Annotated in this window: 196 protein-coding genes, 2 pseudogenes and 3 riboswitches (2 of these 201 only partly in view); of the genes and pseudogenes, 84 read left to right on the top strand and 114 right to left on the bottom strand. The window is 68.2% G+C overall.

Annotated elements, in window-relative coordinates:
• From B7P44_RS09330 to B7P44_RS09315, 4 genes are all read right to left on the bottom strand, one after another.
• Window positions 1-1,161 carry the 5' portion of a sensor histidine kinase gene (locus B7P44_RS09330; RefSeq protein WP_084903177.1) on the bottom strand. 228 nt of this gene lie to the left of the window's left edge, so only the first 1,161 of its 1,389 coding nucleotides appear in the window; its start codon is at window positions 1,159-1,161; its stop codon lies beyond the left edge, outside the window.
• A complete protein-coding gene (locus B7P44_RS09325; RefSeq protein ID WP_084903174.1) occupies window positions 1,137-1,802 on the bottom strand; it encodes a response regulator transcription factor in 666 nt (221 codons plus the stop codon). Before B7P44_RS09325 ends, B7P44_RS09330 begins: the two co-directional genes overlap by 25 nt.
• A gap of 90 nt (window positions 1,803-1,892) precedes the next feature.
• A complete protein-coding gene (locus tag B7P44_RS09320) occupies window positions 1,893-2,333 on the bottom strand; it encodes a hypothetical protein (RefSeq protein ID WP_084903171.1) in 441 nt (146 codons plus the stop codon).
• 38 nt (window positions 2,334-2,371) lie between these two features.
• Window positions 2,372-3,154 carry a COG4705 family protein gene (locus tag B7P44_RS09315; protein WP_084903170.1) on the bottom strand — a complete coding sequence of 261 codons (783 nt, stop codon included), beginning with the start codon at window positions 3,152-3,154 and terminating at the stop codon, window positions 2,372-2,374.
• A gap of 247 nt (window positions 3,155-3,401) precedes the next feature.
• Between B7P44_RS09315 and B7P44_RS09310 the strand changes: the two genes are divergently transcribed.
• A complete protein-coding gene (locus B7P44_RS09310; protein WP_084903167.1) occupies window positions 3,402-4,502 on the top strand; it encodes a saccharopine dehydrogenase family protein in 1,101 nt (366 codons plus the stop codon).
• Between the two features lie 94 nt (window positions 4,503-4,596).
• Here B7P44_RS09310 and B7P44_RS09305 read toward each other — a convergent pair whose 3' ends face one another.
• On the bottom strand, window positions 4,597-5,211 hold the full coding sequence (locus B7P44_RS09305) for a P-loop nucleotide/nucleoside kinase family protein (RefSeq protein ID WP_084903165.1): 615 nt from the start codon (window positions 5,209-5,211) through the stop codon (window positions 4,597-4,599).
• Window positions 5,208-5,354, bottom strand: a complete 147-nt coding sequence (gene cydX, locus B7P44_RS09300; protein ID WP_084903163.1) for a cytochrome bd-I oxidase subunit CydX — start codon at window positions 5,352-5,354, stop codon at window positions 5,208-5,210. Before cydX ends, B7P44_RS09305 begins: the two co-directional genes overlap by 4 nt.
• Window positions 5,355-5,537: 183 nt before the next feature.
• Between cydX and corA the strand changes: the two genes are divergently transcribed.
• On the top strand, window positions 5,538-6,515 hold the full coding sequence (gene corA / locus B7P44_RS09295; protein ID WP_084906557.1) for a magnesium/cobalt transporter CorA: 978 nt from the start codon (window positions 5,538-5,540) through the stop codon (window positions 6,513-6,515).
• A 6-nt stretch (window positions 6,516-6,521) separates the two neighbouring features.
• On the opposite strand, the gene B7P44_RS09290 is transcribed toward corA, so the two are convergent.
• Window positions 6,522-6,809: a YciI-like protein gene (locus tag B7P44_RS09290; RefSeq protein ID WP_084903160.1), complete on the bottom strand. Its 288-nt coding sequence runs from the start codon at window positions 6,807-6,809 to the stop codon at window positions 6,522-6,524.
• A gap of 697 nt (window positions 6,810-7,506) precedes the next feature.
• Between B7P44_RS09290 and B7P44_RS09285 the strand changes: the two genes are divergently transcribed.
• The 13 genes from B7P44_RS09285 (at window position 7,507) to B7P44_RS09225 (ending at window position 24,349) form a co-directional block, all read left to right on the top strand.
• The gene (locus tag B7P44_RS09285) at window positions 7,507-8,466 is read left to right on the top strand and encodes a sigma-54 interaction domain-containing protein (protein ID WP_084903158.1); all 960 of its coding nucleotides are present in this window, start codon (window positions 7,507-7,509) and stop codon (window positions 8,464-8,466) included.
• 279 nt (window positions 8,467-8,745) lie between these two features.
• Window positions 8,746-9,084, top strand: a complete 339-nt coding sequence (locus B7P44_RS09280) for a DUF3467 domain-containing protein (protein ID WP_157721053.1) — start codon at window positions 8,746-8,748, stop codon at window positions 9,082-9,084.
• A 44-nt stretch (window positions 9,085-9,128) separates the two neighbouring features.
• A complete protein-coding gene (locus B7P44_RS09275; protein WP_084903153.1) occupies window positions 9,129-12,422 on the top strand; it encodes an N-acetylmuramoyl-L-alanine amidase in 3,294 nt (1,097 codons plus the stop codon).
• A 43-nt stretch (window positions 12,423-12,465) separates the two neighbouring features.
• Complete coding sequence (locus B7P44_RS09270; RefSeq protein WP_133118124.1) at window positions 12,466-13,737, top strand: hypothetical protein; 1,272 nt, start codon at window positions 12,466-12,468, stop codon at window positions 13,735-13,737.
• Between the two features lie 11 nt (window positions 13,738-13,748).
• Complete coding sequence (locus B7P44_RS09265; protein ID WP_133118123.1) at window positions 13,749-14,000, top strand: hypothetical protein; 252 nt, start codon at window positions 13,749-13,751, stop codon at window positions 13,998-14,000.
• Window positions 14,001-14,010: 10 nt separating this feature from the next.
• Complete coding sequence (locus B7P44_RS09260; RefSeq protein ID WP_084903145.1) at window positions 14,011-14,814, top strand: hypothetical protein; 804 nt, start codon at window positions 14,011-14,013, stop codon at window positions 14,812-14,814.
• Window positions 14,811-16,229, top strand: a complete 1,419-nt coding sequence (locus B7P44_RS09255) for a S8 family peptidase (protein ID WP_084903142.1) — start codon at window positions 14,811-14,813, stop codon at window positions 16,227-16,229. The genes B7P44_RS09260 and B7P44_RS09255 overlap by 4 nt, the downstream gene beginning before the upstream one ends.
• Window positions 16,230-16,382: 153 nt before the next feature.
• Window positions 16,383-18,182, top strand: a complete 1,800-nt coding sequence (locus B7P44_RS09250) for a hypothetical protein (RefSeq protein WP_084903140.1) — start codon at window positions 16,383-16,385, stop codon at window positions 18,180-18,182.
• Between the two features lie 27 nt (window positions 18,183-18,209).
• Window positions 18,210-19,244, top strand: a complete 1,035-nt coding sequence (locus tag B7P44_RS09245) for a hypothetical protein (RefSeq protein WP_231716599.1) — start codon at window positions 18,210-18,212, stop codon at window positions 19,242-19,244.
• Window positions 19,245-19,269: 25 nt separating this feature from the next.
• A complete protein-coding gene (locus B7P44_RS09240; RefSeq protein ID WP_084903135.1) occupies window positions 19,270-20,685 on the top strand; it encodes a hypothetical protein in 1,416 nt (471 codons plus the stop codon).
• Window positions 20,686-20,700: 15 nt separating this feature from the next.
• A complete protein-coding gene (locus B7P44_RS09235) occupies window positions 20,701-21,888 on the top strand; it encodes a hypothetical protein (RefSeq protein ID WP_084903132.1) in 1,188 nt (395 codons plus the stop codon).
• Window positions 21,889-21,894: 6 nt separating this feature from the next.
• A complete protein-coding gene (locus B7P44_RS09230; protein WP_133118121.1) occupies window positions 21,895-22,842 on the top strand; it encodes a hypothetical protein in 948 nt (315 codons plus the stop codon).
• 1 nt (window position 22,843) lies between these two features.
• Entirely contained in the window at window positions 22,844-24,349 is a 1,506-nt protein-coding gene (locus B7P44_RS09225) for a hypothetical protein (protein ID WP_084903126.1), read from the top strand.
• Between the two features lie 52 nt (window positions 24,350-24,401).
• Here the strand turns inward: B7P44_RS09225 and B7P44_RS09220 are convergent, their stop codons facing one another.
• Entirely contained in the window at window positions 24,402-24,890 is a 489-nt protein-coding gene (locus tag B7P44_RS09220; protein WP_088511430.1) for an adenosine-specific kinase, read from the bottom strand.
• A gap of 143 nt (window positions 24,891-25,033) precedes the next feature.
• On the opposite strand from B7P44_RS09220, the gene B7P44_RS09215 reads away from it, so the two are divergent.
• The 3 genes from B7P44_RS09215 (at window position 25,034) to B7P44_RS09205 (ending at window position 28,587) form a co-directional block, all read left to right on the top strand.
• Window positions 25,034-26,008 (top strand): cysteine synthase A, encoded by a 975-nt coding sequence (locus B7P44_RS09215; protein WP_084903123.1) that lies wholly within the window; start codon window positions 25,034-25,036, stop codon window positions 26,006-26,008.
• 101 nt (window positions 26,009-26,109) lie between these two features.
• Window positions 26,110-26,595, top strand: coding sequence for an aminoacyl-tRNA deacylase (locus B7P44_RS09210; protein ID WP_084903121.1), 486 nt, complete (start codon window positions 26,110-26,112; stop codon window positions 26,593-26,595).
• A gap of 567 nt (window positions 26,596-27,162) precedes the next feature.
• On the top strand, window positions 27,163-28,587 hold the full coding sequence (locus tag B7P44_RS09205; RefSeq protein ID WP_084903118.1) for an aminotransferase-like domain-containing protein: 1,425 nt from the start codon (window positions 27,163-27,165) through the stop codon (window positions 28,585-28,587).
• 38 nt (window positions 28,588-28,625) lie between these two features.
• Here the strand turns inward: B7P44_RS09205 and moaD are convergent, their stop codons facing one another.
• From moaD to fdhD, 5 genes are all read right to left on the bottom strand, one after another.
• Window positions 28,626-28,883, bottom strand: coding sequence for a molybdopterin converting factor subunit 1 (moaD, locus tag B7P44_RS09200; protein ID WP_076480929.1), 258 nt, complete (start codon window positions 28,881-28,883; stop codon window positions 28,626-28,628).
• Window positions 28,884-28,922: 39 nt separating this feature from the next.
• Entirely contained in the window at window positions 28,923-29,489 is a 567-nt protein-coding gene (locus B7P44_RS09195) for a molybdenum cofactor biosynthesis protein MoaE (protein ID WP_084903115.1), read from the bottom strand.
• A gap of 56 nt (window positions 29,490-29,545) precedes the next feature.
• Window positions 29,546-30,667, bottom strand: a complete 1,122-nt coding sequence (gene moaA, locus B7P44_RS09190; protein ID WP_084903112.1) for a GTP 3',8-cyclase MoaA — start codon at window positions 30,665-30,667, stop codon at window positions 29,546-29,548.
• A 205-nt stretch (window positions 30,668-30,872) separates the two neighbouring features.
• Window positions 30,873-32,087, bottom strand: coding sequence for a molybdopterin molybdotransferase MoeA (locus B7P44_RS09185; protein ID WP_084903109.1), 1,215 nt, complete (start codon window positions 32,085-32,087; stop codon window positions 30,873-30,875).
• A gap of 7 nt (window positions 32,088-32,094) precedes the next feature.
• Complete coding sequence (gene fdhD / locus B7P44_RS09180; protein ID WP_084903107.1) at window positions 32,095-32,925, bottom strand: formate dehydrogenase accessory sulfurtransferase FdhD; 831 nt, start codon at window positions 32,923-32,925, stop codon at window positions 32,095-32,097.
• 476 nt (window positions 32,926-33,401) lie between these two features.
• On the opposite strand from fdhD, the gene B7P44_RS09175 reads away from it, so the two are divergent.
• From B7P44_RS09175 to B7P44_RS09165, 3 genes are all read left to right on the top strand, one after another.
• Window positions 33,402-34,802, top strand: coding sequence for a cytochrome ubiquinol oxidase subunit I (locus B7P44_RS09175; RefSeq protein ID WP_084903104.1), 1,401 nt, complete (start codon window positions 33,402-33,404; stop codon window positions 34,800-34,802).
• Window positions 34,803-34,805: 3 nt separating this feature from the next.
• A complete protein-coding gene (cydB, locus tag B7P44_RS09170; protein WP_084903101.1) occupies window positions 34,806-35,810 on the top strand; it encodes a cytochrome d ubiquinol oxidase subunit II in 1,005 nt (334 codons plus the stop codon).
• Between the two features lie 141 nt (window positions 35,811-35,951).
• Window positions 35,952-36,872, top strand: a complete 921-nt coding sequence (locus B7P44_RS09165; RefSeq protein WP_084903099.1) for a bestrophin family protein — start codon at window positions 35,952-35,954, stop codon at window positions 36,870-36,872.
• Between the two features lie 105 nt (window positions 36,873-36,977).
• Here B7P44_RS09165 and B7P44_RS09160 read toward each other — a convergent pair whose 3' ends face one another.
• The 4 genes and pseudogenes from B7P44_RS09160 to B7P44_RS09145 form a co-directional block, all read right to left on the bottom strand.
• On the bottom strand, window positions 36,978-39,257 hold the full coding sequence (locus B7P44_RS09160) for an FdhF/YdeP family oxidoreductase (protein WP_084903096.1): 2,280 nt from the start codon (window positions 39,255-39,257) through the stop codon (window positions 36,978-36,980).
• A gap of 151 nt (window positions 39,258-39,408) precedes the next feature.
• Window positions 39,409-42,090 (bottom strand): annotated as a pseudogene (locus B7P44_RS09155) (ATP-dependent Clp protease ATP-binding subunit); the annotation flags it as partial.
• Window positions 42,091-42,547: 457 nt separating this feature from the next.
• Window positions 42,548-43,360: a family 1 encapsulin nanocompartment shell protein gene (locus B7P44_RS09150; protein ID WP_084903094.1), complete on the bottom strand. Its 813-nt coding sequence runs from the start codon at window positions 43,358-43,360 to the stop codon at window positions 42,548-42,550.
• Window positions 43,353-44,402 (bottom strand): Dyp-type peroxidase, encoded by a 1,050-nt coding sequence (locus tag B7P44_RS09145; protein ID WP_084903091.1) that lies wholly within the window; start codon window positions 44,400-44,402, stop codon window positions 43,353-43,355. The genes B7P44_RS09150 and B7P44_RS09145 overlap by 8 nt, the downstream gene beginning before the upstream one ends.
• Before the next feature lie 481 nt (window positions 44,403-44,883).
• On the opposite strand from B7P44_RS09145, the gene B7P44_RS09140 reads away from it, so the two are divergent.
• The 3 genes from B7P44_RS09140 (at window position 44,884) to B7P44_RS09130 (ending at window position 48,645) form a co-directional block, all read left to right on the top strand.
• A complete protein-coding gene (locus B7P44_RS09140) occupies window positions 44,884-45,330 on the top strand; it encodes a phosphate-starvation-inducible protein PsiE (RefSeq protein ID WP_205128708.1) in 447 nt (148 codons plus the stop codon).
• 439 nt (window positions 45,331-45,769) lie between these two features.
• Window positions 45,770-47,494 carry a S53 family peptidase gene (locus B7P44_RS09135; protein WP_084903086.1) on the top strand — a complete coding sequence of 575 codons (1,725 nt, stop codon included), beginning with the start codon at window positions 45,770-45,772 and terminating at the stop codon, window positions 47,492-47,494.
• Window positions 47,495-47,544: 50 nt separating this feature from the next.
• Window positions 47,545-48,645, top strand: coding sequence for a glycoside hydrolase family 18 protein (locus B7P44_RS09130; RefSeq protein ID WP_084903084.1), 1,101 nt, complete (start codon window positions 47,545-47,547; stop codon window positions 48,643-48,645).
• A 148-nt stretch (window positions 48,646-48,793) separates the two neighbouring features.
• Here B7P44_RS09130 and B7P44_RS36230 read toward each other — a convergent pair whose 3' ends face one another.
• Window positions 48,794-49,183 carry a hypothetical protein gene (locus tag B7P44_RS36230; RefSeq protein ID WP_133118120.1) on the bottom strand — a complete coding sequence of 130 codons (390 nt, stop codon included), beginning with the start codon at window positions 49,181-49,183 and terminating at the stop codon, window positions 48,794-48,796.
• A 321-nt stretch (window positions 49,184-49,504) separates the two neighbouring features.
• Here B7P44_RS36230 and B7P44_RS09125 point away from each other — a divergent pair.
• Window positions 49,505-50,407: pseudogene (locus B7P44_RS09125) on the top strand (ISNCY family transposase); the annotation flags it as partial.
• A gap of 206 nt (window positions 50,408-50,613) precedes the next feature.
• On the opposite strand, the gene B7P44_RS09120 reads toward B7P44_RS09125, so the two are convergent.
• The 5 genes from B7P44_RS09120 to B7P44_RS09105 form a co-directional block, all read right to left on the bottom strand.
• Window positions 50,614-52,224 carry a GMC oxidoreductase gene (locus B7P44_RS09120; protein WP_084903081.1) on the bottom strand — a complete coding sequence of 537 codons (1,611 nt, stop codon included), beginning with the start codon at window positions 52,222-52,224 and terminating at the stop codon, window positions 50,614-50,616.
• On the bottom strand, window positions 52,221-53,753 hold the full coding sequence (locus B7P44_RS09115; protein ID WP_231716597.1) for a patatin-like phospholipase family protein: 1,533 nt from the start codon (window positions 53,751-53,753) through the stop codon (window positions 52,221-52,223). Before B7P44_RS09115 ends, B7P44_RS09120 begins: the two co-directional genes overlap by 4 nt.
• Before the next feature lie 44 nt (window positions 53,754-53,797).
• Window positions 53,798-53,968 (bottom strand): hypothetical protein, encoded by a 171-nt coding sequence (locus B7P44_RS36225; RefSeq protein WP_157721052.1) that lies wholly within the window; start codon window positions 53,966-53,968, stop codon window positions 53,798-53,800.
• Window positions 53,950-54,804, bottom strand: a complete 855-nt coding sequence (locus B7P44_RS09110; protein ID WP_231716596.1) for an acetoacetate decarboxylase family protein — start codon at window positions 54,802-54,804, stop codon at window positions 53,950-53,952. The genes B7P44_RS36225 and B7P44_RS09110 overlap by 19 nt, the downstream gene beginning before the upstream one ends.
• Before the next feature lie 71 nt (window positions 54,805-54,875).
• The gene (locus B7P44_RS09105; protein WP_084903073.1) at window positions 54,876-55,895 is read right to left on the bottom strand and encodes an esterase/lipase family protein; all 1,020 of its coding nucleotides are present in this window, start codon (window positions 55,893-55,895) and stop codon (window positions 54,876-54,878) included.
• A gap of 145 nt (window positions 55,896-56,040) precedes the next feature.
• Between B7P44_RS09105 and B7P44_RS09100 the strand changes: the two genes are divergently transcribed.
• Entirely contained in the window at window positions 56,041-57,138 is a 1,098-nt protein-coding gene (locus tag B7P44_RS09100) for a DUF6765 family protein (protein ID WP_084906553.1), read from the top strand.
• Between the two features lie 320 nt (window positions 57,139-57,458).
• Entirely contained in the window at window positions 57,459-59,069 is a 1,611-nt protein-coding gene (locus B7P44_RS09095; protein WP_084903070.1) for a S10 family peptidase, read from the top strand.
• Between the two features lie 78 nt (window positions 59,070-59,147).
• Here B7P44_RS09095 and B7P44_RS09090 read toward each other — a convergent pair whose 3' ends face one another.
• Entirely contained in the window at window positions 59,148-59,777 is a 630-nt protein-coding gene (locus B7P44_RS09090) for a LysE family translocator (RefSeq protein ID WP_193834362.1), read from the bottom strand.
• A gap of 119 nt (window positions 59,778-59,896) precedes the next feature.
• On the opposite strand from B7P44_RS09090, the gene B7P44_RS09085 reads away from it, so the two are divergent.
• Window positions 59,897-60,349 carry an Lrp/AsnC family transcriptional regulator gene (locus B7P44_RS09085; RefSeq protein WP_084903066.1) on the top strand — a complete coding sequence of 151 codons (453 nt, stop codon included), beginning with the start codon at window positions 59,897-59,899 and terminating at the stop codon, window positions 60,347-60,349.
• 42 nt (window positions 60,350-60,391) lie between these two features.
• Here B7P44_RS09085 and B7P44_RS09080 read toward each other — a convergent pair whose 3' ends face one another.
• The 3 genes from B7P44_RS09080 to B7P44_RS09070 all read right to left on the bottom strand — a co-directional run bounded on the left by B7P44_RS09080 (window position 60,392) and on the right by B7P44_RS09070 (window position 63,648).
• On the bottom strand, window positions 60,392-61,741 hold the full coding sequence (locus B7P44_RS09080; RefSeq protein ID WP_084903062.1) for a reverse transcriptase family protein: 1,350 nt from the start codon (window positions 61,739-61,741) through the stop codon (window positions 60,392-60,394).
• A gap of 295 nt (window positions 61,742-62,036) precedes the next feature.
• Window positions 62,037-62,444, bottom strand: a complete 408-nt coding sequence (locus B7P44_RS09075; protein ID WP_193834361.1) for a VOC family protein — start codon at window positions 62,442-62,444, stop codon at window positions 62,037-62,039.
• Between the two features lie 376 nt (window positions 62,445-62,820).
• Window positions 62,821-63,648 (bottom strand): AraC family transcriptional regulator, encoded by an 828-nt coding sequence (locus tag B7P44_RS09070; protein ID WP_084903057.1) that lies wholly within the window; start codon window positions 63,646-63,648, stop codon window positions 62,821-62,823.
• A gap of 106 nt (window positions 63,649-63,754) precedes the next feature.
• On the opposite strand from B7P44_RS09070, the gene B7P44_RS09065 reads away from it, so the two are divergent.
• The 3 genes from B7P44_RS09065 (at window position 63,755) to B7P44_RS09055 (ending at window position 66,057) form a co-directional block, all read left to right on the top strand.
• Complete coding sequence (locus B7P44_RS09065) at window positions 63,755-64,459, top strand: glutathione S-transferase family protein (protein ID WP_084903054.1); 705 nt, start codon at window positions 63,755-63,757, stop codon at window positions 64,457-64,459.
• A gap of 1 nt (window position 64,460) precedes the next feature.
• Window positions 64,461-65,159 carry a glutathione S-transferase N-terminal domain-containing protein gene (locus B7P44_RS09060; RefSeq protein WP_084903052.1) on the top strand — a complete coding sequence of 233 codons (699 nt, stop codon included), beginning with the start codon at window positions 64,461-64,463 and terminating at the stop codon, window positions 65,157-65,159.
• Between the two features lie 190 nt (window positions 65,160-65,349).
• Window positions 65,350-66,057, top strand: a complete 708-nt coding sequence (locus B7P44_RS09055; RefSeq protein WP_084903050.1) for an SDR family NAD(P)-dependent oxidoreductase — start codon at window positions 65,350-65,352, stop codon at window positions 66,055-66,057.
• A 32-nt stretch (window positions 66,058-66,089) separates the two neighbouring features.
• Here the strand turns inward: B7P44_RS09055 and B7P44_RS09050 are convergent, their stop codons facing one another.
• Window positions 66,090-67,025, bottom strand: a complete 936-nt coding sequence (locus tag B7P44_RS09050) for a LysR family transcriptional regulator (protein ID WP_084903048.1) — start codon at window positions 67,023-67,025, stop codon at window positions 66,090-66,092.
• 283 nt (window positions 67,026-67,308) lie between these two features.
• Between B7P44_RS09050 and B7P44_RS09045 the strand changes: the two genes are divergently transcribed.
• From B7P44_RS09045 to B7P44_RS09035, 3 genes are all read left to right on the top strand, one after another.
• Window positions 67,309-67,773 carry a RidA family protein gene (locus B7P44_RS09045; protein WP_084903046.1) on the top strand — a complete coding sequence of 155 codons (465 nt, stop codon included), beginning with the start codon at window positions 67,309-67,311 and terminating at the stop codon, window positions 67,771-67,773.
• A 212-nt stretch (window positions 67,774-67,985) separates the two neighbouring features.
• Entirely contained in the window at window positions 67,986-68,405 is a 420-nt protein-coding gene (locus tag B7P44_RS09040) for an organic hydroperoxide resistance protein (RefSeq protein ID WP_084903043.1), read from the top strand.
• Window positions 68,406-68,491: 86 nt separating this feature from the next.
• The gene (locus B7P44_RS09035; RefSeq protein ID WP_084903040.1) at window positions 68,492-68,836 is read left to right on the top strand and encodes a DUF4148 domain-containing protein; all 345 of its coding nucleotides are present in this window, start codon (window positions 68,492-68,494) and stop codon (window positions 68,834-68,836) included.
• A gap of 135 nt (window positions 68,837-68,971) precedes the next feature.
• Here the strand turns inward: B7P44_RS09035 and B7P44_RS09030 are convergent, their stop codons facing one another.
• From B7P44_RS09030 to B7P44_RS09020, 4 genes are all read right to left on the bottom strand, one after another.
• Window positions 68,972-69,427 (bottom strand): MarR family winged helix-turn-helix transcriptional regulator, encoded by a 456-nt coding sequence (locus B7P44_RS09030; RefSeq protein ID WP_084903038.1) that lies wholly within the window; start codon window positions 69,425-69,427, stop codon window positions 68,972-68,974.
• A gap of 153 nt (window positions 69,428-69,580) precedes the next feature.
• Window positions 69,581-69,724 (bottom strand): hypothetical protein, encoded by a 144-nt coding sequence (locus B7P44_RS37115; RefSeq protein WP_167389801.1) that lies wholly within the window; start codon window positions 69,722-69,724, stop codon window positions 69,581-69,583.
• Window positions 69,721-70,104: a GFA family protein gene (locus tag B7P44_RS09025; protein ID WP_084906551.1), complete on the bottom strand. Its 384-nt coding sequence runs from the start codon at window positions 70,102-70,104 to the stop codon at window positions 69,721-69,723. The genes B7P44_RS37115 and B7P44_RS09025 overlap by 4 nt, the downstream gene beginning before the upstream one ends.
• Window positions 70,105-70,231: 127 nt before the next feature.
• On the bottom strand, window positions 70,232-71,332 hold the full coding sequence (locus tag B7P44_RS09020) for an NAD(P)H-dependent flavin oxidoreductase (protein ID WP_084903036.1): 1,101 nt from the start codon (window positions 71,330-71,332) through the stop codon (window positions 70,232-70,234).
• On the opposite strand from B7P44_RS09020, the gene B7P44_RS37110 reads away from it, so the two are divergent.
• Window positions 71,331-71,585: a hypothetical protein gene (locus tag B7P44_RS37110; protein WP_162296960.1), complete on the top strand. Its 255-nt coding sequence runs from the start codon at window positions 71,331-71,333 to the stop codon at window positions 71,583-71,585. The two genes, B7P44_RS09020 and B7P44_RS37110, sit on opposite strands and share 2 nt — an antisense overlap.
• 276 nt (window positions 71,586-71,861) lie before the next feature.
• Here the strand turns inward: B7P44_RS37110 and B7P44_RS09015 are convergent, their stop codons facing one another.
• Together B7P44_RS09015 and B7P44_RS09010 are read right to left on the bottom strand one after the other, a co-directional pair.
• Window positions 71,862-72,281: an SRPBCC family protein gene (locus B7P44_RS09015; protein ID WP_084903034.1), complete on the bottom strand. Its 420-nt coding sequence runs from the start codon at window positions 72,279-72,281 to the stop codon at window positions 71,862-71,864.
• 15 nt (window positions 72,282-72,296) lie between these two features.
• Window positions 72,297-73,316: an aldo/keto reductase gene (locus B7P44_RS09010; protein WP_084906548.1), complete on the bottom strand. Its 1,020-nt coding sequence runs from the start codon at window positions 73,314-73,316 to the stop codon at window positions 72,297-72,299.
• 100 nt (window positions 73,317-73,416) lie between these two features.
• Between B7P44_RS09010 and B7P44_RS09005 the strand changes: the two genes are divergently transcribed.
• The 5 genes from B7P44_RS09005 (at window position 73,417) to B7P44_RS08985 (ending at window position 80,873) form a co-directional block, all read left to right on the top strand.
• Entirely contained in the window at window positions 73,417-74,328 is a 912-nt protein-coding gene (locus B7P44_RS09005) for a LysR family transcriptional regulator (protein WP_084903031.1), read from the top strand.
• 154 nt (window positions 74,329-74,482) lie between these two features.
• Window positions 74,483-74,809, top strand: a complete 327-nt coding sequence (locus B7P44_RS09000) for a DUF4148 domain-containing protein (protein ID WP_084903029.1) — start codon at window positions 74,483-74,485, stop codon at window positions 74,807-74,809.
• 294 nt (window positions 74,810-75,103) lie between these two features.
• The gene (locus B7P44_RS08995) at window positions 75,104-76,294 is read left to right on the top strand and encodes an efflux RND transporter periplasmic adaptor subunit (RefSeq protein WP_084903027.1); all 1,191 of its coding nucleotides are present in this window, start codon (window positions 75,104-75,106) and stop codon (window positions 76,292-76,294) included.
• Window positions 76,291-79,482, top strand: a complete 3,192-nt coding sequence (locus B7P44_RS08990) for an efflux RND transporter permease subunit (protein WP_084903024.1) — start codon at window positions 76,291-76,293, stop codon at window positions 79,480-79,482. Before B7P44_RS08995 ends, B7P44_RS08990 begins: the two co-directional genes overlap by 4 nt.
• Window positions 79,479-80,873, top strand: a complete 1,395-nt coding sequence (locus B7P44_RS08985; RefSeq protein ID WP_084903021.1) for an efflux transporter outer membrane subunit — start codon at window positions 79,479-79,481, stop codon at window positions 80,871-80,873. Before B7P44_RS08990 ends, B7P44_RS08985 begins: the two co-directional genes overlap by 4 nt.
• Window positions 80,874-80,901: 28 nt before the next feature.
• On the opposite strand, the gene B7P44_RS08980 is transcribed toward B7P44_RS08985, so the two are convergent.
• The 3 genes from B7P44_RS08980 to B7P44_RS08970 all read right to left on the bottom strand — a co-directional run bounded on the left by B7P44_RS08980 (window position 80,902) and on the right by B7P44_RS08970 (window position 83,707).
• Window positions 80,902-82,146 (bottom strand): saccharopine dehydrogenase family protein, encoded by a 1,245-nt coding sequence (locus tag B7P44_RS08980; RefSeq protein ID WP_084903018.1) that lies wholly within the window; start codon window positions 82,144-82,146, stop codon window positions 80,902-80,904.
• A gap of 43 nt (window positions 82,147-82,189) precedes the next feature.
• Window positions 82,190-83,107 (bottom strand): acetoacetate decarboxylase family protein, encoded by a 918-nt coding sequence (locus B7P44_RS08975; RefSeq protein ID WP_084903016.1) that lies wholly within the window; start codon window positions 83,105-83,107, stop codon window positions 82,190-82,192.
• 150 nt (window positions 83,108-83,257) lie between these two features.
• Window positions 83,258-83,707 carry a MerR family transcriptional regulator gene (locus B7P44_RS08970; protein WP_084903013.1) on the bottom strand — a complete coding sequence of 150 codons (450 nt, stop codon included), beginning with the start codon at window positions 83,705-83,707 and terminating at the stop codon, window positions 83,258-83,260.
• A gap of 189 nt (window positions 83,708-83,896) precedes the next feature.
• Here B7P44_RS08970 and B7P44_RS08965 point away from each other — a divergent pair, with 189 nt between their 5' ends.
• Window positions 83,897-84,727 (top strand): alpha/beta fold hydrolase, encoded by an 831-nt coding sequence (locus B7P44_RS08965; RefSeq protein WP_084903011.1) that lies wholly within the window; start codon window positions 83,897-83,899, stop codon window positions 84,725-84,727.
• 69 nt (window positions 84,728-84,796) lie between these two features.
• Here B7P44_RS08965 and B7P44_RS08960 read toward each other — a convergent pair whose 3' ends face one another.
• The 3 genes from B7P44_RS08960 to B7P44_RS08950 form a co-directional block, all read right to left on the bottom strand.
• A complete protein-coding gene (locus tag B7P44_RS08960; protein ID WP_084903008.1) occupies window positions 84,797-85,264 on the bottom strand; it encodes a YaiI/YqxD family protein in 468 nt (155 codons plus the stop codon).
• A gap of 84 nt (window positions 85,265-85,348) precedes the next feature.
• Window positions 85,349-86,254 (bottom strand): LysR substrate-binding domain-containing protein, encoded by a 906-nt coding sequence (locus tag B7P44_RS08955; RefSeq protein ID WP_084903005.1) that lies wholly within the window; start codon window positions 86,252-86,254, stop codon window positions 85,349-85,351.
• A gap of 159 nt (window positions 86,255-86,413) precedes the next feature.
• Window positions 86,414-87,319: an NAD-dependent epimerase/dehydratase family protein gene (locus B7P44_RS08950; protein WP_084903003.1), complete on the bottom strand. Its 906-nt coding sequence runs from the start codon at window positions 87,317-87,319 to the stop codon at window positions 86,414-86,416.
• A gap of 256 nt (window positions 87,320-87,575) precedes the next feature.
• Here B7P44_RS08950 and B7P44_RS08945 point away from each other — a divergent pair, with 256 nt between their 5' ends.
• The 6 genes from B7P44_RS08945 to B7P44_RS08920 all read left to right on the top strand — a co-directional run bounded on the left by B7P44_RS08945 (window position 87,576) and on the right by B7P44_RS08920 (window position 93,177).
• Window positions 87,576-88,787: an MFS transporter gene (locus B7P44_RS08945; RefSeq protein WP_084903000.1), complete on the top strand. Its 1,212-nt coding sequence runs from the start codon at window positions 87,576-87,578 to the stop codon at window positions 88,785-88,787.
• Between the two features lie 31 nt (window positions 88,788-88,818).
• Window positions 88,819-89,142 carry a MoaF-related domain-containing protein gene (locus B7P44_RS08940; protein ID WP_084902998.1) on the top strand — a complete coding sequence of 108 codons (324 nt, stop codon included), beginning with the start codon at window positions 88,819-88,821 and terminating at the stop codon, window positions 89,140-89,142.
• Between the two features lie 17 nt (window positions 89,143-89,159).
• On the top strand, window positions 89,160-90,104 hold the full coding sequence (locus tag B7P44_RS08935; protein ID WP_084902995.1) for a TIGR03571 family LLM class oxidoreductase: 945 nt from the start codon (window positions 89,160-89,162) through the stop codon (window positions 90,102-90,104).
• A 118-nt stretch (window positions 90,105-90,222) separates the two neighbouring features.
• On the top strand, window positions 90,223-91,029 hold the full coding sequence (gene dkgB / locus B7P44_RS08930) for a 2,5-didehydrogluconate reductase DkgB (RefSeq protein ID WP_084902993.1): 807 nt from the start codon (window positions 90,223-90,225) through the stop codon (window positions 91,027-91,029).
• 65 nt (window positions 91,030-91,094) lie between these two features.
• Complete coding sequence (locus B7P44_RS08925) at window positions 91,095-92,210, top strand: alkene reductase (RefSeq protein ID WP_084902990.1); 1,116 nt, start codon at window positions 91,095-91,097, stop codon at window positions 92,208-92,210.
• Between the two features lie 22 nt (window positions 92,211-92,232).
• Window positions 92,233-93,177, top strand: a complete 945-nt coding sequence (locus tag B7P44_RS08920; protein WP_084902988.1) for a cyclase family protein — start codon at window positions 92,233-92,235, stop codon at window positions 93,175-93,177.
• 372 nt (window positions 93,178-93,549) lie between these two features.
• Here the strand turns inward: B7P44_RS08920 and B7P44_RS36220 are convergent, their stop codons facing one another.
• The gene (locus B7P44_RS36220; RefSeq protein WP_133118119.1) at window positions 93,550-94,464 is read right to left on the bottom strand and encodes a hypothetical protein; all 915 of its coding nucleotides are present in this window, start codon (window positions 94,462-94,464) and stop codon (window positions 93,550-93,552) included.
• Between the two features lie 549 nt (window positions 94,465-95,013).
• A complete protein-coding gene (locus B7P44_RS08915; RefSeq protein WP_084902985.1) occupies window positions 95,014-96,033 on the bottom strand; it encodes an aldo/keto reductase in 1,020 nt (339 codons plus the stop codon).
• 283 nt (window positions 96,034-96,316) lie between these two features.
• On the opposite strand from B7P44_RS08915, the gene B7P44_RS08910 reads away from it, so the two are divergent.
• The 6 genes from B7P44_RS08910 to prfH all read left to right on the top strand — a co-directional run bounded on the left by B7P44_RS08910 (window position 96,317) and on the right by prfH (window position 105,387).
• The gene (locus B7P44_RS08910; protein WP_084902983.1) at window positions 96,317-96,658 is read left to right on the top strand and encodes a DUF4148 domain-containing protein; all 342 of its coding nucleotides are present in this window, start codon (window positions 96,317-96,319) and stop codon (window positions 96,656-96,658) included.
• A 700-nt stretch (window positions 96,659-97,358) separates the two neighbouring features.
• Window positions 97,359-99,149, top strand: a complete 1,791-nt coding sequence (locus B7P44_RS08905; protein WP_084902980.1) for a flavin monoamine oxidase family protein — start codon at window positions 97,359-97,361, stop codon at window positions 99,147-99,149.
• 48 nt (window positions 99,150-99,197) lie between these two features.
• Entirely contained in the window at window positions 99,198-101,177 is a 1,980-nt protein-coding gene (locus B7P44_RS08900) for a lipoxygenase family protein (RefSeq protein ID WP_162296961.1), read from the top strand.
• A gap of 16 nt (window positions 101,178-101,193) precedes the next feature.
• Window positions 101,194-103,119, top strand: a complete 1,926-nt coding sequence (locus tag B7P44_RS08895) for a thiamine pyrophosphate-binding protein (protein ID WP_084902976.1) — start codon at window positions 101,194-101,196, stop codon at window positions 103,117-103,119.
• A gap of 511 nt (window positions 103,120-103,630) precedes the next feature.
• Window positions 103,631-104,773 (top strand): RNA ligase RtcB family protein, encoded by a 1,143-nt coding sequence (locus tag B7P44_RS08890; protein ID WP_084902973.1) that lies wholly within the window; start codon window positions 103,631-103,633, stop codon window positions 104,771-104,773.
• Entirely contained in the window at window positions 104,773-105,387 is a 615-nt protein-coding gene (gene prfH, locus B7P44_RS08885; protein WP_084906546.1) for a peptide chain release factor H, read from the top strand. Before B7P44_RS08890 ends, prfH begins: the two co-directional genes overlap by 1 nt.
• A gap of 78 nt (window positions 105,388-105,465) precedes the next feature.
• On the opposite strand, the gene B7P44_RS08880 is transcribed toward prfH, so the two are convergent.
• Window positions 105,466-106,398, bottom strand: coding sequence for a LysR family transcriptional regulator (locus B7P44_RS08880; RefSeq protein WP_084902971.1), 933 nt, complete (start codon window positions 106,396-106,398; stop codon window positions 105,466-105,468).
• A gap of 140 nt (window positions 106,399-106,538) precedes the next feature.
• On the opposite strand from B7P44_RS08880, the gene B7P44_RS08875 reads away from it, so the two are divergent.
• The 3 genes from B7P44_RS08875 (at window position 106,539) to B7P44_RS08865 (ending at window position 109,629) form a co-directional block, all read left to right on the top strand.
• Entirely contained in the window at window positions 106,539-107,045 is a 507-nt protein-coding gene (locus B7P44_RS08875; RefSeq protein ID WP_084902968.1) for a CoA transferase, read from the top strand.
• Window positions 107,042-107,890, top strand: coding sequence for an HTD2 family dehydratase (locus B7P44_RS08870; RefSeq protein ID WP_084902965.1), 849 nt, complete (start codon window positions 107,042-107,044; stop codon window positions 107,888-107,890). Before B7P44_RS08875 ends, B7P44_RS08870 begins: the two co-directional genes overlap by 4 nt.
• Window positions 107,891-108,180: 290 nt before the next feature.
• A complete protein-coding gene (locus B7P44_RS08865) occupies window positions 108,181-109,629 on the top strand; it encodes an MFS transporter (protein WP_084902962.1) in 1,449 nt (482 codons plus the stop codon).
• Between the two features lie 456 nt (window positions 109,630-110,085).
• Here the strand turns inward: B7P44_RS08865 and B7P44_RS08860 are convergent, their stop codons facing one another.
• The 6 genes from B7P44_RS08860 to B7P44_RS08835 all read right to left on the bottom strand — a co-directional run bounded on the left by B7P44_RS08860 (window position 110,086) and on the right by B7P44_RS08835 (window position 114,843).
• Window positions 110,086-110,310, bottom strand: a complete 225-nt coding sequence (locus B7P44_RS08860) for a hypothetical protein (RefSeq protein ID WP_084902959.1) — start codon at window positions 110,308-110,310, stop codon at window positions 110,086-110,088.
• A 279-nt stretch (window positions 110,311-110,589) separates the two neighbouring features.
• Window positions 110,590-110,793 (bottom strand): cold-shock protein, encoded by a 204-nt coding sequence (locus B7P44_RS08855; RefSeq protein WP_013591514.1) that lies wholly within the window; start codon window positions 110,791-110,793, stop codon window positions 110,590-110,592.
• 338 nt (window positions 110,794-111,131) lie between these two features.
• Entirely contained in the window at window positions 111,132-112,028 is an 897-nt protein-coding gene (locus B7P44_RS08850; RefSeq protein WP_084906544.1) for a LysR family transcriptional regulator, read from the bottom strand.
• A gap of 213 nt (window positions 112,029-112,241) precedes the next feature.
• Window positions 112,242-112,625, bottom strand: coding sequence for a VOC family protein (locus tag B7P44_RS08845; RefSeq protein ID WP_084902956.1), 384 nt, complete (start codon window positions 112,623-112,625; stop codon window positions 112,242-112,244).
• A gap of 31 nt (window positions 112,626-112,656) precedes the next feature.
• Window positions 112,657-113,637 (bottom strand): hydroxymethylglutaryl-CoA lyase, encoded by a 981-nt coding sequence (locus B7P44_RS08840; protein ID WP_084902954.1) that lies wholly within the window; start codon window positions 113,635-113,637, stop codon window positions 112,657-112,659.
• Between the two features lie 15 nt (window positions 113,638-113,652).
• Window positions 113,653-114,843, bottom strand: a complete 1,191-nt coding sequence (locus B7P44_RS08835; RefSeq protein WP_084906542.1) for a CaiB/BaiF CoA transferase family protein — start codon at window positions 114,841-114,843, stop codon at window positions 113,653-113,655.
• Window positions 114,844-115,122: 279 nt separating this feature from the next.
• Between B7P44_RS08835 and B7P44_RS08830 the strand changes: the two genes are divergently transcribed.
• Window positions 115,123-116,097: a D-2-hydroxyacid dehydrogenase gene (locus B7P44_RS08830; protein WP_088511428.1), complete on the top strand. Its 975-nt coding sequence runs from the start codon at window positions 115,123-115,125 to the stop codon at window positions 116,095-116,097.
• Window positions 116,098-116,232: 135 nt separating this feature from the next.
• On the opposite strand, the gene B7P44_RS08825 is transcribed toward B7P44_RS08830, so the two are convergent.
• Window positions 116,233-116,445, bottom strand: a complete 213-nt coding sequence (locus B7P44_RS08825) for a hypothetical protein (protein WP_084902949.1) — start codon at window positions 116,443-116,445, stop codon at window positions 116,233-116,235.
• Window positions 116,446-116,624: 179 nt separating this feature from the next.
• On the opposite strand from B7P44_RS08825, the gene B7P44_RS08820 reads away from it, so the two are divergent.
• Complete coding sequence (locus B7P44_RS08820) at window positions 116,625-116,918, top strand: DUF4148 domain-containing protein (RefSeq protein ID WP_084906540.1); 294 nt, start codon at window positions 116,625-116,627, stop codon at window positions 116,916-116,918.
• Between the two features lie 31 nt (window positions 116,919-116,949).
• On the opposite strand, the gene B7P44_RS08815 is transcribed toward B7P44_RS08820, so the two are convergent.
• The 11 genes from B7P44_RS08815 to B7P44_RS08775 all read right to left on the bottom strand — a co-directional run bounded on the left by B7P44_RS08815 (window position 116,950) and on the right by B7P44_RS08775 (window position 125,995).
• Window positions 116,950-117,387 (bottom strand): hypothetical protein, encoded by a 438-nt coding sequence (locus B7P44_RS08815; protein WP_084902946.1) that lies wholly within the window; start codon window positions 117,385-117,387, stop codon window positions 116,950-116,952.
• Between the two features lie 154 nt (window positions 117,388-117,541).
• Window positions 117,542-118,483: an ABC transporter permease gene (locus B7P44_RS08810; RefSeq protein ID WP_084902944.1), complete on the bottom strand. Its 942-nt coding sequence runs from the start codon at window positions 118,481-118,483 to the stop codon at window positions 117,542-117,544.
• The gene (locus B7P44_RS08805; RefSeq protein ID WP_084902942.1) at window positions 118,483-119,355 is read right to left on the bottom strand and encodes an ABC transporter permease; all 873 of its coding nucleotides are present in this window, start codon (window positions 119,353-119,355) and stop codon (window positions 118,483-118,485) included. Before B7P44_RS08805 ends, B7P44_RS08810 begins: the two co-directional genes overlap by 1 nt.
• A gap of 151 nt (window positions 119,356-119,506) precedes the next feature.
• Entirely contained in the window at window positions 119,507-120,586 is a 1,080-nt protein-coding gene (locus B7P44_RS08800; RefSeq protein ID WP_084902941.1) for an ABC transporter ATP-binding protein, read from the bottom strand.
• Window positions 120,587-120,670: 84 nt separating this feature from the next.
• Complete coding sequence (locus B7P44_RS08795; protein WP_084902939.1) at window positions 120,671-121,837, bottom strand: extracellular solute-binding protein; 1,167 nt, start codon at window positions 121,835-121,837, stop codon at window positions 120,671-120,673.
• Window positions 121,838-122,129: 292 nt separating this feature from the next.
• The gene (locus B7P44_RS37470) at window positions 122,130-122,348 is read right to left on the bottom strand and encodes a type II toxin-antitoxin system death-on-curing family toxin (RefSeq protein WP_231716683.1); all 219 of its coding nucleotides are present in this window, start codon (window positions 122,346-122,348) and stop codon (window positions 122,130-122,132) included.
• Window positions 122,345-122,530 (bottom strand): hypothetical protein, encoded by a 186-nt coding sequence (locus tag B7P44_RS37465; protein WP_231716676.1) that lies wholly within the window; start codon window positions 122,528-122,530, stop codon window positions 122,345-122,347. Before B7P44_RS37465 ends, B7P44_RS37470 begins: the two co-directional genes overlap by 4 nt.
• A gap of 1 nt (window position 122,531) precedes the next feature.
• The gene (locus tag B7P44_RS37105; RefSeq protein WP_167389800.1) at window positions 122,532-122,705 is read right to left on the bottom strand and encodes a hypothetical protein; all 174 of its coding nucleotides are present in this window, start codon (window positions 122,703-122,705) and stop codon (window positions 122,532-122,534) included.
• Between the two features lie 150 nt (window positions 122,706-122,855).
• Window positions 122,856-123,431, bottom strand: coding sequence for an RBBP9/YdeN family alpha/beta hydrolase (locus B7P44_RS08785; RefSeq protein ID WP_084902936.1), 576 nt, complete (start codon window positions 123,429-123,431; stop codon window positions 122,856-122,858).
• 17 nt (window positions 123,432-123,448) lie between these two features.
• A complete protein-coding gene (locus B7P44_RS08780) occupies window positions 123,449-124,777 on the bottom strand; it encodes an MFS transporter (RefSeq protein WP_084906538.1) in 1,329 nt (442 codons plus the stop codon).
• Between the two features lie 162 nt (window positions 124,778-124,939).
• Window positions 124,940-125,995, bottom strand: coding sequence for a beta-keto acid cleavage family enzyme (locus B7P44_RS08775; protein ID WP_084902933.1), 1,056 nt, complete (start codon window positions 125,993-125,995; stop codon window positions 124,940-124,942).
• Between the two features lie 246 nt (window positions 125,996-126,241).
• Here B7P44_RS08775 and B7P44_RS08770 point away from each other — a divergent pair, with 246 nt between their 5' ends.
• A complete protein-coding gene (locus tag B7P44_RS08770) occupies window positions 126,242-127,204 on the top strand; it encodes an IS110 family RNA-guided transposase (RefSeq protein ID WP_084902930.1) in 963 nt (320 codons plus the stop codon).
• 16 nt (window positions 127,205-127,220) lie between these two features.
• On the opposite strand, the gene B7P44_RS08765 is transcribed toward B7P44_RS08770, so the two are convergent.
• From B7P44_RS08765 to B7P44_RS08755, 3 genes are read right to left on the bottom strand one after another with little or no spacing between them, the layout of a single operon-like run.
• Complete coding sequence (locus tag B7P44_RS08765) at window positions 127,221-128,069, bottom strand: TauD/TfdA dioxygenase family protein (RefSeq protein ID WP_084902927.1); 849 nt, start codon at window positions 128,067-128,069, stop codon at window positions 127,221-127,223.
• A gap of 10 nt (window positions 128,070-128,079) precedes the next feature.
• Window positions 128,080-129,060, bottom strand: a complete 981-nt coding sequence (locus B7P44_RS08760) for a quinone oxidoreductase family protein (protein ID WP_084902925.1) — start codon at window positions 129,058-129,060, stop codon at window positions 128,080-128,082.
• 18 nt (window positions 129,061-129,078) lie between these two features.
• A complete protein-coding gene (locus tag B7P44_RS08755; RefSeq protein ID WP_084902922.1) occupies window positions 129,079-129,978 on the bottom strand; it encodes a hemerythrin domain-containing protein in 900 nt (299 codons plus the stop codon).
• Window positions 129,979-130,224: 246 nt separating this feature from the next.
• Between B7P44_RS08755 and B7P44_RS08750 the strand changes: the two genes are divergently transcribed.
• Together B7P44_RS08750 and B7P44_RS08745 are read left to right on the top strand one after the other, a co-directional pair.
• The gene (locus B7P44_RS08750) at window positions 130,225-132,945 is read left to right on the top strand and encodes a winged helix-turn-helix domain-containing protein (protein ID WP_084902920.1); all 2,721 of its coding nucleotides are present in this window, start codon (window positions 130,225-130,227) and stop codon (window positions 132,943-132,945) included.
• A gap of 151 nt (window positions 132,946-133,096) precedes the next feature.
• The gene (locus B7P44_RS08745; protein ID WP_084902917.1) at window positions 133,097-134,221 is read left to right on the top strand and encodes a porin; all 1,125 of its coding nucleotides are present in this window, start codon (window positions 133,097-133,099) and stop codon (window positions 134,219-134,221) included.
• 156 nt (window positions 134,222-134,377) lie between these two features.
• Here the strand turns inward: B7P44_RS08745 and B7P44_RS08740 are convergent, their stop codons facing one another.
• The 6 genes from B7P44_RS08740 to B7P44_RS37460 form a co-directional block, all read right to left on the bottom strand.
• The gene (locus B7P44_RS08740; protein WP_084902915.1) at window positions 134,378-134,977 is read right to left on the bottom strand and encodes a LysE family translocator; all 600 of its coding nucleotides are present in this window, start codon (window positions 134,975-134,977) and stop codon (window positions 134,378-134,380) included.
• A gap of 134 nt (window positions 134,978-135,111) precedes the next feature.
• Entirely contained in the window at window positions 135,112-136,224 is a 1,113-nt protein-coding gene (locus B7P44_RS08735) for an aminopyrrolnitrin oxygenase PrnD (protein ID WP_084902912.1), read from the bottom strand.
• Between the two features lie 24 nt (window positions 136,225-136,248).
• Window positions 136,249-137,949 carry a monodechloroaminopyrrolnitrin halogenase PrnC gene (locus B7P44_RS08730; RefSeq protein ID WP_084902909.1) on the bottom strand — a complete coding sequence of 567 codons (1,701 nt, stop codon included), beginning with the start codon at window positions 137,947-137,949 and terminating at the stop codon, window positions 136,249-136,251.
• A 50-nt stretch (window positions 137,950-137,999) separates the two neighbouring features.
• Window positions 138,000-139,085, bottom strand: coding sequence for a monodechloroaminopyrrolnitrin synthase PrnB (locus tag B7P44_RS08725; protein ID WP_084902905.1), 1,086 nt, complete (start codon window positions 139,083-139,085; stop codon window positions 138,000-138,002).
• Window positions 139,085-140,701 carry a tryptophan 7-halogenase PrnA gene (locus B7P44_RS08720; protein WP_084902902.1) on the bottom strand — a complete coding sequence of 539 codons (1,617 nt, stop codon included), beginning with the start codon at window positions 140,699-140,701 and terminating at the stop codon, window positions 139,085-139,087. The genes B7P44_RS08725 and B7P44_RS08720 overlap by 1 nt, the downstream gene beginning before the upstream one ends.
• Entirely contained in the window at window positions 140,698-141,267 is a 570-nt protein-coding gene (locus tag B7P44_RS37460) for a type 2 periplasmic-binding domain-containing protein (RefSeq protein WP_231716675.1), read from the bottom strand. Before B7P44_RS37460 ends, B7P44_RS08720 begins: the two co-directional genes overlap by 4 nt.
• A gap of 563 nt (window positions 141,268-141,830) precedes the next feature.
• On the opposite strand from B7P44_RS37460, the gene B7P44_RS08710 reads away from it, so the two are divergent.
• The gene (locus B7P44_RS08710; RefSeq protein ID WP_231716674.1) at window positions 141,831-142,175 is read left to right on the top strand and encodes a DUF2199 domain-containing protein; all 345 of its coding nucleotides are present in this window, start codon (window positions 141,831-141,833) and stop codon (window positions 142,173-142,175) included.
• A 190-nt stretch (window positions 142,176-142,365) separates the two neighbouring features.
• Window positions 142,366-143,070, top strand: coding sequence for a glutathione S-transferase N-terminal domain-containing protein (locus B7P44_RS08705; RefSeq protein ID WP_084902899.1), 705 nt, complete (start codon window positions 142,366-142,368; stop codon window positions 143,068-143,070).
• Between the two features lie 103 nt (window positions 143,071-143,173).
• Here the strand turns inward: B7P44_RS08705 and B7P44_RS08700 are convergent, their stop codons facing one another.
• Entirely contained in the window at window positions 143,174-143,680 is a 507-nt protein-coding gene (locus tag B7P44_RS08700; RefSeq protein ID WP_084902896.1) for a MarR family winged helix-turn-helix transcriptional regulator, read from the bottom strand.
• A 128-nt stretch (window positions 143,681-143,808) separates the two neighbouring features.
• Here B7P44_RS08700 and B7P44_RS08695 point away from each other — a divergent pair, with 128 nt between their 5' ends.
• Window positions 143,809-144,981, top strand: a complete 1,173-nt coding sequence (locus tag B7P44_RS08695; protein WP_084906534.1) for an MFS transporter — start codon at window positions 143,809-143,811, stop codon at window positions 144,979-144,981.
• Window positions 144,982-145,001: 20 nt separating this feature from the next.
• Here the strand turns inward: B7P44_RS08695 and cobM are convergent, their stop codons facing one another.
• Genes cobM through cbiE form a run of 4 tightly spaced genes read right to left on the bottom strand, consistent with a single transcriptional unit; the run spans window position 145,002 to window position 148,826 of the window.
• Window positions 145,002-145,730 carry a precorrin-4 C(11)-methyltransferase gene (cobM, locus tag B7P44_RS08690; protein WP_084902893.1) on the bottom strand — a complete coding sequence of 243 codons (729 nt, stop codon included), beginning with the start codon at window positions 145,728-145,730 and terminating at the stop codon, window positions 145,002-145,004.
• A 44-nt stretch (window positions 145,731-145,774) separates the two neighbouring features.
• Complete coding sequence (locus B7P44_RS08685) at window positions 145,775-146,506, bottom strand: cobalt-precorrin-6A reductase (RefSeq protein ID WP_084906531.1); 732 nt, start codon at window positions 146,504-146,506, stop codon at window positions 145,775-145,777.
• Window positions 146,503-147,600, bottom strand: coding sequence for a cobalt-precorrin-5B (C(1))-methyltransferase (locus B7P44_RS08680; protein ID WP_084906533.1), 1,098 nt, complete (start codon window positions 147,598-147,600; stop codon window positions 146,503-146,505). Before B7P44_RS08680 ends, B7P44_RS08685 begins: the two co-directional genes overlap by 4 nt.
• A complete protein-coding gene (cbiE, locus tag B7P44_RS08675; protein WP_084902890.1) occupies window positions 147,600-148,826 on the bottom strand; it encodes a precorrin-6y C5,15-methyltransferase (decarboxylating) subunit CbiE in 1,227 nt (408 codons plus the stop codon). Before cbiE ends, B7P44_RS08680 begins: the two co-directional genes overlap by 1 nt.
• 88 nt (window positions 148,827-148,914) lie before the next feature.
• A riboswitch (cobalamin riboswitch) is annotated at window positions 148,915-149,105 on the top strand.
• A 104-nt stretch (window positions 149,106-149,209) separates the two neighbouring features.
• Here cbiE and cobG point away from each other — a divergent pair.
• The 5 genes from cobG (at window position 149,210) to B7P44_RS08650 (ending at window position 155,192) form a co-directional block, all read left to right on the top strand.
• Window positions 149,210-150,562: a precorrin-3B synthase gene (gene cobG / locus B7P44_RS08670; RefSeq protein WP_331251267.1), complete on the top strand. Its 1,353-nt coding sequence runs from the start codon at window positions 149,210-149,212 to the stop codon at window positions 150,560-150,562.
• Window positions 150,555-151,181 (top strand): precorrin-8X methylmutase, encoded by a 627-nt coding sequence (locus tag B7P44_RS08665; RefSeq protein ID WP_084902884.1) that lies wholly within the window; start codon window positions 150,555-150,557, stop codon window positions 151,179-151,181. The genes cobG and B7P44_RS08665 overlap by 8 nt, the downstream gene beginning before the upstream one ends.
• On the top strand, window positions 151,178-151,912 hold the full coding sequence (locus B7P44_RS08660; protein ID WP_060324582.1) for a precorrin-2 C(20)-methyltransferase: 735 nt from the start codon (window positions 151,178-151,180) through the stop codon (window positions 151,910-151,912). Before B7P44_RS08665 ends, B7P44_RS08660 begins: the two co-directional genes overlap by 4 nt.
• A complete protein-coding gene (gene cobJ / locus B7P44_RS08655; protein ID WP_084902881.1) occupies window positions 151,909-153,624 on the top strand; it encodes a precorrin-3B C(17)-methyltransferase in 1,716 nt (571 codons plus the stop codon). The genes B7P44_RS08660 and cobJ overlap by 4 nt, the downstream gene beginning before the upstream one ends.
• 209 nt (window positions 153,625-153,833) lie before the next feature.
• The gene (locus B7P44_RS08650; RefSeq protein WP_084902877.1) at window positions 153,834-155,192 is read left to right on the top strand and encodes a chitinase; all 1,359 of its coding nucleotides are present in this window, start codon (window positions 153,834-153,836) and stop codon (window positions 155,190-155,192) included.
• Between the two features lie 142 nt (window positions 155,193-155,334).
• Here the strand turns inward: B7P44_RS08650 and B7P44_RS08645 are convergent, their stop codons facing one another.
• From B7P44_RS08645 to B7P44_RS08630, 4 genes are all read right to left on the bottom strand, one after another.
• Window positions 155,335-156,078 carry an IclR family transcriptional regulator gene (locus tag B7P44_RS08645; protein WP_084902874.1) on the bottom strand — a complete coding sequence of 248 codons (744 nt, stop codon included), beginning with the start codon at window positions 156,076-156,078 and terminating at the stop codon, window positions 155,335-155,337.
• A 61-nt stretch (window positions 156,079-156,139) separates the two neighbouring features.
• Complete coding sequence (locus B7P44_RS08640; RefSeq protein WP_084902872.1) at window positions 156,140-157,306, bottom strand: acyl-CoA dehydrogenase family protein; 1,167 nt, start codon at window positions 157,304-157,306, stop codon at window positions 156,140-156,142.
• A 36-nt stretch (window positions 157,307-157,342) separates the two neighbouring features.
• Window positions 157,343-158,644: a CitMHS family transporter gene (locus tag B7P44_RS08635; RefSeq protein WP_084902869.1), complete on the bottom strand. Its 1,302-nt coding sequence runs from the start codon at window positions 158,642-158,644 to the stop codon at window positions 157,343-157,345.
• 132 nt (window positions 158,645-158,776) lie between these two features.
• The gene (locus B7P44_RS08630) at window positions 158,777-159,928 is read right to left on the bottom strand and encodes a CaiB/BaiF CoA transferase family protein (protein ID WP_084902866.1); all 1,152 of its coding nucleotides are present in this window, start codon (window positions 159,926-159,928) and stop codon (window positions 158,777-158,779) included.
• 226 nt (window positions 159,929-160,154) lie between these two features.
• Between B7P44_RS08630 and B7P44_RS08625 the strand changes: the two genes are divergently transcribed.
• Together B7P44_RS08625 and B7P44_RS08620 are read left to right on the top strand one after the other, a co-directional pair.
• A complete protein-coding gene (locus B7P44_RS08625; protein WP_084902863.1) occupies window positions 160,155-160,469 on the top strand; it encodes a hypothetical protein in 315 nt (104 codons plus the stop codon).
• A 407-nt stretch (window positions 160,470-160,876) separates the two neighbouring features.
• Window positions 160,877-161,149, top strand: a complete 273-nt coding sequence (locus tag B7P44_RS08620) for a hydrogenase maturation factor (RefSeq protein WP_084902861.1) — start codon at window positions 160,877-160,879, stop codon at window positions 161,147-161,149.
• 37 nt (window positions 161,150-161,186) lie between these two features.
• On the opposite strand, the gene B7P44_RS08615 is transcribed toward B7P44_RS08620, so the two are convergent.
• On the bottom strand, window positions 161,187-161,399 hold the full coding sequence (locus tag B7P44_RS08615) for a hypothetical protein (RefSeq protein WP_084902859.1): 213 nt from the start codon (window positions 161,397-161,399) through the stop codon (window positions 161,187-161,189).
• Between the two features lie 256 nt (window positions 161,400-161,655).
• On the opposite strand from B7P44_RS08615, the gene B7P44_RS08610 reads away from it, so the two are divergent.
• Window positions 161,656-162,159 carry a DUF8617 domain-containing protein gene (locus tag B7P44_RS08610; protein ID WP_084902856.1) on the top strand — a complete coding sequence of 168 codons (504 nt, stop codon included), beginning with the start codon at window positions 161,656-161,658 and terminating at the stop codon, window positions 162,157-162,159.
• 33 nt (window positions 162,160-162,192) lie between these two features.
• On the opposite strand, the gene B7P44_RS08605 is transcribed toward B7P44_RS08610, so the two are convergent.
• Both B7P44_RS08605 and B7P44_RS08600 read right to left on the bottom strand, forming a co-directional pair.
• On the bottom strand, window positions 162,193-162,519 hold the full coding sequence (locus B7P44_RS08605; protein WP_084902853.1) for a low molecular weight protein tyrosine phosphatase family protein: 327 nt from the start codon (window positions 162,517-162,519) through the stop codon (window positions 162,193-162,195).
• An 11-nt stretch (window positions 162,520-162,530) separates the two neighbouring features.
• Window positions 162,531-163,103 carry a DUF1993 domain-containing protein gene (locus B7P44_RS08600; RefSeq protein ID WP_084902850.1) on the bottom strand — a complete coding sequence of 191 codons (573 nt, stop codon included), beginning with the start codon at window positions 163,101-163,103 and terminating at the stop codon, window positions 162,531-162,533.
• 494 nt (window positions 163,104-163,597) lie between these two features.
• Between B7P44_RS08600 and B7P44_RS36215 the strand changes: the two genes are divergently transcribed.
• Entirely contained in the window at window positions 163,598-164,365 is a 768-nt protein-coding gene (locus tag B7P44_RS36215) for a hypothetical protein (RefSeq protein ID WP_133118117.1), read from the top strand.
• A gap of 295 nt (window positions 164,366-164,660) precedes the next feature.
• Here B7P44_RS36215 and B7P44_RS08595 read toward each other — a convergent pair whose 3' ends face one another.
• The 5 genes from B7P44_RS08595 to B7P44_RS08575 all read right to left on the bottom strand — a co-directional run bounded on the left by B7P44_RS08595 (window position 164,661) and on the right by B7P44_RS08575 (window position 172,391).
• Complete coding sequence (locus B7P44_RS08595; RefSeq protein ID WP_084902847.1) at window positions 164,661-165,188, bottom strand: vWA domain-containing protein; 528 nt, start codon at window positions 165,186-165,188, stop codon at window positions 164,661-164,663.
• 149 nt (window positions 165,189-165,337) lie between these two features.
• Window positions 165,338-166,420 carry a magnesium chelatase ATPase subunit I gene (locus B7P44_RS08590; protein ID WP_084902845.1) on the bottom strand — a complete coding sequence of 361 codons (1,083 nt, stop codon included), beginning with the start codon at window positions 166,418-166,420 and terminating at the stop codon, window positions 165,338-165,340.
• On the bottom strand, window positions 166,417-170,220 hold the full coding sequence (gene cobN / locus B7P44_RS08585; protein ID WP_084902842.1) for a cobaltochelatase subunit CobN: 3,804 nt from the start codon (window positions 170,218-170,220) through the stop codon (window positions 166,417-166,419). The genes B7P44_RS08590 and cobN overlap by 4 nt, the downstream gene beginning before the upstream one ends.
• 6 nt (window positions 170,221-170,226) lie before the next feature.
• A complete protein-coding gene (cobW, locus tag B7P44_RS08580) occupies window positions 170,227-171,306 on the bottom strand; it encodes a cobalamin biosynthesis protein CobW (protein WP_084902840.1) in 1,080 nt (359 codons plus the stop codon).
• A 26-nt stretch (window positions 171,307-171,332) separates the two neighbouring features.
• Complete coding sequence (locus B7P44_RS08575; protein ID WP_059726929.1) at window positions 171,333-172,391, bottom strand: HoxN/HupN/NixA family nickel/cobalt transporter; 1,059 nt, start codon at window positions 172,389-172,391, stop codon at window positions 171,333-171,335.
• A 189-nt stretch (window positions 172,392-172,580) separates the two neighbouring features.
• Window positions 172,581-172,846, bottom strand: a riboswitch (cobalamin riboswitch).
• Between the two features lie 152 nt (window positions 172,847-172,998).
• On the opposite strand from B7P44_RS08575, the gene B7P44_RS08570 reads away from it, so the two are divergent.
• The 6 genes from B7P44_RS08570 to B7P44_RS08545 all read left to right on the top strand — a co-directional run bounded on the left by B7P44_RS08570 (window position 172,999) and on the right by B7P44_RS08545 (window position 180,865).
• Complete coding sequence (locus B7P44_RS08570) at window positions 172,999-175,137, top strand: TonB-dependent receptor (RefSeq protein ID WP_084902837.1); 2,139 nt, start codon at window positions 172,999-173,001, stop codon at window positions 175,135-175,137.
• A gap of 343 nt (window positions 175,138-175,480) precedes the next feature.
• Complete coding sequence (locus tag B7P44_RS08565) at window positions 175,481-177,328, top strand: DUF3857 domain-containing transglutaminase family protein (protein WP_084902834.1); 1,848 nt, start codon at window positions 175,481-175,483, stop codon at window positions 177,326-177,328.
• Between the two features lie 42 nt (window positions 177,329-177,370).
• A riboswitch (cobalamin riboswitch) is annotated at window positions 177,371-177,611 on the top strand.
• Window positions 177,612-177,781: 170 nt separating this feature from the next.
• Window positions 177,782-178,555: a uroporphyrinogen-III C-methyltransferase gene (gene cobA / locus B7P44_RS08560; protein WP_084902833.1), complete on the top strand. Its 774-nt coding sequence runs from the start codon at window positions 177,782-177,784 to the stop codon at window positions 178,553-178,555.
• On the top strand, window positions 178,555-178,929 hold the full coding sequence (locus B7P44_RS08555) for a cobalamin biosynthesis protein (RefSeq protein ID WP_084902831.1): 375 nt from the start codon (window positions 178,555-178,557) through the stop codon (window positions 178,927-178,929). Before cobA ends, B7P44_RS08555 begins: the two co-directional genes overlap by 1 nt.
• Window positions 178,930-178,957: 28 nt before the next feature.
• The gene (gene cobO, locus B7P44_RS08550) at window positions 178,958-179,560 is read left to right on the top strand and encodes a cob(I)yrinic acid a,c-diamide adenosyltransferase (RefSeq protein WP_010092402.1); all 603 of its coding nucleotides are present in this window, start codon (window positions 178,958-178,960) and stop codon (window positions 179,558-179,560) included.
• 3 nt (window positions 179,561-179,563) lie between these two features.
• Window positions 179,564-180,865, top strand: a complete 1,302-nt coding sequence (locus tag B7P44_RS08545; protein WP_084902829.1) for a cobyrinic acid a,c-diamide synthase CobB — start codon at window positions 179,564-179,566, stop codon at window positions 180,863-180,865.
• Window positions 180,866-181,006: 141 nt separating this feature from the next.
• Here the strand turns inward: B7P44_RS08545 and bamE are convergent, their stop codons facing one another.
• The 11 genes from bamE to B7P44_RS08490 form a co-directional block, all read right to left on the bottom strand.
• A complete protein-coding gene (bamE, locus tag B7P44_RS08540) occupies window positions 181,007-181,546 on the bottom strand; it encodes an outer membrane protein assembly factor BamE domain-containing protein (protein ID WP_084902827.1) in 540 nt (179 codons plus the stop codon).
• 206 nt (window positions 181,547-181,752) lie between these two features.
• On the bottom strand, window positions 181,753-182,916 hold the full coding sequence (locus tag B7P44_RS08535; protein ID WP_084902825.1) for a M20 aminoacylase family protein: 1,164 nt from the start codon (window positions 182,914-182,916) through the stop codon (window positions 181,753-181,755).
• Between the two features lie 163 nt (window positions 182,917-183,079).
• Window positions 183,080-183,496: a PIN domain-containing protein gene (locus tag B7P44_RS08530; RefSeq protein ID WP_084902822.1), complete on the bottom strand. Its 417-nt coding sequence runs from the start codon at window positions 183,494-183,496 to the stop codon at window positions 183,080-183,082.
• The gene (vapB, locus tag B7P44_RS08525; RefSeq protein WP_084902819.1) at window positions 183,493-183,756 is read right to left on the bottom strand and encodes a type II toxin-antitoxin system VapB family antitoxin; all 264 of its coding nucleotides are present in this window, start codon (window positions 183,754-183,756) and stop codon (window positions 183,493-183,495) included. Before vapB ends, B7P44_RS08530 begins: the two co-directional genes overlap by 4 nt.
• 259 nt (window positions 183,757-184,015) lie before the next feature.
• Window positions 184,016-185,062 carry a GNAT family N-acetyltransferase gene (locus B7P44_RS08520; protein WP_084902816.1) on the bottom strand — a complete coding sequence of 349 codons (1,047 nt, stop codon included), beginning with the start codon at window positions 185,060-185,062 and terminating at the stop codon, window positions 184,016-184,018.
• Window positions 185,062-185,910, bottom strand: a complete 849-nt coding sequence (locus B7P44_RS08515) for a formyltransferase family protein (protein WP_084902813.1) — start codon at window positions 185,908-185,910, stop codon at window positions 185,062-185,064. Before B7P44_RS08515 ends, B7P44_RS08520 begins: the two co-directional genes overlap by 1 nt.
• Window positions 185,911-185,980: 70 nt before the next feature.
• The gene (locus B7P44_RS08510; protein WP_084902810.1) at window positions 185,981-188,203 is read right to left on the bottom strand and encodes a TonB-dependent siderophore receptor; all 2,223 of its coding nucleotides are present in this window, start codon (window positions 188,201-188,203) and stop codon (window positions 185,981-185,983) included.
• Window positions 188,204-188,248: 45 nt separating this feature from the next.
• Window positions 188,249-189,616 carry a lysine N(6)-hydroxylase/L-ornithine N(5)-oxygenase family protein gene (locus tag B7P44_RS08505; RefSeq protein ID WP_084902808.1) on the bottom strand — a complete coding sequence of 456 codons (1,368 nt, stop codon included), beginning with the start codon at window positions 189,614-189,616 and terminating at the stop codon, window positions 188,249-188,251.
• A gap of 34 nt (window positions 189,617-189,650) precedes the next feature.
• Window positions 189,651-190,667, bottom strand: a complete 1,017-nt coding sequence (locus tag B7P44_RS08500) for a GNAT family N-acetyltransferase (RefSeq protein ID WP_084902806.1) — start codon at window positions 190,665-190,667, stop codon at window positions 189,651-189,653.
• Window positions 190,657-195,642 carry a non-ribosomal peptide synthetase gene (locus B7P44_RS08495; RefSeq protein WP_084902802.1) on the bottom strand — a complete coding sequence of 1,662 codons (4,986 nt, stop codon included), beginning with the start codon at window positions 195,640-195,642 and terminating at the stop codon, window positions 190,657-190,659. The genes B7P44_RS08500 and B7P44_RS08495 overlap by 11 nt, the downstream gene beginning before the upstream one ends.
• 9 nt (window positions 195,643-195,651) lie before the next feature.
• A complete protein-coding gene (locus B7P44_RS08490; protein ID WP_084902799.1) occupies window positions 195,652-205,317 on the bottom strand; it encodes a non-ribosomal peptide synthetase in 9,666 nt (3,221 codons plus the stop codon).
• A gap of 218 nt (window positions 205,318-205,535) precedes the next feature.
• On the opposite strand from B7P44_RS08490, the gene B7P44_RS08485 reads away from it, so the two are divergent.
• Both B7P44_RS08485 and B7P44_RS08480 read left to right on the top strand, forming a co-directional pair.
• Window positions 205,536-207,296: a cyclic peptide export ABC transporter gene (locus tag B7P44_RS08485; RefSeq protein ID WP_084902796.1), complete on the top strand. Its 1,761-nt coding sequence runs from the start codon at window positions 205,536-205,538 to the stop codon at window positions 207,294-207,296.
• A 217-nt stretch (window positions 207,297-207,513) separates the two neighbouring features.
• Window positions 207,514-207,933, top strand: coding sequence for a bleomycin resistance protein (locus B7P44_RS08480; protein WP_059773436.1), 420 nt, complete (start codon window positions 207,514-207,516; stop codon window positions 207,931-207,933).
• Window positions 207,934-208,014: 81 nt separating this feature from the next.
• Here the strand turns inward: B7P44_RS08480 and B7P44_RS08475 are convergent, their stop codons facing one another.
• The 7 genes from B7P44_RS08475 to B7P44_RS08445 form a co-directional block, all read right to left on the bottom strand.
• Entirely contained in the window at window positions 208,015-209,019 is a 1,005-nt protein-coding gene (locus B7P44_RS08475) for an ABC transporter substrate-binding protein (RefSeq protein WP_084906529.1), read from the bottom strand.
• Window positions 209,016-209,816, bottom strand: coding sequence for a siderophore-iron reductase FhuF (fhuF, locus tag B7P44_RS08470; protein ID WP_084902794.1), 801 nt, complete (start codon window positions 209,814-209,816; stop codon window positions 209,016-209,018). Before fhuF ends, B7P44_RS08475 begins: the two co-directional genes overlap by 4 nt.
• Window positions 209,813-211,909: a Fe(3+)-hydroxamate ABC transporter permease FhuB gene (gene fhuB / locus B7P44_RS08465; RefSeq protein WP_084902792.1), complete on the bottom strand. Its 2,097-nt coding sequence runs from the start codon at window positions 211,907-211,909 to the stop codon at window positions 209,813-209,815. The genes fhuF and fhuB overlap by 4 nt, the downstream gene beginning before the upstream one ends.
• Complete coding sequence (locus B7P44_RS08460; RefSeq protein WP_084902790.1) at window positions 211,906-212,754, bottom strand: ABC transporter ATP-binding protein; 849 nt, start codon at window positions 212,752-212,754, stop codon at window positions 211,906-211,908. The genes fhuB and B7P44_RS08460 overlap by 4 nt, the downstream gene beginning before the upstream one ends.
• A complete protein-coding gene (locus B7P44_RS08455) occupies window positions 212,754-213,761 on the bottom strand; it encodes a TauD/TfdA family dioxygenase (RefSeq protein ID WP_084902787.1) in 1,008 nt (335 codons plus the stop codon). Before B7P44_RS08455 ends, B7P44_RS08460 begins: the two co-directional genes overlap by 1 nt.
• A 34-nt stretch (window positions 213,762-213,795) precedes the next feature.
• Complete coding sequence (locus B7P44_RS08450; protein WP_084902784.1) at window positions 213,796-214,038, bottom strand: MbtH family protein; 243 nt, start codon at window positions 214,036-214,038, stop codon at window positions 213,796-213,798.
• Window positions 214,039-214,121: 83 nt separating this feature from the next.
• Entirely contained in the window at window positions 214,122-214,790 is a 669-nt protein-coding gene (locus tag B7P44_RS08445; protein ID WP_084902782.1) for an RNA polymerase factor sigma-70, read from the bottom strand.
• 517 nt (window positions 214,791-215,307) lie between these two features.
• On the opposite strand from B7P44_RS08445, the gene B7P44_RS36210 reads away from it, so the two are divergent.
• Together B7P44_RS36210 and B7P44_RS08435 are read left to right on the top strand one after the other, a co-directional pair.
• Entirely contained in the window at window positions 215,308-215,958 is a 651-nt protein-coding gene (locus B7P44_RS36210) for a hypothetical protein (RefSeq protein WP_133118113.1), read from the top strand.
• Between the two features lie 482 nt (window positions 215,959-216,440).
• A complete protein-coding gene (locus tag B7P44_RS08435; RefSeq protein ID WP_084902780.1) occupies window positions 216,441-217,502 on the top strand; it encodes a RelA/SpoT domain-containing protein in 1,062 nt (353 codons plus the stop codon).
• Window positions 217,503-217,529: 27 nt separating this feature from the next.
• Here the strand turns inward: B7P44_RS08435 and B7P44_RS08430 are convergent, their stop codons facing one another.
• Window positions 217,530-217,742: a hypothetical protein gene (locus B7P44_RS08430; RefSeq protein ID WP_231716673.1), complete on the bottom strand. Its 213-nt coding sequence runs from the start codon at window positions 217,740-217,742 to the stop codon at window positions 217,530-217,532.
• A gap of 80 nt (window positions 217,743-217,822) precedes the next feature.
• The gene (locus B7P44_RS08425; RefSeq protein WP_084902777.1) at window positions 217,823-218,851 is read right to left on the bottom strand and encodes a fimbrial protein; all 1,029 of its coding nucleotides are present in this window, start codon (window positions 218,849-218,851) and stop codon (window positions 217,823-217,825) included.
• 92 nt (window positions 218,852-218,943) lie between these two features.
• Here B7P44_RS08425 and B7P44_RS08420 point away from each other — a divergent pair, with 92 nt between their 5' ends.
• Entirely contained in the window at window positions 218,944-219,996 is a 1,053-nt protein-coding gene (locus B7P44_RS08420; RefSeq protein ID WP_084906527.1) for an RNA-guided endonuclease InsQ/TnpB family protein, read from the top strand.
• 13 nt (window positions 219,997-220,009) lie between these two features.
• Here B7P44_RS08420 and B7P44_RS08415 read toward each other — a convergent pair whose 3' ends face one another.
• The 7 genes from B7P44_RS08415 to B7P44_RS08385 form a co-directional block, all read right to left on the bottom strand.
• On the bottom strand, window positions 220,010-220,753 hold the full coding sequence (locus tag B7P44_RS08415; RefSeq protein ID WP_084902774.1) for a fimbrial biogenesis chaperone: 744 nt from the start codon (window positions 220,751-220,753) through the stop codon (window positions 220,010-220,012).
• A gap of 16 nt (window positions 220,754-220,769) precedes the next feature.
• Window positions 220,770-223,256, bottom strand: a complete 2,487-nt coding sequence (locus B7P44_RS08410; protein WP_084902771.1) for a fimbria/pilus outer membrane usher protein — start codon at window positions 223,254-223,256, stop codon at window positions 220,770-220,772.
• Window positions 223,257-223,346: 90 nt separating this feature from the next.
• Window positions 223,347-223,859, bottom strand: coding sequence for a fimbrial protein (locus B7P44_RS08405; protein WP_084902770.1), 513 nt, complete (start codon window positions 223,857-223,859; stop codon window positions 223,347-223,349).
• A 673-nt stretch (window positions 223,860-224,532) separates the two neighbouring features.
• Window positions 224,533-225,435: an alpha/beta hydrolase family protein gene (locus B7P44_RS08400; protein ID WP_084902767.1), complete on the bottom strand. Its 903-nt coding sequence runs from the start codon at window positions 225,433-225,435 to the stop codon at window positions 224,533-224,535.
• A gap of 104 nt (window positions 225,436-225,539) precedes the next feature.
• Entirely contained in the window at window positions 225,540-226,976 is a 1,437-nt protein-coding gene (locus B7P44_RS08395; protein ID WP_084902764.1) for an efflux transporter outer membrane subunit, read from the bottom strand.
• Window positions 226,976-230,113, bottom strand: coding sequence for a multidrug efflux RND transporter permease subunit (locus B7P44_RS08390; protein WP_084902762.1), 3,138 nt, complete (start codon window positions 230,111-230,113; stop codon window positions 226,976-226,978). The genes B7P44_RS08395 and B7P44_RS08390 overlap by 1 nt, the downstream gene beginning before the upstream one ends.
• 15 nt (window positions 230,114-230,128) lie before the next feature.
• On the bottom strand, window positions 230,129-230,686 hold the 3' portion of the coding sequence (locus tag B7P44_RS08385) for a MexX/AxyX family multidrug efflux RND transporter periplasmic adaptor subunit (protein WP_084902760.1). The gene runs 663 nt beyond the window's last position; only the last 558 of its 1,221 coding nucleotides appear in the window; its start codon lies beyond the right edge, outside the window; it ends in the stop codon at window positions 230,129-230,131.

The following is a 230,686-nucleotide window of genomic DNA, read 5'->3' as shown; positions in this document are numbered from 1 at the left end:
TGGCGCAATGCCGGGCCCGGTATCCGTGACCGTCAGGACCACGTGCGACGCCGTCGCCTGCGTCGACAGGTCGACGCGGCCGCCGCGCGGCGTATAGCGGATCGCGTTGTCGACGAGGTTCTTGACCAGCGACGCCAGCTCGATTGCGTCGACGCATGCGTCGGCGTCAGGACCTTCCTCGACGCCGAGGTCGAGCGCCTTCGCTTCGGCGAGCGGAATCAGGTCTTCCAGCACGCGGCGATAGACCGCATGCACGGACACGGGGCCGTGTGCCGTCGCCGGCGCGTTCTGCACCCGGGCGAGCGCAAGCAGCTGCTCGATCAGGTTGCGGCTGCGCTCGAGCCCGCCGCGCAGCGCCGCGAGGCGGTCGCGCGCGTCGGCCGGCAGGTCGGTATCGGCGAGCCGCTCGGCCTGCAGCGACATGGCCGTGAGCGGCGAGCGCAATTCGTGCGCGGCGTCGGCGACGAAGCGGCGCTGCGCGTCGACCGACTGCGCGACGCGTTCCAGCATCCGGTTGATCGCGACGACGAACGGCCGCACCTCGGCCGGCACATGCCCGGCCGGCACCGGGCGCAGGTCGTGCTCGTCGCGCGCATCGATCCCGGCCGACAGCGCCGCGACGGGGCGGAACAGCTTGCGTACGAGATCGGCGACGAGCAGCAGCAGGATCGGCACGAGGATCAGCAGCGGCAGCGCGGTGCGCCACGCGCTTTCGCGCGCGACGTCGTCGCGCATGCCGGCTTCCTGCGCGACCGCGATGCGCTCGCCGTTGGCGAGCGTATGGACCATCACGCGATACGGCTTGCCGTCGGCATCGAGCGTATGCAGTCCGTCGGCGAGCGCGGCCGGAAGCGCGAGCCGCGGCTCGCCGCCGGCGGCCGGCCGCGCATCGCCGCCGAGCGGCTGCACGATCACGCGCGACAGCTCGTCGCTTTCGCGTGCGTGCGCGGCGCCGGTGGCGGGCGGCGCTGGCGCGCGCTGACGGTCGAGCAGCGTCGCGACTTCGCGCAGCACGTCGTCCTGCAGTTCGTGGGCTTCGTCGAACGCCGACGAGAACGCGAACGCGGCCGCGACCGTCGCGACGACCAGGATCGCGACCGACAGCGCCGCCGACAGGCGAAACCGGATCGACTCGCTCAGGCGCTTCTTGAAACCATCCATCCCACGCCCCTGACGTTCTTGATGACGGTGCTGCCGAGCTTGCGGCGCAGCGAATGGATCAGGAATTCGACCGCATTGCTCTCGACTTCCTCGCCCCAGCCGTAAAGGCGGTCCTCGAGTTCGCGCCGCGACAGGATCGCGCCGGGGCGAACCAGCAGCGCGCGCAGCAGCGAGAACTCGCGATTCGACAACTGCACCGGCGCCCCTCCGTCGACGGCGGCTTCGCGCGTCGCCGGGTCGAGCGACACGGTGCCGTTGCTCAACACCGGCGCGGCCGAGCCGGCCTGGCGGCGGATCGCGACGCGGATCCGCGCGAGCAGCTCGGCCATCTCGAACGGCTTCACGATGTAGTCGTCGGCGCCGCCGTCGAGGCCGCGCAGGCGGTCGTCGAGCCCGTCGCGCGCGGTGACGACGATCAGCGGCGCGGTGGCGTCCTGCGCACGGATGCCGGCCAGCACGTCGAGGCCGTCGCGGCCGGGCAGGCCGAGGTCGAGCAGGATCAGGTCGTAGCGCTGCGCCGCGAACGCGGTCAACGCGCGCGCGCCGTCCGTCACCCAATCGGTCGCATACGATGCGTCCTTCAGCGCGGCATGGACCGCGTCGCCGATCATCGGGTCGTCTTCGACCAGCAGTATTCGCATGCGTGCTCTCCGTGCCGCCCAAACGCCGCCAGCGTATGCGATTCCCGGCCGCGCGTCACGTGCGTCATGCGCCGCGCGGCCCGGGCGGGGTTACTTGCCGCCGAACCGGTCGAAGGCCGCGAGCAGGTCCTTCAGCGCGGCGGCCGAATCGGCCTGGGTCGGGTGATCGGCGCGCAGCGCGGCGAGCGCGCGGTCGATCGCCTTGTCGACCACATGCCAGTCGTCGGCCGCGCGCGGCTTCAGGCCGGCCTCGGCCGAGTCCCATGCGATCTCGAGGTCCTTGATGCGGGTTTTCGCGCTGGGCAGGTCACCCTGGCCGACCCGCGCGCTCACGTCGGCGGCGATCGTGCGGAACGCCGACAGGTCGCCGAGCTTCGTTGCGGCGGCGGGGGCGGACGACGACGCGGCCGGCGCGGGCGCCGGGGTCGACGCATTCGCGTCGTGATGCTTCGAACAGCCGGCGGCGACGCTCAGCGCGGCGACCGCGGCCGCGGCGAGGGCGAGACGGGAAAGGGAGTCCGGAATGCGCATGATGTGTCCTCGAGTCGATGAACGGAAACGGTTGAGATTCATTCGGCGGCGTCGGCCGGCGTGCGCTGGCCGACGCCGAATTGCGCGGCGGCGACGAGCAGCCCGATCACGGTCAGGAACAGCAGGCTCGTCCACGCGGCGCCGATGCCGAGCCCGCCGTACGTGCGGGCCTGCGTGAGCAGGTCGCCGAGCGACGCGCCGAACGGCCGCGTGAGGATGTACGCGATCCAGAACGCGAGGACCGCGTCGACGCCGAGCCGCCACATCGCGAACACGGCCGCGATCAGCGCGCCGAAGCACAGCGCGCCGACCGAGAAGCCGAGGCCGAGCGCTTCGGTCGCGAGATCGCCCGCGGCGGTGCCGAGCGCGAACGTGCAGAGGATCGCCGACCAGTAGAACAGCTCGCGCCGCGGCGTGACGATCGCGTCGATCGACAGCGTGCCCTCGACGCGATGCCAGACGAAGAAGATCGCGGCGAGCGCGACCGCGAACACGCTGGTGCTGACATAGAGGCTGACGTTCAGGCCGTCGGTGAGCAGGTCGGTGATCTGCGTGCCGACGATGCTGACCAGCACGACCGTGAGCCAGTAGACCCACGGCACGTAGCGGCGCGTGCGCAATTGCAGCCACAGCGCGATCGCGAGCAGCGACGCCATCGCGATGCGCGTGACGGCCTGGCCGAGGCCCGCGTTGACCGCGAGAAAGTCCGCGCCGGTTTCGCCGACCGTGGTCGACATGATCTTGATGATCCAGAACGACAGGGTGACGTCGGGCACCTTGTTCAGCCAGTGCGACGCGTGATGGACGGATGGGGATTGCATGCCGATGCCTCCTTGGAAGTCGGGTGATCGGCAGCCAGTCTGAAGCGGGAAACTTAGGCCTTCCATAGCGCGGGCGGCGCGGCTGAAACGGCATGTTTCGACGAATCGACGAAATGCAACGTCATAACGTCGAAGATGCCGGTCGTTTCGCATCATTCTTCGTCTTGGAACTGATTTTGCGCATCCCTAGACTGTGTGCATGGCTCAACGCCGTACACAACACAACCCATCATCAGGAGATAAGCGCATGAAAATCGCCATCGTCGGCGCAGGTCTGATCGGCCACACCATTGCTCACATGCTGCGTGAAACCGGCGACTACGAAGTCGTCGCGTTCGATCGCGACGCGGATGCGCTCGCGAAGCTGTCGCGCGAAGGCATCGCGACGCAGCGTGTGGATTCGGCCGACGCGAATGCGATCCGCGAAGCGGTCAAGGGCTTCGATGCGCTCGTCAACGCGCTGCCGTACTACCTCGCGGTCAACGTCGCCGCCGCCGCGAAGGCCGCGGGCGTCCATTACTTCGACCTGACCGAGGACGTGCGCGCGACGCACGCGATCCGCGAGCTGGCCGACGGTTCCGATCGCGCGTTCATGCCGCAGTGCGGCCTCGCGCCGGGCTTCATCGGCATCGCCGCGCACGAACTCGTGAACGGCTTCAGCGAGGTGCGCGACGTGAAGATGCGCGTCGGCGCGCTGCCCGAGTACCCGACCAACGCGCTGAAGTACAACCTGACGTGGAGCGTCGACGGCCTGATCAACGAATACTGCCAGCCGTGCGAAGCGATCCGCGACGGCCGCAAGCAGTGGGTGCAGCCGCTCGAAGGCCTCGAGCACTTCTCGCTCGACGGCACCGAATACGAAGCGTTCAACACGTCCGGCGGCCTCGGCACGCTGTGCGAGACGCTGTCGGGCAAGGTCGAGACGCTCGACTACAAGTCGGTGCGCTACCCGGGCCACCGCGACCTCGTGCAGTTCCTGCTCGAGGACCTGCGCCTGTCGACCGACCGCGACACGCTGAAGTCGATCATGCGCCGCGCGGTGCCGTCGACCAAGCAGGACGTCGTGCTCGTGTTCGTCACGGTGACGGGCGTGAAGGACGGCCAGCTGGTGCAGGACGTGTTCACGCGAAAGATCTTCGCGAAGGACGTGTGCGGGATGCATATGAGCGCGATCCAGATCACGACGGCCGGTGCGATGTGCGCGGTGCTGGACCTGTTCCGCGAGAAGAAGCTGCCGCAGAACGGTTTCATCCCGCAGGAGAAGGTGTCGCTGAAGGCGTTCCTCGCGAACCGTTTCGGCAAGCTGTACGACGGCGGCACGATGGAGCGCGTGCACGCGCTGGCCTGAGTTCAGACAGATGGCCTAGCGTCGACACGCGACGCCATGACGACGCCGGGGGCGCAATGCGCCGCCCGGCGTTTTTTCCATTCGGCGGGAACGTTCAGGCGGGCAGCGGCGGGACGAACGGCGCCGGTGGCGGCGGGACGATCCGCGCCAGCAGCGCGTCGACGTCCGCGTCGGTCGCCGCGGTGTTGTCGAACATCACGAGCCCTTCGCATTCGGCGCCGGTCGGCACGAAGCGGCGCTGCCGGTATTCGTCCCAGTGCGTGAGCTTGTACGCGTCGTTCGGGTTGCCGCGCGTGACGATCCGCTGGTGCGCGACGTCTTCCGACGTATGGACCCAGACGACCGTCAGCGTGACCTCGGGGCCGATGCCGAGCCACGCGCGGTCGAAGATGCGCCGGTCGCGCACCTCGCGCGACAGCGGGCCGACGACGAGCGCGCCGATGCCGAGCGCGAGGTTCTCGCGCGCGGTGTCGAGCAGGCCCTGGTATTCGGGATCGCGCAGATGCTTCAGGTAGAGCGGGCTGTCACGGTCGTTCGGGTCGTGGGTGAGGGCGCCCATCGCCGCCGAACTGTAGCGGCCGTACAGCGTATCCTTGTCGAGCAGGCAGAAAGCCTCGCCGGTTGCGCGCATCAGCGGCCCGATGAGCCGCTTCGCGAGCGTGGTCTTGCCGGTGCCGGCGTGACCGCAGAAGAACACCAGATGCGTCACGAATGCGTGCTCCCCGAGCCGGTCCGGGCGGCATCGTTGCGCTTCGCGCCGAGCGGGAACACTTCCGCTTCCAGCCACATCGCGTTGATGATGCCGAAGCCGAGTGCAACGCCGATGCCGAGTATCCACGAGAAATACCACATGGGTCTGTCTCCTTGACGGTGAAGCCGCGCGGCCGGGCCGCGTGCGGGCGTGCGGGCGCATGCCGCGGCGCACGCAGCCCGATCATGACCAATAACGGCGCACGGCGCAAGCCGCGTCGAAGCGGGACCGGACTTGCGACAAACCGGTAAACTGCCGGGCGAAACCGCAACATGACGGACACCATGCTGATCAACTGTGCTGCATACCAGGACGGCCGCAAGCTGGCCGACATCGACATCGACGCCATCAGCGACTACGTGTCGAAGCCCGAGTGCTTCGTGTGGGTCGCGTTGAAAGACCCGACGCCGGAAGAGATCGAACTGATGGGCGAGGAATTCGGGCTGCACGAACTCGCGATCGAGGACGCCCGCAAGGGCCATCAGCGTCCGAAGATCGAGGAATACGGCGACTCGCTGTTCGCGGTGCTGCACACGGTCGAGCTCGACCAGGACGGCGAATTCAACGTCGGCGAGCTGAACGTGTTCGTCGGGCCGAACTACGTGCTGTCGATCCGCAACCATACCGAGCAGGATTTCCGCGCGGTGCGCACGCGCTGCGAGCGCGAGCCGCACCTGCTGCAGGAAGGCTCGGCGTTCGTGTTCTACGCGCTGATGGACCAGGTCGTCGACCGCTATTTCCCGATCCTCGAAACGCTCGGCAACGAGCTGGAGGCACTCGAGGACCGCATCTTCGCGAAGGCGACGCCGGCGGCGTCGCGCGCGATCATCGAGGATCTATATTCGCTGAAGCGCCGGCTCGTGATGCTGTACCAGCACACCGCGCCGCTGCTCGAGCCGCTCGCGAAGCTGACCGGCGGGCGCATCCCGCAGGTCTGCAGCGGGATGGAGCATTACTTCCGCGACGTGTACGACCACCTGCAGCGGATCGTGAAGACGATCGAGGGGCGGCGCGAGATGGTCGTGACGGCGATCCAGGTCAATCTCGGGATGATCTCGCTCGCGGAGAACGAGGTGACCAAGCGGCTCGGCTCGTTCGCCGCGCTGTTCGCTATTCCGACCATGATCGCCGGCATCTACGGGATGAACTTCAACAACATTCCCGAGCTGCACTGGACCTACGGCTTCTACGGCTGCATCGGCGTGATGGCCGCGGCCGATTTCGCGCTGTGGTGGCGCTTCAAGCGGGCAGGGTGGCTGTAGCGCACGCTAGCGCGGCGCGTGCTTGCCGACCACGACGCGCCACGGACGCACACGCCACGACTTGACGAGGCCGTTCTGCACGTAGGGATCGGCGCGCGCGAACGATTCGGCCACGTCGGCCGAGTCCCCCTCGAAGACGAGCACGGCCTGGTCGGCCGGGTCCGAGAACGCGCCCGCGAGCACCAGTTCGCCGCGCTCGGTGGCGGCGTGCGCGAGCGCGAGATGCTCGGCGCGGAAGGGCTCGCGCCGCGACAGGTAGTCGTCGACGAGTTCGTAGATCAGCTGGTAATGCATGCGTCGCTCCCGGAAGAATCGGCGGCCGCCGCCGGCGCGGCCGTCAGTCTGCTGCGGGCAGTATAGGGCAGGCGGGCAGCGGCGGCACCAGGCAGCCGTGTCATCGACCCGCCTGCTATAGCGCAACTAACGGTCTGGTTTTCCAACGCCCGGCAATCCTGAGGCGAGCTCGCGCCTTCAAGGCAGCAAAGCCTGCAGCGGAGCCGCCGGGGGAGGACGGGATCGTGATCCGTTCGTCTGGCGCCGGCGGCGTCGTTCCGCATGGTTTTATGCAGCCGCTTTGGAATTCACCGGAAAAACCGCGGCGAAATTCATCCGGGGAATCGCCGTCGCCATTCGTCCGCGCATTCGCGCACGAGCGTCATCGACCGGATGCGTGCGCGTTGCCCGGCGTCCTGCGCGGCCCGCATTCCCGCGTGCGCGGCACGACGGAATCGAGGTTGAAAATCGGATCAACTCGCCTATGCTCAACCTGTTTCCTCAGTACAGAGAGTCGGGGGAATGGCAAGTATTCCGGTGGAATCCAGACCGCAACACGGGACACGCGCCCGGCGCTGAACGTGGATCAAGTGCGATCGCGGGTGAGGGGACTGAAGCCGACGGATGGCGGCGCGAATGATCAGATGAATCGCCGCATGACGAGGCCTCACCTGTCGTCGTCTCGTTGCATTGAGCGTGGCTTTGGGGAACGACGAACATGCTCGCATCGTCGGGCGGCGCCTCGCATGCGCCGGTTCTCGTCGGCGCCAGTGCGGCGATGGAGCGGTTGCGCACCGATATCGGCAAGGTCGCGCGCACCGACGCCAACGTGCTGATCACCGGCGAGACGGGCACCGGCAAGGAATGCGTTGCCGAGGCGATTCACTGCGCGAGCGGCCGCGCGCGCTATCCGCTGGTGCGGGTCAATTGCGCGGCGCTGCCCGATACGCTGATCGAGAGCGAACTGTTCGGCTACGATCGCGGCGCGTTCACCGGCGCGCAGCAGCCGTATCCCGGCAAGGTCCGGCTCGCGGACCGCGGCACGGTGTTTCTCGACGAGATCGGCGAACTTTCGCTGTGCGCGCAGGCAAAACTGCTGCGTCTGCTCGAAAGCCGTGAAGTGTTCCCGCTCGGCGGCCGGGCAGTCGTCAACGTCGACGTGCGTTTCATCGCGGCCACCAATTCGGAGCTCGAACCGCTCGTCGAGGCGCGCGCGTTCCGCCGCGATCTCTACTACCGGCTCAACGTCGCGATGCTGTGCCTGCCGCCGCTGAAGGAGCGGCGCGAGGATCTCGTCGCGCTGTTCTCGCACCATGTCGGCGAATTCAACCGGCGCTACGACGCGAAGGTGGGCGCGCCGAGCGCCGATCTCGTCGCCTGCATGCGCGCGTATCACTGGCCCGGCAACGTGCGCGAGCTGCGCAATCTCGTTGAATCGATCTTCATCGATCCGCCGGTCGGCACGGTCGGCGTCGAGCATCTGCGCGAGCCGTTCCGCCGGCTGTTCGCGGCCTACGCGCGCAGCGGCGACGCGGAGCGCGAACGCCTGATCGCGATCCTGCAGGAGACCAACTGGAACAAGAGCAAGGCGGCGGAAAAGCTCAGCTGGTCCCGGATGACGCTCTACCGGAAACTCTCCAAGTACGCGCTCGACGAGCGCACGCCGCACAAGACGTGAGCGTTCGCCCGCCGCGCTGTCACTGTCACTGTGTCACACCGCCGCTGCACCGCCTGTGACAGTGCCGCGATCACCGCAGCGCCCGTGTGCGCGGTGCGCCGCACCGCCGCCTGTCCGCCGGGTGTCACATCGACCTGTCACTTCATGCCGTGCGCCGCGTCGCGCACGCGGCGTCGTGACCCGCCGCGCCCGCGCGCACGGCGCTTTCCGCCCGGTGCTCCCGGGTGGTACGGCAATTGCGTGATCGCACGCGTCCCTCACGTCGCGGAACCAGTGACGATGCACAAGACCTCGGCCAAAGCCCGGCGGGCGCCTGAGCGGCGCTACGTCAACTATTTCGAAGTGGGCCACAACGTTTGCGAATTCGTGATCGATCTCGGGCAGTTCAACTTCGAGATCGCGCAACCGCTGCTGAGCAGCCGGGTCGTGACCGGGCCCGCGTACGCGAAGCTGCTCGCGCGCATGCTGCAGGAATCGGTGGAGCGCTTCGAAGCGTCGTATGGCGCGATCCGCGAAGCGGGCGACGAGCTCGACCCGTTCGAGGTCGTCAAGCAATCGATCGCCGGATACGACGGCGCGCCGGACGACGACGCCCGCGTCAAACCCGTCAAGACCTAGGCACGCAACCGCGCGGTGCGAACCGTCGCCCAAAGGAGAACGGCATGGCTAGCCAGATCCGCCCGAACCGGATCGAGATCAGCGATCGCTTCCCGATGATCGGTTTCACCATCCATGCGGATGGCGGGTCGAAGTCGTACGAGGTCGCGATCGCCACCGATCCGTCGCTGTTCAAGCCGGATGCGCGGGCCCGGCGCACGCGCTCGAACTTCTATTCGAGCCGCGCGCGCGGCCCCGTGACCGCCGCGCGCGGCGAGGCCGTGTATCTGCTGCCGGCCGACGTCGTCGCGCGCTTCATCGGCCAGGACAAGCTGTATTACGGGCTCGCCGCCGTCGGCGACAAGACGGGCGATACACCGAGCATTCCGACCGACGGCAGCCCGTACATCAGCCTGAAAGGGCTCAGCGAGCGCGCGTTGCGCCGCGTGCGGATCCTGCCGAACCGCCAGCAGATCGCGGCGGGCTATGGCGTACCGTCGCCGAAGGAGCTCGAATGGGCCGGCGACGTCGCGCAGCCCGACGTCGCGCCGGTCGCGGTCAAGGGCAACGGCGCGGCGGCACCGTCGGCACCTGCGCCCGCGGCGGGCGGCAGTGCGGCGCCGGCGAATGGCGTCGCGCATGCCGCGGCGCTTGCCGACTACGACGACGGCTACGGCCCGCTGCCCGCGGCGGACACCGGCGACGGCGGCACGGCGTCCGCCGCGGACGACGATGCGCCGACGCACGCGATCGACTGGCCGATTCCCGACGACACGCCGGGCGACGCCACGGCCGCGAGCGCCAGCGCGCTCGCCGGCGGCGCCGACGCGCCCGAATATCCGCAGGCGAGCCGGTTCGTGCCGGCGGCCTCCGTCAACTACCGTCACGTGCCCGGCACGCGCACGATCTCGCGCATCGTGATCCACATCACCGAGGCCACGACGATCGGCAGCACGATCGGCTGGTTCCAGGATCCGGCCCAGCGCATCAACGGAAACCCGGTGAACGTCAGCGCGCACTACGTGGTCGGGCGCGACGGCGAGGTCGTGCAGATGGTCCATCACAACGACGTCGCGTGGCATGCGCACAGCGCGAACGGCGACAGCATCGGCATCGAGCACGTCGCGAAAGCGGGGCGGCTCAATCCGACCCAGGCCGAGTACTGCGCGTCAGCCGCGCTCGTCGCGTGGCTGTGCGACACGTACGGGATTCCGGTCGATCGCACCCATATCCTCGGCCACTCGGAGGCCGATCCGCACACGTCGCACGTGAACTGCCCGAACGCGGTGTGGGACTGGGACTACTACATGCATCTCGTGACGACGCGCAGCTGCGATGCGCAGAACGCCGGCAGCGCGCATCCGGCGGCCGCCCAGGGGCTCGCCGCCGCCAGCCAGCCGGCCGGGCTCGCGCGGACCGGCCCCCCCCCCGCGCAGCACCACGCGCACGTCCGCGCGACGGCGCTCGGGGGCCAGTCGTACACGCTGAACTGGGACGGCGTCGAGCTGATCCCGCAACCGACCGGCAAATCGTGCTGGGCCGCGGCGGCCGCGATGGTGATCGGCTGGCGCGACCAGATGTCGCTGACGCCGGAGACGATCGCGTCGATCTGCGGGCGCACGACCGCCACCGGCCTCAATCCCGCTCAGGTCGAATCGTTCGCGCACGACATGGGGCTCGCGTTCGAGCCGCCGCAGTCGTACACGATCGACGCGTTCCGGCAACTGCTCGAGGACCACGGCCCGCTGTGGGTGTGCGCGGACGTGCCGGGGCTGCATGCGATCGTCGTCACCGGGATGTACGGCGACGGCGCGGACGACGGTTCGGATACCTATGTGAGGATCAGCGATCCGTGGGATCGCGTCGCGGGCTCGCCCGGCGCGCCGGGGCCGTACCAGAATACGCATGCGACGGGCAGCCGCTACATCCTGCGCTGGGCGGATTTCGTCAGCGAATACGAAAGCGCCGCGACGATGCCGAACGTCAACCTGCAGATCCTGCATCCGGACAATGCGCTCGGCCGCCAGCCGAATCGCGGCAGGCCGGCCGACTATGCGATGGCGGCCGCCCTCGCCGGGCCGGGCGGCACGGATGCGCGCTATCGCTCGCCGCGCGCGCACGCGCTCGATGTGCCGCCGCCGCTCGAGCCGGGCGACGTCGCGACGTCGGGCGGGCGCACCTACGTGGTGTTCGCGAACGAGGTGCGCTCGGGCGGGGTGCCCGCGTGGCGCAACCACAACCCCGGCAACATCACCGCCGGCAAGTGGGCGGACGCGCACGGCGCGTATGCCGGCAAGCGCAACGGCGGCTTCGCGATCTTCCCCGACGACGCGACCGGCTTCGATGCGGTGATCGCGTTCATCGGCGAGCATGCGAGCGACACGATCTTCGTGCTGATGTCGCGCTACGCGCCGGCCGACGACGGCAAGAATCCGATGCTGAAGGGCAACGACCCGCAGGCCTACGCGCGCGCGATCGCCGCGCGCCTCGGCGTGCCGGTCACGACGCCGATCAGCGCGCTCGACGACGGCCAGCGCCGGATCTTCGCGTCCGAGATCCAGCGGATCGAGACCGGGCCGAACGGCGCCGGCACCTCGTACGCCTACGACGATGCCGCGTTGCCGGCAGACATCCGCAGCCGCCTGTCCGCACCCGCCGCGAGCACGCCCGACGCCGGTGCGGGCGGCCAGGATGCGGCGAGCCCGGATGCCGACGCGGGGGCGGGCGATGCGGGCGCGTCGCAGGGGCTCGCGTATGCGGCCGGCGCGACGCCGCAGGCGCGTGCGCACCGCCACGCGCGGGCGGCGCATACGCTGACGCTCGCCGAAGGCGCGAGCGCGCCGAACCCGGCGGCGCCGCCGGCCGATCCGCCGCCGCGCGCGGTGCCGGGCGCGACGCTCGACACGCAGGTGGGCGAGGCCGGCAGCGTCACCTGGGCGCTCGACCAGCTCCACGGGATGAAGTCCGTCCCCGGCGCGGACGCGGCGAACCGGCCGCTCGTCGATGGCCCGACGATCCGCATCGCCGACTGGCCGTACCTCGACGATCCCGGCGGCCAGCGCGTCTGCGCGCATTTCTTCGTCGACTGGCATTTCGACGGCCGCTCGGTGGGTGACGTGCAGATCGTCAACGTCGGCGCGAGCGACGCGCCGGGGCATACGCTGCACGTGAGCGCGCGCATCGACGACGATCCGCAGCTTTACCCGCCGGCCAAGCCGCTGTTCGGCGCGCTGCGCGTGCATTTCGCGTACCGCTTCGTCGAGCCCGACGCGTCGGTCCACGAAGCGGCCACCGAGCTGCACCTGTTCGGCGACGGCAGCTACGAGCAGGCGAGCCACTGGGCTGCGCTCGCGGCCTGAGCGCGCCCGGCCTTGCGCATTCCCGACCCCGGCGACCATGGTCATGCTCCCCGCGCCCCCGCTCCCCGTCGTTCGCCGCGCCGCGCGGCCGCCCGTCGACGCCGCCGCGTCGGCGGAGGTCGAGGCCGCCCGCGCATTGACGGCGAACCTCGGTTCGTCACTCCACCGGTCCGCCGCGTTCCGCGATCTGTCGGCGCACGCGCAGCAGGGCATCCTCGCCGATCTCGACCGGATCCATCGCGGGCTCGGCGACGCCGCGGCAACAGCGGGCGCGCTGGGCACGCCGCTCGAGCTGCGTCGCGCGGCGCCGGCGTCCGCGCCGGCGGATGCCGGCACGCCCGGCGATCCGGCGCAGGACGCGCCCGCGCAGGGCGACGGCGCCGCGAAGACGCCGGGCCCGAAAGCCGCGGCGACCGACACGATCGCGCGCCGCGCCGGCGCGTTGTCCGACGAGATCGACTTTCCGAAATTCGTCGCCGCGCTGGTCCACGGCACGTTCGACGCGATCGTCGAGGCGTCGATCCGGCAGATGGAGGCGTTCGCCGAGCTCGTCAGCGCGGTCGCCAAATCGGCCGAGGACTTCACGCGCGAGAACATCACGCCGAACCAGGCGCGCGACTGGCTGGTCGCGCACTATCCGCAGGATCTCGAGCTCGATCACGCGTCGGGCGAGCCGAAGGTGGTGCCGCGCGCAAGCGCGCCGTCTCAGGACGGCAGCGACGCCGACGAGCCGAATTCGCCCGCGTGGCTCGGCGAGTTCGATCTCGCGGGCGAGGCGCTGACGCCGGAGCTGATCGAGACGCAACTGGTGCCGAAGGCGCAGCAGCGGGCCGGGCAGAACCGCCTGCAGACGCTCGCGACGATGGTGCTGCTCGGCATGAACCGCGTCGTCGTGCGCGACGGCACGATCTCCGCGCGGCTGCGGTTTCGCGCGGTCGCGGCCGACACCGCGAAGGTCGATTACGCGGTGTCGAACGACCCGAGCCAGGGCAGCGATCTCGGCACGCGCGGCAGCACCAGCTACGCGACGCCGTCGCTGCAGGTGTCGACGGTCGGCGTGAACGTGCAGGCCGACAGCGAGCTGCGCGCGGAGCTGTTCGGCGAGGTGAAGATCAATTTCGCGAGCGAGACGCTGCCGCTCGAGCGGTTCGTCGACGACGCGCGCCGCACGCTGCTCGAACGGCACGCGCGCCCGGCGCCCGTGCACAAGGCGTCGCCGCCGCCCGCGCTGCCGTCGCCGGCCGGGGGCGCGCCTGCCGCCGCGCCGGCGAGCGCCGTCGCCGCCACGCCCGCGCCGGCGGGCACCGTCAGGTGAGGGCCGCCGCCATGCAACGCATGCCGTTCTCCGCCAGCCTTGCCGCGATCGCGTCGGCCGCGCAGGCGACGATCGTGCCGCCGGATCGCATGCTGCACGCGCGCGAGATGGTGATCGAGCTGCCGCTCGAGCTCACCTGGGCGCGCACGGCCGCCGGCTGCGAACTGCTCGCGAATCCGCCGCGCTGGCGCTGGCAGACGGCGTTCGATGCGCCGCTGGCGCGCGTGTCGATCACGTGGCGCGACATGCCGCGGACGCCGTGAGGACAGAGCGATGAGTGCGAGCGACAGCCTTCCGATCGAGCTGTTCATCCAGGCGTTGACGACGCAGCTCGATCATGCGCAGACCGCGATGGCGGTGAAGGCGCAGAACCTGAACCTGCCGCTGACGTTCGCGGTGAAGGACCTGTCGCTCGACCTGCGCACCCATGTCGAATTCGTGCAGAGCGAAGTGCGGATCCGGCCCGCCGGGCCCGGCGATCACGACGCGAGCACGATCCGGCTGTCGCTGACGACGATCACGAGACCGATGATCGAGGAGAACGCGCCGCTGCCGTCGACGACCGCCAACGAACCCGCGCTGCGCGACGTCGTCGGCAACACGCTGAGCGACGAGGAGCAGCGCCGGCTCGAATGGGCGGGCGTGCAGACCGCCGAGCAGCTGCGGCGCTTCGAGCAGGGCGGCGAACGGGTGCTCGAACGCGTCGCGAACCTGCCGGTCGACCGGCTGCGCGCGGCGCTCGCGCGCGCGTCGCAGCCGCTCGTCACGCACGTCGAGCCGATCTTCCGCGACGGCGGCGGCGACGCCGCGCCCGCGGATGCACCGGCCGCGCCGCCGTGGATGCGGATCCGCGGCCGCAACCTGACGGCCGGCGGCACGCCGCGCGTCACGATCGGCGGCGAACCGGTGAGCGTGCTGGATGCGCGCGACGGCGAGCTGATCGTCGCGCCGGCCGCGCATCAGCTCGCGGGCGAGGTGGTCGTCGATCCGGGCAACGGCCGCACGGCCGCGCAGGCGTTCGATTTCGCGCCGGCGCGGGCGCTGCGCGCCAAGGCGCCGGACGAGGGCACGCCATGAGCGCGCCGGCTCCCTGGCTGCCGCATGGCGCCGGCTACGCGGTGCCCGGCGCGCTGATCGTGAAGCTGCGCGTCGGCGAGGCGCCGGCCGCGGTGCCGGCGCGGCTCGACGTGATCCGGCGTCTCGGCGCGCCCGCGCAGGGGCTCGACGGCGGGCCGATCGACCGGTTGCTGCGGCAGCACGGCGGCGCCGCGCGCGTCACGCGCGTGTACGCGGCCGCGCAGTCCGTGCACCGGCCGGGCGCGCGCCATCTCGGCTACGGCGACGTCGAGCACGCGCTCGGGATGGCCGCCACCTTCCTCGTCGAAGTCGACCGCGCGACGCCGATCGGCACGCTGGTCGACGCGCTGCGCCAGTTGCCCGCGGTCGAGCACGCGTGTCCGCACTGGATCGCGACCACGCCGTTCGAGCTGCCGGCCGCCGCCGACCTCGACGACGCATGGGCGCCACGCGTGCGCGTGAACGCGCCCGATGCGCTCGCGTACGAAACCGGCGATCCGGCGATCGTCGTCGCGATCGTCGACACGGGCATCGCGCCCGTTCATCCGGAATTCGTCGATCGCTGGCGCGCGGGCTTCGACACGGTGCAGCTGAAGGACACGGATCTCGCCGCGGGCGTGACGCTGCTCGGCGATCACGCGCGCTTCGACCGGCGGCCGTACGACCCGTTCGTCGGCCACGGGATGGGCTGCGCCGGGATCATCGGCGCGACCGGCGCGCGCCTGCCGCCGGGTCTCGCCGGCGCGTCGTCGATGCTGCCGATCCGCGTGCTGGGCGCCGCGCGCCTGCCCGGCCGGCCCGACCCGGTCGGCATGGGCGCGCTCGCCGACATCGACTGCGGGATGAAGATCGCGGTCGACCTCGGCGCGAAGGTGATCAACATGAGCTTCGGCACGCCGGATTCGGCGCTCGCGAACGGCGGGGCGAAGCCACACGAGGACGTGATCCGCTATGCGCTCGCGCACGGCTGCGTGCTGGTCGCCGCGAGCGGCAATTCCGGCCGCGACGAGGCGTTCTGGCCGGCCGCGTTCGACGGCGTGATCGCGGTCGGCGCGGTCGACGCGTCGGGCCGGCCCGCGCATTTCACGACCTCGGGCGCGCACGTCGCGCTGTGCGCGCCCGGCGAGCGCATCGTCACCGCCGCGCTGCGCGGCTACCAGTGCGCGACCGGCACCAGCTTCGCCGCGCCGTTCGTCGCCGGGGCCGCCGCGCTGCTCGTCAGCCGCGCCGAGCGGCGCGCGTTTCCGATCGACGGCGCGGCCATTCGCGCGCTGCTCGCCGGGAGCGCGAGCCCGTTTCCGGGCGGGCCCGCGCCGGGCTGCGGCAGCGGCGTGCTCGACGTGCGCGGGGCGCTCGCGGCGCTCGACCGCCGGATCGACCGCGCGACGGACGATGGGGATGCCGATGACGGATAGCCGATCGTGCGGACCGGACCGCCCGCCGGATCCGCACCGGGCGGGCGACTGGGGCACAGCGTGGAGACGGATCCGTCGGGCATCGAGTTACGGATCGGACCTGCAGCCGGGCGGGCTTGAACCGGCGTAACTCAAATCGAAAGGAGCAAGACCATGGCCACACAGGTGATCTTCACCGACATGGGCGCCGCCGACGCGGCGCAGCGGCTGACGCTCGAGGGACGGCAATCCGAGCTGAACCAGGTCGCGCAGCAGCGCGCGCTGATGCCGCAGGAGCTCGCGGAACTGGCGCGCATCACGCAATGGCTGTCGAAAGTTGCGCCGCCGCTGTTCGATCCGCTGTACATCGCGATCGCGAGCTACAACACGACAAGCGATCCGACGAACGGCCTCGCCTTCGTCAAGCTGCCGATCCAGCCCGTGATGCAGGACGACGGCACCAACGCGTTCCAGATGGACGGCAACGACCCCGCCGGCGATCCCGCCAGCTATCCGGACGACGGCGTGCAGATGGCCGCCGTGTACGGCTACCTGACGGCCGACAGCGTGCAGACGCCGCAGATCCTGCTGACCGAGATCACGCCGAGCCAGCTCGCGAAGATGGTGCCGAACGCGGCGTCGCCGCGTGGCATACCGCCGATCGCGTCACACCTGCCCGATCATGCGCGGATCCTCGGCATCGACCAGTCGGACGCCGTCTACCGCAGCTTCAGCGAGGCCTATTTCAAGGCGATGGGCGAGTTCAACGGCTGCAGGGATCTCGCGAAGCTGGTATTCCCGATCCTCGTCACGATCGGCGCGACCAACGGCAACTTCGAGGTCGACGCGACCGAATATGCGCAGGTGCTGCGCAACCTGATCGGACGCGGGATCAACAAGGACGAGCCGCAGCTCACGCGCAAGGTCAACGAGGCGCTCGACGCGGTGCAGAACGTCGCGAACGGCGGGCCGACGTCGCAGATCAGCATCGACCTGCCGGACCTCGAGGCGTCGACCAACACCGAGATCATCGCGGACAACATCCGCGCGATGCAGCCCGCGTACTTCTCCGCGATGTTCGAGGAGCTGAAGGTGTTCCAGGTGGTCGACAAGCTCGCCGAGCTGTTCCAGAACGGCGTGCTGCCGATCGGCCGCGGCAAGGCCGGCGACTACCTGTACACGTACTGGAAGAACACGCCGAACCGGATCTCCGAGGCCGAGCGGCGCAGCTTCTACGCGCGCACGCTCGGCGTGCCGGGCGGCGACGACGGCGGCTCGCCGAACCGCGACTTCAACGACCTGTGGCTGCGCTTCGTGTCGGCGGTGTCGTCGTACGTGCGCCAGCAGCGCGTCGACGACCTGCTGCGCGCGCGGATTCCGAACCCGGTGAGCCAGCAGCTCGTGCGCAAGTCCGGACGGGACATCGCGAACAACCTGTCGGTGCACGGCTACGGGATGGCGTACTTCATCGCGACCGAGCTGCAGCAGCTGATCAAGGATTTCATCGGGCTCCTGTCGGATCCGGACATCCTGCTGTCGTACGGCGCGAAGGACATGTGGGGCGTGATCGACCAGGTCGCGACGCTCGAGCTCGGCGGGGCGAAGAACAGCGTCAAGTACCGGACGATGGCGACGTCGGGCGCGATCATCATGGCGTGGCTCGCGAAGAACACGGTGAAGCTCGGCCGCACCGGCTACGACGTGATCCTCGACGACAACGCGATCCGCTTCCCGGTGCCGCGTCCGGCCGGCGTCAGCGCGATGGTGTCGCCGACCGACTACGACCTCGTGAACGCGTGCGACCAGTGGCTCGCGGTGACCGGCACCGAAGAGACGCGCGTCGACCAGTACGCGCAGGCGCACGAGGCGCCGATGACCACCACGCGGCCGATCCAGATTCCGTCGATCGCGCGCGACCTGCTCGATTCGGTCGGCGTGCCGGCGATGTCGCTCGGCACCGGCTACCGGCACTGAACGGAGGCACAGATGTCGCAACGACCCATGTCCCACGCCATCGTCGAGCGGTTGCGGCGCGCGGCGGGCCAGCTGGGCACCGCCGACCCGACGCCGTTCGTGAAGCCGCTGATGGACCGCACGTTCGCGCTGCCCGAAGGCGACCGTCAGTACGCGGACAACGCGCTGACGCCCGGCACCGCGCCGTTCGAACCGTCGTTTTCGGAACTGCAGCCCGGCGTGCTGCGCTTCACGATCGAGCCGCTCGGCCCCGGCGCATCGGGCCAGGACCGCCGCGACGAGGCGACCCGCGAGATGCGCCGGCTCGTGCGGCCGTGCTTCGGGCCGGACGCGCTGCGCTGGTTCGACCAGCGCAGCGAGGAATGGCGCACGGCCGGCTCCGGCGCGATGCTGAACTACGGCGCGTTCTTCGGCAATTCGTTCGATCGCGACGGGCTGTACACGTCGAAGGTCTACTACGAGATCGGTCCGCACCAGCTGCGCGCGTTGCCGCTCGAACTGCTCGACGTGGCGACCACCGTGCAGCAGATGCTGCCGCAGGCCGTGCCGCTGTTCACGACGATCGGCTGTCAGCGCGAGCGCGGCCAGCAGCGCCTGACGTTCCTGCATCGCGGGCCGCTGCGCCTGCGCGAGCTCGGCCCGGTGCTCGAGCAGCTCGGGCTCGGCCATCAGCTGCCGGGCATCATGCAGATCCTCGGCGTCGCGCTCGGCGGCCGCTTCGACCTGCCCGAGCGCTCGGTGCTGCTCGCGATCGGCCACGGCGAGGACGGCCCCGAGTTCGAGATCTACGTGCTGCTCGGGATGGTGCCCGACGTGCCCGCGAATTTCCTCGACCTGCTCGCGCTGGGCCTGACTGAGCGGCCGCGCGAACTGCAGGCGCTGGGCCGCTGGCTGCGCGCGTTCACGCCGGAGCGGGAAGACTGGCCCGGCCATTTCTCGGTGCTCAGCATTCACGCGGCCGTGCATTCGCCGCCGCGCGTGAGCCTCTATCTGCGGCCGGTCGAGTTCGAGATCCGCGACCGGATGGAGGCGCACCGCGAACGCGAGGCCGCCGGCATCTGACACCCATCGCCCAGCGAGGCACACCATGAATCACGTCCAGCCTGCCCGCAGCGCGCACGCGAGCGACGGCCCGGCTCCGGCGGCCGTCCCGCGCGCCGAGGTGCGCCGTGCGGTCAAGGACTTGCTGCTGCAGAGCCAGGCGTTCCAGCGCCTGCCGGGCCACGTCCAGCAGCAGATCGCGCACGACACCGCGCAAATCGCCGACTACCTGGCGGCGCCGGAAGGCATTCCCGGCCACACGCTCGCGAACAGCCGCGTCAGCGCGCAAGCGCTCGACAACCCGCCCGGCGCGGAACAGTACCAGACCGACCGGCTGGCCGTGCAGGCGATCGGCGCGCAGAAGTTCAAGGCGGGCGCCGCGCGCGAAGGGGCGGAGGTCGCGGGGCTGTTCCTGCAGAAGGTCAATTTCCCGACCTTCGTCGCGAAGCTGATCCAGGGCGTGTTCCATGCGATCGTGCAGTCGTCGATCGAGCAGATGGAGGCGTACGGCAAGCTGGTCGCGAGCGTCGCGCAGTCGCTCGACAATTTCCGTGACGACAACGTCACGCAGAACCAGGGCCGCGACCATCTCGTCGAGCAGTTTCCGGACATCTTCCAGATCGGCGTCACGGACGGCGACGACGGGCAGTCGCAGCCGCGGCTGCAGGTGCGCGACGACGTCGATGAGGATTCGGCGCTGAAGCGCGTGAACGACAAGCTGGCGTCGACGGGCGCGAAGATCACGAGCCTCGACACCGAGGACGACGACAACGAGCGCGCGCTCGTCGAAGCGGCGCGCACGCACGTCGCGACGGGCCGCCAGCAGTTGCTCGCGACGATGGTGCTGATGGGCATCAACCGGATCGTCGTCACCGACGGGCGGATCTCCGCGAAGATCATGTACGACTTCCAGGCGCAGGACTCGCGCAAGCTGCGCCGCAGCGCGACCGCGTACGACTACGCGCGCGACCAGTACGGCAACGTGCAGAAGAGCTACGGGTCCGAAGGGTCGTACGACAGGGGCGCCAGCCAGAGCACGGGCGGCGGCGACGGCCAGGATGCGAGCCAGAGCCCCGACCAGCAGGATCGCGACGCGAGCTGGTACACGAAGGGCACGTACAAGTACACCGAGACGCCGATCGTCACCGCGATGAGCGCGGCGTCCGACACGCAGGATGAATCACTCAAGGTCAAGGCGACGCTCGCGGGCACGGTCGACGTGAATTTCAAGAGCGACTATTTTCCGCTCGAGAAGATGGTCGATCCCGCGCAGATCGCGCAGCTCCAGCTCGCGGCGGTGCCGGGACGCGGCGCCGGCGTCCGCGCGCCGGCCGGGGCGGCAGGCGCCGCGACGCCCGCGGCGGGGACGGGAGCAGGGGCCGGCGCGGGCGCCGCCGCGACACCTGGCGCGGGCGCGGCCGCACCTGCCGGCGGAGCGCCCGCGCCCGCGCCGGCCGCATGAGGCGGCGGATTCGCCATGACCACGCGCTCAGCGCCCCATGCGTGGGCGGACGATGCAACCCTCGGGGTGGTGCGCCCGAAGGTCAGGGACATGTTGCTGGCGGTACCGGCGTTCTCGCATCTGAAGCCGGCCGAACAGCAGGCGATCGCGTCGCAGATGGTCAAGGTGGCCGCATACATGGCCAATCCGGACGGCGCATTGGCGGGCGCGCCGCCGGTCGCGGCCGCGCAGGCCGACAACGTGGCCGAGGCGGGCCGCCGCGCGACCGAGAATCGCGGCTTCGCGAGCAAGCAGTTCGACGCGGCGGCGGTCCGGCAGGGCGTCCAGCAGTTCGGCGAGCTGGTGCAGAAGGTCGACTTCCCGAAGTTCGTCGGCGGGCTGATCCAGAACGTGTTCCAGGCGATCGTCGATTCGTCGATCCAGCAGATGCGCGCGTACGGCGAGCTGCTCGCGAACGTCGCGAAGACCGTCGACGAATTCGCGCAGGACAACATCAGCGAGAACAACGCGCGCGACTGGCTGTCGGGCAAGTACCCGGACGTGCTGGACATCGATACGACCAGCCAGGACATGGCCCAGGCCGACGGCGCCGCGGCCCCGGCGCCGCAGCCGGTACTGGTCGCGAAGGGCGACGATCCGGCCGCGGGCCTGCAGCGCATCTCGGGCGAGCTCGGGCTCGACAAGCCCGTCACCGACATCTCGAGTCCCGAGGACGAAACCCGGCTCGTGCTGGCCGCGCGGCAGCAGATGGCGCGCTCGCGCCAGCAGTTGCTCGCGTCGATGGTGATGCTCGGCATCAACCGCATCGTGATCACCGACGGCCACATCAACGCGAAGGTCGTGTTCGACATGCGCGCGTCCGACACCGCGGGACGCGTCGCGAAGGCGTCGCTGTACGACGCGCAGCACGATTCGTCGACGACGACCGAGAGCGCGAGCACCGGCGGCTGGTTCAATCCGATCCAGGCCGGCATCAGCTCGACGCAGACCAGCGATCACATGACCACGGTGTCGTCGGCCGTCGACGACACGTCCGAATCGAAGGCCCAGGTGAAGGCGCAACTGAGCGGCGAGGTCCGCGTGAACTTCAAGAGCGACTATTTCCCGATGGAGAAGCTGGCGAGCCCGGACATGATCGCCGCGATCCAGGGCAACTCCGTGCCGCAGCCGCAGCCGAAGGCGGCCGCCGCGGCCAAGCCGTAGACCGCCATGGCCCCGTTCGACATCGCTCCCTCTTCGTGCTGCATCGACGTGCGCGGCCAGCCGGTCGAGCTGGCGGTGGCGCAGGCGCTCGATCTCGCGCGGCTCGCGGAAACCGCGGGCGTCGCGCTCGCGTTCGACGTGCTCGGCGACATCGCGTTGCCGCCCGTCGCCGCCGATACGGCGAACGCTGCGCACCTGAACGCGATCGCCGCGCTGTATCTCGCGTCGGAACTCGAGAACACGGACCTCGTGAACGCGGCGGAGGCGCTGTGCGGCGTCGCGATGGCGGGCGGCCTCGCCGCCGATCTGGGCGACGCCGCGAACGATGTCGCGGCCTTCTGGCACGGGCGCAACCAGCGCGCGAGCGCCGCCGAGCGGCACGCGTTCTACGTGCACCTGTTCGGCGACGACGCGCAGGCCGGCCGCGGCGCCGCCGTGTCGGCAAGCGCCGGCGAACGCTTCGAGATGGCGTTCATCGACCTGTGCGAGGCGCTCTACCGGCTCGATGCGGCGCAGCTGCCCGGCGGGGCGTTCGACCCCGCGCAGGTCGCCCAGGTCGCGCTCGCCGCGCGGCAGGTGCTCGACATCCTGATCGAGCGGGGCGCGGGCATCAGCGCGTTCATGGCGGGCGACATCCTGTCGACGGTGCAGGCCGCGATCCGACTGCTGCAGCACGCGTCCGTGCAGCGCGCGTTCGGCGCGCGCGCGCTGTGGGACGTGGTGCGCACGCTCGCGCAGCGCTACCTGCGCACGCAGCCGGTGATTGAGCCGCGGGTCGAGCGCGCGAAGGCCGGCTTCGCGGTGCTGACGTGGCTCGCGTCAGTCGGCCCGCATGTCGCGGACGGCTCGGCGCCCGCCGTTGCGACCGGCGACCCGGTGCGCGTGAACGCGGCGACCTGGCTGCAGTCGAGTCTCGACCTGAGCGAAAAGCTGGGCAGCGCGGCCGGGAGCTGACATGCGAGCCGATGCCCGCGATCCTCAGCCGCTGCCCGCGGTGCGCCTTGCGGTGCGGGAGCTGCTGTCCCGGGCGCCGGAGTTTCGCGCGCTCGCGCCGGACGACCGCAAGACGCTGTCGCAGGCACTGGTGCGCGTGTGCGCGGCCGCGATGAACCTGCTGCTCGAGGAGGCGCGCAGCGACGCCGACGCGCGCCAGCTGCAGCGCAGCGCGGCGCCCGGCCGTGCGCCGCGCGCGCCGGCGGCGGCCGCGCTCGCCAACGCCGGACAGGCGTTCAGCGGCGTCGCGACCGACAAGCTCGCGAGCACGACGCAGCGGATCCTGAACGCGGTGTCGTTTCCGCGCTTCGTGTCGGACCTGATCAACGGCGTGTTCAAGGCAATCACCGATTCGAACCAGCAGCAGATGCAGTCGTTTCTCGACCTGCTGCGCAACGTCGCGTCGACCACCGACGATTTCGCCGACGCGAATCTCGGCCCGGACCGCGCACGGCAATGGCTCGTCGACAGCTTCCCGGGCTCGTTCGAGCTGGCCGGCGACGACACGTCCGGCGACGACAGCGGCGACCGCATGCCGGGTGATGCGGACGCGTCGCGCACGGTGCGATTGAAGGACGGCGCGGCGATGCCGCCCGACGGCGCGCTGCGCGCGGTGCTCGGGCTCGGCCCGAACGAATCGGTGCCGAGCGGCGACCCGGAGGCGGTGCTGCTGCCGTTCGCGCGCAGGGCGCTCGCGCAGCAGCGCCAGCAACTGCTGGGCACGATGGTGATGCTCGGCATGCAGCGGATCGTGATCGAGAGCGGCCGGCTGAACGCGTCGATGCGCTTTCACATCGACACGCGCAGCGCCGCGGCCGCGGACGAGGGCAGCCGCTTCGATTTCCAGAACAAGATCGATGCGAAAGGCAGCTTCAACGTCGGCTTCTGGGGAGCGGAAGCGAAGATGAGCAACACGATCGCGTACGTGTCGACGCAGAAGACCCAGACCACCGAGGAAATGAACACCGACCTCGATCTGAACTCGGGCGTCGAGCTGTATTTCAAGACCGACTACCTGCCGCTCGATCGCTTCGCCGGCAAGGGGCAGGTCGACCGCATCAAGGCCAACACGCTGAATCCCGACGCGGAGGAGAAGGCCGCAATCGCGGCGCGCGGCCAGCGCGAGGCGGATGCGGAAAAGGCGCAGGCGTCGAGGCTCGCCGCGCTGGACAAGGACCTGGCGCCGCCCGCCGACGCGGGGGCCGCGCCGGCGGCTTCGAGCACGCCCGCGCCGGCCGCGCATGCCGGGGCGGGCGCTGGAACCGGGACGCCGGGCGGGGCGGGGGCGGCAGGCACGAGCGGTGCAGGTGCAGGTGCAACGGCAGGTGCAGGTGCAGGTGCGGCGGCCGGCGTCGGCGGCAGCCCGGCAGCGGGACATCCCGCGCCACGGCCGACTCCGGCGACGCCCGCTGCGGGCGCCGCACGCCCGGCCGCGAATCGCGGTCAGGCTGCCGCCTCTCCTGCATGAACCGCCCGGTGCGGGCCAGCGGCATCCGGACCCGCGCGCGGCGCAACGGGCACTAAGCCTTGTATCCGATGGTGCGCAGCAGCTCCTTGCGCCAGCGCACGTCGTCGTCGTTTTCGACGCCGAGCGGCGCAAAGCCGTCGACGACGCCGACGATCCCGCGGCCCTGTCCGGTCTCGGCGACGATCACTTCGGTCGGGTTCGCGGTCGCGCAGTAGATCCGGCAGACCTCCGGCACGGCCTTGATCGCGTTCAGCACGTTGACCGGGTAGAAGCCGTCGCCGAGCAGCACGATGAACGCGTGACCGGCGCCGATCGCGCTGGCGTTGCGGGTCGCGAGCTCGACCAGGTCCGGATCGGTGCCGGAGCGCCGCACGAGCCGCTTGCCCGACGCCTCGCAGAACGCGAGCCCGAAGCGGATGCCGGGCACGGTGCCGACGAGCGCCTCGTGGATGTCCTCGACGGACTTGATGAAGTGCGTCTGGCCGAGAATGAAGTTCATCGTCTCGGGCTTGTGAACGGTCACGGTGTGCAGTTGCAGCATGGCGGACCTCGTCTGGGGCGATGCGGCGCGGGCGTCGCGAATGGGCTCTCCAAGCTTAGTACGCGATCGCAGGCGGCGAAAGCGGGCCGCGGCGCGGCGTCCTATCCTTCGTTGTGTGCGCTGGGCGCGCGACGGAGGCTGGCATGGACGTGCGACACGGTTTCGTCGACTGCGTGGGGCAAACGCCGCTGATCCGGCTGGCGAAGCTCAGCGCGGAGACCGGCTGCGAGATCCTGGGCAAGGCGGAATTCATGAACCCGGGCGGTTCCGTGAAGGACCGCGCGGCGCTCTACATCATCCGCGACGCGGAGCGGCGCGGCGTGCTGAAGCCGGGCGGCACCGTCGTCGAAGGGACGGCGGGCAACACCGGCATCGGTCTCGCGCACATCTGCGCGGCGCGCGGCTATCGCTGCGTGATCGTGATACCGGAAACGCAATCGCCGGAGAAGATGGAAATCCTGCGCACGCTCGGTGCGGAGGTGCGGCCGGTGCCGGCGGTGCCGTACCGCGACCCGAACAATTATCAGAAGATTGCCGGACGGCTCGCGGACGAGCTCGACAACGCGGTGTGGGCCAACCAGTTCGACAACGTCGTCAACCGGCAGGCGCACTACGAGACGACCGGGCCGGAAATCTGGCGCGACACGGCGGGCACGGTCGATGCGTTCGTGTGCGCGACCGGCACGGGCGGCACGCTGGCCGGCGTGAGCCGCTACCTGAAGGAGCAGGACCCGGAGATCCGGATCGTGCTTGCCGACCCGCACGGCAGCGGCCTCTACAGCCACGTGAAAACCGGCGAGATCAAGGCGGAAGGCAGCTCGATCACCGAAGGCATCGGCTCGACGCGGATCACCGCGAATCTCGCCGGCGCGCCGATCGACGACGCGGTGCGCATCGACGACGTGCAGTGCGTGACGATGGTCTACCGGCTGCTGCGCGAGGAGGGGCTGTACGTCGGCGGATCGAGCGGCATCAACGTCGCTGCGGCGGTCTGGCTTGCGCGCCGGATGGGGCCGGGACACACGATCGTGACGCTGCTGTGCGATCGCGGCGACATCTATCGCGCACGGCTGTTCAACCCCGCATGGCTGCGCGAGAAGGGTCTGGAGCCGGCGTGACGACGGGGTGCAACGGGATTTTCCATTCGCGCGATTGCGACCTATGCTGAACGAATCCGGTGCGAACGCCGTTCGCCCGATTCGTTCAGACGAGGTGTGCCATGTCCATGTCTGCGACCCTGCAGGACTGCCTGCGCCAGAAGTCCTCGCGGTACGAAGTCGTGTACCACCCCTATAGCCATACGAGCATGGAGACCGCCGCGGCCGCGCATATCCCCGGCGACCGCCTCGCGAAAACCGTGCTGCTCGAAGACGACGACGGCTACGTCGCGGCCGTGCTGCCGACGACGCACGCGGTGCGCCTGTCCGATCTTTGGGCGAAGACCGGCCGGCATCTCGTGCTCGCGAAGGAACTCGAGTTGCGCGAGCTGTTCAAGGACTGCGATGCGGGCGCGCTGCCGCCGGTCTGCATGGCCTACGGCATGCAGACGTTCCTCGAGGAAAACCTGGCGATGCAGCCGGAAGTCTATTTCGAGGCCGGCGACCACGAAGCGCTGATCCACATGACGCAGGACGAGTTCCTGCAGCTGATGGAAACCGCCGAGCGCGCGCATTTCTCGCACAAGATGCAGGGCATGGCGTCTTGAGCGGCAGCCGGCGCGGGCGATCGTCGTCGGCCGGAACGGCGGCCGACGGCGGGCGCGACACGACGCGTCGATTCAGGCCGCGTGCCTGGCGGGTGGGTGCGCGCGCGTGAATCGCGTGCCGGACCGGCTGCGCCCCTGAGCCCCTGCGCCGCCGGCCGGGAACCGTTCGCGCTTCCCGCCTTTCCTCGATTCGGACTCCTCTTCCTGGCTTTTTCCTTCCGCATCTCGATCATGCATCCCGACAGGTGACGATCGCGCGCGCCGCCGGCGAAACAAGGATCACAGCGCCGCCCGCCGGCCCCCGTCGCGAATTCGTAAGACATACAGTTCGCGCACAGAAACCCTGATTGCTCAAACTGTACTCTTGTGTGCACGATGAATGTGTGTGCTCGCGAGCGACTGTTCTCCTTTTACTCTTCCATCATCAAAAGCACAGCGCCGCGGCTCCCGACGTTTCGGGGCGTTGCGGATGCACCCACCAGAGAGTCAAGCGATGGAAAAGGCAAGATCGAACGGAAAGCGCACGACGCATCACGATCCGGGCGGCGCACCGGCGGGAGGCGCACGATGAAACTGTACGAGAAGCTCGCGGACGACATCGAGCGCCTGATCCGCCAGGGCGTGTACCGGCACGGCGACCGGATCCCGTCGGTGCGGCAGGCGAGCCAGCAGCACCGGCTCAGCATCACGACGGTCCTGCACGCGTACCTGCTGCTCGAAAGCCGCGGCATGCTGGAAAGCCGTCCGCAGTCCGGCTATTTCGTGAACCTGCGGCGCGACGACGGCAACGGGCAGGTGCATGAGCTGCGCCCGTCGAAACCGATCGCGATCTCGTCGTCGGTCGACGTCAGCCGGCTCGTGCTGTCGACGCTGCGCTCGATCGACGCCGACGACGCGGTGCCGCTCGGCTCGCCGTATCCCGACCCCGGCCTGTTTCCGTTCGAGAAGCTGAACCGCTACGCCTACGCGGCCGGCCGCGACAAGTCGCTGTGGGGCGTGACGGACGGGCTGCCGCCCGGCAGCCCGCGCCTCGTGCGGCAGATCGCGCGGCGCTACCTGGAGAACGGCATGTCGGTCGACCCGAACGAGATCATCGTCACGGTCGGCGCGACGGAAGCGATCAACCTGTGCCTGCAGGCGGTCGCGAAGCCCGGCGACGTGATCGCGGTCGAATCGCCGACCTTCTATGCGATGCTGCACGCGATCGAGCGGATGGGGATGCAGGCGATCGAGGTGTCGACGCATCCGGAATACGGCATCGACATCGGCGCGCTCGCGGCGATCATGAAGTCGCAGCCGATCGCCGCGTGCATGGTGATGCCCAACTTCCAGAATCCGCTCGGCTTCCAGATGCCGGACGAGCGCAAGCGCGAGCTGGTCGAATTCGCGGCGAAGGCGGACCTGCCGATCATCGAGAACGGCGTGTATAACGAGCTGTACTTCGGCGACACGCATCCGAGCACGCTGAAATCGTTCGACAAGAAGGGGCTTGTGCTGCACTGCTCGTCGTTCTCGAAGAGCCTGACGGCCGCGTACCGGATCGGCTGGGCGTTGCCGGGCCGCTACCGCGACCAGGTCGAGAAGCTGAAATTCCTGAACACGCTGACGACGCCGCTGCTGCCGCAGCTCGCGATCGCGGAATTCCTCGAACGCGACGGCTACGAGCATCACCTGCGGCGGATCCGCAAGGCGTATGCGCAGCAGGCGAACCTGATGCGCGCGATCGTATCGCGGTTCTTCCCCGAGGGCACGCGCATCTCGAGCCCGGCGGGCGGCTACGTGCTGTGGGTCGAGCTGCCCGCGAAGGTGGACGCGATGCGGCTGTACCAGCTCGCGCTGGAGCAGGGGATCACCATCGGCCCCGGCTACATGTTCTCGATCTCCGACAACTACAAGAACTTCATCCGGCTGAACTACAGCAGCCCGTGGTCGAGCCAGATCGAGCAGGCGGTCATCACGGTCGGCAAGCTGGCGGTGATCTGCGCGCGCTGAGATGAGCGCACGGCGCGGCGGGTTCGCCGCGCCGGCGGTCAGCCTCCGGTGACGGGCGGAAAGAACGCGATTTCACAGTCCTCGCGCAACACGAACGAGCCGGCCACCATCTCGTGGTTGACGGCGGTGCGCACCGGCCGCTCGTCACGCAGCGCCTGCGCGCTGCGTTCGTCGCGCGCGGCGAGCGTGCCGCGCAATGCGTCCACGGTGAGCTCGGGCGCGTCGATCTCCAGGGTTTCCTCGTCGATGCGGAGTTGTTCGCGAATGCTCGCGAAATATTTGATCGTCAGTCTCATGATGGGTCGTGGGCGGGAAGGGAAGGTGCGGCGGGCGGGTCAGCCCCAGCGCTTCATGGCGTGATCGTCGTGCGTCTTGGCCTCGACCCATTCGGCCGCGCCGTCGTGGCGGATTTCCTTCTTCCAGAACGGCGCATGTGTCTTCAGGAAATCCATCATGAATTCGCACGCGTCGAAGGCCGCCGCCCGGTGCGGCGCAGCGACGACCACCAGCACGACCGGATGGCCGAGCGCGATCCGGCCGATCCGGTGGACGATCCTCACCGCCTCGAGCGGCCAGCGCGCGGACGCTTCCTCGACGATGCTCCACAGCGACCGTTCGGTCATGCCCGGGTAGTGCTCGATGTCGAGCGCGACGATGTCGTCGACGTCGCCGCACTGGCGCACGACGCCGAGGAAATTCACGACCGCGCCGACCCGCGGGTTGCGCACGATCGGCGTGATTTCCGCGTCGACGTCGATCGGTTCGTACTGGACCCGGACCTCGATGCCGCCGGAGATCGCGGGCGGCGAATGCGGGGGCGGCCCGGCGGGCGCGTCGCCGGGATGGCGGTCGGAACGTGCCGGGTCGTCCGGCTCGGCTTGCGGATCGATGAGTGACGTCATGACTGTTCTCCAGGGGGCGGTTCGTCTCGCATCGCGCGGCAGCTGTCAGCTGTCCGTCAACCGCCGACGAGCGACATGCGTACCGTCGGGTAGGTCTTGCCGGTGCGCCGCGCGCGGTGCGCCGCGCGCAGCTCCGAGTAGCGGTCGTCGCGGCGCAGCCAGCGGCCGCGGATCGCGGCGACGAGCGGATCAAGCGGCTCGTGCGGCGCCGCGTCGTCGAGCCACGGCCGCAGGTCGGTGCCGTGCGTCGCGAACAGGCAGGTGTACAGCTGGCCGTCGGCCGACACGCGTGCGCGCGAGCACGTGCCGCAGAACGGATGCGAAACGCTTGCGATGAAACCGACTTCGCCCGCGCCGTCGGCATGCCGATAGCGCAGCGCGGTGCCGACGTGCGCGTCGTCGTCGGCGGCGTCCGCGAGCAGCGGATACGCCGATTCGATGATCCCGCGCATCTGCGCGGTGGTGACGACCTTGTCGGTCGCCCAGAATTGCGCGCCGCCGACGTCCATGTATTCGATGAAGCGCACGGCGACGCCGGTGTGCCGGAACGCGCGCACCAGCGGCAGCAGCTGGTCGTCGTTGACGCCGCGCTCGATCACCGAATTGACCTTGACGGGCGCGAGCCCGGCCGCCTGCGCGGCCTCGATGCCGGCCAGGATGCGCGACACCGGCAGGTCGACGTCGCTCATCTTGCGGAACACCGCGTCGTCGATCGCATCGAGGCTCACGGTCACGCGCCCGAGGCCCGCGTCGCGCAGCGCGCGCGCCTTCGCGGCGAGCAGCGAGCCGTTCGTCGTCAACGCGATCTCGACCGGCTTGCCGTCGACGGTCGTCAGCGCCGCGAGCGACTCGATCAGCGTTTCGATCCCGCGCCGCAGCAGCGGCTCGCCGCCGGTCAGGCGGATTTTCTCGACGCCGAGCGCGACGAACGCGCGCGCGATGCGGGTCAGCTGCGCGAACGACAGGCGCTCCGACGACGGCATGAACGCGTAGTCGGCACCGAAGCTTTCGCGTGGCATGCAGTAGGTGCAGCGGAAATTGCACTGATCGATGACCGACAGGCGCAAGTCGCGCAGCGGGCGGGCGAGCGTGTCGACGGTGCCGGGTGGTTCGCTCGCCGCCGCCGCGCCGCGGCTCGGCGCGGTGAGGGTCGGCGTGACGGAGTCGATGACGTTCACGATCTGTCCGTTGGCCTGCGCAGGATGAGAGGAATCGGGCCGTCGGCGGCTCGCGCGCCGCGTCGGGACGACGGCGCGGCGGCCGTGACAGGCGCCAAGCCGGAGGATAGTCCGCCGCAACGGCCGCGCAGAGACACAATCCCGGCCGATTCGCAGGAATACAGTTCGCCGCCGCGCCGCAGCATGAAGACGCGTGCCGCGGCCGTCATGCGAGCCATTGCGCGAAATCGTAGTACGGCACCGCGTCGCCGCGCGCGATCGCGCGGCCGGCCGGCAGCCGGGCGACGCCGCCCGCGTCCGCGAGCGAGCACAGCGTGCCGGCGCCTTGCTGCCGCAGCGTATCGAGCACCGGCTGTCCGTTCGATGCAACGCCGCATCGCACGCGGATGAAGCGCTCGCGCGCGGCGTCCGCTTCGATGTCGGCGTCGATCGGCAGCGCTGGCGCGAGCGGCAGGCGCTCGTCGCGCCCCTGCAGGCAGCGGATCAGCGGCGTGACGAACAGCGCGAACGTCGTCAGCGCGGCGCCCGGGTTGCCGGGCAGCAGCACCACCGGCTTGCCGTCGAGCCGCGCGAGCGCGACCGGCTTGCCGGGCTTCATGCGCACGCCGGACAGCACGAACGACGCGCCGAGCGCGGTCAGCGCGGGGCGCACGAGGTCCCGGTCGCCGACGGATGCGCCGCCGACGCACACGATCAGGTCGCAGCGCGCCTGCAGGTCGCGCAGCGCACGATCGATCGCGTCCGCGGTATCGCGCGCATGCGCGCTCGCCGCGACGATCGCGCCGGCGCCCGCGACCAGCGCCGCGAGCATCGGCGCGTTGCTGTTGTAGATCTGCTGCGGTAGCCGGGGCTGGCCGCACGCGACGAGCTCGTCGCCCGTCGTCAGGATGCCGACGCGCAGCGCCGGGTGGACGTCGACGCAGCCGATGCCCTGCGCGGCGATCATCCCGACATGCGCGGGCTGCAGCCGGACGCCGGCGGGAATCAGCACGCGGCCCGCCTGCAGTTCCTCGCCGCGGCGGCGGATGTGCGTGCCGGAGCGCACGTCAGCCTCGAACGTCACGTGTCCGTCCCGTTCCTGCGCGCTTTCCTGCATGACGACCGTATCCGCGCCGGGCGGGATCAGGCTGCCGGTGAAGATGCGCGCCGCGGTGCGCGGCGCGAGCGGCAACGGCGCATCGCCCGCGTAGCAGCGTTGTGCAACCGGCAGCGGCATGCCGGCCGCGAGGTCGGCGTAACGCACCGCGTAGCCGTCCATCGCGCTCTGGTCGGCGCTCGGCTGGTCGAGCACGGCGACGAGCGGCGCGGCCAGCACGCGGCCCGCCGCGTCGAAGGTCGGGACGGACGTCGCGGCGAGCGGCCGTGCGAACGCGTGCGCGAATTGCTGCTGGGCGGTATCGAAGTCGATGGGTCGGGTCATTGCGGCGTTACTGTTCAAGGGCGATCGGAGCGGTGTATTCGACGAAACCGTCGCCGCGGCAGAAGCCGAGCAGGCGGATGCCGGCTTCGCGCGCGACGTCGATCGCCAGCGAGGTCGGCGCGGAGATCGTCGCGACCATCGGGATGTCGAGCCGCGCGGCCTTGCGCACGAGCTCGTAGCTCGCGCGGCTCGACAGGAACACGAAGCCGTCGCGCGTGTCCGTGCGGCGCCGCGCGAGATGGCCGATCAGCTTGTCGAGCGCGTTGTGCCGGCCGACGTCCTCGAAGACCTCGACGACCGCGCCGTCGCGGCTGCACCACGCGGCCGCGTGAATCCCGCCGGTGTCGCGCATCAGCACCTGGTGCGCAGGTAGCGCGCGCGACGCGCGTTCGACGGCGTCGGCGCCGATCCCGGCCGCCGCGCCCGCGTGACGGATCCGTGGCGGATGCAGGTCCAGCTGCTCGATGCTCTCGATGCCGCACACGCCGCAGCCGGTGCGGCCGGCCAGCGCGCGCCGCCGGGCCTTCAGCGCCATGAACGCCTGCTGGGACACGGTGAGGCGCACCACGGCGCCGCTCGCTGTGCACTCGCTCTCGATGTCGAAGACGTCCGACGCGCGCTCGACGATGCCTTCGCTGAGCGCGAAGCCGAGGCCGAACTCGTCGAGATCGATCGGCGTCGCCATCATCACGGCATGCGAAATATCGTTGAATACGAGGGCGACCGGGCACTCCTCGACGACGCGGTCGACGACCCGCGCATGGTCGCCGTGACGATGACGTGTAACGTCACACGCGACGCTGCCGACCGGCTCGACTGGAAGGGCGCATGGCTGCATGAAAAATCCTCTCGGCGGCGCCGGCGGCGTCGATCGCAACATCGCGACGCGCTTGAAGCCGGCGAATTTCGACAGGCGGCCGAACGAGCGGCGCGCCGACGGATGTCGGGGCCCGCGACGGCCGTCGCGCCAATGCGCCGAGCGCCGGGAACCCGAATCCGCTGCAAGCTTACGGGCGTTCGGCAGCCACGCGCGTGCACAGCCCGGCGACCGAAAAAGCAGTACAGATGGCGGGCGCGATGCGGGGCAATCATCTTTTACATGTACACCTCGCGAAGGGGGCAACGAGCACAGTTCGCAAGGCCGCGCGAGTGATTGCGAGCGTGATTCGAAACGCGATATCGTCATCTCGCTTCGATGTCGGTGCGATGCGATTCACGCGCAATCGCCGGGCCGGCCGCAGGGGCGGCCGTCGAGCCTCGCGGGGATTTCCTGCTTCGGGCGGACGTCTTCACAACCACGAGCACACAACGATCATGGAAATCTTCGATGCCTTCCACCTGGCGCGGCTGCAGTTCGCGTTCACGGTGTCCTTTCATATCGTGTTCCCGGCAATCAGCATCGGCATGGCGAGCTTTCTCGCCGTGCTCGAATGGCGCTGGCTGGCCACGGGCGACGCCGCATACAAATCGATGTTCCAGTTCTGGTCGAAGATCTTCGCGGTCGGCTTCGGCATGGGCGTCGTGTCCGGCGTCGTGATGGCCTACGAGTTCGGCACCAACTGGAGCGGGTTTTCCCGCATCGCCGGCAACATCACCGGGCCGCTGCTGACGTATGAGGTATTGACGGCGTTCTTCCTCGAAGCCGGCTTCCTCGGCGTGATGCTGTTCGGCTGGAACCGCGTGAGCCCGCGCGCGCACTTCTTCGCGACGCTGATGGTCGCGGTCGGCACGCTGATCTCGACGTTCTGGATCCTGTCGTCGAACAGCTTCATGCAGACGCCGCAGGGCTACGCGATCCAGAACGGCATCGTCGTCCCGGTCGACTGGATGAAGGTGGTGTTCAATCCGTCGTTCCCGTACCGCCTCGTGCACATGACGATCGCAGCGTTTATCGTCGCGGGCTTCATCGTCGCCGCGTGCGGTGCATGGCATCTGCTGCGCGGCCGCCGCGACGAGCCGGTCAAGCGCAGCTTCTCGATGGCGCTGTGGATGCTGCTGCTGCTCGCGCCGGTGCAGATCGTCGTCGGCGACGCGCACGGCCTCAACACGCGCGAATACCAGCCGGCGAAGATCGCGGCGATCGAAGGGCTGTGGGAAACCGAGAAGGGCGGCACCGCGCTCAACCTGTTCGGCCTGCCCGACATGAAGGCGGAAGTCACGCGCTACGCGGTGCAGGTGCCGCACCTCGGCAGCCTGATCCTCACGCACAGCTGGAGCGGCGAGATCCGCGGGCTGAAGGAGTTTGCGCCGCAGGACCGTCCGAACTCGACGATCATCTTCTGGACGTTCCGGATCATGGCCGGCCTCGGCATGCTGATGCTGCTCACCGCGCTGCTCGGCCTGCTGCTGAGAAAGGGCGGCCGTCTCTATGAAGCGCGCTGGTTCCAGTGGTTCGTGCTGGCCATGGGGCCGTCGGGCATCCTCGCGCTGCTCGCGGGCTGGATCACGACCGAGGTCGGCCGGCAGCCGTGGACGGTCTACGGCGTGCTGCGGACCGTGGATTCGGTCGCGCCGCTCAGCGCGCAGCAGGTCGGCGTGTCGCTGCTGATCTTCGTGGTGGTGTATTTCCTCGTATTCGGAACGGGTATCTACTACATGTTGAAACTGATGAATCACGGGCCGGCCGCGAACGCCGGGTACATCGAACTGCACCGGCATCCGGGGCTGCGCAAGAGCGCGCTGTCCACGCCGCTGAACGTCACCGAAGCGGAGTAAGCCATGCACATCGATCTTCCTGTCGTATGGGCCGCGATCATCGGGCTCGGCGTGTTCATCTACGTGGTGCTGGACGGCTTCGATCTCGGCATCGGCCTGCTGTTTCCGTTCTTCGACGCGAAAGCCGAGCGGCAGGTGATGCTCGACACCGTCGCGCCGGTGTGGGACGGCAACGAGACGTTCCTGGTGCTCGGCGGGGCGGGGCTGTACGGCGCGTTCCCGGTCGTGTACTCGACGCTGCTGCCGGCGAACTACCTGCCGCTGATCCTGATGGTCGTCGGGCTGATCTTCCGCGGCGCGGCATTCGAGCTGCGCGCGAAGGCGACGCGCACCCAGCATATGTGGGATCTCGCGTTCATCGGCGGCTCCGCGCTCGCGGCGTTCTGCCAGGGCGTCGTGCTCGGCTCGCTGCTGCAGGGCATCAAGATCGCCGACGGCAAGTTCGTCGGCGGCCCGTTCGACTGGCTGTCGCCGTTCAGCCTGTTCTGCGGGCTTGGCGTGCTCGCGACCTACGCGACGCTCGGCTGCGGCTGGCTGATCCTCAAGGTCGACGGCGAACTGCAGCGCAAGATGCGGCTGCTGATGAAGCCGCTGACGGTCGTGCTGCTCGGCGCGATGGCCGTGGTCAGCCTGTGGACCGTGATCGGCCTGCCGGCCGTCGCGCATCGCTGGTTCGGCAGCGGCGACCTAGTGTGGTTCCTGCCGGTTCCGGTGCTGGTGCTCGTCTGCGTGTGGGGGATCTTCCACACGGTGCGGCAGCGGCACGAGGCGACGCCGTTCCTGCTGACGCTCGCGCTGTGCTTCCTCGGCTACACGGGCCTCATCATCAGCATCTGGCCGAACATCGTGCCGCCGTCGCTGACGATCTGGGACGCGTCGTCGAGCCATTCGAGCCAGCTGTTCGCGCTGGTCGGCACGGTGATCGTGCTGCCGATCATCCTCGTCTACAACGCGCTGCAATACCGCGTGTTCCGCGGCAAGGTGCGGGAAGGGGACGGCTATCACTGACGCCGGCGGGCGCAGGCATTCTGGCGGGGGCCGCGCGGAAGCGGCCGGATCAGCCAACACCAGCCATCCGGCCCCGCCCAGCGGGGCCGGTTTCGTTATGCAAGGGCAACGCGGTCGCGCCGCGACCCGCAGAGACCTATCATGATCGTCAGACCGAGACAAAACTGGTTGCAGATGCTGTTCGTGTGGAACGGCTCGGTATTGCAATCGATCATTCCGCAGCTGGTTTTCATGGCGATCGTCAGCACGCTGGCGGTCTTCACGAACGGCCGCATCTTCGGCGAGAAGATTCCGCTCAACACGGCGCCGTTCACGCTGTTCGGGCTCGCGCTGGCGATCTTCCTCGCGTTCCGCAACAACGCGAGCTTCGAGCGCTTCAAGGAAGCGCGGCACCTGTGGGGCGACATGCTGATCGCGTCGCGCACGCTGACGTCGCAGATGCGGCGCTATCTGCCCGAAGACGTCGACGACGCATTGCGCAACCAGACGACCGACCTGCTGATCGCATTCGTCTACGCATTGAAGCATCAGTTGCGCCACACCGATCCCGCCGACGACCTGACGCGCATCCTCGGCCGCGCACGCACCGACGCGCTCGCCCGCAAATGCTACAAGCCGGTCGCGATGCTCGACGAGATTCGCGGCAACCTGACGCGGATGCTGGCGCGCGGGCCGGACGCCGGCACGACGCTCTGGATGTTCGACGAGCAGCTCAACCGGCTCGGCAACGCGGTCGGCGGCTGCGAACGGATCGCGTCGACGCCGATCCCGTTCGCGTACAGCGTGCTGCTGCACCGCACCGTCTATGCGTACTGCGTGCTGCTGCCGTTCGGCCTCGTCGATTCGACCGAATTCTTCACGCCGCTGATCTGCGTGTTCATCTCCTATACGCTGATCGCGCTGGAGGCGATCGCCAACGAGGTCGCCGAGCCGTTCAGCACGGCGCCCAACGCGCTGGCGCTCGATGCGATGGCGCGCACGATCGAGCGGTCGGTGCTCGAGCTTTGCGGCGCCGAGTTGCCGAAGGAGGTCGCGCCGACGGATACTTACCAGTTGACCTGACGCGCGGCGACGGCCGCCCGCAAGCAAAAAAATGGCGCGTCCGACGACGCGCCATTTTCCTATCGGCGGCTCGCGGCATGAACCCCAGCCGTGAGCCGTCCGTCGTCAGACGGTTGCCGAGCGCGTCACGCGAACCGGCACCGACTTGTACGACGGCGTGCCGCTTTCCTTGTCGATGTAGTCGAGCGGCACCAGCACGTTCGCTTCCGGATAGTACGCGCCGACCGACCCCGGCGCGATGTCGTACTCGATCGCGGTGATCTTCTCGAGGCGCCGCGTCCGACCCGACGGCGTGACCGTCTCGATGTCGACCAGGTCGCCGTGCTCGAGCCCGTACTTCGTGAAGTCCGCCGGGTTCATGAACAGCACGTCGCGACGCCCGAACACGCCGCGATAGCGGTCGTCCAGCCCGTAGATCGTCGTGTTGTACTGGTCGTGGCTGCGCAGCGTGATCAGCCGCAGCACCTGCTCGGCGCCGAGCACGTCCGCGTCTTCCTTCACGCCCTTGTACACGGAGAACATCGCCTTGCCGGTGGACGTCGGCCACACGCGCTCGGTCGGCGGCAGCGGCATGCGGAAGCCGCCCGGCGTGCGGATGCGTTGGTTGAACGCCTCGAAGCCCGGGATCGTCCGGTCGATCATGTCGCGGATGCGGTCATAGTCGGCGATCGCGTCGAGCCACTGGACCTTGCTGTCGGGCAGCGTCGCGTGCGCGATCCCGGCGACGATCGCCGGTTCCGAGCGCAACTGCTCGGACGCGGGCTTCAGCTTGCCGGCCGATGCATGCACCATCGACATCGAATCCTCGACCGTCACCGATTGCGGGCCGCTCGCCTGGACGTCCAGCTCGGTGCGGCCGAGGCACGGGAACACGTAGGTTTCCTTCGCGACCAGCAGGTGCGAGCGGTTGAGCTTGGTGCCGACGTGGACGCTCAGGTCGAGCTTGCCCATCGCGGGGAACGACTGCTCCGGATCGGGCAGCGCCACCGCGAAATTGCCGCCGAGGCAGAGCAGCGCCTTGGCCGTGCCGTCGACCATCGCCTGCATCGCCTGGACCGCGTCGTGCCCGTGGTGTTGCGGCGGGGTGAAGCCGAACACGTCCTCGATCTTTTTCAGGAAGTCCGCGGACGGCTTCTCGGTAATGCCGACGGTGCGGTTGCCCTGCACGTTCGAGTGGCCGCGCAGCGGGCAGATGCCCGCGCCGGGCTTGCCGAAGTTGCCGCGCAGCAGCAGCAGGTCGGCGATCAGGCGCACGTTGGCCGTGCCCTTGTTGTGCTGGGTGACGCCCATCCCGTACGTGACGATCGTCGCGTTCGATTTCGCATACGCGAGCGCGACCTGTTCGAGCTGCGCCTGGCTGAGGCCGCTGGCCCGCTCAATGTCGTCCCACGTCGTCGCTTCCAGGTCCGCCGCGAACGCGTCGAACCCTTGGGTATGCTCGGCGATGAACGCGCGGTCCAGCACGTTGCCCTGCTCGGCCTCCAGCGCGAGCAGCGCCTTCATGATCCCCTTGAGCGCGGCCGCGTCGCCGCCCGCGTCGACCTGGAAGTAGGTCGACGCGATCCGGGTCGAGCCGAACGACGCCATCTCGATCATGTCCTGCGGGTCCGCGAAGCGTTCGAGCGCGCGCTCGCGCAGCGGATTGAACACGATGATCGGCACGTGGCGCCGCGAGCACTCGTGCAGCGTGCCCATCATCCGCGGGTGGTTGGTGCCGGGATTGTGGCCGATCGAGATGATCAGCTCGCACTTGTCGAAGTCCTCCAGCGACACCGTGCCCTTGCCGATCCCGATCGATTGCGGCAGGCCGACGCTGGTCGGCTCGTGGCACATGTTCGAACAGTCTGGGAAGTTGTTGGTGCCGAGCTCGCGCGCGAACAGCTGGTACAGATACGCCGCCTCGTTCGATGCGCGGCCGGACGTATAGAACTCGACCTGCTCGGGCGGCAGGCCGCGCAGCACCTCGCCGATGCGCGCGAACGCGGCGTCCCATTCGACCGCGCGGAACGTGTCGGTCGCGCGATCGTAGACGAGCGGATGGGTGAGCCGGCCCATGTTCTCCAGCTCGTAGTCCGACATGCGCAGGAGCGACGACACGGTGTTCGCCGCGAAGAACTCGGGCGTCACGCGCTTGCTCGTCGCTTCCCACGTGACGGCCTTCGCGCCGTTCTCGCAGAACTGGAACGTGGACTTGTGCTCCTTGTCGGGCCACGCGCAGCCCGGGCAATCGAAGCCGTCGGGCTGGTTGGTCCGCATCAGGATGATCGGCGCCTCGATGGCGTCCATCTGCGTGCGTACGGCGTCGGCCGTGGCGCGAAGCGCGCCCCAACCGCCGGCGGGCCCGTCGTACTTCCTGATACCTGGCACTTCGCGTCGATTTGTCATGTGAATGCTCCGTGAGCCGTTCCGGGCAGGCCGGATCTCGGCTCGGGTTAGGCCGCGTGGCGGCCGGGTTCGGCGCCGCCGCGCGAGGGCGGGGCGGCGCCAGCGGCGCGTGCGGGGGCGCGCGCCGTTCGATTCGCGCGCGGTCGCGCTAGCGGGCTTCCTTCTGGTCGGCCGACGGCAGCTTGTCGAACTTCACGCCGCCGCTGTCCTTGTCGTAGTCGATTTCGACGCGGTCGCCCGATTTCAGCGTGTCGCCGAGGATCTCCTTCGCGAGCCGCGTCTCGATGATCTGGCGAATCTGGCGCTTGAGCTCGCGCGCGCCGAATTCCGGCTGGTAGCCGACGTCGGACAGGTGCTCGACGAGCGACGCGCCGATCACGAGCGCGATGTCCTGCGCGGCCGCGGTGCGCACGACGCGATCGAGCTGGATCTGCACGATCGCGCGGATGTTCTCCTTCGAGAGCGCGTGGAACACGATGATCTCGTCGATCCGGTTCAGGAATTCCGGACGGAAATGCCCCTTGAGCACCTGCATCAGCTCGTCGCGGATCGCCTTGTCGGTCTTGCGCGCGGCTTCCGGCTGGGTCAGGTTGTCCATGATGATCGCGGCGCCGAGGTTGCTGGTCGCGATCAGGATCGTGTTGCTGAAGTCGACCACGCGGCCCTTGCCGTCGGTGAGGCGGCCGTCGTCGAACACCTGCAGCAGCACGTTGTAGACGTCCGGGTGCGCCTTCTCGATCTCGTCGAGCAGGATCACGCTGTACGGGCGCCGCCGCACGCGCTCGGTCAGCTGGCCGCCTTCGTCGTAGCCGACGTAGCCGGGCGGGGCGCCGATCAGCCGCGCGACCGCGTGCCGCTCCATGTATTCGGACATGTCGATGCGGATGATCGCCTGCTCGTCGCCGAACACGGTCTCGGCGAGCGCCTTCGCGAGCTCGGTCTTGCCGACGCCGGTCGGCCCGAGGAACAGGAACGTCGCGATCGGCCGGTGCGTGTGGCCGAGGCCCGCGCGCGACAGCCGCACCGCGTCGCTGACCGCGACCACCGCGTCGCCCTGGCCGACCACGCGCTCGCGCAGCCGCGCTTCCATCTGCAGCAGCTTCTGGCGTTCTTCCTGCGTGAGTTCCGTGACCGGAATGCCGGTCAGGCGCGACACGACTTCCGCGACCGCCGCGACCGTCACTTCGAGCGTCTCCGAGCCGGTCTTGCGCTGCCACGCCTCCATGCGTGCGTCGAGCTGCGCCTGCTTGTCGCCGATGCGCGTCTCGAAGTCCTTCGCCTCGTCGAAGCGCTTGCGCGACGACGCGTAGTCCTGCTCGCGCTTGAGCTGCGCGATTTCCGCTTCCAGCTCCTGGATTTCCGCCGGCCGTGACGTCGCGCCGATCCGCACCCGGGCCGCCGCCTGGTCGATCAGGTCGATCGCCTTGTCGGGCAGGAAGCGCGACGTGATGTAGCGGTCGGCGAATTCCGCGGCCGCGACGAACGCGTCGTCCGCGAACGTGACCTGGTGGTGTGCTTCGAGCTTGTCGCGCAGGCCGCGCAGGATCACGATCGTCTGCTCGACGCTCGGCTCGGGCACGAGCACCGGCTGGAAGCGTCGCTCCAGCGCCGCGTCCTTCTCGATGTACTTCTGGTATTCGTTGAGCGTGGTCGCGCCGATCAGGCTCAGCTCGCCGCGCGCGAGCGCCGGCTTCAGCACGTTCGCGATGTCGAGGCCGCCTTCGCCGCCGCCTTGCCCCGCGCCGACGATCGTGTGCAGCTCGTCGATGAACAGGATCAGCTCGTCCTGCTTCGCGGTGACTTCGTCGATCAGCTGCTTCGCGCGTTCCTCGAATTCGCCGCGATACTTCGCGCCGGCGACCATCGAGTTGATGTTGACCTCGACGAGCCGCTTGTCGCGCAGCACTTCCGGCACGTCGCCGTTGACGATCCGCTGCGCGAGGCCTTCGACGATCGCCGTCTTGCCGACGCCCGGCTCGCCGATCAGCACCGGATTGTTCTTCTTGCGCCGCGCAAGCACCTCGATCGTGCTTTCGATTTCCTGCGCACGGCCGAGCACGGGGTCGAGCTTGCCCTGGCGGGCGAGCGCGGTGAGGTCGCGGCCGAACTTGTCGAGGTTCGGGGTGCCGGTCGGCGGGTCGACGCGGCCGTCCTCGGCGCCCTTGCCGACGACCTTCACGACCTTCTGGCGCAGCGCTTCGGGCGTCACGCCGTATTTCTTCAGCAGCGCGCCCGCGATGCTGTCCGGGACGGCCGCGAGACCGATCAGCAGATGCTCGGGCCCGATATACGAGTGGCCGAGATCGCGCGACGCCTGGAACGCGAGCTGCACGGCCTTCTTCACGCGCGGCGAGATCGACATCCGGTCGAGCGACGCGTCGGGATCGGCATTGCCCGTTTGCGCATGCTCGTCGATGTAGCCCTTGATGTCCTGCGGCGCGAGCTTCAGTTCCTTCAGCAGCGCGGTGCACACGTCGGTGTCCGCGAGCACGTACAGCAGGTGCTCGGTGTCGAGCTCGTTGCGGCGCAGCTCGTGCGCTTTCTCCGCCGCGCGCTGCAGCAGCTCGAGGGTCTGTTCGCTGAATGCGTCGGTCGGGTCGACCGATTCGCGCGGGATCTCGGCGGACAGCGGTTCGTCGCCTGCGCCGCCGAACAGCGGCGGCAGGCCGCCACCGCCCAGCAGCGCGTCGAACGGGTTCGACATGCTCTGATGCCGCATCAGCTGACGAAAGTGGTAGTCGCAGATCGAAATCGACTTGCGTTCGCCGTCCTGCATCACGGTCGCGCGCGCGACGGCAGGCCGGGCATGGCAGATATCGCAAAGGGCGGGCATGGTGGGGTGGCTCCGGTCCGTGAGAGAGGTCGATGGGCAATGTCCGGTGCGGTGCAGGGCAGTGCTTCGAGGTGCCCGCTGCATCACGGTGATTGCGTCAAAAAATAGCGGATCGGCGGATGCCATCCAAGACACAGTTGGTGGCGCCGTGGCGCGCGAATTGCACCCTTGCGCGAAGGGTGGGCGCGCTGAAATGGAGTACAGACGAATACGCGCTCGTCACGCACGCGAAACGTCGTGCGTCGTTTCGTCGTGCGAATGCGTTCGGACGGGAGGGGGCGCGAATCCGGAGGCGATCCGGCACCCGCGTGGGGAGGGGGATAGCCGGGCAACCGCACGGCCTGGGATGCGCCCGCGATGCCCGTGGCTAGACGCCGGGCATCGCGGGACGGGAAGGGTTCAGTCCAGTCGGCGTTAGAAGCTCATGCCGAGCCCCTGTCGCGCGATCTGTCGATCGTCACACAGCCGTCTGCTGCGGCTCCACGGCCACCGATGCTTCGCTCGTCAGCATCAGGAACGTGAACGTTTCGCGCAAATACAGGCGCACGACCTCGTCGTCGTGGCTGCGGTAGCCGATCGATACGTCTTCGCCGAGATGCAGCGCGAAGTCGCCGCCGCGCGTCGACAGCACGCAGCCGCCGCTGAGCGCGGGCGCCCAGACGATCTCGCCGCTGACGATCCGCTTGATGTGATCGAGGACCGGATAGCCGTGCTCGCGCGCTTCGGCAAGCGCCGTGTACGCGTCCGCGCCGAGCAGCACGGAATAGGGGCCGTCGACGCCCGCGAGCCGCAGCGCCTCCAGCGCGTCGCCGATCGCGCCCGGATACGCGCCGACGTCGCTCGGCAGCGCGATCTTGCGGTTCGACGTCGCCTCGCGGATCCCGGCGATGCCCGCGGCCGGATAGCCGTCGAAGATCGCGCTGTCCTCGACGAACGCGAGGCGCTGCGCGGCGTCCTTGGCCGGCTGCCAGTCGGCGTCGCGCGCGCCGCGCTCGACGGCGTCGATCGCATCGCGCCGGAGTTCGAACGGCACGGTGAACTCGACGAGCGCCTTGACCTCGCGCAGCTTCGCGCCGACGTGCTCGCGCGGCGCAGCGATGGTGTTCAGGTGGCCCGTGCCGACGCCCGACAGCTCGACGCCGCCCGGGCCCTCGACATCGATCACGCGCCGGCCCGCGACCGAGCGCTTGAAGGTGCGCGCCACTTCCTCTTCGATTTGCGCCCAGGCGGCGGCGGAGATGGGGGCGAGTTCGCGGTGCAGGTTATTCATGCGGGTGGGCTCCTTTGAGCGATCCGATTTTCAGCGAGCCGTCGGAAGCCGGCTCGGTCGAGGGGGAGGCGGCCGGCTGGCCGGCATCGGCGTCCGGCGCGGTGCGCGTCGAGAGCGCGTCGAGCAGGTCCGCCGACGGCACGAAGAACAGCGAGCCCGTCACCGCGCGGCTGTAATCGAGCAGCCGGTCGTAATTGCCCGGCGGGCGGCCGACGAACATGTTCTCGAGCATCTGTTCGATCGGGGCCGGCGAGCGCGCATAGCCGATGAAGTAGGTGCCGAACTCGCCCGCGCCGGGGCGGCCGAACGGCATGTTGTCACGCAGGATCTTCACTTCCTCGCCGTTCTCGACCAGCGTCGTCAGCGAACTGTGCGACGACGACGGCTTGACCGCGGCGTCGAGCTCGATGTCCGACAGCTTGGTGCGGCCGATGATGCGTTCCTGCGTTTCGACCGGCAGCGCATTCCAGCCGGCCATGTCGTGCAGGTACTTCTGCACGATCACGTAGCTGCCGCCGGCGAATTCGGGGTCTTCGTCGCCGATCACCGTGAAATCGACCGCTTCGCGCCCGTCCGGGTTTTCCGTGCCGTCGACGAAGCCGATCATCGCGCGCTGGTCGAAGTTGCGGAAGCCGTGCACCTCGTCGACGAACTGCACCGCGTCGCCGAGGCGCCCGACCAGCTGGGTCGCGAGTTCGAAGCACAGGTCCATCGCGTCGGCCCGGATATGCAGCAGGATGTCGCCGGGCGTCGATACGGCGACGCGCTGCCCTGCGCCGAATTCGCGAAACCGGTGCAGCGACGCGGGCCGCGGCGCGCCGAACAGCGCATCCCAGGCGTCGGCGCCGAAGCCGCATACGCAGGACAGGTTGCCGGACGGCACGCGCTTGCCGACCGAGCGGACGAAGGCGGCGATGTCGCCGCACCACGCGCGGACCGTGTCCGCGTGGTCGGCGCCGGGATGGAGGGTCGCGACGAGGAAGATCGCGTTGCGGGTCGGCGGGCTATGGACGTTCTGCGGGGAGGGAAGGTTTGTCTGCATCGGGGTGTGTCGGTGTTATTTACGCCGATACGATACGCGGGTTGTTGAAACGCTGCTTTGCGAAAGCGTATCGGAGAAGTGTGACAGGCGTCTGTTCTCGATTGCGACATGCGCGAGCGCCGCATCGCGGGATATCGATGCGAAAGCAATCTAGCAGCTTCGGTGCGACTTTGGAACACGAATCGCCGATCTGTTATTCGAAAGCTTGATTGCAGCGGGATCGGAGTACAGACCCGCGGCAGCTGTGCTCTTGATGCCGGCGTGTCGCGTGCAGTAGATTAGGGCCGCTGCCATCGGGCAACGAGCGTCACGGTGAGGCTGCCGAAAGCGATGCGCGTTCTTGTCGCGGTGGTCGAGCAAGGCAGCCTGTCGGGCGTGGCGCGCAGGTTGATCGGGATAACGAATCGATGAAGGCTTCGCCGCCGATCGGGCGAATAGAGATGTCGATCCACTTTTTATGCTGTCCAACACCTTGAACACACTGAATACCTCTCGGCCGCTGGCTACCGCGGCAGACCGCATTCGCCGGCGCTTCGACCACTTTCTTCATGCAGCCGAACTCGCCGGGCTCGTGGTGATCGGTCTCGCGACGTCGTTCGCGATGGGACAGGAAGCCTGGAAGGTCGTCGTGGCCGGCGAGGTTTCGCTGACGGACCTGCTGCTGATGTTCCTGTACCTGGAAGTGCTCGCGATGACCGTCCGCTACCTGCGTCTGGGGCGGTTGCCGGTGCGTTTCCCGCTCTATATTGCGATGACGTCGCTTGCGCGGGACCTGATCCTGCGCGGCGTGACGGACAGCCCCGAACACATGCTGATGACGACGCTCGGCATCGTGCTGCTTGCCGTGGGCGTGCTGATTCTGCGGTTCGGGCAGCATCGGTTTCCTGCCGAGGCGGATGAGGCCGATGATGCGCCGGGCGGGCGGTAGCGTGGCCAGGACGTTGGTTGCGGGCCGAAATATTTTTAATGAATAAAAAATCGGTAATTGCGCTAATAATTTTGCGCAGCCCGCAGGCGGTTTTTATATTTCAAAACAATCACCGAGAAAAACAACGATCAGAGGGGCGGGGCGCTTGTTTGATGCCTTGAACTTCGAATCTTTCTTTCCTTTCATTCGACTCCGCGCTGCGGCCCGGCTGGCCATGATGGGGCCGAGCACAATCTTCTAAATAATGCTTGATGTTTATTCGCGACGTTCTATGCTTGTCTCAGGCAAAAATTGCCAGCCAGGCCGGTGAGGTTTCGAAAAGATCAATAATAAAAAACTTGCTTCCAATATTGGCATCCAGAAATGCCAATCACAATTCCAAATCTGCAATTCATTAAGGCGCGACTCAAGCAGCTCATTGTCAACTCAAGGAGCAGCCATGACTCAAGTCAAATTTGCTGAAAGGCAATGTTTCAAAAGTAAAACCGGCCGCATTCCACGTGCCTGTTCATTTTCGCTCGCGTTGTTCCTCACGCTTGGCGCGGCGGCAAGCCACGCAGCGGAGGTACTGACCCGCCACGTCCGGGCAGGCGCCAGTATTGCGATGGCTGAACCGGTGAGAGACTTCCCCGCAGACCAGCGGATGGTGCTCGACGTGGTTCTCCCGCTGCGGGATCGGAAGGGCCTGGACGCGTTCGTTGCGGATGTGACCAATCCGGCCAGTCCGAACTTCCGTCATTACCTGACGCCTGCCGAGTTCAGCGCGCGATTTGGTCCGACACAAACGGACTACGATTCGACCGTGCAATATCTCGTCAAGCACGGCCTGACGTTGACAGGCGGCAGCCGCGACGGCATGGACGTACAGGTGAGCGGACCCGCTTCGGTCATTGAAGCTGCCTTCAACCTGAGGCTGCGCTACTACCAGCATCCGACGGAGGGCCGGCTTTTTTTCGGCCCTGATCGTGAGCCGACAACCTCGATGGACGTTCCGCTTTGGCACGTCTCGGGGCTCGACAACTATTCGATCCCGCATCCGCTGTTCGTCAAGAAGGGCGACTACGCGAAAGCGCACGGCATCCGTCCCGATTCCGTCGTCACTCGTGCCACGACCGGTTCGGGTCCGTCCGCTTCGTTCCTGGGAAGCGACATGCGAGCGGCCTACTATGGCGGCGCCAGCCTGACGGGCGCGGGGCAACACCTCGGCCTGCTTGAATACGCGGGAACAGAGCTGGCTGACCTCGACACCTACTTCCGCAACGCCGGCCAGACCAATCGTGTCCCGATCACGCTACTCTCGACCGACGGGACCGCGACGTCTTGCGACCCCAGCGTGTGCGATGACGGCGAACAGACGCTCGACATGACCCAGGCACTCGGCATGGCGCCCGGCCTCGCGAGTCTGACGATGTATGTCGGTTCCACCGACACGGCCATCCTCAGCGCGATGACGACCCGCAACCCGCTGCCGATGACGATCGGCTGCTCGTGGGGCTGGACGCCGGCCGATCCGTCCACGCTGGATCCGTACTTCGAGAAAATGGCCGCCCAGGGGCAATCGTTCTTTGCCGCGTCCGGCGACAGCTCGACCTGGTCGACGACCAACGAGGCATGGCCCGCGGACAGCGCCTACGTCATTTCCGTCGGCGGGACCGATCTGACGACTGGCTCTGCGGCAGGCGCATGGAAGGCCGAGACGGCCTGGAGTGACAGCGGCGGCGGCGTCTCCCCCGACCGCATCGCGATTCCATCCTGGCAGAAGATCCGCGGCGTGATCAATTCCAGCAACAAGGGCTCGACGACCTACCGCAATGGACCGGACGTCTCCGCCAACGCCGACTTCACCTTCTACGTGTGCGCCAACCAGACCGACTGTACCGCGAACGAGTTTGGCGGGACCAGTTTTGCCGCACCCATGTGGGCCGGCTTCATCGCGTTGGCCAACCAGCAGGCAGCCGCCTTGCGCAAGGCGCCTGTCGGCTACTTCAATCCGTTGATCTACGCGCAGAACCAGGTCAATGGCGCGTTGACGCCGGCTTATACGGCAAGTTTCCACGATATTGCGAGCGGCATATCGGGAAGTTACCTGGCCGTGAAGGGCTATGACCTGGTAACCGGGTGGGGCAGTCCCAAGGCGGATCTGATTACGACATTGATTCGGTAGTTCACGTGAAAGGCATGAAATAAATCACCCAACTCAAAGAGAGCAGGTAAATGAAGAAAGCACAATCCGGCATCATGCGGCGATCGACCTTGGGTGTCGCGTCGGCGCTCCTGTTGGCGTGGGCGCCGTTCGACACGGGCGCCGCCACGACCACGCCGCCTTCAGCTACCTCGGGAACCGGCACGGCTCCAGCATTCATTTATAGCCCGTACAAGGACGCGACGATTTCGATGAACTGGAACACGAACGTCATTTCGTCAAACGTCACAGGCCAGCTGAGCCCGGTGCTGTCGGTGCTTCCGACCAATGTTCGTACGCTGACGCTCGCGTTTGCAACCGGCGAATGCGGCAGCGAGAACTGGGCGGGCGTCGATGGTGGCGCGCTGGCCGCCGCAAATGTGCCGCTGTTCACCGCGGCCAACGTGAACTACGTGATTTCCACCGGCGGCGCAGCGGGTTCGTTCACGTGCGGTAGCGATGCCGGCATGGCGGCTTTCATCAAGCGTTATGCATCAAATAACCTCGTCGGGATCGATTTCGATATCGAGGCAGGGCAGTCGCAACAGGTGATCAACGATCTGGTGCAGCGTGTGGCAGTGGCCCAGCAGAATTACCCCAATCTGCGTTTCAGCTTCACCCTGGCGACACTTGCCCCGTCCCAGCCGGGATCGGCCGTGGCCAGCTCATGGGGCGCAAGCGCACCGGACAGCTTCAACATTTACGGTGATTGGGTCATGCAGGCTATCCAGGCGTACGGCCTGAAGAACTACACCATCAACCTGATGACGATGGACTACGGTTCGGCGGGGGCGGGGAACTGCGTGGTCGCGAACGGTACCTGCCAGATGGGACAGTCGGCCATTCAGGCGGCCATGAACCTGCACGATCACTGGGGCGTACCGTACAGCCAGATTGAACTGACTCCGATGATTGGCGGTAACGATGTGGCCGGTGAAACCTTCACACCTGCGGATGCAGACGTCACGGCCGCGTTTGTGAAACAGAATGGGCTCGTGGGCGTCCACTTCTGGTCGTTTGACCGTGACGTCGATTGCCCACCCGGTGCTGCATCGTCAACGTGCAACTCCATCGGCGGTGTTGGCACCCTTGGCTATACGAATCAGTTCGCCAATGACCTTGCCGGGATGTGAGGATCGAATTGTCGGGGCATGCGCGGTCGTTTCTGCGGGGAGCACATTCCGCCGCGCATGCTGGTGATTGGTATGCCTGGACACGTGACGCGTGCGCTTACGCAGGATGAAACCGCAAGCTGAAAAAACCCGGCCGACGCCGGGCTTTTCATTTGATGCAACCGACCTCAATGAATTCGTGGCCGGACATGCCGTAGTTCGATGTCCATGAATGTGCGGGGCTATCTTTAACGAGCATCGAGCCATAGGCAGGCGTGCCCTCCAGGACAACGCCGTACCCATAGCCAGGGCCGCGTCGATCAACACCAGAACCATAGGCGAACAGCGCGAGTACGGGTTGACCGCTGAAAGTAACGCGACGGCGCGGTGTGTAATAGCCCACGCCACCAATGACCCGGCTGGGTTTCTTGGTCGAGAAAGACGATACGAAATCGCCAGCATTGGTGTAGCTGCTACAGCTGAGGATGGCGGGAGAAAGGTCTTCGGCGTGAGCCGAAAGGCAGACGGCTGCAAGGGCGAGCGCGGCAATAGTTTTCATAGGTGAAAGCCGAAGCGACGGGAAAGATGCGCGTGGTGATCGACGGCGCGCGCGATGGCGGACTCGAATGTTCCGGTGAGTTTAGCAGCGCGCACCCAGCCGGTATGACGGCAGGAATTCGGGAAAAATAAGGTTATGCAAGTTCCCGGAATCCGTCGCTGTTGGCTACGCGCCGGCTTCGCATAAGTTGACATAATCTCAATTATCACCAAATCGGATGTCACGGCTTTTTAGTAATGTCCGCTTTTAGCTAAGTTCAGATGTCCGCTTTCGTGCCGCGTAAGCTATCCGGCCGCCGGTGGTCCGGCGCCGGGAGCTTCGATGGCTGCGACAGAACGGATCACGATGACGATGCGCGAACTGGACAGACTCAAGGTCATTCAGGATGTGGCGGACGGCAAGCTCAAGCCGTGGCGCGCGGCCGAGCGACTCGGGTTGACGACGCGGCAGATTCGCCGGCTGGTCGCCCGGCTGCGCGAGCACGGGCCGCAAGGTCTCGTGTCGCAGCGGCGCGCGAAGCCCAGCAACAATCGATTGGACGCGGTAACGGCCGATCGGGCGCTGACGATCATCCGTGATCGCTACGCCGATTTCGGACCGACGCTGGCGTGCGAGAAGCTTTGGGAATGCCACGGCATCCAGCTGGCGAAGGAAACGGTGCGCCGGCTGATGACGGACGCTGGCTTGTGGGTGCCACGCCGGCAGCGCCCGCCGAAGGTCTACCAGCCGCGGGCACGACGTGCGTGCCTGGGCGAACTGATCCAGATCGACGGCAGCGAGCATCGGTGGTTCGAGGATCGGGCTTCGCCATGCACGCTGCTGGTGTACGTGGACGACGCAACGAGCCGGCTGATGCATCTGCATTTCACGATCACGGAGTCGACCTTCAGCTACTTCGAGGCGACGCGCGCGTACATCGAACGCCACGGCAAGCCGGGTGCGTTGTATAGCGACAAGTACAGCGTGTTTCGCAACGTCAACCCGGGCAAGACTGGCAATCGGGTGACACATTTCGGCCGCGCGATGTACGAGCTGAACATCGACACGTTCTGCGCGAACAGCAGTTCGACCAAGGGGCGCGTGGAGCGTGCGCACCTGACGCTGCAGGACCGGCTGGTCAAGGAGCTGAGATTACGCGGCATCAGTACGGTGGCCGACGCCAATGCGTATGCGCCCTCCTTCATCGCCGCGTATAACGCGCGGTTCGCAAAGCCGCCGCGCAACCAGCCGCGGTCGTCGAACATAAGCGCCTGACCCACGTGCTGCAGGTTGCGCAGGCAATCCAGGCGCACTCAGCCAGGCAAGAAGAAGCCGCACGAATTCACGCTCGAAGTCAGCGCCGAGGGAATGAAGGCACGGGGGGCGACTTCACCGCCCCACCCCAACCCGTTGAAAAATAAAAAAGCCAAGGCAAAACCACCCCGACATCCTCATTTAGCTGGATGCTCCAACGTCTTGCCGAGCAACACGGCAACATTGCGCTCGGCCAGCGCGGCGATCGTGCGCGAAGGATTCAGCCCAAGAGCACGCGGCACCACCGCACCGTCCATCACGTACAGCCCGTCGTAACCGAATACCTTTCCGTCCGCGTTCACCACGCCATCCGCATGCGTGAGACCCATATTGCAACCTCCGAGCGGGTGCGGGGTGATCAGCTTGCGGAAGTCGCTCCAAGTCGGAGGGACGAAAGGTTCACCGCCCGTGGCAGCCGACAGGCGCCGGTGTGCATCGATCATCGCGTCTACGACAGGCTGTGATCGCGCGTACGACCAGTCGAGCCGCAATTCGCGACGCCATGGGGCAAACCAGCAGCGACCGAGGCGCATGCGCCCGTCCCCCGGATCAACCGCCTGACCGAACCAGGGCATCATGTTGTCGACCGGGTCATCGCAATCGAAATGGCGCTCGAAGGTCCGCCAAAACGTTCGCATCACCCCACCCTGCGAACGTTGCAGGCGACGGCGCACGAAATCGCGCGCGAGGTCGGGCACGCCGCCGTCCTCCACGAACAGCGACTGGCCACTGGCGGTCCGGTCGAGCAGGTCAATCGCAGCGGAAATGGTGACGCCATGCGACGGCGAGATCTTGCGGCGGCGGTAGAACGTGGGCGTGACGAAGTCGCCATTGAAGGCCCAGCCCCAGCCAAGCCGCGGCGACAGATTCGGCAGCGTGCGATGCTCGTCTCGACAGCGGAGCAGCAACTCGGTGCTGCCGATCGATCCGGCGCCGAGGATCACCTTGGCCGCCGTGACGGTTCCGGGTATGCAACTGCCGGCGGCAGGATCGATGACGTTGAAATGCACGCGCCATCCCTGGCCGAGCGGCTCGAGGTTCTGCACCACGTGCAGCGGCAGGATTTCTGCGCCATGGCGCTCGGCGACGGCCAGATAGTTGAGGTCGAGCGTGTTCTTCGCCGACACCTGGCATCCGATGTCGCAATTGCCGCAGTGCACGCACGTGCCTTGCGATACCCCATGCACGTTGACGTGCCTGACGGAATGCCGGTCGTCGCGCGCGTCGGGCAAGGACGGATCGTAGGTCGGCGAGAAGGAAACCGCGAGCGGCAACTTGCGATATCGATCGCCCCAACCGCAGGCGTCGGCGGCGTCGCGCAACAAGCGGGTGCGTTCGCTGATCTGGTTGTCGGGCACCTCCTGGACCGACAGCATCCAGCCCACGCGCTCGTAGTAAGGCTTGAGCGCGTCGTACGTGATCTCCGGCGGCCAACCACGTTCGAAGGCGTCGGGTTTGGCCTCGACCGAGACGTTGGCGTAAATCAGGGACCCGCCGCCCACACCCGCGGCTGCCACCACCGACATATTGGAAAACACGCGGAGGTCGGCCCAGCCATGGAATCGTTGCGGGTCCTGTTGGTTCCAAAGCCACGGGTCGGTATCGTCGCGCGGATACGTATCCGGCGTCCAGCGTTGACCGCGCTCCAGCACCAGCACCCGCCACCCCGCCTCCGCGAAACGGCAGGCCGCCACCGCGCCGCCGAAACCGCTCCCGACGATGACGACATCGTATTCAATCGCGCTCATGACGGCGATCTCCTGACATAGGTGCGCCAAAGTTCCGATGCGAAAAACCCGAAAAACCGCCAAATGGCATGTGTCGCCTGGCCCGACGCCCGGGCGTTGGTCGCGTGCACCGTGCCCATCAGCCGCACGAGTTGCGGCACGCCGAGATGCAGCACGCCGGCGCCGACCACGGCGCCGCTTGCATCCGGGCCTTCGTGCAGCGTCGTATAGAGCGTCGTTGTCTCGCCCCACATCTTGAGCGGACTGCCGATGCGCACATGCTTCTTGCCTGCCAGGTAGTACGATCGCCCTTCATGGCGAAATCCGATCTCGTAAACCATGTAGGTCAATCGTGGATCGTCGCTCGGCGTAAACAAGCCGAAGACGCCGGACTCCGAAGGCATCGCGATGCCAAACGGGGCGAAATCGATGTGGCCCGTCAGGCCGCCCACGTGCCGGGGATCGGCGACGAAGGCCGCGATGTCCTCGATGTGGATCGTCGCATTCATCGTCAACGCAGACGCGCTGCCGTCGCGTTCGCCGACTTGCGGATCCGTCGCCCCCAGGCAGAAGCCGCCTGCCATCGTCTCGCGGAAGCTGATGCCCGCGCCCGGCTCACGCATCGCGGACGCCGCCGGATCCAGCGGCGCCGGCGTACCCGTGCGCAGCGTGCGCCGCGCGTCGCGATATCCCATGTCGATCAGCGTCGCCGCATCGATCCGGCCAAGGTAGAAGTCCGGATCGAGCGGCAGCGGCACCTCCGGTTTGATCACGTGCACGACGATCGGCTGATCGTGCCCGAAGACGGTTTCGCCGCACGCGATACGTCGATTGATGTCGGCAATCATGGCCAACTCCCCGTTCAGCGCGCCCGCGGCGCTCATTTCGATCATGTGCACGTACTGGTTGAACGCGCCGTTGTGGTAGACGGGCGTGTCGCCGATGCACCAGACGAGCCACAGTTCACGCGCGCCGCGCTCGACGCAGCTCATCAGGTTGGCGTCCTTGATCCACACGGCGTCGGTCCAGGTCTTGCCGTCGGCCACCACGGCCGGCATGAAGATGGGCAACGAAGCCGCCGCGACCAGACGCAGGAGATCGAGTTGCGGGTGCGGGATCGGCACGACGGTCTTGTCGTCGAAGCAACAGACATTGAACGACCCATCGATGCCGACGGCCGCTCGGATCCGTTCGACAGCGATCCCGAGTGCGGGATACACGTGCTCCGTCAGACCTGACGCACTGCCCAGCGCGCTCATGTTGGTCGCGTGCAGATATTCGATCACGGGCCTGAACGCGGCGAACGCCTTGACGGGCAGCGCGCGCCAACGCGCGCAGAGATCGTCCGGCAGCACGCCGGACAGCAAAGCGGCCAAATTGATCGTGCCGCCCGACGCGCCGTCGGCGTGACTGAAGCGCAAGCCTTCGTCGAACAATGCCTTGATCGCACCGGCCTGATAGGCCACGCGCATGCCGCCGCCCGCCAGCACCAGCGCTCGCCGGGCCATGGGATCGTTGGCGGCGATCGGGGGACGATGCGTGTCGCTCATGACGCCGTTCCGCGAATGAACCTGCGCGAGATCCGCACCATCGGTCATCCCCCTCTGCGTCGCAAGTCGAGATAGAGCAGGCCGCTGGCTCCGTCGAATACCGCCACCGGCAGCGCCGCCCAAATGAATACGCCGTGCATCACGCCCCAAGCGACGAACATCGACGCAAACAGCAGCAGGAACGCGTGGTTGGCAATCAGCAGGCGGCCGGACATGGCGCGGATTCCCAGTCAGCCGGGCGGGCCGGCGGTGCGAGCCATTGCTGCGACTGGCCGAGCGGGTACGTGGTCTCGAGGCCGGGCATCGGTTGTGCGGGCGGCTCGGGCTCGGTCACGAACCAGCATTCGAAATAGTCGTCGAGTACACCCGCCGTGGATGGGAAAAAACCCGTGGCGACCGGGATGGGATCGATATCCAGCGTCTTCAGCCAGGCCATGCGCGGGTGGTCGCCGATGAACAGGCGTGCCGAGCCGGGTGCGAACAGCGAGAATCCGAGCTTGCCCTTGAAATAGATGTAGGACTTCATGAGCATGCCGCGAAAGCAGCAGTAATTGACTGCGCCCGTGCTGACGGGCAACCACGCCGAATTCGGCTTCGTCACGTCGATGCGCATCATCATCTTGCCGTCGAGGTCGTACTGGCTGCTCACCCAGCGCTCGCCAATCACGAAGTCCAGACTGGCCTGGTGCTTGGGCATGCCCCAGATACCGCGGCCGCCCTTGACCGAAATCTCGGTCGACACGGGCAGGTCCACCACGTACTGGCCGGTACCGAAGGCCTTCATCAGCAGGCCCGGCAACAGGCGCGGAGCCGGACGTCGACCGTGAGTGCACGCGATGGCGATCGAGTACTCGACGTAGCGGCCGATGTTGGTGATCACATAGTCGATCACCGTCACGACAAGCAAACCGCGGCGCCAGAGCTGAAACGGATGGATCTCGTTGCCGGGAATCACGCGGCGCGCCGCCTCGAGATCGATCGAAAACACCGCCATCAACGCCGGCGAAGTCTGGGACGCGACCGGCATCCGGAACGGGATGTCGTCGACCAACGCATGGCGGCCCGCGAGCCACGTCTGTCGCCTCGGTATAGCCATCTGCGATCTCCTTTGCTTGCCAGGGATCAGTGACGCGCAGCCAGTGCCGCGAGCAAGACGGGAAACACGTCTCGCGCGGCGTTCTTTCCAATGAAGATGTCGAGGTGACCGTAGCCGCCCAGCACGTGAAGTTCGTGATAGTTCGGCCGGTGGCGCTCGAACCAGTCGAACGTGGCTTGCTGACTCTGCCATTTGAAACAGTCGTTGAGCTCGCCTGCGATGAACGCGAAGCGCGCCCGCGTCTTCGGCGGCTGCGCCGTCGGGTCGGCCTGCAGTCCGGGCAGCTTCGACACCAGATGGCCGGCATCCAGGCATCGGGTCATCTGTCGAAAGAACGAGATCGGGACATTGGCGAATTCCTGCCGGATCCAGTCGTGCACCGCATCGCTGAGATTTTCGTGGCGCCACAGCACGGGAAATCCGGTGCCGTAAGTAAAGCTGGAAAAGCGGCAGACGCCGTTTGCGCATTCGTGGTGCGTGAGCAGCACGAGGCCCTTGAGCAGATTCGGCACGACACCCGTGGCGTGCTCGCCCCATTGAGGATTGAGGTAGTCGGTTATCGAGCCGACGATGGGCAGTGCGTAGCGCCCCTTGAGCCGCGAGATCCACGAAACCTGCGGGTGCAGCGACACGGCGTTGGACACGACGGTGTCGACCTGCGGAACGAGACCGGCCACCGCCGACAGCATGAAGCTGGTCGATCCCTGGCAGTGCACCACCGCCTTGATCGAAGCCGCGCCCGTCAGCTCGACGACTTTACGCACGGCAGCCGGGTGGTCGTACAGGGCTGCGTCGTCCAGCGTCCACTGGCAGGGTGGAAGATCGATGCTGGCGCGCCAGTTTTCCAGCCAGACATCGTAGCCCTCGTCGATCAATGCGTCGACGAAAGTCGTGTCGTTAGGGGGACGAAAGATGTCGGCTCGAACACCGGCTCCGTGTACCAGGAGGATGGGCTCCTTCGTCGGCCGGCTGGCGCCGCGGACGTGAATGAGGTTGCACCCATGGCCGTCGTCAGCGCGAAACGCAACAACCTCTTCCTGTCGCATGGGAGTCCCCTTCTTACTTCTTATATGGACAGCATCGAACAAGTACTTGACAATGTCAACCGCGCCGTGGCTAGCGTCGATCCACGTCCGTATGACCGTGCCGGCGTGTTCGTTCGTGCTCGTAGTCCCCTTCGCGGAGGGCCGCATGCAAATCGACTTCCATCACGCCGTCACCTACGTGGCCGCCCGGCTCGGCGGACTGCCGCACGATCAGGCGAGCACGGTGGCCCAAGCCGCCCAATATGTCGACGACGCAACCTGTGACGGCCCGTTGCAGTTCGACAGCGGCGAGCGCTACGTGCGAGTCACGTCTTCGCACAAGATGCTGGACGTCACGAAGAACGCCGAAGCGGCGGACAACCGCCTGGTCTGGCTGCCCTTCCACTTTCTGCCCGGCAATGCCGCGCCGCCGCCGGGCGGCACACCCGAAGAGGATTTTCTGCATCGGCTGATGTGCAAGCCGGATAGCGAGGTCGCGCGCGCAATGGTCGAGGACTGCATCCGTCGCCGCGAACTGCCCTTTGCGCTGCACCGGCTCGGCGTGGCGCTGCATACCTATGTCGATACGTGGGCGCACCAGCAGTTCGTGGGCGGCAGGTGCGATCTCAACGACCTCGCCGACGTTGGCGTGGAGGATAGTCCCGCTTACAACGGCTCCCCCGCCTATGCCGAGATGACCGGCCTCAAGCAGAAACTGGCGGAATACCTCGCCGATTTCCTCCCGGTGGGACACGCCGCGGCCACGACGTTTCCCGACCTCCCGTTCATTCGATGGCACTTCACGCGCAAGAATGGCGAACAGGTACGGCGCGATAACCCGACCGACTTCCTCGCTGCCGCGCGCGGCGCCTTCAATATGGTTCGGCGCTACGTCGCCGGCGATGAGACGTTGGTGGACGTGCCCCTGCCGAGCGCTGATGAGACCGCAATCGACGGCCTGCTGCGCGGCACCCAGGAGATCGATGGCGAAGCGCGGCATCAGACCTGGATTGCCGCGATCGCCAACGGTATGTTCTCGTTCGGTCCGGTTGAGATCGCCTACGCCAGCCAAGGCCCGACCTCGTGGAAGATGCTCGCCCTCGGCAAGGATCCGCAGGATCCCGAAGCCGAAAGAGAGGAGACTTTCAAATTTGCGCCCGCTTTCCTCACGTCTGACTGGAAACGCTTCCACGACGCAGTGCAATACCAGCGGTTGTTCGTGCTGCACGACCTGCTGCCGCGCTTCGGCCTGTGCGCTTCCTGACGGCGACCTTGCCGCAACGATACCCGAGAAGGCTACGGACACGCGAAGCAATAAAAGCCATTGCGCCGGGTAGTGAAACGGTCGCCGTCGGTCCGGCCTGCCCTGGAATTTTCGGACCGGTTCAAAGCGCTCTGTTCGATGGCGCGCGCGGATGGTGGAAACGCAGCTTGGAAACGACTGGCGCTTTCCTATACTTCGCGATGTCCACACACGAAAACACTATTAATAAAACCTGATCCCGGATGTGCCGACGGGTGCGCAAGAGATACCGTCGGAGCTGCGAGTGCATGGAAATCGTGAACCGAAAACGGAGATCTGCGATGAATGCAATTGCAAGGAATGGAGCTCAACCCGATCAACCCCTTGTCGACACGACACCCTACGGGTACGGTCCGGGCGATTCAGTCAGCGACGTCACCGAAAATGCCGCGATCACTCATCACACGCTGAAGCTCAACGGAAAGTCGATTGCCTATACGGCGCGAGCGGGTCATCTCGTGACAACCGACGCCTACAGCGCACGTCCGGCCGCCAAATTGTTCTTCGTGGCATTCACGGTCGACGACGCGGCGCCGTCCACGCGGCCGGTCACCTTTTTCTATAACGGCGGTCCCGGCTCATCGTCGGTTTTCCTGCTGCTGGGCTCATTCGGGCCGAGGCGGATAAAGACGAGCATGCCGAGCTTCACGCCGCCGGCGCCCTACGCGCTGGAAGACAACCCGGACAGCTTGCTCGATCAAAGTGACCTGGTGTTTATCGATCCTGTTGGCACCGGATACTCGACAGCGATTGAACCCAACGTCAACAAGGATTTCTGGGGCGTTGACCAGGATGCAGGTTGCATCAAGCAATTCATCAAGCGTTACCTGACCGTGTTCGACCGATGGAATTCGCCCAAGTATCTGTTCGGGGAATCCTATGGAACGCCACGCACCGCCGTGCTCACCTGGATGCTGCACGAAGACGGTGTGGATCTGAACGGAGTCGTACTGCAGTCGTCGATTCTCGATTATTCGCAGCAGAGCAACCCGCCGGGACTCCTCCCGACGCTTGCGGCTGACGCCTGGTTCCACAAGAAGGTCACCGTGTCTCCGGTTCCTCACGACCTGCCCGGCTTCATGGACAAGGTGGAAAAATTCGCGAACGGCCCCTATGCGAATGCACTCGACACTTTCCCCAAAGTCGATCCCGAGGTGCTGCAGCATCTCAGCGACATCCTCGGCATCCCGCCCGTGGTTCTGCGGTACTGGCGGCTCGACCCGTCAGCGGGAAACGGCTCGACGTTCCTGACGAGTCTCCTGCTGGACGCCGGGCTGGCTGTCGGCCTGTATGACGGCCGTGTTACCGGGAAAGACACCGGCATTGCCGGCAATATCTCGCCGAATTCAGGCGGCAACGATCCGACGATCTCTGCCGTGGGTGGCGTGTATACAGCCATGTGGAACGTGTATCTGAACGACGAGTTGCAATACACGTCGATATCGCCGTTCATGGACCTGAACGACCAGGCGTTCGCCAACTGGGACTTCAGCCATGTCGACCCGACGGGAGCCGAAAAAGGCGGGATCGCGAGCCTCTACACGGCAGGCGACCTTGCTGCGGCGATGGCCGTCAATCCCTACCTGAGGGTGTTTTCCGCAAACGGGTATTACGACGCGGTGACGCCATTTTTCCAAACCAAACTCACTTTCGAGAGCATGCCGCTGGACAACGCACAGATCGTGAGCAACCTGACGATCAGGAATTATCCGTCGGGCCACATGATCTACCTGGACAATGCATCAAGAACTGCAATGAAGGCGGACCTTTCGTCGTTTTATGGGGACGCGCACGCACATGTCGAGGTGATCAAGGCTGCGATTCAGCCTGAGCGGAAGGCAACCACAGGTGTTGCGAGATATCGCCGGCGTTCGACCCGCACGCCGTACTGAGCCTTTGAGGGCGGTGACGGGTCCGCGGCGACCCGTCACCCGGGTCACGGGACGACGGCCGCACATGCCGGCAACCCCTTACCGCGCGAATGCGAAAACCTGCTCGCCGAACAATATGACCGCAACCACGACCATCGCCGCGCCGGAAAGCTGGCTCACCATCCGTGCTGCCTTGGGCCGAGTGCTCAGCACGGCCTTCGAGCCGAGGCCGACAACGGAGTAAACCGCCGCGCAGTTGATCATGTGCAGCAGGCCCAGCGCGACGATCTGAGCGGAGACCGACCATCCGGCATCGCGCCGCGTGAACTGCGGCAAGAGCGCGACGAACAGCAGAATGGCCTTGGGATTGAGGCCGCTGATCGCAAACCCCTTGAACGACCAGCCCAGCCGGCTATTCTGGACCTGCTCCTGTCCGACCGAGAGTTCCGACGACGGGTGCAGCAACGTCCTGACGCCCAGCCAGAGCAGATAGGCGCCCCCGACGACGGTGAGGACGGACAGAAACGCCGGAACACTCGTGACCAGCGTGCCGACGCCTGCTGCGACGACCAACGTGATCGCGAGGTAGCCGAGCAACATCCCGCCGACGGCGGGCGCGACCACGCTGCCGCGCAGGCCTGCCGAAATCGCGTAGGCCCAGTCGGCGCCCGGGACCATGACCAACGAAAACGAGACGATCCAGAACGCCGTCAACAAACTAGCTTCCACTGCTTCACTTCCGGTTAGGCGGGCGCCACCGCCCGAGGGCGCAAATGGTACGGTTTTGACCCCGGAAGGTGCTCCCTATTTCTTGCCAGATCGGTGGTTGCAGCGCTAACATTTCGCGCATGGACGCAATAGACCGCAAGATTCTTGCCGAGATTCAGCAGGATGGACGACTTTCGATCACGGAGCTGAGCGAACGGGTCGGCTTGAGCCTTTCGCCGTGCCAGCGCCGGCTGCGCGCGCTCGAGCATGCGCAGGTGATCAGCGGATACCGCGCCACGATCGACCCCGCCACGGTCGGGCTGAATTTTTCCGCGATCGTCTTTGCGACCCTGCGTGAAGGCAGCAGCGAGAACGTTCAGTCGTTCGAGGACGCGCTCATCGATATTCCCGAGATCACGCGGGCCGAGCGCCTGTTCGGCGAGCCCGACTACATGCTGCACGTCGTCACGCGGGACCTGAAGGCATTCCAGACGCTCTATGACCGCCGGTTGCTGCCGTTGCCGTCCGTACTCCGGTTGACCTCCACGCTCGTGATGAAGAGCATTTTTCAGGACCGGCCGCTTCCGTTGTGACGGCGGCCGGCCTGCGCGGGATGCGGCCAAGTACCGAACAACTCAGGCGTCGATCTCGCCCGCATCCCACGCGATCCTGTCGAAGATCGCCTGCAACTTCATGCCGCGCGCCGCGTTCAGCATCGTCGCGTGCGCGACGCGCCCGGCGAGATAGCCGCGAAAATCCGGATGCGCATCGCGGTTCTGCGACGCCGGCCCGTGGCGCACGCAGTTGGTCAAGATCGCCTTCAGCGTGTCGAATTCATCGCGCGCAAGATTCGGGTGCCGGTTGACGACCACGCCGGCGAGCCGCTGCCGGACGCCGCGCCGCATCACCCGCGTCTTGCGCAATTGCAGCGCGAAGCCCTCCTCGAGCGCGATCGCGGCGACCCTGATCTTCAGCCATTCCGTCGCACGCGCCAGCACGGCGCCGCCCGAGAAGGCGAGATCGTCCGCATAGCGCGTGTAGGTCGCATCGAGCGAGCGCGCGAGCGCGGCCAGCCGCGTGTCAAGCCGGAATGCGCACAGGTTGGCAAGCGCGGGCGACGTCGGCGCGCCCTGCGGGAGGTGCCGGTTGCGGTAGCGCTGGCGGCCGGACCAGTCGAGCCGGTCACGCAGGTCGGGCGCCAAGAGCCGCGTCGACGGCACGCGGTTGGTGCAAAGCGCGGTCAGCGTCCTGACGACTTCGACCGGATAGCCGAGCGTATCGAACAGCGCATGAACTTTCGCCGCGCTGACCGACGCGAAGAAGTCGGCCAGATCGAACCGGATCACGACGACGCGATCCGCATGCGGCGCGGCGAACGACACGATGCCGCGCCCCTTGCGGAAGCCGTGCGCGGCATCGTGCGGCGGAACGCGATCGAGCAGCCCGTGCAGGAGGCTGCGTTGTGCTTCGCGCAGGCGGCCCTTCGGAATCTCGATCAGGCGGCAACCGCCGTCGCGCTTGTCGAACGCGTGGTACGTGTAGTGATGCAGCGGCGTGTCGCTGCCGCGCGCTGCGACGCGCCACCGGTCCGCCAGCCAGTCGAGGTCGGGCACGGCGACGCCGAGCCAGCCGGCGAGATCGCCGGGCGTCGACCACTGCGGCAGATCGAGCGCGCCGAGCGCCGGCGGCAACGGCCGCTGCACCGCGGGGCGCGGCAGGATGCGGGCGATGGCGGGCGGGCTGTCGCTGCGCCACGCGGCGACAAATCCCGGCGCTTCGGCGATGAGCCGCGCCAGGTCGCCGGGCTCGATGGCGGCCCAGCGCCCGCCGAAGCGCGCGATCGCGTCGCGCGCGACGTCGTGCACCCACGGCGGAGCATCGCCGAGCACGGCCGCCATGCGCGCGGCCACGCCGCCGGGGTCCGGCGGCCCGGCCAGCATCGCATCGGCGATCGCGCGCGTGGTGTCGTAGACGGATGAACGCATATGTATGGATGGGCGGGACGATGAGTCAACGTGCTTGGTGCTGCGAGAGCGGTCTTGCGCAACGCGCAATCGCGGCTCTTGCGACGCATCGGGGAGCCGATCTCATCCACGGGGTAGCCCCGTAGTCCTGGAACATGCACTGCCTGCTCCGGGGGTGTGCTTGACCCACCGCCCCGCGACGCGACTGTAACGGTCGCAGGACGGCAGTGTCAATCGCACCGTTACGCGCCGCCGCATGAAATCGGCAGTAGAACTGATCATCCAGGTTCGGAATCGGCCGACGAACGAACGGACTTCAGTCGTCGAACGTGCCGCGATATTCCGGTGCGGCGTCCGAGCGCGTGTTCAATTCGAACATCACGCCGCCCGGCGCACGGCAGAAGAAGCGTGACCCGCGGCCATTGTTGAAGATCTCCGTTTCCATCTCGACGCCCTCTTCCTTGAAGCGCGCGTGCAGCTCGCGAACGGCGTCGAGGCTCGGCAGCTCGAACCCGGCATGGAAGGCTTTCGGCCAGGTGGGTGCAGCGTCGCAGGCGTGATCGATGACCACGTCGAAGCCGGCGCGCTTGAGGATGTAGGACTGCTCCCAGCTTCCCGCGATCGTGAAACCCAGATACCGCTCGAAGAAGCGGGCGGTCGCGAGCGTGTCGGCGGAGGGGAAGCTCAGGTGATTGAGCTTCATGTTTCGGGTGACGTCTGTCATGTTCAATCTCTCGTACAGGGGCGGTGGCCCTATGCCGTTACCGCCCGACGACGTCAGGATATAAGCGGACGCCCGCCCCCAACAACTCGCATTCGGCGCGTGCGCCCGCCGGGCGAGAAAGCCGCGCCGGGCGGCTGTCCGGGCCATGCGCTGCCCTTGCCCGGCGTTCGGCTACTCGCATTCGTGAAGGCTTCGCCGGGCGCGTCGGCGCCCCCCCTTGCGCCGGATAGGAATCCCGGAATACGACCAAAAGTGAATGTCGGATGCCCCCAGTTTGCATTTCGTCGCGACAGTCAGGATAAGTTTTCTTATCTTAACGACTGCATTGCAAAGCGAAACTGGATGGCATGAAAACACGCGTGACCTCGTGCACCACCTACCCGCGCTGCTGCGCGATCCATTGCGTGGGCGTCAGCCCGACGCCTTGCGCAAACGCCCGCGCGAGCGCGCTGGCGCTGCCGTAGCCGACTTCGGCGGCAACCAGCTTGACCGGCCGGCCGCGGCGCAGCAGCGACTTCGCGAGCCCGATCCGCCACTGCAGCAGGTATTCGCCCGGCGGCACGCCGACGATGTCCGCGAAATGCGCGGCAAACCGCGACCGGGACATGCCGGCCGTCCCGGCCATGTCCTCCAGCGTCCAGCCGCGCGACGGGTCCGAATGGAGCGCGGTCAGCACCTTGCCGAGCCGCGAATCGGCAAGGCCGGCAAGCGAGCCGGTGTCGACGAGCTGCTTGCGCATCGCATGGCGGAGCATCTGGACCATCAGCACTTCGACGAGCCGGTTGACCATCGCGTGATGGCCGCAGGCGGGCTCGAGCGCTTCGGCAAACAGCAGTTGCTGGACCGCGTCGAGCGACGGCACGCAGTTCAGTGGCGTGACCAGCAGGTCCGGCATGCTGCGCAGCAGCGGATTCTCGTCGCGAGACCCGAAGGCGATGCTCGCGGACACGAGGTCGGCCGCGCTATGCGCCCCCAAATCGACCCGGCAGGACTGGGGCCTGGGCAGGAACAGCATGCTCGGCGCGTCGATCACCTGGCGTCCGAGCGCGCGCCCGGTCACGACGATCCGCCCGGCGCGCAACAGGTACAGATGGCCGGCGCCGTCGTGGCTGCCGGCCTCGTCGACGCTGCTCGTGCTGGGGTCGGGAAACACGCGCGCCCGCAGGTCGAAGCGGCTGATGAGATTGGAGAGTCGATCTGGCATGGGACGATCTGTATCGATTTTCGGACTTATTGTAACTTTTCATCCCGGCGATTCCGGTAGATTGGGGCCCTCGGTTCAACCCCATTTCAACGAAGGAGTCACGCCCATGATCCAGTTCCACTACCACCCTTCCCCGAATCCCGCCAAGGTCGCGCTGTTCCTCGAGGAAGCCGGGCTGCCGTACGAGCTGGTGCCGGTCGATACGCGCAAGGGCGAACAGCACTCGGCCGCGTTCAAGGCGATCAACCCGAATGCGAAGACGCCGGCGATCGTCGACGGCGACGCCACGGTGTTCGACAGCAACGCGATCCTGCTGTATCTCGCGGAAAAGACCGGCCAGTTCCTCCCCGACGACACGCCGGCCGCGCGCGGAGCGATGCTGTCGTGGCTGATGTTCGTCGCGACCGGCATCGGCCCGTACGCGGGACAGGCGGTGCACTTCAAGCACCACGCACCGGAGCCGAACGCGTACGCGATCAACCGTTACGATTTCGAGGCGTGGCGGCACTGGCGCATCGTCGACGAGCGGCTCGCGACGTCGCGCTACATGCTCGGCGACACGTACACGCTCGTCGACATGGCAGTGTGGGGCTGGGCGCGCGTGGCGCCGTTCGTGCTCGGCGAAACCGCCTGGGAACAGCTGCCGAACGTGAAGCGCCTGCTCGACGAAATCAATGCGCGGCCGGCCGCGCAGCGCGCCGAGGCGCTGAAGGCGCGTCACGCGTTCAAGATCGAGATGGACGACGAAGCCCGCCGCGCGATGTTCCCGCAGAATGCACGGCTCGAGGCCGGCGCCGCGACCGGAGCGTGACATGCTCGATCTCTACTACTGGACGACGCCCAACGGGCACAAGGTGACGATGTTCCTCGAGGAAGCCGGGCTGCCGTACCGGATCGTCCCGGTGAACATCGGCCGCGGCGAGCAGTTCGCGCCCGAGTTCCTGCGCATCGCGCCGAACAACCGGATTCCGGCGCTCGTCGACCAGGCGCCGGCCGATGGCGGCGAGCCGCTGTCGATCTTCGAATCGGGCGCGATCCTGCTGTACCTCGCGGACAAGACCCGCCGCTTCATTCCGCAGGACCTGCGCGGCCGCAATCTCGTGCTGCAGTGGCTGTTCTGGCAGATGGGCGGGCTCGGGCCGATGGCCGGGCAGAACCATCATTTCGCGCAATACGCGCCCGAACCGCTGCCGTATGCGATCGATCGCTACGTGAAAGAGACGTCGCGGCTGTACGGCGTGCTCGACAAGCAGCTGGCGGACGGCCGCGACTACATCGCGGGCGACTATTCGATCGCCGACATGGCGTGCTACCCGTGGATCGTGCCGCACGAGCGCCAGCGCCAGCGTCTCGGCGATTTCCCGCATCTGGCGCGGTGGTTCGAGCGGATCGGCGCGCGGCCGGCGACGATTCGCGCGTACGAACGCGCGAAGGAAATCAACGTCACGCCCGTCGTCGACGCGCAATCGCGCAGCATCCTGTTCGGGCAATCCGCCGCGACGGTGCGCTGACGCGATGCCGGCAACGCGGGGGCCGACGGCGGCATGCGTCGGCCCCCGCGTCGATTTGTTACCTCGACGCAAGACTGTTGGTCCACGGTGGGTGTTCGAAGTCGGCGCGGATGCGCCTAGAGTCCTGTCCATCGGATCCGTCGATCCGGTCGGCAACACCGCCGAGACCCATCACCCATCGAGGCAAATCATGAGCGCATCCAAAGTCATCATCGTCACCGGCGCGTCGCAAGGCATCGGCGCGGCAACCGTCGCCGCCTTCCGTGCGCGCAGCCATCGCGTCGTCGCCACGTCCCGTTCGATCGAGCCGTCGCACGATCCGGATCTCGTCACCATCGCCGGCGACATCGGCGATCCGAGCACCGCCCGGCGCGTGGTCGACACCGCGATCGAACGTTTCGGCCGGGTCGACACGCTCGTCAACAACGCTGGGGTCTTCATCGCGAAGCCGTTCACGCAGTACACGGCCGACGACTACGCGGCGATCACCAACGTCAACCTGAACGGTTTCTTCCACATCACGCAGCGTGCGATCGAAGCAATGCAGCGCCACGGCGGCGGCCATGTGGTCAGCATCACGACGAGCCTCGTGGACCACGCGAACAGCAACGTGCCGTCGGTGCTCGCGTCGCTGACGAAGGGCGGCCTGAACGCGGCGACGAAATCGCTCGCGATCGAATATGCGAAGGCGGGGATTCGCGTGAATGCGGTGTCGCCGGGCATCATCAAGTCGCCGATGCACGCGGTCGAGATGCATGCGACGCTTGCGTCGCTGCACCCGGTCGGCCGCATGGGCGAGATGAGCGACATCGTCGACGCGATTCTCTATCTCGACGCCGCGCCGTTCGTGACGGGCGAGATCCTGCACGTCGACGGCGGCCAGAGTGCCGGGCATTGAGTCCGAGCAAGCGCTCTCTGCGGGCGCTTCATCTATCGCGCCCGTTTGGCTCGCGCGTGTGCGAGCTGATCGACGAGGTAATCGACGAACACCCTGACGCGCGACGACAGGTAGCGTCCGTGCGGATAGAGCAGGATGAACGGCCGCGAACGGCCGCCGCGGTCGGGCAGCACCTCGACGAGGCGTCCGTCGCGCAGGTCCTGGTCGACGATGAAACGGTAGGTCTGGAACAGCCCCGCGCCGTGACGCGCGAGCGTCACGCCGGCGAGCACGTCGCCCGAGGTGCCGTAGCCGCCGGTCGTCGTGACGTCGAGCTCGTTGCCGGCCGCGTCGTGAAACAGCCACGGAATATTGCGGCCGCTGCTCGGCAGCTCGAACTGGATGCAGTCGTGCGCGTGCAGGTCGTCGACGGACTTCGGCGCGCCCGCGCGCTTCAGGTAGCCGGGCGTCGCGACCGCAACGAGTTCCGCATCCTCCAGCTTGCGCGCGATCAGGCTCGAATCGGCAGGCGCGCTGCCGCGAATCGCGAGATCGAACCCCTCTTCCGCAAAGTCGATGTTCCGGTTGCTCAGGTGCGCCTCGACCTGCACGTCCGGATACCGTTCGCGAAACGCGGGCAGCAGCGGCAAGACGCGGTAGTGGCCATACGGCGTCGGCATGCTGATCCGCAGCACGCCGGCGGGCGTCGTCTGCTGGCCCGTCACTTCGCGCTCCGCGTCGACGAGCTGCGACAGCGCCTGCCGGCACTGCTCGAAGTAGCGCCGCCCCGAGTCGGTCAGCCGGATCTGCCGCGTCGTCCGCACGAAGAGGCGCACGCCGAGGCGTTCCTCGAGCCGCGCCACCGACCGGCTCACCGCGGCCGGCGTGACGCTCGCGGCGGTCGCCGCCAGCGTGAAGCTGCCGAGCTCCGCCGCGAGACAGAACAGCTCGATGCTGCCGAGCAGCAGGTCGTCGAATTTTCGTTGCATGCGCTTGTTCCTGCGGATTCCGCCGCGACGGCGGCAACGCCGATCGGATGAGTGAGTGTGCACGATTATCGAGCGGGAAACCAGCGACCGGAACCTGCGCGCCGGCTACTCGCATCGCGCCGCATTCATTACATGACGTTCGGGATCATTTGCGCCGACGACATTTACCGGCGCCGCACGCGTGACTACAGTGACTGACAGGGATCCGGACCGGCATGCGCTAATCCGCTTCGTGCCGATCACGCCCATCACTTCACGGGAATTCAAGGAAAAGGAGGACGACATGACTGTCGAACGCAAACTCGCCGAACGCGGCCTCGCGTTGCCCGAGCCGCCGCAACCGCTGGGCAGTTACACGGCGGTCAGCGAAGCCGGCAACCTGCTGTTCGTGTCCGGCCAGGTGCCGCTCGCCGGCGGAAGGATGGCCTACACGGGGCGGGTCGGCGAGCAGTTGACCCTCAACGAAGGCAAGCAGGCGGCCCAACTGGCCGCGCTGAACGTGCTCGCGCAGATCGACCGGCACCTGGGCGGATTCGACCGGCTGCATCACATTGTGCGTGTCGAAGGACACGTCAGCTCGGCCGACGGATTCCACGGCCAGCCCGCGGTGATCGACGGCGCATCGGACCTGTTCGCCGCCGTGCTCGGCGACAAGGCCGGACATGCGCGCTCGGCGTTCTCGCACCGCCAGTTGCCGGCCGACGCGGCCGTCGCGCTGGTCGTGATCGCGCAGATCCTGCCGGCCTGAGCCCTGCCGCCTCACGGCGCAATGCGCTCGCCGCGGGGAAATGCCGCCGGACCGTCCGGTGATACCTCCCCGCATTGCTTCGCATACATTCACATACATCGCATACGATTTAATCGATACCGCTTGACATCGAAAAATGCCAGCGGCAGAATGCATCGCATGCGATCGAATCGCATGAGCAGATACCCGCTTCACCACTCCAGGAGTTCAAGATGAGCAAGATCGAAAAAGTGCTGTACACCGGCAAAACCCATACCTCGTCCGGCGGACGCGATGGCGCGGTGCGCAGTTCCGACGGCCGGCTGGATCTCCAGCTTTCGTCGCCGGGCAGCGCAGGCAGCGGCACCAATCCGGAGCAGCTGTTCGCCGCGGGCTGGTCGGCATGTTTCATCGGCGCGATGCAGCTCGCGGCCCGCGCGTCGAAAGTCACGCTGCCGCCGGATCTCGCGGTCGACGCCGAAGTGGATCTGGGCACGGCCGGCAACGCGTATTTCCTTCAGGCGCGGCTGAACGTCAGCGTGCCCGGCCTGGAGCGCGACGTCGCGCAACGCATCGTCGACGCCGCGCACCAGACCTGCCCGTATTCGAAAGCGACGCGCGGCAACATCGACGTCGCCATCAATCTGGTGTGAGCCTGTCCGCGCATGAGCCGATGCCCGCGGCCTGTCGGTCCGAAATCGGCGCCCCAATCATTGAACATCCTTTGTCGAGGTCAACCATGAAAACCCCTCTGATCGCTGCCCTGCTCGTCGCCGTTTCGGCCTCGTTCACCGCGCCCGCGTTCGCCGGCGTCGAAACTTCGCCGTCCGGTACGGCCGTCACGCGCGCGCAAGTGCGTGCGGAGCTGGCCGAATTGCAGAAAGCGGGCTACCAGCCCGGCCACCCCAACGATCCGCACTATCCGGACGACCTGCAGGCGGCCCTGAAGCGCATTCACGCGAATGACGCAGTCGCGGGCGACATGTCGGCATCCGGCTACGGCGACAACGGCGACGCAGCCACGCAGACCGGTCGCCGCAGCGTGATCCGCAGCGCCGAGCGCTCGATCTACTTCGGTCATTGAATGGACCAGCGGCTGGAATCGTCCGCACTGACGCCGTTGTATTCCCATCAAAAAAGCGCATACGATTTAATCGTATGCGCTTTTTGTCTTGAACGAAGCCGGAAGCGTTTCCGGCTTCCGCCTGCTCACCCGCCGTCATACCTGTTCCTGCTCCTCGGTCGAGCGGATCAGGTTATTGCGCAGCGTGACGATCGCCTTCTGCATCTTGGCGAACTCGTCGGGCTTCAGCCCGGTCGCCTCGACGAGATCCATGCCCAGCCCCTTCTCGCGCAGGCGCCGGCCCGTTTTCGTCAGGCTGACGAGCACCTGGCGCTCGTCGGCGGGATCGCGCTGACGCTGCAGGTAACCCATCGCTTCGAGCTTCTTCAGGATTGGCGTGAGCGTATTGGATTCGAGGAACAGCTTTTCGCCGAGGCTGCCGACCGTCTGGTTGTCCTCCTCCCACAGCGCAATGATCGTGATGTATTGCGTGTACGTGAGGCCAAGCTCCTCGAGAATGGGCTTGTAGGCCTTGCCGAAGGCCAGGTTCGCCGAATAGACGGCGAAGCACAGGAAGTCGGACAGCTTGGGCGCTGCTTGGGTCGGTTTCATGAGCTGCCTCCTTGTGGCAAAGATCGCGCGCGAATGCCCGCATTATATATCGCGTGCGATCTTATCGGAAGCAATCGGGATGGCCGGCGCGCGGCGCTCGCCGCGGCCGGTGGTTGCGCAGCGATGTGGACGAAGCCGGTTGCACCCCGGCGCTTACCGTCGCGGGTCGCCGTGCCGGTCCGTTTTCCTGTCGGCCCGCTGCCGGCTTTCCGTCATCAGCGAGCACTGCACCGGATGAACGAGCTCGGTCGCGAATCCGCCCGCGGCGAACAGGAGAATCGCCAGCCAGCGCTTCATGCGTCCTCCACCACGGACAGGCTGGCGCCGTCGGCGACCGTGGCTTCGAGCGCATATGCATCGATGCCGTCGAGACAGCCGAGGTTGACGCGCCAGCACGCGGGGTCCTTGCGCGTCTGATGGAACGGATAGATGCCGCAGTGCCGGCAGAAGTAGTGTTTCGCGACGCGCGTGTTGAACTGGTAGACCGTCAGCGCGTCCCGGCCGGCCAGGATGCGGAGGTCGCGACCGTCGAACATCGGGCTCATCAGCGCGCCCTTGCGGCGGCACAGGCTGCAGTTGCAGCGTCCCGCCGGCGTGACGGCGGTGCGGACTTCGAATTTCACGGCCCCGCAATGGCAGGACCCTTTGAGCCAGGCAGCTTGTTGCGTTTGTTGCATGTTGCGCTCCATATCGAGGTCATGCATTGCGTTATAGCGCACGCGACAGGCTGCCTTGTATCGCGATGTATCGACGCCGCCGACCGATACGAAGCGATTCATTTCGCGCGGCTTGCGGCCGCACGCGTTACGCCCAGCGCGCCTGCAACCGCTCGATGGCGTCGCGCAATTCCCGCTCCAGCTGCGCGAAGAGTTCGGCGGCCGGCAACGCGCGCGCAAGCGGCGCCGCCTGCCCTGCCCATTGCGCGCCGTAGCCGAACTCGCCCTTCGCCTTCGCCGCGGCATGCAGCGCCTTGCCGGCGTCATACGCGATCGGGTAAGCGGGCGTTCGGGGCGCATCCGGCGCGGCGCCGAGCTCGGTCAGCCGGTTCGCCATGCTCCGCGCGGCCCGCCCGGAAATCGCCGTCGTGAGCGTGGTGCGCCGTGCCGCTTCGCCGAGGATCGCGCGGCGGTAGCCGTCGTCGATCGACGTTTCGGGGCATGCGACGAACGCGGTGCCGAGCTGCGCGGCCTGCGCGCCGAGCGCGAGGGCCGCCGCGATGCCGGCGCCATCCATGATCCCGCCGGTGGCGATGACGGGCAGCGCGCGTTCGCTGACCAGGAGACGGGTCAGCGCGAACGCGCCGAGACGGTCGTCGGCGGCGGTCGAGTCGAATACGCCGCGATGCCCGCCCGCCTCGATGCCCTGCGCGACGACCGCGTCAATGCCCGCCGCGGCGATCTGCCGCGCCTCGTCGAGATTCGTCGCGGTGGCGAACAGCGCGATGCCGGCGCGCTTCAGCGCGTCGATCACGTCGGCGGGCGGCAGCCCGAAGTGAAAGCTGACGACAGCCGGCCGCTCGTCGACCAGCATCTGCTGCATCGCGCGATCCGCGACGAAGCTCGTATAGATCTCCGACAGCGCTGCCGGCGGCGTCGCGTCGTATTGCGCGAACACCGGCGCGAGCCAGTCGAGCCACGCGCGCTCAACCGCCGCATCCGCGGTGGCCGGCCGGTGGCAGAACACGTTGACGTTGAACGGTCGCTCGGTGAGCGCGCGGGTGTCGCGGATCATCTTGCGCGCGCCGTCGGTGTTCGTCGCGCCGAGGCCCAGCGAGCCGAGCCCGCCGGCATTCGAGACGGCGGCCGCGAGCGCCGGCGTGCTGGTGCCCGCCATCGGCGCCTGGATGATCGGAGCCCGGATGCCGAGCCGGTGCAACAGGGGCGAGTGCTCGGGTGACGTGTTCATGACGCTTGCTCTCCTGACGAAACGGGTTGTCGACGCCGGTTCTCGTGCGCGCGCGGATGGGCTTTCGCGCCGTCGGCCGGCCGACGGCCGGGTATTCCGGCACTGCGCTCATGCTACGCCTGCCACCGGCACGCTCGACGGCGCTGCGAAGCACCCGCAACGCGTGTGCCGATGCACCGTTCGCCGCGAGGCTGCCCTCGTCGAGCGTGGCGACGAACACTTTCATCGCATCGATTCGGTCCATGGCGCGTGAGGGTCGGCAGGAAAACGATCGTGCAGTCTACCGCACGCAAAGACGCCGCTCGGGCATGGCACGCGTGGCGCCATGCCCGAGCGGCGGGTCGGGAACGCGGGGGGAATCGCCCTGTCTCCGATCGATTTCGTGGCACAGGGTCGATGCGCCGTGCGGCGCTGACGGCCGGTCAGCCGCCCGCCCCGCTTCGGTCGCACGCAACGACGCACGCAACGACGCACGCAACATCGCACGCCAGCCGGACGGCTGTGGGGCGACCGTCCGGCCGACGCATCGTTACGCGGTTGCCGAGAACCGCTTCGCGAGTTCGTTCAGGCCGTCTTCGTAGATGCCGCGGAACAGCTTGCCGGCTTCCTCGTCGGTCGAGCCGTTCGGCGTGAAGGTGCCGGACCATTCGACTTTCGACGCGTTCGGGCCGTTTTCGCGCACGCGCAGCGTGGAGCGATAGTTCACGACCGGGAACGGCGCCTCGAGGATCGCGTAGCTGTAGCTGCGCTCCGCTTCGTCGAACGCGATCAGGCGCTCGACGATCGTCGCGCCGGCCGGATTGGCCAGCCGGCGCACGCGCCCGCCTTCGCTCAGTTCGCTGTCCGGAATGTACGACAGCCAGTCGGGCAGCGACCCGAACCCGCCGATCAGCGTCCAGACCTCGCCGGCCGAAGCCGGGATGTCGATGCTTGCGTATGCCTGTGCCATTGCGTCATCTCCTGTTCAACGATCGGTCGGCAGCGGCGCATTGGCCGCGACGAGACCTTGCTCACGCATGTCGCGCCAGAAGTCGGCCGGAATGACCTCCTTCAGCGCGGCCTGGTCTTCCGCGATCCGCGACGGACGGCTCGCGCCCGGAATGACCGCGACGGATGCCGGATGCGCGAGCGCGAATTGCAGCGCAGCAGCCTTCACGCTCACGTTGTGGCGCGCGGCGACGGCCTTGACCCGTTCGACCTTGGCGAGGATCTCCTGTGACGCCTTCTGGTATTCGAAGTGCGTGCCGCCCGCGAGCACGCCCGAGCTGTACGGACCGCCGACGACGATATCGACGCCCTGGGCCGCCGCTGCCGGCATCAGGCGCTGCAGCGCACGCTCATGGTCGAGCAGCGAATAGCGGCCCGCCAGCAGGAACCCGTCCGGCTGTGCCTCGGACAGATCGAGGGTCAGCTCGCACGGCTCGACGCGATTGACGCCGAGGCCCCACGCCTTGATCACGCCTTCTTCACGCAGCTTGGTCAGCACACGGAATGCCCCCTTGCGCGCGACTTCGAACTGCGCGAGCCATTCGTCGCCGTAGAAATCCTGCGCGATGTCGTGGATCCAGACGATGTCCAGACGATCCATGCGAAGGCGCTTCAGGCTGTCCTCGATCGAGCGCAGCGTCGCGTCGGCCGAGTAGTCGTTGACGATGCGGTTCGGGCGGCCGAATTCGAACAGCCCGCCCTTCTCGCCGAGATCGCGAGCCGTGACGTCTTCGATCTCGTCGAGGATCACTCGGCCGACCTTCGTGCTAAGCACGAATTCGTCGCGCGGATGGTTGGCCAGCGCTTCGCCGACGCGCATTTCAGACAGGCCCGCGCCGTAGAACGGCGCCGTGTCGAAATAACGCACGCCCTGTTGCCACGCGGCTTCGACCGTCGCCAGCGCTTCGTCTTCGGGGATGTTGCGGAACATGTTGCCGAGCGGTGCAGCGCCGAAGCCCAGGACCGCGCCAGCCGGGAGTTTGCCTTTGAGACTCATGAATTTCTCCATGTGTGGGGGAAAGTGAGCCCAGTCTAGGTTGCGCAGTTATGCCTGTCCAAGACATAATTCGACAAACTTGAGTCACACGAGGTCTTATATGCTCGACATGCGCCAACTCCAGTACTTCATTGCGGTGGCGGAGGAGGAACACGTCGGCCGCGCCGCGGAACGTCTGCACATTTCGCAATCGCCGCTCAGCCGCCAGATCGCCCAGTTCGAGGAAAAGCTCGGCCTGACGCTGTTCGAACGTACCCAGCAGCGCATCCGGCTGACGCGCGACGGCCGCACGTTCCTGAGCGAGGCGCGCGCCTTTTTGACGCACGCGAACCGGCTGGAATCGCTCGCGCGGCGGCTGGGCAAAGGCGACGAAGGCGGCCTGTGCATCGGCTACCTGGAAACGTCGATGCACTCGGGCGTGCTGCCCCGCGCGCTGAAGGCGCTGCGCGCGGACCGTCCCGCCGTGCACATCGCGCTGTACAACTATCAATCCACCGCGCAGCTCGAGGGCTTGCGCGAACGCAGCCTCGACATCGCGCTCGTCAGCGAGCCCCCTGCCGACGACGACGCGGAGCTGGAGTCATCGCTGGTGCTGAACGATCCGATGCTGCTGGCAATGCCCGACGAGCACCCGCTGGCCAGGAAGCGGACGCTGTCGGCGGACGACCTCGCCACGCAACCCTGGATCGGCGTCACGCAAGAGGAAAGCGCGCCGCGCCACGGCGCGTTCGTGGCGGCCTGCGCGAAGGCGGGCTTTTCCCCGAACATCACCGTCGAGGCGACCGAGCCCCTGGCGGCGTTGGGGCTGGTCGCGGCCGGACTCGGCATGACGATGATCCAGCAGAGCCTGCGCGAGCAAGTGCCGGAAGGCGTCGTGGTGCGCGAGCTGCCGTGGTTCTGCTACCGCACGCCCCTGTGGGCCGCGTGGCACAAGGTCAACCTGCGGCCGCTGGTCGGCATCTTCCGGGAAATCCTGGTCACCGCGAACAGCGTCGAGTTCTCGGGCAAGTGACGCCGTCGGGCGCCGGCAACCGCGCCCGATTCGTGATTGCCGGTCAAGATTCATTTCACCGGGCGACGGTTTTTCCGCGACGACGGGAAACCTATAGTGGCGCCACTCGCAACGACATCGCTGCGACTCACTTAACCCGACACAGGTGCCCATCATGAAATCGTTCGTATCCGCAACCATCGCCGCACTGATCCTTGCCGCGCCGGCCCTTTCCTTCGCCCAGCAAGCCGATCATGCGCCGACGCGCGCCGAGGTCGAGGCGGAACTCGCCCGCCTCGAAGCCGCCGGCTATCGCCCCGCGGCGGATCACACCCGGTATCCGCCGAACATCCAGGCCGCCCAGCGACGCGTCGACCAGCAGCAGGTCGTGCAAACCAGCGCGCCCGTCGCAGCGGGTTTCGGCAGCGAGACGCGCACGGCAACCGAATCCGGCCGGCCCGCGATGACGAGCGGCCGCGATGCGCTCTATCGCCGTCATTGATTCCGGTCGACGCGCGCGACACGGCATTCCGCGCATCGCGCCAGCCTCCGCTCGCCCCTTCTGAAAAACCGGCCCGATTCGCCTGAACAGGCGTTCGGGTCGCGTTTCGTTGCACCCGTCGTCGTACCCGTCCCACGCTCCTCGAAGCCGACGCGCATTCTGCCGCCACGCGGTGCGATTCGTGACTGCGCAGTACAAGTTCTTATGCCGATGCCTGCGTTTATCCGCCGCGCGCGGGCAACGATACTGCGCACCATCCGGCATGTGCCGACCCATTTCACACGTGGCATCAACATGAACAGGTTCCCAGGATTCAAGCGCATCGCACTGCCTGCCGGGCTGCTCGCCGTCCCGCTGGCCGCGATGCTGGCGCTGTCCGGCTGCCAGTCGGACGACAAGACGCCGGCGGCGCTGCCCAGCGTCGTCGTCAGCCAGCCCGTCGCGCGCAACGTCAACGACGTCGACGTCTATACCGGTCGCTTCGAGGCCGTCGACACCGTCGACGTGCGCCCGCGCGTGAGCGGCTATCTCGAGAAGGTCGCGTTTCAGGACGGCGCGTCCGTCAAGAAAGGCGATCTGCTCTTCGTCATCGACCCGCGTCCCTACCAGGCCGCCGTCACGGCCGCGCAAGGCGCGCTCGAGCGCGCGCAGTCGCAATTGAAGCTGAGCCGGCAGGACTTCGAGCGGGCCAGCGTGCTGATCAAGACCGACACCATCGCGCAGAGCCTCTACGACCAGCGCCGGCAGGCCGTGCAAAGCGCGCAGGCCGAAGTGACGAGCGCCCAGGGCGCGCTCGAGCGCGCGCAGCTCGACCTGTCGTTCACGCGCATCGTCGCGCCGATGTCCGGCCGGATCAGCCGCAAGCTCGTCAGCGAAGGGAACCTCGTGAAAGGCGGCGACAGCGATGCGACGGTGCTGACGACGATCGTGTCGCAGGATCCGATCGACATCTATTTCGACGTCGACGAGGAAAGCTACCTGCGCTATACGCGCGAAGCCGCGAAAAGTGGCGGCAGCGCGTCGTCGCGGCAGGTGTCGATCGCGCTGCCGGGCGACGCGCAGCCGTCGCTGGCCGGCACCATGGATTTCGTCGACAACCGCCTCGACAACTCGACCGGCACGCTGCGGCAGCGCGCCCGCGTCGCCAATCCCGACCGGCGCCTGAATCCCGGCCAGTTCGGCCGCGTCTACCTGTCGAGCAAGGTTGCCCACCCCGCGTTGCTGGTGCCGGACGCCGCGGTCGCGACGGACGCGACGCGGCGCGTGCTGTATTTCGTCGACGCCGGCGGCGTCGTGTCCGTGCGCCCGGTCGTGCCCGGACGCCTGTTCGGCAACCTGCGCGAAATCTCGTCCGGCCTGAAAGCCGGCGACAAGGTGATCGTCGACGGCTTCGAGCGCGTGCGGCCCGGCGACAAGGTCAAGCCGATGGCGCGCCGCATCGACGCGACCGTCGCGGCGAACGACGTCAAGGAGAATCCGCAATGAACCTCGGCAGCCTGTCCGTCCGGCAGCCGGTGCTCGCGATCGTGCTGTCGATCGTGCTGACCATCGCCGGCGCGCTCGCCTACTTCTCGCTCGCGGTGTCCGAGTATCCGGAGATCGCGCCGCCGACCGTCGTGATCACGGCCAACTACCCGGGCGCGTCCGCCGAAACCGTGGCGCAAACCGTGTCGACGCCGATCGAGCTCGAAGTCAACGGCGTCGAGGACATGATCTACATGTACAGCCAGGCGACGTCCGACGGCAGCCTGAACATCACCGTGACGTTCAAGCCCGGCACCGACGTCGACAAGGCGCAGGTGCTCGTGCAGAACCGCGTCGCGCTCGCGACGCCGCGCCTGCCCGAGCCCGTGCAGCGCAGCGGCGTGTCGGTGCGCAAGTCGTCGCCGACGCAGCTCGGCACGATCTTCATCTATTCGCCGGACCAGAGCTACGACCAGCTCTACGTGTCGAACTACGCGATCCGCAACGTGGCGGACTCCCTCAAGCGCATCCAGGGCGTCGGCGACATCAACCCGCTCGGCGCGCGCGAATACTCGATGCGCATCTGGCTCGATCCGGAGCGCATCGCGTCGTTCAACCTGAGCCCGAGCGACCTGATCGCCGCGGTCCGTTCGCAGAACACGCAGCTCGCGGGCGGCGTGGTCGCGCAGGCGCCGATCACGAACCAGGCGTTCCAGCCGAACCTGATTTTCGAGGGGCGGCTCAAGCGTCCGGAGGATTTCAGCAACATCGTCGTCAAGCAGGGGCAGGACGGGCGCCTGGTGCGCCTGAAGGACGTCGCGCGCATCGAAGTCGGCGCGCTCGCGTACTCGACCGACAGCTACATGCTGCGCCACCCGACGATCGCGCTGCAGGTGCTGCAGCAACCCGGCGCGAACGCGGTCGCGACGATGGATGCGGTCGAGAAGAAGATGGCCGAATTGGCCAAGGACTTCCCGAAGGGCATCGTCTACAACATCGGCTACAACCCGACCGCGTTCATCGGCGACAGCATCCACGAGCTGGTCAAGACCATCTACGAGGCGGTCGTGCTCGTCGTGTTCGTCGTGCTGCTGTTCCTGCAGGGCTGGCGGCCGTCGATCATCCCGATCCTGTCGATCCCCGTGTCGCTCGTCGGCACGTTCGCGGTGATGGCGACGCTCGGCTACTCGCTCAACAACCTGACGCTGTTCGGGCTCGTGCTCGCGGTGGGGATCGTCGTCGACAACGCGATCGTCGTGGTCGAGAACGTCGAGCGGCATCTCGCGTCGGGCGCGAACCCGCGCGACGCGACGCTCGTGACGATGAAGGAAGTCGGCGGCGCGCTGTTCGCGATCACGCTCGTGCTGTGCGCGGTGTTCGTGCCGACCTCGTTCATTCCCGGCATCTCCGGCCAGTTCTTCCGCCAGTTCGGCGTGACGATCGCCGTGTCCACCGCGATTTCGTTCTTCACGTCGGTGACGCTCGCGCCCGCGCTGTCCGCGATGATGCTGAAAGCGCACGGCGACGCGCACGATGCCCACGCGTCGGTTTCGCGCGCGGCGGCGCTGTTCGACCCGCTCATGCGCATCGTGCAGCGCTTCGCGAACGCGTTCAACCGGGTGTTCCTGCGCCTGTCCGGCGCCTACGGCGCGTTGGTGCGCAAGATCGTCCGGATCATCCCGGCGATGACCGTGCTGTACGTCGTGCTGATCGCCGCGACCGGCTATCTGCTGGTGTCGAGCCCGAAGGGCTTCATCCCCGCGCAGGATCGCGGCTATGTGGTCGTGCTGGTCAAGACGCCCGACGGCTCGACGCTCGAACGCACCAGCGCGGTTGCGCGCAAGATCGAGGACATCGCGCTGTCCGTGCCGGGCGTCGCGCGCGTGCCGGTGTTCTCCGGCGTCAACGCCGCGACCGGCACGAATTCCGCGAACAGCGCGGGCCTGTTCCCGGTGTTCAAGCCGTGGCCGGAACGCAAGGCGCAGGGCCTGACGATCGACAAGATCGCGGACGAGCTGCGCAAGCGCCTCTCCGTCATCACCGAAGCGTCGATCGTCGTCGCGATGCCGCCGCCGGTGCAGGGTCTCGGCAGCACGGGCGGCTTCGCGATGCGGCTCGAGGACCGGGGCGGGCTCGGCACCGCCGCGCTCGCGAAGGCGACGCAGGATCTCGTCGCGGCCGCCAACCAGACCCCGGGGATGGTCGGCGTCTACACGCCCTACTCCGCGACCAGCCCGCAGGTACACGTCGACCTCGACCGCGAGAAGGCCGAGATGCTCGGCGTGCCGAGCCAGCAGATCAACGATGCGGTCGAGACGTATTTCGGGTCGACCTATATCAACGACTTCAACATCGTCGGGCGCACCTACCGCGTGACCGCGCAGGCCGACCTGCCGTTCCGCGTGACGGCCGCCGACCTCGCGAGGCTGAAGGTGCGCAACGCGAACGGCGACATGGTGCCGATCGGCAGCGTGACGCGCATCGCGGATTCGCTCGGCGTCGACCGTGCGCCGCGCTACAACCTGTATCCGGCCACCGAGATCAACGGCGACACGGAACCGGGCCTCGGCTCCGGCTACGCGATCAAGACGATGGAGACGCTCGCCAGGCAGGTGCTGCCGCCCGGCATCGCGTTCGAATGGACCGATCTGTCGTACCAGCAGACCACGGCCGGCAACACGGGGCTGCTCGTGTTCCCGCTGTGCGTGCTGCTCGTCTACCTGGTGCTGGCCGCGCAGTACGGCAGTTGGAGCCTGCCCGCGTCGATCCTGCTGATCGTGCCGATGTGCCTGCTGGCCGCGTCGCTCGGCGTCCGGGCGCTCGGCCAGGACGTGAACATCCTCACGCAGATCGGCTTCATCGTGCTGGTCGGGCTGGCCGCGAAGAACGCGATCCTGATCGTCGAGGTCGCGCGGCAGCTGGAGGCCGAAGGCAAGGAACTCGTCGAGGCCGTCGTCGAGGCGTGCGTGCAGCGCCTGCGGCCGATCGTGATGACGTCGCTCGCGTTCATTCTCGGCGTGCTGCCGCTCGTCATCTCCGAAGGCGCCGGCGCGGAGATGCGCCAGGCGGTCGGCGCGGCGGTGTTCTTCGGGATGATCGGCGTGACCGTCTTCGGCCTGCTGTTTACGCCCGTGTTCTATGTGCTGGTCCGCCGGCTCGCGATGCGCAAGGGCGGCGTCGCGGTAGTCGCCGAGGAGGTGTCGCAATGAAGTTCATCCGTCTCGTTGCCGCGCTTTCAGCGGCAGCCGTCCTGACCGCGTGCACGAGCGCGCCGGTCGCCAACGTGTCGCCGCCGCCGCTCGCCGCGACCTATGCGAACGGGGATCTCGCGCCAGGCGGCCCGCTTCCCGATCTCGGCGCATGGTGGCATGGCTTTCATGATCCGATTCTCGACCGGCTGGTCGACACGGCGCTCACGAACAACCTGGACCTGAAGGCGGCGGTCGCGCGCATCGACGCGGCGCGCGCGGTGCGGGTCGGCGCGGCCTCGCAGTGGCTCCCGTCGCTCGACCTGAACGCGGATGCGGGCCGCCAGCGGCTGTCCGCGTCGCAGGCGTTCCCGACCAATACGCCGACGACCGGCAACGCGTTCGGGCTCAATGCGAGCCTCTCGTGGGAAGTCGACATCTTCGGCCGCATCCGCCAGGGCGTGTCGGCGGCCGACGCGGACATCGTGTCGGCGCAAAACGACGCGCAGGCGGTGCGGATCGCGACGATCGACGAAACCGTGCGGACCTATGTGACGGTGCGCGGCCTCGAGCAGCGGATCGCGCTGGTCGAAGCCAACGCGCTGAGCCAGCGCGGCACCGAGCAATCGACGCGCCGCATGTTCGAGGCGGGCGTCGTGCCGGTCGCCGACGTCGACCGCGCGACCGCGCAGACCGAGACGACGCTGGCCGAGCTGCCCGCGCTGCAGCTGCAGCGCCAGACCGCGATTCACCGGCTGTCGATCATCACCGCGTCGACGCCGCAGGACGCCTATGCGCGGCTCGACCCGCCCGCCCCCGCGCCGGTGTGGACGTCCCCCGCATCCGGCATCGGCACGCCTGCCGACCTGTTGCGCCGGCGGCCGGACGTGCGCGCCGCCGAGGCGCGCGTCGTCGCGGCCTATGCGCGGATCGGCGTGGCCGAGGCCGACCTCAAGCCGCACCTGCAGCTGATCGGCATCATCGGCGCGGCGGTCGACGGCTTCTCGGGCGCGACGTTCGCCCGGTCGCTCGCGTGGCTGGCGGGCGCCAGCGCGGGCGCGCCGCTGTTCGACGGCGGCCGGCGGCGCAGCGTCGTCGCGCTGCGTCGCGCGCAGGCAGACCAAGCGGTCGACGCCTATCGCGCGACCGTGCTCGCCGCGGTGAACGACGTCGAGACGTCGGTCGCGGCGACCGCGCGGAACCGGAGCCGGGTGGCAAGCCTCGAGCGTGCGGTGTCGAGCGCGCGCGGTGCGTACACGCAGATCAACCGCTCGTGGCGCAGCGGCGAGTCGGCGTTCATCGACACGCTGGAAGTGCAGCGCTCGCTGCTGGCAGTCGAGGATTCGCTGGCGCAGGCGCAGACCGACGAGCAGTTGAGCCAGGTCGGGCTGATGAGCGCGCTGGGTCAGTAATCCCGGCCGGACCGGATACGACGCGCGCTCAAATCAGCTCGAAACGCAGCCCCGCATGGCGAACCAGACGCTCGACGAAGCGCTCGTCGAACATCGTGGCGGGCGTCCAGAAGCCGCCGCCGCGCCCCGTCTTCTCGCCGTCCGTGCGGCAATCCAGCGCGAGACTGATCGCGGCCTGGCCGAGCATCTTGCCCGTGGAGCCGTAACCCGGATCGCGATCTCCGGTGACTTTCACGCGCAAGGTCTGCCCGTCGTCGGTGCGGCCGAAGAATCGCAAATCGTAGCGGCCGGCCAACTGGGCCTCGACGCTCGGCCCCTCGCCGGGCTTCGGCAGCAGGAACCGCTCCATCAGGCCGCGCACCGGCTTGATGACGACGCCCGCCATGAACGCGCCGAGGCCGGCCACCATCGTCAGGGCGGCCAGGCGGCCTTTGAGGCCCGCGCCCGTCATGACGGCTTCGTCATAGGTGAACCGGCTGCCGTAGGCGTTGCCCGCAAGCGCGTTGGAGCGATGCACGACACGCTCGTTGACGGCCGCCATCACGAACGGCGCGATCCACGCATCACAGTCGCGATCGAACTCGGCCGACCTGACGGCGTGTTGCCGCACCGTGAATCCATGCCCTTTCGGGCACAGCGAATAAGGATCGAGCAGCGCCCTGCGCAACGCGGGATCGGCCGCGGCTTCCCGAACGACGTTGATCACGCTCGCCACCGTTCCGCCCGACGCGCCCCCCTTCAGCGTCCGGACGCGCATCTTCACCTGCCCGGCCGGCACGCCCCACTGCCGCCTTGCCTGTTGCTGCAGGAAAAAGACGCCCATGTCCGACGGAACCGAATCGAAGCCGCAGCAATGGACGATGCGCGCCCCCGATTGCCGGGCCGCGGGTTCGTACTTCTCGATCATCCGCTTGATCCACTGGGTCTCGCCGGTGAGGTCGCAGTAATCCGTGCCGCTTTCCGCGCACGTCCTGACCAGCGGCTCCCCGTAAAGCGCATAGGGTCCGACGGTCGACACGACCACCCGCGTTTGCGCACATAGCGCTTGCAGCTGCGCTTCGTCGGCCGCGTCGGCGACGATGATCGGCAACGACTGCCCCGCCGCGCCCAGCGTATCCCTGAGCCGCCTGAGCTTCGTTTCCGAGCGGCCGGCGATGGCCCAGCGCAGCGTCTCGCCGGCGCCCGACAGGTGTTCGGACAGGTAGCGGGTCAGGATCTGCCCGACGAAGCTGGTGGCGCCGAATACGACGAGATCATGGGTCGGAGCGGTCATGGACGATTCCTTCGGAGCGGGCGTGGCGGGGGCATCGGCGACGTTACCTTGGCTTTCCGGGTGCATCGAACGCCTTTAAAGGCGTCGGCAGGTTCAGGACCAGTTGCGCGTCCTTGACCACGTCGAGACGCAACATGGTGGATGCGCCCAGTCCGTCGAGCAACTGGCTCAGCGGACCGCCGTGCCGCACCAGCCGGACGTCTCGCGGCAACAGGCGCTGCGCGAACGACAGCGTATTGGTCTGCACCGAAGTCTGGTGCCATTCGCCGTCGATGAGATTGATCATGGTCGTCGTGCCCATCCGCGATTGCGGCGCAACGGTGTTCAGCGCGGGCAGCGGCGCGCTCAGGCTCAGGTCCGGCCGACCTCCCGGACCGGCAATGCGGGCGCTTGCGTCGGCGCCGATGTTCACGTCGATATCGGCGAGCCATTTCGGCAGCTGATAGCCATGTACGCCGCGAACCCGCGCGATTTCCGTGGTGACGGGAAGCGCCAGCACATGCGCGACGAAGCTCCGGCGCCGCATGGAATCGATCAGCTCCAGCGCGTGCGACCCTCGCGCACCGGGCCTGCGGATGACCACGGCGACGGACACTTCGTCGTAGGGATCGTTGTCGCAGACCGCATACGAAAAGAACGTCAGCGCCACCAGCCCGTACCCGGGAAGCGCCCGCAGCGGCTCGAGCGGCGCCGGCAGCATGGCCCGCAAACGTTCGAGCGGCGCAAGGAACAACAGCTGGATGTTGCTGGAACGGTAGTAGAAGTTCGGCGCCCACGTCGGGCCGACCCGCGAAGCAACCAGACGCTTCGGTATCCGACGGAAAAAATCGATGTTACCCGCGGCGGGATCGCGCGCCACCTCGTCCAGGTTCGGATTCATCCGGAACCGGTCGTAGTATCCGCCTTCAGGCACGTCGACCTTGTGCGGCCCGAATTCGACCTGTGCAAACCGCCTGTCCATGTTCGTTGCCCCTCCTCGATGATTGACCGTGGCAGGCAACACCCGAAGCCTGCTGACTCACTGCTGTCGGCAAGCACTTTAAGGTTGAACTCAACTTCAAGGTCAAGGGCCCGGATAGAGGAACACGTCGGTCGTCGTTTTATCGTCGAATCATTCGGCGCCCGAGCGACGGCCCTTGCCCTGTGTCGACACCACCCCGTGATCGCGCAGGCGATCCATCACCCACCGCGTCCGCTCGGCGCAGCTCAATTCGGTCGGCCGGTTCCTGATGCTGTCGATCGCGACGAGCAGTTGCGCCTTGTTCTCCTTGAGGCGCTGTTGCATCGCTTCGATTTCGGCGACTTTCCGTTCGAGCGCTTCCACCAGCCCGTCATGCTGCCAGTTGCCGGCCCCCACCGGCAGCAGGTGACGGATCTGCTCGAGCGAGAACCCAGCGCGCTGCGCACTGGAGATGATCTCGAGCACCCGCACCGCGTCCTCGGCGTAGTCGCGATAGCCGTTCGTCCTGCGTTCGACGGCCGCAATCAGCCCTTCCGCCTCGTAAAAACGGATCCGGGACGCCGCCAGGCCGGTGAGCTTCGCCAGCTCCCCAATTTTCATGCTTGCCTCGTCTCCGTATTGACATTAAACCTAACTTTAATCCTAGAGTCGGTGCGTCGCCAACGAACACGCGGCGGCCGCATTGCCCTTCGATCAACCCGCCATCATCAGGAGCCGCACGCCATCACTGATCAGCAGCAACCGGAAAGCACGTCACTGACAGATATCGCCCACTGAACAGGAGCAATCATGGGATACGTCACAACGAAAGAGGGTGTCGACATCTTCTACAAGGACTGGGGTCCGCGCGACGCACAGGTCGTCTTCTTTCATCATGGCTGGCCGCTCAGCGCCGACGACTGGGATGCCCAGATGCTCTTCTTCCTGGCTCACGGTTACCGCGTCGTCGCGCATGACCGTCGCGGCCACGGACGATCCAGCCAGGTCTGGGACGGCCACGACATGGATCACTATGCCGACGACGTCGCCGCGGTCGTGAATCACCTCGGCGTCCAGGGCGCGGTCCACGTCGGCCATTCCACCGGCGGCGGCGAAGTCGCGCACTACATCGCGCGCCACGGCGAGGATCGCGTTTCCAAAGCGGTCCTCATCAGCGCCGTGCCGCCGATCATGGTGAAGACGGAGAACAATCCGGGCGGCCTGCCCAAGGAGGTGTTCGACAATCTGCAGGCGCAGCTTGCGGCGAACCGGGCGCAGTTCTACCACGACATTCCGGCGGGACCGTTCTACGGGTACAACCGCCCCGACGCCAAGCCGTCCGAAGGCGTCATCCTGAACTGGTGGCGGCAGGGCATGATGGGCAGCGCGAAGGCCCATTACGACGGCATCGTCGCTTTCTCGCAGACCGACTTCACCGAGGACCTCAAGGCGATCTCGATCCCCGTTCTGGTGATGCACGGCGACGACGACCAGATCGTGCCTTACGCGGACTCCGGCCCGCTGTCCGCAAAGCTGCTCAGGAACGGCACGCTGAAGACCTATCCGGGCTTCCCGCACGGCATGCCCACGTCCAACGCCGAAACGATCAACGCCGATCTGCTCGCGTTTATCCGCAGCTGAACGCAACGGATGCCGAGGGGCGACCCTTGGCATCCGCCGCCCTGCACGAAGCGCGATCGCTTGCGGATATCAACCGGCTCCGCCAGGCAGCGTGCCGCGACGTGCGAGGAACCGGTCGAGCTGCCCCGCGAACGCCTTGCTGTCCCGCGCGCTATAGGGCGCCGGCCCGCCCGTGTCGATACCCGTACTGCGCAGTTGATCCAGCATCGCACGCGTCGACAGGCGTTCCTCGATGTTCTCGCGACTGAACCAGCTTCCGCGCGGGTCGAGCGCATGGGCGCCCTTGTCGAGGACGGCGGCGGCGAGCGGTATGTCCGCGGTAATCACGAGGTCGCCGGCCGCGACCAGCTCGACGATGCGGGCATCGGCGGCGTCGAAACCCGCCGGGACTTGAAGCGCCTTGATAAAGGGCGAAGGCGGCGTGCGCAAATACTGGTTTGCGACCAGGGTCACGTGGACTTCGGCACGACGCGCGGCGCGAAACAACATGTCCTTGATCACGACGGGACAGGCGTCAGCATCGACCAGCACTTGCATGGCGGCATTTCCAATACGCAGAAAACGCGATCATATCTCACCGCCAGTGCTCATCATGCCGCGACAGGCGGCCGGGCGGCGGCCTCAGCCGATATCGTTGCCATGCTTCATCTGCGTGCTGACATAGTCGAGAAAGCTGGAAATGCGCAGCGACAGCGTCGTGTTGCGATAGTAGACCGCGTGAATCGGCTGACGAAATTCGAGGGTGTCGTCGACCAGCAGCTCGACCAGGCTGCCGTTGTCGCGATGCGTGCTCGTCATGTAGTCCGCGAGACACACGATGCCGGCGCCGTTGACCGCGAGGGTCAGCAGCGTCTCGCCGCTCGACGCCTGCAGCGCGGGGCGAATCCGGTACGCGTCGCCGCCGTCCGCGGTCCGCAGCGGCCAGTTGTTCAATGTCTCGGGCTGCGCGAAACCCAGCAGCGTATGGTTGGCCAGATCGGCCACGCTCGTCGGCACGCCTGCCTTCGCGAGATAGGCCGGGCTCGCGAGCACGCGCAACCGGCTGCTGCAAAGCTTGCGGGCATGCAGCGTCGAGTCGCGCAGATCGCCGATGCGTATCGCGACGTCGGTGCGGTGCTCGAGCAGGTCGATGATTTCGTCGCTCGTATGCAGCTCGACCTCGATCCCCGGATAGGCGTCGCGGAAGCCGGAAATCAGCGGCGCGATCACATGCTGCATGAACGGCATCGCCGCGTTGATCCTGAGCCGGCCGGCCGGCGTCTCCCGCTGGCTGATGATCTGCTCCTCGGCCAGCTCGACCGACGCGATGATGTCGCGGGCGCGCTCGAGAAAGACCTTGCCCTCCTCGGTCAGCTCCAGCCGGCGCGTCGTGCGCCGGATCAGCGTCGTGTCGAGCTTTTCCTCCAGGCGGCGAAGGATCCGGCTCATCACCGAGGTCGGCTGATGGAGCTTGTCGGCCGCGCCGGTCAGCGAGCCGGTATCCGCGATGGTCACGAACGCGAGCATCTCGTCGAGGGTGGTCTTCATGGGGAATCTTCTGCGGGGTTTGCGGAGCCCAGACGATAGAGCCGCGGCACCGCTTTGATAAGCGTGCGCCGGCGCGAATCATTTTTGATTTCGCTTCAAGAGTGCCGGGCGATCACGGCCCGGTGCCCGCGGGCCGCGCAACGTCGGACGAATAGAGACTCAGGCCCGAACGGGCATCTCGTCGCGGATCCAGTCGATGACCGACGCGTGACGCGGCGTCCACACCAGTTCCTGCCGCGCGCGATCCGCGTTGACGCGGCTATTCGACGCCAGCGAGAAATGCGCGCGCGAATGGCCGAGTACCTCGGCCGCATCCGCGATATCCCACCGCTCGACGGACGGCATGCCGAGCCGCTCGGCGAGCGCCGCGCCGATCTCGTGCAGCGACGCTTCGCCGTTCTCCGCGAAATAGAACGAACCGCCGGGCGCAGCCTCCAGCGCGCGCACGTAAAGCTCGACGACGTCGTCGATGTGGACGTTCGACCAGCGGTTCAGGCCCTTGCCGATCACGCGTACCGCTCCGAATGCCAGCGCGTTGGCGGCCAGCAGCGGAATCTGCGCGCTGTCGCGCCGCATCCCGCGCCCGACGCCGTAGATCATGCTGTTGCAGATGACCGCCGAGCGCACGGCCAGCTTCGCCGCCGAACGCACCCGCTGGTCGATCGCGCGGCGCTCGGCTTTCTCCGGCGGCGTCACGAACGGCGTGGACTCGTCGAATACCGTGCCCGCGCCGTGCTCGCCTTGCGCGTCGTCCGCGATGACGCTGGTTCCGCTCGTGTGCAGCAACGTCTTGCCCGATCCGCTCAGCCCGGCGATCAGCGCGTCGACGGCGCCGCCGTGATCGCTGCTCGCCGCATTGATGACGGCGTCGACGCTGCGCGCGGTCGCATACAGCAGCGCGTCGTCATCCAGCACGCCGATGATCGGCGTGATGCCGGCCGCCTCCAGCGTCGCCGCCTTCTCGTAATCGCGCACGAGGCCCGAGACCGCATGGCCGTCCGCGACCAGCCGCGCGGCGATCGATCCGCCGATATAGCCCGTGACGCCTGTAATGAATATCTTCATGTGTCGCTCCATCGCCGACACGGGGAGCTGTCGACGGCCGGCCAGTATCGGCGCTCGGCGATACGCGGGAAAGGGGCGCGTCACGAAAACTCTTTTGAACCGGGAGGGACAATTCCGCAGAGGGATCGGCCCCCCGCGCGCGCGCCCTTCAATTCTTGACTTCAAATCAAAACAATTTGCCGAATCGACCGGTTTTTCCGCAAAAATAAACCGGGCACACTGCGCTCCATCGTTACTGGAACCCGGAGCGCCCTTCATGCCACTTGCCCTACTCGCGCTGACGATCAGCGCATTCGCCATCGGCACGACCGAATTCGTGATCGTCGGGCTGATCCCGACGATCGCCGCCGATCTCGGCGTGAGCGTGCCCTCCGCGGGCCTGCTCGTCAGCCTGTATGCACTCAGCGTCGCGATCGGCGCGCCGCTGCTCACCGCGCTGACGGGCCGCCTGCCGCGCAAGACGCTGCTCGCCGGGCTGATGGCGCTGTTCACCGTCGGCAACCTCGTCGCGTGGCAGGCGCCCAGCTACGAATCGCTGATCGTCGCGCGCATCCTCACGGGCCTCGCGCACGGCGTGTTCTTCTCGGTCGGCTCGATCATCGCGACGACGCTCGTGCCGAAAGACAAGGCCGCAAGTGCGATCGCGACGATGTTCAGCGGGATGACCGTCGCATTCGTCGCCGGCATTCCGCTCGGCACCTTCATCGGCCAGCACTTCGGCTGGCGCGCGACGTTCCTGATCGTCGCGCTGTTCGGCCTCGTCGCGTTCCTCGGCGCGGTTGCGTTCGTGCCGCGCGGCCTGCCGCAAACGGAACCCGCGCCGCTCGCCCGGCAGTTCCGCGTGCTGGCGCAGCCGCGCCTCCTGCTCGTGTTCGCGATGACGGCGGTCGGCTACGGCGGCTCGCTGATCGCGTTCACGTACATGGCCCCGCTGCTCGAGCAGCTCGCCGGCTTCACGCCGTCGCAGGTCAGCCTCGTGCTCGTCGGCTACGGCGTGTCGGTCGCGTTCGGCAACGTGTGGGGCGGCAAGCTCGCGGATCGCGTCGGCCCCGTCAAGGCGCTCAAGCGGATCTTCCTGCTGCTCGCCGTCGTGCTGCTCGCGCTGACCTTCACGGTTCACGTCAGGTGGCTCGCCGTGCTGACGATGCTCGCATGGGGCGCGGTCGCATTCGGCAACGTGCCGGGCCTGCAGGTCTACGTCGTCAAGCAGGCGCGCCATTTCGCGCCGGACGCCGCCGACGTCGCGTCGGGCTTCAACATCGCCGCCTTCAACCTGGGCGTCGCGGGCGGCTCGTCGCTCGGCGGCCTGATCGTCGCGCACGCCGGCCTCGGCCATACGCCGTGGATCGCCGCGGTCGTCACGCTCGGCGCGTTCGCGCTCACCGCGCTGAGCGGCCGTCTCGACCAGCGCGCGGGCTTGCCCGAGCGCACCGCCGAGCCCGCCGAAGCCGCCGAACTCGCTCACTGAACCTTTTCGCTACCCGCAGGAGATCACCACCATGAACGCACCGACCCAACTTCCGCCGTTTGCCGGCAAGACCTTCGAAGTCCGCTACGCGGGGCTCACCGCGATCAACGCGTACGCCGACGACGGCGTCCACATGCGCTACGAAATCACCGAAGGCGATTTCACCGGCGCGAAAGGCGAAGTCGCCTATACGTGGCAGCACGTCGCCGGCGAGATCTACGCGATCTCGTGGCAGGAAGCCGACCGCGCGACCGTCGTGCACATCGACGACTTCGCCGCCGGCACGTCGCGCTCGTTCTTCACCGCGCCGTCGCTCGACTTCTATCGGCTCGAGGGCAGCCTGCGCGCGCGCTGAAACGGATCGTCCCGACCATGTCCACTCCCCTCGACAAACTGACGCGCGGCGGCTTCAGCATCGGCATCGAGCTGCCGCTCGACAACGACTGGTCGCCGGCGGGCGACGCGAAGCGCCAGCGCGACCGGCGCAGCCCAGGCGTGCCCGACCTCGAGCACCACGCGGCACTCGCCCGGCTCGCGGACACGCTCGGCTTTCGCGCGCTCTGGGTGCGCGACGTGCCGGTGTATGACCCCGCGTTCGGCGACGCCGCGCAGGTGTTCGAAGTGTTTTCGTATCTCGGCTACCTAGCCGGCATCACGCGCGACATCCTGCTCGGCACGGCGGCCGTCGTGCTGCCGCTGCGCGAGCCGTTGCTGACGCTGAAGTCGGCCGCGACGATCCAGGAACTGAGCGGCGGCCGCCTGCTGCTCGGCGTCGCGAGCGGCGACCGGCCGGTCGAATACCCGCTGTTCGGCCGCGACTTCGAATCGCGCGGCGCGAACTTCCGCGACCAGATCGCGCTGTTGCGAGACGGCGCGCGCGGGCATCTGCCGCCCGGCCTCGACGTGCTGCCCGCCGCGCGCACGCCGATTCCGCTCCTCGTCGCGGGCCTCGCGCAGCAGACGCCGGCCTGGATCGGCGCGCACCTGGACGGCTGCCTCGCGTATCCGGGCACGCCGGCCGACCACGGGCACCGCGTCGCCGCGTGGCGCGCCGTGGCGGGCGACAAGCCGTACACGAGCTTCATCCATCTCGACCTCGCCGCCGATCCGCACGAGCCGCTGCAGCGCCACCGCTTCGGCGCGCGCGCGGGACGCATCGCGCTGAGCGAGGAGCTGGCGGCGATGCGCGACGCGGGCGTGCAGCACATCGGCCTGCATTTCCGCCGCAACCGCCGCCCGCTCGACGAGACGCTGGCCGAGATCGCCGCGGAAGTCCTGCCGGCGTTCCATGCGCCGGCGGACGCGCCCGTCGCGTGAACCATATTTGACTTTAAATCAAATATTTTTGACCTCTAGAGGCGTTTATTTCATCAGTGGCAAGCGCCAGAATGCCTCTCAGACCAACCCGGTCCGCATTCACTCCAAGGAGCACAACATGAGCAAGATTCCCGCTTTCGGCCTCGGCACCTTCCGCCTGCAAGACCAGGTCGTCATCGATTCGGTCCGTAACGGCCTCGAGCTCGGCTACCGCACGATCGACACCGCGCAGATCTACGGCAACGAAGCGCAAGTGGGCGAAGCGATCGCCGCTTCCGGCGTGCGCCGCGACGAGCTGTTCCTGACGACGAAGATCTGGGTCGACAACTATGCGAAGGACAAGCTGGTGCCGAGCCTGCAGGAAAGCCTCGAGAAGCTGCGCACCGACTACGTCGACCTGACGCTGATCCACTGGCCGGCGCCCGGCAACGGCGTGTCGATCGAAGAGTTCATGACCGCGCTCGCCGACGCGAAGGCGAAGGGCCTGACGCGCCAGATCGGCATCTCGAACTTCAACATCGAACTGACGAAGCAGGCGATCGCCGCCGTCGGCAAGGGCGAGATCGCGACCAACCAGATCGAGCTGAGCCCGTACCTGCAGAACCGCAAGCTGGTCGAGTTCCTGCAGGGCGAAGACATCCACGTCACGTCGTACATGACGCTCGCGTACGGCAAGGTGCTCGGCAACGCGGTGATCGGCGCGATCGCGCAGAAACACCAGGCCACGCCGGCTCAAGTCGCGCTCGCATGGGCGCTGCAGCTCGGCTACTCGGTGATCCCGTCGTCGACGAAGCGCGAGAACCTGTCGAGCAACCTGCTCGCGCAGACGCTGCGCCTGACCGACGAAGACATGGCGCAGATCGCCGCGCTCGAGCGCAACGGCCGCGAAGTCGACCCCGCCGGCCTCGCGCCGAAGTGGGACTGATCGCCCCGGCACTTTCTTAGACCCGTCCGCGGCCCGCAGGCCGCGGGCCTGACAGGACACCCATCATGACCCAGGATCCCTTGTTTCAACCGCTGCGACTCGGCGCGCTGACGCTGCCGAACCGCATCGTGATGCCGCCGATGACCCGCTCGCGCGCGAGCCAGCCCGGCGACGTCGCCAACGACCTGATGGCCGCGTATTACGCGCAGCGCGCGAGCGCCGGCCTGATCGTCGGCGAAGGCACCTACATCGCGCCGCTCGGCAAGGGCTACGCGTGGACGCCCGGCATTCACACGCCCGAGCACGTCGCCGGCTGGCGCAAGGTGACCGACGCCGTGCACGCCGCCGACGGCCGCATCTTCGCGCAACTCTGGCACGTCGGCCGGCTGAGCCACACGAGCCTGCTCGGCGGCCAGCAGCCGGTGTCGTCGTCGCCGCTGCAGGCGACGGGCGTGAACGTGTTCGTTGCAGGCGAGGACGGCAGCACGCCCGGCTTCGTGCAGGCCTCCGAGCCGCGCGCGCTGTCGGTCGAGGAAATCCGCGAAATCGTCGACCAGTATCGCGCCGCCGCCCGCAACGCGATCGACGCGGGCTTCGACGGCGTCGAGCTGCACGGCGCGAACGGCTATCTCGTCAACCAGTTCATCGACTCGAACGCCAACACGCGCACCGATGCATACGGCGGCTCGCTCGAGAACCGGCTGCGTTTCCTCGGCGAAGTCGCGCAGGCGCTGATCGAAGGCACAGGCGACGCGTCGCGCGTCGGCATCCGCCTCGCGCCGCTGACCACGCTGAACGGCTGCGTCGACGACGATCCGGAAACCACGTATCTCGCCGCCGCGAAACTGCTTGCCGATCTCGGCGTCGGCTACCTGCACATCGCGGAAGCGGACTGGGACGATGCGCCGCTGATGCCGGTGGAATTCAAGCAGAAGCTGCGCGCCACCTACCCCGGCGTGCTGATCTACGCGGGCGCGTACACCGCGGAACGCGCGCGCGAAGCGATCGCCGCCGGCTGGGCCGACCTGGTCGCGTTCGGCCGCCCGTTCGTCGCGAACCCCGACCTGCCCGAGCGCCTGCGCGTCGGCGCCAGGCTCGCCCCGCACGACCGCAACACGCTGTTCGGTGGCGATGCACGCGGCCTGACCGACTACCCGACGCTGGCCGAATCCGCCGCCTGACCGAAACCGGAGACCCATCAAGATGAAGAAGACGCTCGCGAAACTCGCGCTCGCCGCGCTGCTGCCGTTCGCCGCCTCGCAGGCGGCGCATGCGGCGGACTGGTATCCGTCCGTCTACGGCCCGAACGACGAGATCGGCGCGGCCAACCTGCTGACGCCCGACGTCATCAGGCAGGCCGTCGGCCTCGTGAAGGCCGGCAAGACCTACCCGCTGGCCGTGCCGGTGGACAAGAACCTGCCGGCGTTCCGCCACCGCAGCTTCCGCCTGTACAACGTGCAGGTCGGCCAGCAGGCCGGCAAGAGCCTCGGCCCGAACAAGTTCACGTTCAACGACGAGCTCGTCAACGCGTGGACCGGCGTCGGCACGCAGCTCAACGGCATCGGCCACATCGGCATCGACAACGTCTACTACAACGGCAACAAGGCGGCCGACTTCGTCACCGTCGACGGCGTGAAGAAGCTCGGCGTCGAGAAGGTGCCGCCGATCGTCACGCGCGGCGTCGTGCTCGACATGACCGCGTACTACGGCAAGCCGATCGTCCCGGGCGGCACCGAGTTCACCGTGGCCGACATCAAGGCCGTGCTCAAGAAGGAAGGCGTGACCCTGCGCAAGGGTGACGTGGTGCTGTTCAACACCGGCTGGCTGGAGCTGATCGGCAAGGACAACAAGCAGTTCCTGGAAGTCGAGCCGGGCATCGGCATGGAAGCCGCGAAGTGGCTGGCCGACCAGGGTATCGTCGCGTTCGGCGGCGACACCTGGGCGTCCGAGGTCTATCCGAACCCGGGCACCCAGGAGGAATTCCCGATCAACCAGTACATGCTCGCGAAGCGCGGCATCTACAACCTGGAGCTGATCGACAGCCGCGCGCTCGTGCGCGACAAGGCATGGGAATTCCTGTTCGTGCTGGGCCAGCCGCTGTACATCGGCTCGACGCAGGTCAACATCAACCCGGTCGCGATCCGGTAACGGGCGGCTCGGCAACCGGTGCCGAGCCATCCCGACGAGCGGCGCGGCCCATCCGCCGCGTGCGCTTGTCGAATGTCGGGTTGCCCGCACGACGGGCTGCCCTTCTCCGCGCGCCGCTCCGTCAAGCCCGGGCGGCCGCCGTTTTTCCACGAACACAGCATGCGTAGGGGGCCAGGGCAATTGCAACGGTGCACGCTGAAAATCAACGACTGATATGCAGTCGCGCCATATGTGCCCGGGCGGGTGCGTCAGAGTTCGTGCGACTGGCCTACTCTCGCGCCAAAGTAGTCGCAATTCGCCGGACGCGATTGGCCGTAGCCGACCCTAAGCCGACGTTACGTCGAATTCGCGAATCGACCGCTATAGGTACCCTTACGAATCGACACCGTACTGTTCGACAGTCGGCCAAGTGGTGTTTATGTGATTGCGAAGCGCGGGATAATCGCGGGCGATGAGCGCCAAGTGATTTCCAACTAAAGACACGCGCGAGAACCTGTGCCGCAGCCCGTCTTGAGTCTCTATTTCATTGCCCGATCCGACGTGTGTACCGATGAGCTTTACGTCGGTTGACTTCCATGCAGGACGGTTCATATGCGTACTCCACCAACCGCCCCCGCTCGCGCCACGGAATGTGCATAGTGTCACTGGTGTCGGATCGTTCGCGAGGGTATGCACGTTGTCCTGCTGCGGAATCCAGACGTGAATCTCAAGATGAGCGCCCCGCACAGCGAGCGTCAAGTTACTGGCCGGCGCGTGTTCACCGCCGGCCATCGTCGTTGAATACACTAGAAGTGCGGCCCCGGTACCGCCGCCCGGATTTTGCATCAGTTGCAGTGGATATCCCGCAAGTGCAAGAAAATCGCGCTTCGCTTCATGTTCAGACGCGGAAAGAACTTCAATAGACCGTTCGCTCAGGAAAATCCGGTTACCCGCCTCGATAGAGGAAACTGTATCTTTGGAGACCTCGTAGTAGCCAAAATCACGGCCTCCGGAACATATGTAGCCAGATCTGAGCGGCTCGAATTTGAACCGATGGGGATAATCGCGCACGCCCAACGCAATTGACGCAAAGGTGCCGCTCACGCAATGTCCAGCCGTCAGCACGAAGAAAAATCCCCCAATTTTCACCAGCACTCCCGATCCACAATCCTCAGGCTCGGGGGCGTTCTTGAACCTGAAGAATGGAACGGTGAACGGCTGAAGGCGGCCCTGCAACTCGGGGCCATGTGCTATCGGGCCATCCTGTGCGTAAATTAGATTATTCGAGTTCTGGTCGTGTGGTTTCAAGATTCGCTCATCTGGCTGTCGAAGATTCAGATCAATTTACCAGATCGTCGGATGGTCGAGCTGGCGCTCCGTCGGCACCGCCTCACGCGCCCGGACGGACTGCGGATACCGGCAAGTACAGCAACAATCGGGGGTTGTCCGCCGTGCGCCGCATAACGGACGTCTGAGCGCTAGGAGCGAAGGTCCGGAAGTGGCCGCATCCAGACCGATGATACGGGGCGGGTTTGCTCAGGCGCCAACCCGATGCACGGAAGTGCGGACATCAACCCCCAGGCTGACGCTCCCAGTTCGCTGTCATACCGGCACCAGGACAATCGTCGGGACGAGCATTCGTAACAACGTAGGCCAGTCGCACCAACTCCGTCGCCCAGTCGCACAACTTTGGCGTCAGTCGCACTTGCTCTGGCGCCCTACGGCTGGGATCGCCGTCACGTGACGTGTTGCCGATCCAACTCGTCCGGCGCGAGTCGACCGGGGACGCGAGCGCGGATTGACCGCACCGGCATCGCAATGCATTGCGAATGCCGGTGCGGTTTCATCGCGTCGGGCTTAGCGATCGATCGGCAGCGGCGCATCGGTCGCGACGAGCCCCTGCTCGCGCATCTCGTGCCAGAAGTCGGCCGGAACGTCCGCCTTCAGCGCGGCCTGGTCTTCCGCGATCCGCTCCGGACGGCTCGCGCCCGGAATGACGGCTGCGGTCGCCGGATGCGCGAGCACGAATTGCAGCGCGGCCGCCTTGACCGGCACGCCATGACGCTCGGCGATCGCCTTGATCCGGTCGACCTTGGCCAGGATCTCGGCCGGGGCCTTCCGATACTCGAAATGCGTGCCGCCTGCGAGCACACCGGAACTGTAAGGACCGCCAACGACGATTCCGACTTCGTTGGCCGCGGCCGCCGGCATCAGGCGCTGCAGCGCGCGCTCGTGGTCGAGCAGCGTATAGCGCCCGGCCAGCAGGAAACCGTCCGGCTTCGCCTCGGCGAGATCCAGGGTCAGCTCGCACGGCTCGACGCGATTCACGCCGAGGCCCCACGCCTTGATCACCCCTTCTTCACGCAGCCGCGTCAGCACGCGGAACGCGCCCTTGCGCGCGACTTCGAACTGCGCGAGCCATTCGTCGCCGTAGATGTCCTGCGCGACGTCATGCACCCAGACGATGTCAAGGCGGTCGGTGCGCAGGCGCTTCAGGCTGTCCTCGATCGAGCGCAGGGTCGCATCGGCCGAGTAGTCGCTGACGAGTCGATTGGGCCGGCCATGCTCGAAGATCCCGCTTTTCTCGCCGTAGTCGCGCACCTTCGCGTCTTCGAGCTCGTCGAGGACAAGCCGGCCGACTTTCGTGCTGATCACGTAGTCGTCGCGCGAACGGCCGGCCAGCGCTTCGCCGAGGCGCAGCTCGGCCAGACCGGCGCCATAGGACGGCGCCGTGTCGAACAGGCGAATGCCGTGCTGCCAGGCGGCTTCGATGGTGGCCGCGGCTTCCTCGTCGGGAATGTTGCGGTACATGTTGCCGAGCGGCGCGGCGCCGAAACCCAAGGCGTTGCCGGCGGACAGCCTGCCTTTGAAACTCATGAATTTCTCCAAGCGTGACAAAACGTGGGCCGAGTCTACGTAGCCCGCACAGGGGTGTCCAAGACCCGATGCGACACACTTGAGTCGCCGAAGGTCTCATGCGCCCGACAGGGTTGTCGTTGCTGGCGCGTGGTCGGCGGCGCCCGACTCTTGAATAAAGATCAAATTTCAATTCGCGCAGAGCCGGTTTTTCCGCGGCGACGTGAATCCTATATTGGCACCATTCGCAGCGACATCGACGTCGATGTCATTGCCCCCGACTCAACCGACACCGGTGCCCATCATGAAATCGTTCGTCTTCTCGACTGTCGCCGCGCTGGCGCTTGCAGCGCCCGTTCTCTCGTTCGCCCAGCAGGCCGATCACGCGCTGTCTCGCGCCGAGGTCAAGGCGGAACTCGCCCGCCTCGCGGCCGTCGGATACCACCCGACCCTGGCCCAAACGCCCTATCCGGACGATGTTCAATCCGCGCTTCGGCGAGTCAACGCGCAGCCGGTCACACAAAGCCGTGCAACCGCAGCGCAGGGTTCCACCGCGACGGATTTCGGCAGCGACGCCCGCGCCGCGACCGAATCCGGCCGCCCCTTGATCGCGGACAGCCGCAACGCCCTCTATCGCGGCCATTGATGCCGGTCGATGCGCGTGAGACGGCTTGCTTCGAATCACGCAAGCAGGCCCCATCCGCGCGCCGTTCGCAGCGACCTTGCCGGGTTTTCACCGATAATCGATATTGATGAATTTTCAAACAAACTGGAGCATTTTTTAAATTCCATGCTCAAGGGTTTACGACTACTTGAAAGCCCTGCATCTCGCGTGTTTAATGACGCGAACGATTATAAGCAAAGTCCACTTCACCAAAGACCCGGGGAATGCTTCGTTAAAACATTGACATTTATCATGCAGCGATTGAATTCGCAGTGATATCTTGAATTTTAAATCACTCGAAGTTTAGTGACGGGCGCGCAAATTTTAGAAACAGAATTAATCCGCAATATCGCGTCACGCAATGCCATCACCCCGGATCCGCGCCTTTGAGCCCGGATTGAAAGGTGATTTTTCTTTCAGATTCAAGAGAATCAAAGACTCAATAGACAGTGAACGCGCTTGACGTGGAGACTTCTATATTGGCATTGGTTTTTCGCGTCATCTCGCGTTGCGCTCGTTACGACAGCATCCGCATCTTCTGAATCGTTTCGCAGCTTTCCCAGGGCAGGGAAATATCAAGCCGGCGTCGGCCAGGATTGAACTGCCGGCTTTTGCCTGATTTGCGCTCAGCCCATGCAATTTGCCACACGTTCCTGATCATCCAACAATAGCGAGGAATGAAATGACGCATGCAGACCCAGTCTCCCAGGCCGCCGCGCTGCGCCGCGAAACCTTCCGGAAGGCGATGTTCGATCGGTGGGGGGAGCATCTTTTGAAGCAGCGCGCCGGCAAGCCGGCTCGAGCAACGGCATCGGCGCGGCTTGCCGAACGACGGAGCGCCGGCGACGTCAGGATCGGCATCGTCGGTGCCGGCATGGCCGGCCTCTATGCGGGGCTGTTGCTTCAGGCACTCGGCATCAAGTTCGAGATTTTCGAAGCCGCCGCCACGCCCGGTGGACGCGTTCGCACCCATTACTTCGACTCCGGCTCGCATCAATACGCCGAAATGGGGGCCATGCGCTTCCCGCAAAATTTCATGCAGTCGCGGTTGTTCAGTTTCTGGGATTATCTGAACGAGACCGCCGGCCAGACCTCAGGCGCAAAGCAGATCCCCAGGATTCCCTACGTCATGCATGACGCGACCCGGCTGCAGGGCTCCGGCAATCTGCTGTGCTACAACGGCATGCCGCCGATCACGCGTAATCGCGCGGCGATCGACAATTCCACGCTGGGCTTCGATCCGACGTTTTCCGGTCCGGAATACGACCCGTTCAAGCAGTTCGGGAAACTGAAGCCGGCGCAGACCTTGATGAATGCGGCGATCGACGTATTCGTCGACAAGTTCGAGTCCGAGGGAATCGACAGCGCATGGGCCTACATGAAGACCTATGACAGCTATTCCGTCCGGTCCTATCTCGAGGAAATAGGCGACGGCAAGACACCCTATCCGTCCCGGATCGTCGACTACCTGGAAACCGCGCTGTCCTATAGCGGCATGTTCGACCTTTCGTTGACCGAGATGGTGCTCGACCAGTTCAGCTTCATCTCGACCCAGGACTGGTTCGCCATGGACGGCGGCACGAGCCGGATCACCGACGAAATGGTCAATCGCCTGCCGTCAGCCGTCGTTCACACGCGCACCCGTGTCACCAAGCTCGAGGAGAGCGCCGACGGCGCGATCATCCATTACGACCAGGGAGACGGCACCCAGTCGAATACGGCGACGTTCGACCGGGTGTTCGTCACGCTGTCGAACAGTGCGTTGCGTTTCCTCGACACGCCGTCGACGTGGGCCGCGAGCAAGTACGAAGCCATTCGCATGCTGAAGATGACCAACGCGACCAAGATCGCGCTGGGGTTCAAGACGCGCTTCTGGGAACAAAAGGGACCTTACAGCGACGGCATGAAAGGCGGACAAAGCGACACCGACCTGCCGGTGCGAAGCATCGTCTACCCGTCGTTCGGCATCGGCGAACCCGGCCCCGCCTATCTGTTGGGCAGCTATTGCTGGCAAAACGACGCCGACAAGTTCTCGCACCTGAGCAACGCGGACATGCTGGATGCTGCATTGCGCTCGGTCGTCCACCTTCACGGCGAGGTCGCACGCGAACAATACCTCGGACACGGTGCGGCAATCGTGTGGAACAAGGAACAGTACATCGGCGGCGGCTTCGAATTCTTCCAGGCCGCGCAGTTCGGCGAACTCTTTCAGAACGCTCAAGCGCCGGACGGGCGGTTCAACTTTGCCGGCGAGCATCTCGACATGGTGCACTACTGGATTGCCGGCTCGTTCAACTCCGCGTACCGGGTGGTGTGGGAAGCGTTGATCCTGGAGGGCCTCGCCAGCGACGCAAACCTGGCGACGCTCGAAGAGGCGTTGGGCGGCGGCATCATCAACCCGACGATGATTCCTCACCTCGAGGGATCGATCGAGCTCTTCAATCAACTGTTCGAGGCGGCGGCAACGGCCTGAACGGTCGCGCACGCTGGACGCTCCACTCTTTCGATGAGGATTTCCGCCATGAACAAGCTTACCGATTTGAGAAACGAGGTCGCCCCCGCCAGCGCGATCGAAGCGCTGGACAACTATTTCGCGAGATTGACCGGTAGCGGGATCGAGCGAGCCGCGCTCGAGGAACTGCCCTCGACCATTCCCGGATTCGTGTTCGCGTGGTTGCTGCACGACCGTGAGTACGGTCCGCCCGAATATGCCGATGCAGGCGTATTCGACGAAACCACGACGCCGTGGCTCGACAACATCGACGCGGTGCCGCCGAGCCAGCGCTGGACCCCCGACGATCTCGACGCGATGCAGCGGCGCGGCGCGCAGAAGGACAGCGAAGCCGCGTACGCGCTTGCTCACCGGCCGCCGCCCGATCAGCTCGGCCCGGATCCGAAGGACCATATCGCCCAGGCGTTCAGTCTGGGCATGTATGACCCGAGCGTCTTCACCCAGGAGCAGATCGCCAGGCTGACGTCCTTCTGGGTCGCCGACGATGCGGAATTCGCGCGGCAGCGACTGGGCGGCGCCAATCCCGACATGATCCGGGTGTTCATCGAGCCGGACAACGTGTTGAAGGACATACTCGACGACGGCGCCGGCGCGCATGACCTGCCGAAGCTGCTCGAAACACTCAAGCGGGCCCACAACGCCGGCACCTTTGCCAATGACGGCGATCTGTTCTGGAGCGACGCCTACCGGGATATTCTCGGCCCCTTGGTGGATAAAAAGCGTGTTCGCAACGGCCAGTATCTCGCGGTCCCGCGCGTGTTCTATACCCGCGACGGCGCAGGCCGATCGTTGACGCCGCAAGCCATCCAGCTCCAGCCGCACGGGTATTGGTTTACGCCGGACGACGGCCCGAATGCGTGGCTGCTGGCGAAATTGCATGTCGCCTCCGCAGACGCCCAGTGCTGGTTCGCCGGCACGCATCTGTTCAGCACGCACAGCATCGTGATGATTTTTTCGATCGCGACGCAACAGCTGCTGGCGCAGAACAAGCTCGACCCGAATCATCCGATCGTGAAGCTGGTTGCGCCCCACCTGAAGAAGGTCTTCGACATCAACAATGCCGTGTACAACTTTCACGGCGACGGCGCCGACCGCGGCATCTATGGCCTCGGTCAGTTCTGCGATGCCGTCCTGCCCGGCGGGCGCATCGGTGTCTACGAGATCATCAAGGCGTTCTTTGCGAGCCCCCCCGGCACGCCACTCGGCGCGTATAACTTCAATAACGAGTATTTCTGGGGCGTGCTCTCTCGCAGCGGCATGTTCAAGGAGAACTTCGACGGTGACTTCCCGTACCGGGACGACGGGGCGCCCTGGTGGGATGCGATCAGGCGGTTCACGGACGCCATCGTCAACGCGACGTACGCATCCGATGAGGCGTTGGCTGCCGACAGCGCGATCACGAACTGGATGGACACGATCACGCAGGCATTCAATCACGATGGCTTGACGCATTTCTCCTACACCGCCGGGAAGCCCGGATTTTCACAGCAGCTCGCCACGCTGCTGTTTCTCGCGACCGTCAAACACACCGCGGTCAACAATGCCATGCTGGACAGCTACGGCTTCATCCCGAACGGCGCCTTTGCGATGAACGCGGCGCCGCCGACCGGGCCGGACGTGTCCGATGAAATGGTGATCCGCTCGTTGCCCGATCCATTGGACCTGGCGAACCCGTCCAGCACGATCCTTCCGCAGATCGGCTTCGTGATGGCCGGCACGCCGGAAGTGGACTATTTGATCTGGGGTGACGGCAGCCCGGATGCGCTGCAAAAACTCTATGGCTACGATCCGCTCACGCAGCCGAAGCAGGTCCAGGCCGTGAACCGCTACCACGACGACCTGGCCAACGTCGACACCACGATCGAGGCCAACCGGAAGCAGCGTATTGCGAACTACGTCGCGCAGGGCGGCGACCGGAACCTGATTCCCAACAGCGTGCTTTATCCGTACCTGTCGGTTGGTCAGGTCATGGCGTGCATTCAGATCTAATCCAGGGAGCTCCACGATGAGCATCGATCAGTTTCTGAGCAACGATCAGCATTGGAATCTATTTCGTACGCCGGACGATCTGCAGGATGCGACGACCGGCAATCGCCTGCTCGTCCGCGCCGGCAGGACCGAAACCGTTTCGTCCTATCTGAACAAGCGGCTGGCGCAGATCGGGGTCAAGTACGTGATGAGCATCCCCGGCGACTACATCGCCGAATGGGTCGAAACGCTCGACGACAGCGAGATAAGCGCGGGCCTGGTGCGGGTGCATCCGAACAATGAAATGTGCGCGACTTACGCCGCCGACGGGTACGGGCGCGCAGCCAACGGGCGCGTCGGCTGCATCGCGTGCACGTACGGCGTCGGCAGCCTGAATGCCGCGCAGGCGGTCGCGGGCGCGCTGGTCGAGTCGGTGCCGCTCGTGGTGATCAACGGCAGCCCGTCGGTCGCCCAGTTCGACGCGCAGCGCGACCTGGGCATCCTCTGGCACCACATGGTCGATGGCAGCCACACCGACCTGAGGATCTTCCAGGGCATCACGACGATGGCCGTGCGGATCGATAATCCCGCCACCGCGCCTGCGCTCATCGATGCCGCGCTGGTCGCCTGCATCACCGAAAGCAAGCCCGTCTATATCGAGATCGCGCTGCAGATCGAAGCATGCCCGTGCGAGCCGGTGCCCGACACGCCGCTCAGGCGGGCGCCTCGCCCACAGTCGACACAGGTGCTGACCGCGGCCGTGGATGCGGCGATGTATCACCTGAGCGCGGCGAAGCGGCTGGTGGTGCTCGGTGGCGTCGAAATCGCCCGCTACGGCCTGCAGCAGAAATTCGTCGAGCTGCTGAAGCTGCTGGAGGCGCCTTATGTATCCGATTTGCTGGGCAAGACCATCCTCAGCGAATATCGCGACGACATCCGTTTCAGCGGCGTGTACAACGGCCGCAACTCGCAGCCCAATGTGGCCGATCTGGTCAAAAAGGCCGACGTGATCCTGGCGATCGGCTCGCGGGATACGGATTTCAACTTCGCCGGCCTCGCGTCCGCCGATTTTCAGCCCGGCCCGGGCGACGACGCGTTTCCGTCGGCGGTCCGGGTGGTGGCCCGGGCCGATGCCGCGTGGGTCGCGGGAACGAATCGGTACTGGGGCAATGTCGATCTGGGCGCCTTCCTGGATGCGTTGATCGCGCGCGTCGAACAATTCGGCAGCCAGCTCCAGCGGCCATTCCCCGGGCTGGAGTCAGGCACGCCGTGGGACATCCCGGCGCCCGGCCAGTACGCCGGTTCCGCAAGCGTCACCTGGGACAGTTTCAAGTCGCTGTTTCAGCACCAGCTCCTGGACCGCTACCAGGAAGCCGACGCCCCGGTCGTCCTGGCCGACACCGGCTTGACCTTTTATTCCCTCAACAACCTGAAACTGCCTGAATCCGGTTACATCGGGCAGCTCGCGTGGGGCGCCATCGGTTACACGGTCGGCGCCAACTACGGCGCGAAGCTGGCGAACAGGGAAGTCGGTCGCGCGCATCGGCGGGCAATCAGCGTCTGCGGCGACGGCGCGTTCTCCGAGTCGGTCAATGCGCTGGGGACGATCGCCCAGCTCGGGCTCGATTCCGTCATATTCGTGATGGTCAACGGGGTCTTTGCAATCGAACAATGGCTGATCAATGCCAATGCGTTCGCCGCCGACGCGCCGCCGCCGCATTTCAGCCCGCTCACCAGCGTGCCGCAAAGCAAGATCTGGGATTACGTGAAGCTCGCGGAAGGTTTCGGCGGGGTTGGCTATCTGGCGCGGACCAACGAAGAGTTGAGTACCGTGCTGGACAAGATTCATGGCGGAATCCCGACGAACCCGACGACCGGCCAGCCGACGTTCACGCTGGTGGCCGTTGCCCTGCCCGCGAAGGATCTGCCGTCGAACACGCGTTGGAAGGTGAAGCCAAGCTGATCGTTTCAGACACGCGGTGCAAGACGCACCCCATGCAAGCCTGTACGCGATGCCGCGGTCGGTCATGCCGACCGACCGCGGTCATCCCGATCTTGCCCAACTCGACACGCACGCCACTCCCCCTTCGCGAACACCGGCACGCTCAGCCCGCGCCGCCGCTGTCGCATCCGCGCCTAAGCGCCGCGCCGCCCTCTTGCGACGCCCGTTCGCCGCATGCTAGAGTCGCGGCCATTCCGATTCCCCCACTCACCGCAAGGAGAAAAAAATCATGACGTCACGCCAGCTCTCCTCCCGTCGCGGGTCGTAGTTCGGGTTCATCGCGTCCGTTCGTTTCAACGGTTTCAACGTTCACGCAGCGCAGTCGATTGCATCGTCGTTCCGGCGATGCCGCGGGTCGTCCTGACCCGATTCCGTCTGCCGTTCTCCCGACATCCGATGTCAGGCAGTGCATTCGCGCGCGCTGCCCGTGCCATGGCCCGCCGTTCCCTTTCTGCATTGAACGGATTTTTTCATGGGCAATTCCCTGCAATATCTGGCGGACGGCGTCACGCTGTGCGCATCCGCCGACACCTGGATCGAAGGTGAGGCGATCCGGCAGCTGCAACTCGCTGCCACCCTTCCCGGCATGCGGCGCGTCGCCGGCATGCCGGATCTTCACCCCGGGCGCGGCTACCCGGTCGGCGCCGCGTTCTTCTCGACCGGCTGCCTGTATCCGGCGCTGATCGGCGGCGACATCGGCTGCGGCATGGCGCTGTGGCAAACCGCGCTCGACGCGCGGCGCGCGAGCGCCGTGCGGCTCGTCGGGCAACTCGGCTCGATCGACGCGCGTCTCGACGACAGCTGGCAAGCGTCGATCGCCGACGCCGGACTGGCCGGCCACGCGTTCGCCGCGTCGCTCGGCACGATCGGCAGCGGCAATCACTTCGCAGAACTGCAGAAGCTCGACACCGTGTACGACGCCGAGGCCGTGCAGGCGCTCGGCCTCGATCGCGGCCGGCTGCAACTGCTCGTGCACAGCGGCTCGCGCGGCTTCGGCCAGTCGATCCTCGAGCGGCACATGGCCGCGCACGGCTACAACGCCCTCGACGACACGCGTGCCGAGTGCGCGGCCTACCTGCAGCGTCACGACGAAGCGCTGCGCTACGCGGTCGCCAATCGCGAGCTGATCGCGCGCCGCATGCTCGCGCGGTGGCGCAGCAGCGGCCAGCGCATTCTCGATGTGAATCACAACCTGGTCAGCCGCGCCGTCGTCGACGGCGTGCCGGGCTGGCTGCATCGCAAGGGTGCGACGCCCGCCGACGCGGGGCCGGTCGTGATCCCGGGCTCGCGCGGCGACTACAGCTACCTCGTCGAGCCGCTGCCGCGCGACGACGCGGCCAGCCTCGCTTCGCTCGCGCACGGCGCCGGGCGCAAGTGGTCGCGCGCCGATTGCAAGGGCCGGCTCGAACGGCGCTTCGCGCCGTGGCAGCTGATCCGCACGCGGCTCGGCAGCCAGGTCGTCTGCGAGAATCGCGAGCTGCTGTATGAGGAGGCGCCGCAGGCGTACAAGCCGATCGACAGCGTCGTGGACGCGCTCGAAGCGGCGGGCCTGGTGCGCAAGCTCGCGCGGCTCGCGCCGGTGCTGACCTACAAGACGTCCGGGGAGTGTTGCTGATGCTGCTCCAGATTTCTTCGTCACACGGCCCGGCGGAGTGCCAGCTCGCCGCGGCGAAGGCGCTGCAGCGCCTGCAGGTCGAAGCCGACGCGTGCCGCGTCGCGCTGACGGTGCTCGACGTGCAGCCGGGCGAGCGCCCGGGCACGCTGCGCTCCGTGCTGCTGGATCTCGACGGGGCCGGCGCCGCCGCGCTCGCGGACCGCTGGACCGGCACGCTGCAGTGGATCTGCGCGAGCCCTTACCGGTTGCGTCATTCGCGCAAGAACTGGTTCGTCGGCGTCACCCGCTGCGCCGACGCGCCGCCGTTGCCGGACGGCGCAGTGAAGTTCGAAGCGATGCGTGCGCGCGGCCCCGGCGGACAGCACGTCAACAAGACCAGCTCGGCGATTCGTGCGACCCATCTCGCGACCGGCACGTCGGTCCGGGTCGAAAGCGAACGCAGCCAGCACGCGAACAAGCGGCTGGCGCTGCAACTGCTGCACGCGCGCCTGCAGGAGCAGGCCGACCGCCAGGCCGGGCACGCGCGCGAGCAGCGGCGCATGCAGCATTTCGCGCTGGAACGCGGTAATCCGGTGCGGGTGTTTCATGGCGTCGCGTTCACGCCGTCGGGCTGAGCGCGCACGCATTCGGCCCATGGGTCGCCGCCGGCCGCGCATGCGGCCGGCGTTCACCTCACGCGCATGTCGCGCCCCTCACCTCGGCGCGCTGCCGCCCCCCGTCTCATCACCTCCGGCCGCCGATTGCGGCGCCGTCAACGTCTCCAGCAGCCGGTCCCGAAACGGATTCGGCGTGCTCGCGACGCGCGGCACGCACACACGCAGCTCGCGGCGCGCCCACGTCTCCGACAGCGTCAGCACGGCGACGTTGGCGGGCGTGCCGTCGGCGAGCGCCGAACGTGCGACGACGCCGATTCCCGCCCCCGACGCGACGAGCTTCACGATCGCCGCGTAGCTCGACACCTGCACCCGCACGTCCAGCAGCCCGCCGAGCGCGCCCGCATGCCCCATCAGGAACGTATGCAGCGCCGCGCCTGTCTGCAGGCTGATGAACGGCCGCCCGAGACACGCGGCGAACGCGATCTCCGCGCGCTTCGCGAGATCGCTGTCATGCGGCGCGACGACGACGAGCTCGTCCTGCCGGTACGGATGGAACGCGAGGTCCGGGTGGTCGGCTTCGAGCGCCACCACCCCGATATCGGCGCGGCCCGCGGCGACGGCGGCAACGATGTCGTGGCTCGTGCGCTCCTCGAGCGAGATCCGCACGTTCGGGTAGCGCGCGAAGAAGCGGCCGAGATCGTCGGGCAGGTGCGAATGGATCGCGTTGTTGTTCGCGAAGCACGTCACGTGACCGACGAGCCCGTGCGCGAACGGCGCGAGATCCGCGTTCATCTGCTCGAGCTGCGCGAGGCAGCGGCGCGCGTGCTCCATCACGATGCGCCCGGCGGGCGTCGGCGTAACGCCCCGCGCCAGCCGTTCGAGCAGCGGCGCGCCGACCGCCTCCTCCAGCCCCTTGATGCGCAGGCTCACCGACGACGGCGCGAGATGGCACCGCTCGGCGCCGCGCGTGAGGTTGCCCTCTTCCGCGACGGCCAGGAATACCGCGAGATCCGTCAATTCGTAACGCATGAGCCGTGTCCGGAACGATCTGCGCCGATTGTGCGGCCGGCATTCGGATTTGGCAAACGGTCCGTTTGAAATTTCCCGATGTATGCCGAATCGGTGCGGGACGATACTGCGTGCAATCCCGCACTGTTCTGGAGATGCGAATGAGTCAAGCCGGTCACCCCCTGTCCCCGCCGCCGCTCGCCGGCCTCACCGTCGTCGCGATCGAGCAGGCGCTCGCCGCGCCGCTGTGCACCTGCCGCCTCGCGGACATGGGCGCGCGCGTGATCAAGATCGAGCGCCCGGACGGCGATTTCGCGCGCGGCTACGACGCGGCCGCGAACGGGCAATCGTCGTACTTTCTGTGGACCAATCGCGGCAAGGAGTCGGTCGTGCTCGACTTCAAGCAGCCGGACGACGCCGCGCTGCTCGACCGGCTGATCGCGGGCGCGGACATCTTCGTGCAGAACCTCGCGCCCGGCGCGCTCACCCGCGCGGGCTTCGACAGCGCGGCGCTGCGCGCGCGCCATCCGCGGCTGATCACCTGCGACATCACCGGCTACCGGACGGGCGACGGCGTGAGCGCGCTGAAGGCGTACGACTTTCTCGTGCAGTGCGAAAGCGGGCTCGTCAGCGTAAGCGGCGCGCCCGGCGCGGAGGTGACGGCATGAGCGGCGTCGATATCGTGACCTTGCGCGAGTGGCTCGGCCGCTCCATCGAAGACCGCGACGTGCTGTCGGTGCGTCACGCGCGGCTGATGGCCGCGACAGTCGGCAGCGACCCGGCGCAACTCACGGCCGGCGCGCCGCTGCCGCCGCTCTGGCACTGGCTGTACTTCCTCGAAGGCTTGCCGCCCGAGCAGCTCGGCCGCGACGGCCACCCGCGGCGCGGCGGGTTCCTGCCGCCGGTGCCGCTGCCGAACCGCATGTGGGCCGGCGGCCGCGTGCGGTTCCATGCGCCGCTGCCGCTTGGCGCCGATGTGACCAAGCGCTCGACGATCCGCGCCGTCGAGCACAAGCACGGGCGCTCGGGCGAACTCGTGTTCGTCACGGTGCTGCACGAGATCCTGCACGCCGGCGCGGTCGCGATCGCCGAGGAGCACGACATCGTCTACAAGGAGGCGTCGCCGGGCGGCGCTGCGCGACCGGCCCCGGCACCCGCTGCACCCTGTGCGCCCGAGCATCGAGACACGTTCGTCGCGACGTCGACGACGCTGTTCCGCTACTCCGCGCTGACCTTCAACGGCCACCGCATCCATTACGACCAGGACTACTGCCGCGACGTCGAGGGTTATCCGAACCTCGTGATTCACGGTCCGCTCAATGCGACGCTGCTCGCCGGTTACGCGGAGCGCGTCGCCGGCAGGCCGTTGCGCGCGTTCCATTACCGCGGCGTGCAGCCGGCGCTGCTCGGCAACGCGCTGACGCTGAACGCGACGCGCACCGAAGACGGCTATGCGCTGTGGACCGCCCTGCCCGACGACAGCGTATCGATGCGCGCGGACGCGATGTTCTAGCCACCGTCCCGATCAGGGCGAGACAAACACAAGGAGACAGGCGCGATCGCACCGTGTGATGGGACGCGATGGCCATTCCGGTTCGAGTCCGGTACCCGACACCGCGTGCGGCCTGCCGCGCCCCTCCAGACGGGCGCTTCGCCAGCCTTTCTCGCCGGGAAAGGACGCTTGAGGCTTGCTCAATTTTCGTGCGCGCCGAAGTCGCCCACTATGTGCCGGACGATCGGCGCATCCCGGACGCCGTCGCTTCCCGGCCCAGCGCCGCGGCATATCGAAAATCAGGAGACACGATGAACAGCCAATTCCTCGACCTGGGCGGCGACGCGAGCCTGCCCGCGTCGCCCGCCCGCGCCGCCGATGCAGCCGCGGCGCGCCACACCGCGCGCGACGTCACGCTGGGCGATTTCATGGACGACCTGCCGGTCGGCGCGCTGCACCGCTTCGTCGTGTGGGTGATCGGCATCGGGCTGTTCTTCGACATGTACGAGATCTTCCTCGTCAGTACGATCGGCACCGCGCTGCAGCACGAATACGGGCTGAACCCGCAGAGCGGCGATTTCAAGCTGCTGCTCGCGTCCGCGTTCATCGGCATGTTCTTCGGCGCGATGTGCCTCGGCAGCCTCGCCGACCGCATCGGCCGGCGCAAGGCGTTCCTGCTGACCCTCATCTGGTACAGCGCGTTCTCGCTGATCGGCGCGTTCTCGGTCAACGCCGACATGCTGGTGATCTGCCGCTTCCTGACCGGCATCGGCGTCGGCGCGATCTATCCGGTCGCGGACAGCTTCCTGTCGGAGATTCTGCCGAAGGCACGCCGTGGGCGGCTTGCTGCGTGGGCTTACACGACTTCCTATGTCGCAGTGCCGCTCGTCGGCTTTCTCGCGGTGTGGCTCAATCCGATGCACGTCGGCGGCGTGGCCGGCTGGCGCATCATCCTCGCGATCGGCAGCCTCGGCGCCGTGTACGTGTTGTTCGTTCAGCGCCGGCTGCCGGAAAGCCCGCGCTGGCTGCTGGCTCAAGGACGCGTTGACGAGGCCCATGCGATGCTGCGCCGCTTCGCCGACAGCGCAGGCGTCAGCATGCCGGCGCGCTTCACGACCACGGCGGAGCCGCAGCGGCCGCTGGCGCTGCGCGAGCGCATCGCGCTGCTGCGCCGCCAGTCGTATGACAAGCGCTATCTCATGCTGACGATCTTTCATCTGTTCCAGGGCTTCGGCTATTACGGCTTCGGCACGCTGGCGGGCGCGGTGGTCAAGAGCCGCGGCTTCGACGTGACCAGCAGCACGCTGTTCATCGCGCTGTCGTTCGTCGGCTATCCGATCGGCTCGCTGCTGTCGATTCCGTTGCTCAACTGGATCGAGCGCCGCACGCTGGTGATCGGGTCGATTCTGTCGATCGCGGTGTTTGGTCTTGGTTTCGCGTACTCGGGGAACACCGCGCTGATCGTCTGCTTCGGCGTGTTGACGACTTGCGCGTCAAATGTGTTCAGCAACGCGTATCACGTTTATCAGGCGGAGATTTTTCCCGCTCGCGTGCGGTCGACTGCGATCGGCAGCACGTATGCGCTGTCGCGAATCGTTAGTGGGGTGCTGCCGTTTATTCTGCTGCCAGTGCTTGTGCAGTACGGCGCTGGTGCGATGTTCGGGGTGATCTCGGTTGCGCTTGGGATCGTCGCCGTTACGTTGCGCGTGCTCGGGCCGCTGACTACGCGGCGGAGTCAGGATGAGATCAATCCGGTGTGATTCGATGTGGAAAGGGGGCACTCGGCGGTACGGCGGTGCGCGTCGCTTGAGCGCTACTCTCGTTCGGTTCTTCGTGGGTTTCCGTAGATGCCGCTTGCCGACCCAATATCGCCACACGGAACGAAGCAATTTGGATGGCCGGTTCCTCGATGGAACCAACGCCTGAATGTCCTGGCGATGCTTCGAGTGGATGACGTGACCGATGGGTGATCGCCGTCCGGCCACACCTGCGTTCTCACTTCGATCTGCTCCGCCATCTCGACTGCGTCGTCGACCTCGATGCCGAGAGAGCGTAGCGTGCCGAAGACGTCGAAAGGGAAAATCCGAAAGTTCGAACTGAGCGCGCGGATCGGATCGCACGGTAACGGATCGATCGCGCGTGATGTTTGGGCGCGCTTTGTTGCGCGCGCCCTGGTGCCTCAAATGCGTTGGCTGTCTCGAACTGGGGTATCGCCTTTAACCGCGCGTGTCGACCCAGTTGCGTGCCCAGCGGGTCGAGTGCTGCAGCGCCTGCTCTTCGCTCGTGAAGTAATCGAGCGAATAGAACTGGTAGCTGCCTTCGGCGCACGCGCTATCGGTGCGTTCGAGCAGCAGGTTGGATGAAAAACTACCGTCGGGCAAACGATGCGCCGAGGGTTGGACGGCATAGCCGTTGTATTGTTGAATTTGTTTGTTCTGCATTTTAATTTTAATGATGTTCGAGTGCGCGCGTGCCGTGCGAAACGTGCACGGGTGCGCCGATTCAAAGCCATTGCGAGCCGAATCTGAAGCAGCCGGAAAGCGAAAAAAGGGCGTTGCAGCCAGGGGGGAGAATGAAGCGCAACGAGGCGTGTGGCGCTTGGCCAGTTGCTGCAAAAGCAGATGCAGCTAAGAGCGATCGCGCCAACTTTGGGAGACAAGGCTCCGCGAGGGTGTCGCTGCAACCCGGTGTCCGTCGCGGGACGCCGGGTCCTTCACACTTTACAGCGGCTTGATGTTAGCCGCTTGCAGACCCTTCGGGCCTTGCTTCGTTTCGAAGCTCACCTTCTGATTTTCAGCCAGCGTCTTGAAGCCGTCGGCTCTGATTTCGGAGAAGTGAGCGAACAGGTCGTCGCCGCCCTTGTCCGGGGTGATGAAGCCAAAGCCTTTGCTGTCGTTGAACCACTTAACGGTACCGGTATCCATGAAGAATCCTTGAGAAAAAAATACGAAGATTTGCTCTGTAAAAGAGCGCGTGAAGCGTCAAGGAGGGAGAGGACAACGAATACCGCTGAGGCGCGAGCAATTGATGAACAGCAATCGAACTTCTTGAACTTCGGACGACACACTAACCGCTGGGCAGCATCAGCGTCAATAGTTATCTTGTAACTGTTTCACCAGGCGGTCAGTTTTGCGGACGAATCGATGCGGCCCTGCCTGGCTGCGCGCCCTACCTGGCATGGCGCGCAGGTTAGACATAGCCATATGCGGTCGGTGGCTCTGAACGACTCATACTCGCCGCACCCCCACCCCGCCGATCCCCGTCACCGCGCCGACATGAAATCAAACAGCTTCGCGATATCCGTCGTCAGCACGCTCCCCGCCTTCACCCCGACCCACAGCGTGCGCGTCGCCCACGCGTCGTCAAGTTTCACGACACACAGCCGCGACCCGGCACGCTCGGTAGTCACCGCATCCCGCGGCAGAATCCCGATGCCCAACCCGGCCTCGATCATCCGGCTGACCCCGTCGAAATTCGACACCTGAATCCGCAGCTTCAACGACCGCTCGACCGCGAACGCCGCGTCGGTCATCCGCGCGAGCAGCGAGCTGCCGTCGCTGAGCCCGACGTAATCCTCGTCCAGCGTATCCGCAAAGCGAACCGTCCCCCGCTCCGCAAAACGATGCCCACGCGGCACCAGCAGCACGAGCTCATCACGCCGATACAGCCGGCGCTCGATGCCCGGCGCCGGCACGTTATCGGCGAACACGCCGAGATCGGCCTTGCCCGACGCGAGCGCGTCGACGATCTCGTGGCTCAGTCTCTCCTCCAGACTGACCTTGATACCCGGATTGGACGTGAGAAAACCCGCAAGATCGACCGGCAGGAACTGAACGATCGCGGACGTATTCGCCCACACGCGGATATGCCCGCGCACCCCCGCGACGTAATCGCTCATCTCGTGCGCCATCCGGTTCACCTGGTCGATAACCTTCGCCGCATGGTCGAGCAGCGCGCGGCCGGCGGGCGTCAGCTCGACGCCGCGCGCGTGCCGGATGAACAGTGCGCTGCCGGTCACGCTCTCGAGTTCCGCGATGCGCTTGCTGACCGCGGACAGCGTGAGCTGGCCGTGCTCGGCCGCCTTTGTCAGGCTGCCGTGCTCCGCGACCAGCACGAAGACCCGCAGCGACTGCAGGTCGAAATGAAGCGGATTCACCATGTCGTATTGCGTGTCTACCGAGAATGGGAGCGGCGCGATGCGCATCGCGCGGGCCGGCGCGCCGTGACCGATTGTGCGTCAACCGGCCGTGCGGCGAAAGTGCGGAAAGCCCGGTCGCGGCGGGACCGGGCGCGGATCGAAGGGAGAGAATCGGGGATGGCAAGGACCAGGCACGCCAGGCGGCCTGATCGGCAGATACGGCGCGAGCGCGCGTCAGATCAGCTCTGAAATCTCGATCAGGTTCAGATCGGGATCGCGCACATAAACGGAACGAATCTTCTGCGTCGCGCCGGTGCGCTCGACCGGCCCTTCGACGATCGGCCAGTTCATCCGCTTCAGGTGAGCGATCACGTCATCGAGCGGCACCGACGCGATGAAGCACTGATCGAGCGCGCCCGGCGCCGGCAGGTGCGCCTTCGGCTCGAATTCCGCGCCGCGCACGTGCAGGTTGATCTTCTGGTTGCCGAAGCGGAACGCGATGCGTCCCGCGCCGAAGGTTTCGAGCCGCATCTGCAGCACGTCGACATAGAAGTGCTTGGTCGCATCGGGATCGACGCAGGTCAGCACGAGGTGGTCGAGGTGATCGATCAGCGCCATGTTGTTCTCCTTGTGATGAAAATCGAAAGCGTCACGCGCCCGCCCGCTGCGCCGGCATGCCGTCCGCCGTCGACGCAGGCGCGGGATGCAGGTCCGAACGGCGCCCGGCCTTCAGGATCTGGCTCGGCACGTCATGCCCGAGCAGCGCCGGCAGGCGCGCGGCCGCGGCGAGCGTCGCCGCGAGGTCGACACCCGTCTCATAGCCGTCGAGTTCGAGCATGTGCACGAGTTCCTCGGTGCACACGTTGCCGGTCGCGCCGGGCGCGTACGGGCAGCCGCCGAGGCCGCCGAGCGACGCGTCGAAGCGGACGATGCCGGCGTCGAGCGCCGCGAGCGTGTTCGCGAGCGCCATGCCGCGCGTGTTGTGGAAATGCAGCGTGAGCGCGAACGCGCCGAAGCGCTCGGCCGCGCGTTCGCACAGCTCGCGCACCTGCGACGGATACGCCATGCCGGTCGTGTCGCACAACGTGAAGCCGTGCACGCCGAGGTCCGCGAAGCGCTGCATCCACGCGAGCATGGCTTCGGCCGGCACGTCGCCTTCCATCGGGCAGCCCATCGCGGTCGACAGCGACACGTTGATCGCCACGCCCACGCCCGCGCCGCGCACCGCGTCGATCACGTCGCGCAGCTGCGCGAACGACTGCTCGCGCGTCATCCGCAGGTTGGCGCGGTTGTGGGTCTCGCTCACCGACATCACGAGATTCACTTCGTCGACGCGGCACGACAGCGCGCGCTCGGCGCCGCGCACGTTCGGCACCAGCGCCGTGTAGACGACGCCCGGCGCGCGCGCGATGCCGTGCATCAGGACTTCCGCGTCGCGCAGCGCCGGAATCGCCTTCGGCGACGTGAACGACGTCACCTCGATCTTCGCGTATCCGCATGCGCTCAGCGCGTCGACGAGCGCGATCTTGTCGTCGGTGTCGACGAAGCGCGCCTCGTTCTGGAAACCGTCGCGCGTCGCGACTTCGTTGATGTAGAGCCGTTTGTGAAGCCGTTTGCCTGTCATCGTCATGTCGTCCGTGAAGGTTCAGATCACGCCGCGCGCGCGCCAGTCGTCGCGCGTCGCCGCATCGATGCCGAGCGAGTCGAGCACCGCGTCGGTGCCCTCGCCGAGCGTAGGCGCCGAGCGCGTGATGCGCCCGGGCGTCGCGCCGAGCTTCGGCACGATGCCCGGCACGCGCACCGGCGTGCCGTCCGGCAGTGTGTCGTCGACGATCATCCCGCGCGCGTGGTAATGCGGATCGGCCGCGATGTCGGCGACGTCGTAGATCCGCCCCGCCGGAATCCGCGCTTCGTTCAGCGCGGCCAGCACGTCGTCGCGGTCCTGAAGCGCCGTCCATGCGCCGATCGCCGCGTCGATGCGCTCGACCTGGGAGACGCGGCCGTCGTTGTGCGCGAGCGCGGGATCGTTGCCGAGATCGGGCCGCCCGACCAGTTCCATCAGCCGCCGGAAAATGCTGTCGCCGTTGCCCGCGATCAGCGCATAGCGGCCGTCGCGGCACCGGTACGCATTGGTCGGCACGACGCCGGGCAGGCTGCTGCCGGCCGCCTCGCGCACCGCGCCGAACACCGCGTATTCGGGCAGCAGGCTTTCCATCATGTTGAACACGGACTCATACAGCGCGACGTCGACGACCTGCCCCTTGCCGCCCTGCTGCTCGCGATGCCGCAGCGCGAGCAGCACGCCGATCAGCCCGTGCAGCCCCGACAGCGAATCGCCGAGCGACACGCCGACGCGCACGGGCGTGCGCCCCGGCTCGCCGGTCAGGTGCCGCAGGCCGCCCATCGCCTCGGCGATCACGCCGAAGCCCGGCCGGTCGCGATACGGCCCGGTCTGCCCGTAGCCCGACACGCGCAGCATGATCAGCCCGGGATTGATCGCCGAGAGCGCGTCCCAGCCGAGCCCCCAGCCCTCGAGCGTGCCGGGCCGGAAGTTCTCGATCAGCACGTCGGCATCGGCGACGAGCCGGCGGATCACGTCCTGGCCTTCCGGCGTGCGCAGGTCGAGCGTCAGCGACGTCTTGTTGCGCGATTGCGCGGCCCACCAGACCGACGTGCCGTCGTGCAGCATCCGCCATTTGCGCAGCGGGTCGCCGGTGCCGGGCGGCTCCACCTTGATCACGTCCGCGCCGAACTCGGCGAGCATCCGGCCCGCGAACGGCCCGGCGATCAGTTGCCCGAGTTCCAGCACGCGAATGCCATCCAGCGGTCTCGTCATGGCTGTCTCCGATGAAGTCGTGTTGTCCATGACGGCGATCATGACCGGGATCGCGCCGCCCGAAAATCGATCGATGCTCAAGCTGGCTTTCCGGAATGGAAAGGCTGGCGGTGCGCAGTCCGGCCTCGTGCCGGGCGGATGGTCGGTCGCGACTTTCCCCGCGGGAAAGCGCACTGGCGCAACGATCAAATCTCGCGGATGCGCGGCACGCACAATCGTGCGCTTCCCGCGTCCGCTCTCTCCTCCGGACGCATGTCACCGACACCAACAGGCCCGACCATGACCCATGCCCCCGTGAACATCGTCTTCCTCGATCGCGCGACGCTGTCGCCGCGCACCGTGCTGAAGCCGTTGCCGTTTCCGCACACGCTGCACGCGTTCGAGCGCACCGCGCCAGCCGACGTGGCAGATCGCATCCGCGACGCGGACGCCGTGATCGTCAACAAGGTCCGGCTGGACGCGGCAGCGCTCGCCGGCGCAAAACGGTTGCGGCTCGTCGCGATCGCCGCAACCGGCACCGACCACGTCGACCTCGCCGCATGCGCCGCGCGCGGCATCGTCGTGAGCAACATCCGCGGCTACGCGGTGCGCACGGTGCCCGAACACACGTTCGCGCTGATCTTCGCGTTGCGCCGCAGCCTCGTCGCGTATCGCGACGCGGTGCGCGCGGGCCGCTGGCTCGACAGCGGCCAGTTCTGCTTCTTCGATTTTCCGATCCGGGATCTGGCGGGCTCGACGCTCGGCATCGTCGGCGACGGCGCGCTCGGGCGCGCGGTGGCCGGCATCGCGCATGCGCTCGGCATGCGCGTACTGTTCGCCGCGCACGGCGGCCACACCGATCCGCAAGCGGGCTATGCACCGCTCGACGCGCTGCTGCGCGACAGCGACATCGTGTCGCTGCACTGCCCGCTCACGCCCGCGACGCGGCATCTGATCGACGCGGCCGCGTTCGCGCGGATGGCGCGCCGGCCGCTCGTGATCAACACCGCGCGCGGCGGGCTCGTCGACGAGTCGGCGCTCGTCGAGGCGTTGCAGTCGGGGCAGATATCAGGCGCGGGCTTCGATGTCGTCAGCGAGGAGCCGCTGCCGGCCGCGCATCCGTTCCAGGCGATCCTGTCGCATCCGGGGTTCATCCTCACCCCGCATGTCGCGTGGGCGAGCGACGAAGCCGTGCAGGCGCTCGCGGATCAGCTGGTGGACAACATCGCCGCGTTTGTCGACGGCGCGCCGCGCCATGTCGTGACGGCGGGTTGAGCGGTACGAAACAGAAACAGGCTCGGGAGATTGGAGTCTGGAGGATTTGGCGCGCAAGACGGCGCCGGAGGGAAACCTGGCGATGCAACGCGCGCCGGGTTCGGCGACCTGCGCGCGGGCATCACGCGATCCGGTTCAATACGCAGCCATTTCGGCGCAGGGATCGACCTTGCTCGGCGAGCAGATCACCGAGTACTTGGCGCTTTCGCGCATCAGGACTTCGCCCTCGCGGAGCGCATCCTTGATTTCAGGATGCTGTGCGTAGGCGAGGAATGCAGAACACACGACCGCGGACATGCAGACCAGCGAAAATGCAATTCTTTCAAGGGCTTGTAAACGTTCAGGCATGATTCGACCTTTCTTCGAGGTCGACATTATATCTCAAATAAGGGTTTTCCCTAGGATGGGCGGGAGGTGCGCGGGTGGCCGCCGTTAATCTTCGCTTAAGTGCGGATCGTCAAAGATGAGCCTGTCGGTTGAGGGCACGGTCGCCCCTGCCGGCTATCCCGTTTTCGGAGGTCCTGATGATGAAATCCGCCCTTTCCCTGCTCGCCGTCGCCGCCGCGCTTGCGGCACCCGTCGCTTCGTTTGCGCAATCCGCCGGCCAGCCGGTCACGCGCGCCGAAGTCGTGTCGCAATTGCGGCAACTCGAACAGTCCGGCTACAAGCCGTCGCGCAACCACTATCCGGACGACATCCAGGCGGCCGAGGCGCGCATCGCTCCCGCCTCGGGCATCGGCAGCGAAGCCGGCGCGACGGTCCAGTCGGGCAATCGCATGATGCCGGCGCACGGCGCCGATGCGCTTTTCAGCCACCATTAACCAGGCAACCCGCGCCGGCCGGCCCGCTGCGTCAGTGCGCGGCCGACGCTGCGCTCGCCGGGCTGCCCGGCCACGCCTTGCCGATCCGGTCGATCAGCGATTTCGCCGCGCCGGTCGCAAGCGCTGCGTCGACGTTCGACGTCTGCCACGCGCCGTCGGCGCCCTGCACGAAGGTCAGCTCCGCGCGCGTCGGCGCATTGTCGGGGTCGCGCCACGTGAACACGACGTTGCACGCGTAGGTGCGCTCGCCGAGCTTCTTGCAGTCGCCGTCCGGCTTGACCGACACGACGTCGGCCGACACCGGCAGCGGCTGGCCGAGCAGCGCGTTGAGGCCGCCGTGGTTTTCGGCTTCGAGCGCGCGGCGCACGGCCGCGTCGACGTCGCGCGCGCCGGGGCCGGCGTGGAACAGGTTGCAGGCGGCGACGAGCATCGTCGAGACGCCAAGCGTCAGCAGCGTGTGGAACTTCATGGTGATCCGTGATCCGGTGAGCAATGGGAAGCGCGCCGAGCCCGCGCCCCGCAGGACGCCGGGCGCGCGCCGGTATGCCGCGTAGTCTGCAACGTTCGCGCCCCGTACACGGTATCCATTTGTAACCAATTGCACTGCGTGCTCGCGCTGCGCGCTACTGCCGCTCCTGCTTCACGCGGCTCACGAGCTGCGTCGGGCTCACGAACTGCAGCGCGATCACGACCCACACGAGCGTGATCGCCATGTAGATCATCGCCATCGCGTCGATCGACTGCGGCGCGCGCACGCCGGTCGAGAACACGGCGTAGTACAGCGCGACGACGAGCGTCTGGGTGCTCGGCCCGGCGGTGAAGAAGGTCAGCTCGAACATCCCGATCGTGCGCACCAGCACGAGCAGCCCCGCGGCGAGCATGCCCGGCACCAGCAGCGGCAGCAGCACGTAGCGGAAATAGCGCCACGTGTTCGCGCCGAAGATGCGCGCGGCCGATTCGAGGTTCGGGTCGATCTGCTCGATGAACGGCGTCATCACGAGGATCACGAACGGCAGCGCCGGCACGAGGTTCGCGAGGATCACGCCGGACAGCGTGCCCGCGAGCCCGACCTTGTACATCACGGTCGCCATCGGAATCCCGTAGGTGACGGGCGGCACCATCAGCGGCAGCAGGAACACCAGCAGCGCGAAGCGCTTGGCCTGAAACTGCGCGCGCGCGAGCGCATAGGCGGCCGGCACGCCGAGCGCGATCGACAGCAGCACGACCGCGCCGACCACCTCGACCGTCACCCACAGCACGCTCGCGAGCTGGAAGTCCTCCCACGCCTTCGCGTACCAGTGCAGCGTGAAGCCCTGCGGCAGCGGCGTGCCGAACCAGCGCGTCGCCACCGAGTTCACCGCGACGGTCGCGATCAGCAGCATCACGTTCAGCAGGAAAAACGCCATCACGCCCCAGACGAGCGCCTGCCACGCACGGGCGGCCGCGCTGCGGCGCGCCTTCTGCGGTTTCATCGTGTTGACGGGCCGCGCGCCGTCGTCGCGTCGCGCGTCGTGCGGGCCGGACTGCGACGGCCACGTCCGCGCGGCATGATTGTCGGTCGCCATCAGCCCTTGCCTCCCGTCACCGGCCCGGTATAGAAGAAGCGGCGCGCGCCGAGCATCGACGCGACCACCACCAGCTGCACGAAACCCATCACGATCGCGATCGCCGACGCGAGCGCATAGTCGTAGCTCTCGAACGCGGCCTCGGCCGCGGCGATCGAGATCACCCGCGTCGGCCCGGCCGGCGCGCCGAGCAGCACGGCCGACGGGAACACCGAGAACGCCTGCACGAACGACAGGCACGCGGCCATCGTCAGGCCCGGCACCAGCAGCGGCAGGTAGATCTGCCGGAACTGCTGCCACGGGTTCGCGCCGAGCGTCGCGGCCGCGCGCGCGAGCGTCGGGTCGATGCCGCTCACGTACGACAGCATCAGCAGGAATGCGAACGGAAAGCCCGACACGATCAGCGACAGCAGCACGCCCCAGTAGTTGTGCGTGAGGCGCACCTCGTCCGTGTACAGGTGCAGCCCCTGCAGCGCCTGCGGGAACCAGCCGTTCGGGCCGAAATACGTGAGCATCCCGTCCGCGACGAGCACCGTGCCGAGCGTAACCGGAATCACGAGCAGCGTCGTCACGAGCTTCTGGTACGGCGAATGGCGGCGCAGCGCGAACGCGACCGGCACCGACACCCCGACGTTGATCAGCGTCGCCGGCACCGCGAGCTTCAGCGTGACGATCACGGTCGGCCACATCGCGGTGTCGGTGAAGAACTGCACGTAGTTCGCGAGCGCGCCGCCGCCGTTCATCGGCTGGAACGACAGCACGAGCCCGTACGCGAACGGATAGATGAACAGCGCGACGATGAAGCCGAGCGCGGGCGTGACGAGCCAGCCTTTCGCGTCGCGCGGCGCGGCGGGCGCGAGGAGCGTGCTCATGCCGCCTCCCGCCGGGCCGCCCCAAGGGGCGTAGCGGGGAATTCGCGGAGCACCGCTCCGCGCCCGCGCAGCCGGCCGGCTTTGCAAAGCCGGCCGTGGACGGCAGCCGCCCCCTTGCGGGGCAGCGAACGAATGTGAGCGTGGGGGCGGTTCATTCCGTTTCCCCTGCATAGACCAGCGTGCGCTCCGGCGCGATACGAAGACGCAGCCGCTCGCCTTCGCCGAATTCGCCGGCCACGCGCGCCCAGATCTTGCCGAACGGCGCGACCGCGCGGATCAGCGAATCGCGGCCGCCGTACTCGACGGTCTCGACCGTCGCGTCGAACGCGTTGTCGTCGGCTGCGTCGGCGCGCACGAAATCGTCGGGACGCAGCGCGACCGCGACGTCCTTGCGGTCGAAGCCGGCCATCGGCACGCCGGTGAGCCGCACGCCGGAAGCGGCGACCGCCACGTGCTCGCCCGCCATTCCTTCGAGCGTGAACGGCAGCACGTTGCGATAGCCCATGAAGCGCGCGACGTGCAGGTTGTGCGGCCGCGTGTAGACCTCCTTCGGCGACGCGACCTGCTGGACGACGCCCTCCTTCATCACGACGATCCGGTCGGCCATCGACAGCGCCTCGTCCTGGTCGTGCGTCACGTAGATCGTCGCGCGTTCGAGCTGCGTGTGGATGCGGCGGATTTCCGCGCGCATCTCGATGCGCAGCTTGGTGTCGAGATTCGACAGCGGCTCGTCCATCAGCACGAGCGGCGGCTCGATCACGATCGCGCGCGCGATCGCGACGCGCTGCTGCTGGCCGCCGGACAGCTGGCCGGGCAGCCTGCCCTCGTGGCCAACGAGCTGCACGAGTTCGAGCGCCGCATGCGCGCGCTTGCGGGTGTCCTGCTTCGACACGCCGCGCATCTTGAGGCCGAAGCCGACGTTGTCGAGCACCGACATGTGCGGGAACAGCGCGTAGTTCTGGAACACCATGCCGAAGCCGCGGCGCTCGGGCGGCAGCACGTCGATGCGTTCGTCGTCGAGCCAGATGCCGCCGCTCGTGAGCGGCTGCAGGCCCGCGATGCAGTTCAGCGCCGTCGATTTGCCGCAGCCGGACGGGCCGAGCAGCGCGATGAACTCGCCGCGCCGGATGTCGAGGTCGAGCCCGCTCAACGCGGCGACCTGCGCGCCTTCCGCATTGGCGAAGCTGCGGCATACCGCGTCGAGGCGCAGCTGTTCGAAAGTGTGCTTCATCGCGATCTTCCTGACGGCCTCCGATGGCGCGGGCGCCGCGGCGCCCGCCAGGTCATGCGTGAATCGACGGGTTGCTTCGATGCGTTACTTCGACTTCTGCGAGCCGATCTCCCGGTCCCACTTCTGGAACGCGGCGACCATCGCCTGCGCGCTGAGCGGCTGCATATGCGGACGCTCGGCCAGCAGCTTCGCGTACTCGGGGCGGCCGAATTTCCTGACGACCTCCTGGCTGTGCGCGGGCGCCATCTCCAGCGTCACGCCCTTCACGGACGGGCCCGGATAGAAGTAGCCGTCGTCGTAGGTCATCGCCTGCTGCGCGGGTTCGAGCAGGTAGTTCATCAGCTTGAACAGCACGTCGAGCTTCTCTTTCGGCACGCCCTTCGGGATCACCATGTAGTGCGCGTCGTTCACCCACGTCATGTCGTCGAACGCCTGGATCCGGAACTCGGCCGGCACGATGCCGAGCGCGCGCGGGTTCAGGTCCCAGCCGGTGACGGTTACCGTCATGTCGCGCGTGCCCTCGCCGAGCTCCTTCATCACGGCCGACGTGCCGCCCGGGTAGTACGGGATGCAGTCGTTCAATGCTTTAAGAAACGCCCAGGTCTTGTCCCAGCCGTTGATCGGGTCCTGCGGATTCTTGTCGCCGAGCACGTACGGCAGCCCCATCAGGAACGTGCGGCCCGGGCCCGAGTTCGCCGGACGCGCGTAGATCAGCTTGTTCGGATGCGCCTTGCACCACGCGAGCAGTTGCGCGGGCGTTCTCGGCGGATCGCCGACCTTCGCCGGGTTGAACTCGAGCAGCGGCCCGGCGGGCATGTACGTGACTTCGAGGCCGAACCCTTGCGCGAGATCCTGCATCTTGCGCGGGCCGGGCGCGTACTTGTCGAGCACGCCGGGGAGCGCGCCCGCGTTGTCGGGCAGCAGCTTCAGCCACAGGTTCTGCTCGATGCCCGCCGCGAGCGCGTCGGTGCCGGTCAGCACGAGGTCGATGTCGGAGCGGCCGGCCGCCTGCATCGCCTTGATCTTGCCCGGCAGCTGCGGCGCGGGCGCGTTCGTGAACGTGACGTTCGCGACGAGGTTCGGGTTCTTCTCCTTGAACGCCTCGATCGCCTTCTGCGTGAGCTGCAGGTTGCCCGCGACGTCGACGACGTTGATCGACACCGGCGCGGCGACGGCGGCCGTGGCCGACAACGTGAAGCCCAGCGCCAACGCGATGCGGCGGACGCGGCGCGCGATCCTGGATGAGTTCATGTCTCCTCGCTTGCGGTCAGGTGGATGGGACCTTTCTTTCGGGAAATCATGACTTTGTTATACGATGTCGGTCAACAAAAAACCGTGACGACCGGGACGGGAGTTTCCCTAACAAAAACCCGTCTGCCGTGTGCCGATTCATGTGCAGGCGTGGTTCGCGCGTGGGCGGGCGGGGATGACCTGGCGTGTTAGGACGTCAGACATCAACGAATGGAGAGATGGAACCGGTTCGACTGGTACATCGAAAGCGCAGCAGCTTGGCATAGCGCGCCATTCGCCTGTCCTCGAATGGTTAGTCGATAGTGGAACGAGGTGACTGTGACAATTCCCAAACAGCGCTGAGGTATTCGGCGAGTTCTTCGCCCGTCACCTGGCCATCGGCAACCTCGACCATGATTTCCTCAAGATCAGCAAGACGCGGAATCGTAATCCCCTGCTGCTCAAGGTAGGTGAGCGCACAAGTCAACCCCGTGCGCTTGTTTGCGTCGTTGAAGACGTGGCCACGTGCTATCGCTGTGGCGTAAGTCGCGGCATGCCGAACACATCATCGAGGCCCGCATAATGCGCATGATTTTCGACGCGATGCAGCGCGACTTCGACACCGCCGCGGCCACCATGCGCGAAACCACCAAGACCGCCAAGGTCCCTGATGATTTCGTCATGGATAGTGATGACGTAATCGAGGTCGAGCAAGTCAGCGATCCTTCAATGCGATCAGCACGTCTCGATGCTCGGAAATGACCTTGCGTGCCGCGCGAAGAACGTCGCTCTTTTCAGTGGCAGTCGAAGCTTTCACTTCCACCTTCGGGCGGATGATCGTGCGAGGCTTCAACTCGACCCCATGCAATTCCTTCCTTTTAGCGGTCACGGCAGCACTCCATTCATACGGAAAATTCAATCGAATCAAACGGTTCGCGGCTCTGTCAATTCACGCCCGTCACGACGGTGATCATAGCTCTCGTCCACAGGTTGAAGCATCGCGTCCCGCTACGCCCGATTTCCTCGAATCGGCTCGCCATCACGCCGCCCCAAGCGCCTGCACCTCCGCGACCAGCGCAAGCGCGCCCGGCCACTCGCCATACCCCGACGCCGGATTCAGGTGCCCGACCTTCCCCAGATCGACGAACCGGCTGCCCCACTCCGCCGCCATGGCCTCGACGCGCTCGAAGCGCGCGAGCGGATCGTTGCGGCTCGCCGCGACGAGGCTCGGAAACGGCAGGCGTTCGCGCGGAACCGGCAGCCAGCCGTTGTCCCGTATCGCTTCAATCGACGGATACGGCGCGGGCATCGGCGTTTCGAGATCCGCCGGCGTCGCGAGCACCGCGCCGACGATCGGGCGCGTCGCCTGCCGCGCCCAATGCACGGCGATCATCACGCCGGCGCTGTGCGCAACCAGAATGACGGGGCCGTCGATCGCCGCCAGCGCCGCATCGAGCGCCGCGACGCGCGCGGCGCGGCTCAGCTTGTCGTGCTCCAGCGGCGCGACCGAGCGCGCGTGCGGCAGGCGCCGTTCGAGATGCGTCTGCCAGTGGTCTTCGACGTGATCGCGCAAGCCGGGCACGATCAGGATGGTGGGCAGGTTAGCCAGGGTCATACGGTCTCCATGAATGTTCAGGAATGAGCAGGCACGCGCTGCACGCGTTCGAGATGGACGAGATCGGCCGCGTAGCTCGCGCGCCCGATCGCGAACGTCGCCGCCGCCGCGAGCGGCACGACGGGAATCCATTGCAGCGCCGCGCCGAGCCCGACGTGATCGGCCACCCAGCCGGTCAGGAGCGGCCCGGGCGCCATGCCGAGCAGGTTGTTCGCGAGCGTGAGGGTCGCGAACGCCGACGCGTGGATCGCGGCGGGCGTGAGGTTCGCGACCATCGCGCCCGACGCGCCGGACGCGCCCGCGCCGACCAGCATTCCGACGCCGATCAGCGCGAGCTGCAGCGGCCCGGGCGGCAGCCGGAACGCGAGCGCGAGGCTGCCGCAGGTCAGCAGGCAATAGACGATCGCGGTCAGCCACTTGCGCGCGCCGTCGGCCTTGCCGAGCCGGTCGGTGACGATCCCGCAGCCGACCATCCCGATGCCGGCAAGCAGCACGAAACCCGCCGCGAGCACGGCGGCCCGGTCGGGCGCCATCGCGTAGTAGCGGTTCAGGTAGCTCGGCAGCCACGCGAACATCGCGCCCGGCACGAACAGGTGCAGCCCGCTGCCGACATACGCGCAGATCACCGAGCGCGACGCGAACAGCCCCGTCATCAGCACGCGCAGGCTGCCGCGCATCCCGCGCGGCGCGGCGGCCTCGCGCCGGCATGGTTCGGCGCGGCACGCCGCGAGCCGCCGTTCGGTGACGACGCAGCGGTACGCGACGAGCAGCACGAGCCCGAGCGCGGCCATCACGCCGAACGACCAGCGCCAGCCCAGATGCGCGCCGACCAGGCCGCCGAGCGCCATCCCGAACACCGAGCCGAACGCGCCGCCGGCCATGAACGCGCCGGTCAGCGTCGCGCGCAGGTGTGCGGGAAAGATGCTCAGGATCAGCGCGACGCCGACGCTGCCGTACGCGGCCTCGCCGAGCCCGACGAGCCCGCGCGCCGCGAGCATTTCCGCGTAGCTGGTCGACAGCGCGCAGGCGAGCGTCGCGAGGCTCCACAGCGCGGCCATCAGCACGATGCTGCGCACGCGGCCGAAGCGGTCGGCGAGCACCGACAGCGGGAACGTCAGCACGCCGACCAGCAGCGCGACGATGCCGCTCAGCGAGCCGAGCTGCGTGTCGGACAGGCCCCACGCGTGTTTCAGCAGCGGAAACACCGCATTGAGCACCTGCCGCGACATGTAGTCGGACAGCAACAGGCCGACGGTCAGCCCGAACACGAGCCACGCGAACGCGGGCGTGCGGCCGCGGGCCGCGGCCAGGTCCTGCAACGACGGCTCGACGTGATGAATCAGCATGCGTGTCTCCTCCGGTGCCGCGCGCCATCGCGCCTCGGCACGGTTTGCGCGGCCCCGCTCCGTTTCCCGGAGTCCGCCTTGCGCGATGCGCAAGGGTGGGCGCCACGCCACAACGATCCGCGGGCGACGGCGCGAGCACCGGCCGCCCGGCCGCGCGCCGCGTCAGGCCGCGCGCAGCGGCACGTTCACCTGGCCCGGCCGGCGGTTCGGCGCCATCCCGAGCTGCGCGAGCGTCTCGTCGACGCCGTCGTACTGCACGCCGATCTTGTAGATCGCCTTCGCCTCCTTGCCGGTCGCAACCTCGCGGCCCAGCTCGCGCGCGATCCGCACGCACTGCTCGACCTGCTGCACCGACGTCATGCGGTTGCCCTTCTGGTCGATGATCGTGTCCTCGATCCCGCAGCGCGGATGCAGGCCCATCGCCATCGCGATCGTGTTGATCGGCAGCACGTTCTTCATCAGCGATTCGAGCGTGATGCACGCGCCGTCCGGACAGCGCCGCACGAATTCCATGAAGTTGTACGGGTTCGGGCCGTCGAAGCCGCCGCCGATGCCGACCCACGTGACGTTCAGCGGGCCGCGGTACACGCCGCGGCGGATCATTCGCTCGAGCGTTTCGAGCGCATGCATGCCGGTGAGCTGGAAGTGCGGCTGGATACCGGCCGCCTGCAGCCGGCGCAGGTGCTCGTCGGCCCAGCCGGGCCCGGCCGGCACGGTCATCTCGCGATACGCTTCCCAGTACGCGGCGTCGTTCAGCGACGTGCCGGCGATGTCCTCGCGGTTCATCAGCTCGGTGATGTTCATCTGCACGGTATTGATCGCGACCGTCACCTGGTCGGGCTTCGGGCTCAGTTCGGCGAGCATGTGGCGCGTGTCGTCGGACAGCCATTTCGCTTCGGCGCCCTCGCCTTCCGGCGCGAACGAGATCGAGCCGCCGACCTGCAGGATCATGTCGGGCACCGCGTCGCGCAGCCGACCGAGCAGCTCGTTGAATTTGGACAGCCGCTTGCTGCCCTTGCCGTCCGGCTCGCGCACGTGCAGGTGCAGCACGGTCGCGCCGGCGTTGTAGCAATCCACCGCCTTCTGTACGTGCTCGTCCATCGTCACCGGAATGTCTTCCGGGAAATCCGCCGGCATCCATTCGGGGCCGTACGGCGCGACCGTGATGACCACCTTGTCCTGGTTTTCCGGGTGCAGCGAATCGTCGAGAAATTGCATGTCGTCCTCCAGTTTGAATCGTTGTATGTGTGTGTCGCGATGCCGCGCTTGTATGTTCAAGCCTGACCGGTACGGTAAAGTCTGGGAGCAACCAGACTGAACCGTGTAGTTTGATTCGCGCTTGGGCCAATGAGCCCGTTTCTGAGTACAGAACGCACGGTTGCCGTGCTGGTCTTCCCGAAACCCGAACGGTTACCCGCCCCGATCTGATCGAGGGCGCATGCACAAGCAAGGGATCTGAAGATCATGTCTGCTTCCTCAGTAATGGTGGGTATCGACGTAGCCAAGGAGCACGTCGATATTGCGGTATTGGGCGCCGAACGCATTGCGCAGCGATGGGCTAACGATGCCGAGGCACATTCGGCCCTGGCAGCGGCCCTGCAACCCCTGAACGTGGCTCTGGTCGTCATGGAAGCCACGGGCGGCTACGAAGCGGCGCTTGCGTGTGCGTTGCAGGCGGCAGGCTTGCCGGTCGCCGTGATCAACCCGCGTCAGGCGCGCGACTTTGCCAAGTCGATGGGGCGTCTGGCCAAGACCGATACGATCGATGCTCACATGCTGGCGGAGTTCGCATCGGTACTGGTTCGTCGCAAGGATCTGGCCAACTTCATTCGACCGCTGGCCGACACCCAGCAACAAGCGCTGGCCGCCATGGTCACACGCCGTCGTCAGTTGCTCGGCATGTTGCTGTCCGAGCGGCAGCGTTTGCAGCTGGCCATTCCGGTCGTACGCCCGAGCATAGAAGCCATGATCGACGCCATCCGCAAGCAGCTTGATGATGTCGACGCCCAGATGGTTACCCACGTCCGCGCGCACTACAGCGCACTCGACGAACTGCTGCGCTCGGCAAGCGGTATCAGCCCAGTGGCCAGTGCTACCTTGATCGCAGAACTGCCCGAACTTGGCCGGCTCAATCGCCGCCAGATCGCTGCGTTGGTTGGCGTCGCTCCGATGGCATGGGACTCGGGAACTACCCGGGGGCACAGGCGCATTCAAGGCGGACGGTTCGATATCCGTCGCGTCCTGTACATGGCAGCGCTCACCGCTTCGCGACGCAACCCCGCTATTGCCGCTTTTTATCAACGACTGATCGCCGCAGGCAAACCGCCCAAGGTCGCGCTGGTTGCCTGCATGCGCAAGCTCCTGACCGTGCTCAACGCCATGGTCAAAACCAGCACACCTTGGGACAGTTCGCTTCATTCCGCTTGACTCGCTAGACGGTTACTCAGAACGGCGCGTCGCCGACGATCCCCGCGCGCTCCATCTTGCGCACGCACGGCGGGTAATCCATCACCGCGTAATGCTGGGTGCTGCGGTTGTCCCAGATCGCGACGCTGTTCTTCCGCCAGCGCCAGCGCACCTGGTATTCGGGGATATACGCCTGGCTGATCAGGTACTGCAGCAACTGCCCCGCGCCCGGGTTCGCGTCCTGCCCGAAGCGCACGCGCTCCGGCGTGTGGAAGTTCGTGAAGTGCGTCGTGAACGCGTTCACGTACAACACCTTCTCGCCCGTCTCCGGATGCGTGCGCACGACCGGATGCTCGGCGTCCGGATACTGCGCCTTCAGCGCGAGCCGCTTGTCGATCGGCATCGCCGCGCCGAAGCTCGCCTCGATGCTGTGGCGCGCGCGCAGCCCGTCGATCTGCCGCTTCACGTGCTCGGGCAGGTTCTCGTACGCGAGCGCCATGTTCGCCCACATCGTGTCGCCGCCGACCGGCGGGCACTCGACGCAGCGCAGCACGCAGCCGTTCGGCGGCGCCACGCGCCAGCTTGCATCGCTGTGCCACGCGTTCTCGTAGCGGTCGTTCGGCTGGTCGGGCGACTTGTAGATCCGCACGAGGCCCGGATGGTCGGGATCGCTGCCCGCGACCGGATGGTCCTCCAGCTCGCCGAAGCGCCGCGCGAACGCGACGTGCTCGGCGCGCGAGATGTCCTGGTCACGCAGGAACAGCACGCGGTGCTTCAGCAGCAGTGCGCGGATCCCGGCGAACAGGTCGTCGTCGTGCACGGCGTCCGCCAGGCTCACGCCGGACAGTTCCGCGCCGATCGCGCACGTCAGTGGTTCGACTCGCATGGCCGGCTCCTCACACGTCGAATACCGACGAACCCGTGGTCTTGCCCGCTTCCAGGTCGCGATGCGCGCGCGCCGCGTCCTCGAGCGCATAGCGCTGGTTGATCTCGATCCGGATGCGGCCCGCGGCGACGTGGTCGAACAGCTCGCCCGCCAGCGCCGCCTTCTCGGCCGGATCGGCGATGTAGTCGGCAAGCGCCGGGCGCGTCAGGTACAGCGAGCCCTTCATCGCGAGCAGCTGCGGATTGAACGGCGGGATCGGGCCCGACGCGGTGCCGACGCACACCATCAGGCCGCGGCGCTTCAACGCATCCAGCGACGCATCGAAGGTGTCCTTGCCGACGCTGTCGAACACGACGTCGACGCCCTTGCCGTCGGTCAGCTCGCGCACGCGACCCGCGATGTCTTCGTGCCGGTAGAGGATCACGTGATCGCAGCCGTGCGCCCGCGCGACTTCCGCCTTCGCTTCGCTCGACACCGTGCCGATCACGGTCAGCCCGAGCAGCTTCGCCCACTGCGACACGATCAGGCCCACGCCGCCGGCCGCCGCATGCAGCAGAATGCTGTCGCCCGCGTTGAACGCATGGATGCGGCGCAGCAGGTACGCGGACGTGAGGCCGCGCATCGTCATCGCGGCCGCGGTGTCGCACGCGATCGCGTCGGGCAGCTTGATGAGCGGCGCGGCCGGCACGAGGCGTTCGGTGCTGTACGCGCCGAGCGTGTTGATGAAGCCCGTATAGGTCACGCGATCGCCGGCCGCGACGTGGGTCACGCCATCGCCGACCGCTTCGACCACGCCCGCCGCTTCCACGCCGATGCCGGACGGCAGCGGCACCGGGTAAAGCCCGCTGCGGAAATAGGTGTCCGCGAAGTTCAGGCCGACCGCCGCGTGCTTCACGCGCACTTCGCCGGGCCCCGGGTCGCCGACCTCGACGCGCTCCCAGCGCAGCACGTCCGGGCCGCCGGTCTGATGGAATCGCACTGCATGTGCCATGTGTGTCTCCGTGATAAGTCAGTCGGACGCGCGCCGCGCGTCCTCGGGTTCGTCCGCGCCCGGCGTCGCGGCTGCGCGCTGCGCCGGGCCCTCATCCAGTTCGGCCCAGTCGGCGTCGCTCAGGTAGCGCCGCGCCGCCGGGAAAATCACCCCCTCCTTGCGCCCCATCTGCTCGAACACGCCGCGTGCGTAGCACGCGAGCGCCGCATCGAACGCGGTGCCCGGCTGCGCATCGCCGGCCATCCGCGCCAGCGCATCGAGCGCTTGCGCATCGCGGCGATGCTGGCGGTCGAGCTCGTCCAGCTCGGCTTCGACGCTCTCGGTTCGGGCGCGCAGCGTCGCGAACAGCCGCGCTTCCGCGCCTGCGCCGAAACGCTGCGCCTGCAGGCCGGCGAGATCCGCGAGCACGCGGCGGCACGCGATGGCATCCGGCCCCGGTTCGCCCGCGTGCGCCGCATGCCGCTGCAATGCATGCAGCAGCGCGGCCACCGCGCGATGCGCGTCCAGACAGCGGGCGATCACGCGCGCCGCGGCCGGCGGATGCGAGGCCGCGCACACCAGCACCGGCACGCCGCTTGCCGCGAACAGGCGCCGCCGCTGCGCGCCTGCGCCGGCGTGCGCGCCGTGCGGCAGCGCCGCGACGCAGATCAGGTCGCAGCCGAGCACGCGGGCCAGCTCCGGCAGCGGCGTGCCGCCGGCGGGCGCGATCGCGTACGACACGCCCTGCGCCCGCGCCGCCGCTTCCACTTTCGCACCGTGCTCCGGCATCCGCGCTCCGGGTAAATACGCGTGCGGCGCGGCGCCGGACAGCACGAACGTGACCCGCGCGCTCACGGCCCGCGCAAGCTCCAGCGCATGGCCGACCGCGTCGATGCCGCCGGGCGCGCCGTCGACCGTCACGAGCAGATGGCGATACATCGCGCGGCTCCGCTTATCCGGCGAGCGGCAGGCTGGCGGGCGTGCCGGTCGATGCAGTCGTCATGGGCGCTCTCCTCGTCGCATGCGTGATTCAACGGGACCCATGCTATCGGCGCGGGCGCGTTGCGGCCCCACTCGTGTCGGGGGGGATTGACGCCCGCAGGGAGTTCGGTCGATCCTTCCCCCCACGTTCCATACCGGACGCCGGCCTGCAACGCATCGCCGGAATTCCGACCTGCTCCCCCGATGGCCCACCCACCCGATCGCGCCGACACCGCCCCCACCGAGCTGGTCCTGAAGACCACCGCGCCGCGCGTGCCGGCGCAGCTGCTCGCCCGCGCGCGGCTGAGCCTCGCCGCGCCGGGCTTCGACGAACGCCCGATCACGCTCGTTCAGGCGCCGGCCGGCTACGGCAAGACGTCGCTGCTCGCGCAATGGCGCCGCGAATGGCTGGCGCTCGGCCGCGCGGTCATCTGGCTGTCGGCGGACGAGCGCGACGACGCGCCGCGGCTGCTGCAGGGGCTCGTGCAGGCGGTGCGGACCGGCTGTGCGCGGCCCGGCTTCGGCCGCCTGATCGCGCGCGGCGCGCCCGATGCGGCGCGCGCGCTGGAAGGGATGACCGCGTGGCTCGCGGAAGTCGCGCAACTGTCGATCGACGCGCTGCTGATCGTCGACGACGCGGAGCGGCTGCCCGCCGCCGGCCTCGACGCGCTGACCTACGTGCTGCACAACGCGCCGCCGAACCTGCGCGTCGTCGTCGCCGCGCGGCGCGGGCTCGACCAGGCGGCGGCCGACCTGCTCGCGGGCGGCCAATGCCTGCTGGTCGGCCCCGACTGGCTGCGCTTCACGCTCGACGAGACGATCGCGCTCGTCTGCGCGCGCTTCGCGCAGCGCGTCGACGCCGACGCGTGCGCGCGCCTGTTCGAGCGCGTCGACGGCTGGCCGCTCGGGCTGCAGCTCGCGATGGCCGCGATGGCGCGCGCGGCCGATCCGCGCCAGGCCGTCGATGCGCTCGCCGCGCGCGCGGGCGGCGCCCGCGACCGGCTCGTCGAGCTGCTGCTCGCGAACCTGTCGGCCGACGACACGGTGTTCCTGACGCAGGCGAGCGTCGTCGACCGGCTGCACCCGTCACTCTGCGACGCGCTGCTCGACGACGCCGGCGCATCCGCGCGCCTCGCCCGCCTGGCACGCGACACGCCGCTCTTCATCGCGTCGGACGACTCCGACTGGTGCCGGCTGCATCCGCTCGTGCGCGATGCGCTGCGCGACCGCCTCGCGGCCGGGCCGGACGCCGCGCGCAGCGTGCTGCATGCGCGCGCGGCCGGCTGGCTCGACGCGCACGGGATGACGGACGAGGCGGCCCGCCACGCGTATGCGGCCGGCCAGCTCGCGCTCGCCTATGCGCTCGCGCAGCGCGGCCTGGAGGATGCGATCAAGGAAGGCCGCATCGACGACGTGCTCGACTGGCTCGCGCGCCTGCCCGACGCGGAACTCGACAAGCGGCCGGCGCTGCGGATCGCGGTCGCGTGGGCGCTCGCGCTCGGCGAGCGGCACGTCGAGGCGCGCCGCCAGATCGCGGGCATCCTCGCCGCGCCCGACACGCCGCCCGCGATGCGTTACGAATGCGCGCTGATCCTGAGCGCGGCCGCGTATTACGCGGACGAGATCGACCGCTTCGTCGAGCTGTTCGAACCGTGGGCCGACTTCGCGCCGCCGCCCGCGACCTGGCTCGCGCAGATGCACGCGAACCGGCTGTCGGCGCGCGCGATCATCCTCGGCGAGCCGGCGCGGGCGCGTCGCTTCCAGCAGGCCGCGCCGCGCGGCGCGCGCGGCCAGGGGGCGGCCGGGTTCGGCTACGTCGCGCGCTGGGGCGAGCTGATCACGGGCCTCAGCTATCTGTCGGAGGGGCAGGTGCGGCTCGCGGACGACGTGCTGTCACCCGCGCTGGCCCGCGCGGAAGCCGATCTCGGCCGCCGCCATCCGCTGACCTGCATGTTCGCGGCGCTGTGCGCGGCGCTCGCCTACGAGGCCGATCGCGTCGACCAGGCGGCCGCGCTGCTCGCGAACCGGCTCGACGTGCTCGAGCACGCGGGCATCCCCGACACGGTGCTGCTCGGCTACTGCACCGCGGCGCGCGTCGCGATGCTGCGCGGCCTCGAGCATCGCGCGATCGACCTGCTCGAAGCGCTGGACGCGATGGGCGTCGCGCGCCGGCTGCCGCGCCTGTCGGTCGCGAGCCTCGCCGAGCAGGTGCGGATCCACGCGGCGCGCTATCGCGAGGCGACCTGCCACGCGCTGGTCGAGCGGATCGACGCGATCGCCGCCGCCGAGTTCCCGGCCCACGGGCCGTTGTGGCGGCGCCCCGTCGTGCTGCTGCAGGCCACCGCGCATGCCGGCGCGGCGCTGGCCGCGCGCCGCTGGGAGGACGCGTGCGCGGCGCTCGACGAGGCGGCCGCCCTCGCTCGCGAAATGAACGTCGGCCGCGCGCGCATCGAGATCATGGCGCTCAACGCGTTCGCGCTCGAGCAATCGGGCCGCGGCGGCCGTGCGCGGCTCGTCGAGGCGATGAACCTCGCGGACGTGTTCGGCCTCACCCGCACGCTGGCCGACGCGCATCCGGCCGTCGCGGACTGGGCGCGCCGGGTCGGCGACGAGGACGCCGCGGGCGCGGGCCAGACAGGCCAGGCGCGCCATGCGCTGCCGCAGCCGCGCGTCGTGCCGCCCGCGCCGCGCAGCGCCGCCGGGCCGCGCGCGGTGCCGAGCGTCGTGCTGACGCCGAAGGAGCGCGCGATCCTCGAACTGCTCGCGCGCAACCTGTCGAACAAGGAAATCGCGGTCGCGCTCGCCGTCGGCGAGGAAACCGTGAAATGGCACCTGAAGAACCTGTTCGGCAAGCTCGACGCCAGCTCGCGCAAGCACGCGGTGCGCCGCGCGCTGGTGCTCGGCCTGCTTGAAAACGCGCCGTAGCGCGCCGCAGTTGCACACCTTCCCCCGTCGCTTCTCCGCAACCCTGCCCCCCCGCGCGTGGGGGGAGCGGCCGCGCGTCGTTGCGTAGTCTTTGCGCATCGCCCGGGCGGGCTCGATCCCGTCCGGGAACAACACGATCACGGAGACTCGGATGAAGACGAAACTGGCCGCGCTTGCCGCGCTTGCCGCCTGGTCGGCGCTCGCGCACGCGCAATCCTCCGTCACGCTGTACGGCGTGATCGACACGGGCATGCTGTACCAGAGCACGTCGGCCGCGTCGTTCAGCCCGAACGCGCCGAACACCGGCAAGGTGTTCCGGATGAAGGACGGCGGGATCTATTCGAGCTTCTGGGGAATCAAGGGGCGCGAGGACATCGGCGGCGGCTATGCGGTCAACTTCAAGCTGCAGGGCTCGTTCGACAGCGGCACCGGCCGGTTCCAGCTGAGCGACACGCCGGGCGCGGTCGCGATCTTCAACCAGGTCGCATCGGTCGGCGTGTCGGGGCCGTTCGGCAGCTTCACGGCGGGCCGCCAGATCGTGCCGATGATCTACGCGATGGCCGACACCGACGTGCGCAACGCGGAATTCTTCGGCAGCATCCTGACCGCGTGGCTCGGCATCAACACCGCGGCGGGCTGGCCCGGCACGAGCACCAACGGCGCGATCGGCGCGCTGTACGACAGCAATGCGCTCGTCTACCAGTCGCCGACCTTCGGCGGCGTGTCGGTCGCGCTCGAATACGCGCCGGGCGGCGTCGCCGGGCAGATCCAGGGCGGCACGCGCGAATCGGTCGTGCTCAAGTATTCGAACTACGGGTTGAATGCCGCCGCCGTCTACTACAACGGCCACGACGCCAATCCGGCGCCCGGCTCGACGCCGACCGGCGTGAACAACAACCGCTTCGTGTACGTCGGCGCGAAATACACGATTGACGATTTCTCGGTGTCCGCGTCGTATGCGAACGGCAAGAATCCCGCGCACTCGGACCAGGCGAATTTCGACATGATGTCGGCGGGCGTCGGCTATCGCTTCACGCCCGCGCTGCAGGTCACGTCGGCCGTGTACTACCTGAAGGACCGCAATCGTTCGGCGAACAAGTCGACGTCGGTCGTGCTGGCGGCCGACTACAGCCTGTCGAAGCGCACGATGGTCTATGCGCAGGTCGGCCACGTGAACAATCGCGGCACGATGGACCAGATGCTCGTGTATGGGCAGCCGGTCGCGCCGGGCGTCGGGACGACGGCGGCGATGATCGGTTTGCGGCATAGCTTTTGAGGGGGGCGCCTAGCCCGGGGCGCGTAGCCGGGGACGCCTGGAGCCTGTGATGAACGTATATGAATGAAGTCGATGATTTTGGGCAGCCTTAGACAAGGCTTGCGGGTTTTCATCCCGACATCTTGTCTTATCAGCGGCAAAGTTCATTACGCCGCTCTAGCGGTTGAGTACGGAAAACGCCAGCGTGCCCGAGAACATCAACAGCACTACCGACGCACCGCGAAGCAGCGTTCCGGTATGGGTGGCCAGAGACCGGCGCGCCGTCAAGACGCCGCCGATGGTAAGCCACATCGAACCGATCGTCACGGCGAGCGCCGTGAAGACCGCGATCGAGCAGAGATAGAACGGAACCAATATGAAAGCCTGCGGGGGAAAGATCGCAGTGGCGAACAATAACGCCTTCGGGTTCATGGTCGTCGCGACGAACATGTCGCGAAAGCCGATGGCACCCGACTGGATGTCTTCAAAGTGTGGGCTTTTCCATAGCTGCAGGGCGAGATAGAAAATATAGGCCGAGCTCCCCAGCTTCAGCGCATCGTAAAGCCACGGCCGTGTGGCCGCGAATGTCGCCAGGAAGAAACCCCACAGTGATATCGCGAAGCCATAGCCCGATGCCTCTGCAACCAGGAGAGGCGACGATTGCCGGAAGCCGACCTTGATTCCCGAGGACAGCAGCAAAGTATTTGTCGGCCCTGGCGTGGCCAGGACCAGCGAAACGTAGAGTGCCATCTTCAATATCACTTGCAATGTCGGCATCTTGCTGCCTTGGTGTCGATGACGGTCGCCACGCGTCGGGGCGGACCGTCGTATTAGTTGTTAGTCATTCATCTTGTCTTATCAGCTGCAACGTTCATAACGCCCTCCAGGGCCGCCGACTCACGCATCGCCGCTCACTCGCGGCCGCGCGGTCGAGTGGTCGCCTCGGCGACGCGGTCGACCCAGCCCCGGTAGAACGCGCGGTACTTGAGCACGAGCTTGTCGTACTTGCTGTACGCGCCGCCGCCGTCCGGCTTCATCCCGTTCCAGATTTTGACGTCGTACCCCGCGGCCTGCCTGGTCTGCAACCCGAACAGCACGTAGTCGGTCGCGCGGCGCAGGACGCCGCCCACCTTCTTGATCGAGATGAGCATGTGCATGACGTTTTTGCCGTCGCTCACCGGCGTCACACACTGGAGCAGCTTGTATTTGAAGTCTCCGTCGAGGGCGACGGTCATGACGCACCCGCCGGGGTAGCCATCGAAGTGCAGGTTCATCTGCGACATGTTCAGGCCGAGCGCGCGCGACAGCATGCCGAGGGGCCCGAAGTACCGGTCCACGGTGAAGTCGATCCCGGCCCCGAACCACGCGCCCGCCCGGGCCAGCGACTCGACCTCCGGCCACTGGCGCCAATCGTCGAAGAGCTTGAGCTCGAAGGCCGAGATCGGGAGCGCGTGCACGGGGGTCGCGTGCTGCGCGTCGTAGAAGTTCTCGACGATCCGCAAGACCGCCGTCGTCGTCTCGAACGCGAAGTGCAGGTGCATGAAGTCGCCGTTGTCGACGTCGGCCGCGGCGATTTCGGGCAGCGGGTGCAGCGGCTGCGGGGAGCCGTACCAGACCCACACGTAGCCGTATCGCTCAGCGGTGACCAACGTCGGCTGGCGCGCCCCGCGCGGGACGGGCTCCAGCTGGCGCACCGCCTGGCTGTGGCCGGGGATGTGAACGCACTGGCCCTGCTCGTCGTACCGCCAGTGGTGAAACGGGCACTGGATGCACCCGTCCTTGACCCGCCCGTCGGCCAGGTTCGCGCCGAGGTGCGAGCAGTGACGGTCCATCACCACGGCCCGTCCCGTCGCGCCGCGCCACGCCACGCACGGACGGCCGAAGAGCGTCAACTCCGTCGGCTTGTCCTTGAGGTCGTCCGAGCGCATCGCGACGTACCAGCTCGCGGCCAGGCGCGTGGTCGCATCGTACGCCCCTGGGGCATGCTCCCTGGCGACCGCTTGATCCAATTGAACGTCGTTCATCGTTTTCGTGTCGGTGTCGGCCGACTACTTCAGCGCCAGGCCGATGCGGGTCGTGATGTACGCCTTGAGCAGCGCGAACATCGGGTTGTAGTCGAAGTACTTTTTCACCTCTGCCGGCGCGCTGGTTTGCGTCCAATGCATCAGCTTCAGCGCCGGCAGCAGGCTGTACTTCGAGTTGTTGAGCTGCGGCCTGGCCCCGGTGATGCAGTACCCGAAGCCGAACATCGGCCTGGCGAAATCCCGCTCGTCGATGAGGGCGTGAATCCGTGCCGCGGCCTCCTCCGCCGGCTTGCGCCCGGCGCTCACGGCCTCGACCTCGGCCTTGGCGTCGTTGAACAACTGGTAGTACCCCTCCATGTCCGCGCACAGGTACCCGAGGTACGGGGGGTTGTTGTCGAGGTGATCGAGGTCGCCCTCGTCACGCGACGCGCGGAACCTCGCGTGGGCTTGCACGAGCCGGAACTGCCCGAGGATCGTGCCGACCGCCCACAGCCGGTGGAACGCGTCCCACAGGCGGAAATCCGAGAACGCCGTGTAGCAGCAGCTGACGAAGTCGTCGTTGTGGTCCAGAAGCTTCTGCTGCAGGCGCTCGATGTACTCGAAGCGCTCGGGGGAGAAGTCGTCGTCGCGCAGCGCCTTGATGAGGCGCGCCGCGAGCGCGTGGATGGTCACCGCGGTGTTCTCGAGCCCCCGGGAGAAGAGCGGGTCGATGAACCCGTTCGCGTGCAGCATCAGGCAGTAGCGGTCGCCGACGCAGGCGTTCGACGAGAATTGCAGGCGGTCGGTCTTGACCCAGTCGCGCACCGGCACGGCGTCCCGGAACTGCGCCCCGATGCTCGGGAACCGCGCGAGGAACGCGTCGAATTCCTGCTGCGCGGAGATGTCCGTTTTCGGGTAGACACGCGGGTCGAGCTGCAGGCCGACGCTCACCAGGTTGTTGGTCGACCGCGGGTGGTTGTTGAACGGAATCACCCAGAGCCAGCCGCCCGCGAACATGTGGTGCAAGGTCCCCTCGTGCCAGCGCCAGCGCTGCCCCTTGACCTTGAAGATGTCGTCGAACGGCTTGACCCCGAGCATGTGCGTGTAGAGGCTGCGCGAGTGCGTCTTGAAGCGGCACGGCTCTTCGCGGAGCTTGAACTTGGTCGCGAGCGGCGCGCGGGGTCCTCCGCAGTCGATCATGTACCGGCCGGTGAACCGATCGCCCTGGGCGGTGGTCACCGCAACGCCGTCTTTGTCGGCGTGGTATTCGGTCACGTTCGTCTTCTGGCGGACCGTGCAGCCGTATTTGATGGCGGCTTGCAACAGGTAGGCGTCGACGTCCTGCCGGTAATAATGGCTCTCCGGCCCCCACGGCAGCTCGGGAATGACGCACTGCGTGAACTCCTTCGGGTCGTGCTCCTGGCCGGGCTTGTGGAACACGAAGCCGAAGTTGCGCTTGATGCCCGTGCTCGACGCGACGTAACGCTGCGTCGCGTAGAACGACGTGATGCGGTCGAGCTCCGGAATGCCGTAGCGATCGGCGATGATGCGGTTCATCAGAGACGTCTCGGGGATCGACGATTCGCCGATCGTGAACCGCGGGTGCGACGACTCCTCGATGATCAGGACGCGAAACTGTTGTTTGGCCAGGATGGCCCCCATCTGGGTGCCGGACATGCCCGAGCCGAGGATGATCACGTCGAAGTGGTTGCTGTCGCGCCCGTTCGCGGGGCTCTTCTGAGTCATGGGGCACACTCTCCTTGTGAGATGGAACACATGGCCGCACGCGTCAGGCGTCAGGGCTCGTCGAGCGCGGCGCGGAGGCGGGACCGCGCGGCACGCGTGAGCGTGAGTAGATCGCCGAGCATGCTGGGCGCGTACCCCCCGCTGCCGATTGTGGGGCCGCTTCGCCCGACTTCGTACGCCCGCTCCGCCAATTTGAGGTGAGGCGCCCGGAAGCGCAGCAGGATCTCGAAGACCCGGTCGAGGGCCGCCAGCCCGGCCCCGACGGGCTCGCCCCGCGCGCCGGCCGCTTGCGCCTCGCCGAGCGCGCGGTCGACGAGCGCCGGCTCCCCGGCGAACCGAGCGTAGACCGCCCTGAACGCGGGAAGCACGTAGGGCAGGTACGTCTCCTTGAATTCTCGATAAGCCTGGTGGTCCGATTGCGAGCCCCACAGGACGTGCTCCAGCACGAAGAGGGGCATTTCCACGGCACCGGGGCCGAGGTAGCGCTGGCCCCCGACTCGAATCGGTTCGTAGAAGGGGCGGAGCTCGTCGTAGAAGACCTGCACCGAGATGAACCGGTAAGCGTAAACGATCGATTCGACCATTTTCTGAAGATAGGCCGCCAGCTCGTCGCACCCTTCCGCAAACGCGGGCGACCGCAGGGGCACGTCGGACAGCTCGACGGTCACCGCGATGGCCGCCTCGAGGGCCGCCATCGAGATGCGCACGCTCTCGAGCAGGTGTGCTTCGTCGCGGAGCCCGGTGTAGCTCCGCTGCGCGTCGGCCGCCGCGGGGTTCCAGACTGTCACATGCAGGAGCGTCTCGCGCGGCGGCAGGTCGGTCGCGCGCGCCAGGTCGAGCAGCACCGGCTCGAGCCCGGGCACCACGTCCGCGGGCTCGTGTCCGTGCCGCTTGAGCGACCCCAGGAAGAACCCGATGTCCCGCATCGCGGCGGCGGCTTCGACGAAGCCCCAGCCTGAGGGCACGCCGCGCGCCGGGAGGAACTCGCGCAACAGGCCAACGATGCCGGGCACATCCTTTTTACGGTTCAGGCCCGGCAGCTGCAGAACGAGCGCTCGCGCCCGCAGCGGATCGCAGGCCGCCACCGCGGCGTGCGTGGCCGCGAATGCGCATACCCGGTCCAGGGTGCGCTCCACTACAGGATTTCCGGCGCCGCGAGCGTCGGCCCGGGCTGGCTGCGAGACAGCCCCGCGTCGCCCTCACGCAGCGATCGCAGGTAGTCGTAGTTCGTCGGCAGGCTCGTCCGCAGACGCTCGGCCTCGCGCCGGATGCGGGCGAACATCGCCTCGGCCTTGTCGATCGACTCCGGTCGGTGCCGCAAGAGCGGCAGCGACCGGTCGGGCAGCATGCCCAAGCCGGCAAAGATGCAGTAGTAGTTTCCGTTCAACCAGAAGTTCTTGAATTCGTAGTCGAAGGTCTCGTAGTACGTGGAATCGTCGAACGACGTGGTGGTCAGCGGCAGCCCCGCCTTGTAGCGCTGAACCTTCTCCTTGATGGCGTCCGAGAGCCGCAGGTCGTGCCGGTTCGCGAGCCAGAACGGCGTGTCTTCGCGCGACGTGGCGAAATAGTGCGCCTGAACGAAATCCCGGCAGTCGTCGAACATGTGGACGATCTCGGCGTTGAATGCGTCGGTCAACCGCGGATCGAACGAGGTATCGGGGAAGTGCTTCACGAGCTGGTAAAGCGCCGCGTAGATGAAGTAGATTCCCGTCGATTCCAGAGGCTCCAAAAAGCACGACGACAGCCCGATAGCGACGCAGTTGTTGACCCACGCCCGCCCGTTGCGCCCGACCCGGAACTTGATCTGGTTGAGCGGCTGCTTGTCCGAGAGGCCCCAGAGGTTGAGGAAGTCGGCGGTGGCCTGGTCGCGCGAGGTGAACTTGCTCGAGAAGACGTAGCCGCTGCCGAACCGGCCCAGCATCGGAATCTTCCAGGTCCACCCCGAGTTCATGGCGATCGCGGAGGTGTACGGCTCGATCCCCACGCGCGCGTCGGCGTTGGGCACGGCGCTGGCGACCGCGCTGTCGCACAGCAGGTAGTCGGACATGTCAATGAAGGGCTCCTTCAGGGCCTGGTTGATCAAGAGCCCCCGCATGCCGGAGCAGTCGATGAACAGGTCCGCCTCCAGCGTCCGCCCCTCCTTGGTGGACAGGCTGGAGATGTAGCCGCGGTCGTTCAGGTGAACCTGCACGACCTCGTCGACCACGCGCTTCACCCCGCGTTCGATGGCCCAGCGCTTCAAGAAGTCGGCCACCAGGTGCGCGTCGAAGTGCCACGCGTGGGACATCTGGCGGGTGCCGTCGGGCAGGCACGGTGCCAGCTTGCCGTCGAGCGCCTCGGGCTGCGGGTAGCAGGCGTACTCCATCGGCTGCTGGAAGCCCTGCTCGCGCTTGCGCAGCCAGTAGTGGGTAAGCGGCACGCCGTCGCAGTTCGGCACGCTGCCGAACAAATGGTAGAAGTGATCGTCGCGCGAGCGGTCGGGAGACTTCCTCCAGTTCACGAACTTGATGGCGGCCTTGAACGCGCCGTTCACCTGGGGCATCCACTCCCGCTCCGGTATCCCGAGGAAGTCGAAGAACACCTTCTGCAAACTCGGGATGGTCGCCTCGCCCACGCCGATCCGGGGGATCGCCGCAGACTCGATGAGCGTAATGTTCGCCTGCTGTTGGAGCGCCCGGACGAGGTACGAGGCGGCCATCCAGCCCGCGGTGCCGCCGCCCACGATGACGATATTCTTGATCGGGTTGCTCATGACACTCTTCTCATAGGATTTAAAACCTGAATGGATAGTGCCGCCTTATCGAGCTGAACTCGCAAGTCGTCCGGTAACGCGTCATAACGTGTCTGGCTCATCGCGACAAATGACACCGGGAAGGCATAGTGAATCGCTGCGAAGTTCGGCAACTCTCCGTGAAAAGATCTTCCAATCGCCCCATCGCCTGACGACAGCACACCGTCCAGCGCACCGGTCCGCAGCAGCGGACGCACTGGCCCCTCCGACAAGGCTGCCTTTCGGGCGCCAGCCACGTCTCCAGGGCAATGGAGGACGTCCCTCCACGCAATATCCGGACATCCTTGCCTGCATCCCCAGGGTTTGATCTGAGGCTGTTCCCATCTCAATTCAAATAGAAGCGCAATCGAACAATGCGAGGCGCCCATCGCATCGGCGGCACACCGCGTAAGGGATGCCGCATCAACAGATTGACTTGGCGATGCGGCAATCGCCATTAGCGCATCGAGATGCTCAGACAACGCCAGCTTCCCGAGGCCTGCCATACCATGCACGTCACCGCTGCGATACACCATAGCAGCGTTCACGATGGCACACCTCGCAAAATTTCATATCAACCTCAATTGATCCAGAGAGATACTCAATCCCGGCAAATATCGGCGAAATATTTCCAGCAAATTATTTACTTTTTTTAAAAAAGGAAATTTGCTTTTTTATTTATAGCTTGCGCACAGACGAATTTATTGTATAAAAATGCGAAATGAGCGACCGAATTAACATGAAATAAATAACGTCACCACCATTTATGAAACAAAGACGTCAACCTTTGCGCATTTCGGCGGTCTTGACCTGCTCCCCGCGTTTAGAGGGCGTTATGAACCTTGCCGCTGATAAGACAAGATGTCGGGATGAAAACCCGCGAGCCTTGTCTGACGCTGCCCAAAATCATCGACTTCATTCATATAGGTTCATAACAGGCTCTAGCCGGGGGCGCCTGGCGTTGGGATCGACGCCGCTTGACAGGTTCTCGCATCGGATTGAATGTCAGCGTCTCCTCCAGAATGTGGACATTCCCAACCAGGTGAACAGTCGATGAAATTTTCATTCCGATGCGTAACCTGCGGTAAAACCCATCACGGCATGCCAAGCTTTGGCGCTCTGGCGCCTTTCAGCTATTACCAGGTACCAGAGGCAGAAAGTATGGCTCTCCCTCAGCGAAGCCAGCTTTCAGGAGTGGGGCAGGACATACCACGTCGCGAAGCGATCGAACGTGGGGCCCTTCTTCGGCTGGCTCAACACGCAGCTGTCCATCTACCCGGACACGCTCAATCTCAAGACGATGGTGCATCTGCGCGATAACGGCATCCGTCCGTATATCGAACTTGAACCCACCGATCACCCGCTCGCACTGGAGCAACGCAACGGCATCTCTCCCGAACGGCTCGCGCAGATATATCGCGAGGTCATGCATCCGGACGACGCCGCACGATCGTGACGCAATGGTGCGGTACCGCCCGCGCCCCACGCCTGCACCGATTCGTCGAATCGGCTACAGTGGGCCCTTTGGCGCGGCCGGCCGCGCCCGCTCTCGCGTGAGCCTGCCGTTCCGGATTCCACGAACGGCCCGCCCACGCGCGGCGCTACGGCGAGCCGCAGATGACCCACCCCGACGAGCGAACCCCTCCATGTCCGATCTGTCCGCCTTCCCGATCACGCAAAAGTGGCCGGCCCAGCATCCCGACCGCCTCCAGCTCTACTCGCTGCCGACGCCGAACGGCGTCAAGGTGTCGATCATGCTCGAGGAGACCGGCCTGCCGTACGAGCCGCATCTGGTGAGCTTCAGCACCGACGACCAGCTCTCGCCCGCGTTCCTGTCGCTGAACCCGAACAACAAGATCCCGGCGATCCTCGATCCAAACGGCCCGGACGGCAAGCCGCTGCCGCTGTTCGAATCCGGCGCGATCCTGATCTATCTCGCCGACAAGACCGGCCAGCTGATCCCGAAGGATCTCGCGGGCCGCTACGAGACGATCCAGTGGGTGATGTTCCAGATGGGCGGCATCGGCCCGATGTTCGGCCAGGTCGGCTTCTTCCACAAGTTCGCCGGCCGCGACTACGAGGACAAGCGTCCGCGCGAGCGCTACGTCGCCGAGTCGAAGCGGCTGCTCGCCGTGCTCGACGCGCGCCTCGCCGAGCGCAAGTGGGTGATGGGCGACACCTACACGATCGCCGACATCGCGATCTTTCCGTGGGTGCGCAACCTGATCGGCTTCTATGAAGCGGGCGACCTGGTCGGCTTCAGCGAATTCCGCCACGTCGCGCGCGCGCTCGACGCGTTCGTCGCCCGCCCGGCCGTCGCGCGCGGGCTCAACATCCCGGCGCGCACCTGATCCGCGCGGCCGGTCGCGCATCCGTCGCGCCGGCAACAGGACAGCCCGCCGCCTCGCGCGGCGGGCCGATGCGGCCAATCGACACCCGGCCGCACGACGCGCGCTAGCCTACCCCGCCGCCCGCATCGCCCAATCCCGCCAGCAGCTTGCCGAGCAGCCGCGCGAGCTGCGTCTGCTCCGACGCCGACAGCGCGTCCAGAATCGCGCGCTGGTTCTCGACGTGCGCGACGACCGCCTCGTCGATCAGCGCGCGGCCGGCCTCCGTCAGCGCGACGAGCGTGCCGCGCCCGTCGGCCGGATTCGGGCGGCGCTCGACCCAGCCCGCCTTCTGCAGCCGGTCGATGCGCGCGGTCATCCCGCCCGACGACATCATCAGCGCGTCGTACAGCGCCGTCGGCGTCAGCGCGAACGGCGCGCCGCTGCGGCGCAGCGTCGCCAGCACGTCGAACTCGCCCGGCTGCATCCCGTAGCGCGCAAACAGCGGATTGAGACGATCGCGCCCGATCGCGAGCGCCGCTTCCTGCAGCCTGCCCATCACCAGCATCGACGACACGTCGAGATCCGGGCGTTCGTCGCGCCATTGCGCGACCGCGTGCGCGGCTCGATCCATTAACCCTCCTCGGCAAACAAGTTATCTTGACGTCGAGATAATTTGGCATTTATCTTGACGTCAAGATAATTTACATGAAAACGCGCGGCGTGCGCCTCGACGCCGCGCACGTCACCGAGGGCCATACGATGAATCGCTTCACTTCCCCCGGATGGCGGCTTGCCGCCATCGTCCTGGTCGGGCTGAACCTGCGCCCGGCGCTCGCCGCGGTCGGCCCGCTGCTCGACATGATCCAGCGCGCGACCGGCATCGACGACAGCACCGCCAGCCTGCTGACCACGATCCCGATCGTGCTGATGGGCCTCGGCGCGCTGTGCGCGCGCCGCCTGCAGCGCTCGCCCGGGATCGCGGTCGGCGTCGGGATCGGCATCGTGCTGATCGGCCTCGCGTGCGCGGCGCGCGTCGGCGCGCAGCATGCGTGGCTGCTGCTTGCGAGCGCGTGCTGCGCGGGCATCGGCATCGCGATGGTGCAGGCGCTGCTGCCCGGCTTCGTGAAGGCCAACTTTGCGACGCGCATCGGCGGCGTGATGGGCGTCTACTCGACGTCGATCATGGGCGGCGCGGTGCTGGCGAGCGTCGCGGCGCCGCTGGCCGCCGCGCGCTGGGGCTGGCTCGCGGCGCTCGCGTGCTGGACGCTGCCGGCCATCGCCGCGGCGGCCGTGTGGCCGTTCGCGAGCCGCGACGGCGCGCCGATCACGGCCGCGTCGCCGGTGCTCGCGCGGCCGTCGCGCTCCCCGCGCGCATGGCGGCTCGCGCTGTTCTTCGGGATCGCGACCGGCGCGTACACGCTCGTGCTCGCGTGGCTGCCGCCGTTCTACATGCGGCTCGGCTGGTCGCCCACGGCGGCCGGCGGCCTGCTCGGCGGCGTCACGCTCGCGGAAGTCATCGCCGGGCTGACGGTGTCCGCAACGATCGACCGCATGCCCGATCGCCGGCCGGCGCTGATCGCGGCGATCGCGGCGCTGTTCGTCGGGCTCCTGCTGATGCTCGCGGCGCCGGAGGGGCTCGCGCTGCCCGTCGCGCTGCTGATGGGCGCGGGCATCGGCGCGCTGTTCCCGCTGTCGCTGATCGTCACGGTCGACCACGCGGCGACGCCGGCCGATGCGGCGTCGCTGACCGGCTTCGTGCAGGGCATCGGCTATCTGATCGCGGGGCTGTTCCCGTTCGCGGCCGGCATCGTGCGCCAGCATCTCGCGGACCTGACGCCCGCGTGGATCGCGATGGCGTGCCTGTGCGTCGTGCTGTGCGCGCTGGCGGCCGGCTTCGCGCCGCATGCGGCGGCGCGCGTGGCGCGCGCCTGAGCGCTTGACCGACCGCCCGATCAGTCGGCGCTCGCGTAGAGCGTCGAATCGTCGAACCCTTGCGCATCGAGCACGCGGCCGATGAGAATCAGCGCCGTGCGTTCGATGCGCGTGCCCTGCACCTTCCCGACGATATCCGCGAGCGTGCCCGTCACGCGCGCCTCGTCCGGCCAGCTCGCGCGGTAGATCACCGCGACCGGGCAATCCGGCCCGTAATGCGGCAGCACCTCGTCGACGATGCGCGCGAGATGCCGCACGCCCAGATGGATCGCGAGCGTCGCGCGGTGCGCGGCCAGCGAGCCGAGCGACTCGCCCTCGGGCATCGTCGTCTTGCCCGCGAAGCGCGTGAGGATCACCGTCTGCGCGATGCCCGGCAGCGTCAGCTCGCAGCCGAGCGTCGCCGCGCACGCGGCGGTGGCCGTCACGCCCGGCACGATTTCATACGGAATCCCGAGCGCCTTCAGCCGGCGGATCTGCTCGCCGATCGCGCCGTACAGCGACGGGTCGCCCGAGTGCACGCGCGCGACGTCCTGCCCTTTCGCATGGGCCGCGGCGAGCAGCGCGACGATCGCGTCGAGGTCGAGCTCCGCCGTGTTGACGACCTGCTCCGCGCGATGCCCGTCGAGCACCGCCGCGGGCACGAGCGACCCCGCATACAGGATCACCGGGCACGTGCGCACGAGGCGCTGGCCCTTCACCGTGATCAGCTCCGGGTCGCCGGGACCCGCGCCGATGAAATACACCGTCATTGAAAACACTCCGTCAGTTCATGGGAACGACCCGCGATCCGGCGTCACGCGCGCGCGGCCGGATCGAGCGCGTCGAGCAGCGCGGCGGCCGAATCGAACGCGCGATCGGCGTCGGGCAGCGGCGGCCGGCGCAGCATCACGACCGGCAGCCGGCGTTCGCGTGCAACATCGAGCTTCGCTTCGGTCGCCGCGCCGCCGCTGTTCTTGCTGACGACGACGTCGATGCCCGCGAGCGCGAACAGCGCGCGTTCGCCGTCGAGCGAAAACGGCCCGCGCGCCGCGACGATCTGCGCGCGCGCGTTGCCCGGATGCGATTCGAGGCAGCGCACGAGCCAGAACTGGTGCGCCGGAATCGCGTCGAGATGCGCGAGCGGCTCGCGGCCGAGCGTGAACAGCGGCCGGCGAAACGGCGCGAGCGCGGCCTCGATGCCGGCCCAGTCGTCGACCATCCGCCAGTCGTCGCCCGGCTGCGGCTGCCACGGCGCGCGGCGCAGCGCCCACACCGGCACGCCCGCGTCGCGCGCGGCGGCGGCCGCGTTCGCGCTGATCCGCGCGGCATAGGGATGCGTCGCGTCGATCACGAGGCCGATGCCGGCTTCGCGCAGGTACGCGGCCAGCCCCGCGGCGCCGCCGAAGCCGCCGACGCGCACCTCGCACGAGAGATCGCCGGGCACCTTGCCAAGCCCCGCGAGACTGTACACGTGGCGCGGGCCGAGCGCGCGCGCGATCTTCAGCGCGTCGCCGGTGCCGCCGAGCAGCAGGATGCGCGGGCTCATCGCGCGCACCCGACGAAACGGCCCTGCCGGTCGATCGCGAACATCTCGACCGCGACCGACGCGGGCACGATGTCGCGCGCGACGGCGAGCGCGTGCGCGCAGACGATGTCGCCGAGCGGCACGCCGTCCGCCTGCGCGAGCTTCAGCGCTTCCTGGCTCGTGTTCGCTGCAAGCATCGCTGCCTGCAGCGCGTCGCTCGCGCCCGCTTGCGCGGCCCATTGCGCGAGCAGCGGCAGGTCGATGCTCGAATGGCGGCTGTGCAGGTCGAGGTGGCCGGCCGCCAGCTTGCTGAGCTTGCCGAAGCCGCCGCACATCGACAGCCGCGCGACCGGCGCGCGCCGCAGGTGCTTCAGCACCGCGCCCGCGAAATCGCCCATTTCGATCAATGCCATGTCCGGCAGCTGGTAGTGCGCGCGCATCGCGTCCTCGCTCGCGTTGCCGGTGCACGCGGCGATGTGCGCGACGCCGTTCGCGCGCGCGACGTCGATGCCCTGATGAATCGACGCGATGTACGCGGAGCACGAGAACGGCCGCACGATGCCGGTCGTGCCCAGGATCGACAACCCGCCGACGATGCCGAGGCGCGGGTTCATCGTCTTCAGCGCCATCGCCTCGCCGCCCTCGACGCCGATCGTCACGTCGAAGCCGCCCGCATGGCCGTGTTCGGCCGCGAGCGCGCTCAGGTGCGTCGTCATCATCTGGCGCGGCACGGGATTGATCGCCGGCTCGCCGACCGGCAGCGTGAGTCCCGCGCGCGTGACCGTGCCGACGCCCGGCCCCGCATGAAAGCGCACGCCGGGCGCCGCCGCGAGCGCGACGCGCGCGAACACGAGCGCGCCGTGCGTGACGTCCGGATCGTCGCCGGCGTCCTTGATCGTGCCGGCCTCCGCGCCGTCGGCCCCGTCGCGGATCAACCGGCAGAACTCGAGGCGCATCACCACGCGCTGTCCCTTCGGCAGCACGATCTCGACCGCGTCGCCCGCGTGGCCGGTCAACAGCAGCCGCGCGGCGGCCAGCGAGGTCGCGGTCGCGCAGCTGCCGGTCGTGTAGCCGAAACGCAGCGGCGCGGGTTGTTCGGGGGTTTCGTCGCGCATCACGCCGCCGTCGCGTCGGTCTGCGCCGGCTTGCACACGTCGTATAGCGTGACGGGCAACGGCTGCCGCCAGGTGTCGAAGCGGCCGAGCGGCTCCGCGTGCGCGAGCGACACGCGCGTGAGCGTGCCGCCGTGCGCGTCGCGCCAGGCGGCGAGCGCGATCTCGCCCTGCAGCGTCACGGCGTTCGCGACGAGCCGGCCGCCCGGCTTCAGCGCCGACCAGCAGGCGTCGAGCACGCCCGGCACGGTCGCGCCGCCGCCGATGAAGATGGCGTCGGGCGCGGCGAGCCCCGCGAGCGCATCGGGCGCGCGCCCCGCGACGAGTTGCAGGCCCGGCACGCCGAGCGCGTCGCGATTGTGTTCGATGAAGCGCTGCCGTTCCGCGTGCGCTTCGATCGCGATCGCCTGGCACGACGGGTGCACGCGCATCCATTCGATGCCGATCGACCCGCAGCCCGCGCCGACGTCCCACAGCAGTTCGTCCGGTGCGGGCGCGAGCCGCGCGAGCGTCAGGGCGCGCATGTCGCGCTTGGTGAGCTGTCCGTCGTGGCGGTATGCGTCGTCAGGCAGGCCGGGCGTCAGCGCGCGGCGCGGCGCGTCGGCCGCCGCGCGGCAATCGAGCGCGACGAGATTCAGCGCCGCGGTCTCGTCGACCGACCAGTCGTGCGCGAGTGCGTCGATGCGCCGCTCGAGCGGGCCGCCGAGATGTTCGAACACGCTGATGCGGGTCGGCCCGAAGCCGCGCGCGGTCAGCTCGGCCGCGACGACGGCGGGCGTGCGGCCGTCCGCGCTCAGCACGAACAGGCGCCGCCCCGGCAGCAGATGGCGGGCGAGCGTCGCAAGCGGCCGGCCGACCAGCGACACCGCGCCGACGTCCTGCAGCGCCCAGCCGAGACGGGCCGCGGCGAGCGACAGCGACGACGGCGCGGGCAGCACGCGCCATTCGCCGGGCGCAAGCTGGCGCGCGAGCGTCGCGCCGACGCCGAACAGCATCGGGTCGCCGCTCGCGAGCACACAGACGGGCGCCCCGCGGCGCGCGAGCACGCCCGCGAGATCGAACGGCGACGGCCATGCCTCGCGCGCAGCCGCGAGCCGCGCGGGCAACATGTCGAGGTGCCGTGGCGCGCCGACCACGAGCGTCGCGTCGAGCAGCGCGCGGCGCGCGGCGCGCCCGAGTCCCGTGTAACCGTCGTCGCCGATACCCACCACCGTCAGCCACGCCGTCATGCACCCTTCCCCATCGTTCGTCGTTCCGTTGTGTTGCCGCAAGCGGCCTGCGGGCCGCGCGTATGTCTGTGTTGCGAAAAAAGGCATAATACAGCGTTCGATCGCCGGTGCCCTTCGGGGCCGAAGAGGGAACACAGGGCGCGTGCCGCGCCGCTGTGGCTGCCCCCGCAACTGTAGTCAGCGAGCCCGCCTCCATCTCGCGCCACTGGCTTGTCCGGGAAGGCCTGGAGCGGGCGTCGACCTGTCAGCCAGGAGACCTGCCGGCCTGAAAGTGCGTGCGTGCCAGCCGGCATCGGGCGGGGTGTACCGATGCGTTGGCCGCGGCGCGACACTGCCACGGTGCCCCGTTGAATTCCATCCCTGTTCCGTCCGCTTTGCCCGTCGTGCGCCCGTCGGCCTGCCCGGGGCTCGTGCGCGTCGTCCCGGCCGCCGACGGCGGCCTGTGCCGGATCAAGCTGCCGGGCGGCCGCGTCGACGCGCGGCAGGCGCGGGCAATCGCCGCCGTCGCCCGCGCGCACGGCTCGGGGGTGATCGAGGCAACCAATCGCGCGAACCTGCAATTGCGCGGCATCCGCGACGGCGAAGCGCCCGCGCTGACCGCCGCGCTGCTCGGCGCCGGCCTCGGCCCGCTCGTCGACGCCGGCGGCGACGCCGCCGCGCTCGCCGCCAGCGACGACGTCCGCAACCTGCTGCTGAGCCCGCTCGCGGGACGCGACCCCGCCGCGCTCATCGACAGCGCGGCGCTCGCCGCGCCGATCTTCGACATGCTCGCGCGCGAGCCGCGCCGGTTCGAGCTGTCGCCGAAATTCTCGATCCAGCTCGACGGCGGCGAGGCTGTCGCCGCACTCGATCATCCGCACGACATCTGGCTGTCCGCGTGGCGCCGCCGCGACGGCGCGGTGCGCGTCGCGGCCGGGCTGGCCGGCTGTCCGCCCGTCGCCCCCGACGCTGCGCCCGCGTGCGCCGACGTCGCGCCCGGCGACGCCGTTGCGCTCGTGCGGGCACTGATGCTCGCGTTCCTCGATCTCGCGCCGGCCGACGCGACGCGCATGCGCGCGCTGCTCGCCACGTGCGGCGAACGCGTGCTGCTCGAACGCGCACAGACCTACCTGCCGTTTCCGCTTGCCGCCGATCCCGCGCTCGCCGCATGGCGGCGCGCACCGTCCGCGCCCGCGCTGCGCTTCGGCGCGCGCCCGTCGCGCGACGCCGCGCGCTGCAGCGTCGGCGCGCAATTCGCGCTCGGCCGTCTCGACGCCGAGCGCCTCGAACGACTGGCGGCGCTCGCGGACGCCCACGGCGACGGCACGCTGTCGATGACGCCGTGGCAAGGCGTGTTCGTCCACGGCGTCGCCGCCGCCGACGCGCCCGCGCTGCGCGACGCGCTCGCCGCGCTCGGCCTCGTCTGCGAGCCGACCCATCCGCTCGCGCAGCTCGTCGCCTGCGCGGGCAGCGCCGGCTGCGCGAAAGCGCGCGCCGACACGAAGCGCGACGCGCTCGCGCTCGCCGCGCGCGTCGGCCATGCGCTCGACGCGCACCTGACCGGGTGCGAGCGCCACTGCGCGCTGCCGCATCCGGCGGCGCACACGCTCGTCGCAGTCGCGCCGGCGCGCTACGACCTTTACCGGCGCGACGACGCAGCGGGCCTCGGCGCCCCGCTCGCGCGCCACTTGACGATCGACCAAGCCGCGGCCCGACTGGGCGATACGCGGCAAAGCCAGGACACCACCGATGCTTGACTACATACGCGACGGGCAGGAAATCTACCGCCAGTCGTTCGCGACGATCCGCGCCGAGGCCGACTTGTCGCGCATCCCGGCCGACCTCGAGAAACTCGCGGTGCGCGTGATCCACGCGTGCGGGATGGTCGACGTCGTCGACGATCTGCGCTTCTCCACCGGCGCAGGCGCGGCGGGCCGCGCAGCGCTGGCCGCCGGCGCGCCGATCCTCTGCGACGCGAAGATGGTTGCCGAAGGCATCACGCGCGCACGGCTGCCGGCCGGCAATCGCGTGCTCTGCACGCTCGGCGAGCCCGGCGTCCCCGGCCTCGCGCAGCAGCTCGGCAACACGCGCTCGGCCGCCGCGCTCGAACTGTGGCGAGCGCACCTCGCCGGCAGCGTCGTCGTGATCGGCAACGCGCCGACCGCGCTGTTCCATCTGCTCGACATGCTCGACGCGGGCGCGCCGCGCCCCGCGCTGGTTCTCGGCTTCCCGGTAGGCTTCATCGGCGCGGCCGAATCGAAGGCGCTGCTCGCCGCCGACAGCCGCGGCGTGCCGTACGTCGCGCTGCTCGGCCGGCGCGGCGGCAGCGCGATGGCGGCCGCCGCGGTCAACGCGCTCGCGACGGAGGTCGAATGACGGCCGCGCGCGGACGCCTGTTCGGCCTCGGCGTCGGCCCGGGCGACCCCGAACTGATGACGCTGAAGGCGGTGCGCCTGCTGCAGGCCGCGCCGGTGGTCGCGTATTTCGTCGCGAAGGGCAAGAAAGGCAATGCGTACGGCATCGTCGAAGCGCATCTGCGCGACGCGCAGGTGCAGCTGCCGCTCGTCTACCCGGTAACGACCGAGGCGCTGCCGCCGCCGCTCTGCTACGAAACCGTGATCGCCGACTTCTACGACACGGCCGCCGACGTCGTCGCCGCGCATCTCGACGCGGGCCGCGACGTCGCGGTGATCTGCGAAGGCGATCCGTTCTTCTACGGCTCGTACATGTACCTGCACGACCGCCTCGCGCCGCGCTACGACACCGAGGTCGTGCCCGGCGTGTGCTCGATGCTCGGCGGCACGGCCGTGCTCGGCCAGCCGCTCGTGTATCGCAACCAGAGCCTGTCGGTGCTGTCCGGCGTGTTGCCGGAGGACGAGCTGCGCGCGCGGCTCGCGCAGGCCGACGCGGCGGTGATCATGAAGCTCGGCCGCAACTTCGACAAGGTGCGGCGCGTGCTCGACGAACTGGGCCTCGCGAAGCGCGCGCTGTACGTCGAGCGCGCGACGATGGCGAACCAGCGCATCGTGCCGCTCGACGCCGTCGATCCGATGGCGTCGCCGTATTTTTCGCTGCTCGTCGTGCCGGGGGAAAAATGGCAAGGATGACGACCCCGCCCGCGATCGTGGTGCTTGGCGCCAGCGCGCTCGACACCGCGCGGCGCATCCAGGCGCGCTATCCGGGCGCGCAGGTGCACGGCCTCGCGTCGCGCGTCGCCGCCGACGTGCCGTTCGACGAGCTCGGCGCGCATCTGCGCGAACTGTATGCGCGCGGCCTGCCGATCGTCGCGCTGTGCGCGGCCGGCATCGTGATCCGCTGCATCGCGCCCGCGCTCGCCGACAAGGGCGTCGAGCCGCCGGTGCTGGCGGTCGCGGAAGACGGCTCGGCCGTCGTGCCGCTGCTCGGCGGCCTGACCGGCGTGAACCTGATCGCGCGCGAGCTGGCCGAGTGCCTCGGCGTCGCGCCCGCGATCACGACGAGCGGCGAACTGCGCTTCGGCGCGTGCGTGCTCAACCCGCCCGACGGCTACGCGCTCGCGGATCTCGCGCAAGGCAAGCGCTTCGTGTCCGACCTGCTCGCGGGCGCGGCGACGCGCATCGACGGCGCCGCGCCGTGGCTCGACGACGTCGCGCTGCCGCGCGACGACATGGCCGCGCATGCGATCCGCGTCACGCCGCTCGCGTGGCGCGGCGCGCGCGACGAGCTCGTGATCCATCCGCGCAGCGTGGTGATCGGCATCAGCGCGCATCTGCCCGCGTCTGACACCCCGCTCGACGTGCGCATCGGCGCGCTGCTCGACGCACAGGGTCTCGCGCCGCAAGCGCTGGCCGCGCTCGTCGCGCCGGCGACGATGGTCGGCGACGCCGCGCTCGAAGCGGCCGCCGACGCGCTCGGCGCGCCGCTGCGTTTCGTCGATGCCGAAGCCGACGCCGAACCCGACGCGACCGCCTCCGACGTGCTCGACCGCGCACTGCGCGTGCCGCACACGCGGCAGGCCCCGCTCGACGGAATGGCCTGCGCGGTCGCCGCGCAGCCGGTCGATGCGGCGACGCTCGGCCGCGCGCGCGGCCGCCTCACCGTGCTCGGCCTCGGGCCCGGGGCCGCCGCATGGCTGACGCCCGCCGCGCGCGCGGCGCTGGCCGACGCGACCGACATCCTCGGCTACACGACCTACGTGAACATGGCCGGCCCGTTCCGGGCGGACCAGCGCGTGCACGGCACCGACAACCGCGAGGAAATGCAGCGCGCACGCCATGCGTTCGAGCTGGCGGCCGAGGGCCGCCGGGTCGCGGTCGTGTCGTCGGGCGACCCGGGCGTGTTCGCGATGGCCGCGGCCGTGCTCGAAGCGCTCGACGAAGCGCGCGATGCGCGCTGGGCCGCGGTCGACCTGCGCGTCGAGCCCGGCGTGTCGGCGTCGCTCGCGACCGCCGCGCAGGCCGGCGCACCGCTCGGCCACGACTTCTGCGTGATCTCGCTGTCGGACAACCTGAAGCCGTGGGACGTGATCGAGACGCGCCTCGCGCACGCGGCCGAGGCCGATCTCGTGATGGCGTTCTACAACCCGATCTCGCGCGCACGGCCGTGGCAGCTCGATCGCGCACTCGACGTCGTGCGCGCGCATCGCGCGGCGGACACCGTCGTCGTGCTCGGCCGCGACATCGGCCGGCCCGGCGCGACGCTCGTCAACACGACGCTCGGCGCATTGCGCGCCGAGCAGGTCGACATGCGCACGATGGTGATCGTCGGCTCGTCCACCACGCGGCGCTTTTCCGTCAACAATGGACGGGATTGGGTCTACACGCCGCGCTGGTATCGCTGAATGCGCGCCGGGCCGTGTGCCCGGCGCCGTAGCGAATTCACGCAATTGTTTCGCACCGCGATCCAAACAAAATAAAAACGTAATTAAGGATTCACGACTGATCTGCAATCCTCCAAGATGAGCACGCCGCCGTCCGGGTCCATCCCATGCCCGGTCCGATTACGGCGGTGATACGCACCGGCGTATCGCTCATCACCATGGAGAACACAATGCAAAACAGCGTGTTGTCGCATCTCATCCCGCGCGCGATCGCCGCGGGCTGTCTGCTCGCCGGCGCGAGCGTGTCGCAGGCGGCGGGCGCCTTTGCGCCTTACGTCGACGTGACGCTCTACCCGACGCCGCTCGTGGACCGCATCGGCGTTCAGCAAGGCATCCAGCAATTCACGCTCGCGTTCGTCGTCGCGGGCAACGGCTGTACGCCGTCGTGGGGTGGCGTACAGGCCATCGGCAACGGCGCGACCGGCGACCTGCTCACGTCGATCGGCACCGCCATCACGAACTATCGCGCGAAAGGCGGCGAAGTCGCCGTGTCGTTCGGCGGCGCGAACGGCACACCGCTGATGCAGGCGTGCACGAGCGTCCCCGCGCTGAAGACCGCGCTCCAGACCGTGATCGACACGTACAGCCTCACGCACGTCGACTTCGACATCGAGGGTTCGTCGCAGCTGGATTCGGCGGCCGTCGCCCGCAACTTCCAGGCGGTCGCGCAGCTGCAGGCCGACTATGCGGCGAAGGGCAAGCCGCTGCACGTCACGCTGACGCTGCCGGTGATGCCGACCGGGCTCATCCAGGACGGCCTGAACGTCCTCAACGCGGCGATCGCGAGCCAGGTCAACCTCGACGCGGTGAACGTGATGACGATGGACTACGGCCCCGCCGGCATCGACATGGGCGCGGCCGCGATCAGCGCGGCGCAGGGACTCTACTCGCAGCTCGACACCGCGTACAAGTCCGCTGGCCAGCCGAAGAGCAGCTCGCAGCTGTGGCAGATGGTGGGCGTCACGCCGATGATCGGCGTGAACGACACGCAGGGCGAGACGTTCACGCTCGACAACGCGCAAAGCGTGCTGAACACGGCCGTCAACAACGGCTACGGCTTCATCAGCTACTGGTCGTCGACCCGCGACAAGCAGTGCGACAGCAACAGCGGCTATGCGTCGCCGATTTGCTCGGGCGTCACGCAGCAGCCGTACGCGTTCGCGTCGATCTTCAAGAAGCTCGACGCCAAGTGGGGCACCGGCGTCACGCAGGACCCGAACTACGGCGGCGGCTCGGATGGCGGTGGCACGCCGCAGCCGGGCGCGCCGTGGTCCGCGAGCCAGGTCTACAACGCGGGCGCGACGGTCACGTATCAGGGTGTCACCTACCAGGCGCAATGGTGGACCAAGGGCGACATTCCCGGCCAGTCGTCGGTGTGGAAGGCCGTGAACGGCGGCACCCCGGCCTGGTCGGCGACCACCGCCTATCAGGCCGGCGCGTGCGTGATGTACCAGGGCGCGAAGTACTGCGCGAAATGGTGGACCCAGGGCGATACGCCGAGCGCGGGCGGCGTGTGGGTGAAGTCGTGACGGCGCGCATGCGGGCCGTTAGCGCGGGCCGGTGACGCGCTCAAGTGCCCCTTGATCGGGCCGTGTCGGCGTCAGTCTGCGCCGGCGCGGCCCGGCCGGCAGCGAGCGCGGCTCGACGGCCCTGCCCGCTCACCGCGAGCGTTCAGCCGCGCGCGTGCTCGGCGAGCAGGCGCGCCTTCTCGTCGACGAGCGCGGCGACGTGCGCGTCGTGATACCGGCGAATCCGTTCCGTCGGCCCGACGATCGACAGGCCGTACCAGTCGCCGTCGATCGGCAGCGCGACCGCGACCGCCGACAGTTCCGGCGCACTCTCGCCGAAATTGTCGGCCCACCCTTGCGCATGACACCGCGCGGCCTGTTCGATCAGCGCGGCCAGATTCGCCACCGTCGCGGCGGTGAAGCGCTCGAACGACAGCGCGCCGCCGAGCGCCTGCTGCGCGTCGGCCGGCAATTCCGCGAAGATCGCCTTGCCGATCGAGTTCGCATGCAGCGGACGCAGTTCGCCCGGCTGGCGCGTATAGCGGATCGCCTGCTCCGATTCGACGACGTCCAGGTACGTGACCGACGCGCCCTGGATCTTGCCGAGCACCGCGGTTTCGCGGCTCGCGTCGCGCAGCGCGACGAGGTGCGGATGCACCATGTCGACCACGGGATCGGTCGCGTCGATCGCGGCGGCGATCGTCTGCAGGCGGCGCGTCGGATAGTAGCCGCCGCGCTTGCGCACTTCGTACAGGTAACCGCGGCTGACGAGCGTGCGCGTCATCGCGAGGCAGCTCGACGCCGGCACGTTGAGCAGGCGCGCGAGTTCGGTGAGCGGCAGCGGCCGCCGTTCGGCGGCGAACAGCTCGAACAGGTCGAGCGTCCGAGCGACAAGTTTGACGTCCATGACGAGCGATCGAAACGGTGGAAGGTCGCCGCGCCGTGAACGGGCCGCCCGGTCGATACGGTCAGTACGACTTCGGCAGGCCCAGCACCTTCTCCGCGATGTAGCACAGGATCAGTTGCGGGCTCACGGGCGCGAGCCTCGGAATCATACACTCGCGCAGGTAGCGCTCGACGTGGTATTCCTTCGCGTAGCCCATCCCGCCGTGCGTCGCGATCGCCGTCTGGCAGGCCTGGAACGCGGCTTCCGCGCCAAGGTACTTCGCGGCGTTCGCTTCCGCGCCGCACGGCTGCCCCGCGTCGTAGCGGGTCGCGGCCTTCATCACCATCAGCCACGCGGCCTCGAGCTGCATCCACGCCTGCGCGAGCGGATGCTGGATCGCCTGGTTCTGACCGATCGGCCGGCCGAACACGACGCGTTCGCGCGCATACTGCGTCGCGCGCCGCAGCGCCGCCTGCCCGAGCCCGATCGCTTCCGCGGCGATCAGGATCCGCTCCGGGTTGAGGCCGTGCAGCAGGTAGCGAAAGCCGTCGCCCTCGTTGCCGATCAGGTCGTCGCGCGGCACGCGCAGGTTGTCGATGAACAGCATGTTCGAATCGACCGCCTTGCGCCCCATCTTCTCGATCTCGCGCACCTCGACGCGCGTGCGGTCGAGATCCGTATAGAACAGGCTCAGCCCGTCGGTCGGCTTCGCGACCTGCTCGAGCGGCGTCGTGCGCGCGATGATCAGCATCCGGTTCGCGACCTGCGCGGTCGAGATCCAGATCTTGCGGCCGCTCAGCACGTAATGGTCGCCGTCGCGCCGCGCCTGCGTCGTCAGGTGCGTCGTGTCGAGGCCCGCGTCGGGCTCGGTCACCGCGAAGCATGCCTTGTCGCGCCCCGCGATCAGCGGCGGCAGGAAGCGCGCCTTCTGCGCGTCGGTGCCGAACACCTGCACCGGGTTCAGCCCGAAGATGTTCATGTGCACGGCCGACGCGCCCGACAGCCCCGCGCCCGACGCGCTGATCGTGCGCATCATCAACGCGGCCTCGGTCATGCCGAGCCCGGCGCCGCCGTACGCGGGGTCCATCGCGATGCCGAGCCAGCCGGCCTGCGCGAGCGCCGCATGGAAATCGGCCGGAAAGCCGCCTTCACGGTCGCGCTCGAGCCAGTAGTCGTCGCCGAAGCGCGCGCAGATTTTCTCGATCGCGCTTTCGATCGCGCGCTGGTCGTCGGTCAGGTCGAATTGCATGGGAAGCCTCTCGGGAAACGTGGGCGGCCGCGCCGCTCACAACGGGAACACGCCTGTGGCGACCGCGGCGAACACCATCAGCACGGTGGCGGCGAACAGGAACGGGATCGTGAACTTCTGGTGCTCGGCGAGTTCGACGCCGGTCAGGCCGACGATCAGGAAGGTCGCCGGCGTCAGCGGGCTCACCGGGAAGCCCGTCGTCATCTGGCCGAGCAGCGCCGCCTGCGCCATCTGGATCGGCGGCACGCCGAGCAGCTTGCCGCTTTCCGCGAGCACCGGCAGCACGCCGAAGTAGAACGAGTCGGGATCGAACAGCAGGCTCAACGGCATCGACAGCAGGCCGAGCACGAACGGCAGGTGGCGCGCGTGCTCGACCGGCACGTGCGCGACGACGACTTCCGCCATCGCCTTCAGCATCCCCGTGCCGGACATGATCCCGGTGAACGCGCCCGCGGCGAGCAGCACGCTCGCCATCATCAGCGCCGCCTTCGCATGCGCGTCGATCCGCGCGCGCTGCTCGCGCACGTCCGGGTAGTTGATGACGAGCGCGGCGACCGTGCCGAGCATGAACATCACCACCGGATCGACGATGCCGGACACCAGCATGCCGAGCACGACGAGCGTCAATGCGGCGTTGATCCAGAAACGGCCGGGGCGGCGCAGCGCGCGCTCCGCGTCCGTCAGCTCGCGCGGCGCGAAAACGACCGCCGCCGCGCCGGCGCGATCGAGGCCGAGCCGCTTCGCCTCGCGCGCGCCGAGCACGTACGCGGTGCCGAACACGAACGCGAGGCCGACGATCTGCACCGGAACCATCGGCATGAAGATTGCCGTGCCCGGAATATGCAGCGCGGCCGACGCGCGCAGCATCGGCCCGACCCACGGCAGGAAGTTCACGCCCGCCGCCATCGACGCGACGCACGCGAGGATGCGCCGGTCCATGTTCAGCCTCGCGTACAGCGGCATCATCGCCGGCAACGTGACCAGGAACGTCACCGCGCCGGAGCCGTCGAGGTGAATCAGCAGCGCGAGCAGCGCCGAGCCCATCACGATGCGCGGCGGGTGGCAGCCGATCAGCCGCAGCACGCCGGCGATGATCGGATCCAGCATGCCCGCATCGGTGAGGATCCCGAAAAAAAGAATCGCAAAAACGAACATCCCGGCGATCGGCCCGATGTTCTGCACGCCTTGCACGATGAATTTTCCGGTCGACAGCCCGAAGCCGGCCGCGAGCGAGGCGACCGTCGGCACCGCGATCAGCGCGACGAGCGGCGACAGGCGCTTCGTGATGATCAGGACGAACAGCGCGACGATGGCGAGCGTGCCGGTCAATGCGAGCATGATGCGTCTCCTCTCCCGGCGCGCCGCGGTGCGAGCGGACGACCGGGGCTCGGGTAGGTGTGCGTGCGCCGGCGCGAACCGGCTGTGCTTGTTTCGCCACGCCACGCCGCCATGGCGCGGGAGCGGATCGGATCAGGAAGCGCGCTCGTCGACCGGCGCGAACACCTGCTGCGCATGCTCGTTCAGCGCGGGCGGCGGCAACCGGTACGTCGCGGGCGTGCGGCCGAGCTTGATCGGCGACGCGATCCCGCGATGGTCGCCGAGCTCGACCCGCATCGCGCGATGCGCGGTATGCGGATGGTCGAGCGCGGCCGCGAGACCGAGCACCGGCGCGCACGGCACGCCGCGGCGGATCAGCCGGTCGGCGAGCGCCGCGCCGTCGTGCGCGGCGAACCGCGCTTCGAGCAACGCGCGCAGCGCCGCCCGGTTCGCGTTGCGCGCGCGGTTGTCGGCGAAGCGCGGATCGTCGGGCCATGCCGGCGCGCCGAGCTCCGCGCACAGCGCCGCGAACTGCCCGTTGTTGCCGACCGCGACGAAAATGTCGACCGTGCCGGTGCGGAAGCGGTCGTACGGCGTGACGTTCGGATGCGCGTTGCCGGTGCGCACGGGCTCGCGGCCCGAATGGAAGTAGTTCGGCGTGTGCGGATGCAGGATCGACAGCGCACTGTCGAACAGCGTCGCCTCGACGAGCTGCCCCTTGCCGCTCGCGTCGCGCTCGCGCAGCGCCATCAGCACGCCGAGCGCGGCATTCAGCCCGGTGACGAGGTCGACGATCGGCACGCCGATCCGCAGCGGCGGCCCGCCCGCCTCCCCGTTCACGCTCATCAGCCCGGTGAACGCCTGCACCGCCGCGTCGTAGCCGGGCAGCGCGCCCAGCGGCCCGTCCGCGCCGAAGCCCGACACGCGGCAAACCACGAGCCGCGGGAAGCGCGCATGCAGCGCGTCGAAGCCGAGCCCCCAGCGCTCCATCGTGCCGATCCGGAAGTTCTCGACGAGCGCGTCGGCATGCTCGAGCAGCCCGAGCAGCCGTTCGCGATCCGCCGGCTGCGACAGGTCGAGCGCGACGCCGAGCTTGTTGCGGTTCACGCCGAGGAAATACGACGCCGTGTCGCCTTCGAACGGCGGCCCCCAGGTGCGCGTCTCGTCACCCGACGGCGGCTCGACCTTGATCACTTCCGCGCCGTGGTCGGCAAGGATCTGCGTCGCATAAGGGCCGCCCAGCACCCGCGACAGATCGACGATGCGCAAGCCCGTCAGCGCGCCCTGCTGCTCGTGTTCCGCCATGTGTCTCGCTCCTGCTCCGGTCGATTGAGCAATAAATTCTTGTACGTGAATTTATATTCACGCATGGGAATTTTTGTGTCAAGCGGTGGAAGTGCCGATCGCACGAGCACGTGCGCGACGGAGGCGTGTCGGGCAAGCCGGGTGCAGCACGGATCGGAATCCGGTTGCTGCGACGCGCCGCCGTTCGCTAAGCTGGCATTCCGACGGTCCAGAATCCGGAGCTTTCATGAATCGCCTGCTGCTGGCCGCCGTGACGATCGCGGCGACGCTGAGCGTCGCGCATGCGCAGACCCAGACCTATCAATTCGGCGAAGGCCGGACGCAGCCGCAAGGCGCGGCGCAACCGGCGCAACCCGCGCCGCTGCCGGGCGCGATGCAGACCCCGCCGTTGCCGCAGGGCGCGGTGCCGACGTCGCGGCCCGCGCCGCGGCGGCCGCACGCGAGCGCGCACCGGCATCACCGCCACGCGGCAGTCAAGCGGCATCGCCACCACGTGCGGCATGCCAGGCCGGCGCGGCACGGGATCTACCGGTATTCGTGAAGCAGCGGCGGCACGCCATCGATTGTTTCGGATGGCGATGCAATTTGTGCTCACCATTCCGCACGAGTTAACCTATTCTTTCGGCAATGCGCGGTCTGTGGACGCCCGGTCGGACGCGTCTTCATGCGTCCCGGGAAGAACGGCCGCCGAACGCGTCGTCGGCAGCGGCATGCCGAAATGTCCGACGAAATGCAGTCACCCGTCATTGGCCTGTTGCAAGCGGCTCGCGTGCGGCAGGCGCGGAGCATCGCGCGCGTGCGCGCCCGCCAGGATTCATCATCGAGCCGCCGTCCGTCGTCACGCGGACCGCGGCGATCGGCATCGCGTTTCCCGCCGATGCCGTGCGTACGAAGCCGGTTGTCCCCACGGCGCGCGCATGACGTCGCGCCACTTATAGCGAGCCCGACATGACGAGCCTGTACACCTACCGCGGATACACGATCGAAGTGCGCTGCGAGCATCAGCCGGCCGAGGCGGTCGACATGGCCGCGCCGGCCCCCGGCTACGTCGCCGTGGTCCAGGTGCGGGAGGGCAATACGTCGTCGATCTTCTTCTCGCCGCTGAGGCTCGCGGACGATCGCGGGAAACCGTTCGCCGACAGCCTGGACGCGCTCAGCGCAGGGCGCACGGCCGGCGAGATCATCGTCGACGACCTGCTGTCGAGCGCCGGTGCGTATTGAAGCAGCCCGGGAACGGCGAGCAGTTCGAAAGCGTTCGTCAGCGCAATCGTTTGCGCCGCAGCTCGCGGCCTTGATACACGACGACAAAGACGCCGAGCATCATGACGCCGACGGCCACGAACTCGCTCAGCCGCGCCGGGCCGTGCCGCAACCCCGGATACATGCCGACGCCGATGCCGGCGGCAATCATCGCGATGCCCGCGATCAGTCCTCCGATCGATCCGGAAGTGGTCTTGTCGAAACCGCTCATGTCATTACACCCGTAGCCAATATTGTTCTGCTCAGGTCGCGACGCGCAGTGGGCCTGAGCCCGCGCGTCGTCGCCTTCTGGTGCCTGACTATATCCGGCCATAAATAGGCCGGCGTGCGCGCGGGGATTTTCGCAGCGATGCTTGCGCGAGGTGTCGTTTCGGCGCGACGCGGAACCGCGCTGCTATCATCCGGTCCGCCTGTTCAGGCTGTACTTCGGCCAACCGAAGCGATTTCCGAAACCACCACCGATACCCATGAATTTCACCTGCGCTTGCGGAACCGTCATCCACGACCAAACCGATTTCCTCGCCAACAAGGCGCGTCTGATCGCTGATCAGGATTGGGAGGACTTTGCCGAAGCGAGCGAGTCGCGCGGCCGCCTCGATTGGTCGTATGCACGCGCCTGCTATCAATGCCCGTCATGCGGCAGGCTGCACGTCGAAGACAACGAGCGCCAGCTGATTGCGTTCGCCCCGGAGACGACCGGAACGCAACCCGTGCTCCGGTCGATCAAGGGCGACCTCTGGAAGGCGCCGTTGATCGGCGCATGGACATCCAAACCGTTCGCGGGTCAGCCCAACGGCGACCTCTATTGCGACGGCGCGGATGGCGTCGCGGAATCCTACGACACCTGGGAGGCGCTGGAGCAGGCCTACTTCGCGATGTTCTTCCGGCTGAAAGGGTTCGGCTTGCTGAGGTCGGCGCTGCTCCGGAAGGACGGCAAGCAGGTTCATACATGGCATGACGGCGATCGCTGAGCCCGGACGCGGGGGCGCTCGGCGCCCCGCCGTTCACGATCGCAGGAATTTCCCGGCCCTTCGCTCGAGCAGCGCGATCAGCTCCGGCTGCATGAACGCGTACTTGTCGGGAATGTCGACGCAGACGATCTTCTTGTTCCGCAAGTCTGCGCCGAATTGCTTCGACAGCTTCGCCTTGTGCGAGCGCTCCATCACGAAGATGATGTCGGCCCACGCGATCTGCTCGCGCGACACGATCGACTCCGCATCGGGCGCGACGCCGGCCGAATCCGTTTCGATGCCCGGCCAGCCGGCAAACAGTTCTTCCGCAGTCGGGCTTCGCAGCCGGTTCCGGCTGCAGATGAAGAGTGCTCGCGTCATGCCGGATGCGATCAGCCTTGCGGCATCGTGCCGGGCCGCAGATACGCGAGCATGTACGACACGTAGTCCGCCTTGCCGAGTTCGACGCCCTGGTTGCGCAGGATCGCGTACGCGGTCACCACGTGAAAGTAGAACTGCGGCAGCGCCCAGTCGCGCGCGTACTGCTCGCCTGTCATGTCGAAGACGACGCCGTTGGGCATTTCGAGCGCGATCGGCAGCGCGCCGCCCGCGTCGAGCGCGTCAGGCGACAGGCCGTCGAGCAGCGCAAGCGCGTCGTCGATGCGCGCCTTCGCATCGGACCACGTGCCCGGCTGCGCGTTGGCGTTCCATCCTTCTTGCCGCACCGCCAGCAGCGTGTCCGGAAGCGGTTCGCCGCGCAACCGGCAGACCGGCTCGAGCGCTTGAAAGCAGGCGAACCGGACCTGGGCCGCGAGCGGATACATGTCGGCGGCGAGCCGCTCGGACAGCAGCGCATCCGGCTCGGCGCCTGCCGCCTGACGATGGGCGGCGGCCTTGTCGAGCCACGACGACAGGCCGCGCAGGAACTGGGTGAAGGTCGGTACGAGAAGGTGGGTCAGCGACACGAATTCCTCCGATGATTACGGGTCGCGTAACGATAGCAGCATGCGGAGATGTCGCGCAAACGACGGCGTGTGATACGAACGGTCGCCTCCCATACGAAAGGGCTGACGCGAACCGCCGGTGAGATCCGGACGGCTCTCGATTTCAGGATTCGTCCTGCAACCATGAGAATGATCCAGTTGTTCGCCGAGCCGAATGCACGCATGCAGCACCGAAGGCCGGTCGGGGCCGGATACAGCCAAACCTGCAGCTTGGTCCATATCGAAGGCGCCCACTTATTCCCCCACAAAATCTCCACAATCAGTCCATTCCAATAAAACAAGAATTCCGGACGGCGGAAAGTTCATCGGATTACCAGAGCCCACATCACCAGAATCGCCCGCCTTTCAACTCCCTAGCAAAGGTAACAGTTTGAATTCTTCCATAATCCCTGTAGCCTCAATCAGCGTCTTTCATTTTCAAAATGCAAGGCGCACCTCATCAAATTGGAGCGCTCATGAAAGTCAAGAAAGCAGCATTGATTCTGTGTTCTTCACTTGCGTTATTTTCGGCAGCCGGATTCTCAGCAGCATCGGAAATTTCTCCTAAATCCGGGGCACCGGGCCGCGACAGGATCGCAACAACAATTCAAACTGCTCAAGGCCAATCCGACATAGACAGCCTTCTGAAAAAACTGAATTTCCAGAGAAATTCCGCAAGCGATTACGATTCCATCGCTTACGCCATCAAAAAAAGCGGTGACGCATCCGCAATCTATTCGCAAAACAGCCCGTTCTCTTCGGTTGAAATCAAAACCACCTATCCCACGTGGACCAACGTGAAGAACGGTGACGAGTTGAGCATTAGCTGGAGGGCCAATGATTCCGTCTACCTGGCCTCGTTCTCCTATGTGGGAGACGGAAATTCCGGCAAATGGGAAAAGGTTGGGTATTCGGAAAATAAAAACGGCCGCGAGATGGACATCACACCTCAAAGCAGAACGACCCTCTCTTCTTCGCAAGAGCAAAAACCCTCAGCTTCACTTCGTAGTGTTTCGCAGCCAATCATCACACATGTCGCCGGAAGAATCACGGGAAAAGTTGACGTCTACACCGTCAAGGTTGGCAGCAAGATCCAAGGAATTTATGGCGCATCGATGAACGTCCCCGGATGGGTGGGGGTGGAGGGAGTTGGAACGGATATTGTTGTTTTCCAGGTTCGCGCAGACGGGATGCTTGGCTACGGGTACGAAGGCTACGCCAACGCGACAATAGTTCGAGAGTAAATTTATAAATAATTAAATACGACGCCTCGCTCAGAGGCGAGGCGTCCGCAACAATAACAATTCATGCGCATCCGATGAAAAATGGAGATGCAAATACGATACGCCGCTTGCACTCATATTTGGGAATGTCTGTTGGGCGTTGCTGCATAAATCCGTTTGCGGCAGGTCTTTCACCTGCCGCTGCGCGCACTGCAAGGCTTCGCGCTCAGCCTTGCGCAAGCTTGCCTTCCCAACATCAAATCCCCGCCTTGGACACGGAAATCCTGACACCCCCACGCCGGCGACTCGGGCAGCGTCAACCGCGCACCACCCCCTCCGGCGTCACCCACTCCGCGCCCCACTCGACTGCAATCTGCGCCCCGCGCCCGACCCTCACGGCGGCATCGTCGAAATCGACGAACACGACATGATCCGCCGCCGCCGGCTTCACCGGCATTTCCCGCGTCCGCCCATCCGACAGCACCCACAGCCACCGCTGCTTGTCCGGCGCGCGCCGCGCATCGCGCGCGAGCAGCTGCGCGGCGGCATCGATCCCGTCCGCGAACGGCGTACCGCCGCCGCCGCCCACCGGCTCCAGCCAGCGCGCGTTCCACCACCTCGGCACCGCCGGCCCGAACCGGCGCTCCGCACCGGTCCCGCCGAAACAGATCAGCGCCGTTTCCGCCCGCGCGCGCGCCGCCTGGTCGAAGTACGCGACGATCAGCCCCTTCGCCATCGCAAGCCGCTCGAACGACAGCATCGACGCCGAACAGTCGAGCACGAAGCAATGCAGCGCGCGCGGCGCGCCGGCCTGCTTCCGGAACCGCAGATGCTCGGCCTGCAATCGCCCGGCGCGCTTGACCGCGAACGTCGCCGGCCACGCAACGGCGCCAACGGCCGCGCCGGCGCGCGCGACGCCCGGCGCGGGTCCGGTTGCGCCTTGCTGCCATCGAGGACCGCGAAGCGGGTTCGCGGCGGCGCCGGCTCGATGGCTCAGCGTTTTTTTAGCGGCAGCGGCACCACGCCCTTCACCGCCTGCAAGCCGGCGGGTTCGGGCGGCAGATAGCCCCAGTCGCCTTGCGCGTCCGCATCGCTCGGCCGCGCCGCGTCAGGCGGCGTAGCGGACGAACCGCCCGCATTCGCCTGCGACGCCGGGTTCTCCGCGTCGCGCGGCCCCGACGCGGCCGGCGGCGTCGCATGCGCGGCGCGGCGATGCCGCAGCACCGGCTCCGCGACGCGCTCGACGTGCTCGACCGTCACCGCATCGGCCCCTTCGAGCGCCGCGAGCGCGCGCGCCGCGCGCAGCATCACGAGATCGGCGCGCAGGCCGTCGACGGCCGCGTCGATGCACAGCGCGCTGACCCGCGCATGCACCGCGTCGCCGAACGTCAGCGCGGGCAGGCGTTCGCGCGCCGCGCGAATCTGCCCGGCCAGCTCGCGCTGCGCGTCGTCGTGACACGCGCGGAACGCATCGGGATCGAGATCGAACGCGAGTCGCGCCTTCACGATCTGCTCGCGCTGCGCCGCGTCGAAGCAATTCTCGAGTTCGACCATCAGCCCGAAGCGATCGAGCAATTGCGGCCGCAGCTCCCCCTCCTCCGGATTCATCGTGCCGACCAGCACGAAGCGCGCGTCGTGCGCGTGCGACACGCCATCGCGCTCGACGATGTTCACGCCGCTCGCGGCAACGTCGAGCAGCGTATCGACGAGCCCGTCGGCCAGCAGGTTCACCTCGTCGACGTACAGCACGCCGCGATGCGCACGCGCGAGCAGCCCCGGCCGAAAGCGCACGCCGTTCTCCGCGAGCGCATGCGCGAGATCGAGCGTGCCGGTCACCTGCTCGTCGCTCGCCGACAGCGGCAGCGTCACGAACTGCCCTTCCGGCAGCAGCGCCGCGAGCGCGCGCGCGGCGGTGGATTTCGCGGTGCCGCGCGGCCCGCTGACGAGCACGCCGCCGAGCGACGGGTCGATCGCCGCGAGCAGCAGCGCCCGTTGCAGCGCCGCCTGCCCGACGAGCGCGGTAAACGGAAAAACGGCGGGAAACACTGCGCGCAGGCGGTGCGTCGGATCGGTCATCGCCGACCTCCTTCCAGATGGTGTTCGCTCGCGAACCAGACCGCCTCGATCCGCTCGCGATAGTTGCCCGGCTGCTGCCACAGGCCGCGCTGCATCGCCTCGACGAAGCGTTCGCAGATGCCTTGCAGCGCACGCGGATTGTGCCGTTCGAGGAACGCGCGCGTGGCGTCGTCGAACAGGTATGCATCGGCGACGAGCGCATATTGATGATCGGCCAGCACGCGCGCGGTCGCGTCGTAGCCGTACAGGTAGTCGACCGTCGCGGCCATTTCCGCGGCGCCCTTGTAGCCGTGGCGCTTCACGCCGTCGAGCCATTTCGGGTTCACGACGCGCGAGCGGATCACCCGTGCGATTTCCTCGCGCAGCGTGCGCATCTTCGGCGCGGCCGGGTTCGCGTGGTCGCCGTGATACAGGCTCGGCTGGCGGCCCGACAGATGCCGCACCGCCGCGGTCATGCCGCCCTGGAACTGGTAGTAGTCGTTCGAATCGAGGATGTCGTGCTCGCGGCTGTCCTGGTTCTGCACGACGACGTCGATCGTCGCGAGCCGCGCGCCGAACACGTCGGGCGCCGCGTCGCCCGCGCTGTTCTGCGCATACGCGTAGCCGCCCCATTGCCGATAGGCGTCGGCCAGATCCGCATCGGTCTGCCAGCGCCGCTGGTCGATCAGGTCCTGCAGGCCCGCGCCGTAGCTGCCGGGCCGCGCGCCGAACACGCGCCAGCCGGCGCGGCGCCGCGCCTCGTCGGCCGGCACGCCCTGCGCGACCCACGTCGCGCGCTCGCGCTCGATGCGCGCGCGGATCGGGTTCAGGTGCTCGGGCTCGTCGAGCGCCGCGACCGCCTGCACGGCCGCGTCGAACAGGTGCATCAGGTTCGGGAACGCGTCGCGGAAAAAGCCGGACACGCGCAGCGTCACGTCGATGCGCGGCCGGTCGAAGATCTCGATCGGCAGGATCTCGAAGTCGGTCACGCGGTGGCTGCCGTGCGCCCATTTCGGCCGCACGCCGATGAGCGCGAACGCCTGCGCGATGTCGTCGCCGCCGGTGCGCATCGTCGCGGTGCCCCACACCGACAGGCCGATCGCGCGCGGATAGTCGCCGTGATCCTGCAGGTGCCGCTCGATCAGCTGCTGCGCGGATTTCAGGCCGAGCGACCACGCGGCCTGGGTCGGCACCGCGCGCGTGTCGACCGAGTAGAAATTGCGGCCGGTCGGCAGCACGTCGGGGCGGCCGCGCGACGGCGAGCCGCTCGGGCCCGGCGGCACGAAGCGGCCGTCGAGCCCGCGCAGCAGCTGGCGCAGCTCCTCGCCGCCGCACGCGTCGAGCGCGGGCATCAGCGTCGAACGCACGCGCTCGATCACGGGCAACGTGTGCGTCCAGACGCCCGGCGGCGGCTCGCACGGCGCGTGCGGCGCGCTCGCGCACAACCGGTCGAGCCACTGCTGCGCGAGCCTTTCGAGGCGCTCGCGCGTGTCGCCGGCGTGACGCCACGGCGCAGCGTCGAGCTCCGCCAGCAGCGCGGGGCGCGGGCCCTGCCACGGCGCGGCCCAGTCGGCGGCGAGCGGATCGAAATCGTCGCCGAGCGCGAGATCGCGCGCGAGCGCGCCGATCAGCCCGGCGCGCGCCTGCTGGCCGTCGCCGACGGGGAAGCGCGCGAGCGCGAGCAGCGTGTCGCGCCGCTGGCGATCGGCCGGCGACAGGCCGAACACGTGCAGCCCGTCGCGGATCTGCGCTTCCTTCAGCTCGCACAGCCACGCGTCGACGCGCGTCAGCAGCTCGTCCTCGTCGCTCGCATCGCGCGGCTGCGCGACGCTCAGCTCGTCGTGCAGCCGGTGTTCGGCGATCGTCGCGAGGATGGTCTTGCGCAGCAGCTTCGCGCGCCGCGCATCGACCATCAGCGCTTCGTAGTATTCGTCGACCTGCCGCTCGAGGTCCTGCAGCGGGCCGTAGTTCTCCGCACGCGTGAGCGGCGGCATCAGGTGATCGATGATCACCGCCTGCGCGCGCCGTTTCGCCTGGCTGCCCTCGCCCGGATCGTTGACGATGAACGGATACAGGTGCGGCAGCGGCCCGAGCGTGAGATCCGGCCAGCACGCATCGGACAGCGCGACGCTCTTGCCCGGCAGCCATTCGAGGTTGCCGTGCTTGCCGAGGTGGATCACCGCGTCGCTGCGGAACGCATGACGCAGCCAGAAATAGAACGCGAGATACGCATGCGGCGGCACCAGATCCGCGTCGTGATAGCTCGCGTAGTCGTTCTCGTCGCGCGAGCGCGACGGCTGGATACCGACGAACACGTTGCCCGCGCGCCAGCCCGCGATCGTGAAGCGCCCGTGGCGCAGCGTCGGGTCGGCTTCGGGCGGCCCCCACCGATCGTTCAGCGCAGCGCGCACGTCGGCCGGCAGCCGCTCGAAATGGGTCCGGTAGTCGGCGAGCGCGAAGCTCTGGAACGCGGGCCGCAGCGCGTGCAGCGCCGGGTCGTTGGTCACGCCTTCGGTGAGCCGCGCGATCAGCGCGTCGCCGTCGGCCGGCAGGTCCGCGACCCGGTAGCCCGCGTCGCACAGCATCGCGAGCACGCCGAGCGCCGACGCGGGCGTGTCGAGCCCGACGCCGTTGCCGATCCGGCCTTCGCTTTGCGGATAGTTCGCGAGGATCAGCGCGACGCGCTTGTCGGCGTTCCCGAGCGTGCGCAGCCGGCACCAGCCGCGCGCAAGCGCCGCGACGAAGCCGATGCGCTCCGCGTCGGGCTGGTAGCGCACCACGTCGACCTCGGTGTGCGCGCAGCGGTACGCGAGCCCCTTGAAGCTCACCGCGCGCGTGACGATGCGGCCGTCGACCTCGGGCAGCGCGACGTGCATCGCGATGTCGCGCGCATGCAGCCCCTGGTTGTCGGCGACCCACGCGTCGCGGTTGCCGCCGGACAGGATCACCTGCAGCACCGGCGCATCGCCCGCGAGGATGTCCGGCTCGGGGCTGTCGATCGCGCCGGCCGCGAACGCGGTCGTGTTCAGCACCAGCGCGACGCCGTGCGCGTCGCACAGCCGCGCGATCACTTCGCGGCTCACCGCATCCTTCAGCGACGTCACCGCGATCGGCAGCGGATTCAATCCTTCGAGGATCAATGCGTCGGCGAGCGCGTCGAACACCGCGGTGTTCGCGGCCTGCCAGTGCGCCTTGTAGAACAGGATCGCGACGACCGGCGCTCCGGGCGTCCAGCGCGGCAGCCAGTCGTCGATGCTCGCCGGGTCGCGCGCCGGGTGATACAGCGCGGCGGCCGGCAGCGGGCGCGGCGGCTCCGGTTCGTCGCCGAAGCCGAGCGTGTGAAACGCGATGCTGCGCAGCAGCGCGTCGGCGTTGTGCGCGCCGCCCTCGCGCAGGTAGCGCCACCACAGGCGGCACAGCCCGGGCGCGACGGTGCTCTTCGCGATCAGGTTCGGATCTTCCTGCAGGTCGCCCGAGAACATCGCGAGCCGCTGCCCGCGACGCGACGCGAGCGACATCGCCTGTTCGATCCCGTACGGCCAGTACGCCTCGCCGCCGAGATGGTCGATCACGACCGTCTTCGCATGCTGCAGCACGTCGTCGACGTAGAAATCGACCGACGCCGGCTGGCGCAGGAACGTCACGTTCGCGAGCCGCACGCTCGGAAAGCCCGCCGGCAGACGCGGCACGACGCTCGCGAGCAGCGACAGCGTCGTGTCCGCCGAGCTCAGGATCACGATCTCGGCGGGCCGCTGGTCGATCCGGACGACGCCCTGCGTATCGTCGACGAAGCCGCCCGGCGTGGTGCGCAGCAGATGCATCGCGGGTTACGCCTGTTGCAGCTCGGCCGCGAGCGCCGCGTCGAACGCGCGCTGCAGTTCGGCCGCGTCGAGGTCCTCGCCGATCAGCACGAAGCGGCTCGCGCGCGCCTCGCCGTCCTGCCAGCGGCGGTCGAAATAGCTGTCGAAGCGGCGGCCGACGCCCTGGATCACGAGCCGCATCGGCGCGTCCGGCAGCGCGGCGAAGCCCTTCGCGCGATAGATCGTGTGCGTCTCGACGACGCGCTTGAGCGCCGCGATCGTCGCTTCCCGCGAGCCGGCGTCGCCGCTGACGACGACCGAGTCGAAGTCGTCGTGGTGGTGATCGTGATCCTCGTCGTCGGCCGAGCCGTGGTGATCGTGGCGCAGGTGAATGGTTTCCTCGGACGCCGATTCGAGCCCGAGCAGCATCGCCAGATCCAGCTCGCCGCGCGTCGCGCGCACGATCTTCACCTGCGGCGGGATTTCCTCGCGGATCGCCGCCTCGACCTGCGCGAGCTGCGCGTCGTCGACGAGGTCGGCCTTGTTGACGATCACGAGATCCGCCGCCGACAGCTGGTCGGCGAACAGCTCGTGCAGCGGCGATTCGTGGTCGAGGTTCGGATCGGCGCGGCGCTGCGCGTCGACCGCCTGCGGATTCTCGGCGAACTGGCCGCTCGCGGTGGCCGGGCCGTCGACGACGGTCACGACCGCGTCGACCGTGAAGCTGTTGCGGATCGTCGGCCAGTTGAACGCCTGCACGAGCGGCTTCGGCAGCGCGAGGCCGGACGTCTCGATCAGCACGTGATCGATGTCTGCGCGGCGCTCGACGAGCGCCTCCATCACCGGATAGAACTCCTCCTGCACGGTGCAGCACAGGCAGCCGTTCGCGAGCTCGTAGAGCTGGCCGGACGCCTCGCCCTGCGCGTCGTCGCAGCCGACGCCGCAACCCTTGAGGATTTCGCCGTCGATGCCGAGCTCGCCGAATTCGTTGACGATCACCGCGATGCGGCGGCCTTGTGCGTGTTGCAGCATGTGGCGCATCAGCGTCGTCTTGCCGCTGCCGAGAAAGCCCGTGACGATGGTGACGGGCAGCTTGCGCATGGTCATGGAAAGTCCTGTGTCGAAAAAGGGAGTCAGGCGGAGATCGTCACGTCGATCTCGTCGTAGCGCTTCAGGCGGTAGATCGCGGCCGACACGACCCAGCACGCGATGAACAGGCCGATCACGAAGTAGCCGAGCATGCCGAAGTGCGACGCCACCATCGACGCGAAGTCCCACACGGGGCCCTGCAGCGACAGCTTGTCCGCGAGCAGCGCGAGCACCTCGATGCCGCCGATCAGCGCGGCGACCAGCACCGACACGAACGTGATCGTCATGTTGTAGTAGATCTTGCGGATCGGCCGCACGTACGCCCAGCGGTACGCGCCCATCATCAGGATGCCGTCGGTCGTGTCGACGAGCGTCATGCCCGCGGTGAACAGCGCCGGCAGCGCCATCACCGACCAGAACGACAGGCCGCCCTGCACCTGGGTCGCGGAGATGCCGAACAGCGCGATCTCGGTCGCGGTGTCGAAGCCGAAGCCGAACAGGAAGCCGACAGGATACAGGTGCCAGCTGCGCGACACGAGGCGGAACAGCGGCCGGAACAGGCGCGCGAGCACGCCGCGCTGGTTCAGCAGCATGTCGAGATCCGCGTCGACGATCGCTTCGCCGCGGCGCGCCGCGCGGAAGGTGCGGTACACGGAGATCAGGATCAGCAGGTTCGCGGTCGCGAGCAGCAGCAGGAAGAACGCCGACACGCACGTGCTGACGACGCCGCCCCACGCCTTCATGCTCTCGAAGCGCGCGAGCGACGCCGCCGTCAGCGCGACCACGACGGACATCACGATCACGACCGTCGAATGGCCGAGCGAGAAGAACAGGCCGGCGCCGAGCGGGCTGCGGCCTTCCTGCATCAGCTTGCGGGTGACGTTGTCGATGGCCGCGATGTGGTCGGCATCGACCGCGTGGCGCAGGCCGAACACATACGCGAGCAGCGCGGTGCCGAGCAGCACCGGCTGGCCGTGGAACGCGATGAACGCCCAGATCCACGCGCCGACGTTGAAGGCGACCAGCAATGAATAGATGGCAATGATCTTGCCGCGCAGCCCGGACGGGCTGTCGTTGAACAGGCGGAAAAGCGAGTCGAGCATGGTGCTCCTTGGCGAACGGTCGACATGATGAATGCCAACACGGCCGGCACCGGGTGCCCGGACACGCGCACGCCGCCGGATGCCGGGCCAGCCTCGCGCAAAGCGCGCAGCGGATCGGAATACGGGAGACGCCCGGGCGCCGGACGCACTGTGGCTGCGGCCGTGGACGATGCGCCGCATCCCCGCGGCGCTGAACCCCTCGTCTCGGCCGGTATCCGGGCTGACGAACACGCCGCTTCGCCTTCCCGGACGCGTGACGCGTCCAGTGGCGGTCGTCCGCATGCGCAGCAGGCATGCGGCGAAGCGGCGTTGCATCGCGGCGGGCGCGATGCGTTCGCTTACCGTTGCGGGGGCAGCACAGGTTGGCCCGACTGCGGTGCAGGCAGACTCCCTGTTTCCCGTTTAACTGCGCACGCCGGCGGGCGTGCGCGAGCACCGAAACGCGTGCGAGTGTAGGCGTCGGCGGCGGGAGCGTCAAGGTTGCGGCGGACCGCAAATGCGAACGATTGTCGTTTTCAACCAAACAAGATAAACTTTGCCACCCGATAACGAAAACGATTTGCGCAACAGCATCACGAGGCAGTCATTCAGTCATCCTGAAATTCCCATGTCAAAACGACAGACATCCGGGCGGCGCTTCCCGACGCTGGCCCTGTCGCTGTGCTCGATCGCATGCACAGCCTCCTGCCCTGCACCGGCCGCCGAGTTCGAAGACGAGCTGCCTGCGCTCGAGGTGCGCGGCCGCCGCCATCCGCACGATCCGCGCCCCGACCACGTGAGCACGGCGACCCGCGTTGCAAGCGATCCGCGCGACGTGCCGCAATCGATCGACAGCGTGTCGGTCGAGGACACGATGTCCTATGGCGGCCGCACGCTCGCCGACGCGCTGGCCGGCGTGCCGGGCATTTCCAATACGTCGGACACGCGCTTCGATTCATTCCGCATCCGCGGCTTTTCCGGCGCGGGCGATCTGCTGCTCGACGGCATGCGCGACGATGCCCAGTACGTGCGCAGCCTCGGCAACGTCGAGCGCGTCGAGGTGCTCAAGGGTCCGGCCGCGGCGCTGTACGGACGCGGCAGCGGCGGCGGCGTGATCAACCGGATCACGAAGCAGCCGTTGCCGGAGACATTCGGCCACGTCTCGGCGACGACGGGCAGTGCCGGCCGTCTCGGGGCGTCGGTCGATCTCAACCGCGCGCTGTCCGGCGAATGGGGCGTGCGACTCAACGCCGGACGCGAGCACGAGGGCAGCTTCCGCGATCAGGTCGACGGCACCCGCCAGTACGTCGCGCCATCGATCAAATGGCAGGATGCCCGGCGGAGCTGGTTGCTGCAGTTCGAATACGACGCATACGAGCGCGTGCCCGATCGCGGCATGCCGGCGCCGGTCGTTGCGCTCGACCGGGCCGGCAATCCATTCGCGTTCTCGCTGCCGTCCGCGTCACGAGAAACCTTCTTCGGCGCGGCGGGCCGCGATACCCTGCGCGACACCAACATGAACTGGCGTTCGGTCTTCACGCACGCGCTCGGTGGCGACTGGCAGGTGAAGCACACGCTGGGCGTGCTGGATTTGCGCAGCACGTTCGACAATACCTACGTCACGCAGAGCTACATTGCGAAGCCGCGCGACTATCGGCGCGTGCAACGCGCGCGTTACCTGCAGGACATGACGCACCTCAACGTGCAGACGGGCCTTGAACTGAGCGGCAAGCTCGCGACCGGGCCGGTTCGCCACCACCTGCTGTTCGGCGTCGAATACGGCTGGCAGAAGCGCGTGCCGAAGCTTTGGCAGGCGGATGCGGCGCCGGTCTCGATCACCGATCCGGACAGTTTCGCGTTCGCCGGCTCGGCGCCGCGCCCGTTCGCGATGAACCGCCATCGCGTCAGCGACTACGCGGTGTTCGCGCAGGACCGGCTCGACCTCGGGCGATCGTGGAAGCTGCTGGGGGGCCTGCGCTGGGAGCGCTTCGACGTCGATTCGACCAACACGCTGAACGATTTGCGATCGCAGCGCACGACGAATGCATGGAGCCCGCGGCTCGGCGTCGTGTGGTCGCCGGTCGACGCGCACCGCGTGTATGCGTCGTACAGCCGGAACTTCGCGCCGGTCGGTGGCGACCTGGTCGGCATCACGCCGAACGCGCGCGGCAATGCCAACGATCTCGGCCCGCAATACACCCGTCAATACGAGATCGGCGTGAAGAGCGACTGGATGAACGGCGCGTTGAGCACCACGCTGGCACTGTTTCAGCTCGACCTGTACAACCGCCGCGTCGCCGACCCGCTACGGCCGGGATTCTTCGACCTCACCGGCCTCGAGCGCAATCGCGGCCTGGAACTGGGCATCGCCGGCAGGCTCGCGGGCGACTGGTTCGTTCGTGGCGGCATCGGCTGGCAACACGCACGGGTCGTCGACGCCGAGCCGAAGTACGCGGGCAAGCGCTCTGCGGGTGTGTCGTCGTCGAACGGCAACCTGTTCGTCGGCTATGCGCCGCTGCTCGGCTTTTTCGCCGAACTCGGGCTGATTTACGAAGGCGCGCGTTACGCGGATCGCGACAACCTGCTCAAGCTGCCCGCTTACGTGCGCTGGGATGGCAAGGCCGGATACCGCACGCGCGATCTCGAAGTAACGCTGGCGGCCGTCAACCTGACCGATCGCGCCTATTACGCCAGCGCGACGAGCCTGGCGCAGATCATGCCCGGTGCGCCGCGCATGTTCACGCTGACGGCGGCGTACAAGTTCTGACACTGTGACAAGCATCGTGCCGTTGCGGGGGCAGCACGGTTGGCCCGACTGCGTTGCAGGCAGGCTCCCTGTTTCCCGTTTGACTGCGCGCGCCGGCGGGCGCGCGCGTACCAGAACGCGTGCGGGTGCAGGCGTCGGTGGCGGGAGCGTCAAGGCGGCGTCGGGCCGCGTCGCAGCCGGATGAAGACGCGCCGAAGATCGAACAATCAGACGATTGACATGGCTGCGGGGATTTGGATACCGTCTGTCCGGCTTCCGCGGTGCCGCCGAATTCAGACAACGCCGGACGAACCGGCTGCGGCAGCCGCCTGCATCACCACACTTTCATCGACGGGGATTCGACATGAACGTCTCACGCATCGCACGCTACGGCGTCGCGGCTCTGCTGATGCTTCGGCTTGCGATTTCATTCGCGGCGGACTATCAGGTCGAACGGCTCGACAACGCAATCAAGGTCGACGCATCCGGCAAACGCGTCGTGAAGGTCGATCTGTCGATCAAGCTGCTGACCGATGCGGCGATCGCCCGCTTCGGCCAGTACGTGCTGTCGTACAACGCGCAGTTCGAGACGCTCGACATCCACTCGGCGCAGACGGTGCACGCCGACGGCTCGATGGTTTCGGTCGATGTCGCGCGCGGCATCTTCGACCGGCCGGCGCCCGTCACGATCGCGGCGCCGCAATTCAGCGCCGAGCATTTGCGCATCGTCACGTTTCCCGCACTCGCGAAAGGCGATTCGATCCGGCTTTCGTACACGCTGGCCGACACCGACACGCTGTTTCCCGGCAAATTCAGCGTGCAGCTCTCGTTTCCGCCGATCGAGGACTACCGTTCGGCGAACGTCACGCTCGACACGCCGGGCGACATGTCCGTCGCGATCGACGCGCGCGGCATGCGCCAGTCGGCCGACGCGTCCCGCGACGGACGCCGGGTCCGTTCCTATCATTACGAAACCGCGCCGTCCGGCCCGCTCGACGAGCAAGCGAACACGGTGGCGTGGACGGATATCGGCCCCGTCTTCGTCGCGAGCAACTTCTCCGGCTACGCGGAAATCGCCCACGCCTACGACGTGCGCGCGTTCGACAAGCGAAAGCCGGACGACGCGATCCGCCAGCTCGCGGATCAGTTGACCAAGGGGATCGACGACCGGCGCGAGCAGGCAACGCGGCTGTACGCGTGGGTGGCGCGCAACATCCGCTATGTCGGGGTGTACTTCGGCGCGGGGCCGGTCGTCCCGCACCGCGCCGACGAGGTGCTCGCCAACCGCTACGGCGATTGCAAGGATCAGGTGACGCTGCTGTCCGCGCTGCTCGAAGCCAAGGGGATCGAGAGCCACGCGGTGCTGGTCAATCTCGGCAATCGCTATCGCCTGCCCTCCGCACCCGATGTCCTGACGTTCAATCATGCCATCGTGTGGCTGCCGGAATTCGACGTGTTTGCCGACACCACGGTCGGCGTGCTGCCGTTCGGCGCACTGCAGTTCGAGGCGAGCGGCAAACCCGCGCTCGACACCTCGACCGGCAAGCTGACCGTCACGCCGCCGCAGAACGGCCACAACAGCCGCTCGCTGCTGGCCTATTCGGTCGATCTCGATCGTGACGGCAATGCGACGATGGCGGGCGACATCACGCTCGACGGCGAGGCGGTCCAACGGGCACGCCAGATGTTCATTCACGTCCAGCCGAAACGGCTCGCCGAGGAGATGCTGCGCCGCTTCGGCCTCGCGGGCGAACTGCAGATGAGCCCGCGTCATCTGGGCGACCTCGACCAGCCGTTCTCGATCGCGCTGCGCGGCAATCTGAACCAGTTGGCGCTGATGCCGGGCCCCGCGGCATTTGCGGTCCCGTCGCTGCCCAATTTCGGCCAGATCCGCGGATTCGCCGACTTCGTCCTCCAGCAAAAAAGCAAGGTATTCGAAGGCGTGTGCGCCGGAACCCGGCTCGAGGAGCGCTACCGGATCATGTTGCCGACCGACGTCGACCTGCTCGCGATCCCGCCGGACGTGACCGTACGGGCCGGGGAAATCGCCTATCGATCGACCTATCGCCGTGAAGGCCGGACCGTCGACGTGACGCGCGTGCTCGATCGCGACCTCGGCAGCAACGTGTGCAGCGGCGCGAAGCTCGCCGAGTGGTCAGACGTCGCGCGCAGCATTTCGAAGGACCTGAAACGGCAGATCCTGTATCGCTAAGTGCGCGCCAGGCTCGCCCCCCGCGCGCGGCAACGCCTGTGCTATCGTATGCGCCGCGTTCGGTGCTCGCGCCCGCCCTCCGGCGGGCGCAGTTAAACGGGAAACAGGAGGCGGACGTCCGCCCGGCCTGTGCTGTCCCCGCAACGGTACGCCGCCCGCGCGACGCGCTTTCAAGCACGCGCGCCCATGCCGCCCACGATGCCACTGCCCGCCTGCCTCGGGTGGGAAGGCCACGGCCTGGCAAGCGGCCAGCCCGGATACCGGCCGACGCAAGGGGCGAGCGATGCGCTCGCCGAACGCCCGGTCCGCGGGGGACGGACTGCGTGCGCGTGTCTTCCGTGTTCGCACGGGCCTCGTTCGATCCGCTATGCATTGCCTGCCTGCCGGCCGCCTGCGCGCCGCCCGTTTGCCGCTTTCCCCGTCTTCGACACGGTTCGCGCCGTGCTGCCCCCGATGAGCCGCGCCTGGCTGATCGGCGCGGGGCCCGGCGACGCCGACCTGCTGACCCTCAAGGCCGTCCGCGCGATCGGCGCGGCCGACGTGCTGCTCGTCGACGATCTCGTGAATCCCGAGGTGCTGCAGCATGCGCGCACCGATGCGCACATCGAGCACGTCGGCAAGCGCGGCGGCCACGCGTCGACGCCGCAGGACGCGATCGTCGCCGCGATGCTTGCTCACCTGCGCGCGGGCCGCAGCGTCGCGCGCCTGAAAGGCGGCGACCCGTTCGTGTTCGGGCGCGGCGGTGAGGAACTGATCGCGCTCGGTGCGGCCGGGTTTCCGGTCGAAGTCGTGAACGGCATCACGGCCGGCATCGCCGCGCCGGCCGCCCTCGGCATCCCGGTCACGCATCGCGGCGACGCGCAGGGCGTGATCTTCGTCACCGGGCACGGCGCGGGCGACGACGAGCCGGACTGGCGCGCGCTCGCCGCGACCCGCATGACGCTCGTGATCTACATGGGCATCCGCCGCCTCGCCTCGATCGCCGCCGCGCTGCGCGCGGGCGGCTTGCCGGACGACACGCCGTGCGCGGCGATCGAATCGGCGACGCGGCCCGGGCAGCGCCACGTGCTGGCGACGCTGGCCACCCTCGTCGAGCGCGTCGGCGCGGCCGGCATCGGCTCGCCCGCGATCGTCGTGGTCGGCCGCGTCGCGGCGCTCGCCGCCGATCCCGCGGTGCAGGCCGCGCTGGCCGCACCGGCCGCACCTGCGCCGCCGGAGCCCGCGTGATGCGGGTCGCGCTCGGTCTCGGCTTTCGCGCGGGCGTCACCGCCGCGCAGCTCGACGCCGCGGTCCGCGCGGCGCTCGCGCGGCACCCGCACGCGCAGCCGGCCGTGGTCGCGACGCTCGCCGACAAATCCCGCACACGCGCGCTGCGCACGCTCTGCGCGCGGCGCGGCTGGCCGCTCGTCGCATTCGACGCGACGCAGCTCGCCGCACACCCCGAACTGGCCGAGAGCGCGCCGTCGCCCGCGGCGCTCGCCCGCTTCGGCGTGGCCGGCGTCGCCGAGCCGTGCGCGCGGCTCGCGGCGCCGCGCGGCCGGCTGCTCGGCCCGAAACTCGCGCGGGACGGCGTGACGGTCGCGCTCGCCGGCCCGCTTTGAACCCATTCTTTCGACAGGACGACTCCCGATGAAAACCGATCCCGAAGCGCATCAGCGGATGACCGAGCGCCGCCGCGCCGGCCACGAGAAGAAGCAGGCCGCCGCCGTCAACGAAAAGGGCCTGCTGATGGTCCACACCGGCAACGGCAAGGGCAAGAGCACCGCCGCGTTCGGCATGGCCGTGCGCGTGCTCGGCCACGGGATGCGACTCGGCGTCGTGCAGTTCATCAAGGGCGCGCTGCACACGTCGGAACGCGATTTCCTCGGCGCGGTCGCGCACTGCGATTTCGTGACGATGGGCGACGGCTATACGTGGAACACGCAGAACCGCGACGCCGACATCGCGACCGCCCGCAAGGGCTGGGACGAGGCGCGCCGGATGATCGAGAGCGGCGACTACCAGATGGTGATCCTCGACGAGCTGAACACCGTGCTCAAGTACGAATACCTGCCGCTCGACGAAGTGCTCGCGACGCTGGCCGCGCGCCCCGCGTCGCTGCACGTCGTGGTGACGGGCCGCCACGCGCCCGACGCGCTGATCGACGCGGCCGACCTCGTCACCGAGATGCGGCTCGTCAAGCATCCGTACAAGGAGCAAGGCGTGAAGGCGCAGCGCGGCGTGGAGTTCTGAACGATGCCCGCCTGCCCCGCGCTGTTCGTCAGCGCGCCCGCGTCCGGCCAGGGCAAGACCTCGGTGACGGCCGGCCTCGCGCGGCTGCACCGCCGGCTCGGCCGCCGCGTGCGGGTGTTCAAGACCGGGCCGGATTTTCTCGATCCGATGCTGCTCGAGCGCGCAAGCGGCGCGCCCGTGCACGCGCTCGACCTCGGCATGGTCGGTGAAGCCGGCTGCCGCGCGCTGCTCGCCGACGCGGCGCGCGACGCCGACCTGATCCTGATCGAAGGCGTGATGGGGCTGTTCGACGGCACGCCGAGCAGCGCGGATCTGGCCGTCGCGTTCGGCGTGCCGGTCGTCGCGGTGATCTCCGCGAAATCGATGGCGCAGACCTTCGCCGCGATCGCGTTCGGCCTTGCGCGGTTCCGGCCCGGCCTGCCGTTTCACGGCGTGCTGGCGAACCGGGTCGGCTCCGCCCGTCACGCGGAATTGCTGCAGCAGGCGCTGCCCGACGACCTGCGCTGGCTCGGCCACGTGCCGGCCGATGCGGGCATCGCGCTGCCGGAACGGCATCTCGGCCTGCATCAGCCGAACGACATCGACGATCTCGACGCGCGGCTCGATCGCGCGGCCGACGTGCTGGCGAATACGGCGCTTGCGGAATTGCCGCCTGCGGTCGCATTCGCGGAACCGGACGCCACCGAGCCGCTGCCGCGCGCGCTCGCCGGCCAGCGGATCGCGATTGCGCGCGATGCCGCGTTCTCGTTCATCTATCCGGCGAATCTCGCGCTGCTCGAGACGCTCGGCGCGCAGTTGCGGTTCTTCTCGCCGCTCGCCGACGAGCCGGTGCCCGGCGATTGCGACGCGCTGTTCCTGCCGGGCGGCTATCCGGAGCTGCATGCGGCGGCGCTCGCGGCGAACGCGACGAGCGCCGCCGCGATCCGCGCGCATGCGGCGGCCGGCAAGCCGATCGTCGCAGAATGCGGGGGGATGGTATACCTGTGCGATGCGCTGACGAACGTCGACGGCTCGACGACGCCGATGCTCGGCCTGCTGCCGGGACGCGCGACGATGCAGCGGCGCTTCGCTGCGCTGGGCATGCAGCAGCTCGATACGCGCACCGGGCCGATGCGCGGGCATACGTTCCACTATTCGCGGCTCGACACGCCGCTTGCGCCGGTCGCGGCCGCGGTTCGTTCCGATGGAGCAGCCGACGGCGAGGCCGTGTACCGGGCCGGCTCGATCGTTGCAACCTACATGCACATGTATTGGCCGTCGAATCCGCTTGCGACGGCGGCACTGTTCGACGGCGCGGCGTTTTGAAGGACGGACGCGTCCGCCATCAAGCGGGCGGCATGCGGAAGAACGCGCTGCCCCGGCAGCGCCGCGCGTGCGGTTCGTCGTGCCATGCAGACCCGCGCAGGCATGGGCCGAAGTAGTCCGGCACGTCGCGGCACTGCGCCGTTACGGCCTTTCCCGTCCGGGCGCCTCCGATCGCGACGTTCTGGTGACGGTCCCGTCAGGCGAGAAATGCGCGTTGAACATCGCATCGCCCGATACGCCGCCCTCGGCCCAGTGCCAGCTCCATACCTCTTCGTGGCTCAACGCGTATTGCGCGACCGACGTCGGCTTGCCGAGCAGTTGCCGCACATCGTCCTTCGTCATGCCCGGCGCAACCTTCGCGATGTTTTCCGCCGTCAATGCCTGCGTGATCGACACGAGTCTGCCGTCGGGCCCGAAATCGAGCATGTAGGTGCTCGTGCCGAACGGGCCGCGCGGGTACTCGAGCCGCTGCGAGCCGTCTTCGTTCTGCCTGACCATCTCCGGTTTGCCCGCGTCGCGGAGTACATCCTCTACCGTCGACACGCCTGGCTGCAGTTTGCCGAACGCCAGGTTATCCGGTTTGATCGCATTGACTGCGTCGGCGACCTTCTGGTCGTCGCAACCCGTTACGAGCAAGCCGACCACGCACGCCGTCAGCGCGGTCAGGAGAAGTTTTCGCATTTCGTATGTGCCGTATCAATTGCGCCGGTTCGACGCCACGCGCCGGCCTCGCCGATCGAGGCGGCTGCGCGAGCCTCGGGCGGGACCGGCGATCCCTGGTTTGTCGCCGCGACGCAGCGTAGCACGCGACCTGCCACCGGGATGTCAAGGAGCGTCAAATCCCGCGCGATACGGCGCCGCGAGCATTCGCATCACGTTCGCATCAATCAGACGAGAAACGCCTCGGCGAGCTTGACCCAGTACGACGCCCCCGTCGGCAGCGCCGCGTCGTTGAAGTCATAGCCGGGGTTGTGCACCATGCAGCCGCCCTCCCCGTCGCCGTTGCCGATGATCAGGTAGCAGCCCGGACGCTTCTCGAGCAGGAACGCGAAATCCTCGCTGCCGGTCAGCGGCGCCATTTCGTCGATCAGGTTCGCGTCGCCGACCCAGTCGCGCGCGACTTGCTTCGCGAACGCGGTCATCTGCGCATCGTTGACGAGCACCGGGTAGCGGCGCCGGTAGTCGACCGTCGCGCTCGCGCCGAACACCGCGGCCTGCGCGTGGATCACTTCGGTGATGCGCGTCTGCAGCAGGTCGCGCACGTCCGGCTTCAGCGCGCGCACCGACAGGCGCATTTGCGCGTGCTCGGGAATCACGTTCGGCGCGTCGCCCGCGTGGATCGCGCCGACCGTGACGATCGCCATGTCGAGCGGCGACACGTTGCGCGACACGATCGTCTGCAGCGCGACGACGATCTGCGCGCACACGACGACCGGATCGATCGCCTTGTGCGGCACCGCGCCGTGGCCGCCGCGCCCCTGCACGTCGACGATCACGGTATCCGCCGACGCCATGAACGGCCCCGGCAGGAAGCCGAACTTGCCCGTCGGAAAGCCCGGCATGTTGTGCATCGCGAAGATCGCGTCGCACGGGAACTGCTCGAACAGGCCTTCGTCGAGCATCTTCTTCGCGCCACCGAGCCCCTCTTCGGCGGGCTGGAAAATCAGGTTCAGCGTGCCGGAGAAGCACCGCTCGCGCGCGAGATGCTTCGCCGCCGCGAGCAGCATCGCGGTGTGACCGTCGTGGCCGCACGCATGCATCTTGCCGGGAATCGTGCTCTGGTACGGCAAGCCGGTCGTCTCGTGGATCGGCAGCGCGTCCATGTCCGCGCGCAGGCCGAGACGCTTCGCGCCGTCGCCGACCTTCAGCTGCGCGACGACGCCCGTGCCGCCGAGCCCGCGATGCACCGCGTAACCCCACGCCTGCAGCCGTTCGGCGACGAGGTCGCTGGTCGCGAACTCCTCGAAGCCCAGCTCGGGATGGGCGTGGATGCGGTGCCGGATGTCGATCATTTCGTCGGCGAGGCCTGCGGGGATCACGCTGTGCGTCACGGTTCGTCTCCTGTGTCGAATGAATGTGCGGCAAGGATAGTCCGTCGAACGTCAACCGGATAGACGAAATGTCATCAGCCCGGCAACCGACGGTTGCCGGCCGTTTCGATGCAGGCCTCGCCCGCAGGCGCCACCGCACGAACGGGCGAGAGATGCGAGCCGCTCAGTCCGCCCAATCCTCGAACGACAACCCGTCGACGCGGCCGAATTCGCGCGTATTGTGGGTCACCAGCACCGCGCCGGCCGCGATCGCGTGCCCCGCGATCGACGCATCGTTCGCGCCGATCGGCGTGCCGCGCGCCGCAAGCTCGGCGCGCACGGCGGTGGTCGCGTCGACGGCCGCCGCATCCCACGGCAGCACGCCGTCCAGCCGCGCGACGAATGCGGTCACGAGGTCGGCATGCTTCGGCGACGCCTTCCGGCCGATCGTGCCGAAGCGCATCTCCGCATAGGTGACGGCCGACACGACGATCCGGTGCTGGGCGCCGACGCACGACTGCAGCCGCGACAGGACGACCGGCGGCCGCTCCCGCATGATGTATGAACAGATGTTCGTATCGAGCATGTAGAGCTTCGTCACCGGCCGGACTCCGTCGGCTCATCGTCCGGGCCGGACAGGTCGAAACGGCCGGATTCGACGACGGCCGGGCGCTCGACGAGGAAATCGGCATCCGCAAGCGGTTCATGCGCGAGCGACGTCCACGTGGGGCGCACGGGCCGAAGCAGCAGCGTATCGCCCTCGCGGCGGATCTCGAGTTCCGTCACCCCTTCGAACTCCATGTCCTTCGGGATGCGGATCGCCTGATTGCTGGCATTCTTGAAAATGGAAACGGTGCGCATGATCCACTCCGGAAGCGAACGATGCGACCATTTTAGACATATGCCTGCATATGTCAATATCGGTGCCCGCGTGCGGGGCGCCGCGCGCCAGCTTGTCGCAAATAGTGCCTTGTCCATGAGCTTGCAGTCCTCGTCATGTGAAAGGCCCCATTTTTCGCGTCTGCTTGCGCGCGGTCCATACACCAAACGGCCAACGCTGGCGACCTCGACGGGGAGCAGTCGCGCCCGCCGCTCGCGCGACGGCGGACGCCCCGCTCCGTCACGGCAACCGGAACGTCTCGAAGAACGTATCCCGGTCGAGCACCGTCAGCGCCGCGCGCTTGTGCGGAAAATCGAACTCCTTCAGCGTATGGAAGCCGAGCCGGTGCATGTACGCGATATGCCGCACGTGATCGACGCGCGGCTCGCCGACGAGCCGCTGCGTGCGCGGCTCGTCGACGAACATGTAGTGCAGCACCCCGCTCCACCACGCATGCAGCTTGCCCGCGCTCTGGAAGCGCGAATCGCCGATCAGCAGATGCAGCCCGCGGTCGTAGTCGTGCGCGTCGTAGAACGGCGCAAGGCGGTCCTCCTTCGCCCAGTAGAACTCGAAATAGCCGAACGGCGTGTCGTCGAAGTAGCCGATCATCGGGTGCATGTGCGGATCGGCGAGCCGTTCCGCGAGATACGCGGCGTGCTCGTCGCGCGTGCCGCGCTGGTCCCAGAAATGCGCGACGCGGTCGAGGTTCATCCAGTCGCTGAACAGGTCCGCGTGCGCGTCGACGTCGACCGTGCGCAGGCTGAAGGTCATGCCGACCTGCGGCATGTAGCGCGCGTAGATCTCGCCGGGCACGGTCGGCGGACGCACCGGATGACGCCGCTCGTTCGTCACCGCATAGCGCAGCGGCATGCCGCCCGAGCCCGGCGCCTTCAGCCACGGCAGCGGATGCTGCCAGAACGTCGCGCGCGACACGCTCAGGTGCAGCCGGCCATTCACGGGCCGCGCGCCGTCGATCACGCCTTCGCGCACCGCGCGCCCGACATACGCCGCGACCGCCGCGGGATCGGCCCCCGCGAGCGGCACCGCGAGCGTCGCCGACGCGCGCTGCGTCTCCGTGTTGAACAGCGCGACGAATTCGGCGAGCAGCGCGGCGGGCGGATCGTCGGGCCGCCATGCGTCGAGGATGCGATCGGCGTCATGCGTCGCGGATGCGGACGTTGATACGGATGCCGGCCCAGGCGCGGGCGCGGCGAAATCGAGGGCGGCCGCCGTCGCGTCTTCGGCGGCCTCCGCCGGATCGGCAGGGTTCGTCAGCGTGTCGGTCATCACAAGGCTCCCGCGTCGTGGCGGTCCGCGAGGATGCCGAGCCCCCGCTCGAGCGCCGGGAACAGGCTGCGCTGGAAGTTGTTCCAGCGCAGCTCGAGAATCGTGTCGTCAGGCGCGATCGGCGTGTCGAGCACGTCGCAGATCACTTCGCCGGAATCGATGCCGTTGTCGACGTAGTGGAACGACGCGCCCGTCATCGTCACCGGCTCGATCGCCGACGTCGCGCCGGTCGCCCAGTCGACCCGCTCGCCGCGCGCGCCGTGCAGCGCATCGAGCGTCGCGTACGCGCCGCGCCGCTGGAACGGCGAGCCGTCCTCGGTGATGCCCGGGTGGATGTTCGCGATGCGCCGCTGAAAGCGTGCGCCGGGCCGCACCAGCTCGTCGAGGATCACGAGCAGCCCGTCGAGCACGACGATGTCGGCGTTCAGTTCGAGCAGGCGCTCGAGCAGCCGACGCTCGAACGCCGCCTTGCCCGCCGCGCGCTCGCGCATGCCGTGCACATCGCGCGGCAGCCGGCGGTACGTCGACGGAATCGCGCAGAACAGTTCGTCGACCGGCCGGCCCTGCACCGTGAGGCCGTCCGGCAGCAGCCAAGGCCGCCCGGGCGTGCGCGCGAAGCCGTAGTCGGCGAGCTTCGCGCGGTCGGCGGGCGAGCCTTCGTCGTCGTCGACGATCACGCCCGCGAGCGTGTAGCGCTCGCCGAGCGCCGAGCCGTTCAGCCGCTCGACGACGAATTCGAGCGGCGCCTTCATGTAGCGCGTGCCGCCCTGGTAAGCGACCGGCTGTCCGGCGCGATCGGCCGCGCCGTTGCGCAGCGACTGGATGTAGACGAGATTTTTCTTCGGCATGGGTCGTGTGAGAAAAGGACAACGCCGCCGCGACGCGCAAGCACCGGCCCGCACGCCGCGGCGCGCGCCGTCACCAGTTGTATTTCGCGGTGGCGACCACGGTGCGCTCGTTGCCGAACATGCAGACCGAAGACGACTGGCAGCCGCTGATGTAATGGCGGTTGAACAGGTTCGTCGCATTCACCGCGAAACGCCAGTTGCGCACGTCGTAGTGGATCGCCGCGTCGTAGACCGTGTAGCTCGCGACCGACAGCGAGTTGTCGGCCGCGCCGGCCGACGCGCTCTGGTAGCGCACGCCGCCGCCCAAGCCGAAGCCCGCGAGCGGCCCCGTGTGCCACGTCCAGTCGGCCCACAGCGACGCCATCTGGCGCGGGCGCGGGATATCGACCGGCCACTTGTCCAGCGACGCGTCGTTCGCCTTCACGTTCTTCACGTCCTGATGGACGTACGACGCGATGATCGACAGGTTCGGCGTCACCTTGCCGGTCGCGCTCAGCTCGATGCCGCGCGAACGCACCTCGCCCGTCTGCACCGACGTCGTGCCGGCCGGATCGAGGTTCGTCGGCGTCGGCGTGAGCACGTTGGTCTGGTTGATCTGGTAGATCGCCGCGTTCAGCATCAGGTTCTTGCCGGGCGGCTGCCAGCGCAGGCCGAGCTCGATCTGCTTGCCGCGGGTCGGCTGCGCCAGCCCGCCGCCGAACAGGTTCACGCCGATCAGCGGATTGAACGACGTCGCGTAGCTGACATACGGCGACAGCCCGTAGTCGCCCTGGTACGCGAGGCCGACGCGCCCGCTGAACGCGGTGACGTCCGCCTTCGACTGCGTGCCGCCCGCGCGGTCGTCCTGCCGCATGTTGACCCAGTCCTCGCGGCCGCCGAGCGTCAGCACCCAGCGGTTCCACTTGATCTGGTCCTGCGCATACACGCCGAACGTGTTCATCGTCGTGTACGTGTCGGTGCGCCCCGTGGTGCTCGGGTCCGCGAACACCGCGCTCGTGACGGGCGTGTAGACCGGGTTGTACATATTGAGGGCCGGCGCTGCCGCCACCCATTCGCTGTCGGTCGACGTCTGCCGGTTGTACTGGAAGCCGAGCAGCAGCGTGTGCTCGAGCGGCCCCGTGCCGAAGCGCGCCTGCGCGTTGTTGTCGATGTCGAAGCGGCTGTAGTTCATCTGGAACAGGCCCGCCCAGCGCGACACGTCGGTCGTGCTGCCGTCGACCAGGCCCGCGCCCCACACCGAGCCGTTGTCGAGCGACAGATGCATCCAGCGGACGTTCTGGCGCACCGTCCAGATCGAGTTCAGGTTGTGCTCGAACTGGTAGCCGAGCGACCACTGCTTCTTGCGGTAGTGGTTGAAGTTCGGGTCGCCCAGGTACACGTCCTTCGACAGCTGCCCGTTCGGGTTCGGCAGCACCGTGCCGCTCGCGGGCAGGAAGTTCGACGAGATGTCGCCCCAGTCCTGCAGGTAGGTCGCCGACACCGTCAGCGACGTGTCCGCGTTCGGCCGCCAGCGAAACGACGGCGCGAGCGCGACGCGCTGGTCGTTGTTCGGGCCGATCAGCGCATTGCCGTCGCGCGCGACGCCGACGAAGCGGTACGCGTACTTGCCGTCCGCGTCGAGCTTGTCGCCGATGTCGAACATGAACTGCTTGCGCGCATAGTCGCCGACCTCCACGCCGGCTTCACGCACGCGCTCGCCGTCGGCGAGCTTGGTCTGCACGTCGACGATCGCGCCCGGGTCGCCCGCGCCGTACAGCACCGACGTCGGCCCGCGCAGCACGGTGATGCTGTCGATCATGTACGGATCGACGCGCCAGCTCGCGAGGTTGATCGTATTCGGCACCTGCAGCCCGTTCACGTACGCGGTCGGCGTGAAGCCGCGCAGCGCCGCGTACCAGTCGGAACGGTTGTCCGAGCCGTACGACGAGAAACCCGGGATATAGCGCAGCGCCTGGTTCACGTCGGTCGCGCCCGTCATCTCGATCTGCTGCGCGGTGACGACGTTGATCGTCTGCGGAATTTCGCTGATCGGCGTGTCGGTCTTCGTGCCGGTCCGGCTGCGCCGCGCGACGAGCCCGACCGTGCCGCTGCCTTCCGACGCCGCGTTGACGCTGATCGCCGGCAGCGTGCCCGGCGCCGCGCCGTTCGCCTGCGCGGCGGGGTCCGCCTTGGCCGCAGGGTTCGGCGCCGCCTGGGCCATCGCCTGGCCTGCCGCCGCATAAAACGCCACGCCTGCCGCGGCTGCGATCGCACGCCGACGCGTGCCTCGACGTGTGCCTGTTACCCACTCCATCTTTCGTTGCTCCACTTGTTTGGCGGCCTCCCGGCCGCCCTTTTGTCAAAGCGCTACGGCCAGCCGGCCTGCGCTCACCCCGTTTTCATGTCTGGTCTGTTGTGTCCGGGCGTCTTCGCCCGGGTGCGCGATCCCGCTTTCGAGCGACGCGCAAATTTCGTCCGCGCGGCGCGCGAGCACCGACAGCAGCGTGTCGGACAAGCCGTGGCTGCCTTCGCAGTAGCCTTGCAGATAGATGGGCGGCGCGAAGTGCTCGGGCGTGTCGAGCCGGTAGTCGCGCGTCACGTCGCCGCGCGCGAGCGCGTCGCCCAGATGCGGCGCGAGCCCGTCGAGCAGCGCCGTGTGCGTGTCGCGCCGGTAGCCGGTCGCGAGCACGAGGCCGTCGAAGCGCTCGGTGTGCGCGTCGCCGCTCAGGCGGTCGCGCAGCGTCAGCTCGATCTGGCCGGTCGCGGTGCGCGCGGCCGCCTCGATCGCGCGGTTCGCGAGCAGCGCGTGGCGCGGCGCGCCGTCGATGCGCTGCAGGTACAGCATTTCGTAGATCTGCTCGATCAGCGGCCGGTCGACCACCGCGTAGTTCGTGTCGCGGTAGCGTTCGAGCAGCGCGCGACGCGCGTCCTGCGGCTGCGCGTAGACGACGTCGGTGAACGCCGGGCTGAAGATCTCGTTGACGAACGGGCTGTCGTCGGCCGGCTTCAACGCGCCTGCGCGCATCACGAGGCTCGCGTCGACGTGCGGGAAGCGCCGCGCGAGATCGATGAACACCTCGGCCGCGCTCTGGCCCGCGCCGATCACCGCGATGCGGCGGCGCTCGCCGGCGGGTGCGCGCGCGAGCCGGTCGATGTCGGCCAGGTAGGTCGACGAATGGATCACGCGGTCCTGGCCGAGCGCGGCGAACGCGTCGGGAATCGCCGGCGCGCCGCCGACGCCGACCGACAGCGCGCGCGCGACGCGCTGGCGTTCGTGGCCCGCCGCGTCGCGCGAGAACACGCGCAGCGCGTCGACGCGCGCGCCGCTGCCGCGCACCGGCTCGATGCCGGTCACGGTCTCGCCGTAATGGACGTGCTCGTCGAACGCGTCGGCCACCCAGCTCAGGTAATCGTGAAACTCGACACGGGTCGGATAGAAGTTCTTCAGGTTGATGAACTCGTTCAGCCGGCCGCGCTGGAACAGGTAGTTGATGAACGTGTAGCGGCTCGTCGGGTCGCGCATCGTGACCAGATCCTTCAGAAACGAGATCTGCATCCGGCAGTCGTCGAGCAGCATCCCGCGATGCCAGCCGAACGCCGGCTGCCGCTCGACGAAGCAATGCGCGAGCGCGCGCGTGCCGCTGCGCTCCGCGAGCCGCACGGCAAGCGCCAGGTTCGACGGCCCGAAGCCGACGCCGATCAGGTCGAATACGGTTTCTCTCTGCATGTCTCTCAGCTCCCTTGTCGGTGAAACCGGCGCGTCAGACGTGACGGCCGGCGAAGAACGCCTCGCGCAGCGTGCGCATCCACAGCGGCTGCGCGGCGGCCTGCGTCAGCCGGCGCTGCCGCGCGAAGCCGTGGCGCGCGAGGTGGTCGACGACGCGCGCATGGCCGGCCGGCACGGCGCAGCCGACCACCTCGGTGCGCGGATCGTCGAGAAACAGGTAATGGACGACCGACGGCAGCCAGCCGGCGACGCGGTGCGGCCCGCGCCAGCGCGGCTCGCCGACCAGCATCCGCAGCCCGCGGTCGTGGTCGCGCGGCGCGACGTGCGGCGCCAGCGCGTCTTCCTTCAGCCAGAACACCTCGAAATACGCGAACGGTTCGTCGTCGAAGCAGCCGACGAGCGGCGTGACGTGCGGCTCGGCGGCGGGCGTCGTGCCCGCCGGTTCGCCGGGCCAGCCGGAGCGCACGCGCGGGTCGTCGAACCAGCGCGCGAGCCGCGCGCCGTCCTCGTCGGGCTGCCAGCCGCGCAGCGTGAAGCGCACGCCGAGCGCCGGCAGGTCGCGCGCGTACACGTCGCCGCGCGGCGCGGGCGGGCGGCGCGGATGCCGCCGCCCGTGCGTCAGCGTGTAGAGCGTCGCGCACAGCGGCCGCGCGCCGGCGAGCCACAGGTCCGCCTGCTGCGCCCAGCCGTCGCGCACGCAGCGGCCGCCGTCGGCGAGCACGCCGCTCGCGCGCAGCGCATCGAGCGCCGCCGCCGGCCACGCGGCCGGATCGAGCCGCACCGCCGCATGCCCGCCGCCATCGGCGAATGCGGCGGCGAGCGCGGCCAGCAGCGCGCGCCGCTGGTCGGCCGGCGCCGCGCGATGGTTGTACGCGACGAGCCGCAGCGCGCCGTCGTCGGCCAGTTGCGCGCGCAGCAGCTGCGCGCCGATGCCGTCGCCGTGCGCGACGCGGATCTCCGCGCCGTCGCGCGCGGCGAACAGGCCGCCCGCCAGCGCGAGGCGGAACGTGTCGATCGGGGTCAGCCCGTCCGGGCGCACTTCAGCCAGCATGGCGCACCTCCGTGCCCGCATCCGCCGGTGCGTCGAGGCGCGCGCCGAGCGCGGCGAGCGTCGGCGCGGCGAACACGTCGGCCACCGTCAGCGCGTGACCGGCGCGGCACGCGGCATCGACGAAGCGCACGACGTCGAACGACGTCGCGCCCGCTTCGAACAGATCCGCGTCCGCCGCCGGCGCAGCCGAGCCGAACGTGTCCGACCAGAGCGCGGCGAGCGTGGCAGCGGTACGAGAGACCGAAACCTGCGCCGGCGCGTGGGCCCCGGCACGCGCAGCTTCGGTGGCGGACAGCGAGTCAGGGTCGCCGAGCGCCATCCCGCCTGCCACGGCGAAACGCTCGACCTCGTCGCGGTACGTATCGACGAGCGCGTCGACGAAGCGGCCGTCGAGCAGCTCGTTCGCATACGAGAACGCCGCGCTCACGCGGCCGTCCGGATGCTCGACGACGTCCAGCTCGAGCGTGAACACCACGCGGTGCCGCACGACGTCGAATCCCGAGAGCGACAGGCCCGCCCAGTCGCGCGCCGCCGCGCCGGTCGAGCGCAGGTAGTTGAACATCACCTGGAACAGCGGATTCGCGGCCGCCGCGCGCGGCGCGCCGAGCGCGGCGACGACGTCCGCGAACGGCACGTCCGCATGCGCATAGGCGGCGAGCGCCGCGTCGCGCACGCGGGCCAGCACGTCCGCGCGGCGGTCGGCCGCGTCGAGCCGGGTGCGCACGACCACCGCGTTGATGAAGAGGCCGAGCGCGTCGCGGGCCGCATCGCCGGTCAGCTCGCGCGTCGATGCGAGCACGCCGACCGGCTGGTCGGCCGCGCCTGTCGCGCGGAACAGCGCGGCGTTGAGCGCCGCGTGCAGCAGCATCGGCAGCGTCGCGTGCGCGGCCGACGCGGCGTCGCGCGCAGCGCGGACCAGCGCCGCATCGAACGCGAACGCGGTGCGCGTCGCACGCCATTGCGGAATGGCGGGCGCGTCGGCGCGCTCAGGCAGCACGCGCCGCGGCAGGTTCGAGAGCACGTCGCGCCAGTACGCGACCCGCGCGGGCGCGCCCGGCGCCGGCAGCACGAACGGCGCGTCGGCGACCACCGGCGCGTGGCCGCCCTGCACCCGCGCGACGTAGCGCCGCCGGATCGCATCCAGCCACAGCTCGATCGATTCGCCGTCCGACACGATGTGATGGATCGCGATCGACAGCACATGATCGTCCGCGCCGAGCCGCAGCACGCGCGCGCGCCACAGCGGCGCGGCGGCGCCGAGGTCGAACGGCGCCAGCGCATCGTCGTCGGTCAGCGCGGTCGCGCGGGCAAGCGCGTCGGGCGAAGCGGACAGGTCGACGATCGGCAGCGCGACCGGCGCCAAAGCATCGATCCGCTGTCCGGGCAGCGCGTCGTCGCGTGCGACGAGCCGCGTGCGCAGCGCCGGATGGGCCGCCGCCACGTCCGCGAACGCGGCGCGCAGCGCATCGACGTCGAGCGGACCGCGCATGCGCAGCGCGATCGGAATCACGTACGCGGCGCTGTCCGGCTGCGCGCGCCACAGGAACCACAGGCCGAGCTGCGCCGGCGACAGCGGCCACACGCCGTGCGCGTCGGGCCGCAACGCCGCCGCGCCGGTCGCGCGCGTGCCGTCGTGCGCCGCGCGCGGCGCGTCGGCGACCTGCCGCGCATACTGCGCGAGCACCGGCGCCTCGAACAGCGCGCGCACCGGCACGTCGCGGCCGAGCCGCTCGGCGACGCGCGTCGCGACCCGCACCGCGGCGAGCGAATGGCCGCCGAGCTCGAAGAAGTGGTCGCCGCGGCCGACCCGCGCGACGTTCAGCACGTCCTGCCAGATCGCCGCGAGCGCGGCCTCGTCGCCGTCGCGCGGCGCTTCGTACGCGCGCTCGACGCGCACCGGCGCGGGCAGCCGCGCGCGATCGACCTTGCTGTTCGCGTTGCGCGGCAGCGCGTCGAGCACGATGAGCTGCGCCGGCACCATGTAGTCCGGCAGCGTGCGGCGCAGGTGCGCGTCGAGCGTCGCCGCATCGACCGGCTGCGCGGCCGCGCGCGCGTCGTCGGTCAGCTCGACGTAGGCGACGAGCTGCGCGTCGCCGCCCTGCCCGTGCACGACCGCGCACGCTTCGCGCACCGCGTCGTGCGCGGCGAGCTGCGCCTCGATCTCGCCGAGCTCGATGCGCAGCCCGCGCAGCTTCACCTGGTGATCGACGCGGCCGATGAAGTCGAACACGCCGTCCGCGCGGCGCCGCACGAGGTCGCCCGTGCGATACAGCCGCGCGCCGGGCGCGCCGTACGGATCGGGCACGAAGCGCTCGGCGGTCAGCGCCGGCCGGTCGAGATAGCCGCGCGCGACGCCGATCCCCTCGCCGCCGAGATACAGTTCGCCGATCACGCCGACCGGCAGCGGATGCAGGCGCGCGTCGAGCACGTGCGCGGTGCGCGCGCCGACCAGCGTGCCGATCGGCAAATAGGCGGCGTCGCCGAGCTTCGCGAGGTCGTCGTCCGGGCGGAACATCCACAGCGTCGGCGTGATGACCGTCTCGGTCGGGCCGTAGCCGTTGACGACCCGCACGTTCGGCAGCGCGCGGCGCAGCATCGCGAACGCCTCGCGCGAGGTCGCCTCGCCGCCCACCGTCAGCGAGCGCAGCGTCGGCGGCGCGCCGTGCGCGAGCGCCCATTCGGCGAGCTGCGCGGCGCAGCCGGGCGGCACGTAGGTCATCGTCACGCCGTCGCGAACCATCATCGCGCAGGTCTGCGCGGGCGGCCACAGCACGTCGGCCGTCACCGACACGGCCGCGCCCGACATGTATTGCGAAAACCAGCCTTCGTGCGCGCCGTCGAAGTTGACCGACTGGAACAGCAGGAACACGTCGTCCTCGCCCGCGCCGTAGCGTTCGGCGATCGCCGCGCAGTGCCGCGCGAACGATGCGTGGTCGACGATCACGCCCTTCGGCGCGCCGGTCGAGCCGGACGTGTAGATCGCATACGCCGCATGGCCCGGCAGCACGTCCGGCAGCGCGACGTGCACCCCGTCGTCGAGCATGTCGAGCGCGTCGATCGCATCCGCGCGCCACACGCGCAGCGACGGCGATTCCGGAAGCGCGGCTGCGCTGTGCGCGTCGGTCAGCACGTGTTCGATGCGCGCGTCGCCGACGATCTGCGCAAGCCGCTCGCGCGGATGCGCGGGATCGAGCGGCACGAACGCCGCGCCGGACTTCAGCACCGCGATCAGCGCGACGAGCAGGTCGACCGAGCGCTGCAGCGCGACGCCGACCCGCATTTCCGGGCGCACGCCGGCCGCGACCAGATGGCGCGCGAGCCGCGCCGCGCGCGCATCGACCTCGCCGCGCGTCAGTGCGCGATCGATGTCGGCGACGCCGCGCGCATTCGGGCGCGCCAGCGCATGCGCGGCGACACGCGCATGCACGGGGATGAACGGTTCGTCGTCGCCGGCGTCGGGCGATGCATTCCACGCGAACAGCCGCGCGCGTTCCGCTTCCGGCAGCCAGTCGAGATCGCCGACCGGCGTGTTGGGCCGCGCGAGCGCGTCGGCCAGCAGCGTGACGAAGCGCTGCGCCAGCCGCGCGATCGCGTCGGCGTCGAACAGGTCCAGCGCATAGACGAACGCGGCGTCGAACGTGCCGGACGGCGTCGCCTCGACGCTGAGCGTCAGGTCGAATTTCGCCGACGGCGTGCCGGACGGCAGCACCGCCACGGCCGCCGCGTTGTCGAGTGACCCGAGCGGCGGCAGCGCGCGGCGCTCGCCGTAGGCGGCCATCACCTGGAACAGCGGATGGTGGCTCGCGCTGCGCGGCACGCCGAGCGCGTCGACCACCTGCTCGAACGGCACGTCCTGGTGCATCTGCGCGTCGACGAGCGCGCGCTGCGTGCGCGCGACGAGCGCCGCGAAGCCGTCGCTCGGCGTCACGTCGACGTCGATCGCCAGCGTGTTGACGAAGAACCCGATCAGCCCGGCCGTTTCCGCGCGTTCGCGGTTCGCGGCCGGCACGCCGACGCAGATCCGCGCGTCGCCGGTCGCGCGCGCGAGCAGCGCGTCGAGCGCGGCGAGCAGCACCGCGAACGGCGTCGCGCCGGTGGCCGCGGCGAACGCGCGCAGCCGTACGGCGAGCGGCGCGTCGAGCGAAAACACGTGGCGCGCGCCGCGCGCGCTGCGGCGAGCCGGTCGCGCGGCCGCGCCGGGCAGCGCCAGCACGCCGCGCTGCGGGTCGAGCCGTTCGCGCCAGAACGCGAGCTGCCGGTCGCGCTCGCCGGCGTCGAGCCAGCGGCGCTGCCACAGCGCGTAGTCCGCGTACTGGATCGGCAGCGGCGCGAGCGGCACCGGCGTGTCGGTCGCGTACGCGCGATAGAACGCCGCGAGTTCGTCGAGCATCACGCCCGACGACCAGCCGTCCGACACGATGTGATGCACGGTCAGCGCGAGCCGGTGATGCGTCGCGTCGAGTCGGATCAGGTGCGCACGCATGAGCGGCGCGACGCCGAGGTCGAACGCTTCCGCCTCGTCCACCGCCGCGACTTCGTCGGCGCGCGTGCCGCGCTGCGGCTCGGCGAGCGACGCCAGGTCCGTTTCGCGCCACGGGCAGCGCAGCGGCGGATGAATCGTCTGCATGACGCCGTCGGCGGCCTCGTCGAAGGTCGTGCGCAGCGCCTCGTGGCGCGCGATCAGCGCATCGCACGCGAGCCGCAGCGCATGCGCGTCGAGCGGGCCCGTCAGCGCGAGCCGCTCGGTGATGTGGTACGCGTCGCGCGCGTCGATCAGCCGTTGATGCAGCCACAGCCGCGTCTGCGCGAACGACGCCGGCACGCGCTCGCCGCGCGGCGCGCGCGGCGGGATCGGCAGCACGCGGAAATCGATGCCGGCCGCGCCGAGCTTGTCGATGAAGACCGCGCGCTGCGCGTCGGGCAGTTGCGCGAAACGCGTCGCGAGCGCCAGCCAGTCGGGTTGAACCGTCGTCATCCGTCGTCCTTATTGAATTTCCAGTTCGCCGAGCAGCGCGTCGATCGCGCTCGCCGCGTCGGTCGCGCCGCGCGCCGCGCAGGCCGCGTCGAGCGCCTGCGCGCAGCGCGCGAGCGTGCGGGTGTCGAACAGCGTGCGCAGCGGCAGCGCGAGGCCCCAGTGCAGGTTCGCCTGCGCATGGGCCTGCGTCGCGAGCAGCGAATGGCCGCCGAGCAGGAAGAAATCGTCGTCGCGGCCGATCGTGTCGACGCGCAGCACGCGCTGCCAGATCGCCGCGAGCGCGCGCTCCGTGTCGGTCGCGAGCTCGGCCGTCGCCGCCGACTCGCGCACCGGCGCGGGCAGCGCATGGCGGTCGCACTTGCCGTTCGGCGTGACGGGCAGCGCGTCGAGCGCGATCAGCTGCGACGGCACCATGTAGGCCGGCAACTGCGCGCGCAGCGCGTCGAGCAACGCGGCCGGGTCGAGCGCGGCCGCATCGCCGCGCGCGACGTAGCCGATCAGCTGCGCGTCGCGCACCACGACGACCGCGTCGTGCACGCCCGGCGCCGCGCGCAGCAGCGCCTCGATCTCGCCCGGCTCGATCCGCTGGCCGCGCAGCTTCACCTGAGTGTCGACGCGGCCGAGGTAGTCGAGCGCGCCGTCCGCGCGGCGTCGCGCGAGATCGCCGGTGCGGTACATGCGCGCGCCCGGCACGAACGGATCGGGCACGAAGCGCTCGGCCGTCAGCCCCGGCCGGCCGAGGTAGCCGCGCGCGAGGCCCGCGCCGGCCAGGTACAGCTCGCCGGTCGCGCCCGCCGGCACCGGCTGCCACGCGGCGTCGAGCACATGCAGCCGCAGGTTCGCGATCGGATGGCCGATCGGCACCGCGTGCGCGTGCGCGTCGGCCGGGCCGCAGGTCCAGTGCGACACGTCGATCGCCGCCTCGGTCGGCCCGTACAGGTTGACGAGCGTCGCGCGCGGCAACAGCCGCGCGACCTTCGCGACCAGTTCGGGCGCGAGCGCCTCGCCGCTCGCAACGATCAGCCGCACGCTGTCGCATTGCGCGGTCGCGCCGAAATCGTCGAGATGCGCGGCGAACGCGGCCAGCATCGACGGCACGAAATGCAGCACCGTCACGCGGTGCGCGTGGATCGCGGCGGCGAGGCGCGCCGGGTCGCGATGGTCGCCCGGCGCGGCGATCGCGAGCTTCGCGCCCTGCGCCAGCGGCCACACGAATTCCCACACCGACACGTCGAAGCCGAACGGCGTCTTGTGCAGCACGACGTCGTCGCGCGTGAGCCGGTACGCGTGCTGCATCCACGCGATCCGGTTCGCGAGCGCGCCGTGCGTGTTGCCCGCGCCCTTCGGCTTGCCGGTCGAGCCGGACGTGTAGATCAGGTACGCGAGCTGCGCGTCGGCGACCGCGACCGGCTCGGTCGTGTCCGGTGCAATGTCCTGCGCGAGCAGGTCCGTCACCGTCAGCAGCTGCGTGCCGGCGGCGTCGCCGAGCGCGGCTTCGACCTGCGCGCGCAGGTGCGCCTGCGTCAGCACGACCGCGGGCCGCGCGTCGCGCAGCAGGTACGCGATGCGCTCGGCCGGATAGTCGGGATCGACCGGCAGGTACGCGGCGCCGGCCTTCAGCACGCCGACGAGCGCGCTCACCATGTCGAACGAGCGCTCGACGCACAGCGCAACCGGCGTGTCGGGCTGCACGCCCTGCCGCCGCAGCGCGGCGGCGATCCGCGACGTGCACGCGTCGAGCTCGGCATAGGTCATCCGCTGCAGGCCGCCGTGCGCGTCCGCGTATTCGAGCGCGACGGCGCCTGGCGTCGCGCGGGCCGCCGCTTCGAATTGCGCGTGCAGCGGCAATTGTCGATGCGCCGACCACGCGCGGGCAGTCGCGTCGCGCTGCGCGAGCGAGTCGCGCGCCGCGTCGTCACCGATCGACAGCGCGCCGAGCAGCGCATCGGGCGTGCGGGCCAATGCGTCGAGCGCGCAGGCGAACGCGCGATGCCAGGTCTCGACCTGCCGCGCGTCGATGCGCGCGGTGTCGTAGCCGTAGTCGATCGTCAGGTCCGCGCCGCTTTCGATCACGAGCGTCAGCGCGAAATCGGTCGCCTCGATGCTGCGCACGTCGCGCAACGCGAGCGCGCGCGGGTCCGCGTCGTGCGCCGTGTCGTCGACCGGGTAGTTCTCGAACACGACCAGCGTGTCGAACAGCGCGCCGCCCGCACCGCGCGCCCAGCGCTGGATGTCGGCGAGCGGCGCATGCGCGTGCTCGGCCGCCGCCGCGTTGTCGCGCTGCAGCGCCTGCAGCCAGTCGGCCGCGCGTTGCTGCGGCGCGGGCGCGGTGATCACCGGCACCGTGTTGATGAACAGGCCGAGCACCGCATCGACGTCCGGCAGCGCGTCCGGCCGGCCCGCGACGGTCGCGCCGAACGCGACCGCCGGCTGGTGGGTCATCCGCTGCAGCGCGAGCGCCCACGCGCCCTGCACCAGCGTGTTGACGGTCAGCTTCAGCGCGCGCGCCGTCTGCGTGACGCGTGCGAACGCGTCCGCATCGATGCGGACGCGCCACGTGAGCATCGCCGCGTCCGCGCGGTCGGCCGTGCGTTCGGCGATCAGCGTCGGCGCGTCGAGCCGCGCGAGGCGTCCGGTCCAGAAGCGCTCGTCCGCGTCGCGCTCGCGCGCGCCGAGCCAGGCGATGAAGTCGCGGTAGCGCAGCGCCGGGCGGCTCGCGAACGGCGACACGGCGTCCGGGTCGCGGTAGTCGCGCAGTACGTCGGCGAGCAGCCGCGCGGTGCTCCAGCCGTCGAGCAGCACGTGATGGCGGGTCCACACGACGCGCCATGCGTCGTCCGTCACGCGGATCAGCGTGAGGCGCATCAGCGGCGGCTGGTTCCAGTCGAAGCCACGCGCGCGGTCGGCCGCCAGCCACGCGTCGAAGTCCGCGTCCAGCGTCGCGGCGCGCGCTCGCCAGTCGAGCTGCTCGACCGGCAGCGCCGCCTGCCGGTGCACGCGCTGCAGCGGCGCGGCTTCGTCCGGCATGATGCTGGTGCGCAGGATGTCGTGCCGCGCGATCGACGCGTCGAACGCGGCCGCGAGCCGGCCGGCGTCGAGCGCCGTCGCGGTCGCGACCAGTTGGTTCACGTAGCTCGCATGGCCCGGCGCGAACAGCGCGTGAAACAGGATGCCCTGCTGCATCGGCGACAGCGGATACACGTCGTCGATCGTGCGCCAGTCGAGCGGCGCACGCTCGATCGCCGCCTGCGTGAGGCCGGCTGCATGCGCGAGCGGGAAGTCGCCCGGCGTCGCGCCGCCGCCGCGATGGGCAATGCGCGCCGTGCACGCGTCGACGAGCGCGGCGAGCGCCGCCGCGAACCGCGCGGCGAACGCATCGATCGTCGCGCGCTCGAACTGCGGCGCGCCGTATACCCAGTGCAGCTTCAGCGTGCGCCCGCCGTTACGGCCCTCGTCGCGGTCCTCGTCGAGATATGCATGGATCGCGAGCGCGTTGCCGAGCGGCCCCTGCGGATCGCGCTCGACGCCGGCGCCGCCGAAGTGAGGCACGAGCGTCGCGTCGCGCGGCGCGTCGAACTGGCCGAGATAGTTGAAGGTCACGCGCGGGCGCGGCACCGCGGCCAGCGCCGCGCGCGTCGCCGCATCGCCGTAGTGCGCGAGCACGCCGAAGCCGAGCCCCTTGTGCGGCACTGCGCGCAGCGCGTCCTTGACCGCGCAAAGCGTGTCGCGCGGCGTCGCCCCGACCGGCAGCGAAACCGGGTAATGGCTCGTCAGCCAGCCAATCGTGCGGCTCGCATCCGCATCGTCGAACAGCGCCTCGCGGCCATGCCCTTCCAGTTCGACGCGGCACGACGCGGCGTCGCGCCCGTCGGTCAGCGCGATGGCCAGCGCGGCGGCGAGCAGCTCGATCGTCTGCGTGCGGTAGGCGGCGTGCGCGTCGGTAAGCACCGCACGGGTCAGCGCGGCGTCGATCGTCTGCACGACGACGGCCGCGTCCGCGTTGGTCGCCGGCGACTCCGGATGGTCGGGTGCGACGTCGTCGCCGTGCGCCATCCCGGTCCAGTACGCGGTTTCGTTCGCGAACGGCGAGCCCGGATCGGTCGCCGCGCGCGCGAGCCGCGCGGCCCACGCGTCGGCGCACAGGCCCTGCAGCGCGAGCCGGATCGGCCGTTGCTCGCAGGCCGCGCGGTATGCGGTGTCGAGATCGTCGAGCAGGATCCGCCACGACACGCCGTCGACGATCGCGTGGTGGATCGCGACGAACAGCCGCGTCGCGCCGTCCGGCAGCCGCGCCGCGCACGCGCACGCGAGCGGCCCGCGGCCGAGATCGAGCCGGCGCTGCAGCGCATCGAAGCGCGCGAGCGCGTCGGCGTCGTCGCGCGCGGCGACTTCGACGAACGGCAGCGCATCGTACGGGCGCTGTGCGTCGTCGGCCTGCCACGCGCCGTTCGCGCCGCGCGTGAAGCGCCGGCGGAACGCTTCGTGATGCGTGAGCAGCGCATCGAATGCCCGTGCAAACGCGGCGGGATCGAACGACCCGCGCACGTCGAACGCGACCGCCTGGTTCCAGTGGCCCGGATGCGGCACGTCGAGCGCGAAGAAGCGCTGCTGCGCGGGCGTCAGCACGCACGGGGCGGTCGCTGTCGTCGCGGCCTGCGCGACCGGCGCGGGCGGCGCCACGTCTTCCGTCTTCGCGACGCGCGCCAGCTCGGCGAGCGTCGGGCCGTCGAACAGCTGCTTCGGCGTGAAGCGCACGCCGCGCTTGCGCGCGCGGGCGATCACCTGCAGCACGAGGATCGAGTCGCCGCCGAGCTCGAAGAAGTTGTCGTCGCGGCCGACGCGCGGCGCTTTCAGCACCGCCTGCCAGATTTCCGCGAGCGTCGTCTCGACCGCGCCTTGCGGCGCGTCGCCGTCGGCGGCCGCGACCGGCGCGGCGGCCAGCGTGCGCAGCGCCGCGCGATCGATCTTGCCGTTCGCGGTCACCGGCAGGCGCGGCAGCGCAATGATCTGCGCCGGCACCATGTAGTCCGGCAGCGTCGCCGCGAGCCGCGCGCGCAGCGCGGCCTCGTCAAATGCCGCGCCGTCGCGCGCGACGACGAACGCGACGAGCCGCAGGCGGCCGTCGTGCTCGACCGCCAGCGTTTCCGCCTGCGCGATGCCGTCGGCCGCGCGCACGGCCGCGCTCACCTCGCCCGGCTCGACGCGATAGCCGCGAATCTTGACCTGGTCGTCGATCCGCCCGAGGAATTCGATGCGGCCGTCCGTGCGCAGCCGCACGCGGTCGCCGGTGCGGTACACGCGCGCGCCCGGCGTGAACGGATCGGGCAGGAAGCGCTCGGCGGTCGCCGCCGGCCGGCCCCAGTAGCCGCGCGCGACGCCCGGCCCGCCGAGATACAGCTCGCCGGTCGCGCCCGCCGGCACGCACGCGCCGAACGCATCGAGCACGAGCGCACGCGCGTTCGGCAGCGGCCCGCCGAGCGGCACGCCGCTCGGCGCGTCGTGCGCATTGCCTGCGTCGGCCACCATCGACGCCGTGTCGCACGTCAGCGCACCGACGGTCGCCTCGGTCGGGCCGTAGTGATTGATCACGCGGCACGCCGGCTTGAGCGCGGCGATGCGCGCGACCAGCGCCCACGTGAGCGTTTCGCCGCCCGTCACGAGCGCGTGGCTCGGCAGCACGTCGGCCGGCGCGCGCGCGTCGAGCAGCGCCTGCAGGTGGCTCGGCACGATCTTCAGCACGCCGACGTCGCGGCGGCGCATCTCGTCGGCGAACGCATCCGGATCGAACGCGCACGACGCCGGCAGCAGATGCAGCGTGCGGCCTGCGCACAGCGCGCCGAACAGCGTCGTATGGCCGAGGTCGGCCGCAACCGTCGACACCATCGCGAACGACGCGTCCGGCGCGAACGCGAGTTCGTCGAGCATGCCCTGCACGTAGTCGGCGAGCGCGCGATGCGACACGACGACGCCCTTCGGCGTGCCGGTCGAGCCGGACGTGTAGATCAGGTACGCGCCCTGGTCCGGGTGCCGCGCGATGCGCGCGGCGGCCGCCTGCGCGAGCGTCGCGTCGGCCGCGAGCGTGTCGACGTCGAGCGCCTGTGCGAGCGTGCCGGCCGGCCATGCGGCGTCACCGGCCACGAGCGCCGAGCGCGCGCGGCAATCGGCGGCGGCCGCCGCGAGCCGCTCGGCCGGCTGCGCCGGATCGAGCAGCACGGCCAGCGCGCCCGCCTTCAGCGCGCCGAGCAGGCCGACGACGAAGCGCGCCGAGCGTTCGATGCAGACGACGACCGGCTCCTCGGCCGCCGTGCCGCGCAGTTGCAGCGCGCGGGCGACGCGGTCCGACGCGTCGTCGAGCTCCGCGAACGTCAGCGACGCCGCCGCGTCGGTCAGCGCGACGCGATGCGGATAGGCGGCGGCCTGCCGCGCGAACGCCGCGACGACGTCCGCGTGTTCGGGCGTCAGCGCCCGGCCGTCGCGCGGCTGCCGCGCCACGTTCGCGCCGTCGCACGGCAGCGCGGTCGTCGCGCACTGCGGATCGCGCGCGGCGGCCGCGACGAGCGCCGCGTAGCTGGCGAGCCACGCGCGCGCGGTGTCGGCGTCGATGCAGTCGGTCGCATACGCGGCGACCAGTTCGATGCCGCTCGCCTCGTCGGTGAAATCCAGCGCGAAATCGAAGCGCGCGGCGAGATCCGGCCCCGGCGTCGCGACCGCGGTCGCGCCCGGCAGCGCGCTGTCGAGCCGCGCGTCGAACTGCTGCGCGAACTTGACGCGCAACCATTCGTCGCCGCGCCGCACCGGCGGCTTCACCGCGTCGACGACACGCTCGAACGGCACGTCCTGATGCGCATACGCATCGAGCGCCGCCGCGCGCACCGCGTCGACCAGCGTCGCGAACGGCTGCGTCGGCGCGACCCGCACACGCAGCGCCACCGTGTTCAGGAACAGCCCGAGCAGCGCGCGCGTTTCCGGACGCTGCCGGTGCGCGACCGGCACGGCGACCACGACGTCGGTCGCGCCGGTCAGGCGCGACAGCCATGCGTCGAGCGCGGCCATCAGCACCGTGAAGACGGTCGCGTGCGCGTCGCGCGCGAGGCGGCGCACGTCGGCCGCGACCGCGTCGGGCAAGCGCAGCGACGTGCGCGCGCCGTGCAGCGTGCGCGTTGCGCCGGGCTGCCGGTCGACCGGCAGCGCGAGCGGACCCGGCGCGTCCTGCAGCGCGGCGCGCCAGTAGTTCAATTGCCGCTCGCCCTCGCCGCCCGCGAGCATGTCGCGCTGCCAGTCCGCAAAGTCCGCGTACTGGATCGGCAGCGCGGGCAGCGCCGGCGCGACGCCGTTCGCGTACGCGCCATAGGCCGCCGTCAGCTCCTCGAACGCGCAGCGCGAGCTCCAGCCGTCGGTGATCGCGTGATGGGCCGTCAGCAGCAGCCGGTGGCGGTTGTCGGCGAGCGCGATGAGCGTCGCGCGCACGAGCGGGCCTTCGGCCAGGTCGAACGGCGCGCCGGCGTCGCGCTCGGCAAGAATTGCCGCCTGCGCGTCGCGGCCGGCCGGCGGCAGGCCGCGCAGGTCGACTTCGGCGATCGCCACCGGCAGGTGCGCGTGAATCCGCTGCATCACGACGCCGTCGTCGTTCTCGACGAGCGTCGTGCGCCACGCGTCGTGCCGGCCGATCACGTGATCTAGCGCGCACTGCAGCGCGCCGCGGTCGAGCGCGCCGTCGATCGTCCAGTGCGCGGCGATGTGATAGGCCGCGCTCGCGTCGCGCGTCTGCGCCAGCACCCAGAAGCGCTGCTGCGCCAGCGACGCCGCGCGCTCGGCATACGGTGCGCCGGCCGGCGCGCCGGCACGCGCCGCGATCGCGACGAGCGGCGCGCCGGTTTCGCACTCCGCGCGGTCGATCGCGTCGGCCAGCGCGGCGAGCGCCGGGTCCGCGAACAGCGTGTCGAGCCGCAGGTTGACGCGCCATTCGACGCGAATCGCCGCCTGCAGCTGCATCGCCGCGAGCGAATCGCCGCCCAGCGCGAAGAAGCGGTCGTCGCGCGACGGCGGCGCGTCGAGGCCGAGCAGCGCCTGCCAGAGGTCGGCCGTGCGCCGCTCGGTGTCCGTGCGCGGCGCGTCGCCGGCTGCGCGGTCCGCCCGGTCCGCGGCGATCCGCTCGCGCAGCGCCGCGCGGTCGAGCTTGCCGTTCAGCGTGTACGGCAGCGCGTCGCAGCGCACGTACCGGTGCGGCTGCCAGGCGACCGGCAGTTGCGCGGCGACGTGCGCCTTCAGCGCCGCGTCGTCGGCCTCCGTGCACAGCGCGACGCACGCGACGAGCCGCGTCGGGCCGCCGTCGGTTTCCGCGACCACCGCCGCGTCGGCGACGGCCGGATGCGCGCGCAGGCACGCGGCGATTTCCGCCGGCTCGACGCGCACGCCGCGCACCTGCACCTGATCGTCGAGGCGGCCGAGGTAATCGAACGCGCCGTCGTCGCGCACGCGCGCGAGATCGCCGGTGCGATAGACGCGCGCGCCGGGCGCGCCGTCCGGATCGGGCACGAAGCGCTCGGCGGTCAGCGCCGGGCGGCCGTGATAGCCGCGCGCGAGACAGACGCCGCCGAGCAGCAGCTCGCCGGCCGCTGCGCCCTCGATACTGTCGACGCGGGCAACGCGCGGGCCGATCGGCCGGCCGATCGGCAGCGCCGCGAACGCGTCGTCCGCGGCGAGTTCTGGCGTCTCACCCGGCTCGACCGGCCACAGCATCGGCGAGATCACCGCTTCGGTCGGCCCGTAGCCGTTGACGAGCCGCACCGCCGGAAAGGTGTCGCGCACGAATTCGAACGCCTGCTGCGGCAGCGCCTCGCCGCCGAACGCGAGCACGCGCAGCGCCGGCGGCACGCCGTCGCGCGCCGCGAGCGCCGCGAACTCGCGCAGGTAGGCGGGCGGAAACGCCGCGACGCTGACCTGCTCGCGCACCATCAGCGCGTACGCTGCGTCCGGCGCGAACGGCTGCGGCGGCGCGACCGCGAGGCTCGCGCCGACCGCGAGCGGCGCGAGCCAGCATTCGTGCGCCGCGTCGAAATTGACCGACGCGAAATGCAGCAGCCGGTCGCCGGCCTCGATCGGCAGCGCGGCCGCGAGCGCATCGCAATGCGCGGCGAGCGGCCCGTGCTCGACGACCACCGCCTTCGGCGTGCCGGTCGAGCCCGACGTATAGATCATGTAGGCGGCCGCGCGCGGATGGACCGGCGCGTCGTCTTCATCGGCGCACGCGTGCGCTGCGTCCGCTGTGTCGGCATCGATGTCCGCGACGTCGAATGCGTGCGCGAACGGCGCGCCGAGCGCCGCGCGCCCTGCCGCGTCGACGATGCCGTGGCGCAGGTTCGCGTCGCGCACGATCCAGTCGAGGCGCGCGGCCGGATGGCGCGGGTCGAGCGGCACGAACACGCCGCCCGCCTTCAGCACGGCCAGCAGCGCGACGAACAGTTCGCACGAGCGCTCGACGCACACGCCGACCCGCACCTCGGCGCCGACGCCCGCCGCGCGCAGCCGCCGCGCGAGCCGCGACGCACGCGCGTCGAGCGCGCCGCGCGTCAGGCGGATGTCGGTCGGAAAGGAGACGGCGAGCGCGGGCGCGTCGGGCGCGCGGCGCGCCAGCTCGCGGATTCGGTGATGCAACGCAGTCGGGAAACTCGTCATGGGCGTGAAGTCCTTCAGGTCCGGCCGCTACGGCCAACTCACGGCGCCGCGCTGGGCGGCTTCACTGGTGTGACGAACGGCGCGGCCGATTTTTTACCGCTGCGCGCCCAATCCGCGCATGACTAAATATTTCGGCAGCCCATTCGTCTATTCGGCAGGAGGCGCGCCGCGCGCCGATCGTTTTCCGTTTGTTCGTTCTCACTCAATTGACGTTGCCGATGACTGCCGCCCACGAGCCTTCTCCTCCGCCCGCCCGCCCCCCTGCCGCCGACGCCGCGCCGCCCGCGCGCCCGGCGGCGCGCCTGATCCTCGCGCTGCTGCGCGAAAGCCGCGCCGCGCTCGCGCTCGCGCTCGTCGCGTGCGTCCTGAACGGCATCGCGAGCGTGCTGCTCGTCGCGACGCTGAACCGCGCGCTCGCGCAGCCGGTCGCCGCCGACGCCGCGCTCGCGTGGCGCTTCGCGCTGTGCGCGGTGATCGCGCTCGTCACGCGGATCGTGTCGGGCGTGCTGTTCGCGCGGCTGTCGCAGGACACGATGGCGCGGCTGCGCGCGCATCTCGCGCGCCGCGTCGGCGCGGCCGAGCTGCGCGACGTCGAGCGCATCGGCGCGGCGCCCGTGCAGTCGGTGCTGACCGACGACGCGACCAACGTGTCGATGCTGTTCTTCGCGCTGCCGAACCTCGTGATGCACGGCTCGATCGTGTTCGGCTGCCTCGGCTATCTCGCGTGGCTGTCGTGGCCCGTGTGCGTGCTTGCGCTCACCGCGATCGTCGCGGGCTCGCTCGGCTATCACACCGGCGACCGCCGCGCGATCGCGTCGCTCGAAGCGGCCGGCCGCGCGCAGGACAAGCTGTTCGGCTATCTCGGCGCGCTGTTCTCCGGCGCGAAGGAGCTGAAGCTGCACGACGCGCGCGCGCGCCAGTTCGTCGACGGCCAGCTCGGCGCGGCGATCGGCGAGGTGCGCGACCACCGCCGCCGCGCGTTCAGCGCGTATGCGGTCGGCGTCGGCTGGATCATCTTCCTGTTCTATGCGTTCCTCGGCGCGGCCGCGTTCTGGCCGCAGCTCGGCGTGCACGCGGACCCGGGCGCGACGGCCGGCTACGTCGTCGTGTTCCTGTTCATGCTGGTGCCGCTCGACGGCCTGCTGAACAACCTGCCGACCGTCAACGCGGCGCGCGTGTCGCTCGCGCGCATCGAGGACGTGATGGCCGAATTCGGTGCGCTGCGCACCGCGCCGCCGGCGAGCGACGTGCCCTCGGCCGTGTCCACCATCGCGCCCGCCGGCGCGGTCACGCTGCGCGGCGTCACGCATTCGTATTTCCACGAGCGCGACGAGCGGATGTTCCGCATCGGGCCGATCGACCTGACGCTGAAGCCCGGCGAGCTGGTGTTCATCGTCGGCGGCAACGGCAGCGGCAAGACCACGCTCGCCAAGGTGCTCACCGGCCTCTACGAACCGGAGGAAGGCACGATCGAGGTCGACGGCCGGCCGGTCGGCTGGCGCGAGCGCGCCGCGTACCGGCAGCGCTTCAGCGCGGTGTTCAACGATTTCCACCTGTTCGACGCGCTGCTCGGCATCGTCGACCCGGACGATCCGGCGCGCGCGCAGGCCGACGCGCGCGCGAACGCCCTCGTCGCGAAGCTCGCGCTCGACCACAAGGTGAAGGTCGTCGACGGCGCGTTCTCGACCCGCGCGCTGTCGACCGGGCAGCGCAAGCGGCTCGCGCTCGTCGTCGCGTATCTGGAAGACCGGCCGTTCTACCTGTTCGACGAATGGGCCGCCGACCAGGACCCGACGTTCAAGGCGGTGTTCTACGAACAGCTGCTGCCCGAGCTGCGCGCGCGCGGCAAGGCGGTGGTCGTGATCACGCACGACGATCGCTACTTCGATCTGGCCGACCGCGTGCTGAAGCTCGACAACGGGCGGGTCGTCAGCGATACGGCGCCGGCGCGGCAGCGGGTCGATGCGGTGAATGCGTGACGGGCGGGCGCCGGCGCGGCGGCTTGCGGCTGCGCCGGTGAGCCCGGCTCGACGTGACCGGGCACATGGGCCAACGTGACGCGCAGGATGCATGCGACGGCCAGGACATAGCCGGGTATGATTGGCGACCCTTCGTCGAGGCCGCGACGGCCTGCGCTGAATCTTCCGCTTCCACTGCGCACGACGCGACTCACTGCATCAATCAAGGAGACCCGCAATGGAATGGGCCGCTCTCGTTCCGGAACTGATCTGCACGGACCTCGTCCGCAGCATGACGTTCTATCGTGACCTGCTTGGCTTCCGGGTTCGCTTCGAGCGCCCCGAGGATCGCTTTGCCTATCTCGACCTCGGGCACGCCCAGCTGATGCTCGAGCAGCAGAATCCGGAGAGCTGGCTGACCGGCCCGATGCAATTTCCGCGTGGGCAAGGCATCAATCTGCAGATCGAGGTCGACTCGATCGAACCCATTCACCACCGCTTGCGCGACGCAGGCATCGCGCTGTTCGCCGAGCCGCGGACATCCTGGTATCGCCAGGACGATCTGGAGCACGGTCAAATCGAGATGCTGGTGCAGGACCCCGACGGTTATCTTCTGCGTCTGGTGGAAATCCTGGACGAGCGGCCGTATCGGGCGTAACCGGCGGCCCGTCTCCCGAGCTTCCGCACGCGTGACGACCGCGCGAGGTGCGAATGCGTCGCCTTGACGCGCGGCCTCACGTCACCGCACCCGCGGCAACGCCAGCAGCGTATCGGTCATCACGTCGGCCAGCTTCAGCGCCGACATCGGGCCGCCGAAGCCCCAGATGTTGCGCTCGATCAGCGCGATCCGGCTGGCCTTGCGCGCGGGCACGTATTGCCAGACCGGCGAATCGAGTTTCGCGTCGAGCGGCACGTCCATGCCGGTCGCGGTCACGAACAGCACCGCCAGGTCGCGCTGCGTGAGCAGGTCCGCCGACGTCACATAGAGCGTGCCCTCGCGGGTCGGCTTCTTCGGCCACAGGTCGAGGCCGAGCGCGCGCGCGAGCCCGGCCGCCGTGCTGTTGCCCGTATACGCCCAGTAGCGGTCGGGCAGCCCGAGATCCTGCAGCAGCGCGACGCGCTCGTGCTGCCTGCCGGCCGCCGCGAGCCGTTTCGCGTTGCGCGCGAGGCCGGCGTCGAGCTGCGCTTCGACCGCCTGCGCACGCGCGCCGCGCCCCGTGACCGCGCCGATCGTGCGGAAGATCTGCCGGGTCCAGTCGAGCTGGGTCACGGGCACGCCGCCTTCGTTCACGTTCGGGCTGAACTGAAAGAGGATCGTCGGCGCGATCCGGTCGAGCGCCGCGAAAATCGGCGCATGCCGGAAGCCGACGCCGATGATCAGGTCGGGCTTGACCGCCGCGATCGCCTCGAGCCCCGGCTCCTGCCGCGAACCGACGTCCGTCACGTGCGCGAAGCGCGCGTTGTCGTAGCCGAGCCAGCCCGGATAGAACGCGGTGTCGACCATCCCGACCGGCGTGATGTCGAGCGCCGCGAGGGCTTCGGCGAACATGAATTCGAGCACGACGACGCGCTGCGCCCGCGCCGGCATCGTCGCGCTGGATTGCGAGACGACCGGATTGCCGGTCAGCGGCACGCCGCCCTGCCCGCGCGCGGCATCGGTCGCGGCGGCCTGCGCGGCCAGCGGCCAGCCCGCGCCAAGCACGGCGAGCTGCGCAAGCGCGCGCCGCCGGCCAGGCGCCGTCAGCGAATCGCGTCCTGCCCGGCCAGCGCCGCGTCGTCCATCGTCAGTAGCAAGGGGCAGCTTCCACACAGTTGCGTTTCTCCAGGGATTTCGTAGCGCAGGCAGCACACGCGGCGCGCGCGGAACGGCGTCGGCAGCAGCGGCGAGCGCGGCACGGCATCGCGCACCGGCGTGCGCAGCGGATTCGATTCGCCGTCGACGCACGCCGACCGGAACAGCCACGCGGCGTCGCGCGCGGGCTCGGCCGCGCATGGTTGCGCGCGACAGACATCGAGCAGGTAGTCGAGCAGATTGCCGGCGTTGCTCCACAGTACGCGCGGCGTGACGCGGCCCATCTCTGCCAGCAGGTCGATCACCGCGCCGAGATGCGCGACGAGGCCCGCGTAGCGCGGCGCCGGATCGTCGCAGGGTTCGCCGAGCGCGTCGTGCGCGAAGACCAGCCCGGCAGGCATCCCGTCGTCGAGCACGACGAACGTGCGCGCCGGCGCCATGTCGAGCGGCCGGCCGAGCAGCAGCGCGGCGACGACGCCCGCGGGCGCCGCGCGGCCGAAGTAGTACTTGCTCCATTGCGACAGCAGCGCGCGCGCATGCACGGCCGGATCGCCGCCGTAGTGGCGGACCATCGCATCGAGCAGCGCATCGCGATGGTCGCTCAGCGCGGTCACCGGCACGACGCGTGCGCCCGGCGCCTGCGCGTCTTCGGGCATGCCGAGCCAAACCGCGTCGAGATACCGCGCAAACTCGGCCGGCGCGAACGACGCGAAGCACGTCGCGCGCGCGTCGACAGCCGGCGGCGTCATCGCCCCACGCGCCGCGCGCGGCGCGCCTCGACGATCAGCAGGCCGAGCAGGTACGGCGTGCCGATCAGCGCGGTCAGCACGCCGGCCGGCACTTCGCGCGGCGCGACGGCCGTGCGGGCCGCAACGTCCGCGAGCCCGAGGATCAGCGCGCCGCATGCGGCCGCGAGCCACAGGCGCGTGCGATGGCGCCGCGCGCCGAGCATCGTCGCGACGTGCGGCGCCATCAGCCCGATGAAGCCGACCGGCCCGACCGCCGCGACCGCCGCGCACGCGGCGAGCGTCGCGATCACGAGCGCGAGCGGCCGCAACGCGGCGATCGGCAGGCCGAGCGCCGCCGCCTGGTCGTCGCCGAGCGCGAGCATGTCGAGCGGCTGCGCGAGCCACGCGAACACGGGTACCGCGAGCACGCACCACGGCAAAAGCATCGCGACCTCGCCCCAGCCGCGCCCGTAGGTGCCGCCGGCGAGCCACACGACGAAGCGCGCGGGCTGCACGCTTTCCTGCGTGATCAGCCATTGCGCGAGCGTCGTCCACAACGTGCCGATCACGATCCCGGTCAGCGCGACCGCGAGCGGCGCGTAGCGGTGACGGTGATTGAGGGCCAGCGTGATCGCAAGCGAGATCCCGCCGCCCGCCAGCGCCGCGCCGGCGAGCACGCCGCCGCCCGCGAGCGGCCAGCGCGTGAGCGCGAACAGCGTGACGAGCGCCGCGCCCTGCGTGACGCCGAGCACTTCCGGCCCTGCGAGCGGATTGCGCACGACGCTCTGCATCGCGACGCCGCTCGCGGCGAGCAGCGCGCCGGCCAGCAGCGCGCACAGGAGCCGCGGCAGGCGCAGGTCGATCAGCATCCGCGCGACCGGGTCGGCGCCCGACAGCGCCGCCTGCCAGCGCGCGGGCGTCAGCCATTCGGGGCCGGCCGACGTGCCCGCGAGCAGCACGAGCACGCCCGCTAGCGCGAACAGCGCGGTGCGCCGCGGCCAGCGCAGGCCGTCGAGCCAGCCGACGAAGCGTGTCGCGCGGCCGAGCGCCGCGCGCTCGGGGCCCGCGTGCAGCACGCCGGACCACGCGGCGCCGCGACGGATCAGCGCGAGCATCAGCGGCGTGCCGACGAGCGCGATCGCGACGCCGGTCGACAGCGTCGTGTCGAGGCCCGACGCGAGCACCGCGCTATCGGTCACGAGCACGAGCGCGCCGCCCGCCAGCGCGGACAGCGGCACCAGCGCGGCGAGCCGCGCGGCGCGCGCGCCGCGGATCTGGCGCAGCAGGTTCGGCGCGACGAGGCCGACGTACGACAGCGGCCCCGCGATGCTGACCGCGACGCTCGTGAACGCGACCGCGACGACCGTCGCGGCGAGCCGCGCCGCGTCGACGCGCACGCCGGCCGCGGCCGCCGCGTCATCGCCGAGCGCGAGCGGATCGAGCGGCCGGATCACGAACGGCAGCGCGGCGAGCGGCAGCACGAGCCAGCTTGCCGCGAGCTTCAGGCCGGTTGCGCCCGGTTGATAGAGGCTGCCGTTCGACCACAGCGCGGCGCCCGCGATGTTCTGCTCGAAGAACGCGAGCAGCAGCGTCGACAGCGCGGCGAACAGCAGCATGCAGACGCTGCCCGCGAGCACGAGCCGCAGCGGCGTCGCGCGCCAGCCGCCCGCCGCGAGCATCGCGCACGCGGCGGCGGCCAGCCCGCAGACGAACAGCAGCGGCACCGACGCGACGCCCGCGAGCGCCGGCACGAGCATCGCCGCGAGCAGGCCGAGCTGCGCGCCGCCCGTCACGCCGAGCAGGTCGGGCGACGCGAGCGGATTGCGCGTCGCCGACTGGAGCAGCGCGCCGGCGATGCCGAGGCAGCCGCCCGCGACGAGCGCGGCCGCGACGCGCGGCAGGTTCAGGTCGAACAGGAACACGCGCGCGAGCGCGTCGGCGTCGCTGCCGGGCGCGGCGGCCCACCACGCGCGCAGGTCGGGCGCTGCACGCAGCGCGGCGACGCATGCGATCAGCAGCAGCATGCCGATCGCCAGCGCGCCGGCGCGGCTGCGCTGCGCCACGTTGCCGCCGACGGTTGCCGCGCGGCGCTTGCGCATCGCGAACGTCGTCATACGGCGAGCTTCCGGTCGCAGGTTTCGGCCGACTGCGCCGCGGCGGCGACGGACGGCCCGTACGCCGGCACGCACATCGGCGCGCCCGTCTGCGGATGCGCGAGCTTCAGCATCTCGACGCCGAACGCCGCGCGCAGGCGCGCCGGGTCGAGCATCGCGTCGGGGTTGCCCTGCGCGACGACGCGGCCCGCGCGCATCAGCACGATCTCGTCGCTGTACGCGGCGGCCTGGTTCAGGTCGTGCAGCACCCACACGATCGTCAGCCCGCGCGCGCGGTTCAGTTCGCGCAGCGCGTCGAGGATGTCGAGCTGGTGATGGATGTCGAGATAGGTGGTCGGCTCGTCGAGCAGCACGATCGGCGCCTGCTGCGCGAGCGCCATCGCGATCCACGCGCGCTGCCGCTCGCCGCCGGACAGCGCGCCGACGTCGCGGCCCGCGTCGCAGGCGAGCCCGCTCGTCGCGAGCGCCTCGTCGATCGCAGCGTGATCCGCGCGCGACAAGCCGCGCAGGAAGCCGCCATACGCATAGCGCCCGTACGCGACGAGCTCGCGCACTGTCAGGCCGGACGGAATCTGGTTGAACTGCGCGAGCATCGTCAGCTCGCGCGCGAGCGCGCGGCGCTTGAACGATGCGAGCGGCTTGCCGTTGACTTCGACGTGGCCGGCCAGCGCAGGCTGCAGGCCCGCGAGCGTGCGCAGCAGCGTGCTTTTTCCGCAGCCGTTCGGACCGCACAGCGCGGTCACGCGACCGGCCGCGATCGACAGGTCCAAGCCGTCGATCACGACATGGTCGCGATAACCCACCGTCAGCCCCCGCGCGGCAAGCGCGGCGGTACTACGCGTCATCAGTCCTCCGTTCGGTCGCGCGGGACCGTATAGCTCTGCGCCATCGCGACGACGACCTTGCGCGGCCCTTCGAACGGGTCGCGCGCGTGCGCGGTCAGCATGTTGTCGAGCATCAGCACGTCGCCGGTCTGCCACGGGAACACGATGCGCTGCCGGTCGAGCACCGCGCGAATCTCGGCGAGCGCGTCGGCTTCGAGCGGCGCGCCGTCGCCGTAGTAGACGTTGCGCGGCACGTTGTCGAGCCCGACCGCGTCGATAAGCGCTTCCTGCATGTCCTCGTCGAGCGCGGACAGATGGAACAGGTTCGCCTGGTTGAACCAGACCCGGTCGCCCGTGCGCGGATGCCGCGCGACCGCCTGGCAGCGCTCGCGGGTGCGCAAGAGCGGCTCGCCGTCGTCGTCGGTGCGCCACGCGCAGTCGATGCCGCGCGCCGCGCACATCCGCTCGACCTCACGCGGATCGTCGGTGCCGAACGCCTGCTGCCACGGCAGGTCGAGCCCTTGCCCGAAATTGCGCACATACAGCAGCTCGCGCTGCTCGAAGCGCGCGACGAGCGCCGGGTCGAGCGCGCGATACACCGCGCGGCTGTCGGCGATCGGCGTCGCGCCGCCCTTCGTCGCCGCGAGCGCGCAGTGGAACCAGATCCGCATCGGCCATTCGCGCGTGTACGACTGCTCGTTGTGCAGCGGGATCGCGCGGTGCGGCGGGTATTCGGTCGACGTATACACCGCGCCTTCGACCTGGCTGCGCGGCGTCGACGCGTATTCATAGCCGATCAGCGGATCGCCGAACGCGGCCGCGAACTGCTGGAACGCGTCGATCGACAGCACATGGAAACCGGTGAACAGCACGCCGCCGGCGCGCTCCAGCGTGTCGGCCGCGATCGCGCGCGCGAGCGGCGCGACCTCGTCGAGCGACATCCCGTCGCGGCCCTTCGGCGACACGACGGTGGGCAGCCCCGGCTCGATCCGCAGGTCATCGAGCGTCGGCAACGAAAGCAGGGTCATGCAACGTCCTCTTCAGATGGGCCCTCGGCGCCGCTCACGACGCGCGCCGCGCGGTTTCGCCGTCCATCGCGCGGCGCAGGCTCGCGGGCCGCATGTCGGTCCAGACGGTCTCGATGTGCGCGAGACAGTCGGCCTTCGGGCCGTGCACGCCTACTTCGCGCCAGCCGGCCGGCACGGCTCGGAACGTCGGCCAGATCGAATACTGTTCTTCGTCGTTGATGACGACCGTGTAGACGAGGTCGTCGGTGTCGGCGGAAGGCGTCGTGGCTTGCGTCATGGTCGGAAATCGCTGGAGGCGGTTGAAGGAAGCGGAGCGGCTCGGCCGCCCCTGTCGAATAGACGATTGGCCCGCGCGCTTTTTTACCGGCGCCGAGCGCGGCCGCCGCAGAACTCGGGGCACGCGACGCCGCGATGGCATGCGTCGAGGCATTCGGCGCAGTGGCGCTCGGCGTCGCGGACCATGAAATGCACGAGCGTCTGCGACACGTTCAGCGCGCGCGCCGCGCTCTGCAGCGTCTCCTCGCGCAGCCGCACCAGCTCGAACGCCGCGCGGCTGCGCGCCGGCAGGTCGTCGAGCGCGGCCGACACGCGCCGCAGCGTGTCGCGCGTCATCAGCGCCGCTTCGGGCGTCGGCTCCGACGACGGCACGTCGAAGCCATCGTCCTCGTCCGCGTGGTAGAGGCTCTCGAGGTTCTGCCGGCGGCACGCGTCGATCGACGCGTTGCGCACCATCCGCGTCACGTACGCGACCGGCTGGCGCACCGCATCCTGGTTCGGGAAATCGACGAGCTTCACGAACACGTCGTGCACGACGTCCTCGGCCCGGCTCGCGCAGCCGACGAAGCTGCGCGCGACGTTGACGAGCATCGCGCGGTGGGCGATCAGCACGTCGAGCAATGCGCCCTGCGCGTCCGGCCGGGCCGCGCGGCGCGCCCGCGGCGCGGGCCGGGACGGCCGATCGGATGGATTGCCGCGGAACGGGTTCGCCGCTGCCGTGACCGGTCGTTCGAGCACTTCCGCCATTGCCATCGATTCGCTCCGTCGAATTTCGAGATAGCAAAATTTAACGTAAACGCAAATCATTCTCAATACGATTCTTAAATACCCCTTCGGATTGGTCGGATTTGTATGAATGATTGCCGGGCGAACATAACTCTTTAAAAATCAATGCCTTGTACAACTTGCATGCTGCAAAAGCAAGGCTGCCCAAGGCCAGTCAAGGCTGCCCCAGCCTGCCCGAACTGCAATTTCACTGCAGCGCGCTTTATCGTTAGACCGGTCTCATAGCGCGTCGGGGGCAGAACCGATCCCAGGAACAGTTTCAGGCAGCGCCGCTGCATAATTGCCTTGGTAAAGGGACCGAGAGGAACGTATGGGACAGGCACGCCAGCGCAAAGAACGCTTTTTCGCCGAGCACCCGATCTGCTGCTTTTGCGGAGGCACCACGCGGGCTACTACGCAAGACCATTGGCCGCCACGGAGCTTTTTCCTCGGGCGAGTCTGGCCTGATGATCACATCTTTCCAGCGTGTGAACGTTGCAACAACGTGAGCCGACTGCACGAAATGCTGTTCGCGATGATCTGTAGGATCCGATTCAGCCCTGCACAAATCGGGATCCCGGAAGAAGACGGAACGGCAGAATGGACGAAGATCGCTAGTGGCATCGCCCGAGTAATGCCGGACGTTTATGCGTCGATGCATATGTCCGTCACAGAGAAACGTGCTCGCATGCGCGAAATAGACGCCCATCCCGGTCCAGGGCAAACGTCGAGAGACGTTCCGCTTCTCTCTATTGATCATCCGGAATTTGGTGAAGCGGCCAGGACCGTCGCTCGTAAACTATTTTGCGCACTCTACTACCTACGCACTGGCCGAATCTTGGATGAGCGTGGTGGAATCATCTCGTTTTGGACGACAAACGCCTATTCCATCGACGAGTTCCTTGGTAATGAGGCCCTGCGTCCTCTGCTGGCGCAATTCCCAGCAATCCAGCAGCGCAATCGTGAACTCAGGGATCAATTCGCTTGTGCATATACCGTTGCCGAGACAGATCCGCCCGCCGCCGTGTTTGCCGTTCAGTTCAACCACGCCGTCGCTATGATCGGCGCTGCTTTTGGTGACATATCACAATGCGGGGCACTCCGTGACGTGGCTGAGATGGATGAAAAGCTGGTCCGCCCATATAGTTGGTCCTAGCAACACAATTGCGCTTCGTATGCGCAGCAAAACGCACGACTCCCACCCCGTAAACCGCCGAAAACCCGCACGCCAGAGGGCAGCGGGCTTTTAATCCGTTGGTCGCGTGTTCGAGTCACGCACGGCCTACCAAAGAATTCAAGGGCTTAGCGGCGATGCTAAGCCCTTTTTCTTTGTTGTCGCCCAGTCGATATTAGACGCTGTCTAATACCTCGCTCACCCTAGCGGTCGTTCCTCGTCCCAAGGCGGAAAATGGTCAACTAGGGATTCAGCATGCCCCTGCTCCCACTGCACACACAAAAAGCGGAATCCATCTCAGAGAACACTTCCGCATATCCCCTCATTGCATCTCATCAACGATCCGGGAATGATAGTGCATCACTATCGTGTGCCTTGGCGTAGACACCAGAGCTGATGGCATCGAATAGTCAAGACCAGCCGGCTCCCGCCAGCCGGAGCCATACCGACCGGGGACACAAGACATGGCCTTTCCGATTCCGCAATTTTCGAGGAAGGGAGTTACGCGCGCTGGCAACATTTTGATCAACCCCGCCGGCGTCACTCCCGCCGCGGCCCAGGAAGCGTTCGATCTGATTAACCACTGGCGTGCTTGCCACACATATCCGATCAACACGTTCCAGGCGACTCTTCGTGCACGCCTTAAAAAAGTCTGCACGGACGCGCTCGTCGGGCAGCGATTGAAGCGTGTTCCGTCCATTGCAGCCAAGCTGGAACGGAATCCCGGCATGCAGCTCGCGCGGATGCAGGATATCGGAGGACTTCGCGCCGTAGTCAACACGATGGCGCAGGTTCGAACGCTTCGCGATTTGTACGTCAATGGAAATCTGACGCACGAACTCGTCGACGAAGACGACTACATCGCGGCGCCGAAGGAATCCGGCTACCGGAGCGTTCACCTCATCTATCGCTACAACAATCCATCGATGACGCTCTACAACGGTCTGTGCCTCGAACTGCAGATTCGCACGCGACGACAGCACGCCTGGGCTACGGCGGTGGAAACCATGGGCACGTTCATCGACCATGCTCTCAAAGCGAACGAGGGTCCGCAGGAATGGCTGGAGTTCTTCCAAGTCGCGAGCGCTGCTATCTCGCACATGGAGCAGTGCGTCCCACCGGCGGCATTTCAGGGGATGAGCGAGCAAGCAATATGGATCGACTTCGTTACGCGCGCCGATCGCCTCGAGGTTGTGCGCAAGCTGAAAGCATTTGCCGTTGCCGCAAATGCCATCAGCCGGGACATGAGCGGCGGGAGCTACCATCTTGTCATCCTCGATGCAGACAAACGAACGGTCACGGTTTCATCGTACGGTACGCGTCGGATTGAGGAGGCGAACCTCGAGTACGCACGCGCGGAGGAACAGGCCCGTAAAGATGGGAACCTGCAGGTCGTTTTGGTGAACACCAACTCGATCGAATCGTTGCGACGCGCCTACCCGAACTACTTCCTCGATACGAATCAGTTCCTGTCGATCATCTCCACGATCACGAAGCGACTGGAAGCTGCCGGCGTCGTCCTGTAACAGCGATCAGCGCCCGCTCCTCATGGCTTACACGGTCGAGAAGCGCCGAGACTGCATAAAGCCGACAATCGTCCTGCCATCCGTGCTGACTGCGTACCCGCTGTTACGGCCATCGCGCGGTCCGCCCAGATCGCCCAACAACGTCAGCGAATACCCACCCGCCGATACCGTCTGCGCGTGAACCGCGCTCATTGCCGAAGCGGCCAGCACTGCCGCAATCACACTGCTTCTCAACTGCATCTCGCCTCCCCCGAAACACCGTCATGAAATTCGGTGCAAGCGACTTGCATTGCCGTGCACGCCGCCGCCCCGCCTCAAACTCAGTAAAGGAAAACCCGGATCGTCGCCGATGCGTTGAACGGCCCGATCTTCGGTGGTCCGAACGACTTCAGCACCGCGTCGAGCATCACGCTCTGGTTGGCTACGTTGGCCGGAAACTGCGTGAGCATGAATTGCTTGTTGAACTCGATCGCCTTGCCCTGGCTGTCTTCGATGCCGATGCCGAAGTTGCTGTCGGCCGCCGGCACCAGCAAGCCGTTCTGCACGCTGCCCTTCGTCGCTTCGAAGTAGCCGTCGACCCGCACCGGGATGCTGCATCTCTTGGTCAGCGACAGCGAAAACCGCTTGCGCGGCACGGCCGGCTGGAACCCTCTGCCCGAGGTCTGAACCTGCCCGAAATTGACGATGCCCGGCTCCGGCGTGACCAGCACGTCGACGAGGCACGGCGTCGGCTTCAGGTTCCGCATGCCGCTCAACTGATACCGGAAGCTCGTCGCCTTGCCGTTCAGGCCAAGCTCGCCGTCGAACTGGAATACCGGATAAATGTCGTTCGTCGGCTGCACCCATGCGCCCTTCTTGCGCACCACGATTTGATAGTCGATGCTTATCTTCGTCTGCTCGCAGCGTCTGCGGTTGAAGTCTTCCTGCGTGCACGGCGGCACCGAGAATTTGGTGGGTACGCCGCCGCCGGGGTTGCTGGTTGCATTGAAGTAATCGACGCCCCCGTAACGGATGCCGATCTCGAGGCCCCAATCCGCCGGAGTCATGTGAGCCGGATTCGCGTAGAAATAGATGCGGTCGACGACCTCCAGGTTCTTCCCGCCGTCCTGATCCTTGTAGCAATAGCCTGACGTCGTGCGCGGCGGCGACACCCAGATCACGTACCCGTCCGGCGCATCCGTCGGATACGATGCGACGCCGCCGATCGGCTCGGTGAGCGACGGCGAGCCGCCGTTGGTCAGGCAGCGCAGCGCCCACGCCGGCTGCACCGCCGCGACCAGCACCGCGAGCACGATCCACCTCAGCCACGCCACCGCCGGCGACACCCGTTGTCGCATACCCTCGCTCATCAGACTTTGCTCCGAGAAACCCCGTCATTGATGGCGGGAAGGAAAGGAGCGCTCTTGACAGGCCGCTTCTTCCACAGGTTAGGATGGCCGGCATGATCCTTGTCTACCGATACCGGGTGAAGTCGCTCAACGGACTCCTGAACAAACAGAGTCGAGCGGTGAACTACGTGTGGAACTTCTGCAACGACACGCAGAAGCACGCGCTCAAGTGGGGCAAGAAGTGGCCGACGGGGTTTGACCTGAACATGCTGACGACCGGCAGCAGCAAGGCTCTCGGCATCCACTCCGGCACGGTCAACGCCACATGCGAGCAATACGCGAAATCGCGCAGCCAGCACCGTCGCCCTTATCTGCGCTATCGCGGCAGGAAATCGCTGGGCTGGGTGCCGCTGAAGGGGCGCGACCTGAAGCGTGAGGGCGACGCGTTTCGCTTCGCCGGCAATACCTTCCGCGTGTTCAGCAGCCGGCCGCTTCCCGACGGCAAGATCAAGGACGGCACCAACTTCGCGCAGGATGCGCGCGGCAACTGGTTTCTCAACATCGTGATCGAGAGGCCCGATGTTCCGGCACGCCCGATCCGTTCCGGCGTCGGCATCGATCTCGGCCTGAAAGACTTCGCCACGCTTTCGACCGGCGAGAAGCTGCCGAATGACCGGTTCGGCCGGCGTGCGGCCGACAAGCTGGCGAAAGCGCAGCGGGCACGCAAGCACAAGCGGCATATCGCGAAGCTGCACGCCAAGGTGGCGAACGCCCGCGCCGATTTCCAGCACAAGCTCGCGCTCGATCTGGTGCGGCGCTTCGATTACATCGCGGTCGGCAACGTGTCGGCCGCGAAACTCGCCAGAACCAGGATGGCGAAAAGCGTCTACGACGCATCCTGGTCGTCCTTCCGGGACAAGCTCCGTTACAAGGCGATGGCGCACGGAGCCACGTTCGAGGAAGTGGACGAAAGCGGTTCGACCCGGTCCTGTTCGTCGTGCGGGTCGCAAGACAGCACGACGCGGCCGAAAGGTATCGCGGGACTGAGAATAAGAGAGTGGACCTGCAGTGGCTGCGGTGTCGTGCATGATCGTGATACCAACGCTGCGTTGAACATTCTCCGATGCGGACGTGCATCGCCAGCTGTGGGAACCCTCCGCCTTTAGGCGGAGGGGGACGTCAATTCTTCACGCTCTTGCAAACACCCGCCTCGCACGCATACTCCACCGCGACCTGGCCGCCGTAGTCATCGATATGCGTGACGAACAGCGTCGCGCTCGCCGCGCCCTTGAACGGCACGTCCGCGGTGCTCATCGGGCTCACCATCACCGGGTCGGGCAGCACCGGCGTCTTCTGCGCGCCCGCCGCCACGTCGACCACCGTCACATGGAACGGCGTCGGGTTGTCGAACACCAGCTTGTGCGCGGCGGCGTCGACGCGCAGCGTCATCGGCAGCGTCGGGTCCTCGTCGCGCGACGGCTGCACGCCCTTCGGCCGGTAGAACAGCTTCATCTGCGTGTGCAGCGCGATCTGCAGCGCGTTCGGCGTATCCGTCTTCGGCGGCACCTCGCGGATGTTCAGGTAGAACACCGTCTCGCGATCGGCCGGCAATTCTGTGCCCGGCAGCTTCGCGATCCGCAGCACGTTGCGCTCGTTCGCCTCGACGCGCTGCAGCGGCGGCACGACCATCAGCGGCGACGTGATGCGGTTGCCCTTCGCGTCCTCGATCCACGATTGCACGAGGTATGGATAGGTCGCGCTCTTGTTCGTGATCGTCACGATCGCCGCCTGCTCGCCTTCGTTGAAGATCACGCGCGTGCGGTCCGGCACGATCGACGCGTGCGCGGCGCCCGCCAGCAGCATGCCGAAGGCCGCGAGCGCGCACGTCGCGCGCCGCAGGGAAAGAAAGGAATAAGGTTTCATCGCAAAGTCCGTTGAGTCATCGTTCGGTCCGGCCGGTCGCCGCATGCGACGCGCCGGGCGGCTGGCACGTCACCGGAATCGGCGTGCCTTCGAGTTGGAGCTGGTCCGGCAGCACGTCGAGCGTGCACAGCGTGCGTTCGCCCGCGCGCACGACCAGCGACGATTTCGGCTGGACCTGGGTCAGGTATGCGGCGCCGTCCTCGCCGACGATGCCGAGCTCCTTGCCGTTCGCCGGGTCCTGCACCGACGCGCCGAACGGCAGCGCCCGGCCGCTCGTGTCCGACATCGTCAGGTAAAGGTTGCGGCCGTGCGCGGCGGAGAACTTGACGAAGCCGATCGCGCCGTCGGTCAGCACCAGCCGCTGGATCGGGTTCGACACCTGCGTTTCGAGCGGCAGCTTCTCGACGTTGACCGTCGCGTCGTACACGTTGTACGGCGAGATGCTGTCGAGCACCGCGTAGCCGCGCGCATTGGTGCGCGACAGCGAGCCGGACAGCGGCACGTCCGGCACGCCGTCGGTCGACACCAGCAGGCGCGCGTCGCCCGCGTTGCCGTTCGCGTGCGCGGCGACGCCGTATTGCGTCGCGACCAGCGAGCCGTCGACTTCGAGCGACGCGGCCGCGTACGAATTCGCGACCGTCGACGCCTGCGCGGTGAGCTGGTACGACGACGTACGCTGGCGGAAGCTCGCGTTCGCCGACGCGCGGCCCGCGGTCGAGCCGGCGGAAACCTGGTAGGTGCGGCCGGCCGGATCGTCGTAGATGTAGCCGGCGCTCGCGCTCGTGCTGCCGCCGCCCGTCGTCACGCTCGACGTGACGGTCTGGCGGTCGCCGATCGGCAGCGTCGCGGTCACCGAGAACTGGTTGCCGCTGCTGCCCGCGCCCAGCGTGCGGAACGCGGACAGGCTGACGTTCACGCGGCGCAGCGCGCCGAGCGAGAACGCGCGCGTCAGCGTGAGGCCGACGCGCTGGTCGGATTGCCGCGCCCAGTAGGTCGTCTGGTCGTACGAGAAATAGGTCGAGGTCTCGCCGAAGCGCTTCGACATCGTCGCCGAATAGCGCTGCTTGCTGTTCGCGAGGCCGTACGCGGTCGGGTCGCCCGAGAACTGCGAGAAGTTCGTGTAGTCGCGCTCGGAGAAGCGGTAGCCGAAGAAGCGCACGTCCGCGTCGAGCGAATCGAAGTGCTTCGAATAGTTGATCCGGTACGAACTGCCGTTGCGTGTCGCGCCGTTCCACCACAGCCGCGCGCTCGCATGCGTCACGTCGGCGGACACCGCGCCGAACGCGCCGAGGTCGCGGCCGACGCCGAGTGCGACCGACGTATAGCCGGACGCGGCGATGAAGCCGCCGTACACGGTCACGTCGAACGGCAGGCCGTACGCAGCCTCGGCGAAGCCGAAGAACGGCGTGATGCCGGCGCCGCCGAACAGGCGCGGCTTGCCGACCGCGGCCTTGTAGCGCAGCTGCCCCTGGCGCGCGAGGAACGGCACCGATGCGGTCGTCACCTGGAAGCGCTGCACCGAGCCGTCCTCTTCCTCGACCGCGACGTCGAGCGTGCCCTGCACGCTCGTGTTGATGTTCTGCAGCGCGAACGCGCCCGGCGACACGCGCGTCACGTACAGCACGCGGCCCTGCTGGGACACCGTCACGGTCGCGTTGGTGCGCGCGACGCCCGAGATCAGCGGCGCATAGCCGCGCATCGACGGCGGCAGCATGCGGTCGTCGCTGCGGATCGTCGCGCCGGTCAGCGCGAACGTGTCGAAGATGTCCGAGGTCAGGTAGTCGTCGCCGAACGACACCGTCGATTCGATCGACGGCAGCGCGCGAAACGCATAGAGCCGGCTGAAGCGGAACGTGCGGTCCGCATAGACGGTATTGCCCGCGTTCGATTGCGCCTGGTAGTCGCCGCGAAAGCGCCACGCGCCCCAGTTCGCGCCGACCGTCCCGTACGCCTGCACCGAGTTCGTCTGGCTGCCGGCCGAGCCGAAGTTGCGGTTGGTGTTCGCGATCACGCGGTAGTCGAGCAGCGCGCCCGGAATGCCTTCGTTCCAGCGCTCGGGCGGCAGGTAGTACGCGTCGGTGTATTCGAGCGCCGCCTGCGGAATCGAGATCTTGAGGCGCCCGTCGCCCTTCAGGTAGCGCACGGTCACGCCTTCGATCGAGGCGAGATCGACGCAGCGGCCGCCCTGGAAGCGCGGCAGGTCCTTCGCGAGCGACGGCTTCAGGCCGAACTGCGCGACGAGCTCCGGCGGCAGGCAGGGCCGCCCCGCGCCCGACGCGTCCCCGGCGACGAACTCGATCGTCTGCAGGCCGAAGAACACGTCGTTGACCTGCACCTCGAGCAGGTACTCGCCCGGCAGCGTGAAGTCGGCCTGCGAGAACTGCGACAGGTCGACGTTGCTCGCGCCGTCGATGCTCAGGAACGACGAATTGAATTCCGTCGCATGGCTCTGGCTGCCGACGGCCAGCACGGAGACGCAAAGGATGGAATGTCTGATTCGCACGAGAGGCTACCGGTGTTCCTGAACAGGGTGGGAAACGAAAGGAAAAGGCGCGAGGAAGGGTGCGTGCACCCTTCCCCGAGGGGCGGAGGCTTACTGGTAGCGAACCGTGAAGTTCGCGACGCCGTCGGCGGTGCCCGGCGTCACGCCGGCTGCCGTCGCTTCGTACATGGCCGCGAAGCGCGCGACGTTCGTGCCGTTCTGCAGCACGACCGGCGCCTTCTGCTCGGCGCCGTTGTCGAGGTATTCGCCCGACGAGGCTTGCAGGCGGATGCCGACGTTGGTCGCCGAGCCGACGGTCGCGATCAGCTTCGGCTGCTTCACGTTCGACGAGCCCGTGAACGTGAAGAACGCGTTCTTCGCGATGCTGGTGTCGCAGTCGGTCAGCTTGATGTCGAAGTTGGTCGGCGTGGACTTGTCGCCGGCCTGCTTGAACACGTTCGTCGGCACGAAGCCGAGGCGCACGGTCTGGTCGACCGAGCCCGAGTCGATGCCGCATGCGCCGGCGACTATCTCGCCCGTGAAGTTGATCGTGCCGGTGCCGGCGGCGAAGGCCGACGAGGACAGTGCTGCGAAGGCGACGGCGGACAGGAGGGTTTTCTTCATGATCGATTCCGTATGATGAATTGCAAAGGAAAGGGACGACGTGGCGGACACAACCGGTAGCGCTTGGCTCGCCCCGTCCGTCACGAGGCGGCATTATCGAGATAAGCGCGAAAGTATTCTGTAAATCATTGTTAAATGCCAGCTGACAATGTCCGACTCGTCGCCATTCAATCGATTCTTTCCCGACAGTTCACAATCAATTTATTTTGTTTTGCGATCCTGATTTCAGCGTCGAAAATGACTGAAAATAAAAGACATTTCTTGCCCCCTTCCAGTCAAACTCGCCTCAGCCTTGTCCACGCTGGCTCCAGACGGAACCCCATCACAAGGACACAACCCTGTCCCAATCCGCCACACGTTGTCGATTCACAACGACGGCGCGCCGCCATTTTCAATAGACGGGAAATTAATTTTCAATCGACGCTTAATCAGAATATCGCGCAATCGTTTGCGAACCCGATTTTAACGTTTCACTTGCGGCATTTTGCCGCCGCCGAATTGACGATTCATAACATAATTGAAAGGTCAACCCGCCAAATGAAGTAGGTGTGATGACGCATGCATGCCGGCTTCTCGCCGGCATGCATGCGCGACCTGAAAAAGGCGCGCAAACGATTGCGCGAAGTGCGGCCGCCAAACGGCCAAACGCGGTCGAAAAATGTCGGGAAAGGAATCAGCGGTCGTCCTGCACCGCACGGCTCGCCGCCGGCGATGCAAACATGCGGGCAGCATCGTGGCCGACACCGGGCACCTCGACGAGGCGCCAGTTGAACGTCCAGCCACGTTGCCCGGCCACGGTGCGGGCGGCGCGAAAGGCATTGAGGCCGCGCGCGTAACGGTTGGCGCCCTGCCCGTCCGCTTCGCTGCCGTGGACGAGGTGCTTGCCCCCGGTGTCGTCCGTGCCGAGCAGCACCGTCACCGGTTGCGCGAGATACGCGCGCAGCGCGGCGTCAGCAGCGTCCCCCGCAGGCGCCGGGTCGAGGCCGCCGAAGCCGAACGGCGCGGCGTCGGTCACGCTCGGCATCACCCAGGTCGACGGATTCGCGATCACGATGCGCGCGACGCCGGGCGCGCCGTACGCAGCGACGCGATCGAGGAACTGCGCGCCCGCCGAATGGCCGAGCAGCACGACGCGGGGGGCAGCGATCCCCGACGCGCGCCGCGCCCAGTCGACGAGCGGCGCAACGAGCGCGCGCGGCTGGCGCGGGTCGCTCGACAATCCGTGCGCGGCGCTCGCGCCGCCATATTGATAGACGTTCCGTGGAAAGCGCGCCGCGTCGAACTGCGGCGCGACGACGATCGCGCAGGTGCGCTCGGCGAGCGGCATCGCGTGGTCACGATAGGCGGCGCCGTTGCGCTGCACGCCGTGGAATACGACGAGCAGCATCGCCGGCGCGCAATGCGCGGGGCGATAGGTGAAGATCGGCAATGCGACGCCCGCGACGTTCGCCGTCGCGGCCGCCGCTCCAGGCGGAATCGCCGCGACGTCGGCCACCTGCGCGTGCGCCGCCTGCCCCGCCACGAGCGCGATGCCGGCGGCGAGCGCCGCCCCGAGTCGTGCTGGATCGATCGTCATGCGTGCCCCGCTCCGTCGTGCCGACAAGCGTATCCAACGCGCCGCCGCCGCGCCGCGACGACAGCGGTCACATTACCGGATATGACGCGCGCGGGGCGACGCCGTCACGCGTCGGCTTCGGCCAGCGACCAGCCGCCGCCGAGCGCGCGATACAGCGTGATCGCGTTGCCGAGCCTGAGCTGCTTCAGCCGGATCAGCTCCTGCCCGGATTCGAACGTGCTGCGCTGCGCGTCGAGCAGTTCGAGATAGGTCGCGACGCCACTGCCGTAGCGGCGCTCGGCGAGCTTCAGCCGCGCGCCGTCCGCTTCGTAGACCGCCTGCTGCGCGGCGAGCTGCGCGTCGATCCAGTCGCGCGCGGCGAACGCGTCCGCCACTTCGCGGAACGCGACCTGCACGCTCTTCTCGTATTCGGCGACCGCGATGTGCTTGCGCGCGGTCGCGACGTCGAGGTTCGCGCGATTGCGCCCGCCTGCGAAGATCGGCAGCGTGACGCGCGGCGCGAACGTCCACACGCCGGTGCCGCTCGCGAACAGGCCCGAGAACGCGTCGCCGACCGAGCCGATGTCGGTCGTCAGCGTGATGCGCGGGAAGAACGCCGCGCGCGCCGCGCCGATCTGCGCGTTCGCGGCCTTCAGGCGCGCCTCGGCCTGCCGGATGTCCGGCCGCCGTTCGAGCAGCGCGCTCGGCGCGCCCGGCGCGACGGGCGCGATCGCGAGCGTGTCGAGCGTCAGACCGTCGCCGGGCGCCGCGCGAGCGAAATCGCCTGCCAGGAGTTGCAGCGCGCGCACCGCCTGCGCATGCTCGCGCTGCAGCGCGGCCTGCGACGCGCGCGCGGCCGCCACCAGCATCTCGGCCGATCGCAGTTCGATCGCATCGCTCGTGCCCGCCGCATAGCGGCGCTGCGTGAGCGACGCGATGCGCTCGCGCGCATCGAGCGTGCGCTGCGCCAGCGCGAGCTGCTCGTAGAGCGAGCGCTCCGCGACATACGCGTTCGCGACTTCCGCAATCACGCCGATCCGCACCGTGCGCTGCGCTTCGGCGGTCGCGAAGTACTCGGCGAGCGCCGCGTCCGACAGGCTCTTCACGCGGCCGAACAGGTCGAGCTCGTACGCGCTGATGCCGACGCCCGCGCGATACAGCCCGCTCACCGCGCTCTGGCGCACGACGGGGTCGTACACGCGCGTGCGCTCGTAGCCGAGGTTCGCGTCGACCGACGGCAGCCGGTCCGCGCGCTGCACGCCGTACAGCGCGCGCGCTTCCTCGACGCGGCCCGCCGCGACCCGCAGGTCGCGGTTGTTCGCGAGCGCCGCATCGATCCACGCCTGCAGCGCCGGATCGGTGAAATACGCGCGCCAGTCGTCGAGCAGCGCGGGGTTGGACGGCTGCGCGGCCGACGGCACATCGTCTACCGGCACATAGGTCGACGGCACCGGCGCCGCCGGGCGCTCGTAGCGCGGCGCGAGCGAGCAGCCCGCAAGCGTGAGCGCTACGGCCAGCGCGACCTGAGCGCGCAGGCTTGCGCGCGCCTTCAGGCGAAACATCATGATGACGTACCCTCCATCGTCGCCGGCAGCGCACCGCGCCGGCGCGGGCCGACGTTGAACAGCCGGCCGACGATCACGAAAAACAGCGGGACGAGAAACACCGCAAGCACGGTCGCCGAGATCACGCCGCCGAGCACGCCGGTGCCGATCGCCATCTGCGCGCCGGACGCCGCGCCCGACGCGAACGCGAGCGGCAGCACGCCGACGCCGAACGCGAGCGACGTCATCACGATCGGCCGCAGCCGCAGCCGCGCGGCCTCGAGCGCCGCGTCGACGAGCGACATCCCCTGCGCGACGAGATCCTTCGCGACCTCGACGATCAGGATCGCGTTCTTCGCGGACAACCCGATCGTCGCGATCAGCCCCACCTTGAAATAGATGTCGTTCGGCATCATCCGCAGCGTCACGCCGAGCACCGCGCCGATCACGCCGAGCGGCACGACCAGCATCACCGCGAACGGAATCGACCAGCTCTCGTACAGCGCCGCGAGCGCGAGGAACACGACGAGCACCGACAGCGCGAACAGCATCGGCGCCTGCGCGCCCGACAGCCGCTCCTCGAACGACTGCCCCGACCACGCATAGCCGATGCCGGCCGGCAATTCACCCGCGATCCGCTCCATCGCGGCCATCGCCTCGCCGCTGCTGTGGCCGTGCGCGGCCGAGCCGTTGATCGTGAACGACGGGAAGCCGTTGTAGCGCGTGAGCTGCGGCGGGCCGAGCGTCCAGTGCAGCGTCGCGAACGCTGCCAGCGGCACCATCTCGCCGCGCGCATTGCGCACGCGCAGCTTCTTCACGTCGTCCGGATCGAGCCGGTGCCGGCCGTCCGCCTGCACCATCACGCGCCGCACCTGCGTGCCGTGCATGAAGTCGCCGATGTAGTCGGAGCCGAACATCACCGCGAGCGTCGTGTTGATCTCTTCCATCGACACGCCGAGCGCGGATGCCTTCGCGCGATCGATGTCGAGCTTCAGCTGCGGCGCGTCCTGCGTGCCCGCGAACATCAGGTCGGTGAGCGCCGGATGCTTGCCGCCTTCGGCGAGCAGCCGCTCGCGCGCGGCGGCGAACCCCGCGTAGTCGAGCCCGCCGCGGTTCTGCAGCCGGAAGTCGAAGCCACTCGACGAGCCGAGGTCCGGCAGCGCCGGCGCGTTCATCGCGAACACCGTCGTGTTCGGCGTCGCCGCGAAGCGTGCGTTGATGCGCGCGACGATCGCCTGCACCTGGTCGTGCGCGCGCTTGCGGTCCTTCCAGTTCTTCAGCGTCACGAAGATCATCCCGCCGTTCGGCCCCTCGCCGTACAGGTTGAAGCCGCCGAGCGCGAACGTGTACGCGGCCGGCTCCTGCGTGCGCACGTAGGTCTCGACCTCGCGCACGCTCTGCATCGTTTCCGCGAGCGGCGTGCCCTGCGGCCGGATCACCATCACCATGAAGTTGCCCTGGTCCTCGTCCGGCAGGAACGCGGTCGGCAGGCGCGTCAGCATCAGCGCGGCGACCGCGGTCAGCGCGCCGTACACGACCAGCCAGCGCACCGGTTTCTTCAGTACGCCGCCGACGCGCAGCGCATAGCGCTCGGTCGCGCGCGCGACGAAACGGTTGAACCAGCCGAAGAAGCCGCCCTTCTCGTGATGGCCGTCGCCGACCGGCTTGAGCAGCGTCGCGCACAGCGCGGGCGTCAGCGACAGCGCGAGGAACGCCGAGAAGCCGATCGACACCGCGAGCGACAGCGCGAACTGGCGGTAGATGTTGCCCACCGCGCCGCCGAAGAACGCCATCGGCACGAACACCGACGTCAGCACCACGGTGATGCCGACGATCGCGCCGCTGATCTGCGTCATCGCCTTGACGGTCGCCTCGTACGGCGCGAGCCCTTCCTCGACCATCAGCCGCTCGACGTTCTCGACGACGACGATCGCATCGTCGACGAGGATGCCGATCGCGAGCACCATCCCGAACATCGTCAGCACGTTGATCGAGAAGCCCGCCGCGAACATCACGCCGAACGTGCCCGCGAGCGCGACCGGCACGACGAGCGTCGGGATCAGCGTCGCGCGCAGGTTCTGCATGAACAGGAACATCACGAGGAACACCAGCACGCCCGCCTCGATCAGCGTCGTGACGACCTTGTTCATCGACACGCGCACGAACGACGACGTCTCGTACGGAATCTGGTACGACACGCCCGGCGGGAAGAACTTCGACAGCTCGTCCATCGTCGCGCGCACGCGCTGCTCGGTGGACACCGCGTTCGAGCCCGGCGCGAGCTTGATGCCCATGCCGGTCGCGACCTTGCCGTTCACGTACGACGGGTAGTTGTAGTCATTGCCGCCGAACTCGATGCGCGCGACGTCGCGCAGGAACAGCGCCGAGCCGTCGGGCCGCGCGCGCAGCGCGATCGCGCCGAAATCGGCGGGCGTCTTCAGCGGCGCGTCGGCGAACACGGTCGCCGCGATCGGCGCGCTGTCCGGCACCGCGCCGCGGCCGATGTCGCCGACCGTCACGCGCGCGTTGTGCGCGCGCACGGCCGACGCGATGTCCGACGCGGTGAGCCCGTCGCCGGCCATCTTGACCGGGTCCGGCCAGATCCGCATCGCGTATTCCGAGCCCCAGAACTGCACCCTGCCGACGCCCTCGACGCGCCGCAGCGCCTGCACGACGTTCGCCGACGCGTATTCGCCGAGCTGCACCGAGTTCATCCGGCCGTCGTCGGACGTCAGCGACACGACGAGCTGGATGTTGTCGGCGGCCTTCTCGACCTGGATGCCGTCGCGCCGCACGGGCTCGGGCAGCCGCGCCTCGACCGTCTTCAGGCGGTTCTGCACCTCGACCGCGGCGAGATCGGCGTTCACGCCCTGCTTGAACGTCAGGTACAGCGACGCCATGCCGACGCTGCTCGTCGCGGACGTATACATCAGCCCGGGCGCGCCGTTCATCTCGCGCTCGATCAGCGCGGTGACGGATTCCTCGACGACCTGCGCGGACGCGCCCGGATAGGTCGCGTAAATGCTGACGACGGGCGGCGCGATATCCGGGTACTGCGCGACGGGCAGCGCGCGGATCGCGAACACGCCGCCCAGCATGATGAAGATTGCGATCACCCACGCGAACACGGGGCGATCGATGAAGAAACGAGCCATGTTGTTTCGAACCGGTCAGGTTTGGCGGGCGGTGGCGCCGGGAGCGGAGGCGGCCGCGGGTTGCCCCGCCTTGGCCGGCCCTGCCCGCTCGACGGGCTGCACCGCGGTATCGGGCGAGAATTGCGCGGCGTTGTCGACGATCACGCGCTCGCCGCCCTTCAGGCCGCGCGTGATGCGCCAGTCGCGGCCGCTCATCTGGTCGGCCGCGACCTCGACGTCCTTGACCTTGCCGTCGGCGCCGACGACCCGCACCGACGCGCGGTCGGCCGTGCGCAGCAGCGCGTCGCGCGGCACGAGGATCGCCTGGCGGTCGACCGCGTTGTCGAGCGCGATCTTCACGTAGGCGCCGGGCAGCAGTTCGCGGTCCGGATTCGGGAACAGCGCGCGCATCGCGACGGTGTCGGTGGTCGGATCGACCGCGAGATCGCGAAACAGCAGCTTGCCCTTCAGCGGATACGCGGTGCCGTCCGGGCGCAGCAGCGTCACGGCGATGTCCTGCTGCGCGATCCCCGTCGCGCGGCCGCTCGTCACCGCGCGGCGCAGCGCGTCGACGTCCGCGGCCGGCTGCGAGAA

The sequence above is a fragment of the Burkholderia ubonensis subsp. mesacidophila genome (genome assembly GCF_002097715.1).
GTDB lineage: Bacteria > Pseudomonadota > Gammaproteobacteria > Burkholderiales > Burkholderiaceae > Burkholderia > Burkholderia mesacidophila.
Note: the sequence above shows the minus strand (reverse complement) of the source record. Positions and strands in the feature narration are given on the sequence as shown.

Coding starts and splice junctions, on each gene's coding strand:
- B7P44_RS09015 (WP_084903034.1), bottom strand. CDS start 72,281: ATGGCACAGGCATACGCAAGCATCGACATCCCGGCTTCGGCCGGCGAG.
- B7P44_RS09060 (WP_084903052.1), top strand. CDS start 64,461: ATGCTCGATCTCTACTACTGGACGACGCCCAACGGGCACAAGGTGACG.
- B7P44_RS08925 (WP_084902990.1), top strand. CDS start 91,095: ATGACCCAGGATCCCTTGTTTCAACCGCTGCGACTCGGCGCGCTGACG.
- B7P44_RS08730 (WP_084902909.1), bottom strand. CDS start 137,949: ATGACTCAGAAGAGCCCCGCGAACGGGCGCGACAGCAACCACTTCGAC.
- B7P44_RS08570 (WP_084902837.1), top strand. CDS start 172,999: ATGTCAAAACGACAGACATCCGGGCGGCGCTTCCCGACGCTGGCCCTG.
- cobM (WP_084902893.1), bottom strand. CDS start 145,730: ATGACGGTGTATTTCATCGGCGCGGGTCCCGGCGACCCGGAGCTGATC.
- B7P44_RS08700 (WP_084902896.1), bottom strand. CDS start 143,680: ATGGATCGAGCCGCGCACGCGGTCGCGCAATGGCGCGACGAACGCCCG.
- B7P44_RS08735 (WP_084902912.1), bottom strand. CDS start 136,224: ATGAACGACGTTCAATTGGATCAAGCGGTCGCCAGGGAGCATGCCCCA.
- B7P44_RS09050 (WP_084903048.1), bottom strand. CDS start 67,025: ATGCAACGAAAATTCGACGACCTGCTGCTCGGCAGCATCGAGCTGTTC.
- B7P44_RS08705 (WP_084902899.1), top strand. CDS start 142,366: ATGTCCGATCTGTCCGCCTTCCCGATCACGCAAAAGTGGCCGGCCCAG.
- B7P44_RS09255 (WP_084903142.1), top strand. CDS start 14,811: ATGAGCGCGCCGGCTCCCTGGCTGCCGCATGGCGCCGGCTACGCGGTG.
- B7P44_RS37110 (WP_162296960.1), top strand. CDS start 71,331: ATGACGCTTGCTCTCCTGACGAAACGGGTTGTCGACGCCGGTTCTCGT.
- B7P44_RS08445 (WP_084902782.1), bottom strand. CDS start 214,790: ATGGCAATGGCGGAAGTGCTCGAACGACCGGTCACGGCAGCGGCGAAC.
- B7P44_RS08835 (WP_084906542.1), bottom strand. CDS start 114,843: ATGACGAGACCGCTGGATGGCATTCGCGTGCTGGAACTCGGGCAACTG.
- B7P44_RS09030 (WP_084903038.1), bottom strand. CDS start 69,427: ATGAAACCGACCCAAGCAGCGCCCAAGCTGTCCGACTTCCTGTGCTTC.
- B7P44_RS36230 (WP_133118120.1), bottom strand. CDS start 49,183: ATGAAAACTATTGCCGCGCTCGCCCTTGCAGCCGTCTGCCTTTCGGCT.
- B7P44_RS08490 (WP_084902799.1), bottom strand. CDS start 205,317: ATGACGAGTTTCCCGACTGCGTTGCATCACCGAATCCGCGAGCTGGCG.
- B7P44_RS09145 (WP_084903091.1), bottom strand. CDS start 44,402: ATGCAGACAAACCTTCCCTCCCCGCAGAACGTCCATAGCCCGCCGACC.
- B7P44_RS08645 (WP_084902874.1), bottom strand. CDS start 156,078: ATGGACGTCAAACTTGTCGCTCGGACGCTCGACCTGTTCGAGCTGTTC.
- B7P44_RS08980 (WP_084903018.1), bottom strand. CDS start 82,146: ATGACCGCTCCGACCCATGATCTCGTCGTATTCGGCGCCACCAGCTTC.
- B7P44_RS08785 (WP_084902936.1), bottom strand. CDS start 123,431: ATGACCCTGGCTAACCTGCCCACCATCCTGATCGTGCCCGGCTTGCGC.
- B7P44_RS09250 (WP_084903140.1), top strand. CDS start 16,383: ATGGCCACACAGGTGATCTTCACCGACATGGGCGCCGCCGACGCGGCG.
- B7P44_RS08740 (WP_084902915.1), bottom strand. CDS start 134,977: ATGCCGACATTGCAAGTGATATTGAAGATGGCACTCTACGTTTCGCTG.
- B7P44_RS08920 (WP_084902988.1), top strand. CDS start 92,233: ATGAAGAAGACGCTCGCGAAACTCGCGCTCGCCGCGCTGCTGCCGTTC.
- B7P44_RS09185 (WP_084903109.1), bottom strand. CDS start 32,087: ATGACCCGACCCATCGACTTCGATACCGCCCAGCAGCAATTCGCGCAC.
- B7P44_RS09020 (WP_084903036.1), bottom strand. CDS start 71,332: ATGAACACGTCACCCGAGCACTCGCCCCTGTTGCACCGGCTCGGCATC.
- cobJ (WP_084902881.1), top strand. CDS start 151,909: ATGACGACCCCGCCCGCGATCGTGGTGCTTGGCGCCAGCGCGCTCGAC.
- B7P44_RS08755 (WP_084902922.1), bottom strand. CDS start 129,978: ATGTATCGCCATCTGCTCGTGACGGTCGACGGCGCGCCCGGCGGCATC.
- B7P44_RS08850 (WP_084906544.1), bottom strand. CDS start 112,028: ATGGTGAATCCGCTTCATTTCGACCTGCAGTCGCTGCGGGTCTTCGTG.
- B7P44_RS09130 (WP_084903084.1), top strand. CDS start 47,545: ATGAAGAAAGCACAATCCGGCATCATGCGGCGATCGACCTTGGGTGTC.
- B7P44_RS08990 (WP_084903024.1), top strand. CDS start 76,291: ATGAACCTCGGCAGCCTGTCCGTCCGGCAGCCGGTGCTCGCGATCGTG.
- B7P44_RS08515 (WP_084902813.1), bottom strand. CDS start 185,910: ATGCCGAAGAAAAATCTCGTCTACATCCAGTCGCTGCGCAACGGCGCG.
- B7P44_RS09315 (WP_084903170.1), bottom strand. CDS start 3,154: ATGCAATCCCCATCCGTCCATCACGCGTCGCACTGGCTGAACAAGGTG.
- B7P44_RS08435 (WP_084902780.1), top strand. CDS start 216,441: ATGGCCTTTCCGATTCCGCAATTTTCGAGGAAGGGAGTTACGCGCGCT.
- B7P44_RS08480 (WP_059773436.1), top strand. CDS start 207,514: ATGGAATGGGCCGCTCTCGTTCCGGAACTGATCTGCACGGACCTCGTC.
- B7P44_RS09070 (WP_084903057.1), bottom strand. CDS start 63,648: ATGCCAGATCGACTCTCCAATCTCATCAGCCGCTTCGACCTGCGGGCG.
- fhuF (WP_084902794.1), bottom strand. CDS start 209,816: ATGACGCCGCCGGCTGTCGACGCGCGCGCGACGTGCTTCGCGTCGTTC.
- B7P44_RS09165 (WP_084903099.1), top strand. CDS start 35,952: ATGATCGTCAGACCGAGACAAAACTGGTTGCAGATGCTGTTCGTGTGG.
- B7P44_RS08415 (WP_084902774.1), bottom strand. CDS start 220,753: ATGAAACCTTATTCCTTTCTTTCCCTGCGGCGCGCGACGTGCGCGCTC.
- B7P44_RS08650 (WP_084902877.1), top strand. CDS start 153,834: ATGCAAAACAGCGTGTTGTCGCATCTCATCCCGCGCGCGATCGCCGCG.
- B7P44_RS08450 (WP_084902784.1), bottom strand. CDS start 214,038: ATGACGCAAGCCACGACGCCTTCCGCCGACACCGACGACCTCGTCTAC.
- B7P44_RS08625 (WP_084902863.1), top strand. CDS start 160,155: ATGAATCGCCTGCTGCTGGCCGCCGTGACGATCGCGGCGACGCTGAGC.
- B7P44_RS09325 (WP_084903174.1), bottom strand. CDS start 1,802: ATGCGAATACTGCTGGTCGAAGACGACCCGATGATCGGCGACGCGGTC.
- moaD (WP_076480929.1), bottom strand. CDS start 28,883: ATGAGACTGACGATCAAATATTTCGCGAGCATTCGCGAACAACTCCGC.
- B7P44_RS08720 (WP_084902902.1), bottom strand. CDS start 140,701: ATGAGCAACCCGATCAAGAATATCGTCATCGTGGGCGGCGGCACCGCG.
- B7P44_RS08985 (WP_084903021.1), top strand. CDS start 79,479: ATGAAGTTCATCCGTCTCGTTGCCGCGCTTTCAGCGGCAGCCGTCCTG.
- B7P44_RS08605 (WP_084902853.1), bottom strand. CDS start 162,519: ATGACGCGAGCACTCTTCATCTGCAGCCGGAACCGGCTGCGAAGCCCG.
- B7P44_RS08760 (WP_084902925.1), bottom strand. CDS start 129,060: ATGGCACATGCAGTGCGATTCCATCAGACCGGCGGCCCGGACGTGCTG.
- B7P44_RS08870 (WP_084902965.1), top strand. CDS start 107,042: ATGAGCGGCGTCGATATCGTGACCTTGCGCGAGTGGCTCGGCCGCTCC.
- B7P44_RS08745 (WP_084902917.1), top strand. CDS start 133,097: ATGAAGACGAAACTGGCCGCGCTTGCCGCGCTTGCCGCCTGGTCGGCG.
- B7P44_RS08400 (WP_084902767.1), bottom strand. CDS start 225,435: ATGACGATCGATCCAGCACGACTCGGGGCGGCGCTCGCCGCCGGCATC.
- B7P44_RS08780 (WP_084906538.1), bottom strand. CDS start 124,777: ATGCTGATTCATCACGTCGAGCCGTCGTTGCAGGACCTGGCCGCGGCC.
- B7P44_RS08505 (WP_084902808.1), bottom strand. CDS start 189,616: ATGCAGAGAGAAACCGTATTCGACCTGATCGGCGTCGGCTTCGGGCCG.
- B7P44_RS08485 (WP_084902796.1), top strand. CDS start 205,536: ATGACTGCCGCCCACGAGCCTTCTCCTCCGCCCGCCCGCCCCCCTGCC.
- B7P44_RS08590 (WP_084902845.1), bottom strand. CDS start 166,420: ATGACCGATCCGACGCACCGCCTGCGCGCAGTGTTTCCCGCCGTTTTT.
- B7P44_RS08955 (WP_084903005.1), bottom strand. CDS start 86,254: ATGAAGACCACCCTCGACGAGATGCTCGCGTTCGTGACCATCGCGGAT.
- B7P44_RS09245 (WP_231716599.1), top strand. CDS start 18,210: ATGTCCCACGCCATCGTCGAGCGGTTGCGGCGCGCGGCGGGCCAGCTG.
- B7P44_RS08635 (WP_084902869.1), bottom strand. CDS start 158,644: ATGCTCGCATTGACCGGCACGCTCGCCATCGTCGCGCTGTTCGTCCTG.
- B7P44_RS08695 (WP_084906534.1), top strand. CDS start 143,809: ATGAATCGCTTCACTTCCCCCGGATGGCGGCTTGCCGCCATCGTCCTG.
- B7P44_RS09265 (WP_133118123.1), top strand. CDS start 13,749: ATGCAACGCATGCCGTTCTCCGCCAGCCTTGCCGCGATCGCGTCGGCC.
- B7P44_RS09220 (WP_088511430.1), bottom strand. CDS start 24,890: ATGCTGCAACTGCACACCGTGACCGTTCACAAGCCCGAGACGATGAAC.
- B7P44_RS08430 (WP_231716673.1), bottom strand. CDS start 217,742: ATGCAGTTGAGAAGCAGTGTGATTGCGGCAGTGCTGGCCGCTTCGGCA.
- B7P44_RS09105 (WP_084903073.1), bottom strand. CDS start 55,895: ATGCGACAGGAAGAGGTTGTTGCGTTTCGCGCTGACGACGGCCATGGG.
- B7P44_RS09065 (WP_084903054.1), top strand. CDS start 63,755: ATGATCCAGTTCCACTACCACCCTTCCCCGAATCCCGCCAAGGTCGCG.
- B7P44_RS09075 (WP_193834361.1), bottom strand. CDS start 62,444: ATGACAGACGTCACCCGAAACATGAAGCTCAATCACCTGAGCTTCCCC.
- B7P44_RS08640 (WP_084902872.1), bottom strand. CDS start 157,306: ATGCAATTCGACCTGACCGACGACCAGCGCGCGATCGAAAGCGCGATC.
- B7P44_RS08775 (WP_084902933.1), bottom strand. CDS start 125,995: ATGCAATTTCTCGACGATTCGCTGCACCCGGAAAACCAGGACAAGGTG.
- B7P44_RS08800 (WP_084902941.1), bottom strand. CDS start 120,586: ATGAAGCACACTTTCGAACAGCTGCGCCTCGACGCGGTATGCCGCAGC.
- B7P44_RS09040 (WP_084903043.1), top strand. CDS start 67,986: ATGAGCAAGATCGAAAAAGTGCTGTACACCGGCAAAACCCATACCTCG.
- B7P44_RS08615 (WP_084902859.1), bottom strand. CDS start 161,399: ATGAGCGGTTTCGACAAGACCACTTCCGGATCGATCGGAGGACTGATC.
- B7P44_RS08895 (WP_084902976.1), top strand. CDS start 101,194: ATGAGCATCGATCAGTTTCTGAGCAACGATCAGCATTGGAATCTATTT.
- B7P44_RS08395 (WP_084902764.1), bottom strand. CDS start 226,976: ATGTTTCGCCTGAAGGCGCGCGCAAGCCTGCGCGCTCAGGTCGCGCTG.
- B7P44_RS08970 (WP_084903013.1), bottom strand. CDS start 83,707: ATGAAAATTGGGGAGCTGGCGAAGCTCACCGGCCTGGCGGCGTCCCGG.
- B7P44_RS09055 (WP_084903050.1), top strand. CDS start 65,350: ATGAGCGCATCCAAAGTCATCATCGTCACCGGCGCGTCGCAAGGCATC.
- B7P44_RS09150 (WP_084903094.1), bottom strand. CDS start 43,360: ATGAATAACCTGCACCGCGAACTCGCCCCCATCTCCGCCGCCGCCTGG.
- B7P44_RS08935 (WP_084902995.1), top strand. CDS start 89,160: ATGTCCACTCCCCTCGACAAACTGACGCGCGGCGGCTTCAGCATCGGC.
- B7P44_RS08840 (WP_084902954.1), bottom strand. CDS start 113,637: ATGACGATGACAGGCAAACGGCTTCACAAACGGCTCTACATCAACGAA.
- B7P44_RS08495 (WP_084902802.1), bottom strand. CDS start 195,642: ATGACGACGGTTCAACCCGACTGGCTGGCGCTCGCGACGCGTTTCGCG.
- B7P44_RS09115 (WP_231716597.1), bottom strand. CDS start 53,753: ATGAGCGACACGCATCGTCCCCCGATCGCCGCCAACGATCCCATGGCC.
- B7P44_RS08575 (WP_059726929.1), bottom strand. CDS start 172,391: ATGCTCGACTCGCTTTTCCGCCTGTTCAACGACAGCCCGTCCGGGCTG.
- cobA (WP_084902833.1), top strand. CDS start 177,782: ATGAGCCGCGCCTGGCTGATCGGCGCGGGGCCCGGCGACGCCGACCTG.
- B7P44_RS08390 (WP_084902762.1), bottom strand. CDS start 230,113: ATGGCTCGTTTCTTCATCGATCGCCCCGTGTTCGCGTGGGTGATCGCA.
- B7P44_RS08860 (WP_084902959.1), bottom strand. CDS start 110,310: ATGCAGAACAAACAAATTCAACAATACAACGGCTATGCCGTCCAACCC.
- B7P44_RS09225 (WP_084903126.1), top strand. CDS start 22,844: ATGCGAGCCGATGCCCGCGATCCTCAGCCGCTGCCCGCGGTGCGCCTT.
- cobW (WP_084902840.1), bottom strand. CDS start 171,306: ATGACCATGCGCAAGCTGCCCGTCACCATCGTCACGGGCTTTCTCGGC.
- B7P44_RS09120 (WP_084903081.1), bottom strand. CDS start 52,224: ATGAGCGCGATTGAATACGATGTCGTCATCGTCGGGAGCGGTTTCGGC.
- B7P44_RS08795 (WP_084902939.1), bottom strand. CDS start 121,837: ATGAACTCATCCAGGATCGCGCGCCGCGTCCGCCGCATCGCGTTGGCG.
- B7P44_RS08825 (WP_084902949.1), bottom strand. CDS start 116,445: ATGCCTGAACGTTTACAAGCCCTTGAAAGAATTGCATTTTCGCTGGTC.
- B7P44_RS08865 (WP_084902962.1), top strand. CDS start 108,181: ATGAACAGCCAATTCCTCGACCTGGGCGGCGACGCGAGCCTGCCCGCG.
- B7P44_RS08845 (WP_084902956.1), bottom strand. CDS start 112,625: ATGGCGCTGATCGATCACCTCGACCACCTCGTGCTGACCTGCGTCGAT.
- B7P44_RS08460 (WP_084902790.1), bottom strand. CDS start 212,754: ATGACGCGTAGTACCGCCGCGCTTGCCGCGCGGGGGCTGACGGTGGGT.
- fdhD (WP_084903107.1), bottom strand. CDS start 32,925: ATGCAGCCATGCGCCCTTCCAGTCGAGCCGGTCGGCAGCGTCGCGTGT.
- B7P44_RS08500 (WP_084902806.1), bottom strand. CDS start 190,667: ATGCTGGCTGAAGTGCGCCCGGACGGGCTGACCCCGATCGACACGTTC.
- B7P44_RS09235 (WP_084903132.1), top strand. CDS start 20,701: ATGACCACGCGCTCAGCGCCCCATGCGTGGGCGGACGATGCAACCCTC.
- corA (WP_084906557.1), top strand. CDS start 5,538: ATGCTGATCAACTGTGCTGCATACCAGGACGGCCGCAAGCTGGCCGAC.
- B7P44_RS08830 (WP_088511428.1), top strand. CDS start 115,123: ATGACCCATGCCCCCGTGAACATCGTCTTCCTCGATCGCGCGACGCTG.
- B7P44_RS08520 (WP_084902816.1), bottom strand. CDS start 185,062: ATGACCGACACGCTGACGAACCCTGCCGATCCGGCGGAGGCCGCCGAA.
- B7P44_RS09005 (WP_084903031.1), top strand. CDS start 73,417: ATGCTCGACATGCGCCAACTCCAGTACTTCATTGCGGTGGCGGAGGAG.
- B7P44_RS08965 (WP_084903011.1), top strand. CDS start 83,897: ATGGGATACGTCACAACGAAAGAGGGTGTCGACATCTTCTACAAGGAC.
- B7P44_RS08420 (WP_084906527.1), top strand. CDS start 218,944: ATGATCCTTGTCTACCGATACCGGGTGAAGTCGCTCAACGGACTCCTG.
- B7P44_RS09205 (WP_084903118.1), top strand. CDS start 27,163: ATGAAACTGTACGAGAAGCTCGCGGACGACATCGAGCGCCTGATCCGC.
- B7P44_RS08875 (WP_084902968.1), top strand. CDS start 106,539: ATGAGTCAAGCCGGTCACCCCCTGTCCCCGCCGCCGCTCGCCGGCCTC.
- dkgB (WP_084902993.1), top strand. CDS start 90,223: ATGAGCAAGATTCCCGCTTTCGGCCTCGGCACCTTCCGCCTGCAAGAC.
- cobO (WP_010092402.1), top strand. CDS start 178,958: ATGAAAACCGATCCCGAAGCGCATCAGCGGATGACCGAGCGCCGCCGC.
- B7P44_RS36225 (WP_157721052.1), bottom strand. CDS start 53,968: ATGTCCGGCCGCCTGCTGATTGCCAACCACGCGTTCCTGCTGCTGTTT.
- B7P44_RS09085 (WP_084903066.1), top strand. CDS start 59,897: ATGGACGCAATAGACCGCAAGATTCTTGCCGAGATTCAGCAGGATGGA.
- B7P44_RS08630 (WP_084902866.1), bottom strand. CDS start 159,928: ATGGCGGAACACGAGCAGCAGGGCGCGCTGACGGGCTTGCGCATCGTC.
- B7P44_RS09230 (WP_133118121.1), top strand. CDS start 21,895: ATGGCCCCGTTCGACATCGCTCCCTCTTCGTGCTGCATCGACGTGCGC.
- cobN (WP_084902842.1), bottom strand. CDS start 170,220: ATGCATCTGCTGCGCACCACGCCGGGCGGCTTCGTCGACGATACGCAG.
- B7P44_RS08425 (WP_084902777.1), bottom strand. CDS start 218,851: ATGAGCGAGGGTATGCGACAACGGGTGTCGCCGGCGGTGGCGTGGCTG.
- B7P44_RS08915 (WP_084902985.1), bottom strand. CDS start 96,033: ATGAGTTTCAAAGGCAGGCTGTCCGCCGGCAACGCCTTGGGTTTCGGC.
- B7P44_RS08405 (WP_084902770.1), bottom strand. CDS start 223,859: ATGAAGAAAACCCTCCTGTCCGCCGTCGCCTTCGCAGCACTGTCCTCG.
- B7P44_RS08950 (WP_084903003.1), bottom strand. CDS start 87,319: ATGAAGATATTCATTACAGGCGTCACGGGCTATATCGGCGGATCGATC.
- B7P44_RS09000 (WP_084903029.1), top strand. CDS start 74,483: ATGAAATCGTTCGTATCCGCAACCATCGCCGCACTGATCCTTGCCGCG.
- B7P44_RS09270 (WP_133118124.1), top strand. CDS start 12,466: ATGCTCCCCGCGCCCCCGCTCCCCGTCGTTCGCCGCGCCGCGCGGCCG.
- B7P44_RS08665 (WP_084902884.1), top strand. CDS start 150,555: ATGCTTGACTACATACGCGACGGGCAGGAAATCTACCGCCAGTCGTTC.
- B7P44_RS08565 (WP_084902834.1), top strand. CDS start 175,481: ATGAACGTCTCACGCATCGCACGCTACGGCGTCGCGGCTCTGCTGATG.
- B7P44_RS08750 (WP_084902920.1), top strand. CDS start 130,225: ATGGCCCACCCACCCGATCGCGCCGACACCGCCCCCACCGAGCTGGTC.
- B7P44_RS37115 (WP_167389801.1), bottom strand. CDS start 69,724: ATGAAGCGCTGGCTGGCGATTCTCCTGTTCGCCGCGGGCGGATTCGCG.
- B7P44_RS08510 (WP_084902810.1), bottom strand. CDS start 188,203: ATGGAGTGGGTAACAGGCACACGTCGAGGCACGCGTCGGCGTGCGATC.
- B7P44_RS08975 (WP_084903016.1), bottom strand. CDS start 83,107: ATGGACAGGCGGTTTGCACAGGTCGAATTCGGGCCGCACAAGGTCGAC.
- B7P44_RS08815 (WP_084902946.1), bottom strand. CDS start 117,387: ATGAAGTTCCACACGCTGCTGACGCTTGGCGTCTCGACGATGCTCGTC.
- B7P44_RS08680 (WP_084906533.1), bottom strand. CDS start 147,600: ATGCGCGACGAAACCCCCGAACAACCCGCGCCGCTGCGTTTCGGCTAC.
- B7P44_RS08805 (WP_084902942.1), bottom strand. CDS start 119,355: ATGAGCACGCTCCTCGCGCCCGCCGCGCCGCGCGACGCGAAAGGCTGG.
- B7P44_RS08545 (WP_084902829.1), top strand. CDS start 179,564: ATGCCCGCCTGCCCCGCGCTGTTCGTCAGCGCGCCCGCGTCCGGCCAG.
- B7P44_RS08820 (WP_084906540.1), top strand. CDS start 116,625: ATGAAATCCGCCCTTTCCCTGCTCGCCGTCGCCGCCGCGCTTGCGGCA.
- B7P44_RS08610 (WP_084902856.1), top strand. CDS start 161,656: ATGAATTTCACCTGCGCTTGCGGAACCGTCATCCACGACCAAACCGAT.
- B7P44_RS09285 (WP_084903158.1), top strand. CDS start 7,507: ATGCTCGCATCGTCGGGCGGCGCCTCGCATGCGCCGGTTCTCGTCGGC.
- B7P44_RS08660 (WP_060324582.1), top strand. CDS start 151,178: ATGACGGCCGCGCGCGGACGCCTGTTCGGCCTCGGCGTCGGCCCGGGC.
- B7P44_RS09310 (WP_084903167.1), top strand. CDS start 3,402: ATGAAAATCGCCATCGTCGGCGCAGGTCTGATCGGCCACACCATTGCT.
- B7P44_RS09210 (WP_084903121.1), top strand. CDS start 26,110: ATGTCCATGTCTGCGACCCTGCAGGACTGCCTGCGCCAGAAGTCCTCG.
- B7P44_RS08995 (WP_084903027.1), top strand. CDS start 75,104: ATGAACAGGTTCCCAGGATTCAAGCGCATCGCACTGCCTGCCGGGCTG.
- B7P44_RS08685 (WP_084906531.1), bottom strand. CDS start 146,506: ATGAGCCCGCGCATCCTGCTGCTCGGCGGCACCGGCGACGCGCTGAAG.
- B7P44_RS08810 (WP_084902944.1), bottom strand. CDS start 118,483: ATGGCGACCGACAATCATGCCGCGCGGACGTGGCCGTCGCAGTCCGGC.
- B7P44_RS09135 (WP_084903086.1), top strand. CDS start 45,770: ATGACTCAAGTCAAATTTGCTGAAAGGCAATGTTTCAAAAGTAAAACC.
- B7P44_RS09290 (WP_084903160.1), bottom strand. CDS start 6,809: ATGCATTACCAGCTGATCTACGAACTCGTCGACGACTACCTGTCGCGG.
- B7P44_RS08620 (WP_084902861.1), top strand. CDS start 160,877: ATGACGAGCCTGTACACCTACCGCGGATACACGATCGAAGTGCGCTGC.
- cydB (WP_084903101.1), top strand. CDS start 34,806: ATGCACATCGATCTTCCTGTCGTATGGGCCGCGATCATCGGGCTCGGC.
- B7P44_RS08880 (WP_084902971.1), bottom strand. CDS start 106,398: ATGCGTTACGAATTGACGGATCTCGCGGTATTCCTGGCCGTCGCGGAA.
- B7P44_RS08765 (WP_084902927.1), bottom strand. CDS start 128,069: ATGCGAGTCGAACCACTGACGTGCGCGATCGGCGCGGAACTGTCCGGC.
- B7P44_RS09275 (WP_084903153.1), top strand. CDS start 9,129: ATGGCTAGCCAGATCCGCCCGAACCGGATCGAGATCAGCGATCGCTTC.
- B7P44_RS09010 (WP_084906548.1), bottom strand. CDS start 73,316: ATGAGTCTCAAAGGCAAACTCCCGGCTGGCGCGGTCCTGGGCTTCGGC.
- bamE (WP_084902827.1), bottom strand. CDS start 181,546: ATGCGAAAACTTCTCCTGACCGCGCTGACGGCGTGCGTGGTCGGCTTG.
- B7P44_RS09025 (WP_084906551.1), bottom strand. CDS start 70,104: ATGCAACAAACGCAACAAGCTGCCTGGCTCAAAGGGTCCTGCCATTGC.
- B7P44_RS08855 (WP_013591514.1), bottom strand. CDS start 110,793: ATGGATACCGGTACCGTTAAGTGGTTCAACGACAGCAAAGGCTTTGGC.
- B7P44_RS09280 (WP_157721053.1), top strand. CDS start 8,746: ATGCACAAGACCTCGGCCAAAGCCCGGCGGGCGCCTGAGCGGCGCTAC.
- cbiE (WP_084902890.1), bottom strand. CDS start 148,826: ATGACGGCGTGGCTGACGGTGGTGGGTATCGGCGACGACGGTTACACG.
- B7P44_RS08555 (WP_084902831.1), top strand. CDS start 178,555: ATGCGGGTCGCGCTCGGTCTCGGCTTTCGCGCGGGCGTCACCGCCGCG.
- B7P44_RS08890 (WP_084902973.1), top strand. CDS start 103,631: ATGGGCAATTCCCTGCAATATCTGGCGGACGGCGTCACGCTGTGCGCA.
- B7P44_RS09215 (WP_084903123.1), top strand. CDS start 25,034: ATGGACGTGCGACACGGTTTCGTCGACTGCGTGGGGCAAACGCCGCTG.
- B7P44_RS09045 (WP_084903046.1), top strand. CDS start 67,309: ATGACTGTCGAACGCAAACTCGCCGAACGCGGCCTCGCGTTGCCCGAG.
- vapB (WP_084902819.1), bottom strand. CDS start 183,756: ATGCGCACCGTTTCCATTTTCAAGAATGCCAGCAATCAGGCGATCCGC.
- B7P44_RS08910 (WP_084902983.1), top strand. CDS start 96,317: ATGAAATCGTTCGTCTTCTCGACTGTCGCCGCGCTGGCGCTTGCAGCG.
- B7P44_RS09160 (WP_084903096.1), bottom strand. CDS start 39,257: ATGACAAATCGACGCGAAGTGCCAGGTATCAGGAAGTACGACGGGCCC.
- B7P44_RS09100 (WP_084906553.1), top strand. CDS start 56,041: ATGCAAATCGACTTCCATCACGCCGTCACCTACGTGGCCGCCCGGCTC.
- B7P44_RS36215 (WP_133118117.1), top strand. CDS start 163,598: ATGAAAGTCAAGAAAGCAGCATTGATTCTGTGTTCTTCACTTGCGTTA.
- B7P44_RS08945 (WP_084903000.1), top strand. CDS start 87,576: ATGCCACTTGCCCTACTCGCGCTGACGATCAGCGCATTCGCCATCGGC.
- B7P44_RS09195 (WP_084903115.1), bottom strand. CDS start 29,489: ATGACGTCACTCATCGATCCGCAAGCCGAGCCGGACGACCCGGCACGT.
- B7P44_RS09320 (WP_084903171.1), bottom strand. CDS start 2,333: ATGCGCATTCCGGACTCCCTTTCCCGTCTCGCCCTCGCCGCGGCCGCG.
- B7P44_RS09260 (WP_084903145.1), top strand. CDS start 14,011: ATGAGTGCGAGCGACAGCCTTCCGATCGAGCTGTTCATCCAGGCGTTG.
- B7P44_RS09175 (WP_084903104.1), top strand. CDS start 33,402: ATGGAAATCTTCGATGCCTTCCACCTGGCGCGGCTGCAGTTCGCGTTC.
- B7P44_RS08905 (WP_084902980.1), top strand. CDS start 97,359: ATGACGCATGCAGACCCAGTCTCCCAGGCCGCCGCGCTGCGCCGCGAA.
- B7P44_RS08900 (WP_162296961.1), top strand. CDS start 99,198: ATGAACAAGCTTACCGATTTGAGAAACGAGGTCGCCCCCGCCAGCGCG.
- B7P44_RS08960 (WP_084903008.1), bottom strand. CDS start 85,264: ATGCAAGTGCTGGTCGATGCTGACGCCTGTCCCGTCGTGATCAAGGAC.
- fhuB (WP_084902792.1), bottom strand. CDS start 211,909: ATGACGACGTTCGCGATGCGCAAGCGCCGCGCGGCAACCGTCGGCGGC.
- B7P44_RS09095 (WP_084903070.1), top strand. CDS start 57,459: ATGAATGCAATTGCAAGGAATGGAGCTCAACCCGATCAACCCCTTGTC.
- prfH (WP_084906546.1), top strand. CDS start 104,773: ATGCTGCTCCAGATTTCTTCGTCACACGGCCCGGCGGAGTGCCAGCTC.
- B7P44_RS08940 (WP_084902998.1), top strand. CDS start 88,819: ATGAACGCACCGACCCAACTTCCGCCGTTTGCCGGCAAGACCTTCGAA.
- B7P44_RS09035 (WP_084903040.1), top strand. CDS start 68,492: ATGAAAACCCCTCTGATCGCTGCCCTGCTCGTCGCCGTTTCGGCCTCG.
- B7P44_RS08455 (WP_084902787.1), bottom strand. CDS start 213,761: ATGACCCTGCTTTCGTTGCCGACGCTCGATGACCTGCGGATCGAGCCG.
- B7P44_RS08770 (WP_084902930.1), top strand. CDS start 126,242: ATGTCTGCTTCCTCAGTAATGGTGGGTATCGACGTAGCCAAGGAGCAC.
- B7P44_RS09080 (WP_084903062.1), bottom strand. CDS start 61,741: ATGCGTTCATCCGTCTACGACACCACGCGCGCGATCGCCGATGCGATG.
- B7P44_RS09240 (WP_084903135.1), top strand. CDS start 19,270: ATGAATCACGTCCAGCCTGCCCGCAGCGCGCACGCGAGCGACGGCCCG.
- cydX (WP_084903163.1), bottom strand. CDS start 5,354: ATGTGGTATTTCTCGTGGATACTCGGCATCGGCGTTGCACTCGGCTTC.